Origin of the sequence: Streptomyces sp. NPDC092369 (genome assembly GCF_044755245.1) — a bacterium.
Lineage (GTDB): Bacteria > Actinomycetota > Actinomycetes > Streptomycetales > Streptomycetaceae > Streptomyces.
Genome location: NZ_JBIVQP010000001.1, coordinates 438,062 through 664,239, shown reverse-complemented (window position 1 = coordinate 664,239; position 226,178 = coordinate 438,062). Strand labels below are relative to the sequence as shown.

Here is a 226,178-nt window from a genome sequence, read left to right as displayed (position 1 = left end):
GGCATCCGGCCCGGCGCCAGGAAGGCCTCGGCGCCCGCGTCCACGACCGACCGCAGCGCCGGCACCTCGGCCGCGCTCAGCAGCAACGCCTCCAACTCCGGGTCGCCCCAGGCCCGTACGCACTCCTGGAGCAGCCACAGGCCCATGATGTTCCGCAGGTACCGGACCGTGCCGTCCAGCCCCAGCTCGTTGGTGAAGTTGGCGGCCCGGCTCTCCTCGGTCAACACCGGCGCGGGCAGCTCCAGTCCGGCCAGCGACCAGGTGCCGGTGGAGATGTACGCGAAGCGCTGGTCCCCGGCGGGTACGGCGGCCACGGCACTCGCCGTGTCGTGCGACCCGACCGCCGTCACCCGCACCGGACCCTTGAGACCGGTCTCCTCCAGCACCTCGGCGCGGAGCAGGCCGGCCGGGTCCCCCGGCTGTCGCAGGGGCGCGAACAGGCCGAGGTCGATGCCAAGTCGGGAGGCGACCTCGTGGGACCAGTCGCGGGTGCGGGGATCGATGAGCTGGGTCGTCGAGGCGTTGGTGAGCTCCGTGCCCTGCTCGCCGGTGAGCCAGTAGGAGAGCAGATCGGGGACGAGCAACAGCCGCCGGGCGTGCGCGAGTTGGTCCGTGGAGCGGGCGGCCACCAGCTGGTAGAGGGTGTTGAAGGGTGCGTACTGCAGTCCCGTGGCCGCGTACAGCTCCTCGGCGGGCAGGGTCGCCCACACCTTCCGCGCGACGCCCTCGGTGCGGGAGTCCCGGTAGTGCACGGGATTGCCGAGCAGCGCGCCGCCGGCGTCGAGCAGTCCGTGGTCCACGGCCCAGCTGTCGATGCCGACGGAGTCGAGGCGGCCACCGCACTGGACGCCCGCGGCCCGGAGCCCGTCCAGGACGCCCGCGTACAGCGCGAGGATGTCCCAGCGCAGCCCCTCGGGCACGCGCACGGGGCGGTTGTGGAAGCGGTGGGCCTCGGTCAGCTCCAGGCTGTCCGGCCCGACGCGGCCGACCATGACGCGCCCGCTGGACGCGCCGAGGTCGACCGCGGCGTACGCGTGCAGGTCCTTCACCGCTGTCATCGCCGTCACCGAAGGAAGGCGGCGGCGACACCGGCGTCGACCGGGACGTGCAGACCGGTGGTGTGCGTCAACTCCCCGCCGGTCAGCGCGAACACGGCGTTCGCCACATGCTCCGGCAGCACCTCGCGCTTGAGGATGGTCCGCTGCGCGTAGAACTCGCCCAGCTTCTCCTCAGGTACGCCGTACACGGCCGCCCGCTGCGCGCCCCAGCCGCCCGCGAAGATCCCGGAGCCGCGCACGACGCCGTCCGGGTTGACCCCGTTGACGCGGATGCCGTGCTCGCCCAACTCGGCTGCCAGCAGACGCACTTGGTGCGCCTGGTCGGCTTTGGTCGCGGAGTAGGCGATGTTGTTCGGGCCGGCAAAGACGGCGTTCTTCGAGGCGATGTAGACGATGTCGCCGCCCAGCCCCTGCGCGATCATCACCCGCGCGGCCTCGCGCGAGACGAGGAAGGACCCGCGGGCCATGATGTCGTGCTGAAGATCCCAGTCCCTGGCCGAAGTCTCCAGCAGGGGCTTGGAGATGGAGATACCGGCGTTGTTGACCACCAGATCGACTCCGCCGAAGGCGAGCACGGCGGCCTTGAACGCCTCGGCGATCTGCTCCTCCGACGTGACGTCCACCGTGACCGCCACGGCCTTGTCGGACCCGCCCAACTCCTCCGCCACCGCGCGGGCGTTGTCCGCGTCGAGATCGGCGACCACGACACACGCGCCCTCGGCTGCCAGCCGTCGCGCGATGGCCTTGCCGATCCCGCTGCCCGCCCCGGTCACCAGCGCCACCCGGGTCGCCAACGGCTTGGGCTTCGGCATCCGTTGGAGCTTGGCCTCCTCCAACGCCCAGTACTCGATACGGAACTTCTCCGACTCCTCGATCGGCGCGTACGTCGAGACGGCCTCGGCGCCCCGCATCACGTTGATGGCGTTGACGTAGAACTCGCCGGCCACCCGTGCCGTCTGCTTGTCCTTGCCGAAGGAGAACATGCCGACGCCCGGGACCAGCACGATCGCCGGGTCCGCGCCGCGCATCGCGGGGGAGTCGGGCAGGGCGTGCCGCTCGTAGTAGGCCGCGTACTGCTCACGGTACTCGGCGTGCAGCTCCTTCAGCCGCGTGATCGCCTCCTCCAGCGGTGCGGTCGGCGGCAGGTCGAGGACGAGCGGGCGGACCTTGGTGCGCAGGAAGTGGTCCGGGCAGGAGGTGCCGAGGGCCGCGAGGCGGGGGTGCTCGGCGCGGGAGACGAAGTCCAGGACCGCGTCCGTGTCGGTGAAGTGACCGACCTGCGGCCTGTCCTGAGAGGCGAGGGCCCGCACGTGGGGCGCGAGCGCGGCGGCCCGCGCCCTACGGTCGGCCTCCGCGAGACCGCCGTACCCCTCGATGACGGGACCGAAGGGTTCGGGCCGCCCCTTCTTTGCGAGAAAGGCCTCGGCGGTGCGGATGATGTGCAGCGAGTTGCGCTCGCACTCCTCCGACGTGTCACCCCACGCCGTGATGCCGTGGCCGCCGAGCACGCACCCGATGGCCCGCGGGTTGGCCTCCTTCACCGCGGCGATGTCCAGACCCAGTTGGAAGCCGGGCCGCCGCCACGGCACCCACACCACGGAGTCGCCGAAACACTCGGCGGTCAGCTTCTCGCCGTCCGCCGCGCACGCCAGCGCGATCCCGGAGTCGGGGTGCAGATGATCGACGTGCGCGGACTCGACCAGGCCGTGCATCGCGGTGTCGATGGAGGGCGCCGCCCCGCCCTTTCCGTGCAGGCAGTAGTCGAACGCGGCGACCATCTCGTCCTCGCGTTCCACACCGGGATACACGTCCTTGAGCCCGCGCAGCCGGTCGATCCGCAGCACGGCGAGCCCGGCCCCGGTGAGCGTCCCGAGGTCACCGCCGGACCCCTTCACCCACATCAACTCGACGTCCCCGCCGGTCGCGGGGTCGAGGGCGATGCCCTTCGCCGAGGTGTTGCCACCGGCGTAGTTGGTGTTGCGGGGGTCGGCGCCGAGGCGATGGGACCGTGCGAGCAGGGCGGCGGCCTCGGGGTGGGCGGCTTCGGGCTGGGGTGCCATGTCCATTCAGTCCTTCGAGAAGAAACCCTGGGTGAAACGCGAGATGGAGCGCGGCATGAAACGCGGGATGAAGAGCTGCGCGTATCACGGTTTGAATCGTTTCAGGGAAACTAGCCGCAGGGCTGTGAAGGAGTCAAGATGTCGGCGTGGGCATCAGCCCAGGACGGCCGGCTTGAGCACCTCCTCGCACCACTGACGGAAACCGGTCGGCCCGGGCCGCGTGGTGCGCTGCTCCTCGTCGTAGGCGCCGTTGCTCTGGGCCGTGGCCATGTCTGCCAGGCATCGCGCGGAGTCCTCGGACGCACCGCGCTGGAGCATGCTCTGACGGAACGCCTCGACAGGGACCGACTGGAAACGGACCGGCCGCTCCAGTACCTCGGACATGATCCGGGCCATCTCGTCGGGGGTGAGCGCGTCGGGGCTGATCACCGGGACGCCCTCGTAGCCCGTCCACGAGTGGTCGCGGAGCAGTTCGGCGCCCTTGGCGGCGATGTCCCGGGTGGCGACGGTCGCGAGCACGCGGTCCGCGGGATGCGGCAGGAAGAACGTGCCCTGGTCCCTGATCGGGTCGATCTGGCGGAGCAGGTTCTCCATGAACGTCGGCGGCCGCAGCGACCGGTAGGCGACGCCCGTGCCGGCGATCAGGTCGTCGGTGGCCCGCGCGGCGGACAGGTGCCCGGCGTTCTTCTCGATGCCGACGCCCATGGTGGATACGGCGACCACCTGCCGGACGCCGTGCGCCTCGATCGCCTCGCAGGCCGGGCGGGTGCTGTCCAGGTAGTGGGCCTCGACGTCGGGCACGCTGTGGTCCGGGGGGACCACCCAGAACAGGCGGTCCGCACTCTCGAACGCCTTCATGACGACCTCGCGGTCGGTGTGCGAACCGGGTACGACCTCGGCGCGCTCGCGGACGCGCTCGGGGAGTCGGGACGGATCACGGGCGATCACGCGGATCGCCTCCTCGCCGTCGATGAGGTCGTCGAGGAGCTGTCGGCCGATGGAGCCGGTGGGAGTGGTGATGACGATCAAGGAGGACTCCGAAAACGTGGTTGAGGGACGCGGCGCGAACGGGCTGACGGCCCGGAGAAACGAAGCCGCGCCGGGTGGTCGGTGCTTCGTGCTTCGATCCTCGGATGAGCTCCGGTGGAACGGAAGGATCGAAAGGATCCGGCTTGTTACCCTGGAGGTAACACCGATCGGAGGTGCACCCGGCCATGGAATCCCGGCCCCTGCGCTACTTCGTCGCCGTAGCCGAAGAGCTCAACTTCGCCCGTGCCGCCGACCGCCTGGGCATCTCTGCCCCGCCCCTGTCCCGCGCGATCCGCAAGCTGGAGGCGGACCTGGGCGTCACCCTCCTGGAGCGCACCACGCACAGCGTCGCACTGACTCCGGCCGGCCGCGTCCTCCTGACGGAGGCCCGGGCCGCGCTGGATGCCCTGCACGCGGCCGGGCGACGGGCCCAACGCGCCTCCAGCCCCGACGCGAAGCTGGTCCTGGCCGTCAAGGCCGACGGCGACGGGGGACTGCTGGAGACCATCCTGACCAGCTTCGCGGCCGACCCGGCCGCCCTCCCCGTGTCGATCCGGCTCTCCGGCTGGGGCGAACAGGTCCGTCTGCTGCGGCAGGGCGAGGCGGACGCGGCCCTGCTCTACGACCCGTTCGACCGCACCGGCCTCGACGCCGAGCCGATCTTCGTGGAACCGCGATCGGCGGTCCTCCCCGCCGCGCACCCGCTGGCCGCTCGGGACCGCCTCTCCCTCGCCGACCTGGCGCTGCCCGGGGTCGAGCCCGGCGACCTCGTCGGTCTCGGCCGCTTCCTCGACTCGACGGTCGAACAGCACGGCTTCATCGACCTCGCCCAACTGCTCGCACGCGTCGAACTGGGCGATCTGGTCACGCTGTTGCCGCAGTCCGTGACGTACCGCTATCCGCGCCCGGGCGTGGCCTACCGCCCGGTCCTGGACGCCCCGCCCGCCACGCTGTGGATCGCGTGGCCTCAGCAGTCCTGCTCCATGGCGACGGCGGCGCTGGTGCGGGCGGCGGCTTCGGCGGTGGGGTAGCGGGATCGAAGCGGGATGCGTCCCGCGAAGGTGGGCAGAGCTCCATTCGAGAACCGGAAGGAGGCCGTACGGTGCCGGCTTTCCCTGCGTCTGACGATGGCTCTGCCCTCGCCGCGGACGATGCCTCTGCCTCTGTCGACCAAGTCATCGTCCTGCTGCGCGAGTTGGGTGCCGTGGACATCCCCCACCCGGGAGGCACCCTCCTCGCACACCTTCAGCGCGTCCAGGGCCGGCTCGCCGAGTGGGGTGCCCGCCCTGACCTCCGACTCGCGGGCCTGTGCCACGCGTTCTACGGAACCGACGGCTTCCCCACCGCCCTGCTGCCGGTGGACCGCCGTGCCGAACTCGTCCAGGTGATCGGCGTCGAGGCCGAAGCGATCGTGTACCGCTATGCCGCGTGCGACCGCAAGGCCACGTACCCGACACTCGCAGAGGCCGACGGGGCTTTCCGTGACCGTTTCACCGGCCGCGCTCACCTTCCGGAGCTTCAACTACGTCGGGATTTCGCCGAGTTGTCCGCCGCCAACGAACTCGACATCGCTAGCATCGATCCTGCTTTCGTCGAGAAGTGGGGAGCCCAACTCCGCGCGCTCTTCACTCGCTTCCGCCCCCTGCTGAGTCAACCCGCTTGGTCGGCCTGCGAGTCCGAGCTGAGTTCCTAGGTGATGAGGGTCGTCTTCGGGCGGACCACACAGAACTCGTTCCCCTCCGGATCGGCCAGCACCGTCCACGACTCGTCGCCGCTCTGACCGACGTCCGCTCTGCGGGCACCGAGGGCAAGGATGCGCTCGATCTCGGCCTCCCGGTCCTCGGCGGCGGACGTCAGGTCGAGGTGCAGACGGTTCTTGACGACCTTGCGGTCCGTCACCGGCATGAAGCAGATGCCCACGGGCGCGGTCTCCTCCGGCCCGATCACGACCTCCCGCTCCCGCTCGGACAGGATCCGCCAGCCCAGCACCTCGGACCAGAAGCGGGCCTGGGCGGGCAGATCGTGGGCGTCGATGACGATGTGATGCAAAGAGACCGGCATACCCGCCAGTGTGCCCGGAGACTCCGAAGTCGATGTCGCGTCCGGTGGGCGCAATCGCCTGGTCGTTGGTACTGGTTCGGACCCACGGGATGGCGCATGTTGGTCGTTGAGAACGGCTGGTCATGGGACGGTGCCCTGGAAGCCCTCCGGGGCATGGCCGTGACGCCTCTTCCCTGACGCCGGACGCTTGCTACCTGAGGCCCGACGCGCGCTCAGCAGACGAACACCGACCAGCAGAGGTCGTTCCGCAGTCGCTGGTCGTCGAGTACGAGTTCGCGAATCGCCTCCGGGAGCCGGTCGCGCTGCCACTGGCACTCGCGTCGCCCCGCGGCCTCGCTCCCGCCTTTCGGCGCGGCGGCGCGGGCGGCCTTGATCGCATAGGCGGCCGCACCGAGTTCGTGCGCGGCCACGTGCGCCACGGCTCCGGCCTGGCCGGCGGCGTACGCGGCATGCCGTGCCGCGCCCCGCAGGTCGCGGGCCGCGCCCATCGCATGGCCGCCGGCCGCGCGGGCCTGCATCATCTTGACCTCGCCCCGCACCCAGGCACGGGCATGCTCGATCGCCCGGCGCGGCCGTGGGTCCTCGGGCTGAGACGACTCGAAGAGGCCGAGGACGTGCTCCGCGCAATCCGCCGCCCAAAGGGCGAGGAGATGGTGGTCCGCATCGGTGAGCGTCCCACCACGTCGGATCGTCACGAAGCGCGGGTCCCTGACCTTCGGGAGGATCATGGCCGACATTCTCCCCCATGTGACCGTCCGTCAGCCGGCGTGGCGGCGCACCGCGTCGAGGAGTTGGTCGATGTCGTCGGCGCTGTGCGAGAACGCGGTGACGAAGCGGACGATGCCCGGTTCCCAGCGGTCGTGGTAGAAGGCGTAGCCCTCCGAGAGGAGACCTTCGGTGACTTGCTCCGGCAGGTGGCAGAAGAGGATGTTGGCCTGGGGCGTGGCCAACAGGCCGGCTCCGGCGATGGACTTGAGGCCGTCGCCGAGGCGGGTGGCCATCTCGTTGGCGTGGTGGGCGTTGCGCAGCCACAGGTCGTCGGTGAGATACGCGTCGATCTGGGCGGTCTGGAACCGCATCTTGGAGGTGAGTTGACCGGCGCGCTTGGCGCGGAAGGCCAGTTCGGCGGCGAGTGCGGGGTCGAAGGAGACGATGGCGTCGGCGGTCATCGCGCCGTTCTTGGTGGCGCCGAAGGACAGGACGTCGATGCCCGCCTTCCAGGTCAACTCGGCCGGGGTGGAGCCGAGATGGACCAGGGCGTTGGCGAATCGCGCGCCGTCCATGTGGACGCGCAGCCCCGCCTCCTTGGCGATGGCGGACAGTTGGCGGATCTCGTCCAGGGTGTAGACGCTGCCGGACTCGGTGGCCTGGCTGATGCTCACCACGGACGGCTGCACGCTGTGCACGTCACCGGCCCGGCGGCGTACAGCGACCCGCAGCGCCTCGGGGTCGATCTTGCTGTCGGGACCCGGTACACCGACCAGCTTGGCGCCGTTGGTGAAGAACTCCGGAGCCCCGCACTCGTCGGTGTTGATGTGGCTGTCCGGGTGCGAGAGCACGCTGCCCCACGGCGGGGTGAGGGCGGCGAGACTCAGGCCGTTGGCGGCGGACCCGGTGGAGACCGGGAAGACGTCGACGTCCCGCTCGAAGATCTCCCCGAGCCTGCGGCGGGCGCTGTCGGTGAAGGGGTCGTTGCCGTACGGCAGGACCTGCCCGGCAGCCGCGTCGGCGACGGCCCGGGCTATCGGCGGGGACGCTCCGGCTATGTTGTCGCTGATGAAGGCACGGCTGGAGGGGGTGGTGGCGATGGCGGCGCTCATGAGGGGTCTTCCTGGTCTTGGGGACGGGACGTCACAGGTGCTGAGTCCTGGGAGGTCTCAGGTGCTGATGGGGGAGGCGAAGACGACGGTGATGTCCACTTCCTCGGCTCCGGTCCGGTAGAAGTGCGGGGCGTCGCCGGCGAAGGCGAGCATGTCGCCGGGGCCCAGATCCTGCGGGGCATCGACGGGTCCTGCGGTGACGTGTCCGGTAGCGACGAGCAGGTGCTCGATCGTGCCGGTGGCGTGCGGTACGCCGGGCAGTTCCGTCTCGGCCGGGATGCGCAGCCGCCAGATCTCCAGGCTGTTGCCGCTGCTGATCCGGCGGAGCAACTCCCTTGACACTTCCCCGGGTTCGACGTCCGTGCCCGGCCGGAAGACCGGTCCCGTGTCGGCGTCCCGCGCCAGCAGGTCGGCGATCGGGATGCGCAGGGCGATCGCGATCGCGTCGAGCGTGTCGATCGTCGGATTGCCGTTGCCGGCCTCCAACTGCGACAGCGTGGCCTTGCTCAGCCCGGCCCGCCGCGCCATTTCCGCGGCACTCATGCCGCGCTGCTGACGGCGCAGCCGGATCTTCGCACCGACGGCGGCGGCGGTACTGCTCACCGGCTGACGGCCGGACGGCGGGGGAGTCATCAGTGGCTCCTGTGGATTGCGGTGTACGACACCCGGATACGGCCCTTCTTGACCTTCAGCGTCGGCAGGTGCACGTCGGCAAGGTCCCCGAGGCTGCGCACGTGTGTGCCTCCGCACGGCGCCGAGTGCAGTGAGTCGAGGTGCACCACGCGCCGACCGTCGTCGCGGTATCGCGCGAAGACGGGCAGGTCACCGGCGACCGCGGCCGCCACCGCGGTGCGCAGCGCGGCGGTCACCTCCTCCCGCCCTTCCGGGTCGGCCAGTCGCGCGTCCGCCTCGGGTACCTGGAACTCGATGCGTGCCTGACCGGGGAAGTGGTTGCTGGCGACCATCTCCCAGCCCTGCGTCCGACCGACCGCTTCGACGAGGTGTCCGGCCGTGTGCAGCGCGGCGTGAGCTGCCCGGGTCGGGAGGTCGATCCGGGCCCGTACCGCCTGTCCCTCGGTGAGCGGCGGAAGGCTGCCGCCCTCGGGCGCCATCACCACGACCAGTCCTGACTCGCGGTCCCGGACCGGCACGATCTCCGTGTCCTCCAGCCATCCGCGGTCCGCGGGCTGGCCCCCGCCCTGCGGATGGAACAGACAGTGCTCGACGGCAGCCCAGGGCGCCCCGTCCCTCTCGCCGACCGCGATGACCCGCGTATCGACCTGCTCCAGATAGGTCTCGTCGAGGTAGGTGCTGACCTGCGGTGTGGCCACTTCGAGAGCCGCGGTTGAATGAACCATACGTTCACTATACCGAACCTTCTGGCACCTGGTGAACCTATCGTTCGTTTTAATGAACGAACGGTGAGTCAGGGGATCGGCTCGACGAGACCGGCAAGACGCGGTGAGCCGCCGCCGACCTGGATGGTGTGCTGCCCGAGGCGGACTGGGCGGAATACTTCGAGGCCCGGTCACCAAGGCGCGGGTGCTCGAATCCGTCCTCGGACTGGGCTTCGCCCTGCTGCGAGACGTGCCGTGCCGCGAGGTACAGGTGCTGGAGCTGGCGGAGACCTTCGGCTACGTCCGCGAGACGACCCGCCGGGTGCCGCGCGCGAGGCGATCAGCCCCTCGGCCCGCGGCAGGGCCATCGCCTGGCGGACCGTGCCCCGGGAGACGCCGTACCGTTCGGCGAGCTCGCCCTCGGTGGGCAGCCGCCCGCCGGAACCGTATCCGCCCTCACCGATCTCCCGGCCCAGGTCCGCCGCGACCTTCCGGTACACAGCCTGCCCCCGCCCCCCCGGGCGCTCCCCGGCCGCACCGTCCGTCACTCCGTCCTCACCGTCCTGCTCGGCCGCAGACCTCTCCGACCCGGCGCGGATGTGCTCCGAGCAGAGAGCCAAAAGGGGATACCGAGTACCAGTGGCAGTGCCGCGCACCCGCACCCTGTGCCTGCGGCGCGTCAGCGGACCATCGCCACCGCCAGTGAACCGGCACCGGGGTCAACGGCTCCCGCCGTCAGGGCCCCCGTCCGTCACCGGCGCGACGACGGCCCCGCCCAGTACGGCCGACCACTCACCAGCCCACCCACCGGCCCACCCCGGCCGACACCGGCGGGGCCGAGCGAGCGCGCCCACCGAGCACCTGCGGCCGACACGGACGCCGGTCCCGGCCCGCTGGTCCCGCCCGCCGGCACTGGCTGTCGGCGCCGCCGCCCGCTTTCGTCACCGTCACCAACCACCTCGAGAGCGCCCAACACTTCTGCGCCCCCAGCACCCCTTACGCCCCCCACCCCGCCTGCGTCCCCCCAACCCGCTCCGCCACGATCCGCTCCGCCCACCCCGACCGCCGATACGCGCCCATCGGATCCGGGTCCAGCCCCAGCTCCTCCCGCACCTCACCCAGCAGCGGCCGCACATCCGTGTTGTACGCGTCCATCAACACGGCGTTGGCGCCCAGCACGTCACCCTCCCGCTGGGCCACCGCCAGCGCGTCCCGGTCCACCAGCAGGGCCTTCGCCGTGGCTTCCTGGACGTTCATCACGGAGCGGATGATCGCCGGGATCTTGGCCTCGATGTTGTGGCACTGGTCGAGCATGAAGGCGACGCCGGCGGTGAACCCGCCGCCCCGCGAGACCTCGTAGAGGATGCGGAAGAGCTGGAAGGGGTCCGCCGCGCCGACCATGAGGTCGTCGTCGGCGTAGAAGCGGGAGTTGAAGTCGAAACCGCCGAGCTTCCCCTCGCGCAGCAGTGTGGCGACGATGAACTCGATGTTGGTGCCGGGGGCGTGGTGGCCGGTGTCCACCACGACCTGCGCCTTGTCGCCGAGCTTGAGGCAGTGGGCGTACGCCGTGCCCCAGTCCGGGACGTCGGTGGTGTAGAAGGCGGGCTCGAAGAGCTTGTACTCCAGGAGCATCCGCTGGTCGTCGCCGAGGCGGGCGTACACCTCCCTCAGCCCCTCGGCCAGCCGGTCCTGGCGTTCGCGGATGTCGTCCTGGCCGGGGTAGTTGGTGCCGTCGGCGAACCAGAGCTTCAGGTCCCTGGACCCCGTCGCGTCCATGATGTCGACGCACTCCAGCAGATGATCGAGCGCCTTGCGCCGCACCGCCGGATCCGCGTGGCAGATGCTGCCGAGCTTGAAGGCGTCGTCCTGGAAGGTGTTGGAGTTGATCGCCCCCAGCTTCAGCCCGCGCTCCTGCGCGTACTTCGCCAGCGCCCCGTAGTCCTCGACATTGTCCCACGGAATGTGCAGCGCGACCGTCGGGGCCACGCCGGTGAACTCGTGGACCTTCGCCGCGTCCGCGAGCTTCTCGTAGGGATCACGCGGTACGCCCTGCTGCGCGAACACCTTGAAACGGGTCCCCGAGTTCCCGTACGCCCATGACGGCGTCTCGACTGCCTGGGTCTTCAGCGCGGCCTTCACCGCAGCTAGCTCGGTCACTTCAGGGCTCCTGTGACGTCGGTACAGAACAGCTTCCGCATGAATCGATTCAGGATCGGAAGCTAAGAGGCTCCCGCAGGGGTGTCAAGCGTTTTGGCAGACCCTGTTGCCCATGGTTGGCCCGTGGTCTGACCGTGACCTCCGGCTCTCGAAGAACTGTCGAAACTTTTTCGAGGCGGACCCATTGACGTGACATGGCCCACGCGCCTAACGTCCCGGCAACCAAGTTGAAACCTTTCACGACGCTGTGAGGGCCCGCCCCGGGCGTCGTCGAGGAGCCCCTCATGACCCACCCGTCCGACACGGGGCCGGCCCCGGTGCTGGCACTGGAGGACATCTCCAAGTCCTTCGGCGCCGTGCGTGCCCTGCGGGACGTGTCCCTGGAACTGTTCCCCGGCGAGGTGCACGCACTCGCCGGAGAGAACGGCGCGGGCAAGTCGACCCTCATCAAGACGCTCGCCGGAGTGCACCGCCCGGACGCCGGCCGGGTGCTGCTCGACGGCGCGCCCGTCGTCTTCCACGGACCCGGCGACGCCCGGGACGCCGGCATCGCCGTGATCTACCAGGAGCCCACGCTCTTCCCCGACCTTTCGATCGCCGAGAACATCTTCATGGGCCGGCAGCCCCGCCGTGCGCTCGGCCGCATCGACCACAAGGCGACCCACGCGGCGACCGCCGCCCTGATGAAACGCCTCGGCGTCGACCTCGACCCCGAGCGCCCGGCCCGCGGCCTGTCCATCGCCGACCAGCAGATCGTCGAGATCGCCAAGGCGCTCTCCTTCGAGGCGCGGGTGCTGATCATGGACGAGCCGACGGCCGCGCTCACCGGCAGCGAGGTGGCCCGCCTCTTCGGGGTCGTGCGCACCCTGCGCGACCAGGGCTCCGCGGTGCTGTTCATCTCGCACCGGCTGGAGGAGATCTTCGAGATCTGCCGGCGCGTGACAACGTTGCGGGACGGCGCGTTGATCGCCAGTGAGCCGCTCGACGGCATGACCGAGGACGATCTCGTACGGCGCATGGTGGGCCGCGACCTCGACGAGCTGTACCCCAAGCAGGACGTCGAGGCAGGCGAAGTCGCCCTGAGCGTCAAGAGGTTGACCCGGGAGGGCGTCTTCACCGACGTCTCCTTCGACGTGCGGCGCGGTGAGATCGTGTGCCTCGCCGGGCTGGTCGGCGCGGGCCGTACCGAGGTGGCGCGTGCCGTCTTCGGTATCGACCGGTGGGACGCCGGCGCGGTCGAGGTGGACGGCAAGGGACTGACCAACGGCGCCCCCTCCACGGCCATGGCCGCCGGCATCGCCCTCGTCCCCGAGGACCGGCGGGCGCAGGGCCTGGTGATGGAGATGTCCATCGAGCGCAACATCGGCCTCACCGGACTGCGTACGACCGTGAGGGCCGGCCTGATGGACCGGGGCGCCGAGCGCAGCCGGTCCCTGGACTGGGCCGTCAAGCTGCACGTCAAGTACGCCCGGATCGCCGACGCCGTCTCGACCCTCTCCGGTGGCAACCAGCAGAAGGTCGTCCTCGCCAAGTGGCTCGCCACCGGGCCCAAGGTGCTGATCGTGGACGAGCCCACCCGGGGCATCGACGTCGGCACCAAGGCCGAAGTGCACCGGTTGCTGGGCGAGTTGGCCGCCGACGGAGTGGCCGTCCTGATGATCTCCTCCGACCTGCCCGAGGTACTCGGCATGGCCGACCGCGTGCTGGTGATGCACGAGGGCCGGCTCGCCGCCGAGATCCCGCGCGCCGAGGCCACCGAGGAGACCGTGATGGCCGCCGCGACCGGGAGGGCCGCCGCATGACGACGACGATCCGTGAGCGGGCGCGCCGCACGGTGAACTCCCGCACGGAGCCGACCTGTTCGGCACGGACCCACCGCACGACGACTGCCGTATGGAGGGCCGCCGTATGACGGTGACCGCGCCCAATCCCGCCCCCGCCGCCGAGGTGCCCAAGTCCAGCGGCACCCGGCTGGTCGACCGCGTCTTCAGGATGCGCGAACTCGCCATCCTGGCCGTCTTCCTGGTGATGATCGCCATCACCCAGATGGGCAACAGCGAGTTCCTGTCCGAGCAGGGCATCAAGGACCTGCTCCTCAACGCGACCATCCTGGTCCTGGTCGCCACCGGCCAGTCCCTGGTGGTCATCACCCGCAACGTCGACCTCTCGGTCGGCTCCACCCTCGGCATCACCGCCTTCGCCGCCGGCGACTATCTGCACGGCGGCGGCAACGGACTCGTCGCCGTCGTCCTGGCCGTCCTGCTCGGCATCGGCTGCGGACTGCTCAACGGGCTCCTCGTCAGCCTCGGTCAAGTCCCCGCGCTCGTCGTCACGTTGGGCACGCTCTACATCATCCGGGGCCTCGACTCCATCTGGGTGGGCTCCCGCCAGATCACCGCGGCCGATCTCCCGGGCGGCTTCGTGGACTTCGGCTCCGGCGGCGTCTCGGCGGTGCCGTGGCTGGCGCTCATCGCGCTCGCCGTGCTCGTGGCGACGGCGTACTACCTCAAACACTTCGGCAGCGGGCGGGAGCTGTACGCGCTCGGCTCCAACCCCGAGGCCGCGCGCCTGGCCGGCATCCCGGTGCGCAAACGGATCCTGGCCGCGTACACCTTCTGCGGCGCACTCGCCGGTCTCGCCGGCGCGATGTACCTGGCGCGGTTCGGCAACGTCGACTCCGGCACCGGCAACGGCTACGAACTCACCGTCGTCAGCGCCGTGGTGGTCGGCGGTGTCGTCTTCACCGGCGGCTCCGGCAGCGTCTACGGCGCGGCCCTCGGCGCCCTGCTGCTGACCTCCATCAACAGCGTGCTGCCGGCCCTCGGCGTCAGCTCCGTGTGGGTGCTCGCCATCAACGGCATCCTGCTGCTCCTCGCCATCGCGGTCGACCGGATCGTGGCGCTGCGGGTGGCCTCCGCCCTGAAGAAGAGGAACGCCCGCCATGCCTGACTCCCTGACGCGCGCGGTCCGTTGGGACACGGTCGTCGGCGCGTTGCTGGTCGTCCTGCTCCTGCTGTCGTTCGGTACGGTCGACGGCTTCGGCAACGCCCTCAACCTGTCCTTCCTGCTCGGCAACACGCTGCCGATCGCGCTGATCGCCCTGCCGATGACCCTCCTGGTGGTGGCCGGCGAGATCGACCTGTCCGTCGCCTCCACGGCCGGTCTGTCGGGCGCGGTGATGGGCAAGCTGTGGAACGACGGCATGGCGATCGAGACGATCATTCCGATCTGCCTGCTCCTGGGCCTGGTGTGCGGGCTCGTCAACGGCCTGCTCGTCACCCGCCTCGGACTGCCCTCCCTCGCCGTCACCATCGGCACCCTCGCCGCCTACCGGGGCATCGCGCAGATCGTGCTCGGCTCGAACGCGGTGACCGACTTCCCCACCCAGTACCTGGACTTCGCGTCCGGACGCATCGGGAACAGCTTCCTCCCGCAGGCCTTCCTGCCCTTCCTCGTGCTGCTCGCCGTCGCGGTGGTCGCCCTGCACGCCACGCCGTTCGGGCGGTCGCTGTTCGCGATCGGCGCGAGCGAGGAGGCCGCGCGCTTCGCCGGGATCCGGGTCAGGCGGCACAAGCTGATCCTGTTCACGGTGACCGGCCTGATGGCCTCGCTCACCGGCATCTTCTGGGCCCTGCACTACGCCAGCGCCCGCTACGACAACGCCACCGGCCTCGAACTTTCCGTCGTGGCGGCCGTGTTGCTCGGCGGCATCGACTTCGACGGCGGAAAGGGAACGCTCGGCGGCGCGATCGCCGGGGTGTTCCTGCTCGGGGCGCTCCAGAACGTCATGAGCCTCCTCAATGTCTCCGCCCAGTCGCAGATCGTCGTCACCGGCGTCCTGCTCGTCGTTTCCGTGCTCGGCCCGCGAGTCGCTCGACAGATCTCCGTGGCGAGGGCGGGCCGCAGAGCCGCCTCGGCCCCGACCTCGTAACCTCCGCTCACCCTCGTAAAGGACCTCCGTCATGCGCAAGTCATCTCTCCGCCGCTCCTGCGCCGCCCTCGCCGCCGCCACCTCCCTCGCGCTCGCCCTGACCGCCTGCGGGGGTACCACCAAGAACGACGTCAAGGACGACGGAGGCGCCGCCGCGACGGCCGGCAAGGCGGACCCCAACGCCGCCCTCAAGAAGGGCCTGACCGTCGGCTTCCTGCCCAAGTCGGTCAACAACCCCTACTTCACCTCCGCCGACAAGGGCGGCGAGAAGGCGCTCACCGAACTGGGCTCCAAGTACAAGGAGGTCGGGACCTCCAGCGCCACCGACACGGCCGGGCAGGTCTCCTACGTCAACACGCTCACCCAGCAGCAGGTGAACGCGATGGCCGTCTCCGCGCAGGACCCGGGCGCCCTGTGCACCGCGCTCAAGCAGGCCATGAAGAACGGCATCAAGGTCGTCACCTACGACTCCGACACCAAGGCCGACTGCCGCAGCGCCTTCGTCTCGCAGGCCAGCGCCGAGGACCTGGGCCGCACCGAGGTGCAGCTGCTCGCCGAACAGATCGGCTACAAGGGCGAGATCGCGATCCTGTCCGCCGCGCAGACCGCGACGAACCAGAACACCTGGATCGACTTCATGAAGGACGAGCTCAAGGACCCCAAGTACAAGGACGTCAAGCTGGTCAAGGTCGCGTACGGCAACGACGACGCCCAGCAGTCCTTCCAGCAGACCCAGGGCCTGCTGCAGCAGTACCCGAACCTGAAGGGGATCATCTCCCCGACCACCGTCGGCATCAAGGCCGCCGCCCAGTACCTGTCCGGCTCCAAGTACAAGGGCAAGGTCAAGCTGACCGGCCTCGGCACCCCGAACGACATGCGCAAGTACGTCAAGAACGGCACCGTCGAGGCCTTCGAGCTGTGGGACCCGGCCAAGCTCGGCGACCTCGCCGCCCGCACCGCCGTCGCGCTGGCCTCCGGTCAGATCACCGGCAAGGAGGGCGAGACCTTCAAGGCCGGCGACACCTCGTACACCATCGGCAAGGACGGAGTGATCAACCTCGGCAAGCCGACCGTGTTCGACGCCAAGAACATCGACCAGTTCAACTTCTAGTCGCCTTCGCCGTGAAGGCGCCGAAGTCCTGTCGCCCGGAGGGTCGTTGATGCAGCGCGTGTGCTTCCTTCTGAAGGTCCGCGCGGACCGCCTCGACGAGTACCGCGAGCGGCACGCGGCCGTGTGGCCCGAGATGCTCGACGCGCTCTCGGCCACCGGCTGGCACAACTACTCGCTCTTTCTGCGTGAAGACGGCCTGCTGGTCGGCTACTTGGAGACCGAGGACTTCGCCGCCGCCCAGGCGGGCATGGCGGCCACCGACGTCAACGCCCGCTGGCAGGCCGAGATGGCGCCGTTCTTCGAGTCACTGGACGGCGCCCGGCCCGACGAGGCGATGAAGCCCCTCACGGAGGTGTTCCACCTCTCATGACCGCCGCCGGAAGCGGGCTCGCCACACCCGCCCTCACCCTGCTGAACCGCACCCGACTGGACGCCGCCGCCCTCTACTTCGTCTCCTACGACGGACTGGTCAACAACAACTCGTTCCAGAAGAACGGCCTGCTGACGTACGCGGGCCACCAGTACGCGGCCTGGTACACGGCCACCCGTCACGCCGTCGTCGCCAGACGCCCTCTGGGCGGCTCCAGTTGGTCCACCCTCACCCTCTCCCACACCCTCAAGAGCGACGACTCCCACAACGTCATCTCGATGGGCGTCTCCGGGCTCGACGGCCGCCTCCACCTCAACCTGGACTCCCACAGCGACGGCTTCTTCTACGTCAGGTCGATCGCGGGCCTCCTCGACAACCCGGCGTCCACCGAATGGACTTCAGCCGTTCTCGGTCCCGTACAGACCTCGCTCGACGGACTCGCGCTCACCTCGCAGTTCACGTACCCGCAGTTCCTCACCACCCCCGAGGGCGCGCTCCAGCTCAGCTACCGGGTCGGCGTCTCCGGGAACGGCCGCAACGCCCTTGCGGAGTACGACGGTTCGCGGTGGACGGCGCTGGGGGAGTGGACCAGCTCGGCGGGCACGTACACCAGCGCGCACGGCTCGTCCTCGGCCCGCAACATGTACCTGCACGGCATCGACTACGACGTCCACGGCCGCCTGCACGCCTTCTTCACCTGGCGCGAGCAGGACGCGGCCGTGATGTGCGACGGCGGTGGCATCACCAACCACGACACGGGCTACGTCACTTCGGCCGACCGCGGCCGCACCTGGCGCGACGACGCGGGCACCCTCGTGGGCACGACCGGCGGCTCCGACAGCGTGGCTGTCACGGACGCCGGCGTGGTCGTCGACTCCCTCGGCCCCGACCACTCCCTCATGAACCAGGAGAGCCAGGCCACCGACTCCACGGGCCTCCCGCACGCGATCATCAGCTATGTGCCCGGCCGCTTCGGGCAGTGCACCACCGACTACGTCGCCGACCGCACCGCGCACGGCCGCGCCTTCCACCTCCGCAAGGACTCCGCCGGCACCTGGCGGAAGACCGAGATCCCCCTCGCCCTCGCCTCCAGCCAGCGCACCAAGCTGGTCCTGGACCGCTACGACAACGCCTACGCGGTCTTCCCCTACGGCCGGATCGCCGGGGCCTCCCAGGCCTCGGGCTACACCGACTGGACGCTGCTCCACGACGGCGGCGACCTGAACGCCTTCGGCGAGGTCGTCGTCGACGAGACGAGGGTGCGCACCGACAATGTCCTGTCGTTCATGTACCAGGAGAAGTCGAGCGGTACGACACCCTCGGCGCTCCACGTCGTCGACTTCGCGCTGCCCGCGTGAGCGGGCCGGATGTGCGCGGTGATGACGGTAATGTGAAGGTCTTCTTTCCGCCCTCCCGTGTACCCCTGGAGGTCCCTGCCTGATGGCCCAGTCGGTGGGTATCAAGGACGTCGCCCGCGTCGCCGGAGTCTCCGTCGGCACGGTCTCGAACGTCATCAACCGCCCGGACACGGTCGCCACCGAGACCCGGGCGCGCGTGCTGTCCGCGATCGACCGGCTCGGTTACGTCCGCAGCGAGTCCGCGCGCCAGCTGCGCGCGGGCCGCAGCCGCATCATGGGACTGCTTGTCCTGGACATGGGCAACCCGTTCTTCGTCGACGTGGCGCGGGGCGCCGAACGCGCCGCCCGCGAGGCAGGACTCGGCGTGATGGTCTGCAACAGCGCCCAGAGCGCGAGCGAAGAGGCCGACTACCTGTCCCTGTTCGCCGAGCAGCGGGTGCGGGGCGTCCTGTTCACCCCCGCCGACGCGACCGGCCGCAACATCGAGTCGTTCCGCCGGCACAACATCCCCTTCGTGCTGGTCGACCGGGTCGCCGAGGGCACCACCGAGTGCTCCGTCTCGGTGGACGACGTGGCGGGCGGCGCACTGGCCGTACGTCACCTGGTCGACGCCGGACACCGCTCCATCGCCTACGTCAGCGGCCCGCCCGGCCTCAACCAGGTCCGCGACCGCCGCACCGGCGCCCTGAACGCGCTCGCCGAGGCGGGCCTTGGCCCCGAGAACCTGCGCGAGCTGCCCACCGAACGCCTCGACGTGGCCGCCGGCCGGGACGCGGGCGCCCGGCTGCTCGGCCTCGCCGACCGCCCCACCGCCGTCTTCTGCGCCAACGACCTGCTCGCCCTCGGCGTCCTGCAGGCCATGTTCGCGGCCGGCGTCTCGGTCCCCGGCGACCTCGCGATCGTCGGCTACGACGACATCGAGTTCGCCGCCGCCGCGGCCGTCCCGCTCACCTCGGTCCGCCAGCCCGCCGTCACCCTGGGAGCCCTCGCCGCCGAACTCCTCTTGGAGGAGACGGAGGCCGAGAACGGCACGTCGCAGCACGAACACCGACGGGTCGTCCTCCAGCCCGAACTGGTCGTGCGCAGATCCAGTCTGTCCACCCGCTGATCGCGCGTTCAGTACGATTTCATGATCCCGGGGGGTGTTGACCGCAGGATCATGTGCTGAACTGGGACGCGGTCCACAACCCGTACGTCCCAGGAGCCCCGTTGACCGCCACGTACCGCCAGCCCGGCGTCGTCCTCACCGACCGCCGCTTCACCGTGCCCCTCGACCACGACGACCCGGCCGGGGAGACGATCGAGCTCTACGCCCGTGAGGTCGTCGGCAGCGACAAGGCGCAGCAGAACCTGCCATGGCTGGTGTACCTCCAGGGCGGTCCTGGATTCGGGGCGAACCGTTTCGTCGGGCGGCAGGCCTGGCTCGACCGGGCGCTGAAGGAGTTCCGGGTCCTGCTCCTGGACCAGCGCGGCACCGGCCACTCCACGCCCGCCACCCGCCAGACCCTCCCGCTGCGCGGCGGACCCGCCGAGCAGGCCGACTACCTCACGCACTTCCGCGCCGACTCGATCGTCCGCGACTGCGAGGCGATCCGCGCCGAGGTCACCGGCGGCGCGCCCTGGACCGTCCTCGGCCAGAGCTTCGGCGGCTTCTGCGCGGTGCACTACCTCTCCAGCGCCCCGGAGGGCCTGACCGCCGCCGTGATCACCGGCGGTCTGCCCTCGCTGGACGCGCACGCCGACGACGTCTACCGGGCGGCCTACCCGCGTATCGAGCGCAAGGTCGCGGCGCACTACGCGCGTTATCCGCAGGACGTCGAGCGCGCCCGCCGCATCGCCGACCATCTCCTCGCGCACGACGTGACCCTGCCGGGCGGCTACCGCCTCACCGCCGAGGCCTTCCAGACCCTCGGCATCGTCCTCGGCGGCAGCGAGGGCAGCCACCGACTGCACTACCTCCTGGAGCACGCCTTCGTCCGCACCCCGCAGGGAGCGGCCCTCTCGGACGCGTTCCAGGACGAGGTCCGGGCCCAGCTCTCGTACGCCGGACACCCCCTGTACGCCCTGGTCCACGAGTCGGTCTACGCCCAGGACGAGCGTCCCACCGCCTGGTCGGCCGAGCGTGTCCGCGGGGAGTTCCCCCAGTTCGACGCGGCCAAGGCCCTTGCCGGCGACGGCCCGCTGCTGTTCACCGGAGAAACGATCCACCCCTGGATGTTCGACAGCGACCCCGCCCTGCGCCCGCTGCGCGAGACCGCCGAACTCCTCGCCGCCCGCACCGACTGGAAGCGCCTCTACGACCCCGCCCGCCTCGCCGCCAACGAGGTCCCGGTGGCCGCAGCCGTCTACCACGACGACATGTACGTCGACGCGACCCACTCGCTGGAGACCGCCCGCGCGATCCGCGGACTGCGCACCTGGGTCACCGACGAGTTCGAGCACGACGGCGTGCGGGCGGGCGGGTCGCGGGTCCTGGACCGGCTGCTGGCGCTGACGCGCGACGAGGTGTGACGACACCGAAACCGACATAAGGTTCATTTCGTCGGTCTGTCGTTCCCTGTCGCGCGAGAGGACACCACGCGATGAGTACGAGGTCAGCCCGCCCGGAGCGCCGAGCGAGAGGAGCCCGGGCGGTCGCCCTGGCCATGGCAGCCGCTCTGGCCGGTGCGGCTCTGGTGTCGTGCGGCAGTGACAGCGGCGGCGATTCCCCGGCCACGCCGACGGCACCCGACACGGCCTCCTTCTCGGGCAACACGCCTTCCGCCCTGGAGTCGAAGGCCGCGTCGGCCATCGCGTCGGCCCGCGCCGCCTCCTCCGCCGCGGCCGCGTCCGCCTCGGCTGCCGCGTCCTCCTTCGAGGCCTCCGTCTCCGCCGAGGTCGAGCGCGCCAACAGGGCCGCCAAGAACGCGCTGAAGGACGTGCAGGGACGGGGCAACGCGCTGTCCGAAGTCGCCATGACCGGCAAGGCGCGCGCCAGCACCGACGGCCTGCTCGCCGTCGTCGTCTCCATCACCAACAAGACCGACCACAAGGCCTCGTACGCCGTCCAGGTCGACTTCCTCGACTCGGCCGGCAAGACGGTCGAGACCCGTTATGTCGGGGCGGAGAACCTCGCACCGGGGGAGCGGGCTCAGCCCATCGCCATCAGCCGCAAGCCGCCGAAGCCGGTGCTGACGCCGAAGCTGGTCAAGGCACAGCGCTACTGAGGCCCTGTTTCGAGCGGTACGGGCCGGGATGGGATGATCACATCGTCTGTGCGATCCAGACCGCGACGGGGGCGGAATGAACGAGACGGAACTGCTGGCCGACCGCTTCGAGGAGCACCGTGGGCGGCTGAAGGCGGTCGCGTACCGCATGCTCGGCTCGACGGCCGAGGCGGAGGACGCCGTCCAGGACACGTGGGTCAAGCTGAGCCGCACCGACGCGGACGACATCCGCAACCTCGGCGGCTGGCTGACCACCGTGGTCGGCCGGGTCTGCCTGGACCTGCTGCGCTCGCGGAACCTGCGGCGCGAGGAGCCGATCGACGACACGTTCGTCCCGGACCCGGTGATCAGGCCGCTGTCGCAGATCGACCCGGAGCAGGAGGTGCTCCAGGCCGACTCGGTGGGGCTGGCCCTCCTGGTGGTGCTGGAGACCCTGGAACCGGCCGAGCGCCTGGCGTTCGTGCTGCACGACATGTTCGCCGTGCCCTTCGACGACATCGCGCCGATCGTGGAACGGAGTTCGGCGGCCACCCGGCAGTTGGCGAGCCGGGCGCGGCGCCGGGTGCGAGGCGCCACACCGTCGGCGCAACCCGACCTCGGCCGCCAGCGGCAGGTCGTCGACGCCTTCATGGCGGCCGCCCACGCCGGTGACTTCGAGGCGCTGGTCACGGTCCTCGACCCGGACATCGTGCTGCGCGTCGACTCCGGCGCCCTGGTGGGCGGCGCGGCGGCCTCCAAGCTGGTGCGCGGCGCCAAGAGGGTGGCCGAACAGGCCATGACCTTCCGGCAGTTCGCGCCGCAGGTCCGGACGGTCCTCGTCAACGGCACGGTCGGACTGGTCAACGTCGTCGAGGGCCAGGCGCTCGCCGTCATGGCCGTCACCGTCGTCGACGGCCGGATCACCGAGATGTACATCCTGGCCGACCCGGACCGCCTCGCCCGCCTCGACCTCAGCGCGCTGGACTGAGCGTCACGGCATCATGCAACGCCGCCAGCAGATCCAGCGGCCGTCGGTCGGGGAACTCCGCGCGGACCAGATTCATCGTGTACGAGAATCCGACCCGTTCTCCCGGCCAGGCACCGTGCCGGGAGCCGCCGAACCCCGCGTGCCCGAAGGTGTCCCGCGGCGGCCCGAACAGGGCCGGACCGGTGCGGAGTTCGTAGCCCGCGCCGTACGCCATCGGGCTGCCCCACAGCGGTGAGGTCCCGCGCCGCAGCTCCCGGCGGCCGAGTTCGACGGTCGTTTCCTTTAGCACACGGACACCGTCCAGTTCACCGCCCCGCGCGAGACAGGCGTAGAAGCGGGCCATCGAACGGGCCGTCACATGTGCGCCGACGGCGGGGATCTGGGCCCGGCGGAAGGCGGCGCTGTTCCAAAGGGCCGGTGCGTCAGGGGTGGTGAGGGGGTTGCGGGTCAGCACGCGCAACGGATCGTCCTCGTCATCGACGTACGGCAGCAGGACGCCGGGGCCCGCCAGCGTCGTCGCGGCCCGGCTGTGCTCCTCGTCCGGCAGGCCGAGCCAGACGTCCAGACCGAGCGGGCCGGCGAACTCCTCGGCGAAGAAGGCCCCCACCGTCCGCCCGTCGATCCGGCGCAGCAACTCGCCCGTCAACCAGCCCCACGTCAGCGCGTGATAGATGAACCCGGCCCGCGGATCGTCCGACGGCGCCTGCGCGGCCAGCAGTTTCGCCATGTGCTCGGGATCCAGCAACTCGGCTTCGCTGAAGGGCTGTTGTACGCCCGGCAGCCGGGCCTGGTGGGAGAGGATCTCGCCGACCGTGATCCGGTCCTTGCCGGCGGCGGCGAACTCCGGCCAGTAGTGGGCGGCAGCGGTGTCCAGATCCAGTTGCCCGCGCTCGACGAGCAGCAGGACGCAGGCGGCCGTCAGCCCCTTGGCGCCCGAGAACACCAGTTGCAAGGTGTCGGCACGCCAGGGGCGACCCGTCGCCGGATCCGCGGTGCCGCCCCACAGGTCGACGACCAGTTCGCCGTCCCGGTACGCGGCGAACGCGGCGCCCGTCTCGCCGTATCGCTCGAAGTTCCCGGCGAAGACACCGGTCACGGGCTCGAATCCGGGTGCCGTCCATCCTTCGACGCCGTCAGGTGCGGGGAGAGCCCCGGTCGTCATCGCCTCACACTCCCTGGGCCGCGAGCAGGATGAGAGCGGCCCGCTTGGCGTCCTGTGCCGCCAGGCCGTCCGGGTCGTGGTGGTCGGCGACGACCGTGGCGCCCTCCAGCAGTATCAGCAACTGCCGTCCCAGACGTGCCGGTTCGGGTGCTCCGGCCCGCTCGGCGATGGTCGTGAGAAGGTCCTGGTAGCGGCCCAGATGGCGGTCGGCGACCGGGCCGGCGGGCGGTGCGTGGTGCTGGGTGGCGGCGTTGACGATCGCGCAGCCGCGGAAGCCGGGTTGGCGGTACCAGGTGCCCAACGCATCGAAGAGTGCCCCCAGTTGAGCGCGCGGGTCGGGCCCCGCCTCCTCGACCGTGGCCGTGAGCCAGTGCACGACTCGATCGCTGCGTGCCGTGAGGACCGCCTCCACGAGACCGTCCTTGGAGCCGAAGTGCCGGTAGAGCGTCTCCTTGGAGGCGCCCACCGCGCGGCACAGCTCGGCCACGCCGACGCCGTCGAGACCGCGCTCGTAGAGGATCGCGGTCGCCGAGGCGAGGAGCGCCGCGCGGGTGCGCTCCGGATCGAGGGTCGTGCCTTTCGGTACGGGCATGCGTGAGATGGTACCGAACGGTTCGATGATGGTCCAGGGCGGGGACCTACCTCGATAAACTGGTCTTCGTGCCAGATCAGACAGTGGAACCGACCGAACTTCGTGCCGACTGCGGGCGGTGCTTCGGGCTGTGCTGTGTCGCGCTGCCCTTCGCCCGCTCCACGGACTTCGCGATCGACAAGAAGGCCGGCAGCCCGTGCCCGAACCTGCGGGCGGACCACCGGTGCGGCATCCACGCCCGGCTGCGGCAGGAGGGGTTCAACGGCTGCACGGTCTACGACTGTTTCGGCGCCGGGCAGAAGATCTCCCAGGTCACCTTCGGCGGGCGGGACTGGCGTGAGGCGTCGAAGGAGGACGCCCGGCGGATGTTCGACGTCTTCCCGGTCGTCCGGCAGCTGCACGAACTGCTCTGGTACCTCACCGAGGCGCTGACCCTCCCGGCCGCCCGTCCGGTCCACGCCGATCTGCGGCGGTTGCTGGAGCGCACCGAGGAGCACACCCGCCGCTCGCCGGAGGAACTCACCGCGCTGGACGTGGGCGCGCACCGGCAGGAGGTCAACGTCCTGTTGCTGAAGACCAGTGAGCTGGTGCGGGCCGGCGTCCGCGGCCGCAAGAAGGAGCGCCGGGGAGCCGACCTGATCGGGGCCAGGCTCAAGGGCGCCGATCTGCGCGGCGCGAACTTCCGCGGCGCCTACCTCATCGCCGCCGACCTGACAGGTGCCGATCTGCGCGAGGCGGACATGATCGGCGCCGACCTGCGTGACGCCGATCTCACCGACGCGGATCTGACCGGCGCCTTCTTCCTCACCCAGCCGCAGGTCAACGCGGCCCGGGGAAGTGCTGGCACCCGGCTGCCGGGCTCAGTCACCCGTCCCGTGCACTGGACACCGTAGATCCGGTGCCGGCGAGTCGTCCGGTGTCGGCGCGGCCGACGTGCTCGCCGTCCGCCGGTCCAGGTGCAGGCGCAGGCCGTCCGGCATCAGCGTGAGCCGTTCGGTCACGCGCAGTCGGTAATCCGGGTCGGGCCGCAGGTCGTAGCGGCGCAGCAGCAGGCCGAGCACCAGCGTGGCCTCGTGCAGCGCGAACTGCCGCCCGATGCACGCCCGCGCGCCCGTCCCGAACGGCTTGAAGGTGTGGGGGACGCGGGAGCGGACGGACTTCGGGTCGAAGCGGTCGGGGTCGAAGCGTTCGGCGTCCGCGCCCCACACCTCCGGATCGCGGTGCAGCATCGCCGTGAGGACCAGCGCCCAGGCGCCGCGCCGCATCGGATGGCCGCCCGCCAGCACCGTGTCCTCGCGGGCCTCCCGGGCGAAGGCCGGCGCCGTCGGCCACAGCCGCAACGCCTCGTCCAACACCCGCCGTACATAACGCAACTTGGCCACCTGGTCGTACCCCGGCACCACGGCGTCACCCCAGACGCCGTCCACCTCGGCACGCGCCCGGGCCGCGACCTCGGGGTGCAGAGACAGATAGTGCAGGGCGAAGGAGAGCGCCCCCGAGGTCGTCTCGTGCCCGGCCACCAGGAACGTGATGACCTGCCGGCGGACGTTCTGCGCGGACAGCCGCTCGCCGGTCCGCGGATGCGCCGTCTCCAGCATCCGGTCGAGCAGATCGCCGTCACCGTCGGCGCTCGACGCACGGCGGGCCTCGACCAGCTCGTCGACCGTGCGGTTGAGGTACGAGATGTCGGCCGCGTTCCGTCGTGAGGCGCTCCGCAGCAGGTACGGGGCCAGTGGCGAGGGCACGGTGTTGAGCCGTTGCGCATAGGTGAGCGTGCCGACCATCGCGGAGACGAAGGGGTGTGGCCGGGAGCGTTCGAAGGACCCGAAGTCGTGCCCGAACCCGGTGCGCGCGATGGTCTCCAGGGTCAGCTTGGTCATGTCGCCGGGCACGTCCACCGCCCGCCCCGCCGTCAGCTCGCGGTCCCAGTGGTCGGTGAGCCGCCCGGCCACCGCCAGCATCATCGGGTGGTAGGCCTCCATGGCCTCCCGGCTGAATCCCGGCGCCAGGACGTCGTGCGCCAACTGCCAGTTCGGCTCGTGGTTGTACGCCGTGAACAGTCCGTCGCCGGCCACCGGCCGCAGGTTGGCGATCCCGAGACCGACGTGCTTGGCGAAACGTGACTCATCGGCCATGTCGGCCGCGGCCTCGGCGCCCCACACGAACACGAACTCCTTGCCGAACGCCTTGCGCCGGAACACCGGACCCAGCTGCCGGGCGTAGCGCAGGGTGTCCTGCAGCGGCGTGCGCCGACTGGCGCCGATGACGTCACCGAGGAAGGGGACCCGGTGCGGCGGATGCGGGATGCGGTGCAGCTCCGGCCAGCCCTGTTCGGCACTGCGGAAGCCCTTCGGGAGTCCGTTCCCGCCCGTCGTCCTCGGCGCCGTGTCCGTCTCCGCCATGACGCGATCTCCCTTGATGCAGCGGCAGGTTGAGCATGTTGTACGTGGGTTCAATAGTGCGATTCAGTCTGATCCCCTTGTTGAACTCACGTCAAGTAAAGTGCGGGGATGGCCGCGAACCAGGGCGAGCGCACGCGCCGCCGACTCAGCACCGAGGCGCGCAGGGAGCAACTGCTGTCCGTCGGTGCGCGGCTGTTCTCGGAGAGCCCGTACGACGAGGTGTGGATCGAGCAGGTCGCCGAGATCGCCGGCGTCTCGCGCGGGCTGCTCTACCACTACTTCCCGACGAAGCGGAACTTCTTCGCTGCGGTCGTCGAGCGCGAGAGCGAGCGCATGCTGCACATGACGGCGGCCGTGCCCGGGGTGCCCGTTCGCGAGCAGCTCACCGCCGGTCTCGACACCTACCTGACGTACGTGGAGGCGCACGCCCACGGCTTCCGCGCCTTCCACCGCGCCGACGCGGCCGGTGACCAGGCCGTGCGGCGCGTCTACCAGCGGGCGTTGGCGGCCCAGGAGCGGCAGATCCTGCTGGCGCTCGCCGCTGACCCGGAGTTCGGCCCGCTCTTCGAGCACGGTCCCGTCGTCCGGCTCGCGGTCCGTGGCTGGCTGGCCTTCACGACCGCCGTGTGCCTGGAGTGGCTGCGGGATTCGGAGTTGACGCGGGAGCAGGTACGGGACCTGTGCGCCCGGGCCCTGCTGGGAGTCATCGCCTGAGAGGAATCACCCGAGGGGACGCGCCGAGTGCGTCCCCGTGGTTGGCGTGCGCCTCGATCTTCGGTAAGTTAGGCAAGGCTTACCTAAGGAGGTTCGGAATGGGTGACAGCCAGGCCTGGACGGCCGCGCCCCCCGCCGCGGAACGCGCCCGCTCGGTGCTCGCCGCCGCGTGGTCCTGCGCGGTGACCGGGGAGGGCGGCCGCGAGGAGTTCGTCGGCGCGCACACCGTGACCGACGACGGCCGGGTGCTGGTGGAGGTGCCCGAGGACAGCGCGCTCAACGCGGCCGCGATCTGCGCGCCCCGCGGCGAGCCGTCCGCCGTCCTGGAGTTCGCCGACGTCGCACCCGTCCCGGTCCGCAACCGTATCCGCGCCAGACTCTGGCTCGCGGGGTACTTCACGCCGGAGGACGGCCAACTCGCCTTCCAGGCCACGCGCGTGGTGCTGCGCCCGCCGACCGGGGCGGTCGTCGTCGCCCTCGACGAGTTCGCCGCCGCCGCACCCGACCCGCTCGCCACCGCGGAGCCCCGGCTGCTCACCCACCTCGCCGACTGCCACGCCGACGCCGTCGAGCGCCTGACCCGCCTCGTCGACCGCGACAGCCTGCATGGCGCGGTCCGCGTCCAGCCCCTGGCCGTGGACCGGCACGGACTGACGCTGCGCATCGAGCGCAACCGCACCCACGGCGACGTACGACTGCCCTTCCACAAGCCCGCCGACGACGTCGGACAGCTCACGGAACGCATGCACGTCCTGCTCACGCAGGCGAGCAGCGCCTCCTGCCCGCGCCCGCTACAGCGGCAGCGCACAGACGGCGACGGGTGAGGCGAACGGCGCACCCGCGAGCCGGAGTTCACCACTGCCCTCGTCCACGTGGAAGACGCTGACCGTGCCGGACTTCTGGTTCGCCGCGAACAGCAGCGTCCCGTCCGGCGAGAAGGCGATCTGCCTCGGGAAGTCGCCGGACACCGGAACCGTGTCGAGCAGTCTCAGCCGCGCGCCGTCCGCCTCCACGGCGTAGCGCGCCAGGCTGTTGTGACCCCGGTTGGCGAGGTAGGCGTAGGCGCCGTTCGGCGTGACCAGGATCTGCGCCGGGTAGTTGGTGCCCGAACCCGAGCCGGTGGCTTGCGGTGCGCCGATCGTGAGACGGCCGCCGGCCGGGTCGTAGGCGCAGACCGCGACCGTGTCGTCGACCTCGTTCGCCAAGTAGGCGTACCGCCCGCCGGGGTGGAAGGTGAGATGGCGCGGACCGGCGCCCGGGCGGGTCTGCGCGCGCGACGTCTCGGTGAGCCTGCCGGTGCTCCCGTCGAGTCGGTAGGTGTAGACGGTGTCGGTGCCCAGGTCGACGGCGAGCACATGGCCGCCGTCCGGGCTGGTGGTGAACTGGTGGGCGTGCGGGCCCTGTTGGCCCGGTCCGGGCGCCGGGCTGGAGTGCGTGACCAGGTCGGTTCGCTCGCCGAGCGCGCCCGAGCCGTCGATGGGGTGCACGGCCACGCTGCCGGAGGTGTAGTTCGCGCTCAGCAGCCACTTCCCGCTCGGATGCACGGAGAGATGGCAGGGTCCCGCTCCGCCCGTGCCGCGGCTGCCCAGGACTTTGCGGTCGGCGATGCGTACGGCGGTCACGGTGCCGGCCTGGCGCTCGTTCACGGCGTACAGGGTGCGGCCGTCGGGATGCACTGCGAGGTACGAGGGGTCGGCGACGCCCGTGATCGTGCCCGTACCGGTGATCTTTCCGGTCGCGGAGTCATAGGTGGCGAGGCCGATGCCCTTTCCGCCGCCGTCGACGGAGGTGTAGGTGCCGAGGTAGAGGGGGCGGGGGCCGGCGGATTCCGGCGCGGGCCGCTGTCCGGTGGCGGGCTGATCCTTCTGGGCCACCGCCCGGTCGGGAGTCGTCGCGGCGGACGTCGGCGTGGATCTGGGCGTGGCCGGCGCGGGCAGCGCCGTCACGGCGGCCGTTCCCGCGAGCGCCCCCACGAAACGGCGCCTGCTCCAGCCGCCGTTCGTTGCTCCAGTCCCACTGCTCATGTCCGCACCTCAGGTGATCGGTCGCCCCGGTCGTGACAGCCACCTTGACGTGGACCACACGGCGGACGCAAGAACGGCACCGGGCGTTGCGCGGAGTGCAACGCCCGGACGGAGGGCGGGAGGCTCTGCGCCGTGCGAAAAGCTCCGCACTGCGGAACGTCGTGGCCTACCAGTCGCCGTCCTTCACCGGCTTGCCCGGCGCGTCGCCCAGTGGCTTGACCTGGTGCGGAGCGGGCGGCTCCCAGGGCTCGTGGTCGTCGCCGAGCCAGTCGCCGACCGGCTTGACGCCCTCCAGGGTGTCCGTGGGGGCGAGATCCTGCGCGTCCTGGTCGTAGTAGTCGTACCAAGGCAGCCCCGCGCGCGTGTACGCGGCCCGGTCCACCGGCGACGGCGGGGGAGCCTCCCCGGTGATGCGGCGCCACTCCGGAGGCGTCACCAGATGGACGAAGACACGCCCGGCGGACTCCTCGGCCCAGTCCTTGAGCGGCCGGTCGTCCTTGTAGACCTCTTGCTGCATCGAGCCGCCGACGCCGAGGCCCATCGCCGCGGCGGCCTTCCGCGGGGCCGCCGGCGGGACCGGCCCACCGCTCGGAGCGGCGGCCGCCATGGGCATCGCCGCGCCGTAACCCCCGGCATCCATGGGCATCGCGGCGCCGTAACCATCGGCCTCCATGACCGCCCGCTCACGCTCCGCCCGGCGCCGTTCCTCCGCCCGCCACTCGGCCAGCTTCTGCTCCTTGAGCGGGAAGGACTGCAGCTGTACGCCGCCCCAGACCTCCTCGCCCGTGACCTGGCCCTCGACGGTCGCGCCCAGCCCCAGCGGCACCGCCACGAACTGGCGGACGGTGCCCTTGCCCGAGTTGATGCCGTCCAGCCAGGGCTGGCGGGGCAGTACGACGTAGTTCTGGGGCTTCCGGGCGAGCCGGTCGCTCCACGGCTTCCCGGAGACCGCGCACACCTTGCCGACCCCGACCTGCAGAGCGGCCGGTTCGGTGGTCCCGCCGAAGCTCAGCCACATCGCCTCGCGCAGGTACACCGGCAGCATCACACCGCCGCGCGCACGCCACTCCTCGGGCACCGTGTCGGGGAAGTCGGCGACCCGCCGGACCGGGAACTCACCGAGCCCCGGCGGCAGCGGATGAGTGCCCGTCTCGGGCAGCCGCAGGGTGCGGACGAACCGCACCGCCACTCCGCCCGGCAGCCGCAGTGTGTTCCCGTCGATCCGCACGGTGCTCTCGGTCATCCGCCCGCCCCCTCGTAGCCAGTGCCGGAAACGTACGTCGCCCCGGTGACTTCGTCACCTAGAACGACGGCCGGTACCGGGACGGTTCCGGCGCAGGGCGTCCGGAACGCGCGGCAGCTCGGAATCGTGCAGGGCCTCCTGGAGCCGGGTCAGCCGCGGCATGCGCTCGCGCTGCTCCTGGGAGACGCGGTCCAGTTCCTCCAGGAGCCGACGCGAGCGGTGCTCGGTGTCCAACTCGTCCAGGGTGCGGTTGACCTCCGTCAGCACGGCGCCGTACAGCTGCCAGGTGCGGGCGTCGCGCTGGACCTCCTCCAGGAGCAGCAGGGCCAGCTTGTCGCGCGTGGCCGCCGCCTGGCGCAGCTCGGCGGCGAGCCGGGCCTCCGCCGACTCCGCGCTCTTGCTGACGTCGGAGGTGACCAGCACGGCGAAGCTGACCACGGCGTCCGCGACCTCCGACAGCAACCGTTCCACCACGCTCCCCGTCTCGGCCGGGAACAGCGGCTCGGGGTCCCGCTCCTTGGCGAGGTCGGTGAAGGTGCGCGCGAGCACCCGCAGCACCACCGTGCAGATCTCCAGCGTGTCCAGCCCCGTCCGCAGCACCACCCGGTGCAGCAGCCCCTCACGCACGCGTGGATTGAGCCGCAGACTGTCCTCGGCCTGCCGCAGCGCCGCGTCCACGTCGATGATGTCGTGGTCGAGCTGGCGCGCCTCGTACAGCCGCTGGGTCGCGTGTTCCACCGGCGTACGCCCCGCGGCCTCCTCGCCCATCCGCAGCATCAGCCGCCGCACCCGCCGGGCCAGCCCCTCGATCGACTCGCCCGCCTCCTCGACCCACACCGGCGGTGCGAGGAGCAGATTGCAGCCGAGCCCGACGACCGCGCCGATCAGCGTCTCCACCACCCGCGCCCACGCCGTGTCCCCGACGGTCGTCACCCCGAGCACCAGCATCGCGCTGATCGCCACCTCGGGCACGTACTCGTCGACCCGCACCAGCCGTCCCACGGCCAGCGAGGCCAGGATCAGCAGGGCGAGACTCCACCAGGTCAGGCCCACCAGAAGGCTGAAGGCGATGGCGACCAGTACGCCGGCCACGACGGCGTTCACGCGGCGGATGCCGTTGGTGAGCGTGGCGTACAGGGTGACCTGGACGACCAGCAGGGCCGTCAGCGGGGCGGTGAGCGGCGCGGGCTCGGGGCTCAGGCGCAGGGCGATGACGTAGGCGACCGTCGCCGCGACCGCCGATCGCAGCGTCTGGACGACCACGGGGTCCCTGTGACGCTTCACGAAGCGCACGAGGGACGTCCTCCACTCACGTACATCACGCATCCTCGGGCCCTTCCCCTTCTACCTTCGCATCGAACCCGTGATCGCGACCGGACAACGAAATCCGTGAGCGGACATCAAGGACCGTCAGCGCAGAAAAGCCCCGTCGTCGGGGAAGGGCGCGTGACTACGTCGTCGATCTGCGGTCCGTCGGATCACCGGCCCGCGAGGGGTTCGACGTGGCCCGGCTGCGCGACCGGTAACCGGCGACCTTCGCCAGGTTCCCGCAGCGCTCCATGGAGCACCAACGTCGGCGCCGGGCCTGGGAGTCGTCGAGGAACAGCAGTGAACAGCCCGGGTTCCCGCACTTCTTGACCCGCTCCAACAGGGGACCGCCCACCAGGAGGACGGCGTCCCGGGCGACCGTGGCCAGCGCCGCGCGGGCGGGTTGGCGCGCGGTCCAGTGCACCGGGCCCAGTTGGGGAGCGAGGTCGGGCCGCGCGGCCACGTCGTTGACGCGCCGCACGTCGGCCGCGTCCGGTCGGCCCCCGTCCATGGCGGCCCGCAGGACCCGGTGGATCGCCTCGCGCAGGACACGGGCCTCGGCGAGGTCCCGGGCGGTCACCCGCACAGGCTCGTCGCCCGCGGCCAGCTCCGCCTCCGTGAACCAACGGGACAGCGCGTCGGCGTCCGGGATCCGCTCCAGCGGGGTGGCGTACCGCTTGCCGAGCGTGGCCACGAAGTCCAGACAGGGGCGTCCGCCGATGAAGGGGAAGGCGAGAGCCGGGTCGACGGGTGCGAGGTCGGCCGGGACGGGGGTGCTGCTCATGGGGTGAGGGTACACCGGTTCATACGGTGTCGCAGTGAAAGCCCGTGGCTGAGCCGCAGCCCTTGACACCGGTTGAAGTGGTGTCGGATGGTGACACCACTTCAACCGGTGTCGGCCGGTGAGTGGCTGCGACAGGAAGAGCGGGTGCGGTATGCGTGCGGTACGGATCGACGAGTTCGGCGGGCCCGAGGTGCTGGTGCCGGTCGAGGTGCCCGACCCCGTGGCGGGACCCGGGGAGGTGCTGGTGCGGATCGCGGCGGCGGGCGTGAACCGCGCCGACGCGCTGATCAGGTCCGGGCGCTACCACCGGGCCGGGCGCCCGCCGCTGATTCCCGGGGCCGAGGCGGCGGGAGTCGTCGCGGCGGTGGGGGAGGGGGTGTCCGGACTCGCGGTCGGACAGCGGGTGATGGCGCTGGACGGGATCGACGCTCCTGGTTTCTACGCCGAGTTGGCGGCGGTGCCGGCCGAGCGGGTGACCGCCCTGCCGGACGGTCTGGGTCTCACCGAGGCGGCCACGCTGCCCGTCGCCTGGCTCTCCGCCTGGTACTGCCTGCGGAGTCTTGCCCGAGTCACCAAGGAGGACACGGTGGTGGTGAAGGCCGCCGCCAGCGGGGTCGGGACGGCGGCCGTGCAGATCGCCGCCGAGGCCGGAGCCCGGGTGATCGCACTCGCGGGGTCGGCCGAAAGGGCCGCGTGGGCAGGGGGGTTCGGGGCTCAGGACGTCCTGGACACCTCCGCGTTCCCAGGCGACGCGGAGGTCGACGAGATCCTCCGGCTGACCGACGGGCGCGGCGCCGACGTCGTCCTGGACACCGTCGGTGGCCGCGCGTTCGGACGGAGCCTGCGCGAGGTGGGCCACGGCGGCCGGGTCGTCGCGCTCGCCAACGTCGCGCTGGAGCCGAGCACCGTCGACACCCGCGACTTCTATCCGAAGAACGCGGCGATCCTCGGCTTCCAGCTCACCAACCTCCAGATCCACGGCTACGACCCCCGCCCCGACCTGCGTGAACTGGCCGATCGGGTCGCCGCCGGGGCCTATCGGGTGCCGGTGGAGACCGTCCTGCCCCTCGAAGAGGCCCGGGCCGCGCACGAGCGGCTGGCGAACCGGGACCACCGGGGCAAGATCGTGCTGGCGGTGGCGGATCTCTGACGGGCCTCCCTCGGGCCTACGGCCTGAAGGGCCTCCCTCGGGCCTACGGCTCTGTCGGCGTCAGACGTACAGCTTGTCCAGGAAGGCCGACAGATTGCCCGTGGTCCGGGCGATCTGCTCGTCCAGGGTGAGGCTCTCCTCGAACCGGGCACCGCTCTGCGAGATCTTCTTGCCGCGGAGGTAGAGGGAGCAGGCGAGGTCGGCGCACATGTACACGCCGACGGAGTTCCCGTCACGGCCCGCCTGGCCGGCCTTCCGCGCGGTCATGAGGGAGACGCCGCCGCGCGGGTGGGTGGTCAGGCACAGCGAGCACATGCTGCGGTGCATGTAGCCGTTCTGCGGGGGCGGAAAGCGGAGGGTCACCCCCACGAGTCCCGTCCCGCGCTCGGTGACCAGGTAGCTGCGGTCCGGTGCCCCGGGATCACGCCAGCCGAGGAAGTCGAGGTCGTCCCAGGGGCGTTGGTCCAGGTCACGGGGGATCGCGAGGCGTTTGGCCTCTCCCTTCGAGCAGTTCACAAATGAGTTGCGGATGTCGTGCTCGGCGAGTGATCTCATGTAAGGGCTCCTGGGTCGGCCGGCGGGTCCCATCGGGAAAAACCTAGGGTTCCTAGGTTCTGAGCGATGGTATATAGCTTAAGCGAGGGGAAGCCAATGGATTTCGGGCACGTCGGGCCGTCGCGGGCGCGCCGGGCACTGAGGCATGTCGCGGCCCTGTCCGCGGGACCGGCTGTCGCCCCGCACCACCGGATCACCCTGAACTTCCACCCCGACCGGTTCGCGGGCGACCTCCCGGTCCTCCTGAGGCTGGCCCGGGACGGCGCCTATCACTCGCAGTTCGTCACGGGCACCAGCAACGGCGGCCTCACCGCGCACCCCGGCGGCGACCGCTGGCGCTGGGAGAGCCGGATCTTCGGCGGTGCCTACGACGATGCCGTCCCGCACGACCGACCCGTGTACGGCGCCCTGAACTTCCGGCACCAAGTGGTGGGCGCCGCCCCGCGGTTCGGCTCCTCGCACTTCCGGCTCGCCCCGGCCGCCCTCACTCGCGCCACCTTCTGCTATCCCGACAGCGCGGCCGAGCCGACCGACTTCGGCGTCGCCGCCGGCATGTCCCTGATCGCCCAGGCCGAGGCCGACGACCGGGACGCTCTCGACGACTACATCGAGGCACAGGTGCACGGCGGAGTCGTACTGGTCGAGGACGTGGAGGCCCTGGTCCTCGACGCGAGCTACCGGGGCACACCGGTCGAGGCCGCGGCGGAGCGCCTGCCGTGCGCGGTCGAGTGGCACCCGGGGTACGTCCTGTCCGTGCCCAGGCTGCGCCGGCACGCCGACTTCCGAGGGCAGGAGTACGTCGACCTCGGTGCCCGGATCGCCGAGGGCGGCCGCATCGACCCACGGATCATCGGCGACGCGGCCCGCACCGGACGGTACGAGCTGCAGGACCTCAAGAAGGTGTGGCACACGTTGGCCCGTTTCGGGGCGCCGGAGGGGGCGGGGACGGCCAACGGGTCGGGGGCGGTGAAGGGATTGGGGCCGGAGGAGGGAGTGGAGGCACCGGCAGGTTCCACGGAGGGTCGGTCGGCCTCGGTGGCGAGCCCTCCGCCTCCGCGGGGAACGGCGCTTCCGCCGAAGGAGACCGCGACCCCGCGCTAACCGGTGCCGGCAGCGGCGCCGGAGTCCGCCCCGGCCGCCGGCACCGGCGGCCACACCCCCACCACGAGCACCCCCGTCGCATAGGCCCGCGCCACCAGTTCCGTCCGGGTCGCCGCGCCCCACCGGGCCGACAGCCGCCGCAGGTGATAGGTGACGCCGTCCGTGGTGAGCCCGGTCTCGCGGGCCGCCCTGGCGGTGGTGGCGCCCCCGGCGAGCAGCGCCAGGATGCGGGCCTCCACCGGTGTGACGGGCGTGCCCCGCTCCGGTGACTCCGCGCTCGGCTCGCGCTCGCCGAGGACGCGCAGCATCACCAGCAGAGCGGGCGTGTCCTCCGCGGTGTCGCTCACCGGATCGGCCGTGAGCTCGCCGTACCGCTCGGCCCCGCCCTCCGCCCGCCACCGCACCGAGACCTGGTAGCGCGACCGGTGCCGCAGCCGCAGCGCCTCCGCGATCCGCTCCACCTGAGTCGTCTCCTGCGGCTGGAACAACTCCAGCACGTCCCGGCCGCGCAGCCGCCCCGGTGTCGTACCGCACTCCGCCGCCATCGCCGGATTGGCCAGCTGGACCATGCCGTACACATCGCACACCGCGACCGGCACCGCGACCCGGTCGAAGACCATGAGGGCACGGTTGCGCCACACCACCGCCTCGGGAGGGGTCCAGTCCATTCGCACCTCCTCGGGTTCAGCGCAAGGGCCAGGTGTGTCCGTCCACTACACAATCATGCAGTGCGGCAGCGCAGCACCCCGCCCCACCTGGACCAACCTGGATCGCAGTACTCCCGTACCGCGAAAGGCAGTTGTCGCGCCATGCCCCCCACCGCGCTGCACCCCCACACCTCCCACGCCACGCACACCACCGACACACACCCCGGCGTCCCCGTCGTCGACATCACCGCCACCGGACCCGGACGCACGCCGATCCAGCAGGTCATGGCCCTCATGCGGGAGCACGGGCCGGTGCTCGTGCGGCGGCTGCACGGGCGGGACACGCTGTTCGTCGGTGATCTGGATCTGGTGGCCGACCTCGCCGACGAGAAGCGGTTCGCCAAGCATGTCGGGCCCGCTCTGGAGAACGTCCGGGAGTTCGCCGCCGACGGGCTGTTCACGGCGTACAACGACGAGCCCAACTGGGCGCGGGCGCACGACATTCTGATGCCGGCCTTCGCGCTGGGCTCAATGCGCACGTATCACCCCGTGATGCTGGAGGTGGCTCGTCGGCTGATCAGCTCGTGGGACGGGGCCGCCGGCGCCGGGCAGGCCGTGAACGTGCCCGACGACATGACCCGGATGACCCTCGACACCATCGGACTGGCCGGGTTCGGTTACGACTTCGGGTCGTTCGGGCGGGACGAACCCCATCCCTTCGTCGAGGCCATGGTCCGCTGCCTGGAGTGGAGCATGCACCGGCTCGCCCGCACCCCGGGCGAGGACCACTCCGCCGCCGACGCGGCCTTCCGGGACGACGCCGGCTACCTCGCCCAGGTCGTCGACGATGTCATCGCCTCCCGCACCGGCGCCGACCGACTCGACGCCGAGGACCTGCTCGGGCTGATGCTCACCGCCCGCCACCCCGCCGACGGCAGCACGCTCGACACCGCCAACATCCGCAACCAGGTCATCACCTTCCTGATCGCCGGACACGAGACGACCTCCGGCGCGATGTCCTTCGCGCTGTACCACCTCGCCAAGGACCCGACCGCGCTGCGGCTCGTCCAGCGTGAGGTCGACGCGCTCTGGGGCGACCGGACGGACCCCGAGCCGACATACGAGGAGGTCGGCAGGCTGACGTACACCCGGCAAGTGCTCAACGAGGCGCTGCGGCTGTGGCCGACGGCCGCCGCCTTCAGCCGGCACGCGCTGGCGGACACGCTGCTCGGCGGCCGGATCCCGCTGCGTGCCGGACAGGCCGTCACCGTGCTGGCGCCGATGCTGCACCGGCAGCCCGTCTGGGGCGACAACCCCGAGCTGTTCGACCCCGCGCGGTTCACCCCGGAGGCGGAGGAGGCGCGCCCGGTGCACGCCTTCAAGCCCTTCGGCACCGGCGAACGCGCCTGCATCGGGCGGCAGTTCGCCCTGCACGAGGCGACCATGCTGCTGGCCATGCTGGTCCACCGCTACCGGCTGCACGACCACGCCGACTACGCGCTCCAGGTGAAGGAGACCCTCACCCTCAAGCCCGAGGGCTTCACCCTGACGCTCACTCCGCGCACCTCCGCCGACCGGACCCACGGTTCGCTGCCCGGCGTGAATCCCACGGCCACGGCATCGCTCTCCGCTCCGGACACGCTCCCCGCCCGCGTCCGTCCCGGCACCCGCGCCCTCTTCCTGCACGGCAGCAACTACGGCACCTGCCGTGAGTTCGCCGCCCGACTCGCCGACGAGGCCGCCGAGTTCGGCTGCGAGACCGAGGTCGCGTCGCTCGATGACTTCAGCACAGGCCTGCCCACCGACCGGCCCGTCGTCATCACCGCCGCCTCCTACAACGGCCGCCCCACCGACGACGCCACCGCCTTCGCCGCCCGGCTGGAGGAGACGCACGACCTGACGGACGTCAGCTATGCCGTCCTCGGCGTCGGCGACCGCAACTGGGCCGCCACCTATCAGCACTTCCCGACCCGGATCGACGAACGCCTCACCGAGCTGGGCGCCGTCCGCCTGACCGACCGCGTCGCCGCCGACGCCTCCGGCGATCTCACCGGCGCCGTAGGGGAGTTCACGGCTCGGCTGCGGACGGCCCTGCTGGACAAGTACGGCGACCCGGAGGCCACCGCCGCCCCGGCCGACCAAGAACCCACGAGCGCCTACGAGGTGCGCGCCCTGACCGGCGGTTCCCTCGACGCCCTCGCCGCACGGCACGGCCTCGTCCCCATGACCGTCACCGAGGCCCGCGACCTCACCGCCCCCGGACACCCGCGCCGCAAGCGCCTGGTCCGTGTGGCGCTCCCGGACGGCACCGCCTACCGCACGGCCGACCACCTCACCGTCCTGCCCGTCAACGCCCCGGCCCTCGTCGCCCGCGCCGCCACCGCACTCGGCGTCGACCCGGACGAGGTCCTGGACATCCGCGCGACCCGCCCACGGCGCGACGGACTCGCGGTGGACCGGCCTTTGACGGTACGTCAACTGCTTGCGCACCACGTCGAGTTGCAGGAGCGCCCGACCCCGGCCCAACTGGTCGCGCTCGCCGCCGCGAACCCGTGTCCGCCCGAGAAGGCCGCCCTCGGCGCCCTCTCCGCACTCACCGCCGACGACCCGCGCACCCTCGTCGAGGTGATCGAGGATCACCCCGCGCTGCGCGGCGCTTTGACCTGGCCGCAGCTCCTGGAGATCCTCACCCCGCTGCGCCCCCGCCACTACTCCGTCTCCTCCTCGCCCGCAGTCGACCCCGCCCACGTCGATCTCATGGTCTCCCTGCTGGAGGCACCCGCCCGCTCCGGCAACGGCGTCTACCGGGGCACGGGGTCGGGTTATCTCGCCGACATCGAGCCGGGCGACACCCTGTACGCCCGGATCCAGCCCTGCCGAGAGGCCTTCCGCATCGATCCCGGTGACACCTCGACCCCGCTGATCATGGTGGCGGCGGGTACCGGCCTCGCCCCCTTCCGCGGCGCCGTCGCCGACCGCACCGCCGCCCGAACCGCGGGCACCGAACTCGCACCCGCGCTCTGCTACTTCGGCTGCGACGCGCCCGACGCCGACTTCCTGCACGCCGAGGAACTGCGCGCCGCCGAGGCCATCGGGGCCGTCTCCCTCCGGCCGGCCTTCAGCACGGTCCCGGCGGGCGGCGTGACCTACGTGCAGCACCGCATCGCGGCCGAGAGTGACGAGGTCTGGGACTTGCTCGGCGCCGGGGCCCGCGTCCTCGTCTGCGGTGACGGATCACGTATGGCGCCCGGTGTGCGGGACGCGTTCCGTACGCTGTACCGCAACCGCACGCCCGGCGCGGACGGAGCGGCTGCCGACAACTGGATCAACGGGCTGATCACGGACGGACGGTACGTCGAGGACGTGTACGCCGCCGGCTGAACCGAACGGGGAGAGGTGGCGCACAGTGACGGACACCTGGGAACGGGCCCGACGCGTATTGGAGGCGGCCGGTATCCCGCCCGAACGGCTCGCCCGCCTCACCCCCTTGACCGGCGGCACCTACAACTCCGTGGAGGATCTCCGCCTCACCGACGGCGCCCGCTACATCCTGAAGGTCGCGCCCGACAGCGAGGGCCTGCGTCACGAGCGCCGACTCCTCGTCTCCGAGGCGGAGTTCTACGAGGGGGCGGCGCACGTGGACGTACCGGCTCCGCGGGTCGTGGCGGCCGGCGGGCCCTGGCTGCTCATGACCGCCTGTCCGGGCGAGCCCTGGGGCGACTCGCTCCATGCGGACGAACAGCTGGACCTGCGCACGGAGTTGGGCCGTCTGGTGGCCCGCCTGCACCGCGTCACCGGACCGGGCTTCGGCTATCCGTCCGGCGCACTCGGAGCGCTCGCCCCCCACTGGCGCGCGGCCTTCACCGGCATGCTCGACGCCGTCCTCGACGACGCCCGCCGCTACCGGCCCCGACTGCCCCGCCCCGTCGAGGAGATCGCCCGCACGCTGCGGACCGCTCACGACGCACTCGACGAGGTCACCACCCCGAGCCTCGTCCACTTCGACCTGTGGCCGGGCAACATCCTGGTGGACCGCTCGACGCCCCGGGCGAGCATCGGCGGGTTGATCGACGGGGAGCGCATGTTCTGGGGCGACCCCCTTGCCGACTTCGTCTCCCTGGCGCTGCTGGGCGACATCAGGAAGGACGAGGCGTTCCTCGCGGGCTACCGGGAGGCGGGCGGCCGGGCCGAGTTCGACGGCCCGGCACTGCTGCGGCTCGCGCTCTACCGCGCGTACCTCTACCTGATCATGCTCACGGAAGTGGTCCCGCGCGGCGGGGACACGGGACCCGACAGCTGGGTCCAGGAAGCGGTCGCCCCGGAACTCGTCGCGGCGCTGGACCATATCGAGGAGCTGTCCACCAGGTCCTGACTTTCCCCTCGTCTTACCTCACTACGTGAACTAAGGGTTGTCAGAAAGTCGCGCAGGCCCTGTCCCGAGGGGTATGTTGCAGGTCGAACCGGGTTAGAAGGGAGCCACATGGCGGGGCGCAACGGGCGAACGGTGCGGGACCTCAGGCGGGCCAACCGCACGGCCGTGCTCCAGCGGCTCTACTTCGACGGACCCCTCAGCCGATTCGAACTCGGCCCGGCGACCGGTCTCAGCTCCGGCTCGGTCAGCAATGTGGTCGCGGACCTGATCGCCGACGGCCTGGTCGAGGAGGCCGGCAGCGTCGACTCGGACGGCGGCCGCCCCCGCACCCTGCTGCGGGTCGCCCCCGGCAGCGGCCACATGATCGGCGTCGACGTCGGCGAAACCCGCGTGCGCGTCGAGCTGTTCGACCTCACCCTCACCGAACTCGCCCGCGTGGAGCGCCCGTTGGCGAAGCAGCGCTACGAGGTCGAGGTGATCGTGGGCCACATACGCGACGGCGTCGACGAGGTGCTCGCCGCCGCCGGCATCGACCCCGAGCAGCTCCTGGGCGTCGGCATCGGCGTCCCCGGCATCGTCGAACGCACGCCGGAGCACGGGGCCGTCGTACACGGACAGACCATCGGCTGGGACGCGGTCCCGCTGGAGAGCCTGCTGCGCTCCACCTGCCAACTCCCTGACGCCGTCCCGTACTTCATCGACAACGGCGCCAAGACCCTCGGCCAGGCCGAGATGTGGTTCGGCGGCGGACGCGGCGCGCGCAACGCGATCGTGGTCCTGTTCGGCTCCGGCGTCGGCGCCTGCCTGGTCACCCCCGAGGTGGAGCACGGCCGCGCGGTCGAGTGGGGGCATCTGACGGTACGGGTGCGGGGGCGCCGGTGCCGGTGCGGCGCGCTCGGCTGCCTGGAGGCCTACGCGGGCGCCGAGTCCCTGCTCGACCGGTGGCGCGACGAGGGCGGCCGGCTCCCCGAGGGCACCGACGAGGAGACCGCGATGACCGCGATGCTCGCCGCCGCCTACCCGCCCGAGGGCACGGCGGCCGACCCGGTGGCCCTCGCGGTCCTGGAGGAGACCGCCGAGTACCTGGGCGCGGGCCTCTCCGACCTGATCAACCTCTTCCAGCCCGAACGCATCCTGATCGGCGGCTGGGCGGGTCTCCAGCTCGGCTCCCGCTTCCTGCCCGCCGTACGTCGGCACGCGATGTCGTACGCACTGCGCTATCCGGCGGACAAGGTGACCGTCGAGCTCGGTCTGCTCGGTCCGGACGCCGTCACCGTCGGTGCCGCGATCCTGCCGCTCGCGGACTTCTTCGCCCGCGGCGGCCGGCGCGTCGAGCCGGAGCCCGAGGGTCCGGCCCCCGCCTGGCGCACCGCGCTGGAGGACCGCGCCCCGCACTGAGGTTTCGGCACCGGCCGTGCAGGTACCCGCCTCCCTCGGACGACCGAAGGAGTGCACGATGGCCGACGAACACCGCAGAGGCCAGGATGGCGAGCCGGTGCCGCGGGACCTGCCCGACCAACTGGCGCACGAGGGCGAGGACCCCTGGGACCCGGACCTCGGCGAGGCCGACCGTGACGGCTCCGCCGAGGACGTCCCCGACGCCGACGAAGCCGGTGCGGGCCGACAGGGCACCCCGCGCTCCGCGACGGTCCATCCCGAACACCCGGCACCGGACGAGTCCTCCGCCTGAGCCGACGGGCCGCACGGGGGCGGCGAACGGCGACCGCCGCCCTCAGGACACGACCGTCAGACCGTGAACGCGTTCACGCCTGTCAGTTCCGCCGACAGGTCCCACAGTCGGGCCGCCTGCTCGGGGTCCGTCGCCCAGGCCTTCACGCCGACCCGCTCGTCGTCCGCCGGGGCGGGCTCGGCGATGTCGCAGTCCTCCAGGTAGACGCCGCCGAGGCCGTCCAGCTGGGGCGAGGTGGCCGCCCACACCTGGGTGGCCGCGCCCTGCTCCGGGGACTTGAAGCCCTCGGGGTTGAGCGGCTTGCCGTCCTCGTCGATCCAGCCGCGCTCGATCATCTCCTCCTTGGCCAGGTGCCGCTGGAGGGGCGTGAGGATGCCGCCGGGGTGGAGCGAGAACGCGCGGACCCCGGCGTCGCGGCCGAGCCGGTCGAGGTGGACGGCGAACAGGACATTGGCGGTCTTGGCCTGGCCGTAGGCCTCCCATTTGTCGTAGCCGTGCGTCCACTGGACGTCGTCCCAGCGCATGCCGGAGGCGTGGTGGCCGCGGGAGGAGACGGAGACGACGCGGGCGCCGCCGGGCTCGATCGCGGGCCACAGACGGTTGACGAGGGCGTAGTGCCCCAGGTGGTTCGTCGCGAACTGGGCCTCCCAGCCGGGGCCGACGCGGGTCTCGGGGCAGGCCATGATCCCGGCGCTGCCGATCAGGATGTCGATGGTGCGGCCGGTGGCCAGGAAGCGCTCGGCGAAGCCGCGCACGCTCTCCTGGTCCCCGAGATCCAGCTCGCCCACCTCGACGCCGTCCAGGCCCGCCAGGGCCTCCTCGGCGGTCGCCCTGCGGCGCGCGGGGACGACCACGTGGGCGCCCGCGGCGGTGAGCGAGCGGGTGGTCTCCAGACCGAGGCCCGAGTAGCCCCCGGTGACGATCGCGAGCTTGCCGGTCAGGTCGATGCCCTTGAGTACCTCGTCGGCGGTGCTGGTGGCGCCGAAGCCGGATCCGATCCTGTGCTGTGCAGTGGTCATGTCCGAAACGCTACGGATTGGAGCGCTCTCGAAGTCAAGCGGAAGCCGCGCGACCGCCCCGCGTGGAGCCGCGCGACCGACCCCGGACATGGGGAAGCCCCGACCGGACGGGGGAATCACGGTCGGGGCGGTCTGTGTGTGGGCACGGATGGCGGTCGCCTCTCGGCGAAGGGCTCCACAGGGCTTCAGCCGAACGATCTTCCCTGTGGGCAAAAGGTGAGGCCCGGGGACACTGTCCCATCCGCACCCACGTGTTGTTCAACGGGCAACCTCCCCGTGGTGTTCCTGCCCGTGCCCGGATTCGGGGTGACCTGCGTCACCGCCCCCGGGTCCAGGCCAGCAGCGCGTCGGCGGACCAGGTGTTCACCACCCGTTCGGCGGGCACCGCGCACTCCTCCGCCCGCGCGCAGCCGAGGATCTGCCAGTCCAGCTGCCCGGGCGCGTGCGCGTCGGTGTCGATCGAGAACAGCACCCCGGCGTCGACGGCCCGCCGCAGCAGCCGCCTCGGCGGGTCCAGCCGCTCCGGCCGGCTGTTGATCTCCACGGCCGTACCCGACTCGGCGCACGCGGCGAACACCTCGTCCGCGTCGAACTCCGACTCCGGCCGCGCGGAACCCCCGTCCCGCCCGATGACCAACCGTCCTGTGCAGTGCCCGAGGATGTCCGCGTGCGGATTCCGTACGGCGGCCACCATGCGGCGGGTCATGGCGCGGGCGTTCATGCGCAGCTTCGAGTGCACCGAGACCACGACGACGTCGAGGCGCTCCAGCAGTTCCGGTTCCTGGTCCAGGGAGCCGTCGTCGAGGATGTCGCACTCGATCCCGGTGAGCAGCCGGAACGGCGCCCAGGTCTCGTTCAGCGCCGCCACCACGTCCAGCTGCTCGCGCAGCCGCTCGGGGGACAGGCCGCGGGCCACGGTCAGCCGGGGGGAGTGGTCGGTGAGCACCGCCCAGTCGTGCCCCAGGCGGGCCGCCGTCCGGCCCATCTCCTCGATCGGGCTGCCCCCGTCCGACCAGTCGGAGTGCAGATGACAGTCCCCGCGCAGCAGCGCCCGCAGCCGTTCACCGCCCGGGGGACGCGGTTCGGGCTCGGCCCGCTCCAGCTTCGTCAGATACTGCGGCACCTGTCCGGCGAGCGCCTCGCGCACCACCTGGGCCGTCTTGGGGCCGACGCCCTTCAGGGACTCCAGCGTCCCGGCGGCCGCCCGCTCGCGGACCTCGTCCGCGGGCAGTTCCGCCAGTACCCGGGCGGCACCGCGGAAGGCCCGGACGCGGTAGGTCGGCGCCAGGGACCGCTCCAGCAGGAAGGAGATCCGGTCCAGTGCGTCCAGGGGATCCACGGCGGCCTCCTTGGGGGACGAATCAGCAGATTCGCGACTCCGGAATGAGCTCTACGCTCTATTGCATGACCGAAATCGCGAGCCCGCACATCTCCCGGCCGAGAATCCTGGTTCTCGGCGTGCAGCCGGGCACACCGCCGTTCCGGATCGTGGAGATCGACGGTCTGGTGGTCGCCGAGGCGAAAGAGGTGACCGATGTACTGGAGGTCGCCGCCGTCTTCGGCATCACGGTCCATGACATGGACGATCCGGACGTGGTGCGGTGGGTCGGCGGCGACAAGTTCACCTGGCGCCTGCACTAGGACCTGACCGGCGGATCAGGTCCCAGGAGCGGAACAGGCACTACGAGCGGTCGGCCACGGCTCAGCCGATCGTCCACTTCTGGTTGGCGCCGCCCCCGCAGGTCCAGATCTGCAGCGGGGTGCCGTTGGCCGAGTTGTTGCCGGTGACGTCCAGGCACTTGTTGGCCTGTGGATTGACGATGTCGTTCGCCGAACTGACGGCCCACTTCTGGGCGTTGGAGCCGTTGCAGTCGTAGAGCTGGACCTTGGTGCCGTCCGCGGTGCCGCCGGCGTTCACGTCCAGGCACTTGCCGAGGGCGCGGATCGTGCCGTCGGAGCCCACGGTCCACTGCTGGGCGGCCGAGCCGTTGCAGTCGTAGAGCTGTACGGCGGTGCCGTTGGCGGAGTTCCCGCCGGCGACGTCCACGCACTTGCCGGCCAGGCCCCTGATCGCAGCGCCGCCGGTGGGCGTGTCGCTCGTGGTCACCGACACCGAGTCCACCACCAGCTGGGCCGGGAAGGCCGTGGAGCTGTTGGGGTCACCGGGCCAGTAGCCGCCGACCGCGAGGTTGAGGATCAGGAAGAACGGCTTGTTGAACGCCCAGGTGTTCCCGCCCACGTCGGCAGGGGTGCGGGTCTGGTAGACGACACCGTCGACCGACCACTTGATCGAGTTGGGCGCCCAGTCGACCGCGAAAGTGTGGAAGGCGTCCGCGAAGGCCTGGCCGTTCGACAGGGTGTAGCCGGCGCCTATGCCGGCCGAACCGGAGTAGCCGGGGCCGTGGATGGTGCCGTGGATCGTGGAGGGCTCGAAGCCGACGTTCTCCATGACGTCGATCTCACCCGAGTTGGGCCAGCCGACCGAGCCGATGTCGGTGCCGAGCATCCAGAACGCGGGCCACATGCCCTGTCCGCGCGGGATCTTCATCCGGGACTCGACATGGCCGTACTGCGCGCTGAACTTCCCGGAGGTGTTCATCCGGGCCGAGGTGTACTGACAAGTGCCGTACCAACACTGGTAGTTGGCCGGGTTCTCCTTCTTGGCCGTGATCACCAGGTGACCCTGGCCGTCCAGGGCCGCGTTGTTGGTGCCGGACGTGTAGTACTGGCGCTCGTGGTTGTTGACGTTGTCGCCGGTCTCCAGGGACCACCTGGAGGAGTTGACGGCACTGCCGGCGGCACCGTCGAAGGTCTCGTTGAAGACCACGGCGGCCGCGGAGACGTCAGAGGCGGAGACATCGGATGGATCCGCGTGCGCCGCGCCGGTCGCGGCGGACGCGACCAGCACGGCGGACAAGGCGGCGAACAGGCATCTGCGGAGCAGGCGTGGGGAGGCCACGTCTCTGTCCTTCCGTACGGCGGTCGAGCACACAGGTGGGCCGACCGGGGTGGGGGGTGAAGGCGTCGCCTGTTGATTTAAGGAGTGAGAAAAGGGTGAGTCAATAGCTAGGTACGGACCAACTATCGACAATCAGGAACCCCGGACGGCTGGATTCCGTTCCCCCGCACGTCGGAGGGCTAGAGGTCCTTGGACGCCTTCGCCGACTTCTCCTTCGCGGCCTTCCGCTCGGCGGACCTGACCTTGCGCGGCCGGCGCTTGCGGGCGTGCACGACGCGGCCCATCCGGCGGCCCAGGAGGAGGTAACCGATCAGCGCGCCACTGGTGTTGAGGATGACGTCGTCGATGTCGAAGGCCCGGCCGGTGATCAGCGCGCCCTGGGCGAACTCCACCAGGAGCATCACGACGGCCGTCAGCAGGAGCACCCGCAGCAGCCCGCGGGCCTTCGGGGCCAGGACCGGGATGAGGATGCCGAACGGGATGCCGAGGACGATGTTGCCGCCGATCTGCTTGACGGCGTCACGCAGGGCGGGTTGGTCGAGATAGGCCTTGAGCGAGCGGCCCGGGTGGAGATTGGTGTGCACGAGAGCCGTCGACGCGGGCGACGGCTCCAGTGTCAGCCGGGCCAGCACGACGGCGAACGCCACCATGAACGCGAAGGCGCACAGCATCGCCAGGAAGCGGATCGGGAAGGGTACGACATGCCGTTCGACGGTGGCCGGCTGCTCCTCGCCCTCTGTCTTGGCGGAACGCAGACGCCAGCCGGCGCGCGGTCGTACGACTGTCCGGGCCATTCAGTCCTCCGGTCTTGAACGTGCCGATGTGGAAGGGCGGATACCCGCGAATCTTCCGAGGATGCTGTGCGCCGAACCTGATCCGGTGCGGATCAGGAGGCGAAGGTGACGTGCACGACCTTGAAGCCGAGGGAGTGCAGCAGACCCTCCAGCATGTCGGTGGTGTTGGTCTCGGCGCGCTTGGTCAGACCGCTGTCCTTGGCCGCGTCGCCGATGTGCTTGACCGCGAGTTTCTGCACGGCCTGTTCGCTGTTGGGGTTGTCCGAGAAGAAATCGCCGAGCCGGTCCAGGAGTCCGCGCTGCTTGGACACGGCGTAGGAGCGGTCCGGGTTCAGGGCGGGCTTGCCCAGGGCCGCGTGCGGCAGCCTGAGCGTGGCGGACGTGCGGTCCTCGTTGACCGTCACGTCGTCCTTGCCGACCTTCCCGAGGTCGACATAGGCGTCGACGGTGCCCGCGCCCACGTAGAGGACACGGGAGCCGCGGATCGCGTCGGGCAGGTACTTGGTGTCCTTCTCCAGGTCCACGACGACCTGGAAGTTGCCGGACGCGGCGTCGTAGCGGCTCATGTCCTGGATGGACTGCAGCAGGGTGGGCCCCGTGCGGTCGTGCGTCTCCGTGCCGAACAGGTCCTTGAGACCGGGGATCACACTCAGCGTGACCCCGATGAAGAACACCGCGATCACCAGCACTACGGCGCACACCGCTTTTACCCAGCCCGGCATCCGCCGGGACACGCGCCTGATGGGAGTCGTCATGGTGACGGCCCTCCTTCCTAGTCACCGGATGCCCCCCAAAAGCCTTGTCAGACCGCCCTGTTGCCGTTTCGGGACACATGCCTGGGGCACGGGGGGCGCACCCGCGGGTGCACCCCGCCCCACCTGCGCGTCGGCGGCGCGCGGCGGCCGGTTCCGCGTGGTCAGTAGCATGAGGCCGACCCCCGGATCGATCATGCGAGGAGCGGACCGTGCGAGACATCTCCGTGTTCAGCGGCAGTGCCCACCCCGACCTGGCGGCGGAGGTCTGCGCGCATCTCGGGGTGCCGCTCAGCCCGACCCGGGTCAGCCGGTTCGCCAATGACTGCCTGGAGGTGCAGCTCCAGGCCAACTGCCGGGAACGGGACGTCTTTCTGATCCAGCCGCTGGTCAAGCCGGTCCAGGAGCACCTGGTCGAGCTGCTGTTGATGTGCGACGCGGCGCGCGGGGCGTCGGCGGGGCGGATCAGCGTGGTCATGCCGCACTACTCCTACGCGCGCTCCGACAAGAAGGACGCGCCCCGGATCTCGCTCGGCGGGCGCCTGGTCGCCGATCTGCTGGTGGCGGCGGGCGCCAGCCGGGTGCTCGCCATGACCCTGCACGCGCCGCAGGTGCACGGCTTCTTCTCGGTCCCGGTCGACCATCTGCACGCCCTGCGCGAACTGGCCGCGCACTTCCGGCAGTACGACCTGTCCCGCACCACCGTGGTCTCCCCGGACCTCGGAAACGCCAAGGAGGCCGCCGCGTTCGCGCGGTTGATCGGCGCCCAGGTGGCGGCCGGCGCCAAACAGCGGTTCGCGGACGACCGGGTGGAGATCAGCTCCGTCATCGGCGATGTCGCGGGCCGGGACGTCATCGTGCTGGACGACGAGATCGCCAAGGGCAGCACGGTGCTGGAACTCCTGCAGCGACTGCGGGAGTTGGGGCCGCGCTCGATCCGAGTGGCGTGCACGCACGGCCTGTTCGCGGACGGGGCGCTCAAGCGGATCGGTGAGCAGCCGGACGTACTGGAGATCGTCTGCACCAACACCGTGCCAGTGCCCGAGGAGGAGCGCACGGAGAAGCTGCGGATCCTGTCCATCGCCCCGGCCCTCGCCGAGGCCGTGCGGCGCATTCACAACGGTGAGTCGGTCAGCGCCCTGTTCGACGCGCCGCCGAGCGAATAGACATGAGGTACGAGTTCCCCGGCGACGACCTGCCGGTGGTGCGGGTCTCCGCGCTCAAGGCGCTGGAAGGGGACCCGGAATGGAGCGCCTCGGTGCTCGAACTTCTGGGCGCCGTCGACGAGTTCGTGCCCGAGTCGGTACGGGACGTGGACCAGCCGTTCCTGATGCCCGTCGAGGTCGAGATCGTCGGCATCCACGAGACCAGGACGCGGACCACCGTCACGACCGACGCGACGGGCGTGGTGACGTTGCCCAAGGGCACCGAGATGGTTATGCCGGGCGACAAAACGACCATGAACGTACAGCTGATCCAGCCGTCGCCATGGAAGAGGGGCTGAAGTTCGCCATCCGCGAGGGCGGCCGGACGGTCGGCGCCGGTCAGGTCACCAGGATCCTCGAGTAGCGGCGTTCGCCCGGAGACAGCCGCTCGCCCAGAGAACAGCCGTCCGCCCGGAAGCAGCCGTTCACACGGAACCGGACGTGGCCTCGGGCTGGCCCAGGGCCGCGTCCAGCGTGGCGTGCGGCGGCAGCAGCCGGGTCAGCCCGGTGACCCGCATGACGCGCAGAGTGAGGGCGTGCGTGCAGACCAGGCGCAGCTCGCCGTCCTGATCCAGGGTCCGGGCCCGGGCCCGGTACAGCAGCCGCAGTCCCGAGCAGTCGAAGAACTCGACGTCCCTGAGGTCGATCACCAGCCGGACCTCGGGGCGCGCGGTCACCCGGTCCAGATGCGGACCGATCTCCACGGCGGCGGCGATGTCGATCTCACCGTGGAACTCCACCACGGTGTGCCCGCGGTCCTCGTGCACGCGCAGATGGTGGGTGAGCGGCGCAGGTTCCTGCTGCACGACGACATCGCCTCCAACCTGCTCCGACTACGGCGGGGACCGCAGGCCACCGGGGTCTGGGGTGACATCGTGCAGCGAGCGTACGAGTGCAGCCGCGCCCCGGGCTCCTGAGCCAGCGCAAATCCGTTCCCCGCTCTGCAAGTTACCCTCGATCGAGTGAATTTGAGCATGTTCGATTGACATATGTCTTCGAATTGGGAGGACGAGTCTACGAGAGTGCGCGCCAGGCCTTGGAGAGCGCCTGGCGGAGCTGCTCCGTCTGGTGCGTGGTGAGGTCGCTCACCATCCGCTCCTCCAGCTCCCGCACCGGCCCGGCGCACCGCCCGAGCAGCTCGCGCCCCTCCTCGGTCAGCAGGATCAGCAACTCGCGCCGGTTGCGCGGATTGCGCTCGCGGCGGATCAGTCCGCGGCTCTCCAGGGACCGTACGAGATCGGCGATGGACTGGGCCGTGACGAAGGAGTCGCGGGCCAGCTGGGCCGCCGACAGCCCGTCGTGCCGCTCCAGGACGGTCAGCGCCGTGTACTGCAGCGCGGTGATCCCCGACGGCCTGACCAGCTCGTCCAGGCGGGAGCGCGCGGCCAGTTCCACCTGCTTGACCATGTAGAGCAGGGACGGGGGTGCCTTCGTTTCCTGGGGGACGGCCATGTCCCGAGCCTAGAGCATTGACAGGAATCCTGTCTGTAATCAGACTGCGGACCAGACGATGAACCAACAGGAATCCTGTTGGTTGAATGCTTAGCAATCTTGGTAGTCCTGGCAATCCTGGCGATGAGGCTGAGGAGTGGTGATGACCGCCTTCGAGATCGAACCCGGACGGCTGCTCGTCGGAGGACAGTGGCGCGAGGCCGCGGACGGAGCCCGCATCGAGGTGGTCGACCCGTCCCGGGGCGCGGTCGTCACCACCGTCGCGGCGGCGGGCGCCGCCGATGTGGACGCGGCGGTGCGGGCGGCGCGCGAGGCCTTCGACGGGGGCGCGTGGTCCGGGCTGAGCGGCCGTGAGCGGGGCCGGGTGCTGCACCGGGTCGCCGAGCTGATCCGCGAACGGGCCGACGAGATCGCCGAGTTGGAGAGCCTGGACGTGGGCAAGCCCATCACGCTGTGCCATGCCGTGGACGTGACCAACACGGCCAACGACTACGAGTACTTCGCCGCCCTCGCCCACTCCCTGGACGGCGCCGTCCGCGACACACCCATGAACGCGCTCGCGTACACCAAGCGCGAGCCGCTCGGGGTCGTCGCCGCGATCACCCCCTTCAACTTCCCGCTGATCCTTGCCGGTTCGAAGATCGGCCCGGCGCTCGCGGCCGGCAACACGGTGGTGCACAAGCCGGCCGACGAGACCCCGCTCAGCGCGCTCTGCATGGCCCGGCTGTTCCAGGAGGCCGGCGTCCCGGACGGCGTGGTCAACGTGGTCACCGGGACCGGCCTGGTGGCCGGCGAGGCACTGCTGCGCCACCGCGGGGTCGACAAGGTCGCCTTCACCGGCTCCACCGCCGTCGGCCGCCATGTGGCGCGCACCGCCGGTGAGGCACTCAAGCCGGTCACGATGGAACTCGGCGGCAATGCGGCCCACCTCGTCTTCGAGGACGCCGACCTGGAGAAGGCGGTCGGCGCGGTCATCAAGGCCTTCGTCTTCAACACCGGGCAGTTCTGCATGGGCGGCCCCCGGCTCCTGGTGGCCCGCTCGGTGTACAGCACCCTGCTCGGCATCCTCGCCGAGGCCGTCCCGGGCGTCCCGGTCGGCGACCCGCGGCTGCCCGAGACCGTCGTCGGACCGATGGCGGGGGAGCGGCACCTCAAGAAGGTCGAGGAGTACGTCGATCTGGCCCGCAAGGAGGGCGCCCGCATCGTCTGCGGCGGCGAACGGCTCGACCTCGACGGCGGCTACTACTACAAACCGACCGTGATCGCCGACCTGTCGAACGACTCCCGGGTCGTCCAGGAGGAGATCTTCGGCCCCGTCCTGACCGTGCAGCCCTTCGACACCGAGGACGAGGCCGTCGCGCTCGCCAACTCCACGCCCTACGGCCTGGCTTCGGGCATCCAGACCGGCAGCCTCGCCCGCGCCCACCGCATCGCCGACCGGCTCCAGGCCGGCATCGTCTGGATCAACGACTGGGCCATGCTCGACCCAGCGGTCCCCTTCGGCGGCGTCAAGGACTCCGGCTTCGGCCGCGAGTACGGCCCCGAGGCGCTGGCCGCGTACACCCGGACCAAGTCCGTCGTCGTCTCGCTCGACTGACCACGCCCACCAAGGAGTCTCTGCGATGTCCACCACCACGCGCGCGGCCGTCGTCGAGTCGGGCGGCGCACCCTTCACGCTCACCGACGTCGAACTGGCCGAGCCCGGCCCGCACGAGGCACTCGTCCGTGTCGTCGCAACAGGCGTGTGCCACACCGACCTTGGCGCGGCGAGCGGCGGACTGCCCTTTCCGCTCCCGGGAGTTCTCGGGCACGAGGGCGCCGGCGTGGTCGAGGAGGTCGGCTCCGCCGTCACCGCTGTCGCACCCGGCGACCATGTGGTGCTGTCCTTCACCTCATGCGGTGACTGCCGCAACTGCCAGGGCGGTCACCCCGCCTACTGCGCGACCTGGCTGCCGCTGAACCTCATCGGCGGTCGCCGCGCCGACGGCAGCAGCACCATCAGTCGGGACGGGCAGCCCCTCGGCGGACACTTCTTCGGCCAGTCCGCGTTCGCGCAACGGGCGTTGGCCGACGAGCGCAGCCTCGTCAGGGTCGACCCGGATGTGCCGCTGGAGTCGATCGCCCCGCTGGGGTGCGGAGTACAGACGGGGGTCGGTGCCGTCTGGAACGTGCTGAAGCCCCGGCTCGGCGACACGGTCGTGGTGCTAGGCGCCGGGGCGGTTGGCCTGTCGGCGGTGATGGCGGCCGCCCTTACCCCGGCCACCGGGATCATCGCCGTCGACCGGGTTGCCGAACGGCTCGCACTGGCGCGGGAGTTGGGCGCCACCCATACCGTGGACGCCGGCGCGGCCGACGTCGTCGGGGCGCTGGCGGAGATCACCGGCGCCCGGGGCGTCGACGGCATCGTCGAGACCACCGGCAACGTCGCCGTGCTGCGCCAGGGCGTCGACGCGCTCGCCGCTCGCGGCACCCTGGTCGTCGTGGGAGCTCCGCCGTTCGGCACCGAAGTCGCCCTGGACGTCAACGGGTTGCTCGGCGGGAAGCGGGTCGTCGGACTCACCCTCGGCGACGCCGAGACACAGTCCTTCATCCCGGCCCTGGTCCGGCTGGTCCAGGAGGGACGGCTCCCGCTGCACCGCCTGATCACGACCTATCCGTTCGCGGACATCGACCAGGCGGTGCGGGACATGAGGGCGGGCAAGACGATCAAGCCGGTGCTCACGTTCTGACCCGTGGCGGCCTTCGAGACGGACCTGCCGGGGCCGGCCCGGCCTCGGAGCCGGCCGCGTCAGTCCGTCAGCAGGACGATCTTTCCCGCGGTGCGGCCGGTGCCGCCGAGCGTGTGTGCCTCCGCGGCCTCGGCCAGCGGGAAGGTCGCGGCGATCGTGGCGCGCAGCTTGCCCGCCTCCACCAGGTCGGCGATCGCCGCCATGCCGCTGTGGGAGGCGTCGACCAGCATGCGCAGCGCCCGCACACCGAGCCGCTCGGCCTCCTCGTAGAACTCGTTCGAACCGATCGGGACGATCGAGACCAGTTGGCCACCCGGGCGCAGGACGCGCATGGAGCGCAGGGCGGTGTCGCCGCCGAGGGTGTCCAGGACGACGTCGACGTCCTTCACCACCTCGGTGAAGTCCGTCTCCCGGTAGTCGATCGGCTCGTCGACGCCGATGGAGCGCAGGAAGTCGTGCTTGGCCGCGCTCGCGGTGCCGATCACGTAGGCGCCGCGCGCCTTGGCGATCTGCACGGCCACGTGCCCGACCCCGCCGGCCGCCGCGTGGATCAGCACCCGCTGCCCCGGCTGGACGTCCGCGTACTCGACCAGGCCCTGCCACGCGGTCAGCGAGACCAGCGGGAGTGCGCCCGCCTGGGTGTGGTCGATCGAGGCCGGCTTGTGCGCGAAGGTGCGCGCCGGGGCGGTGACGTACTCGGCGTGCGAGCCGTGCCCGTAGGGGTAGGACAGCATGCCGAAGACCTCGTCGCCGGGCTGGAAGCGGGCGACGCCGACGCCGACCGCCTCGACCGTGCCGGAGACGTCCCAGCCCAGCACGAAGGGGGGTTCGCCCAGGAAACCGCCGGTCTTGCGGTGCTTCCAGTCGGTGGGGTTGAGGCCGGCGGCGTGGACGCGGACCAGCACCTCGTTGGTGCGCGGCTGAGGGCGTTCCAGCTCGACGAGCTTGAGGACCTCGGGTCCGCCGAGGGTGTCCTGGCTGATGGCTCGCATCGTGTTCACAGTGCTCATGGTGAACCAGCCTGCCCCGGGCCGCCCGACAGGGAAATGGCACGATGGTCAACCTTCGATAGGATCGTGCCATGCGTGAGAACAATCGGGTGGAACGGGTCGTCGTGCTGGCGCTGGACGGCGTGCACCCCTTCGAGCTGGGCATCCCCAACCGGATCTTCGACGCGGCGGGCGGCCGGTACGAGGTGCTGACCTGCTCCGTCGACGGCCGTCCCGTGCGCACCAACGCCGACTTCACGGTCGGCGTCGAGCACGGTCCCGAGGCCCTGGCCACCGCCGACACCGTCGTGGTCGCGGCTGTCGCCTCGTCCCGCGTGACCGCCGACCTGCCGGAGGAACTGCGTACCGCGCTCGCGCTCATCCGGCCTGACGCGCGCATCGTCTCCATCTGCACCGGCGCCTTCGTGCTCGCCGCAGCCGGCCTGCTCGACGGGCGCAAGGCCACCACGCACTGGCAGCTCGTCGAGCCGTTCCGGCGGATGTACCCGCACATCGACCTCGACCCGGACGTCCTCTTCGTCGCCGACGGACGGATCCTGACCTCGGCCGGTGCCGCCTCCGGCGTCGACATCTGCCTGCACATCGTGCGCGAGGACCACGGCAGCGAACTCGCCAACGCCGTCGCCCGCAGCCTGGTGGTCCCGCCGTACCGGGACGGCGGCCAGGCGCAGTACATCGAACAGCCCATGCCCGAGCCGGGCGCGGCGAGCACGGCCGCCACGCGCGCGTGGGCGCTGGTCCGCCTCGACGAACCACTCACCCTCGGCGACCTCGCCCGGCACGCCGGCATGAGCATGCGCACCTTCGCCCGTCGCTTCAACGACGAGGTCGGCGTCAGCCCCGGCCGCTGGCTCATCCAGCAGCGGGTCGCCCACGCCCGGCACCTGCTGGAGTCCAGCGACCTGTCCGTGGACCAGATCGCCGGCCAGGTCGGCTTCGCCACCGGCGCCTCGCTACGGCAGCACCTGCACGCCGCGATCGGGGTCTCACCGCAGGCGTACCGGCGTACCTTCAAGGCCGCCGTGCGCTGACCGTGAACGTTCCGGAGGGCCGTCACGTCTGAGGACCGGAAACAGCGGGCGGAACGGGGGAAGTTGATGCGCGGACGACTTGTGGTGACGACGGTGCTGGTCGCGTCGGCGGCCGTGGCCTGCGGCGGCGAGAAGGACCAGGACCTGGTCATCGCCGGGACCGCTCCGGCCGTGCCGTACAGCGGACCGCTGTACGTGCCCACGAAGAACCTCGACGAGGACAGCGCCCGCGCCACACGCATCGAGTCGGGCGCGGCGGGCCGGGCCCTGGAGTGCGACGGGGAGATCTACTCCGGCGGGGGCGGCGGCGCGTGGAGCGAGCGCGACGGCGGGTCGACACCGGAGGAGGGGCTGCGGGCCTTCTTCGACATGGAGCAGTCCGACTACCCCGACCACGGCTATCGCGTCGAGCGCCGGGAGGCCGACCGCGTCCTGTACTCCTTCGACGTCGCCGGGCGGACCAAGGTCGCCGTCGTCGTCGCCAAGGACCAGAAGAACAGACCCGGTTGGGGCCCGGACACCAGCGCCTCCTGCGATCCCACCGAACTCCCGGCCGACTACACCGACGGTCAGTGGTACGAGATCTGGACCGACGCGCGGGGCAGGCGGGTGCCGATCACCAAGGTGCACAGCTCCGTCGGCGACGAACACTGCGGCTGGGAGAAGGCGCACTTCCTGTCGGTGGGGGAGCGGGACAAGGAGGACGAGGACGGCAGGCTCTACGCCCGCGATCCCGACGGCGTGCTCCCCGCGTCCATGCTGACCTCGGCGTACGACGGGGACGTCCGGATGCCCGCCGACGCCCACGACACCGGATACCGGCGCGGCGACCGGCACTTGTGGCTGTCGGACGACGATCCGTCCAGGGCCTACGTCCGCACCGCCCACGGCGTGGAGGCCTGGCCGCAGGTGCGGCCTGACCAGGGCTGCAAGTGAGTCACCGTCATCTGCTCGCGTGCAGTGCGACGAGCAACTGCCATACCTGGTCGGCGACGTGGGGTGCGTCGGCGTCCAGGAGCCCGTGCAGCCAGTCGGCCAGTACGCCGGCGAAGGTCGCTGCGACCGCGGAGGCGACCAGCGGGGCGTCCGCCGCACCCGCGCGTTCCCGCTCGCGCAGGCTGTAGGCCCGCAGATCCCGGTGCAGCACGAGGCCGAGTGGGCCGCCGCCACCTGGAGCGAGCAGCGCGCGGTAGAGCTCGGCGTGCGGGGTGAGCGAACCGAAGAACTCGGCCAGCGCGGGCGGCGCGTGCACCGGGTCGGGCCGCCCCTGCCAGGAGTGCAGCGCCTCGACCGCCTCCCGTACGACGTCGGCGCACGCGTCGACGGCCAGGGCCTCCAGGTCGGCGTAGTGGACGTAGAAGGTGGCCCGGCCGACCCCGGCCCGACGCACCAGGGCGGCCACGCCGACCTCCGCCAGAGGCCGCTCGGCGCACTCGGCGAGCAGGGCCTCACGCAGCCGCTCCTTGGTGCGCGCGGCCCGCGGGTCCTCGGGCGCGGGGCGTGTCACTGCGCGATCAGGACGGCGGCCAGGGCGATCGCGCCGGGCAGGGCCTGGGCGAACAGGATGCGGCGGTTGGCGGTGACCGTGCCGTACACGCCCGCGATCACGACACACGACAGGAAGAAGACCTGGGCGCGGAACCCGGTCGGGTCCGCCGCGATGAGCCCCCACACCAGCCCGGCGGCGAGAAAGCCGTTGTAGAGCCCTTGGTTGGCGGCCAGCGGCGCGGTCGCCTTCGCCATCTGCGGGTCGAATCCGTGCAACCCCCGGCCGGGCTTCTTCTCCCACAGGAACATCTCCAGCACCAGGATGTAGGCGTGCAGCGCGGCCACCAGGCCGACCAGCACGTTCGCGAGCGTCTCCATGCGGAACTCCAATTCGTGGAAGGGTCCATGGACAAGTTCCTGGACAGGTGTCCATCTTAGCTGGACAGCTGTCCAGGAAATTGCCCTGTCGGTGCCGGTCGCTAGCCTCGGCCCATGACTGGTGGAGAGCTGATCGTTCGAAGGGCCCGGGTCGAGGACATTCCGGGGCTTGTCGCTTCCAGTGCGCGCCTGTTCGCCGAGGACGGGGGAACCCGCGACCCGAGCATGAACGTCGACTGGCCGCTCGAGCACGGCGCCGCGTCCTTCGATGCGGCCCTGGCGGACCCGGCGCGGCTCGTCCTCGCGGCGGAGTGCGACGGAGAGGTCGTCGGCCATCTCATGGGGTCTGTCACCGGGCCTTCGGACAAGCGGCTCGTCACGTCCGCGACCTTGATCAGCCTGTATGTCCGCTCCGAGTACCGGCGTGCGCGGGCCGGGGCCCGGCTGGTGGGGGAGTTCCTGGAGTGGGCCGGGCGGGAGGGGGCCGAGTTCGTCGAGGTGACCGCGTACGCGGCGAACGCCGACGCGATCCGGTTCTACGAGCGCAACGGCTTCGGTGCCATGACGATCACATTGCGCCAGTCCCTCTGACCTCGGAAGCCGCTGTGCGGCGTCAACTGACGGGTCGCGTAAGTGATTTGTCGATGAATGGATCGCTGGCTGAGAGTGACGGAATCCTCACTTCCGTCAAACGATCTAGGTTGATCTTTTGGTGTCAGAACCCGATAAGCTCCCTCCGGACGCTGCGAGTTGACCCGATCGCGTTCGGTCATCTCGCGCTGCGTATTCATCAGTGAGGTCCCCCAGCACACTCCCCTTTTCGATCGGGTTGCTTCGAAGGATGCAGATGGAACTCGCCACTCCGCCGCCGGCGGCGCGGGCCCCTGTCGCCTGGTACAGCTGGTGGTTGATGCCGCTGGCCTTAGGAGGCGGAACGGTAGCCGCTACGTTCATGAGCTCCGAGCGAATAACGGCCGCCGTCGCCGGTGCCGCGGCGACGGCCGCGAGCGCCGTCTGCGTACGGCTGTTGATTCGCACCCGGACGCAACTGCGCCGGGTCGAGGGCTCCTTCCGCAGCTCGCAGGCCGAGCAGTCCCAGCAGTGGCAGCAGCATGTCGCGGGCCTGGAGCGGAAGTTCGCCGCCGAGCGCGGCTCCCTGGAGTCCCAGCTCGCCGACCAGTCAGGTGCCTACGAGGCACAACTCACCGAGCGCACCGCCGCGTTGGCGAGCCAACTCGCCGAGCAGTCCGCCGCGTTCGAGCTCCGGCTGACCGAGCAGGCCAAGTCCTACGAGGCTCAGCTCGTCGACCAGGCCGAGGTCTGGCAGGAGCAGGTCGCCGCACAGCAGGCCGCGCTCGCCCAGCTCGGCGACGAGCAGCTGCCCGACGCGCTGGAACGGCTGCGCTCCGGCGACGCCATCGACGACCTGCTGCCCGAGCCCGGGTACTACGCCAAGGTCGGCGCCGACTTCCAGGCCGACCTGCGCAAGGTGCTCAGGACCGCCCTCATCGGCGTGGAGGAGGAGTTCAACCGCTCCACCTCCGCCGAGCAGGCCGTCATCAGCATCGGCAACCGCATCCACGTCCTGACCAGCAAGCTGCGTGGCCGGCTGCACGAGATGCAGGGCGAGCACGGCCGGCTGCCGGCCGTCGCCCGCGGTCTGATGGAGCTCGACCAGGAGCTCGGCCCCGCCGACTCGCTCGCCGCCAGCATCGGCGTGCTCGGCGGCTCGGACCGGCCCGGACGCCAGTGGCAGGAGCCGCAGCGCCTGCTCAGCGTGATGCGCGGCGGCATCGGCCGGATCAAGGACTTCCACCGCGTCGAGGTGCGCCATCTGCCCGAACTCGGCGTGGACGGCGGCCTGGTGGACCACCTCACGCTGATCTTCGCCCACCTGCTGGACAACGCGGCCCGCTACTCGCCGCCCACCGAACCGGTGGTCGTCTCCGGCAAGGAGGTCCCCAACGGCGTCGGCATCGAGATCCAGGACTCAGGCAAGGGCCTGAGCGAGGAGAAGAAGCGCGAGGCCGAGGACGCCCTCGCGGGCACCGGGGTGGGCGCGGGTCTCGGCGGCATCTCGGAGGACGCCAACATCGGTCTGCGCGTCGTCGGCGCTCTCTCCCGTCGCTACGGCATCCGCGTCACCTTCGCGGACTCGCCGTGGCTCGGCACCTCGGTGGTGCTCGTGGTCCCGCACAAGTACTTCAGCCCGCTTCCCGCGGCCACCCCGGCCCAGCCGGTCCAGGCCGCGCAGACCGCGACGGCCGTCCCGGGCCGCGGCGCGACGGCGGTCGACGAAGTACCCGATGCGGAGGCCGAGTTCGGCGAGGCCACGGACACCACACCCGGAGGACTGCCCCGGCGCCGCAGCAAGCGGAACGAGGAGCCCAAGCCGAGGACCGTGGAGCGGACCGAGGAGTCGGCGGCCTTCGCCGTCCCGCCGGACGAGTCCTTCGCCGGCCTGGCCGCGTTCGCGACCGCCGGCCGGGAGACCACCGAGGAGGACGCGGCTCCGGCCGGCCGTGAGTCCACCGAGCACCGCACTGAAGAGAGCGACTAGTCCACATGACGCAACAGGGAACCGACGTGAGCTGGGCGCTCCGCGATCTGGTGGAGTCCATCCCGGAGATCCGTTTCGCCCTCGTGGCCTCCAGTGACGGCAAGGCCATCACCAGCTTCGGTGCCGAGGACCCCGACGACGTCGACCGGTTCGCGGCCGTGGTGGCCGGACTTCAGGCCCTCGCCCAGCCGGTCGCCGAGCAGTTCCCCAAGTACGCGGGGCAGCTGCGGCTGGCGATGATCGAGGTCGACGGCGGTCACCTCTTCGTCGTCCGCGCCGGTGTGGAGACGTATCTCGGCGTGCTGGCACGGGAGGGCCTCGACCAGGGTCTGCTCGGTCATCAGATGAGGGATCTGGCCCGCAGGATGGGTGAGCTCCTCGGCACCACTCCGCGCCTGGAGGAGCACTCTGGATGAGTGCTCCCCGACCGCCCACGGACCCGTCCGGTCTCGAGCGCTACTACGTCCTCACCGGAGGACGTAGCGGACCGGGCGGTTCGGCGTCGAGTCTCGACGTGGCGACCCTCATCGTCTCCCTGACCGCCCCCGTACCGGGCATGCAGCACGAGCACGAGGAGATCGTCCGGCGTTGCCGCGATCCGTTGTCGGTGGCCGAACTAGGCGCCCACCTCGGACTGCCCTTCAACATTCTCGCGGTGCTGCTGGCCGATCTGCTCGAGGCAGGCCGCGTCGACGCCCGTGATCCGATCCCGGCGCACGACGCCGGTCGCGGGCCCGACCTCGCGCTCCTTGAGGAGGTACTCAGTGGACTTCAAAGGCTTTGACCATCCCGGCCGGCCGGCTGCCGGAGGCACCCGCTCGGTGAAGGTGATGATCGCCGGCGGCTTCGGCACCGGAAAGACCACCATGGTCCGCTCCGTCAGCGACATCAAGCCGCTGACCACCGAGGAGACGCTCACCCAGGCGAGCGCCGGCGTCGACCACCTCATCGGCGTCGCCGACAAGACGGAGACCACCGTCAGTCTGGACTTCGGCAAGATCAGCCTCAACGAGAGCCTGATGCTGTACCTGTTCGGCACCCCCGGGCAGGAACGGTTCTGGTTCCTGTGGAACGGCCTGTTCAAGGGCGCGCTCGGTGCGGTCGTCCTGGTGGACACCCGCAGGCTCGCCTCCAGCTTCCGGGCGATCGAGGAGATGGAGCGGCAGAACGTCCCCTTCGTCATCGCCCTGAACGTCTTCCCCGACTCCAAGAACCACCCGGTCGACGAGATCAGGGACGCCCTCGACATCTCCCCGTACATCCCGGTCGTGGAGTGCGACGCCCGGGACCGCGCCTCCAGCCGCGATGTGCTCGTCGCCCTGATACAGCACATCAAGGACCGCTCGGCCGCCGCCCTGGAGCCTCGATGAACGACCAGCCCTTAAACGGTCCCGACGTCCCGCGGGGCTGCCCCGTCGCGCACGGATCGGGCGACCTCACCCGGCTGTTCGGGCCGGAGGCGTCGACCGACCCGTCCGGCATCTACGAGCGGCTGCGCAAGGAGCACGGCTCCGTCGCGCCGGTGCTCCTGGAGGGCGACGTCCCCGCCTGGCTGGTGCTCGGCTACCGGGACAACCGGCGGGTGCTGGACAACCCGCGCCAGTTCAGCCGGGACGCGCGGATCTGGCGGGACTGGCGGGAGGGGCGTGTCTCGGAGACGTCACCGTTGATCCCGATGGTCGGCTGGCGGCCCGACTGCGTCTCCCAGGACGGCGAACCGCACCGCCGGCTGCGCGGCGCGGTCACCGACGGACTGCTCGCGGCGTCCAGCCGGGGCGTACGGCGGCACACCTCGTACTTCGCGAACAAGCTGATCGACGCGTTCGCCGACGCCGGGCGCGCCGACCTGGTGGCCGCGTACTCCGAGCAGTTGGCGATGCTCGTGCTCACCCGGATCCTGGGCCTTCCCGCGGCGGACGGGCTACGCCTGGTCGAGTCGTGCGCCGAGGTCTTCAAGGGCGGCGAGGGCGCTCTCGAGCACAACGGCCGGATCATGCAGATCCTCTCGGAACTCACCGACCGCAAGCGGGCCGAGCCGGGCTCCGACTTCGCCACGGCCCTGCTGCAGCACCCGGCCGAGCTCGACCACGACGAGGTCGTCAGCCATCTGCGTCTGGTGCTGATCGCCGCGCACACCACCACCAGCAACCTGCTGGCCCGGGTCCTGCAGCTGATCCTCACCGACTCCGCCCGGCTGTCCGGTCTGGTCAGCGGACAGCTGAACATCTCCTCGGTGGTGGAGGAGGTCATGTGGGACGCCCCGCCGCTGTCGGTGCTGCCGGGCCGGTTCGCGGCCGCCGACCTGGAGCTCGGAGGCCATCACATCCAGGAGGGTGAACTGCTCGTCCTGGGTCTGGCCGCAGGCAACCGCGACCCGGAGGTACGGCCCGACTCGGCCGTCGCTCTGCAGGGCAACCAGGCGCATCTGGCGTTCAGTTCGGGACCGCACGAGTGCCCGGGGCAGAACATCGGCCAGTCCATCATCGAGATCGGCGTGGACGTCCTGCTGCACCGGCTGCCGGGCCTTCGCCTGGCCGTGCCGTCGGAGGAACTCTCCTGGACCGCCTCCACCTGGGACTCCAAGCTCGACAGCCTGCCGGTCGAGTTCTCCGTCTGACACCACCGCTGCCCGGCCGTACTCCGGCCGGGCAGCGCCGTCTCCGCACACGAATGCCGTGGGGCCAGGTCCCGGAACAGGGCTCGGGCGTCAGCCGTCGAGCCAGTCGCCGGCGACGTCCGTGGGGCGGTATCCCGTGGCGTTCCAGAGGAAATGCGGGTGGGCGGCGCCGAACATGTAGGCCAGCAGAGCGGTGTCTTCCCGCCCCGTCCGGGGGTCGTGCAGGGCGTGGAACCTCGCGGCTCCGATCACGCCGGCGTCCTGTTGGATGTCACGGGCGCGGGCCGTCGAGGGTGCGGCGCCCGATGCCTCCACGGCGGCGATGTAGGTACGGCGCAGGATCTCCCACGCGTTGTCGGTGTCACCGTGCCAGGGGCCGTGCAGCGCCTCGAAGGCATGGAGCTCGGCGTCGAACAGGGCCCATGTCCCGGGGTGTTGGGCTCGGCAGCGTGCGGACAGCTCCGCTGCCCCGGCGCTCAGTGCCGGTACGGTGCGCCGCGGGGCGATGGTGAGGGTGGTGCCGTGGGTGAGGATGCCGGAGCACGGGTTGGGCTGCAGATCGCAGAGCGGGCACTCCTCGGCCGGAGGGAGGCCCGCCGTGATGCCGTCGAACCACAGGGCGTGGCGGCCCGTGAGCCCCATCCAGACGATGGTGGTGGTCATCAGCCAGGTGTTCCACATCGAGTCGTGCGCCTCGGGCATGCAGCCGTACTTGACGATGGCTATGGCGCAGGCGGCGTAGAGGGCCTTGGTGTGGGTGGGCATCTCGGCGAGCCAGAAGTTGCTTATCTCGCCGGTGAGGGCGTCGGCCCGTACGTCGGCCATGTCGTCGATGACCCGGCACAGCAGCAGGGAGGCGAGGTTCTCCTCCTGCCAGAGTTCGGTGTCAGGGGCGACGTGCCAGAACAGACAGTCCAACATCTGCAGGATCGAGTAGGTGCTCTGGCCCAGCGGGTTGCTCTGGGGGAGCGTGACGCTGCCCGCCTCGTGCTGGCGGAGCCAGTACTCGTCGACGGACCGCTTGTGGGCGGCGAAGAGTCCGGAGACCAGGGCCCGTGCGCTGTTGGTGCTGAAGTTCTCGGCCAGGCGGCTTTCGACGTGTTCGGTGAGGCGTGTGGTGTCGATGGTGTCGATGACGCGTTTGTATTCGTGGAAGACGAGGATGTCGTCCTCGAATCGGTGGCGGTGGCCCAGGTCCCGTTCGAGGTCGTTCATCTGCCGGGTCCACGACCATCCACCGGTCAGGACGCTGTCGAGTTCCCGGCGGTGCGGCCAGGTCTTGACGGTGAGGGGACGACCGGCGCTCTGCCGCCAACGGTAGTCGTCCAGGGTGCGCGCGGGGGGCGTGGGCAGCCGACGGCACAGGGCGCAGGCGCAGACGGTTGACCGCTCCTCCTCGCGCGGCGGGGTGAGCGCCCGGCTCCGCCAGGCCCCTTCCAGCATCGAGCAGCTCAGCCGGCAGACCTCGACATCGGTGCCGACCTGAGGGAAGGCCGCTTCGATCAGGTCCAGGCTGGTGTCGAGGTGCCTCAATCTGGCACGGCCCTCCGCGTCGGGCGGGAGGAACGCGGTCTGCGCCAGATGGAGGGCCCCCTCGACATGGAGCGTGGTACCGGCACGGGGGGATCCGAGTGCGTCCAGCCGCTGCTGAGCGGCGTTCTGGCACCTCAGATACTCCTCCGTGCTCCCGTTGATGCGGTTCACCAGGAGGCGGGCCAGGGCGTTCCCCGCCTCCGTGGGCTGGAGTTGGGCGCTCGGCTGCGCCGGGAGCGAGTTGTCGGCGGACGACGTCGGACCAGCACCTACGACGCGAAATTTCACACAGGTCTCCATCAGGTTGTGGCCATGACAACGGAGTCGATCGGCCGTGGCGGTCGGCCGGTCGTGTTCGGGGGGCTTCCGGCCTACGGCCGCGGGAATGGCGGATTCACCCTGCTTGCCGTCGTCCTGCCGTGAACGGCTCGTCCTTGTCCAAGCACTCCTGAGGCATGCGATTCCTTCTGGGAGACGGCGCTACAGAGCTCCCCCGCTCTGCGAGCGGACGCCAGGAATGGCCACCCGCACACTCGAACTCAGCTTCCATGGCCGAAAGTTGAACCTAGAAGCGGTACGAGACTGCCCAAAACCTAAACGATCAACACGTGACCTGTCCGTGATCTGGGTTACTGCTCACACCTCTTGAGCTGCGTATACTCGCGCGCCCCCCACGTATGTCGCCGCGACCCGCGTCTGCGCGATCGCCGTTGTCGGCCCGTCGAACGGATCACGGTCGAGCACCACGAGATCCGCGAGGGCTCCCACCCGCACCTGACCGGTGTCGTCCAGGTGGTTCGCATACGCCGAGCCCGCCGTGTACGCCGTCAACGCCTCGGCGAGTCCGATGCGTTGGGCCGGCAGGAACACCGGCGTGTCGCCGCCGTCGGGTGTCACGCGGTTGACCGCCACATGGATTCCCTGGAGCGGATCGGGGCTGCTCACGGGCCAGTCGCTGCCCGCCGCGAGCCGGGCGCCGGAGCGCAGCAGCGCCCCGAACGGGTACTGCCACGTGGCCCGTCGGGCGCCGAGGAAGGGGATGGTCAGCTCGTCCATCTGTGGTTCGTGGGCCGCCCAGAGCGGCTGGATGTTCGCGACGGCGCCGAGCCGGGCGAAACGCGGTACGTCGTCGGGGTGGACCACCTGAAGATGCGCCAGGTGGGGTCGCGTGTCGCTCGGTCCGTTGGCGGCCCGCGCCGCCTCGACCGCGTCCAGCGCGTCGCGTACGGCGCGGTCGCCGAGCGCATGGAAGTGGCACTGGAAACCAAGGGCGTCCAACGTGCTGACGTACTGGGGGAGTTGGGCGGGGTCGATGAAGCTGGTTCCCCGGTTGCCGGTCACGCACCCGCACTTGTCCAGGTACGGATCCAGCAGCGCGGCGGTGCCGGTCTCGGCGACCCCGTCCAGCATCAGCTTGACGCTGGATGCACGGAACCGTCCGTGGCTCAACTCTCGCCGCTTTTCCACGAGTTCGGGGATCTGCTCGGCCCCGCGCTCCCGGTCCCACCACAGTGCCCCGACGACCCGGGCGGTCAGCGAGCCGTCGCGGGCCGCCGCCAGATAGGCGTCCGACGGGTCGTCCATGCCGAGGAACTCCCCGACGAGCGCGTCCTGCCAGGCCGTGATGCCGAGCGCGTGCAGATGGCGCTGCGCGTGCAGCAGGGCGGCCAGCCGGTCGGCCGCGTCGGCGGGCGGGGTGAGCCGGCCCACCAGCTGCATGGCGCCTTCCTGCAGTGTGCCGACCGGCTCGCCCGAGCCGTCCCGCTCGATGCGTCCGTCGGCTGGGTCCGCGGTCTCCTTGGTGATGCCCGTCAGTTCGAGCGCGCGGCTGTTGACCCAGGCACCGTGATGGTCGCGGTTGGGCAGATAGACCGGCCGGTCCGGCACCACCGCGTCCAGCAGCTCCTTCGTCGGCACACCGCCCTCGAAGGCCTCCATCGACCAGCCGCCGCCCGTGATCCACTCCTGCTCCGGGTGGGCGTCGGCGTACGCGCGCACGGCGGCCACGGTCTCGGCGGCCGTCCGCGTCCCGGTCAGGTCGCAGCGGGTGAGTTCGAGGCCGGCCGGCAGCGGGTGGACGTGCGCGTCCTGGAAGCCGGGCAGCAGCAACCGCCCGGCCAGGTCGACGACTTCGGTGCGCGGTCCGGCGAGATCCAGAATCTCGTCGCGCCCCACGGCGACGATGCGCTCGCCGCAGACGGCCACGGCGGTCGCGGTGCGGCCCTCGGGGGTGAGGACGGGGCCGCGGGTGAAGAGAAGGTCTGCGTGCATGGTTCGCGTTTCCTAGCGGGGTGTCGGGAGCAGGTGCGGGGCGTCGGCGTCGGTGCCCTCGCCGGTGCGGAAGTACGGGGATCTGCGCACCCACTTGGACCATGCGGCGGCCACGAAGCCCGACGCGATCATCACCAGTGGGGTGAGCAGCAGGAACCAGCCGTTGTCCGCGCTGAGTTCGAGATGGTCGGCGGAGGTGTAGAAGGACCAGCCGAGATAGCCGCCCAGACCGAGGAGGGCGGCGGCGCTCAACGCCGGCAGCACCACGGCTCGTACGCCTTCCTTCAGGTCCTCGCGCAGCAGCGAGCGGAAGCGGACGGCCGCCGCCAGCGCGGTGAGCGCGTACGACAGGGCGACCACGATTCCCACGGCACTCACGGTCGCCATGATCAGGTCCGCGAGGCGGGGGATGACCAGGGCGAGGGCCGCGACAGCCGCCGCCAGCGCGCCGATCAGCAGCGTGCCGGCGGCCGGAGTCCCGTACCGCGGGCTGACCTTGGACCACACCGGCCCGAGCGTACGGTCCCGGCTCATCGCGAACATCGCCCGGGCCGTCGGGATCACCCCGGCCTGCAGTGAGGCGACGGCCGAGAACATCAGCGCCACCAGCGGCAGCGCGGCCAGCGGCTGGTCGGCCAGCCGGTCGCCGAAGAACGCCAGGCCCTCGGCGCCGTGTCCGACCAACTCCGGTTCGGACAGCACCCGTTGGAAGGCGACCGAGCCGATCAGGAACAGCGCCAGCATGGTGAACAGGGTGATGAAGCCGGCCCGCGAGGCGTCCCGCGGGTCGCGCACCTCCTCGTTGACGCTGAACGCGGCCTCGAAACCCCAGTAGCAGAACACCGACAGCAGCAGTCCCTGGGCGAGGGCGGCGGCCGAGGGGACGGCGAACGGATCGAACCAGCTCAGACTGAAGGAGTGCGGGCCGGTGACGATGCCGTATCCGCAGAACCCCAGCAGGACGACGTACTCGAAGATCAGCAGCCCGCCCTGCAGGCGCGCGGCGGTGCGGATGCCGGTGACCGCGGTGAGCGTGACTGCGAGCAGGACCACGACACCGATCGCGGTCGTCTGCGCGGTCGAGCCCGCGTCCAGGGCGAGGGGACCCAGCTTGTGCACGCCGGCGTCCCCGGCCAGCTGGATCAGCGCCGAACCGGTGACCGCGGTGGTGTAGGCCAGGAACGCCACCGTCGCCACGATGTTCACCCAGCCGACCATGAAGCCGAGCCATGGACTGAGTGAACGGCCCACCCACACATAGCCGTTGCCCGCGTTCGGCTCCACCCGGTTGAGCCGGGAGAAGGCGCCCGCGATGCCCACGATCGGCAGGAACGCGAGCAGCATGATCGCCGGCAGATGCAGTCCGACCACGCCGGCCGTGACGCCCAGGCCGATCCCGATGGTGGTGGTCGCGGCCGTGCTGGAGGCGGCGACGGCGATGCCGTCCAGGAGGCCGAGGGACCTGCGCAGCTCGGAGTCCGGCCGCGCGGGTGGGTCCGCTCCGTAGGGTTTCTCGGTCATGGCCGGGTCTCCGCTCGCACCTGGGGGGCCTGACAGGCCCCGGTGACCGCACATGAAACTGCCCGTGCACTTAACAGGTCAACGGTGTTGTCATAAGGTGCGGACACCGGCTCCAGGGAGGCAGTCCATGAGCGAGCGCGTCGTCCCGGCCGCCGACCGGCGGCGCAGGCGTCCCACCAAGGCGGGTGTCGTCCTGTCCGAGGAACTGATCGTCGAGACGGCGCTGCGGCTGATCGAGGAGCACGGCGCCGACGCCCTGTCGGTGCGCCGCCTCGGCCGCGCCCTCGGCGCCGACCCCAGCTCGCTGTACCGCTACTTCCGGCACACCGACGACCTGCTGCTCGCCGTCGCCGACGAGCTCATCGGCCGTACCCTGCGCACCTGGCGCCCCACCGGCGACTGGCGCGCCGACCTGCGCGACCTCGGCCTGCGGATGCATGCCGGCGCCCTCGCCCAGCCCAGGGCCGCGGTGCTCAGTTCGTACCGGGTGACCGGGCGGGTGCACGAGATCCAGGCCGTGGAGGCGATCCTCGGTGTGGTGCGCGGGGCCGGTTTCCCCGATGCCGAGGCCGTGCGGATCTACCATGCCTTCGTCGACCAGTGCCTCGCCTTCGGCGCCCTCGACTCGGCGAGCCTCGCGATGCCGAAGGCGGCCCGCGCGGCGGAAGTGGCCGTATGGCGTTCGACGTACGCCGAACTGCCCGCCGCGACCCACCCGCACATCGCCGCCACCGCCCGCCACCTGGTCGCCGACATGCCGCGCAGCTCGTACCCGGCCGCCCTGGACCTGCTGCTGAGCGCGGCGGCGGCACGGCTCGCGGAGATCAGGGCGGCAAAGGAGGGCGGCTGACGGTCACATCGGCGGACACCCGACCGTCATAGCCCTGACAGTGCACGGACCGACGGTGATCAGGCCATCGGTCCGTCGACCGGAGGAGGACGTACGACAATGAATCGGCCACCCGCGCGCGATCCCGGGCAGCGCAAGCAGGACACGCTCCGTCGGCTCGAACACGACGAGGACGTCTGGGTCGCCACCGCGGCGCCCGACGGCGGCGGGCCGTATCTCGTCCCGCTGTCCTTCCGCTGGGACGGCTCGACGCTGCTGCTCGCCACTCCGGCCGCCAGTCCCACCGGCCGCAACCTCGCGGCGACCGGCGTCACCCGCCTGGGCATCGGACCGACCCGGGACGTGGTCATGATCGAGGGGACCGTCGAGATGGTGACGCCCGCGGATCTGTCCGAGCAGGAGGGTGACCTGTTCGCCGCGAAGACCGGCTTCGACCCCCGCCGACTCGCCACCTCCTACCTGTACTTCAGGGTGTTCCCGCAGCGCGTGCAGGCCTGGCGGGAGGCGGACGAGCTGGACGGGCGCGAGCTGATGCGGGACGGGAAGTGGCTGGTCGCCGACTGAACCCGTCCCGGTGCCCGGGACAGGTCAGTCCCGGCCGCCCTTGCCGTCGCCCGGCCAGACACCGGTGCGGCGATGGACGGCCGTCGCGCCCGCGCGGTCCGCCGCGCTGCGGGCCACGGCGAACAGGGCGCCCTGGATCGCGGCGGCCACCAGGACCTCCGTCCAGCCACGGTCCCGGTCCAGCGCGTCGGGTGCGTTGTCCTCGTGCCGGATCGCCTTCCACGTCCTCTGGAAGGCGAGGCCGGCCAGTGTCCCGCTCGTCCAGCCCAGGGCGAACCCGAGGGGCTTGTAGCCCAGGGGGAGTTTCAGCTTCTTCCGCTTCTTCGTCTTGGCCACGTGTCTCTCCTTCGATGCGGTCGAGGCCGACAGTCTCACCGGAGCGAGTGTCCGGTATAGCCGATGGCATGCCCGTCACCCGGATTCCGGCCCATGCTGTGTGAGCGGCGCGCTCAGGGGCAGTCGGCGAGGGTGACTGGGACAGCATCCGCGCAGAAATCCGACAAGAAGTCCGACAAGGAACTCGAGGAGACCGCTGAGGAGGCCTCCGAGGAAACCCCCGCGAAGGACGCCGACAGCAGGACCCGCGTCACCGTGCTGGTGGCGCTCGCCGCCAACCTGGTGATCGCCGTGGCGAAGGCGGTCGGCGGACTCTTCGCCGGCTCGCCGGCCCTGCTGTCGGAGGCCGCGCACTCCGTGGCCGACAGCCTCAACGAAGTTTTCCTGCTGGCCGCACTGCGCCGCAGCCGCCGCCCCGCCGACCGGCGCCATCCCTTCGGCTACGGCAAGGAACGCTTCTTCTGGTCGCTCCTGGCCGCCGTCGGGATCTTCGTGATGGGCGGCTGCTTCTCCTTCTTCCAGGGCTTCGAGGCCCTCAGGAACGGCGCCGAGGAGAAGCACAGCGGGTATGTGATGGGCCTGATCGTCCTGGGCGTCGCCTTCGTCGCCGAGGGCGTCTCGCTGGTCCGTGCCCTGCATCAGGCGCACCGGCAGGGCGGACGCAGCGGTCTGCGCGACCCGGCGCTGCGCACGGTCATCGCCGAGGACGGCACGGCGGTGCTCGGTGTGACGCTGGCCGCCGCCGGCATGGCGCTGCACATGGTCACCGGGCAGGTGGTGTGGGAGGCGTCGGCCTCGATGGCGATCGGCGCGCTGCTCGTCTTCGTCGCCTACCGCCTGGGCGGCGACGCCCGTGACCAGCTGATCGGCGAGGCCGCCGACCCGGAGGCGGCGGACCGGATCCGGGAACTGCTGGAGGAACAGCCCGAGATCGACAGTGTGGAGGCCCTGTTCACCATGAAGACGGGCCTCGACTCCGCCCTGGTGGCGGCCCGGGTGGATCTGGTGGGCGGCCTGGACAGCGAGGTGGTCGAGGAGGTCTCCGTGCGGATCAAGCGGACCATCTCGGACGCCGTGTCCGAGGCGGACCAGATCTTCCTGGACATCACCGACCGGCACGCCCGGGAGGCAGCGGAGAGCCCCGCCGCGACGGGGGAGCGCGGCGGGGCCTGACGCACGCGTGCCCGGGGACACCGGGGTCATGCACCCCTGACCCAGGATTTTTTTCGCACCCTGGTCAGGGGGTGTGCGTCGGTAGGCGGATCAAGCGTTCCCGGCGACCGGTTCGAGCACGAAGACCGGAATCTGCCGGTCCGTCTTCTTCTGGTAGTCGGCGTACGGCGGATAGGCCGCGACGGCCCGCTCCCACCACTCGGCCTTCTCCGTGCCGGTGACCTCACGGGCGATCATGTCCACCGGCTCCGGCCCGTCCTGGAGCTCCACGCGGGGCTCGCCCTTGATGTTGTGGTACCAGACCGGGTGCTTGGGTGCCCCGCCCTGGGAGGCGACCACGGCGTACGTACCGTCGTGCTCGACGCGCATCAGCGGCGTCTTGCGGATCTTGCCGCTCTTGGCGCCGCGGGTCGTCAGTACGATCACCGGCAGCCCGGTGTCCCGCAGGGTGTTCCCCTTGGTGCCGCCGGAACTCTCGAACAGTTCCACCTGGTCACGCACCCACTGCGCCGGGCTGGGTTCGTACTCGCCCTCAAGAGGCATGGCATCCGTCCCATCGTCGTCTCTACGGTTTCCTGCCGCTCAGCCACAACAGCGTCGCGTGCGGTAATCATCCCTACCGCACACCCCCTGCCCCGCACCCCGTCGGAGGCACCCGTACGGCCGATACCCTGACCGGTTTTCGATTCCTGAGCGATCATCCCCGGCCAGAAAGCGCTCGCGGTCCATCTGGCCGAACTTGTCGTCGTTCTATAGATGCCCGGGGCATCTAATGAAGATCTGCACGACGCACCCTTCGTCTGCGAGGTCTTCCCATGACGGAAACGGAACCCGTCGCCTTCCCCCAGGACCGGACCTGCCCCTACCACCCGCCGACGGCCTACGACCTGCTGCGCGCCGACCGCCCGCTGACCCGGATCACCCTCTACGACGGCCGAAAGGCCTGGCTGGTGACGGGACACACGCTCGCCCGGAGCCTGCTCGCCGACCAGCGTCTGTCCAGCGACCGTTCCCACCCCGGCTTCCCCGTGCCCAACGAGCGCTTCACCGTGGCCCGGGACCGGAGGGCCGCGCTGCTCGGCTACGACGACCCCGAACACCGCACCCAGCGCCGGATGATGGTCCCCAGTTTCACCCTCCGGCGGGCCGCCGCACTGCGCCCGGAGATCCAGCGGATCGTGGACGAACGGCTCGACGCGATGATCGCCCAGGGGTCGCCGGGCGAGCTGGTGAGCGCCTTCGCGCTGCCCGTGCCGTCGATGGTGATCTGCGCCCTGCTCGGCGTCCCCTACGCCGACCACGAGTTCTTCGAAGGGCAGTCGCGCCGGCTGCTGCGCGGCCCGCGGGTCTCCGACGTCCAGGACGCCCGCGACCAACTGGACGCATACTTCGAGCAGTTGATCGACGCGAAGCTGAAGCAGCCGGAGCCCGGCGACGGCGTACTGGACGAACTCGTCCACCAGAAGCTGCGCGAGGGCGAGTTGGACCGCCGCGAGGTCATCTCCTTCGCGACCATCCTGCTCATCGCGGGCCACGAGACGACCGCCAACATGATCTCGCTCGGCACCTTCGCACTGCTCCAACACCCCGACCGCCTGGCCGAGTTGCGCGCGCGGCCCGAGCTGCTGCCCGACGCGGTCGAGGAGCTCATGCGGATGCTGTCGATCGCGGACGGACTGCTGCGCCGGGCCACCGAGGACATCGAGGCGGGCGGCACGACCATCAGGGCCGGCGACCCGGTGCTCTTCTCGACCGCGGTCATCAACCGCGACGCCGACGTCTACGAGGACCCCGACACCTTCGACTGGCACCGGCCGGCCCGCCACCACGTCGCGTTCGGCTTCGGCATCCACCAGTGCCTCGGCCAGAACCTGGCCCGTGCCGAGCTGGAGATCGCCCTGCACACTCTCTTCGAGAGGCTGCCCGCCCTGCGCCTGGCCGTTCCGGCGGACGAGATCCCCTTCAAACCCGGCGACACCATCCAGGGGATGCTGGAACTCCCCGTGACCTGGTAAGAGGCTGAGGGCCATGCACATCGACATCGACAAGGACGTCTGTATCGGCGCGGGCCAGTGCGCCCTGGCCGCCCCGAAGGTCTTCACCCAGGACGACGACGGATACAGCACGCTGCTGCCGGGCCAGGAGGACGGCGGCGGCGACCCCATGGTGCGGGAGGCCGCCCGGGCCTGCCCGGTGAGCGCGATCGCCGTGTCGGACGGCTGAGGCTCGGCGGGCCGCAGCCGGACCTTTCAGTGGGCCCGCAGCAGCAGTCGCGCCGCCTCGCGTGCCTCCCGCGCGGGCTCCGCGCTCCGCATGATGCCGGCGCTGACCATCGCCCCCTCCGCCAGCAGGAACAGCTGCCCGGCGAGGGCGTCGGGCAGCCCGGCATCCGTCACGAGTCCGGCGAGATAGTTCCTGAACTCCCCCTTGTGCGCCCGCACTTGAGCCGTCACGCGAGCAGAGACGGCGCCCAGCTCCCCGTAGGAGTTGATCCACGCGCACCCCCGGAACCCGTCCTCGCGAAACCACCCCTCCAGCCAGTCGAAGACCGCCAGGATCCGCTCCTCGCGATCCTCGCGCTGCGCCACGAACGCGGCGAGCCGCCCGCGCCAGCGCACGTCCCGCCGCTCCAGATACGCCTCCACCAGGTGCTCCTTCGCCGGGAACAGCCCGTAGAGCCGCTTGAGCGAGAGACCCGAGGCGCCGCGCACGTCGTCCATGCCGACGGACTGGATGCCCCGCCCGTAGAACAGCTCCTCAGCGGCGTCCAGCGCCTGCTCCCGGGCGACTGCGCTGTCCCTGACGGCCATCTCCGTACGACCCTTCCTTGACGTGAGAACGCGCGTTCTCCTACCGTAGCAGCCAGCTGGAGAACGCACGTTCTCCTCGGCTGTCCGCACCCGTTCACCCGTCCAGGAGGACTCCATGGCCGACCGCCCGCCCCTGCCCCCGTTCACCCGCGAGACCGCCGCGCGGAAGGTCCAGGCCGCCGAGGACGCCTGGAACACCCGCGATCCGCACAAGGTCTCGCTCGCCTACTCCGAGGACTCGGTCTGGCGCAACCGCGACACCTTCGTCACCGGCCGCGCCGAGATCGTCGAGCTCCTCACCGCCAAGTGGGCGCGTGAACGCGAGTACGCCCTGCGCAAGGACCTGTGGGCCTTCGACGGCAACCGCATCGCGGTCCGCTTCCAGTACGAGTGCCAGGACGCCGACGGCCAGTGGTGGCGCAGCTACGGCAACGAGCTGTGGGAGTTCGACGAGCACGGCCTGATGACCCGGCGCGAGGCCAGCATCAACGACGTGCCCATCGAGGAGAAGCAGCGCCGCATCCACGGCCCGCGCCCCGAGGCCGAACGCGGGCGGACCTTCCCGCTTGAGTAGGGTTCCCGGATGACGGAACCGGACCCCAGACCCTTCCTCTACGTCGTCGTCTGCGCCGCCGGGATCGCCGCCGGCGTCGGCGAGCTGATCGCGGCCGCGCAGGAGCGGGACTGGGAGGTGGGCGTCATCGCGACGCCCGTGGCGGCGGCCGGCTTCTTCGACCGGGCCGCCGTGGAGGCGCGGACCGGCAGGACCGTCCGCTCCGCCTGGCGGATGCCCGGCGATCCACGCCCCTTCCCGCCGCCGGACGCGGTCGTGGTGGCGCCGGCGACCTTCAACACGATCAACAAATGGGCCGCGGGCCTGGCCGACACGCTCGCCGTCGCCACCCTCTGCGAGGCGTACGGCCTCGGCGTACCGGTCGCCGTACTCCCGTGCGTGGCCGAGGCGTTGACCGTCCATCCCGCCTACCACGACAGCCTGAAACGACTGCGCGGGATGGGCGTCCGGTTCGGCGATCCCTACTCCGGCGAGGCGGGGGAGGACGGCCTGCGGCCCGAGTTCGGGTGGGAGCGGGCACTGGACCTTCTGGAGCGGCCGGGGCCCTGACGCCCGCGGGACCGCGCGCCCGGCGGGGACGACGTACGCTCCGAATCAGTACATCGTCTCGAAGGCGGGAGCGGCGAAGATGCAGTACGTGAAGCTCGGTTCGACGGGTCTGGACGTGTCGCGGATCTGTCTGGGCTGTATGTCCTACGGCCTGCCCGACCGGGGCACCCACGAGTGGACGCTCGACGAGGAGGCCTCGCGTCCGCTGATCCGGCAGGCGCTGGAGGCCGGGATCAACTTCCTGGACACGGCGAACGTCTACTCCGACGGCACCAGCGAGGAGATCGTCGGAAAGGCGCTGCGCGACTTCGCGAACCGGGACGAGATCGTGCTCGCGACGAAGGTGCACGGGCGGATGCGGCCCGGGCCCAACGGCGGCGGGCTGTCCCGCAAGGCGATCCTCACCGAGATCGACCACAGCCTGAGCCGACTCGGCACCGACTACGTCGACCTCTACCAGATCCACCGCTTCGACCCGCACACCCCGGTCGAGGAGACGATGGAGGCGCTGCACGACGTGGTCAAGGCGGGCAAGGCGCGCTACATCGGGGCGAGTTCGATGTACGCCTGGCAGTTCTCGAAGATGCAGTACACCGCCGAGCGCAACGGCTGGACGAAGTTCGTGTCGATGCAGAACCACTACAACCTCCTCTACCGGGAGGAGGAGCGCGAGATGCTGCCGCTCTGCGTCGACCAGGGCGTCGGCACCCTGCCCTGGAGCCCGCTCGCCCGTGGCCGGCTCACCCGGGACTGGGGCACCGTCACCGAACGCAGCGCCAACGACAACTTCGGCAGCCGCCTCTACGCCGAGGGCGACCGCACCGTCGTCGAGGCCGTCACCCGCATCGCCGGCGACCGCGGTGTGCCGCGCGCCCAGGTCGCCCTCGCCTGGCTGCTGCGGCAGCACACGGTGGCCGCCCCGATCGTCGGCGCCGGCAAGCCGCAGCACATCGAGGACGCCGTGGCGGCCGTCGAACTGGAGCTCAGCGACAAGGAGTTGGAGGAGCTGGAGCAGCCCTACGCTCCGCACCCCGTCATCGGTCACTGACCTCGCGGGCGGGCGCTCAATGGGGCCCGTGCGGTGCGAACTCCGTGCCGCACGGCCCCGCGCCCTCGCTCTCCGCCAGCACCACCCGGTCGCCGCTCATCGACACCGTCCGGTAGTACGCACCGATCCGCTCGGCAGACCGTCCCACGTAGTGGCCGATGAACGAGCGGCGGAACCGGTCGGCGGTGCTGTTGGGCTGCGAGCCGTGCACCAGGCTGCCGTTGAAGAACAGGACGTCTCCCGGCATCAGGTCGACCGGCACGGCCGCGAGCCCCGGCGGCGGCGGAACGTACTCGCGCGCGAACGACACCCCCTCGTCCGCCTCCTCCGGGCAGAACAGGTCCATCCGGTGCGTACCGGGGACGACTTCGAGCCCCCCGTTGTCCCGGTCGATCACATCGCACGCCACCCACGCGGCCACGCACGTGCCCGGCTCGACCCGCAGATAGAAGTTGTCCTGGTGCAGCGCCTGACCCCGGGCGCCGGGCGGCTTGAAGTAGAACATGCTCTGCGCGGCCAGCACCTCCTCGCCGAGCAGGGTCTCCAGCACCGACCTCAGCCGCGCGTCGAGCAGGACGCGCCTGGCGAGCGCGTTGATCTCGTGCGGCTGCATCACGCGCGGATGGGTGTGCAGCGGGTCGGATCCGGCACGGGGCCGGAAGTGGCCCGGTACCGGTCCGGCTGCGTGCAGCGCCGCGAACTCCGCGCACAGCCGGTCGATCTCGTCGTCTCCGAAGAGCCCCCGGACGACCGTGAACCCGTCCTCGCGAAACCCGTCGAGACCCTCCTGCGGCAGGATGGGAGCACCGGCGGACTGATTGCCTGTGACTGTCATGCGTTCACTCCTTCGTAGAGTGCTCTGGGCCTGTCACGCTAGGCGGCCGCACAGCCGAGGGGGATGCCCGTGAACGCTGACCGATTGCCCGACACGGCTGCCTCCGGTGACTGGGCTCCGCCACCGGGGCTGGTGGTGGTCGGTCACTACGACCAGCCTCAGGGGTACGGCGCGAACCGGCCGCGCGGCGCCGACAGTTGGCTGTTCATCTGGACGACGGGTGGCGGTGGCCGGCTGCGGCAGGGCGGGACCGAGGCGCGGACCGGGGCGGGGGACCTGGTGGTGCTCGCGCCGGGTGTCCCGCATCAGTACGCCGTCGAACCGGGCGCCTCGCACTGGGCGTTCTGGTGGGTGCACTGCGGGGCGCGGCCGTCCTGGTCGCCGTGGCTGCGTCCGTACGACACCGGCGACGGCCTGTACGTCGTCACCCCCACCCCGCCGGGGCTGCACGGCCGGGTCGAGGCCGCGTTCCGGCGTATGCACGCCGATGCCCGCTGGACGGGGAGCGAGCCGCCGCCCGCCGGCGTGTCGGGGGACGAAAGGGTCACCGTGGCCCATGCGGCCGCGGCCCGGGAACTCGCCCTGACCTCGCTGGAGGAGATCGTCCTGCTCACCGCCGCCACCGCCCGGCCGACGGCGCCCGCGTCGGGTGTCGACCCCCGGGTGCGCCGGGCGCAGGAGTTGATCGACGCGGATCCGGGCGCCCCGCACACCGTCGGTTCGCTCGCGGGGACCGCGTCTCTCTCGCCCTCCCGGTTCGCCCACCTGTTCACCGCTCAGACCGGACGGTCCCCGATGCGGGCGCTGCGGGAGGCGCGACTGAGGCATGCCGCCCGGCTGTTGGAAAGCACGGACCTGTCGGTGGACCGGGTGGCGGCCGCTTCGGGGTTCGTCAGCGCGTTCCACTTCAACCGGGTGTTCCGCGCACGTTTTGGACTGCCGCCGGGCGCTTACCGAGCGAGCGGTTCAATGGTTGGCGAGTGACGGGAGTTACTCAAAGGTAACCGAGGTGTGGGTGGTGGAACCCCCGGTCAATGGTTCGCGGAGAGTGTGGGGCGGCGGTAAGTGAATACCATTGCCAATTGGCGACGGGATTCATCCGACATCTCTCAGGGACCCTGCATGACGATTCGTCAAAACCCGGCTCCGAGGACGTAAATCACGAATCCGCGAGATCCCTTGTTCCAGCTCGCTGACCTGTGTAAAGGTGTGCCCTGTCGGCGCACGGACAATAAACATTCCGCTGTGTGCACGAGGTCTCTCCCGTTCGCTCCCAGGCTTCATCAGGTCTGTTGTCGGGAGGGTCGGGGGTACCGAATCCCGTACGAGTGGATCTCGTCGCTTTGTCGACGAATCACCATACCGCCCGGTATGGACCTGAAGTCGCAAGCCCCGAGAGGAATGCAGCCGTGAATGACGCCGGTCTGTCGAATTCCCCCACATCGGTCAGCCAGTTCGAGGTCACGGACGAGCAACTGAGTGCCGAACTGAAGAAGTGGACCGGGGCGACACCCGCGCTGCAGCCCGTCGGTGAACTCCTCGACCGGCACTGGGAGGCGGCCTTCGCGTACGCCAGGCTGTGCACCTACGACGCCCGCGCCGCGGGCATGCTCACCACCGCGGCCTTCACCCGGCTGTTCGGCGAGACCCTGCGCCAGACCGGACCCTCCGCGGCATGGCGGCCCCAACTGCTGGTCACCATGCGGCGGATCGCCGCGGAATGGGACACCGAGCGCGGCCGCGAACTCCTCCACCCCGACCTGCGTTCCCGGCCCGGCGAGGGCGACCGGGTGGCCGCCCGGCTGCTGCCGCCCGCGAACAGGCGGCTGCTGTCGGGCGCGTTCCAGCGGCTGCCCCAGTCGGCCCGCTGCCTGCTGTGGCACGCGGACGTCGAGTCGGAGCCGGTGGCGATACCCGCCGCGCTGCTGGGATTCGACGAGGAGGACGCCCGCGTCGAACTGCGCCGGGCCCGCGAGCGGCTGCGCGAGGAGTGCCTCCAGGTCCACCGCGAACTCGCGCCCGAGCAGGAGTGCCGTCGCTACCAGCGGATGCTCGACGTCACCTACCGGCGCGGCGGGATGGACGTCGACCCCGACCTCGCCGCCCACCTCGCCGGGTGCAAGCACTGCCGGTACACCGCGGACCAGCTGGGCCGGTTCAACGAGGGCCTCGGCCTCGCACTCGCCCAGTCGGTGCTCGGCTGGGGCGCCCGCGAGTACGTGGAGTCGCGGTCCGTCCACGACGACGGCACGGCCGCCGAGGCGGAGGGCGAGCGCCCGGCGATGGCCGGCGAGCCCTTCGTCACCGTCCCGACCGCGACCGGTGCCGGGATGCGCACCGGCCCCCGCAGGGCCACGCGCCGCTCCGCCCACAAGGCCGCCCGCCGGGCCGCCGCCCGCAGACGCAACCTGACGGCCGCCGTCCTGACGGTGAGCGGGCTGATCGCCCTCCCGCTGGTCGTGTGGTCCTCGCTCGACTCCAACGACGGGCACACCACCTCGGAGGCGAGCCGGTCCGACGAGACACCCGGCACCGGCAAGAGCACCGAGGGCGACCCGTCCTGGGTCGGCACGGGTGCGAACGCGGGCGGAGCCATGCAGGGACGGCTCCACAACGTCGACTCCGGGCTCTGCGTCACCGTCGTCGGCAAGAAGGCGGTCGAGGGTGCCGAGGCCGAACTCGCGCCCTGCTCCACGGCGGCGGTCCAGCAGTGGTCGTACGAGACCGACGGACGGCTGCGCAGCGGCGACGACCCGGGCCTGTGCCTGGACTCCCACCTCGGCTACGAGGTGCAGCTGGCCCCCTGCACCGGCGTGGACGCGAAGGAAGCCAAGGACATCCGCTACGACTTCACCCTGCAGGGCACCCTGGTGCCGCGCTGGGACCAGGACCTGGCGCTGACCGCCGCCGCCACCGACGGCTCCGGCGCCCTGGTCCTGAAGACCCGCGACGACAGCACCACCCAGCGCTGGGTGTTCGACACCTCGAAGGCCGACCTCCAGATGCAGGTCGTCAACTGGGACGCGGCGAGCGACCCCACACCGACGCCCACGGCCTCGCCCACCCCCAAGTCCGACAGGAAGCCGTCCCCCACGCCGACGCCGTCCGCGAGCGCGACGACCGCCCAGCCGACGCCGACGCCCTCGCAGACGACCACGAACCCCGTGGACCAGTACTGCTACTACAACCCGTACGCCTGCTACGGCGGCGGAGGCGGTGGCTACGGCGGTGGTGGCAACGGTGGTGGCGGTGGTGGCGGCGGCCACCACTGACCGGTTCGCGGCTCAGCCCCCGACGACCTGGAGCGACAGCCACAGCGCCGCCACGGCCGACAGGAGCGACGCCGGCACGGCGAGCAGCCCGAGCCGGGTGAACTCCCCGAGGGCCACGTCCTCGTCGTGACGGTGCACGATGCGCCGCCACAACAGGGTCGCCAGCGATCCCGCGTAGGTCAGGTTCGGGCCGATGTTCACCCCGAGCAGCACCGCGAGGACCGCTCCGGGGCCGGCCGCGGCGGTCAGCGGCAGCAGGACCAGGACCGCGGGCAGGTTGTTGATGAGGTTCGCCAGCACGGCGGCCAGCACGGCGATGCCCAGCAGCGCCAACAGACCGGAGCCCTTGGGCAGTACATGGTCCAGGGCGTCGGCCAGGCCGTTGTCGACGACCGCGCGCACCACGACGCCGAGGGCCAGTACGAAGGCCAGGAAGGCCGGCGACGAGGCCCGCAGCACCGCCGACGGAGTCTCCCGCCGCCGTAGCAGCGCCCGGACGGCCAGCACCAGCGCCCCCGCGAACGCGGCCCAGGCGGGCTCGATGCCGATCGCCGAGGTCACGACGAACCCGGCGAGCGTGCAGCCCACCGTGATCAGCGCGAACAGCGGCAGCTCAGGCTCCTCGCCGGGCTCGGAGGGCAGCTCGGACAGGGCCAGCTCCTCGGCGAAGAAGCGCCGGAAGATCAGATACTCGGCGCCGATCGCGGCCACCCACGGCAGCGCCATCAGCGCCGCGAACCGGGTGAAGCTCAGCCCGCTGGTCTCGAACGCCAGCAGGTTGGTGAGGTTGGACACCGGCAGCAGCAGGGAGGCCGTGTTCGACAGATGGGCGCACGCGTAGAGATGCGGCTTGGCGCGGACACCCGCCCTGGCGGCGGTGGCGAACACCACCGGCGTCAGCAGCACCACGGTGGCGTCCAGGCTCAGCACGGCCGTGATCACCGAGGCCAGCAGGAACACCGCGGCCAGCAGCCGCCCGGGCGAGCCCGCGGAGCGGCGGGCCATCCACGCCCCGCACGCCTGGAACAGCCCCTCGACATCGCACAGATGGGCCAGCACCAGCACCGCCGCGAGAAACCCCACCACCGGCCCGAGCCGCTGGATCTCGTCCAGGGCGTGGGCCGGGGAGATCGCCCCGGCGACGACCACCAGCCCCGCCGCGGGTACCGCCACCACGGCCTCGGGCAGCCCTTTGGGCCGCAACACGGCGAAGGCGAGCACGGCGGCGAGCAGCGCGACGGACAGGGATTCGGCCAGCGGGGTGTTCAGAGCGAGGTCCTAGCGGTGGGGCGGAGCGGGGACGTCCATGAAAACAGCCGTGAGTAAGAAGCCCGCACGCCACCCCCCGTCGCTCACGCGCCCGAGCCCGGGCTGAACACCGTCAGGAAGGCCGAGGACGAGTTCCCGGACACGGGCACCGGGCCGCCGGTCCACTTCACCTTCAGCGGGTCCTTCTCGTCGGGCGGGGTCACGATGAGCGTCGTCGGAGTCGCCGACTTGGCACCGCTGACCTCCGGGTTCGAGAAGGTCAGCCCGGCCCACGCGCTCTGACCCGGGTCCAGCGTCACCGTCTCCGGCGTGCCCGAGGAGCGCTTGGGGTCCGACCCCAGCTGCTTGCCCGCGGAGTCGGCGAACGCGGCGCCCGGATAGCCGCGCACCGTGCAGGTGTGGGAGGCGGTGTTGGTCAGCACGATCGGGAAGTTCTCCTGACCGGCCCCGGGGTTGTTGGACCCCACGGTCGCGCGCAGCTGGGAGGTGTGGCAACGGGTGCTGACGCTGCCGGACGCCGACACGCCTTCCGAGGGGGTGGTGCCGGTACCGGAGGAGGAGCCGGTGTCCGAGGAGGAACCGGACTGCGTGGCGTTCGGCGACTGGGCGGGGGAGTCGGAGCCGGAGCCGTCGGTGGCCGGTCCCGCCGTGCCCGACAGGGTGCTCGGCGAACTCGCGTTGCCGTCGTCGTTGCCGCACGCGGTCAGCAGGCCCAGTACGGCGACCGCACTCGCGAGCAGGGCGGCCCGCCGGCGGGCGGGAGAGTTCTTCGCCATCGTCCTCAACACTCCTGGTGTCTCCTCGCACACGAACAGGCGTGTGCGTACGGCGCTGTATGCCCCGTCATGTATGTCCGATGCGGGACCGGACGAAAAAGTTCGCACGAGTTCCGGCGAGATCCGTGGACGTCCCCGCCACGTGATCCGTGTCAGTCCCCGATACGTACGGACGCCAGGACGTGGTCGACGGACGGGGCCGCGCTCTTTTGCCGGATCTGTACATAGACCTGCGGCCGGGCCGCGCCCGAGACCGGAGCGAGCGCGGCTTCCGTGAGCGAGCCCCGGCTGCCCGGGCAGCCGCTCCAGGCGCGGACCGTGCCGTGCCAGCGCGCGCCCTCGTAGGTCCGGGAGCCGTCGTAGGAGCAACCCGTGTGGGTGAGCGCGGCCACCGCCTTCGGGAGGTCGCCCCGCTCGCTCAGGCCGACGAACACGCCGTCGACCCCTGCCTTCAGGTCCGGCCACTTGGCCAGGTCGTCGGCGACCGCGAAGCCCGGCTCGTGCCCGGTGGGCAGGCCGAGTGCCTTCGGATCCCACCCGGAGTCGCGCAGCTGGCGGTCCCAGAAGCGCGGCACCTCCGCCGTGACCCGGCCGGTCGTGTCGGCGACCCGGACGTCCTGGGAAGCCGAGGTCCCCTCGCCCCGGTCGACCAGCGCCAGAGCGGTGCCCGTGGCCGCGAGCACGGCGACGGCCACGACGAGCGTCAGGACCGTCCTGCGGCGCGGGCGGGTCCGGCGGACGGGCGTGGCGAGCCGCTCCAGCTCCTCCGCGAAGGCCAGGGCCTGTGGCCACCGCCGCTCCCGGTCCGGCTCCAGGGCGCGCAGCAGGGCCCGCTGGACGTCCGGGGCGAGGTCCGGGCGCAGCCGGTCGGGGCGTACGACGTACCCGGGTTCGCCCGGCACCGTGCCGGTGATCAGGTGGTAGCCGACCGCGCCCAGGCTGTACACGTCGGCCCGGGTGTCGATGCCCATACCGGGCTGGGCCTGCTCGGGCGGCCGATAGCCGGCGGACCCGGCGGCCAGCGTGAGCCCGGACGCCTGCGCCAGGCTCTTGGCGAGTCCGAGGTCGGCCAGCAGCACCCGGGGGCTGCCGCCGGGGGAGGAGCGCAGCAGTACGTTGCTCGGCTTGATGTCCCGGTGCACGATCCCCGCCTCGTGCAGTGCCGCGGCGCCCCGGGCGGCCAGCGCCGTCAGCCGCAGCGCCTCGGACACCGGCAGCGGGCCGCCGGTGAGCAGGTCCTCGAGGGTGCCGCCGTCGGCGTACTCCATGACGAAGTACGGCCTGCCGTCCGGCAGTTCACCGATGTCGTAGACCTGGACCACCCGGTCGGAACCGGCTCGGCGCAGCATCCGGGCCTCGTCCAGGAACCGCTCGCGGACGTCGAGCCGGTGGCTCCAGTTGTCGGCGAGGACCTTGACCGCTACCGGCGCTTCGAGCTCGTCGTCCCAGGCGAGCCAGACGGTGCCGAAGGCGCCCGTGCCCAGGCGCCGCTCAAGGCGGTAGCGGCCGATCCGCTCGACGGAATGCATGCGACTATCATGCCTGGTCGTGGACCGACCCCGAGCACAGCACCTGGTACCGCCCACCGAGGACCTCGCCCGCGCAGCGGCCGCGGGCGACCCGGCGGCGCTGGACTCCCTGCTCACCCAGATGTGGCCCGAAGTGGTCCGGCGCTGCGGCCGGTTCCTGCCCTGCCGCGAGGACGCCGAGGAGGCCGCGCAGGACGTCCTGCTGCAGGTCTCCCGGAAGATCGGCACCTTCGAGGGGCGCAGCCGCTTCAGCACCTGGCTGTACACGGTGGTGGCCAACTGCTGCCGGCAGAAGTACCGCGAGCTCAAGCGTCGGGCCGCCGAGTCGCCCACCCCGATCGAGTACGACGCGCACGCCGACCCGCGCACGACGAGCGTCATCGTCGGCTCCCGGATCGACCTGCTGGAGGCGCTGGACCGGCTGGAGCGCGAACACCCGCGCCTGGTCGAGCCGTTGGTGTACCGGGACCTGTGCCAACTGGACTACGCGGAGGCCGCCGAGCGGGCCGGCATCCCGCTGGGCACCTTCAAGTCCCGGCTGCACGAGGCGCGCAGGCAGATCAGGCCCTGGCTGGGCACCGCGCAGTAGAGGTTCCGCCAAGAGGGCTGAGGGCTTCACGAGGGGCCTGTCTCCGGGAGGGTTCATTCCTCCGGCAGAAGCGTGATCTCCGCCCAGATCGTCTTGCCGTCCGCCGTGTGCCGGCTGCCCCAGCGCTCGGTGAGCTGGGCGACCAGGAGCAGACCGCGGCCCCCCTCGTCCCAGGTCTTGGCGCGGCGCAGGTGCGGAGCCGTGTGGCTGGTGTCGGACACCTCGCAGATCAGCGTCGCCGTGTCGTGGATCAGCCGCAGCCGGATGGGGTGGGCGCCGTACCGGATGGCGTTGGTGACGAGCTCGCTCACCACCAGCTCGGCGGTGAACGCGGCCTCCTGGAGTTCCCAGACGTCGAGCTGCTCGACGACCTGCTTGCGGATGGGCGAGACGAGCGCCGGGTCGGCGGGGATGTGCCAGGTCGAGACCTGGGACGCGGGCAGCCCCCGGGTGCGCGCCAGCAGCAGGGCCACGTCGTCGGCGACACCGCCCGCCGGCAGCAGTGTGTTCAGCACCTGGTCGCAGGCCTCGTCGAGGGAGTCGGCGTACGCGGCCAGCGCCTCGCGCAGCAGCCGGTGGCCGGAGTCGACGTCCCGTTCGCGGGACTTGATCAGTCCGTCCGTGTAGAACGCGAGGACGCTGCCCTCGCGCACATCCAGCTCGGCGGACTCGAACGGCAGCCCGCCCAGACCCAGCGGCGGCCCGGCCGGCAGGTCGATCTGCCGGGCCGCACCGCCGGGCGTGACCAGGACCGGCGGTGGATGACCGGCCCGCGCCAGGGTGCAGCTGCGGGACACCGGGTCGTACACCGCGTACAGACAGGTCGCGCCGACCTCGCCCGGGCTGCCCTCGCCACCGGCCTCCGCGGACAGCCGTACCACCAGGTCGTCGAGGTGGGTGAGCAGCTCGTCGGGGGCCAGGTCGATGTCGGCGAGGGTGCGCACGGCGGTGCGCAGCCGGCCCATGGTGGCCGAGGCCTGGATGCCGTGTCCGACGACGTCGCCGACGACCATCGCGACCCGCATCCCGGACAGCGGGATCACGTCGAACCAGTCGCCGCCCACCCCGGCCCTGGCCGCCGGCAGATAGCGCGAGGCCGCCTCCACGGCGGCCGTGCGCGGGAGCGTGCGGGGCAGCAGACTGCGCTGCAGGGCGATGGCGGTGTCGCGCTCGCGGGAGTAGCGGCGGGCGTTGTCGATGCAGACGCCGGCCCGGGCGGTGATCTCCTCGGCCAGCAGCACGTCGTCGGATGTGAAGGGGTCCGGTCTGCGGTAGCGGCGGAAGACCGCGACCCCCAGGGTGGTGCCGCGCGCCTGGATCGGCACGGACATGGACGAGTGGATGCCGTACTCCCTGACCCGCTCGCCGCGCGGTTCGTTGTGCGCGAGCCACTCGTCCAGGTCGCCTCCCGACACCGAGGCGACCACGGTCCTGCCCGCGACCAGGGAGTCGGCCTGGGGCGAGCCGGTGGGGTAGATCTCCAACTGGCCGGCCTTGATCACGGCCTCCGGGCTGCCCGGGTTCACCGACCCGTGCGCGGCCCGGCGCAGACCGATCGGGGCGATGAGGCGCAGCGGTGGCTCGTGCTCCCGCGGGTCCAGCAGATCGACGCTGACGAAGTCGGCGAGCGCGGGCACGCAGACGTCCGCCAGCTCCTGGGCCGTACGGGTGACGTCGAGGGTGCTGCCGATCCGGACGCTCGCCTCGTTGACCAGCTGGAGCCGCTCGCGGGCCAGATAGTGCTCGGTGAAGTCGTGACCGGTCAGACAGACGCCCTGGACCCGTCCGCCGGCGTCGATGAGCGGGGCGAGCCGGGTCAGCTGCGCGGTGGCCTTGCTGAGGCCGCTCGGCCGGACGTAGGTGGGGACGTCCCGGGGCAGGCCCGAGGCGAGCACGTCGGCCAGGTGCTGTTCCAGCTCCGCGTTCTCCGCGCGGACGCCGATGTCCGTGACCCGCAGGCCGATCACCTGGCCGGCGGGCAGGTCGATGGTCTCGGTCATGCGGTCGTTGAGCCAGCGCAGGCGCAGCTGCCGGTCGCAGACCAGCATCGGGCACGGGGACTGGGCCAGCGCGGCCGCGGTCAGGGTCTCGTGCGGCGGGTCGAGGTCCGTGATGTCGGGCGGGACGACGGCGTGCCAGGTGTCCGGGGCGTCCGGCGTCGAGGCGCGCAGGGCGAGCAGCTGAACGGAGACCGTGTGCCCGTCCCGGTGACGCAGGGCGAGGGAGCCGCTCCACCCGTGGTCGGCCGGTGCGGCGGGCGGGGCTTCGGCGGGATCGGCCAGGAGGGCGTCGGCGGGACGGCCGACCACGTCGGCCTCCGCGTACCCGAGCAGCCGTCGGGCGCCGGTGCTCCACCGGACGACAGCGCCGTGGGCGTCGATGACGGCCCGCGCGGTCGAGGCATCGTCGAACGGATCCACCGGGCTCATCGTCGCCACTCCATCGCGCCTACGCACAGTGATCAGGTGCGTAACTCGTGTTCCAGCCTAGTGCGTCCCGCTCCCGCGTGAACGACAAACACCGACCATGCGGCGGGGGCGCACGGCGGGCGGGTGACCGGGCGGGAGCCGGACCGCGCGGCGATCCTGCGGCGGTCGGGCGGCGGCGCGGACCGGACGTCCCCGCCGCCGGGCGGGGCCGCTGAGACAGAAGGCGCTTTCCGCACCCTTGACGTGGCGGTGTGGCAGGTCGTCAGAATCTGTTTGTTCACGATCAGTTGCACGATCACTTGTGAGTACTTCTGGGCCCTGATGAGGGAGAGCCGCCATGACGGTCACTCGCAGATCGCTTTTGCTCGCCTCCGCCGCCGCGCCCGCGGCCGGAGCACTCCTCGCGACCCCGGTCGCCCGGGCCGCCGAGACCGCCGCCAGCAGCGGATCCGGCCGCCTCACGGTCGCGCTGCGCGACGGCTGGCGCTTCGCGCTGGTCGATCCGGGCGGCCTCACCGATCCGAGCGGCGCCTACGAACAGGCCGCCGACCCCGCCTACGACGACTCGGCGTGGCGCGAGGTCGCGGTCCCGCACGACTGGAGCATCGAGCAGGCCCCCACCACCGAGCACGGCACCACCAGCGGCACCGGCTTCTTCCCCGGCGGCCTCGGCTGGTACCGGATCGCCTTCACGCTGCCGCCCGCCCTCGCCGGCCGCCGGATCTCGGTCGAGTTCGACGGTGTCTACATGGACTCGTACGTCCACTGCAACGGCACCGAGGTCGGCCGCCATCCCTACGGCTACACCGGCTTCGCCCTCGACCTCACCGACCTCCTGCACACCGACGGCACCACCGAGAACGTCATCGCCGTCAAGGTGCAGAACCAGCTCCCCAGCAGCCGCTGGTACTCGGGCAGCGGCATCTACCGCGACGCCCGCCTGGTCGTCACCGAACCGGTGCACGTGGAGCGCTGGGGTACGTACGTCACCACGCCCGAGATCACCGCGGAACGGGCCGTCGTGCGGGTCGCCACCACCGTGCTGAACGAGTCCGGAGCCGCGAGCCAGGTCGAGATCAGGTCGAAGGTGAAGGATCCGCGCGGCCGCACGGTGGCCCGCGCCGCGAGCACGGCCGCCGTCACCGACCGGACCGTCCAGACCCATGAACTCACCGTGGCCGAACCGAAGGTGTGGGACTTCGCGACCCCGCATCGCTACACCCTGGAGACCGAGCTGCGCGTCGGCGGCGAGGTGGTCGACACCTACCGCACCCCCTTCGGCATCCGCACCTACCGCTTCGACCCGGCCGAGGGCTTCTTCCTCAACGGCGCCCACGCCAAGATCAAGGGCGTCGACCTCCACCACGACCAGGGCGCCCTCGGCGCCGCGATCAACGTCGATGCCGTCCGCAGACAGCTGACCATCATGAAGTCGATGGGCGTCAACGCCTTCCGCACCTCGCACAACCCGCCCTCGCCGCAGATCGTCGAGGTCTGCGAGGAGCTGGGCATCGTGATGATGGTGGAGGCCTTCGACTGCTGGCGCACCGGCAAGACGAAGTACGACTACGGCCGCTTCTTCGACGAGTGGTGCGAGAAGGACGCCACCGAGATGGTCCTCGCGGCCCGCAACTCGCCCGCCGTGGTGCTGTGGTCGATCGGCAACGAGATCCCCGACTCCACCTCCACCGCCGGTCTCGCCATGGCCGACCGGATCATCGCCGCCATCAGGGCCGTCGACGACACACGCCCGCTCGTCATCGGCTCCGACAAGTACCGCGGCGTGCCGCGCAAGGGCTCGGCCGCCGACCTGATGCTCGCCAAGCTGGACGGCCTCGGCCTCAACTACAACACCGCCAAGTCGGTCGACGCCCTGCACGCCGCCTACCCCGGCCTGTTCCTCTTCGAGTCCGAGTCCTCCTCGGAGACCTCGACCCGAGGCACCTACCAGGAGCCCGAGCACCTGAACACGGGGGAGAACCACACACCTGGGAAGAGAGCGACCTCCTCGTACGACAACAACCTCGCCTCCTGGACCATGAGCGGCGAGTACGGGCACAAGAAGGACCGGGACCGGAAGTGGTTCGCTGGGCAGTTCCTGTGGTCCGGCATCGACTACATCGGCGAGCCGACGCCCTACAACGTCTTCCCGGTCAAGGCGTCCTTCTTCGGCGCCGTCGACACGGCCGGCTTCCCCAAGGACATGTACCACCTCTTCCGGAGCCAGTGGGTCGCCGAGCCCATGGTCCATCTGCTGCCCATGAGCTGGAACCACGACAAGGGCGCCACGGTCGAGGTCTGGGCCTACGCCAACGTCGAGGCGGTCGAGCTGTTCCTGAACGGACAGTCCCTCGGCACGCGGACGTTCGACACGAAGAAGACCACGGACGGCCGCACCTATCTGGAGACCACCGAGCCCACGGGCGACGACAAGACCTACACCGACGGCCCCTACCCGGGTAGCTACACGAGCCCCAACGGCAGCGCGGGCAAGCTCCACCTGGCGTGGAAAGTGCCGTACCGGCCGGGGGAGTTGAAGGCGGTGGCCCGCAGCGGGGGAAGAGCGGTCGCCACCGATGTACTGCGCACGGCAGGCCCGCCGCATGCCGTACGGCTCACCGCCGACCGCAAGTCCCTTGCCGCGGACGGGCGTTCGCTGCTGTTCGTGACCGCGGACGTCGTCGACGCACACGGTGTGGTGGTGCCCGACGCCGAGCACCTGATCACCTTCGACGTGCAGGGCGGCTCGCTGGCCGGACTCGACAACGGCCGCGAGGAGAGCGCCGAGCGCTACCAGGCGACCACCCGAACCGCCTTCCACGGCAAGGCACTTGCGATCGTCCGCGCCGGAACCAGGTCGGGCTCCCTGAAGGTGGCCGCACGGGCGGAGGGGCTGCGGACGGGCACGACGACCGTGCGTACGACGCATGCGGGATCGGTCGCTCTCACCGCGCCGGCGAGGTTCGAGCCCGAGGCGCCCGCCGCAGTGAACTACCCGCACGCGGACGCCAGTTACTCGGGCCGCCCGGACACCCTCCCCGCCGCGATGCTCGACGGCGACCCGGCCACCGGCTGGTCCAACGGCTTCGCGAAGTCGGCGACAGCCCTGCTGCCCGCCTTCAACGGCGCCCGCCCCGAGGACTGGGTCTCCGTCGACCTGGGGCGGGCAAGGCACCTCGACCGGGCGGAGCTCTCCTTCACCGTGGACGCGACCCACAGCCTGCCCAAGGCCGTGGCGGTGGAGGTGTGGGACGGTCATCGGTATGCGCCGGTCACGGGGGCGTCGGTCGAGTGGGCCACCGCCTCGGACGCTCCGACCGTGGTCACCTTCGACACCGTACGCGGCTCCCGGCTGAGGTTCACGCTGACCAGCGCGCGGCCGGGCGAGGCGGTCGGCGCGGTGCGGATCAGCAAGCTGGAGGTGCCGGCGGGCTGAGGCGGCCGTACGGTTCGGGGGCCGCATGGCTCGGACGGTTCGGGCGGGCCGCCTGGTTCGAACGGTTCGGGCGGGAAACGGTGCGAATCCGGTCCCGTCCCGTCCGGACCGTTGACGATGTGTCATGACGCGAACAACATGAACCGCGTCCGCATCTGGGAGCGCTCCCATTCCGAGCGATGGCGAGCGTCACCCGCACCTCCGCCCGAGGAGCCCAGACGTGAAACGACGCAGAACCGCCCTGCTGACCCTGACGGCCCTACTGGGAGCCCTGCTCACCGCGGTGCCGGCCGGTCCGGCCGCCGCCGACGAGGTCGAGCAGCTCAAGAACGGCACCTTCGACACCACCACCGAGCCCTGGTGGACGACGAGCAACGTCACCGCGGGCCTGTCCGGCGGACAGCTCTGCGCGGACGTACCCGGCGGCACCACCAACCGCTGGGACGCCGCCGTCGGCCAGAACGACCTCACCCTCGTCAAGGGCGAGTCGTACAAGTTCGCCTTCACCGCGAGCGGTTCGCCCACCGGACACGTGGTGCGGGCGATCGTAGGGCTCCAAGCGGCGCCGTACGACACGTACTTCGAGGTGAGCCCGGAGCTGAGCGTCTCCGGTGACACCTACGCGTACACCTTCACCTCGCCCGTCGACACCACTCAGGGGCAGGTCGCCTTCCAGGCCGGGGGGAGTGCCGACGCCTGGAAGTTCTGCATGGACGACGTGTCGTTGCTCGGCGGTGTCCCGCCCGAGGTGTACGAGCCGGACACCGGACCGCGGGTGCGCGTCAACCAGGTCGCCTATCTGCCCTCGGGTCCGAAGAACGCCACGCTGGTGACCGACGCGACGGCGAAGGTGCCGTGGCAGCTGAAGAACGCCGTTGGGACCACGGTCGCCAAGGGCTGGAGTGTGCCCCGCGGGGTCGACGTCTCCTCCGGGCAGAACGTCCACTCGATCGACTTCGGCACCTACCGCAGGCCGGGCACGGGCTTCACGCTCGTCGCCGACGGGGAGACGAGCCGGCCGTTCGACATCGGCACGAGCGCCTACGAGCAACTGCGGGTCGACGCGGTGAAGTACTACTACACGCAGCGCAGCGGCACCGCGATCCGCGACGATCTGCGCCCGGGGTACGGACGCGCCGCCGGGCATCTCAACTCGGCGCCGAACCAGGGGGATTACAACGTCCCCTGCCAACCCGGCGTCTGCGACTACACCCTCGACGTCACCGGCGGCTGGTACGACGCGGGCGACCACGGCAAGTACGTGGTCAACGGCGGCATCGCCACCTGGGAGTTGCTGAGCACGTACGAGCGCTCGCTGCTGGCCCGCACCGGGCATCCCGGCCGGCTCGGTGACGGCACCCTCGCTCTCCCGGAGAGTGGCAACAAGGTGCCGGACGTGCTCGACGAGGCGCGCTGGGAGCTGGAGTTCCTGCTGAAGATGCAGGTGCCGGAGGGGCAGCCGCTGGCCGGCATGGCCCATCACAAGATCCATGACGAACAGTGGACGGGCCTGCCCCTGCTGCCGAGCGAGGACCCGCAGAAGCGCGAGCTGCATCCGCCGTCCACCCAGGCGACCCTGAACCTGGCGGCGACGGCGGCCCAGGCGGCCCGGCTGTACCGCCCCTACGACCGCGCGTTCGCGGCGAAGGCTCTCGCGGCGGCCCGCACGGCGTGGTCGGCGGCCCTGGCCCATCCCGCCATGTACGCCTCCGAGAGCGACGGCACCGGCGGCGGCGCCTACCCCGACACGAACGCGACCGACGAGTTCTACTGGGCGGCGGCGGAGCTGTATCTCACCACCGGGGACAGGGAGTTCAGGGACTACGTCCTCAACTCCCCGGTCCACACGGCCGACATCTTCGGCAGCCTCGGTTTCGACTGGGGCCGCACGGCCGCCGCCGGACGCCTCGACCTCGCGACCGTGCCGAGTCGGCTGCCCGGCCGGGACAAGGTGCGCGCGTCGGTCGTCAAGGGCGCCGACGGCTATCTGTCCACGCTCAAGTCCCAGCCCTACGGCATGCCGTACGCCCCGCCCGACAACCTCTACGACTGGGGCTCAAGCCACCAGATCCTCAACAACGCGGTCGTCCTCGGCACCGCCTACGACCTCACCGGCGCCTCGAAGTACCGCGACGGCGCGGTGCAGAGCATGGACTACATCCTCGGCCGCAACGCGCTGAACATGTCGTACGTCACCGGCTACGGCGAGGCCAACTCCCACAATCAGCACAGCCGTTGGTACGCCCACGAGCTGGACCCGAACCTCCCGAACCCGCCGCGGGGCACCCTCGCCGGCGGCCCGAACTCCTCCATCCAGGACCCCTACGCACAGAGCAGACTCCAGGGCTGTGTCGGCCAGTTCTGCTACATCGACGACATCCAGTCCTGGTCCACCAACGAGACCGCGATCAACTGGAACGCGGCCCTCGTCCGGATGGCGTCCTTCGTCGCCGATCAAGGCTGAGCTGATCCGGGCCGACGTGATCCGTGCCCGCCCGATCCGGGTGGGCCTCACCGCCCACGAGCTCCCCCGGGCGCTCATGGGCGGTGAGAGTGTGCAGGCGGGCCTGGTCCAGCGGCTGGTGCACCTCGACGTACTCACCGTGCGGCAGCCGCTTGATCAGACCCGTCTCCCGGCCGTGCAACACCAGCTCCCGGTCCCGGAGTTGGAGCCCCAGGCAGATCCGGCGGGTGGCGACGAAGACGACGGCCGGCAGGACGAACACCGCGATGCGCACGGTCCAGGTGACCGTGTTGATCGACAGATGGAGGCGGGTGGCGACGATGTCGTTGCCGCCGCCCGCCAGCAGGATCAGGTAGACGCTGATCCAGGCCGCGCCGATCGCCGTGCGGGTGGGGCGGTTGCGCGGCCGGTCCAGGAGGTGGTGCTCCCGCTTGTCGCCGGTGAGCCGGGACTCCAGGAACGGATAGACGCCGATGAAGACGAGGAGGAGCGGGAAGACCACGACGGGGATCAGTACGCCGAGCACCAGGGTGTGCCCCCACAGCGTGATCTCCCAGCCAGGCATCACCCGTACCAGGCCCTCCGCGAAGCCCAGATACCAGTCGGGCTGGGCGCCCGTGGAGACCTGGTCGGGGCGGAAGGGGCCGTACACCCAGACCGGGTTGATGGCCGCCACGGCCGCGATGAGGGTGAGGCCGCCGAAGACCAGGAAGAAGAAGCCGCCCGCCTTGGCCAGGTAGACCGGCATGAACGGCGTGCCGACGACGTTGCGTTCGGTCTTGCCCGGGCCCGCGAACTGGGTGTGCTTGTGGTAGACGACCAGCAGGATGTGCACCACCACCAGCGCGGCCATGACCCCGGGGATCAGCAGGACGTGCAGCGAGTAGAAGCGCGGCACGATGTCGTGGCCGGGGAACTCGCCGCCGAACAGGAACATCGACAGATACGTCCCGACGATCGGGACCGACAGCAGCGCGCCGTTGACGAACCTGAGGCCCGTGCCCGACAGCAGGTCGTCCGGCAGCGAGTAGCCCATCAGGCCCTCGAACAGGCCGAGGAACAACAGGGTCCAGCCGAAGACCCAGTTGAGCTCGCGCGGCTTGCGGAACGAGCCGGTGAAGAAGTGCCGCATCATGTGCGTGAGCATCGCCGCGACGAAGATCAGCGCCGCCCAGTGGTGCAGTTGCCGGATCAGCAGACCGCCGCGCACGTCGAAGCTGATGTCGAGCGTGGAGGCGTAGGCCTCGGACATGCGGACGCCGTTGAGTGGGACGTAACTGCCGTGGTACGTCACCTCGTTCATGGAGGGGTGGAAGAAGAGGGTGAGGTAGACGCCGGTCAGGATCAGCACGACGAAGCTGTACAGGCAGATCTCGCCGAGCAGGAACGACCAGTGGTCCGGAAACACCTTGCGCAGGTACTTCCGGCCCAGGGTGTGGATGCCGAGGCGGCCGTCCAGCCAGTCGGCGACCCGCTCGCCCTTCGACGCCTCCTGGGTGTTCGACGCCTCCCGAGTCGTGGTCACGCTTCCTCCCCGTCCTTCGCGTCCCCGTCGTTCTTCTCGTCCTTGATCACGTGCGTGAGCTTGTCGGGATTGGTGACGATGTAGACCCCGTTGATCCGGTCGCCCTCGTCGGTGAGGTCCATGACCATCACCGCGTACGCGGCGTCGCCCTCGAACAGCACGACGGCGTCGTCGCCGTTGACGCGGCGGTAGCGCAGGTCCAGGCCCCGCGGATCGCGCCGGGACCCGAACTTCGTGATGAGGCGGGCCGCCTTGTCCCGGCCGTGCACCGGCCGCAGCCCCGCGGGCTTGCGGTTGCCGCCGCCGTCCGTCCAGACCGTGACGTCGGGCGCGAGGATCTCCATCAACGCGGCGAGATCCCCGCCGAGCGCGGCCCGCACGAATCGTTCGGTCGCCTCCCGCCGTACCCGCGGATGCGCCCGGTACAGCGGTCGCCGGGCATGCACATGGGCCCGCGCGCGGTGCGCCAACTGCCGTACGGCCGCCGGGGTCCGGTCGATGATGTCCGCGATCTCGGTGTGCGGGTAGCCGAACACCTCGTTGAGCACGAACACCGCGCGTTCCAGCGGGGTCAGGGACTCCAAAACCACCAGCATCGCCAGCGACACGGACTCGGTGCGCAGGGCCGGGTCGTCGGCGCCCGCGTCGTCCCCGACCAGCGGCTCCGGCAGCCACGGGCCGACGTACGTCTCCCGGCGGCGGGTGATCGTGGTCCGGCGCTGCAGGGCGTGGTTGACGGCGATGCGGACCAGGTAGGCGCGGGGGTTGGTGATCCCGTCGGCGCCCCGGCCCGACCACGACAGCCAGGTCTCCTGCAGGACGTCCTCGGTGTCCGCGACGCTGCCGAGCATGTTGTAGACGAGGCCGAACAGCAGCTCCCGATGGTCCATGAAGGCATCGGTCGCCTCGTCGGTGACATGGGTTTCGGACATAGATGGGCCTCCCCGCTGACGCGCTCACTACTGCGAGGGGCGCAGGGGGTCGGAATGTGACAGCGGACGGCCCGAATGTGACCTATGCCTCACGGAAAGGGCGGCGCGTCACACTCGGCGACCGGCCCGCCCTCTTGAACGCGAGTCTGACGCAAGGGAGTCGACATCGTGTTCAAGAAGTGGCACGGCAACCCATGGGCGATCCTGATCACCCTCTCTCTCGGGTTCTTCATGACCCTCCTCGACCTGACGATCGTGAACATCGCGATCCCCGACCTGGGCGCGGATCTGGACGCGTCCCTCGACGAGATCCTCTGGGTCGTCAACGCCTACACCCTGGCGCTGGCCGTCCTGCTGATCACCGGCGGTCGCCTCGGCGACCTGCGCGGCAAACGCAACCTGTTCGCCGCCGGAGTCGCCGTGTTCACCCTGGCGAGCCTCGCCTGCGGCCTGGCCCAGGACCCGACCCAGCTCGTCGCCTTCCGTGCCGTACAGGGCCTGGGCGCGGCGCTGTTGATGCCCCAGACCCTGTCGATCATCGCCGAGGTGTTCCCGGCCGAGCGGCGCGGTGTGGCGATGGGCATCTGGGGCACGGTCGCCGGGGTCTCCGGCGCCCTCGGGCCCATTCTCGGGGGCGCCCTGATCACCCACCTCAGCTGGCGGTGGATCTTCTTCGTCAACCTGCCGCTGGGCGCTCTCGTCCTGCTGCTGACGGCCACGATCATCCCGGCCGGCCGGCGCACGGTCCGCCACCGCCTCGACGGTCTCGGTGTGGCGCTCGCCTCGACGGCCCTGTTCTGCCTGGCCTTCGGTCTCACGGAAGGTCAGCGCTACGACTGGAACCGCTGGATCTGGGGCCTGTTCGTGCTGGCCGGAGTCTTCTTCGCCGCGTTCCTGCTGCACGAGCGCGGCCAGCAGACCGAGGAACCCCTGGTCCCGTTCTCGCTCTTCCGCGACCGCAACTTCACCCTGATCAACTTCGTCGGCGTCACGGTGTCGTTCGGCGTGGTCGGCATGTTCCTGCCGCTGACGATCTACCTGCAGTCCGTTCTCGGCTACAGCGCCCTCAAGTCCGGCCTGGTCCTGCTGCCCGTGGCCCTCGGCTCGTTCGTGACGGCGGGTCCTGCCGGGGCGCTCGCGGACCGGATCGGCGGCAAGTTCATCCTGATGGGCGGGTTGCTCGCCTGGGCCGGGGGACTGGTGTGGGTGGTGTCCGTCGCGGACGTCGGCTCGAACTGGCCGAGCATCGCCTTCCCGCTCCTGCTCACCGGCCTCGGCGTCGGCTGCACCTTCGCCCCCATGGCCGCCGAGGTCATGCGCGGCGTCCCGGCCGCCCTGGCCGGAGCGGCATCCGGCGTGACCAACGCGCTGCGCCAGGTCGGTTCGGTGCTCGCGGGCGCGGTCGTAGGCGCCGTGCTCCAGGCCCAGCTCTCCTCCGCACTGACCGACCGGGCCCGCGAGAGCGCCGGCGGGCTGCCTGCCGCCTACCGCGACTCCTTCGTCGGCGCCTTCTCGCGGGCCGAGGCGGACGTGAGCGCCCAGCAGCAGGCGGGCACTCCACAGGGGGTCCCGCAGGACGTCGCCGAGCGGATGCGCGCCCTCGGTGGCCAGGTCTTCGGCCACGGCTTCGTCGACGCGATGGGCCCGGCCGTGTACGTGTCCGCCGCCGTCCTGCTGGCCGGAGCGCTCGCCTGTCTCGCCGTGCACCGCTACCGCGGCCCGTCCGCCAACCCGCATGCCCTGCCCGTCACCGAACCCGAACTGGAAGAGGCCGCCTGATGACCGAGACCCGTACGGAAAAGATCGATTTCACCGCCATGTACGCCTCCCACGACGCCTTCCGGCGTGACCTGGAGCGCCTGGGACAGGCCGTGGCCGACGGCCGGGCGAACACTCCCGGAGTGCGCGCGGGTTGGGACAACTTCACCCATCAACTGCACGTCCACCACACAGCCGAGGACAGCGGCCTGTGGCCGCGCGTGCGGGACCGTGTGGCCGGGCGCCCGCGCGATCTGACCCTGCTCGACGACATGGAGGCCGAGCACTCCCGCATCGACCCGCTGCTCGCCGCCGTGGACACGGCACTGCGGGACCAGGCACCTGAACTGCCTGACCTGGTGCGGGCGTTGACGGCCACGCTCGACGACCACCTCAAGCACGAGGAGGACAGCGCGCTCCCGCTGATGCAGGACGTGCTGACCACCGCCGACTGGGCCGCCTTCACCGGCCGCATCCGAGAGACCCAAGGCCTGCGCGGTGCCGCGGTGTTCGTGCCCTGGGTGGTCGACGGCGCCCCGGAATCCGACCGAGCGGCGTTCCTGAACGCCATGCCGCCCCCGGTCCGCGTCCTCAACCGGTTGTTCTGGGAGGGGGGTTACCGCAGGAAGGGTTTGTGGACCGTGTAGGCCCACGTGACGCGGCACTTTCGGCAGCGTGGTTCAGGCCGCGTCGTGGAAGACGATGCCCAACGCCCGCCGACGTCCGGAGCGAACGGTGCTGACTCCGTGCCGCATCGCTCCGGCCGACCAGCCACGGCTACCGCGCACCGGCCGATCCCGCGTGGTGAACACCAACCCGTGGCCCTGCCGCAGCGCGGTCGCCGTGCCTCGGGACTGGGCCCGTGCTCGTTGCTCCACCATCAGGAACTCGCCGCCGGTGTAGTCGGAGCCGTACGCGTCCAGGCCGACGACGACCTGGAGCGGGAAGACCAGGTCGCCGAACACGTCCCGGTGGAGGGCGTTCCAGTCGCCCTCCGTGTAGTGCAGCAGGATCTGCGCCGACCGGTCCTGACCGGCCGCGTGGCACACCTCCAGCCACTCCTCCAGGTCGTCCGGCCAGGGTGCCGGACGACCGAGCCGGGCCGCCCAGTCACGGGCGACCGGCAGCAACCGCGGGTAGAGAGCGGCGCGCAAGGCGGCCACCGGAGGCGGCAGTTCGTGGGTGAAGTACCGGTACTCGCCGGAGCCGAACCGGTGCCGTGCCATGTCGACGGTGGTCCGGAACAACTCCGGCTTCTCGTACAGCGCGGCCAGGTCACCGCACTCGGCGGGCGTCAGCAGGGGCCCGGTCGGCGCGCTGCCGTACACGTCCAACTCGGCGGTGAGTGCGGCCCAGTCGGTGTCGGCCACGCGGTCGCGGGCCCGAGCAGGGGTGAGGGGCATGGCGTCTCCTCCCGTCACAGCAGGGTCGGCTGCAGCGCGCCCTCGTGCGTGAGCAGCCGCACCTTGCGCTCGACCCCGCCCGCGTAACCGCGCATCGTGCCGTCCGCGCCGATCACGCGGTGGCAGGGGCGGACGAGCAGCAGCGGGTTGGCGCCCACCGCCGCACCCACGGCCCGGATCTCGGCGCGCGGCACACCGAGCCGCTCGGCGAGCCGCCCGTACGTCGTCGTGTCGCCGTACGGGATGTCGTCCAGGGCCTGCCACACCCGCTGCTGGAACTCCGTTCCCGTGGGGGCGAGTTCGAGCGCGAAGCGGGTGCGGCGGCCGGCGAAGTAGTCGGCGAGCTGCCGGGCGGCCTCGCCGAACGCGGTGTCGTCCCCGCGCCACTCCGCGCGGACGGCGGGCGCGTTCCGCTGCCCCGGCATGGACAGCGAGGTGAGCCGCGAGCCGTCGCCCACGAGCAGCAGTTCCCCGAGCGGGCTGTCGATGGTCCTGTACGTCGTTTCCATGGCTCAAGTCTGCTGCGCCGAGCGGCCCGTTACCGGCGGGATTCGGACGTGGTCCTCACACCGGGACAGCTCTTGACGGTACCTTGCCGCAGGCTCTGTGAGCTGGTCATATTTACGATCGAGTACCCCGGCGGTACCGTATGCGCATGCCAGCTCTGAATGTGGAGTTCAGCGATCGTGAACTAGAGGATCTGAGGCAGATCGCCAAGGAACGCGGTACGTCGATGAAGGCGCTCGTGCGCGAGGCGGCCGCGGCCGACATCGCCAGGCACCGCGCACTGCAGGAGGGCGCGGAGGCGTTCCGGCGGTTCTTCGCCACGCACGCCGACGAGTTCGCCGCCGCCTTCCCCGACGACGAACCACCCTCGGCCGGCGAGGGGCGGGTCGCCTGAGCGATGGCATCCGTCATCCACATCGACGTGCCCTGGCTGCTCCAGCGGCACGAAGAGGTTCTGCCCGAGCAGCCCACGATCAACGACTTCTCCGCCCTGGTCGCCGCCGTCGCCCGCCACCGGGTCGATCCGCCCCGCCTCGGCACGGACTCCGACCCCGCCTGGCGGGCCGCCGCACTGCTGCACACGCTGGCCCTGCTCAAGCCCTTGCCGTCGGCCAACGCCCGCTTCGCGTGCGCGACGGCCGTGGCCTACATGTTCGTCAGCGACGTCGGTATCGACCCGCCCTACGGCGCGCTCGTCGATCTGGCCCGCGATCTGATCTCCGGCAAGACCGACGTCTACGGCGCGGCCGACCGGCTGCGCTCCTGGCAGATCTGAGCCCGGGTCCGAGCCGCGGAGACCGGGACGCGGAGAGCGGGCCGCGAAGATCCGAGGCGTGGCTCCGAGGTGTTCGGTCCCGGGGCCGCCGACCGAGGGCGGGAGGAACAAGGTCGGCGGCCCGGACGGGCGCGGGAGAGCCGCCGTTCCGCGCCGGGCCTCCGAGAAGGGCCGGGTCCCATCTGACTACGCGGGCGCACCGCGCGGGGAGCGCGCGTGGCGCTCCGGCGCGTGCATGTGTTTCACACGGGGCGCATGGAATGCGGAATGGTGGCGAACACGAACCGAGTTGCCGCCGTATCAGACTTCCGATCAATGAGGCCGATGTTGCCCAAGTGCCTTGTTGGTGATGAGTGTGTTGTGCGAGGGTGAACCACCTGTGCGGGGGGTATTGGCCGGGCTTCGTTCGACCTATGGGGATCCGGGTCGGACGGACGTAGCTGAATTTCACGCTCCTCGTGCTCGCCGTCCAGAAGGTATGCACCACAGGGGGCCTTTCGGCGGTCACCGCTCACGTGCCCCATGTGTGGGAAGGAATCCGCTCCGTGTCCACCCCCCACCCCCCTCAGCCCCCTTACCCGCCGCCCGGCGGGGTTCCCGGAGAATCCGACGAGAACCTCGCCGCCATGCTCGGCGGCCGTCCCGACGGTGAGGTCACCCATTCCGTCGCGCTGCTCATGGCGCGGCACTGGCCGGCGGCCCACGACTACGGGTCGATCTGCCTCGCGTCCTCGGGTGATGTCGTCTCCATGGTGACCTCGGCCGCCTTCCACCAGGTGCTCGACCGGCTGGCGCTGGGCGAGCCCGGCGTCGCGCTGCGTCCCCGGATTCTGCTGGCCGTGCGGGACACGGCCCGGGTGTGGTCCGCCGAGGACCGAATATCCGCGGTTCTGCCGCAGTTGCAGAAACCCGCCGGCGGGCGCGGTATGCGTGACGCCAAGTCACTGACGCCCGATAACCGCAAGCTGGCGGAGCGTTCATTTCACGCTCTTCCCGGACTCGCCCGCTGTTTGCTGTGGCACACCGAGGTCGAGGCGGAGCCGATTTCCGTTCCCGCCGGACTGCTCGGCATGGATACCGACAGCGCGTCGGCGGCACTCGAACAGGCGCGGGAAAAACTCCGCGAGGGTTGTGTACATGCCCATCGGGAACTCGCCCCGTCCAAGGAATGCAGCTACTACAGTCGCCTCCTGGATGTTTCGCTGCGCCGGGGCGGCACACTGCTGCCGGATGTCCAGCAGCATCTGTCGGTGTGCCGCTACTGCCGTTTCGCAGCCGAACAACTGGGCCAATTCGAGGGCGGGTTGGGGGTGCTCCTGGCCGAGGCGGTACTGGGCTGGGGTGCCCGCCGCTACGTGGAGTCGCGCCCCGGGCGTACGCCGGGGGAGTCCCGCGGCGCGCGCAGCGTCGGCCGGCACGGTGGCGGACGCCACCGGGTCCTGCCCCGCATCTCCCTGCCGCTGCGCCGCCCGCCGGGATCACCGCGGTCCTCGCGCACCCTCATGACCGGCGTGGGGGTCGTCTCGGCCGGGGTGATCGTGGCGCTGGTCGCCGCCGGAATGTGGTCCCATGACAGCGGCGTCGACCCGGCCGCCTCCACCAGCGCGAGCGACGGCACGTCACCGAGCGCCGGGACCCAGTCGTCCCCGGGTACCGCCAAACTCCCCACGGCCGGCGGCCGGTCCAGGCTGCGCAACGTGGCGGCCGACCTCTGCCTCGACATCAAGGGCACGGTACGGGCCGGCGCCGGGGCCGAACTGGCGGCCTGTTCCGACGTCCGGACCCAGCAGTGGTCGTACGACGAGGACGGGCTCGTGCGCAGCGCGGCCGAACCCGATCTGTGCCTGGACTCGCACGTGGACGCCGGAGTGGTCGTCCTCGGCACCTGCGCCGACGAGAAGGCCAAGCGCGGTGATGACGTCCGCTACGACTTCACCGTGCAGGGGGAGGTGGTGCCCCGCTGGGACGACCAGCTCGCCCTTGCCGCCACCACCGACGACCCGGGCGCCGACATCGTCCTCAAGGTGCGGGACCGCTCCGCGGGGCAGCGCTGGGTGAGCGACGCGCCGACCACGGCGAGCCCCAGCTCGCTCGCGGTCACGAGGACCGAGGAACCGCCCGCGCAGCAGCCGGCGGAGCTGAACCGCCGGAGGGCGTAGGGGGGAGTGGGGTGGCTCAGGCGGGTCCCTCGACCAGGTCGGCGGCGCCGATCGTGCCGGGCGTGGCATGCCCGGTGAGGGCGAGGGTGAGGTCCAACTCGGCGAGCAGGCAGCGGATCACGTGCTCGACGCCCGCCTGTCCGTCGAGGCCGAGCCCGTAGACGTAGGGCCGCCCCACGAGCACCGCCCGTGCCCCGAGCGCGAGGGCCTTGAAGACGTCGTCGCCGGTGCGGACGCCGCTGTCGAAGAGGACGGTCAGCCGGTCGCCGACCGCCTCGACCACCCGGGGCAGGGCGTCGGCCGCCGCCACGGACCCGGCCACCTGCCGGCCCCCGTGGTTGGAGACGATCACGCCGTCCATTCCGGCATCGGCGGCGTGCCGGGCGTCGTCGGGGTGCAGGATGCCCTTGAGGACGATCGGGCCCTCCCAGTTCTCGCGCAGGAACGCCAAGTCGGGCCAGGTCTTTCCGGGGTCGGAGAACATGCCGACGAAGTGCATCACCGCCGCGTTCGGGTCCTCGGCGACCGGCTTGGCGAGGCCTGCCTGGAACGCCGGGTCGGAGAAGTAGTTGGCGGTGCCCACGCCGTGCAGGAACGGCAGGTAGGCCTGGTCGAGATCGCGCGGGCGCCAGGCCAGCAGCGGGGTGTCCAGCGTGACGACCAGCGCGGTGAACCCGGCCGCCTTCGCCCGGCTCAGGAAACTCCGGGCCACCTCCGGGTCCCTCGGCCAGTACAGCTGGAACCAGCGCTCGGCGTCCCCCATCGCCTCGGCGACCTGCTCCATGGGCGTGCTGGACGCGGAGGACAGGATGAACGGCACGCCCTGCGCGGCGGCGGCCCGGGCGGCCGCCGACTCGGCGTCGGGGTGCATGATCGACAGCACGCCGACCGGCGCCAGGGCCAGTGGCGCGGGCAGGGCGCGGCCGAGCACCTCGACCGACAGGTCCCGCTCGTGCACGTCCCGCAGCATGCGCGGCAGGATCCGGCGCCGCTCCAGCGCGGCCCGGTTCGCCCGCGCGGTGCTGCCGTCACCGGCGCTGCCCGCCACATAGCCGACCGGGCCGGGGCCGAGCCGCTGCTCGGTGATCTCCTCCAGGCGGGTGAGGTCGGTGGGCAGCCGCGGCACGGCCCCCGACATCCCGTTGAGATAGATCTCGTACTGGAAGTCCGCCCAGTGCTTGCCCATGGGTCCATCCCGCCTCTCGTCGCTGAGAACGCGCTGCACCCGAACGATACTGGCGGGTAGGCGCAGGTCCGAGACCCGGGGCGGGCGTCAGCGGTTGGCGGGCGTCAGCGCGCGGCGCCCGACTCGTGCAGGATCCGGGCCAGTTCGGCCGGCCGGGAGAACATCGGCCAGTGACCGGTGTCCACGTTCACCAGTTCCCACCGCTCACCGCGCAGCAACTCGGCCACGGACGGCGGCGGTTCCTCACCGTCCAGAAGGCACTTCACGTACGTGGAGGGCAGGTCACCGGGAGAGCCGGTCAGCACGGCCGGCTCGGTGAGCGTGGCGCCGGGGTGCGGGGTGCCGTCGGCGAGGATCCGGGCGATCTGCTCGTCCGTGAGGCCCTGCCCGGCGTAGTCGTCGGCGTCGAGCGGTGGCCAGAAGCCGTCGTGCTCGTCGATCGACTTGCGGACGTGGTCGCTGGGCCAGTCGTCCAGGAAGGACTCCCCGTCGGTGGGGATGTTCGCGTCCACGTACACGACTCTGCGCAGCCGGTCCGCGATCCGTTCGGCGGCCTGGCCGACGGGCACACCCGCGTAGCTGTGTCCGACCAGGACCACCTCGCGCAGGTCGAGCCGCTCGACCGCGTCCACGATGTCCTGGACGTGTGTCTGCTGCCCCGCCGGAATCCCCTGCTTCTCGGCCAGTCCCGTCAGGGTCAGGGGATGGACCTCGTCACCGGCCGCGCGCAGCTCGTCCGCGACCTCGTCCCATGCCCACGCACCCAGCCAGGCGCCCGCCACCAACACGAATCGAGTCATGCCCGCAACGTAGCGGAGGGGTCTGACAACGCCCCCTCGTCGGCTTGCGCGCCGGGACCGGTGATCGGCGGCACCGGCACCTCGACGGTCCGCGCCAGCCGCGCGCCCTCGGGCCCGTAGACCGCCCGGGGTTCGGGGAAGAGGCGCAGCAGCGACAGGAACAGCACCGCGGCCACCACCAGGGACAGCGGCAGGCTGATGTCGACGCCGTCGGCCAGATCGCCGAGCGGTCCCACGAACTGGCCCGGGATGTTGGTGAAGAGCACGCCGATGACGGCGGAGACCCACCAGGCGGTCATGCCCCGCCAGTTCCAGCCGTGCGCGAACCAGTAACGGCCGCCGCGCTGACGGCGGTTGAAGACCTGGAGCGCGTCCGGGTCGTACCAGCCGCGCCGGGTGAAGAAGCCCAGCATCATCACGACCATCCACGGCGTGGTGCAGGTGATGATCATCGTGGCGAAGGTCGAGATCGACTGGACCAGGTTGAAGCCGAACCGGCCGATGAAGATGAACGCGATCGACAACACGCCCACCAGCACGGTCGCCTGCACGCGCGAGAGGCGCGGGAACACCGACGAGAAGTCCAGGCCGGTCCCGTACAGCGCGGTCGTCCCTGTCGACATGCCGCCGATCAGGGCGAGCAGACACACCGGCAGGAAGTACCAGGTCGGCGAGATCGCGAGCAGTCCGCCCACGAAGTCGGGGGCCGCCGGGTCGACGTACTTCGGGGCCTTGGCCGCGATGATGCTCGCGGTCGTCAGGCCGAAGAGGAACGGCACCAGCGTCGCGATCTGCGACAGGAACGCGGCGCCGACCACCCGGCGGCGCGGGGTGCTCGCCGGGATGTAACGCGACCAGTCACCGAGGAACGCCCCGAACGACACCGGGTTCGACAGCACGATCAGGGCCGCGCCGATGAACGACGGCCAGAACAACGACTGGGTCGCCGCGTCCGCCGAGTCCGTGAAGACACCGGCGTACGACGGGTCGAAGTCGCCGGCGAACGCGAACGCGCCGACCAGGAACAGCACCGTCGCCGAGGTGACCGCGACCTTGTTGACGAACAGCATGAACCGGAAGCCGTACACGCACACCGCGAGGACCAGTACGGCGAACAGCGCGTACGCGACGACGTAGGAGAGGTCGCTGCGGGCCAGGCCGAACAGCCGGTGCGCGCCGCCCACCAGGGCGTCGCCCGAGCTCCACACCGAGATGGAGAAGAAGGCGATCGCTGTCAGGAGGGACAGGAAGGAGCCCACCACGCGCCCGTGCACGCCGAGGTGGGCGGAGGAGGAGACGGCGTTGTTGGTGCCGTTGACCGGGCCGAACACGGCCATCGGGCACAGGATCAGCGCGCCCGCGACGACCCCGAGGAGGGTGGCCGCGAGGCCCTGCCAGAAGGAGAGCCCGAACAGGATCGGGAAGGCGCCCAGCACACAGGTGGAGAAGGTGTTGGCACCGCCGAACGCGAGCCGGAAGAGGTCGAGCGGGGTCGCGGTGCGGTCCGCGTCGGGGATGCGCTCGACGCCGTGCGTCTCCACCTCGGTGAGGGAAGGGGGCGGCGAGGAGGGGGAGTTCGCGGGCGGGGACGACAAGGTGGGCTCCGGCGTGGCTAGGGCCTGTCGGGCGGATCAGGCCGGCTGTGAGGCGCGGTGCCTCATGGCCGAGTCGAGCGGGGTCTGGTGCGTGCAGCTGCAAGGCGGAGGAGGGAGTCGACGCGATGGGGGTCCCCCCGCGCGAGCGCAGCCGAGCGTGGGGGAGTCGGCGAGTGACGACAACGCGGCTGGGGGTCCCCCCACGCCTTTAAGGCAGTGGGGGAGGGCGTGCCAGGGCCCGCGACGCCGACATGATCCGCCCGACAGGCCCTAAGGGCGTGGAGCGCGGGGGTCGGCGCGGTGGGCGGGGCGGACGGCCGTGGCGACGAGCTGGGGGTGGGCGGGTCGACGGGTGGCGTCCGGCGGGCGTCTGCCGACGTTAAGGCCGGGGGCGCCACCCGTACCAGTGGACGTTTCATCCATCTTCGGGGTCCTTGGTGGACGAATCGTTCACCTCCTCGACGTCCGGGCCCTGGGCCCGGACCCGCTGGACGTGTTCGAGGGAGTCCCGCAGTTCGGCGAGCCAGTCGTCGGTGTGGCGCTCGACCAGGCGTACGCACCAGGCGAGGGCCTCGCTGCGGCTGCGGGCGACCCCGCCCGCGATCAGGGTGTCGAGGACCTGGCGCTCGGGCTGGCGCAGCCGGGTCATGACGGGCGCGGCGATGTGCGTGAACAGCGCGCGCTCGCCGCCGCACTCCACGCCCCAGGAGACCTTCCGGCGGAACCGGTGCTCGGCCTCGCGGGCCACCTCGATCCGCGTCTCGCGCGTGCGCTCGCGGAATTCCTGGACGCGGCCCTGTATCGCCGCCTCCCGCTCGGCCGCCGAGGCGCCCTCGGCGAGCGCGGGTTCGGGGACGCGGCCGATGACGGTGATCTCCTCGCGGTCGACCGTGAGCTCGACCGGTCCTTCGAAGAGGTCGTCGGGGATGCGGCCGGCGAACCAACCGCGCACCTTCTCGTGCTGCTCTGTCGTAATCATGTAATGACGATTACTCCACCCCTTCATGAACACAAGGGGTCGCGGCGGAGTCAGCCGACAGCTCAATCGGAATGTTTCAGGCCTATTAACGAGGCCAGGTAAATCGGCCAGTTGACTGTTTCCGGCGATCAAGAACCGTGCGGTTGTGGGGTTCATGAGTTCGAACACCGTAACTTCGCGCCACTGATTCAACACGCAAGGTTACTGAAACGCATGGGGTCGAGGTGTGTTTCCGCGGCGGACTCGGCAGACTCGCGCTCGCCGGTCCGGCACCAACCCGATGAGGTCCGGCTCACCCTCGAAACCAGCGGAAGGATGCACACGATGCGGAACACCGCGCGCTGGGCAACGACCATCGCTCTCACGGCCACCGCCGTCTGCGGCCCCCTCACCGGAGCCGCGCTCGCCGCCCCGGCCACCACCGCCCCCGCCTCGCTCTACGCCCCCTCGGCCCTGGTGCTGACCATCGCCCACGGCGACAGCTCCGCCACCGCCGCCCCGCAGCGCGCGGTCACCCTGACCTGCGCCCCGACGGCGTCGGGCACGCACCCGGCCGCTGCCCTGGCCTGCTCCGAACTGCGCGGAGTCGGTGGGGACCTCGACGCGCTGGCGGCGAGAGACGACGTGCTGTGCACCAGGGAGTACGACCCCGTCGTCGTCACCGTCGACGGCGTCTGGCAGGGCAGGCGCGTCTCCTATGAGCGCACCTTCGCCAACGACTGCGTGAAGACCTCCTACGGGAGCAGCGTCTTCAGCTTCTGAGACCGGGGTCGCGTGGTCTCCGCGTTCACGTGACGCGGCTCGCGGGATGGGGAGTGCGAGCTCCGGACGCGGGGACCCCGGCGATCTCGCGCCAGGGGTCGGCGGGCGGTGTGGGGCTGCCCGCCGGCCCCTGGTTTTTTCACGTCCGCTCCTCGGGCCCTTCCGGCAGGCCGGGGAGCGGTGGAAAGCGGCGCAGCAGTCCGGCCCCGGCCAGCAGCCGGTGCAGGCGCGCGGCGTCGGAGACGATCCGCAGCCGGCCCTCGCGCTCCCTGGCCCGGGCCTCGGCCCGGCACAGGACGCGCAGCCCGGAACAGTCGAAGAACTCCACGGCGCGCAGATCGACCAGCACGTCCGGCCGGGCTCCCGAGGTCGCCGCGTCCAGATGTTCGCCGAGGGCCTCGGCGGTCGCCAGGTCGATCTCGCCGAGCGCCTCGACCACGGTGAAGGAACCGTCCGTTCGGGTCCGGGCGTGCGTGTTCGCCGCGGGCGGCCCGGAACCGAGGAGGTCCGCGGCCGTGCCCTCGGAGGGTTCGGGGACGCGGTCGTAGGCATCCGGCGTCATGTCCGCTCCACCTGGCAGGCGCATTCGATCTCGGTAGTTACCCCGGCAGCGCGCCGACCATCCCTGGGCGGCGGTCCGCAAGACCCGGTTCACTCGACCCGGTGAATTGCGGGGTAATCGCTTGACGGTTGACCGCGAAGAGGGGCCACTCGTCTCCCTGCGGACGGGTGGCCCCTCGTTCTCGTGCGGCTCAGATGCGGGTGATCACATGTGGACGACCGGGGCGGCGTTCTCGTCCTGCTGCGGCACCCCGCGGCGGAAGAGCAGGAAGGTGATCACGGCACCCACCGCGAACATGCCCGCCGACCACCAGAACGCGGTGGTGTAGCTCTCGATCGTCGCTTCGGCCTGGACCAGCTTGCTGGTCGCGTCCTTGCCGACCAGGAAGGAGCTCGCGGCGCTCGCGGCGAGTGTGTTCAGCAGCGCCGTACCGACCGAACCACCCACCTGCTGCATGGCGTTGACCGAGGCGGAGGCGACACCCGCGTCCTCGGCCGCCACGCCGCCGGTGGCCAGCTGCATGGTGGGCGGCATGACCAGGCCGAGGCCGAAGCCGATGATGATCAGCGGCGTCACCACCGCGCCGGCGTAGGTCGACCCGGTGTCGATCCCGGCCAGCCAGGACATGCCGATCGCGGCGATCACGAAGCCCAGCGGGACGATCACCTTCGGGCCGATCCGCGGCACCAGGACCGTGGTGCCGACCTGGGCCGCCACCATCAGCGCCGCGACCATCGGCAGGAACGCCACACCGGTCTTCGTCGGGCTGAAACCGAGGTTGAGCTGGAGGTAGTAGGTGAGGAACAGGAAGACACCGAACATGCCGCCGCCGGAGATCAGCACGGCCAGGAACGAGGCCCCGCGGTCACGGTCGAGCAGGATGCGCAGCGGCAGCAGCGGGTGCGCGGCCCGGGTCTGCCACCAGGCGAAGGCCGCCAGGAACGCACCGCCGGCGATCAGGAAGCCCCAGGTGAGCGGCGAACCCCAGTCGTGCGTCTCGGCGTTGGAGAAGCCGTAGACCACCGAGAACAGACCGCCGGCCACCAGGACCGTGCCCGGAACGTCGAGCTTGGAGCCTCCGGCGTCGCGGTGGTTGCTCAGCAGCATCCAGCCGGCCGCGAAGGCGATGAAGGCGATCCCCACGTTCACGTACAGCGTCCAGCGCCAGTCGAGCGCGTCGGTCAGCAGACCGCCGAGCAGCAGGCCCACCGCGCCACCGGCACCCGCGATGGCGCCGTAGACGCTGAACGCCCTGGCTCGCTCGCGAGCGTCGGTGAAGGTCGTGTTGAGGATCGACAGCGCGGCCGGTGCGAGCAGCGCGCCGAAGGCACCCTGCAGGGCGCGGGCGAAGACCAGCATGCCGAAGCCCTGGGCGGCGCCGCCCAGGGCGGAGGCGACGGCGAAGCCGACGATGCCGATCAGGAACGCGGTCTTGCGGCCGAAGAGGTCGGCGATACGTCCACCCAGCAGCAGCAAGGACGCGAACGCGAGAGCGTAGGCGGTGACGACCCACTGCCGGTTGCCGTCGCTGAAGCCGAGGTCGGCCTGGGCCGACGGCAGGGCGATGTTCACGATGGTGGTGTCGAGGACCACCATGAGCTGTGCGAGGGCGACGACCGCGAGGATCCGCCACCGGTGGTTGTTCGACGCGGCGGTCCCCGCCTGCGTCTCGGCTCCCTTGTGGGAGCCCTCGGTAAGGGTCTTCTCGGACATGGAGAACCACTCCAGGGAAAGTCGTTCGGAGGTGTGGGCAAAGAGCTCGTAAACGAAACGGTTTCGTACACGTCGAGGCTAGACCACTTTCTGCGAAACGGCAACGTTTCGCTTCGGGAGTTGCCCGAGAGGGCAGTCGAGGAAGGAACGCGCCATGGCCACAGAGCTCACCGGCACCTATCTGACGCTGGACGACGGCCGTCCGGCCGTCCGCTTCAGCCGCATTCACGATCACCCCGTCGAACACGTCTGGCAACTCGTGACCGACGCGGGCGACCTTGCCCGGTGGTTCCCCTCCCGCGCGGAGATCGAGCTGCGTCCCGGTGGCACCATCACCTTCAGCGGCGATCCGAACATGCCGGAGTCCGCCGGCCGGGTGCTCGCCGTCGACGCGCCCCGGCACCTGTCCTTCGCGTGGGGCGGCGACGAACTGCGCTTCGATCTGGAGGCGTTGGACGACAGGCGCACCCGCTTCACCCTCACCGACGTCCTGGAAGCCGCCGACACCGCGGCCCGCAACGCCGCCGGCTGGGAGGTCTGCCTGGCCGCCCTCGACGCGGCCGCGCGGGGCGAGCGGTCCGAGGGGCCGCACGCCCGGACGACCGCTTCCTGGAAGGAGTTCTACGCGGGATACGTCGAAGCCGGCGTGCCCTCCGGAGCCCCCGTGCCCGGCCTGGACTGAGCCCTCACGCCAGCTGCCGGCGCACCAGCTCGTGCAGCCGGCCGCCCGTGTCCGCGAGCAACCGGTCGGGCGGGCCCTGCTGGGCGACCTTTCCGTCCTCCATCACGATGACGCGGTCGGCGTCGAGCACGGTCGACAGACGGTGGGCGATGACGACACGGGTGGCGTTGAGTGCCTTGGTGGACTCGATGACCGTCCGTTGGGTCTCGTTGTCGAGAGCGCTGGTCGCCTCGTCGAAGAAGAGGATCCGGGGCCGGCGGATCAACGCCTGGGCGATCATGAGGCGTTGGCGCTGGCCGCCGGAGACCGAGCCGCTGCCCGAGACGATCGTGTGCAGTCCCATCGGCATCCGTTTGATGTCCTCGGCGAGCCCTGCCATCTCGGCCGCCGCCATGGCCTCCTCCGGCGTGTACGGCTCGGTGCCGCAGATGACGTCCATGATCGAGCCGGTGAACGGCTGCGCGTGCTGGAGCACCACACCGCACTGCCGGCGCACCGCCGACTGGTCGAGCGCCGCCAGATCCTGGCCGTCGTAGAGCACATTGCCCGCCACCGGCTTGTCGAAGCCGATCAGCAGCCGCAGCAGCGTCGACTTGCCGCAGCCGCTGGGGCCGACGATCGCCACGAACTCGCCCGGACGGATCGCGAAGGACACGTCGTCCAGCACCAGCGGCGCGTCGTCCGCGTACCGGAAGGAGAGTCCGCGCGTCTCGATCGCGCCCGTCAGCGGACCGGGGCGGGTGCTCCCCGTGCGCACCTCCGGGGTCGCGTCGAGGACCGGCTTGATCTCCTCGAACAGCGGCAGCGCGGACACCACCGAGACGAACGCGCCGGTGAGTTGGGTGACCGAGGTCAGCAGCATGGTCACCGAGGTGTTGAAGGTGAGGAACGCCGCCGCCGACATCGACCCGCGCGCCGGACCGGCGAGGAGCATGAACATCAGCAGGGTGCATACGGGGAGATAGACCGCGCCCATCACCGTCGTGAGGTTCTTGATCCGGCCGACCCGCTGCTGGAGCTCCCGGCTGCGCGCGAACTCCGAGGCCCAGGCCGCGTAGGCGTAGTTCTCGGCGGCGGCCACCCGCAGCTTCGGCAGGCCGCGCAGGGTCTGGAAGGCCTGGTTGTTCAGCTTGTTGTTGAGGACGACCAACCGGCGCTGCCAGCGCACCTGCCACAGGCCGAGACCCAGGAACGCCCCCGCGATGACGACGAGCATGCCGATCGCCGCCAGCGCCATCGACGGGCTGTACCAGAACAGCAGCCCCAGGTTCATCGCGCCGATGGTCAGCGACTGGGCGACGACGGGCCCGATGCCCGCCATCATGCGGCGGATCGCGCTGATGCCCATGGCCGCGCTGGCCAGTTCGCCGGTCGAGCGCTCCGTGAAGAACTTCGTCGGCAGCCGCAACAGCCGGTCCCAGACCGCCGGTTGGAGCGTGGCCTCGATCCGGCCCTCCAGACGCAGGATGGTGAGGTTCTCCAGCAGCATGAAGGCCGCCGCCACCACGCTGGTCATCATCACGGCCAGACAGACCTGCGTGATCAGATGCGTCTGCGCCTTCGGCACGAACTCGCCCAGCACCTTGCCGGTCGCGATCGGCACCAGCGCGCCGATCGCGACGGTCACCAGACCGCCGAGGAGCAGGCTGGTGAGGTCGTTGCCGGTGCCCCGCATGCTGAACCGCAGCAGCTTCAGGGGGCTGAGGCCGTGATCGGGCAGCGGGCGGTAGAACATCACCGCGCGCGGCTCGAACTCCTCCGCGTTCGCCTTCTCGATCGGCGTCTCGCGGCCCGTCGCCGGATGCACGGCCACATAGCCGCCGCGCCGCCACAGCAGCGCGACCGGCGCACCGGACAGGGCCCGGCGGCCCACCAGCGGACCGACGTTGTCCCGCCACCAACGGCCGTCCAGGCGTACGGCCCTGGTCCGCACCCGGGAGGCGATCGCCACCTGCTCCACGGGGTCGAGCCGGTCGCTCTCCGTACCGCCGCGCGCGGGCTCGGACAGCGTGATCCCGGCGGCCTGGGCCACCAACTCGCAGGCCGCGTACGAGGCGTCGGCGTCCGCGGCCGTGGTGCGCTTGGAGGACTTGCCGATGGAGGCGAGCAGGGTCCGGTCGGCCTGGGCGCGAACGGCCTCACCGGCCTTGATACCGGCGGCGGTTCGGGTCTCGTGGGTGCGCTCAAGCTGCTCGATCCAGCGGTCCAGGGTGGTCAGCAGCCGGTACTGCTGATCGACCATGCTCTGCCAGACCCCCGGGTCCATCAGCAGATCCGCGGCGGCTTCGGCGCCGTAGAGCGAGCCGTACTGCACGCTGCCCGGCGGTACTTGCATCCAGAAGACGTCGTCGTCGGTCAGGGCGGCGGCTCGCTCGGTGGCCATCGGCGCCTGGAAGAGGACGGACAGGCTGCGGCCGACGCCGAGGGCCAGGGCGTACTCCAGCGGGCTCGTCGTCGGCGGGACGTACTGCGCGTTGCCGTACTCGTCGTAGGACCAGGTCTGGGTGTCGGCCGTCTGGTAGAGCTCGCGCAGGCCGATGCGGTGGACCACGCAGTCGCGCAACGGGCGGGCGACCAGGGTGTGTTGGGGTCCGGCCACCGGTCCCAGGAGGAGCGAGCCCGCCTCCAGGCGGCCGAGGTGGTGCCAGTGGCCCTGCTGCACGGCGTCCACCGCGAACAGGTCCAGGCTGCCCGCCGCGATCAGCCACAGCACCTGCGGGCCCTCCAGGTCGAGCCGGGTCAGGCCCGCGCTGTCGACCAGGGTGCCCATGGAGCCGAGCGCGCCGAGAACGAGGTCGCCTTCGTGTGCCGTCGTCATCTCAACGCTCCCTGACCAGCGCCGCGTAGGCGCCGCCGTGCGCCACCAGGTCCTCGTGGCGCCCGCGTTCCACGATCGTGCCGTGCTGGAGCACGACGATCTCGTCGCTGTCGCGCACCGTGCTGAGCCGGTGGGCGATCACCACACAGGCACAGCCGCGCCTGCGCAGGTTGTCCATCACGACCAGCTCGGTCTCGGCGTCCAGCGCGCTCGTCACCTCGTCGAGGACCAGGATGCTGGGCCTGCGCACCAACGCCCGGGCGATCTCCAGGCGTTGGCGCTGCCCGCCGGAGAAGTTGCGCCCGTCCTGCTCGACCCGGCTGTGGATGCCGCCGGGCCGGCGCGTCACCACGTCCAGGAGCGCAGCGTCCCGCAGCGCGTCCACCACCGCGTCGTCCGGGATCGACGGGTCCCACAACGCCACGTTGTCGCGGACCGTGCCCTCGAACAGGAAGACCTCCTGGTCGACGAAGGAGACCGAGGCCGCGAGCGCCCCGCGTGGGATGTCGTCCAGGCGCTGGTCGTCGATGCGGATCACCCCCTCCCACGGCGTGTAGAGACCCGAGATCAGCCGGGAGACCGTGGACTTGCCGCTGCCCGAGCCGCCGACGAGGGCGACCTGCTGCCCGGGGCCGACGGTCAGGTCGAAGCCGGTGAGCAGGGGCTTGTCGAGCGGGTTGTAGCCGAAGGTGATGTTCTGCAGCTCGACGTGCCCCTGGAGGCGGCGCGTGGAGTCACCGGCGCCCGGGCGGTCGTAGAGCGGGTCGGCCTGGAAGTTCTCGACGTCCTTGAGCCGGGCCACGTCGGCGGCGAAGTCCTGGATGCGGCCCGCGACGCCGTTCAGGCGCGTGATCGGCGCGGTGAAGCGGGTGACCAGGGACTGGAAGGCGACCAGCAGGCCGACCGAGATGCCGCCCTCCACGGCCCGCATGCCTCCGATCCACAGGATCAGCGCGCTGTTCAGCGAGGCCAGCGTCGGCGCGACCACCCCGAGCCAGGCGCTCGGCACGCCGAGCCGCTGCTGCTCCTCCAGCGTGGTGGCGTGCTGCCCGGCCCACTTGCGGAAGTAGCCGTCCTCACCGCCGGTCGCCTTCATCGTCTCGATCAACTGCAGCCCGGAGTAGGCCGTGTTGGTGAGCCGCGCGCTGTCGGCCCGCAGCTTCGCCGTCCGGGTGGCCCGCAGCCGGATGACCACCCGCATCGCGACGATGTTCAGCAGCGCGACGCCGATCCCGAGATACGTCAACTTCGGGTCGTACGTGTAGAGCAGCACGGCATAGAGGACGACGACCACCGCGTCCACGCCCGCCGCGGCGAGATCGCGGGCCAGCGTCTCGGCCACCTGGTCGTTGGACTGCAGGCGCTGGACCAGGTCGGCCGGGCTGCGCTGGGAGAAGAAGGTCACCGGCAGGCGCAGCAGATGGCGCAGGAAGCGGGCGCTGGAGAGGGTCGAGGAGATGATGCGGCCGCGCAGCAGGTTCGCCTGCTGCAGCCAGGTCAGCACGATCGTGAGCAGCACGCTCGCGCCCATGGACGCGAACAGCACCCCGAGCAGCGAGGTCTGACCCCCGATCAGGAACGTGTCGATGTAGGTGCGGCTCAGCGCGGGCACCGCCGCGCCGACCAGCACGAGCAGCAGGCTCGCGAGGACCGCGGCCGGCATCGTGCCCGCCGTGCCGCGCAGCCGGGCCGGCATCGCGCCCAGTACGCCCTGTCTGCGGCCGCCCTTGGTGAAGTCGTCGCCGGGCTCCATGACCAGCACGACACCGGTGAAGCTGCCGTCGAAGTCCTCCATGGGAACGAAACGGCGGCCCTTGCCCGGGTCGTTGATGAAGACACCGCGGCGGCCGAAGCGGCGGCCCATGCCGTCGTAGACGACGTAGTGGTTGAACTCCCAGAACAGGACGGCCGGGGTCCGCACCTCGGCCAGAGCGGCCGTGTCCATCTGCATGCCCTTGGCCGTGAGGCCGTAACTGCGCGCCGCCTTCAGGAGATTGCTCGCGCGGGAGCCGTCCCGCGAGACACCGCAGGCGATGCGGAGCTCCTCCAGCGGGACGTGCCTGCCGTAGTGGCCGAGGACCATCGCGAGGGAGGCGGCACCGCACTCGACCGCCTCCATCTGGAGCACGGTCGGTGTGCGGACGGTCTTCGACCTGCCCTTGGGCACAGGGCGTTTGGGCGCAGTGGCGCGGCGTCTGCTCCGCGTCTCCTGTGCGGTGCTCACGGCAGCAGCCAATCGACGGGACGCTGGTCGGCCAGCCGGATCGAACCCGAGGCCATGGTCATGGAGGTGAGGGCGAAGGGTGGTCCGTCGGCGGACGACCACTTGTAACCGCTCTTGGTGGCCGAGGACTTGTCGAGCCGGACCAGCACGGCCACCGGCCTGCCCTTCTTGGTGAGCTGCTCGCCCAGTTGGCTGTCCCCGAGGAACGCGCCGATCTGCTGGGCGGACTGGGCCGAGCGGTCCACCGACTTCACATGGCCGCGCAGGACGCCGTACTCCTGGGTCGGCACGGAGGAGACGGTCAGGTCGACGGCGGCGTCCGCCGGAATGGAGGCAGCGTTCTCGGCGGGCACGTACACCGTCGCGTAGAGCGGGTCGCCGGCGTGGGCGACCTTCTCGACGGCGGCGACATTGGCGCCGGTCTGGATGATCTGGCCGATGGTGGCGGCGAGTGCGGTGATCCGGCCCGCGGCGGCCGTGCGGACGACCGCATTGCCTTCGCTCGTACGGACTTTGAGGACGGGGGAGTCGGCCGGCAGTCGTACGCCCTCCTTCGCGAGCACCGCCGTGACCTGGCCCGCGACCGGGCTCTGCAGGATGTAACTGCCCTCCCCGTGCGTGAGGACGGCGGGCGCGCCGACCGTGGAGGCCACCGAGCCGGTCACCGCCCACACGGAGGCGGCGGCCATCGCGACCACCGTCACGGACAGCACGAGCCAGCCCTGGGGGCGGGCGAAGCGCACCGGGAGGTCGAGATCCTCCGGTGACTGGAGCTTGGTGAGGGCCTGCTGGCGGAACTGCACGGGAGCTTCCCTTGATTCAGGGCGACTGCTGATTCAGGGCATCTGCTTCAGGGCGTCCGAGAGCCCCGAAGCCGGTATCGGCTCCGGGGCTCGACGGCACAGAAGGTGCGATCAGAGACCGGCGACCAGGTTGGTGACCGGGGCGGTGTTCAGACCGGTCACGCCCTCGACGGTGCCGACGACGGTGTCCACCAGGCCGGAAACGGGGACGATGCCGTCCACCAGGCCGGTGACGTTGCTGACGGCGTTCACGGAAAGGCCGCCGGAGACGTTGTCGAGCTCGGCGTCGGAGATCTCGACGGTCTGAACCTGGGGGGTGGAGTTCATGATGGAACTTCCCTTCGTATGGATATTCAGCAAGGGGGAGCGGCCCCTCTGGGGGACAGATGACGCCGCGACCGCGGACGCCGGGAACCCGTTTCCGGGAGCCGTCGGCGGACCCTGCGGTGCGATGGATCAAAGCACGCGCCGGGTACGGGCTTCCAATCAACCAAACGTCTCACCAGGCCACTTGAGCCCCATGGGCAACATTCCGTGCAGGTGTGCGCACGCCTCGCGGGCGAGTTCTTCACATGCCTCACGGCATCGGTTCACAGGAGGGCTTGCGGGCCTCGCGGCGAATGCGACAGTCCCGCCCAATGACATGGCGGCGACCGTTTCCGTGTGGAGAACCTCCGCCCACGGTGACTTGGTTGGGTAGTCGATGTGCAGATTCGCTGAAGCCATGATTCCGGTACGCGATCGGAACGGACCGTTGTCGACCGGTCGCGGATCGTGTCGGCGCGCGGTGGGTGAGCCGTCGGTGCGCACCGCTTCGTTCAGGACATCCGCGTCGGTCGCCCCAGCGTGGACATGGTGTGGACACGGCATGGACAGGGCGTGGTGGCGAGGGGAAGCGCTTGCCCGTCGCGCCGGCGAGTCAGGCGCGGGTCATGGCCGATTCGTCGTAGGGCAAAGCGAGTTGGCAAACGGAATTGAACGCACCCGGTGGCACGTGCGTACCAAGAGCCAACCAGGCGCCCCGAACAGAACAGCTGCCGAACGGCGGCACCCCCACTCCGGTCCCCCAGGAGGTCGAGTAGTTTGAGTCACAAGCGAATTCCGAAGCGCAAGGTCGCGATCGCGGCAGGCAGCGTCGTGGCGCTCGGCGCGGCCGCGATTCTGCTGCCGAACGCCAATGCGTCGCAGGGCAATTCGTCCGACGCGGCCCCCAAGACCCTGAAGGCGACCGACGCCTCGGATCTCGCCTCACAGCTCCAGGATCTGCTCGGTCAGTCCTTCGCCGGTTCGTACTACGACTCCGGCAGCCAGCAGTTGGTCGTCAACGTCATATCCGGCGACAACAACAACGTGGTGGTCCAGGCCGAGAAAGCGGGCGCCAAGGTCCGCGAGGTCGACAACAGCCTCGCCGAGCTCCAGGCCGGAGCGCGGACCCTCAAGGCCGATGCCACCGTGCCGGGCACCGCCTGGGCCGTCGACCCGCGCACCAACAAGATCGTCGTCACCGCCGACAGCACGGTCACCGGCTCCAAGTGGAACCAGGTGGAGTCCACCGTGCAGGGCCTCGGCGCGGACATGGCGACGCTCAAGAAGTCGGCCGGCACCTTCAAGCCCCTCGTCTCGGGCGGCGACGCGATCTTCTCCCAGGTCGAAGGCGGCACCGTCCGCTGCTCCCTCGGCTTCAACGTCACCGCGAGCGACGGCGCCCCCGCCTTCCTGACGGCCGGTCACTGCGGTGTGGCGGCCAAGCAGTGGTCCGACTCCGAGACCGGCGACCCCATCGCCACCGTCGACCAGGCGACCTTCCCCGGCGAGGGTGACTTCTCCCTGGTGAAGTACGACGACCCGGCCACCGTGGCGCCGAGCGAGGTCAACGTCGGCGGCGGCCAGACCGTGCAGATCGTCCAGGCCGAGGAGGCCACGGTCGGCACGCAGGTCTTCCGGATGGGCAGCACCACCGGTCTGAAGGACGGCACGATCACCGGTCTGGACGCCACGGTCAACTTCCAGAGCGAGACGGACCCGAGCGGTGTCGACACCGTCACCGGGCTCATCCAGACCGACGTCTGCGCCGAGGCGGGCGACAGCGGCGGCTCCCTGTTCACGCAGGACGGCGGCGCGGTGGGCCTCACCTCCGGCGGCAGCGGCGACTGCACCGTCGGCGGCGAGACCTTCTTCCAGCCGGTGACCACCGCCCTCGCGGCGACGGGCGCGACGCTCGGCGACGCGGGTGCGGGTGACGCCGGTGCGGGTGACGCGGGCGCCGGTGACGAAGGTGCCGTCGACCCGAGTGCGAGTGCCGGTGACGAGGGTGCGGCCGGCGACCAGATCGGCGGCGAGGAGTCGGGCGCCGCGGTCGACCCCTCCGCGACGGCGGGGGACGACCAGACCGGGACGGGCGAGGACCTGAACGGGACCGGTGAAGACCAGAGCGGGAGTGGTGTGGACGACGGCTCGCAGCTCACCGGGTCTCACTGAACGATCCGCGGCAGGCGCGGTGATCGGTTGTAGATCGTCTGCGGCGCCGTCGTGGCTGGTCGCGCCCACGCGGCGGAGCCGCACGCGGACACCGTCCCGCGCCCCGTGAGGGCGTGGCTTGACCGCCTCGTGCCGAGGACCGCACATCGGGCCCCACCCCGTTCGGTCCTCGGCGCGGGTTCCCCCCACACAGACCCACTGCCGGTCGGCTCATCGTCCCGGGCGGCGGTGGACGGTCCGGCTCTCCGGCGGGAGGGCCGGACCGCATTCATGTGCCCGTCCTTCACGCGCCCGTCGGAGTCGCCCGCAACAACAGCAACGCCACGTCGTCCACCCGCTCCCGCGCCGCCGTGCTGTGCCGCACGAGATGGTCGGCCAGTTGCTCCAGCGGCAGGTCGCCCGAGGCCGTGAGGACTTCGCCGAGGTCGGCCAGCGCGTCCTCGATGTCGACGCCCGGGGACTCGATCAGGCCGTCCGTGTAGAGGGCGAGCACGGAGCCGGGAGCCAGGTCGACCTCCGTCGTCGGGTAGGTGGCCGCCTCGTCGATGCCGAGCAGCGGACCGCCGGCCAGGTCCAGGACCCGTACCCGCCCGTCCGGTCGGCGCAGCAGCGGCGGTGGGTGCCCCGCGCGTGCCATCACCGCACGTCCGCGTGCCGGGTCCAGCCGCAGATAGAGGCAGCTGGCGAAGAGGTCCGCGCCCAGGTCGATCAGCAGCCGGTTGGTGCTGCGCATGACGTCCGCGGGCGCCTGGCCGACCGTGGTGTACGCCCGTACGGCGGTACGGATCTGGCCCATGAGGCCCGCCGCCGTCACGTTGTGGCCCTGGACGTCACCGATGACGGCCGCCGCCACACCGTGCGAGGGCACCAGGTCGTAGAAGTCGCCGCCGATCTCCATGCCCTGGGTCGCGGGCAGATAGCGCGCTGCGGCTTCGATGCCGGGCAGCGACGGCAGGGTGCTGGGCAGCAGCGCCTCCTGCAGCCCGTGCGCGAGCCGGTGCTTGGCGTCGTAGAGCTGGGCGCGCTCCAGGGCCTGGGCGATGAGGCCGCCCAGACTCGTCAGCACGGCCCGCTCGTCGGCGGGAAACGGGTGCCGCTCGGTGTAGGCGAGCACACAGGTGCCCACCGGCCGCCCTGAGGCGATCAGCGGCAGGTACGCCCAGGCCGCGAAGCCGTCGGGTGTGTCGTGGCGGTCCGGATAGAGGCGTTCCAGTTCTCCGCGTGAGTCGAAGAACGCCGGCACCCCGGTGGTGAGCGCGTGCGTGCCCGGCGTCCGCTCGGCCAGCGGCAGGCCGTCGAACCGCTCCACGACGTGCGCGTCCGGATAGCCGTGGTGCCCCAGCACATGCAGCCGCCCCGCCCGCGTACCGAGCACGACCAGGGCCTGGCTGCCCACGGCCGGCGCGATCTCGTCCGCGACCAGCTGCACCACGTCCTGCACCCCCACCGCCTCGGTGAGCGCGCCCGCCAGGCTGAGCACCTGGGAGATGGTGACCAGCCGGGGCGAGGCGTCGCCGGGCCGCGGCCCGGCCCGGTTCATCTCCGCCACCGGCCGCGCCCTGGTGATCCGTACGCTCAGCCCCGTCGTACTGGGATGGAGGCGGAACGACAGCCAGTCGCCCGGCGGGCGCAGCGCCATGAACGAGGTGGTGTGCTGGCTGAGCAGCGCGGCCCGGTAACGGTCCTCGTACACCGGGTCGTTGAGCCAGGGCACCGACGCCCACAGCTGGGTGCCCAGCAGCGTGCTGACCGGGATGCCGATGAGTTCGGCGGCGGCCGCGTTGGCGAAGCTGATCCGGCCGTGCAGATCCAGCGAGCACAGCCCGTACGGCAGCCGGGCCACCATCCGTGCCGCCTCCAGCGTGCCGAGCGTGCCCGCCGCGCCCGCCGACGGGGGAGCGGCCAGCAGATCGTGCTCCGGGAACACCGGCCGGTTCTCCTCGACGGCCCGCTCAAGCCGCACCGCGAGCCGGTCACAGGCCGCGGTCAGATGGTCCCGCTCCCGGTCGGAGAGCTCCGGCGGGTGGGAACCGGGCCAGGTCACGAACACCGCGCCGTACGCGGTCGACCGCGTCGCCACCGGCAGCGCGGCCAGCGCGAAGGGGTAGGGCAGCACCACGGCGATGCGCGGATAGCTGCGCGCCATGTCCTCCTCGCCGCCCACCCAGATCAGCCGCCGCTCGCGCACCGCCTGCGCGACCGGGATCGGCGCGCTCAGCCCGACCCGCTCCCACGGCGCCGCGAACGCCCGGGGCAGCCCCGCCATCACCGACATCTCCAGTACGGGCTCGTCGGCGGCCAGCAGATACACCGCGCCCGAGTGCGCGTGGACCTCGTCCATCATCGACGCCAGCGCCAGGGACAGCAGCGGGCGGCCCACCCGCGTCCTCGCGGTCGCCGGCGGCTGTGCGGACGTATGCCCGTCGGACACGCCGACCACCTCCTCGCACGGACGCGCGACGGGTCCCAGGGACAAATCTGCCTCCCCCGGGCCGGACGCGCACGGCGAGCGGAACGGCTCGGAGAGGCACGGCAGGTTCGGTACGTATCGGGCGGACCGGCCCTTCGGCCTCCACGGAACGTCCACAGGGGCTGCGCAGGCGCCGCATACGCGCTGTAATGACGGACGTGGTCAGTGAGGGCGCTGCGGGACGCGGAACGAGAACGGTGCGTGCCGAAAGCGCCCTGAAAGCGCTCACCTCCGAACCCGCATCGCCCGATCGGGTGCGCCGCGTCCTGGAACAGGCGCTGGTCTTCGCGGGCGCCTCGCTCGCCGCCGTGTACACCCCCGCGCAGGACGGCGACGTACTGTGCCTGGTCGAGTCGGCCGGCGTACCGCGGACGCTGTTCGGACTGCGCGACGGCTACCCCCTGACGGGCGGTTCCCCGGTGGCCGACGCACACCGCACCGGGACCGCCGTGTGGCTGGGGCCGAAGGAGCTGTCGGGGAGCGCGGAGTCACGGCGGACGTCCGCGCGGGACTTCTTCCTGGCCGTACTGCCCGCGCGCGGGGACGCAGGAGGCGGCTGCCTGGTGGCGGTGAGTGAACGCCCCGAGGGATTCGACACCGACGACCGCAAGTCCCTTGAGCTGATCGCCGACGCCGTGACCTGCCCCGCCGCGGACCGGGCCGCGGAGGGCGGGGAGCTTCCCGCCAACGCGTTCGGCCTCGCCATGGACACCGGGCGTGTCGAGATCGGCGACGAGATCCTCGATCTGTTCGGCCTCACCCGGGACGACTTCGACGGCAAGGTCGAGACCCTGCTCGGTCTCGCGGTCCCCGAGGACCTGCCCTCGCTGATGTCGGTGGTCGAGGCCGACCACATGTCCATCGGCGACCGCGAGCTGGAGTTCCGGGTGCTCCAGCCCTCCGGACCGCCCAAGTGGCTCAGACTGAGCGGACGTCTGGTGCCCGGCGGCGAAGGGCGGCCCGCCCGGCTCGTGGGGACCGTCGCCGACGCCTCCAAGCTGCGCTCCGACGTCACCGACGTGGCCCGCGTCCAGCGCCTTGCCGCCGCCCTGGCCACCGCGGGCACCGTCCGGGACGTCAGCCAGGCCGTGGTCACCGCGCTGCGCAAGCCGCTGCACGCCGACCGGATCGCGCTCGCCGAGCTGGAGAACGAGCGGCTCGTCGTGATCGTCCTGGACCCGCCCGAGCCGGAGTCCTGGCCCGAGCTGTGGCGCCTGGAGTGGCGCTCGGAGTGGCCGGACGCGCCCGTGCGGGCCATGCCCACCCTCGCCGCCGCGCTGCGTGAGGGCCGCGCCCGGATCTGGCCGGCCGGCTCCGACCTGGAACCCGCGCTCGCCGAGGTCGGCCCGGGCGGCCTGGCCGTCCTGCCGCTGCCCGCCGGGGGCCGCATGGCCGGCGCCTGCCTCATCGGCTGGGACGCCCCGCACGACTTCGGCACCGACGAACGCGCCCTGCTCACCGCCTCCGCGGGCCTCGCGGGTCAGGCCCTGCTGCGCGCCCACGCCTTCGACGCCGAGCACGAACTCGTCGGCATGCTCCAGCGCCAGCTGCTCCCGCGCCGCCTGCCCACCCTGCCCGGCGCGGCCGCCGTCGCCCGCTACCTGCCCACCACGGCCGGTCTGGAGGTCGGCGGCGACTGGTACGACGTGATCCCGCTGCCCGACAACCATGTCGCCCTGGTCATCGGCGACGTCCAGGGGCACAACGCGGGCGCCGCCACCCTGATGAGCCAGATGCGCACCGCCCTGCGCGCCTACGCCGTCGAGGGGCATCCGCCGGACGTCGTGGTCTCCCACGCCAACCGCCTCCTGATGGACCTGGAGACGGACCTCTTCGCCACCTGCTGCTATGTCGACGTCGACATGGAGGAGGGCTTCGCGTGGTACGTCCGTGCCGGACACCTCCCGCCGGTGCTGCGTCACCCGGACGGCGGTATCGAGATCCCCGATGTCGAGGGCGGGCCGCCGCTGGGCGTGGTCGCGCAGGCCGACTTCCCGATGAGCCCGCTGCGGCTCCAGCCCGGCACCGTCATCGCGCTGACCACGGACGGCCTCGTCGAGTCCGCCGACGCCGACATCGACGAGGGCCTGGACCGGATGGCCCGCGATCTCTCCGCCGCCGACCCCGCCCACCTCGATCTGGTCGCCGACGCCTTGCTCGTGGGCGCCCGCCGCAGCGACGACGTGGCCCTGCTCCTGCTGCGCTACGACGGCATGACACTGCGCCCGCTGCGCGAGACCTGGACGGTGTGGCGGGTGCCCGAGGCCGTCGGCCACGCGCGCCGCTTCACCCGGCGCGCGCTGCGCGGCTGGGGCGTGCCGCGGGATGACATGGACGCCGTCCTGCTCGTCGTCTCGGAGCTGGTCACCAACGCCCTCGTGCACACCGACGGCCAGGTCCGCCTCGACCTGACCCTGCTCGGCGACCGGCTGCGCGTGGCGGTCGCCGACTCCTCGCCCCGCACCCCGGTCAAGCCGACCAGCATCGGCTGGGAGGCCACGGGCGGGCGTGGCATCCTCCTCGTCGAGGCCATGTCGGGGACCTGGGGGACCGTCCCCGTCAGCGGCGGCAAGCAGGTGTGGGCCGAACTCGCGGTCAGCCGTTCGTGACGTTGGCCGTGATCAGCCGCAGCAACTGCTTGGCCAGGGCGTCCTGTTCGGGCGTGAGACCCATGGCGTCGCCGATGGCGAGCGGTACCGTCGCCGCCCGCTCCCGCAGGGCGGCGCCCGACTCGGTGAGCCGGATGGCGACCGAGCGCTCGTCCTCGGCCCGGCGCTCCCGGCGCACAAGTCCGCTCGCCTCCAGCCGTTTCAGCAGCGGCGACAGGGTGCTGGACTCCAGCTGGAGCGAGGCCCCGAGGTCCCGTACGGAGATCGAGTCCTGTTCCCAGAGCACCAGCATGACCAGGTACTGCGGGTAGGTCAGGCCGAGTTCGTCCAGGAGCGGGCGGTAGCGCGCGGTGACGGCGCGGGAGGCGGCGTACAGGGCGAAGCAGAGCTGGTCGTCCAGGAGCAGCGATCCCTGGCTCGGCTGCACGCTCGGCTCCGCTGAGGCTTGGCTCACGGCACGGCTCCCGGTTGCTGTCCTGTTCACGACGGTCACCACCCTAGTCACCACCCTAACGGTCAGGTTCGTCCGATTCTATCGTGCCCTAATTAGTTGCGCACGACTAAATCGAGGGCTACTGTCCATGGCGTGCCGCACCACCGGCTCCCGCACCTCCGCCGGAGCCGTCGCGGCACCCAGACCGAGGAGGCAGTCATGACCGACAGCACCGCACCCCGCCCCGTCCTCGAACCCGCCGCCCAGGCCTTCGCCGAGGCCACGGCGAATCCGCCGTACCTGTTCGACCTGGCGCCCGCAGAGGGCCGCAAGGCGGTCGACGAGGTCCAGTCCGGCGACATCGCGAAGCCGGACGTCGACGAGGAGTGGATCACCGTCGAGGGCGGCCCCACCGGGCAGGTCCGCGCCCGCATCGTCAAGCCGGCGGGCACTGCAGCCACCCTTCCGGTGATCCTCTACATCCACGGCGCGGGCTGGGTCTTCGGCAACGCCCACACCCACGACCGCCTGGTGCGCGAACTCGCCGTCGGCGCCGGTGCGGCCGTCGTCTTCCCCGAGTACGACCTCTCGCCCGAGGCCCGCTACCCGGTGGCGATCGAGCAGAACTACGCCGTCGCCCGCTGGATCGTCGAGCAGGGCGCGGGCAAGGGCCTGGACGCCTCCCGGCTGGCCGTCGCCGGCGACTCCGTCGGCGGGAACATGGCCGCCGTGCTGACCCTGATGGCCAAGGAGCGCGGCGACGTCCCGCTGGTCCAGCAGGTGCTGTTCTACCCGGTCACCGACGCGAGCTTCGACACCGCCTCCTACCACCAGTTCGCCACCGGCTACTTCCTGCGCCGCGACGGCATGCAGTGGTTCTGGGACCAGTACACGACCGACGAGAGCGAGCGCGCCCGGATCACCGCGTCCCCGCTGCGGGCCACCACCGAGCAGCTCACCGGCCTGCCGCCCGCCCTGGTCATCACCGGCGAGGCCGACGTCCTGCGCGACGAGGGCGAGGCCTACGCGGCCAAGCTGCGCGAGGCGGGCGTGCCGGTCGTCGCGGTCCGCTACCAGGGGATCATCCACGACTTCGTGATGCTCAACGCCCTGCGCGAGACCCACGCCGCCGGTGCGGCCATCGCACAGGCCGTCGCCACGCTGCGTACCGTTCTGGGCGCCGTCTGACCGAAGGGGCGTTTGTCCCCGGCGCCGCCGGGGACCCGTCCCGCAGCAGTCAACGGATGCAGAGAGAAGATGAACCGCGGTGACCTCGCCCACCAGTGACAAACCCGTCGTACGCCGACCCAGGACCGGCTGGTCCAAGGCCCGCAGCCCGCGCGGCGCGGTCCGCACCTGCCTGCCGGCCGTCGAGGAGCGGATCGGACCCCACTCGGAGCCCGCGGGGCCGGAGTGGAACATCGTGCGCGGCGAGGACTGAGCGTCACCTGGAGTCCACCGGCCCGCCATGCCTGATTCGTGACCATCGAGCCTCACCGTCCCGCGTCACACCCGGACGATCGAGGCTAAGGTGAAGCAGATGAAGGCTCTTGTGCTGTCCGGCGGAGCCGGTACACGCCTGCGGCCGATCACGCACACTTCGGCGAAGCAGCTCGTGCCCGTGGCCAACAAGGCCGTGCTCTTCTACGGACTGGAATCGATCGCCGCGGCCGGCATCACCGAGGTCGGCGTCATCGTCGGGGACACCGCCGCCGAGATCCAGGAGGCCGTCGGCGACGGCTCCAAGTTCGGGCTGCGGATCACCTACATCCCGCAGGAACGCCCGCTCGGGCTGGCCCACGCGGTGCTGATCGCGCGGGACTGGCTCGGCGACGACGACTTCGTGATGTATCTGGGCGACAACTTCATCGTCGGCGGCATCAGCGCCCTCGTCGACGAGTTCCGGCACAACCGCCCCGACGCCCAGATCCTGCTCACCCAGGTCGCGGACGCCCGCGCCTTCGGCGTCGCCGAACTCGACGCCACGGGCCAGGTCGTCGGCCTGGAGGAGAAGCCCGAGCACCCCAAGAGCGACTTCGCCCTCGTCGGCGTCTATCTGTTCACCCCGGCCGTCCACGACGCGGTGCGCGCCATCCGCCCGTCCTGGCGCGGGGAGTTGGAGATCACCCACGCCCTCCAGCACCTGATCGACACGGACGCCGACGTACGCAGCACGGTCATCCAGGGCTACTGGAAGGACACCGGCAATGTCACCGACATGCTGGAGGTCAACCGGACCGTCCTGGAGACACTCGAACCGCGCACCGACGGCGAGGTCGACGAGGAGTCCGAACTCATCGGACGCGTGGTCGTCGAGGAGGGCGCGCGGATCCTGCGCTCCCGGATCGTCGGCCCCGTCCTGATCGGCGCGGGCACGGTCGTCGAGGACTCCTACGTCGGCCCGTTCACCTCGGTCGCCGAGAACTGCGCCGTCACCGACAGCGAGATCGAGTTCTCCATCGTGCTGCGCGACTCCTCGATCCGCGGCGTGGGCCGGATCGAGAACTCCCTGATCGGCCGGCACGTGGAGGTCACTCCGGCCCCCAGCGTGCCGAGCGCCCACCGGTTCGTCCTCGGCGACCACAGCAAGGTGCAGATCCATTCATGACCGTTGTCGCCGACGGCCCGCGCCGCCACCCTGCACGGAGCAATGCCACACATCCGCTAGGAGTCCCTTCGTGAATCGCCATGAGTTCCTCCGGGAACTGCACAAGGCCAGCGCCAACCGCAACTACCTGGAGATCGGGGTCAACGACGGGCGCAGCCTCGCCCTGTCGCGCGTCCCGAGCATCGCGATCGACCCCGCGTTCAAGGTGGTCACGGAGGTGCGGAACGACGTCCACCTGGTGAAGGCCACCAGTGACGACTTCTTCAAGCGCAACAACCCGCTGGCCCACCTGCGCAGCGGCCGCCACCCCCTGCGCAACCTGCGCCGGGGCCGCAAACCCTTCGGCTACTGGCGGCGCACCACCCTCGACCTGTCCTTCATCGACGGCATGCACCTCTTCGAGTACGCGCTGCGCGACTTCATCAACGTCGAGAAGCACTCCGACTGGGCCAGCGTCATCGTCTTCGACGATATGCTGCCGCGCAGCGTCGACGAGGCGGCCCGGGACCGGCACACCAAGTACTGGACCGGTGACGTCTACAAGGTCGTCGAGATCCTCAACCGCTACCGTCCCGACCTGGTGACCGTCCTCGTCGACACCCAGCCCACTGGCCAGCTGGTCGTCTTCGGCGCGGACCACACCAACACCGTGCTCAGCGACAAGTACGACGAGATCATCGCCGAGTTCGAGGTGCCCGACCCGCAGAAGGTGCCCGAGGCGATTCTGGAGCGCGTCCAGGCCGTCAAGCCCGAGACGCTGACCCGCGCGGACTTCTGGCGCCCGCTGGTACGGGCCCGCAACCTCGGCCTCGGCCGCTCCCGCGGCTGGAAGCCGCTGAGCACCGCCCTGGGCCAGATCACCGGCGGTCGCTGAACCCCTCGCCCCGCGCAGGACGCCTCCTCAGGAGAGCGGTCGACCTGCGCGGGGCGCGGTCAGATCCCGTGCTCCGCGCCCACGGCTGCCCTGCGGCCGAGGGTCGCGGCGAGCAAGCGCCTTACCCGGCGGGCGAGTTGGCGTATGAAGCCGGGCCGGGGAGGCCGTACCACCTCGACCGTGCCGGCCGCGGCGCGCAGGGCGAGCGGCAGCGGCAGGAAGCGCGGCTCGTCGGCGTCGGGGGCCAGGCAGAGCGCGGAGCGCCAGGTGGCGCCGTCGAGTCGGTCGACCGGCAGGGCGGCTTCCAGGAGGGCCGAGTCATCGGCGGGGGAGAGCGTGCCCGGGGTCTCCACCGAGGCGTCGGAGGACGTGAGCTTCAGCAGGACGCGGGTCGCGGCAGGGGTGTACAGCGGTAGCGGCGCGCGCAGTCGGCCCGCCGAGGCGTCGGTGTCGTCCGGACTCAACCCGTTCAGGCCGAGCCGCTTGACCGCCCGGTCGACGTCGAGCGAGAGGGTGCCGTGCCGGTCCGTCCAGTACGGCAGCACCACCCGGCCGGCCACCACCCCGGCCGACGTCGCCGCCCGGGCCTTGCGCGGACCCGGACCGACCCGGCTCTCCTTGGTCCAACCGCCCAGCCTGATCCGGGCGTAGGTGTCCCACAGTCCGCCGCGCAGCGGGGCACCGCCGGCCGCGGTGGCCGCGTCGACGGTGACCACGCCGCGCAGCACCAGCCGGACCTGGCCGCTGTCCTCCACCGGCACGATCTCGCGGGTGACCTCGATCGGCTGGAAGTACTGGGCGCCCGTGGCCCGTTCACGCAGGAGCAGGTCCGCGGTCGCCCGGCCGAACCGGCTCACCGCCCCGGCCCCCACCCTGGCGATCGCGTCGGCCACATCGCGGGGCGGCTCGTCCGGACGAGTGCGCACACTGCCGCCGGGATACGTCAACGGCCCACCGTCCGCGGTGAGTTCGGCGGCGAAGTCGAACCGCAGCAGACCGTCCCGCCACTCGACGAGATCGGGCGCCGCAGTCAGTTCGACACCCGCCTCCCACTCCGCGAAGGCCGTCACGTCGGTGAGCCGGTCCGCGGCGACCAGCGCGGCGACCACCTGCTGGGTCGGCTGCAGGCCGGCGGCGACACCGGGTCCGAAGCGCTCCACGACGACCTGGCGGATCTCCTCGAAGAGCTTCCTGCGGTGGTCGTCCGGCAGGGCGAGCAGGCGCCTGCCGCGCAGGCGGTCCACCATCTCCACCCGCAGCCAGCGCCGGTACAACGTGTCCCGCACCGGGCCCGGTTCGGTGTACCGCTCGACGACGTCCAGCGCCTCGCGAAGGTTCTTGTAGTAGGCGGCCGGGTCGAAGGGCTGGATGCCCGCTTTCGACCGGTCGTCGCGCCGGCCGTGGTAGTAGCAGACGTAGTCGCCGATCACGGAGACGCTGGCCGCGCGCAGATAGGCCTCGGTCACGAAGACGTGGTCGTCCAGGCGGCGTCGGCCCTCCGGGAACCGCAGGCCGATGCCGTCGAGGAACGCCTTGCGGTACATCTTGTGCGGGGTGAGGCTGTCGATGAGCGGGGCGTCCTCGACGGTGGCCCGCGGCCGGTTGCGGCGGAACAGTTCCACCGGCACCGGCCGGCCCCGCGCGGCCATCTTGCCGACGACCACGTCGGCGCGGTTGGCCACCCCGTACCCGTACATGCGCTCCAGGGCCTCGTCGCCGAGGAGGTCGTCCTGGTCGACGAACATCACGTACTGCCCGCGGGCGGCGGCGATGCCGACGTTGCGGGGCTTGCCGGACCAGCCGGAGTTGTCCTGGTGGACGACCCGGACCCGGGGGTCCTCGGCGGCGAGCGCGTCGAGGCGGGCCGGGGTGGCGTCGGTGGAGCCGTCGTCGACGAAGATCACTTCGTAGGCGTCGGTCGGCAGGGACTGCTTGAGCAGGGAGGCGATGCAATCGCCGATGCGGGCGCCCGGGTTGTGGACGGGGACGATGACGCTGACCTTGACCGGCATCGGGCTTCCGAGCCCCCTCGGGTCGCTCGCCGAATGGGTGGTGCGGGTGGCCAGATGCTAACCCGGGAGGGGGCTTTGCCCCACGCGCACCTCTCTGACGAGAGGATGACCATGCGGCGTCAGTCGTGTGTCTTGGCGAGGAGTTCGAGGATCTCCGCCGTGGTGCCCCGCTCGCCCAGACGCGGGAAGATCCGCTCGACGCTGTTGTCGTGCGCCTCGGCGCTCAGGTCGCTCATCGCGTCGGTGGCCAGCGTGACGTGGTAGCCGTGCTCGTAGGCGGCGCGGGCGGTGGACTCGACGCCGATGCTGGTCGCGATGCCCGTCAGCACGATCTGCGTGACACCGCGCCGGCGCAGCTGGACGTCGAGGTCGGTGCCGTGGAAGGCGCCCCAGTTGCGCTTGGTGACGGTGATGTCGCCCTCGTGGCCCGCGAGTTCACCGACGATCCGGTCCCAGCCCTCGGGCGGGGTCCCGGTCCGACCGGCGGCCTCGGTACGACCGGAAAGGGCGTCCGCCCCGTCGGCGGCGAACGAGACCCGGACCAGGATCACGGGCAGACCCCGGTCACGGAACGCGTCGGCGAGCCGGGCCGTGCGGGCGACGACCTCCTCGCCGGAGTAGGGCTGGGTGGGCGCGCCGACTATGCCGGCCTGGAGGTCGATCACGACGAGAGCGGTGCGCGGGTCGAGAGCGGTGACGGTCATGGACGTGCCTTTCGGGAGGGTGCGGTGGTGCTGGGGGAGGGGGGATGGGCGGAGGGCGGTTCCCGGCTGTGCCGACTGCCGGGGAGGGGGCTTTTCAGGTGGGGCCTGTCACCCGGCGAATTCCAGGGGCCGTCACTCCTGCGTCAGCCGTTCCAGCAGCGCTAGCCCCTCCAGGAGCTTTCTCCGCTCGTCCTCGGTGAACCGGTCCTGGAGGGCGCGGGCCAGCCACTCCTCGCGTGCCTGCTGGTCACCGTCGACGCGTCGGCGCCCGGCGTCGGTCAGGGTGACGAGCTGGCGGCGGCCGTCGTCGGGATCCTGGCTGCGCCGGATCATCCCCTGCCGGTCGAGCGCGGCGAGCGTGGTGGCCATCGACTGCGGACGTACCCCCTCGGCCGTGGCCAGCGCACTGGCCGTGGCGGCGCCCAGCTTGGCGACCAGGGTGAGCGCGGAGACCTGCGGCGGCGTGAGTTCCTCGTTCTCCGCGACCACCCGGATCCGGCGGCGCAGCCGACTGAACACCACCCGCAGGTCACGGGCGGCCCGGGCGGCCGAGTCGGAGATGCCGGCGGGCGGTTCGGTGGCCGATGCGTCCATGGGGCCACCGTAGAACCGTGATCCCGAAACTGTCCAGTCCAGACTGAACAGTTTCACCTGTAGATCTTTGCGAGCCGGTCGAGCCGGTCGACGGTCGAGCCGGTCGAGCGGACTCTGGGCATCCTCCCTAGGCTGATCCCGTGCGCCTCCTCCTGATGTCCGACACCCACCTCCCCAAGCGCGCCAGGGAACTGCCCGCGCCGCTGCTCGCCGAACTCCCGCGCGCGGACGTCGTGTTGCATGCCGGTGACTGGGTCGACACCGCCACCCTCGACCTGTTGGAGGACCGTTCCCATCGGGTCGTCGGCGTGTACGGCAACAACGACGGGCCGCCCCTGCGCGCCCGGCTGCCCGAGGTGGCGTACGCCGAACTCGGCGGCCTGCGCTTCGGTGTCGTGCACGAGACGGGGGCCGCCCAGGGGCGGGAGGCGCGCTGCGCCGCACGGTTCCCTGACCTCGACGTGCTGGTCTTCGGGCACAGCCACATCCCCTGGGACACCACGGCCGCCACCGGCCTGCGCCTGCTCAACCCGGGCTCTCCGACGGACCGCCGACGCCAGCCGCACTGCACGTACATGACCGCCACGGTCGCGGACGGCCGGCTCACCGAGCTGGAACTGCACCGGCTGCCCCCGAGGTAGCCCACCGGTGTCGGGTAATTCGCTGGATCCGCGGCCACCGCCCGGCTGAGATGGACGGCATGCTGATCGACGCCCCGCTCGTACGCCGTCTGCTCGCCGCCCAGTTCCCGCGGTGGGCGGCGCTGCCCGTCGCCCCGGTTCCGCTGTCCGGCATGGACAACGCGACCTTCCGGCTCGGCGACGACCTGTCCGTGCGGCTGCCGCGCTACGCCCACTGGGTCGGCCAGGTCGAACGCGAGCACCGCTGGCTGCCCCGCCTCGCCCCGCAATTGCCCCTGGCCGTCTCCGAACCGGTCGCGATGGGCGAGCCCGGCGAGGGCTACCCCTACCCGTGGTCCGTCTACCGCTGGCTGGAGGGCGAGACGGCGACCACCGAGAACCTCGCCGATCCCGTGCGTACGGCCCTCGACCTGGCCGGATTCCTGCGCGCGCTGCAGGCCGCCGACGCCACTGGCGGACCCGGTCCCGAGGCCAGCAACGCCTTCCGCGGTGTCCCGATGGGCGACCCGCGCGACTCCATCGCTGTCGAGGCACGCGTCCGGCCCAAGATCGAGAAGCTGAGGAGGAGCGGCCTGGTCGACACCGACGCCCTGACGGAGGTCTGGGAGGCCGCCCTCGCCGCGCCCGCCTGGGACCGGCCCCCGGTGTGGATCCACGGCGACCTCGACACGGGCAACCTCCTGGCCAGGGACGGCCGGCTCAGTGCCGTCATCGACTTCGGCACGCTGGCCGTGGCCGACCCCGCGGTGGATCTGCAGCCCGCCTGGAAGTTCCTGCCGGCCCAGGCACGGGACGTCTTCCGCGAGGCGGTCGGCGCCGACGACGCCACCTGGGCGCGCGGCCGCGGCTGGGCGCTCGCGGGCTCGCTCCCGGTACCGGACGATCCCTTCTTCCGCGACCACCCGGCCCGGATCAAGGCAGCGCTCAACCACCTGGAGCGAATCCTGGCGGACTACCGGGAGACCGGGGCCTGACGGCGTCCGACCAGGTCAGGCTGCCAGGCTCGCCGCCGCCCCAGCGTGGTGGGCAGCAGCTGCGCCCCGTCTACGGGGACGGATGGATCTTCCCCGCCGTGGCCGAGAGCGGCGTACCGCTGCCGCCCCAGCGCAGGGCGATGATCTCGGCCGCGACGGACACGGCGACTTCCTCGGGGGTGCGTGCTCCGAGATCGAGTCCGACGGGGGAGCGGAGGCGGGACAGTTCGGGCTCGGTGAGGCCGGCGTCGACCAGGTGCCGCATGCGGTCGTCGTGGGTACGGCGGCTGCCCATCGCCCCGATGTAGGCGGCCGGGCGGCGCAGCGCCTCCGTCAGCAGCGGCACGTCGAACTTGGGGTCGTGGGTCAGCACGCAGATCACCGTGCGCGCGTCGGTGTCGGTGCCGTGGAGGTAGCGGTGCGGCCAGTCGACGACCACCTCGACGCCCGCCGGGAAGCGTTTCGGCGTGGCGAAGACCGGGCGGGCGTCGCACACGGTGACGCGGTAGCCGAGGAAGCCGCCGATGCGGGCGACGGCGGCCGCGTAGTCGATCGCGCCGAAGACCAGCATGCGGGGCGGCGGGGCGAAGGAGTGGAGGAAGACGGCGACCGTGTCCTCGCGGCGCTCGCCGTGCGGCCCGTAGTGCCGCAACCCCGTTGCTCCCAGGGCGAGTTCGCCGCGGGCGTCGGCGGTGACGGCGAAGTCCAGACCCGCCGAGCCGAGCGTGCCCGAGACCTCGTCGGGGCCGACCGCGAGGGTGGCCCCGCGCGGCGCGGGACCGTCGATCACCGTCGCGACGGTCACCGGACGGCCCGCGGCGACCGCCTCCGCGATCACCGGGAACGTCGGATCGGTCGCCGGGGTGACGGGGCGGACCAGCAGCGTGATCTCGCCGCCGCAGGTGAGCCCGACCGCGAACGCGTCCTCGTCGCTGTACCCGAAGGTCTCAAGGCGTGCCTCGCCGCTCGCCACCACCTCCTGGGCTAGTTCGAAGACGGCTCCCTCGACACAGCCGCCGGACACGCTCCCCACGGCCTCGTCGCCGGGCCCGACCGCCATGGCCGCGCCGGGATCGCGCGGCGCGCTGCGGCTGACGGCGACGACGGTCGCGAGGCCGAACGGCACGCGGTCCGCATACCACTCGCTCAGCCGCGGGAGGATGTCACGCACGCGCCGCTCCTTCGGTCAGGCCAGGTCAGCCGGTGTGCCGACGGCCGGGTCAAGGGTCGCATCCGGGCCGCGAGCGATTCCGGATCACCACGCCTTCCATCATCACCCTCCCGGTTAATCCGTTGGCATCGAGGGCGTCCGTCTGCTGCACTGCTCAGGCACCCGTACCGAAGGACCCGAGGAGCTGAGATGCGCGCACCGTTCATGTCCACCCAGGAAGGTATGACCCCTCACCCAAAGGACATGACGCTTCGTGCACTTGCTCAACCTCGGCATCCTCGCCCACGTCGACGCAGGTAAGACCAGCCTGACCGAGCGGCTGCTGCACACCGTCGGTGTGATCGACGAGATCGGCAGCGTCGACGACGGGAACACCCGTACCGACACCCTCGCGCTGGAGCGCCGGCGCGGGATCACCATCAAGTCCGCCGTCGTCTCCTTCCAGGTCGACGACGTGACGGTCAACCTCATCGACACCCCCGGCCACCCGGACTTCATCGCCGAGGTGGAGCGTGTGCTCGGTGTGCTCGACGGCGCCGTGCTCGTGGTCTCGGCCGTCGAGGGCGTCCAGGCGCAGACGCGCGTCCTGATGCGGACACTGCGCCGGCTGCGCATCCCGACCCTGCTGTTCGTGAACAAGATCGACCGCCGCGGTGCCCGTCAGGACGGTGTGCTGCGCGAGATCGCCGACCGGCTCACACCGGCGATCGTGCCCATGGGCACCGCCGAGGGACTCGGCACGTCCGATGCCCGCTTCACCGGGGGACTCGCCCCGAGCGCGCTGGACGTCCTGGCCTCCCAGGACGACGAGGTGCTGTCCGCGTACGTCGAGGGCACCCTCTCGCCCGACCGTCTCCGCGCGGCGCTGGTCACCCGCACCCGCCGGGCCCAGGTCCATCCGGTGTACTTCGGCTCCGCGATCACCGGCGCGGGCGTCCGCGAACTGGTCGCCGGGATCGGGGAGTTGCTGCCGCCGGCCGACGGGGACTGCGAAGGGCCGGTCTCCGGCACGGTGTTCAAGGTGGAGCGGGGTCCGGCGGGGGAGAAGGTGGCGTACGCCCGGATCTTCGACGGCACCCTGCGCACCCGCGACCGCGTCCCCTTCGGCGCGACAGGGACGCGGGACGGGGCCCGCCCAGAGGGCAGGGTCACCGCGATCACCGTCTTCGACCACGGCACCGATGTCCGTCACGACGCCGTCCCCGCCGGCCGCATCGCCCGGCTGTGGGGTCTGACCGACGTACGGATCGGCGACACGATCGGCGAACCCCGCGACACCCAGGGGCACTTCTTCGCCCCACCGACCCTGGAGACGGTCGTCGTCCCGGGCCCGGACACCGACCGCGGGGAACTCCACCTCGCCCTCGGTCAACTCGCCGAGCAGGACCCGCTGATCGACCTGCGCCACGACGAACTACGCCGTGAACTCTCCGTGTCGCTGTACGGCGAGGTGCAGAAGGAGGTCATCCAGGCGACGCTCGCCGACGAGTACGGACTCGACGTCACCTTCCGGGAGACGACCACCATCTGCGTCGAGCGACCGGCCGGCTCCGGCGCGGCGGTCGAGTACAACAAGAAGGACGACAACCCGTTCCTCGCGACGGTCGGTCTGCGCGTCGACCCCGCCCCGACCGGCTCCGGCGTCGCCTTCCGCCTTGAGGTGGAGCTGGGCTCCATGCCGTACGCCTTCTTCAAGGCCGTCGAGGACACGGTCCGCGAGACCCTCGGACAGGGCCTGTGCGGCTGGCGGGTCCCGGACTGCACGGTGACCATGACCCACTGCGGCTACTCGCCCCGGCAGAGCCACGCCCACCAGGGCTTCGACAAGAGCATGTCCAGCACCGGCTACGACTTCCGGGGCCTGACCCCGCTCGTCCTGGTCGAGGCGCTGAAACGGGCGGGGACGCGCGTGTACGAGCCGATGCACGCGTTCCGTGTCGAGGCCCCGGCCGACACCCTGGGCGCGCTGCTGCCGGTGCTGACCTCACTGCGGGCGGTGCCGGAGAGCACCGAGACGCACGGAAGCGTGTGTGTGCTGTCGGGCGCGGTACCGGCCGGCCGCGTGCACGAACTGGGCCGTCGGATCCCCGGACTCACGCGCGGCGAGGGCGAGTTGGAGAGCGTCTTCGACCACTACGCGCCGATCACGCACGGCACGGTGCCGGCCCGGCCGCGCACCGACCACAACCCTCTCGACCGCCGGGAGTACCTGTTGAACATGAGCCGACGAGTGGGCAGTTGAGGTGACTGGGGCGAAACAGGTCCGAAAATCCTGAAACTTACTCAAGAGTCAGAAGTATTGACGGTATCGGGAAATCCCCGGACTGTAGTGGACATGCCGAATATCCGGGCTCGTCTGCTCGTGGTTCTGGTTGTCCTCTGCGGATTCCTGACGGTGGCGGGTGCCTCGCCCGCCACCGCCGCCACCGTCCCCGACTCCCTCTCGTTCGACGGCACGACTCTCACCGTGTCGAACGGCCGCTTCGTCGACGCCACCGGCCGCGAGGTCGTCCTGCGCGGCTACAACGTCTCCGGCGAGACCAAGCTCGACGAGAACAGCGGCCTGCCCTTCGCCTCGGTGGCCGACGCCAAGAAGTCGGCGACCGCGCTGCGCGCCCTCGGCGGCGGCAACGCGGTCCGCTTCCTGCTGTCCTGGGCCTACGCCGAACCCGTGCGCGGCCAGGTGGACACGGGCTACCTGGCCGCCGCGACCGCGCAGATGCAGGCCTTCCTCGACGCCGGCATCCGCGTCTACCCCGACTTCCACCAGGACCTCTACTCCCGGTACCTGTTCAACTCCGGCAGCTGGTACACGGGTGACGGAGCCCCCAAGTGGGCGGTGGACCTGGGGAGTTACCCCCAGGAGTACTGCGGGATCTGCTTCTTCTGGGGACAGAACATCACCGGCAACGCGGCCGTGACCAAGGGGCAGTACGACTTCTGGCACAACAACTACGGCTTGCAGGACGCCTTCCTCGCGACGGCGCAGTCCACCATGACCTACCTCGCGCAGCACCTCACCACCGCCGAGTTCGCGGGTGTCGTCGGCTTCGACCCGTACAACGAGCCGTTCGCCGGCACCTACGACTCCGGCCAGGCCTCCCGGACCTGGGAGGCGAACCTGCTGTGGCCCTTCTACCAGAAGTTCCGGGCCCGGATGGACGCGGCAGGCTGGCAGAGCAAGCCTGCCCTCGTCGAGCCGAACCTCTTCTGGAACTCCAACATCGACTCCCAGAAGCAGGAGGGCGGCCTGCTGGACGCGGGCGCGCTCGGCTCGCGCTACGTCTTCAACACCCACTTCTACGATCAGAAGGCCATCTCCGGCATCCTCATGTGGGGCAACGCGTCCGACGGCCAGTACGCGACCGACTTCGGCAGGATCCGCGACCGGGCCTCGGCCGCCGGGACCACGGCGATCGTCAGTGAGTTCGGGCACCCCCTGAACGGGACGGTCGCGGGCAAGGCGCCGACGGTCCTGAAGGCGATGTACCAGGCACTGGACTCCCGTGTCCCCGGGGCGAGTTGGTGGGCCAGCCCGGCGAACTCCGGTCCAGTCCTGTCCGGTTCCCAGTGGCAGTGGGACATCTACAACGGCCGTCACCACGAGCTGATGAACGACAACCCCGACAAGGTGCTGACGTCCGGTGACGCCTGGAACGACGAGGATCTCTCCGCCGTCAGCATGAACGACGCCGGCACGGTGGCCCTCCGCCAGGACGCCCGGCTCCTTGACCGGATCTACCCGAGCGCGACCTCCGGCTCCACGGCCGCGTTCACCTACGAGGACCGCTCCCGGGACGGGTCGACGACCCTGACCTGGAACCCCGTACCGAGTTCGCTCCCGAACGTGACCTCGCTGGTGGGCTCCGGCCAGTACAGCCTGCTGGTGTGGCGCTCGGGCAGCGCCACGGCACCCACCGAACTGCACCTCCCGGCGTCCTTCCCGACCGCCACGACCACGGTCGTCTCCGACCTGGGCACGGTGTACGCGCCGCCCGCCTACACCTCGTCGACCCCGGTCGGCGTGGCCTTGGAACCGGGCGGCACCGGCAGCCGCCGGCTGCTGCTGACGGACTCCGACTCCGGCGTACTGCACTACGCGCTGGTGACCAACGGAGCCACCTCGCCGTCCGCCGCGCTGCTGAGCGCGGCGAAGTCCGAGCTGGCGGCCTGGGCGGCTGCGAGGTTCTGAGAAGGGTGACTGGGAAGAGGCTCTGATTAAGGAAAGGTCCGGCCAGGCCCTGCACCGGTCGACTCCGGTGAGGGTCGGCCGGTTCTCCTCTAGGTGATGGGAAAGTCGAAATAGGTGTCCGGGAACGGTTCGGCTTCGAGTGTGTAGTGCCACCACTCGCAGGCATAGGAGCGAAAGCCGCAGGTCTCCATGATGGAGCGGAGATACTGGCGGTTCGCCGCCTCGGCTTCCGTGACGCCTTTCGCCCCGTGATGGGAGATCGGATCCATCAGGTCATGGCCGCCTCCCATGAGTGCCAGTTCATCCGTCTCCAGGTGAAACAGCGTCAGGTCGACGGTGCTTCCGCGGCTGTGACCCGACCGGGCGGCCACATAACCCAGGTCGAACATCCCGGCTCTGTCGATGTTCGGATAGTGGCGAAGCTTCGTCCGGCCGTCCTCCGGCTGTTGTGACCATCGGAGAAAGCGGTCCACGGCACGTTGCGGGCGATAACCGTCCCAGAGAAGCAGGCCGAAGCCGAGGGACTCGGCCTTCTCCTGAGCCTTCTCCAGAGCCGCGCACACATCCCGCGTACCGACGATTCGGTTGGCCAGATACCCGTCCACCGGCTTGCCGGTGAAGTTGTCCCAGGTGGCGTACTTGGCGTCCCAGCGTATTCCGGACACCACCTCGTCCACGAAGACGAAATCCTCGTTCATCGCATCTTCCCCGTCAGTGCCAACGACACCACCCGGTCGATCACCTCGGAAAGCGGCAGGCCGGCGGCCGCCATCATCCTCGGATAGCGGCTGTACGAGGTCAGGCCGGGCAGGGTGTTGACCTCATTGAGGACGACTTCTCCGTCCTCCCTGAGGAACATGTCCACCCGCGAAAGTCCCGTGCAACCCAACGCGCGGTACACCGCCTTCGCGGTCTCCTGGACGAGCGAACGCGACTCCGCCGGAATGTCGGCCGGAACGATCGGTGTGGAGTTCTCGGAACCGCTTTCGGGCTCGTCCTCCTGGTGGATGCGGAAGAACCCGTGCGAGAGGGAAATGTGGTCCACCTCGCCGGCGAACAGTTCCAGCTCGTTCCCGAGAATGGCGCACCCGATCTCGCTGCCGACGACGGCCTCTTCGATCAGCACCTTCGAGTCGTACCGCCGTGCGTTCTCCAGGGCGCTCAGCAGCTCCTCTTTTCGGGACACCTTGCTGACGCCGAAGGACGACCCCGAACGGGCCGGTTTCACGAAGACCGGATAGGTGAGTCGGTCGGGGTCGATCTTCTCGTGCGCCATGACGGTCCAGAAGGTCGGCGTGGCGATGCCCGCGCTCCTGGCGACGAGGTAGGCGAGAGACTTGTCCATGCACAGCGCGGAACTCTGCACATCGCAGCCGACGTAGGGGATGCCGGAGAGCTCCAGCAAGCCCTGCACCGCACCGTCCTCGCCGAGCTTGCCGTGCAGGACGGGCAGTACGAGGTCCAGGCCGATCGTCTCGTACCGTCCCTGGTCCAGGACGAGCAGACCGCGGGCGCTCCTGTCCGGGGACAGCAGGGCCGGCCTGCACCTGCCGGCCTCCCAGTCCGGGCCGGGCCCGTCGCAGAGCTGCCAGGCACCGCTCATCGTGATCCCGACATAGAACGGTTCGTACTTCTCGAGGTCGAGGTTTCGGGCGACCTCCTGCGCGGACTTGACGGAGACGGGGTGCTCCTCGGAGGAGCCGCCGAATATGACGCCGACCTTCAACCTAGCCATGCTGACTCCTGCTTTCGAATTTCAGGCAGTTGGAGAGGGAGTTCTCGACCATGTCGCTGAGGGCGTGGTCCGTGTAATAGGCGGTGTGCGGACTGATCAGCACATTCGGCAGACTCTGCAGCCGCAGCAACGGCTTGCTGTCGATGGGTTCGTCCCTGTGGTCGGCGTAGAAAATGCCTTCCTCTCCTTCGAGGACGTCCAGCGCCGCGCCGCCCAGCCTGCCGCTCTCCAATGCCTCCACGAGGGCCTCGGTGTCGATGAGCGCGCCACGTCCGGTATTGACGATCAGCGCGCCATGTTTCATCTGCTCCATGCGCCGCCGATCCAGCAGATGGCGTGTCTCCGCGTTGAGCGGTGCGTGGAGCGTGACCATGTCGCTCAGCTTCAGCAATTCGTCGAGCGGTACGTAATCGGCGGTGGATCCGGGGCGATTGTCATGGGCCAGGATTCGGCAGCCGAAACCTCGGAGCCTGTCCATGACCGCCGAGCCGATGCGGCCCGTGCCGATGACTCCGACGGTCAGATCACGGAGTTCCTTCCCGCGCAGTTCACTCAGTCGGTAATCATGCGTGTCCGTGCGACGGATGATGGATTTCGCGTCGCGCACCGCCATCAACATCAGCATCAAGGTGTAGTCCGCCACGCTGTCCGGCGAGTAGCTGACGTTCTCGACGGAAATGCCGACACTGTTCGCGTAGTCCACATCGATGTGGTTGTAGCCGATGCTCCTCGTGGAGATGTACGTCACGCCGGCTCGGGCAAGTGCACGGAGAGTGACATTGGTTATGTGCGTCTTGTGGCCGACGCTGATGCATCTGCTGCCGGAGGCCAGCTCAATGGTTGTCGTGGACACCGGCGCCTCGGTAATGATCGGCGTTACGCCGAATCGAGGCGTCAGCTCTCGGAACAAGACGGCTTCATCTGGGCCGCACCCGTACATGGTGATACGGAGCGGTTCGCTGTCGCTGTCGGTCATGCCCACAGTCAAGGGGGCGTGGTGTTGCCCGGACGTATGTGGTTTTCGATATGCCTGCGATACGCGGTGCTGCCTTGACTGGAGACATGCCTTTCCAAGAAACAGCCTCCATGAGAGCCCGGTCATGATCCCGCTCGGCCTTGGCGAGATCGCCGCGGTCGTCGGCGGGGTCATCGAGGGCGACGACGCGGTGAAGGTCACCGCGCCGGCGGTGCTCGACGGCCGGCAGGCCGAGCCGGGCGGCCTCTTCGTGGCCTTCACCGGCGAGCACGTCGACGGCCACGACTACGTCGGCCAGGCGAGCCGGGCCGGCGCGGTGGCCGTGCTCGGCTCCCGGCCCACACCGCTCCCGACCGTCGTGGTCGAGGACGTCCGGGCCGCGCTGCAGGTGCTCGCGGCCCACGTCGTGGCCCGGCTGCGCGACGGACTGACCGTCGTCGCGGTGACCGGTTCCCAGGGCAAGACCGGTACCAAGGATCTGCTGGCGGCCGTGCTGTCGAGCACCGCGCCGACGACCGCCACCGTCGGCTCGCTCAACAACGAACTCGGCGTGCCGCTCACCATGCTGCGGGCAAGCACAGCCACCCGGTTCCTCGCCCTGGAGATGGGCGCGCGTCACGTCGGCGACATCGCCCGGCTCACGGACCTGGTCGCGCCCGACATCGCCGTGGTCCTCAACGTCGGTCAGGCCCACCTCGGCGAGTTCGGGTCGCGCGCGGCCATCGCCAGGACCAAGGGCGAGTTGGTGCGGGGGCTGGCGCCCGGCGGCACCGCCGTCCTCAACGCCGACGACCCGCGCGTGGCCGCGATGCGTACGCTCACCGACGGTCCGGTGCTGACCTTCGGCCGGGCGGAACACGCCGATGTGCGGGTGCTCGACCTGACCCTTGACCGGCTCGGCCGTCCGTCCTTCACGCTGCGGACCGCCGACGCCTCGGCCCACGTGACGCTGCCGTTGACCGGCGCCCACCAGGCACTGAACGCGTCGGCCGCCGCCGCGGCGGGGCAGGCGGCCGGCATACCCCTCGATGTGGCCGCGGACGCACTCGCCACCGCCTCGCTCTCGAAGTGGCGTATGGAGCGGCGGGACCTCGCCGGTGGCGCGACGCTGCTCAACGACTCCTACAACGCCAACCCCGACTCGACCCGCGCCGCCCTGGACGCGTTGGCGGCGATCCACGGCGGCCGTCGTATCGCCGTACTCGGCGCGATGCTCGAACTCGGCGCCGACAGCGAGGCCGAACACCACGCCGTCGGGGCGTACGCCGCCTCCCGGGCCGATGTGGTGGCCGTGATCGGCGAGACCGCCCGGCCGCTCGCCGACGGCGCGGGGGAGCGCGCGGTGCTGCTGGCCGACAACGACGCGGCCGTCGACTGGCTGCGCGGCCATCTCGTCGCCGGCGATGTGGTGCTCGTCAAGGCCTCGCGCGGGGCGCGCCTCGACGAAGTGGCCGCCGCGCTGCGGTAGTTGGGCGGGGTGACGTGACGCTGGTCGAGGTTGGGCGTATCGAGGTGCGCCACTCCGGCTCGGCCCGCATGACAGCCGGGCCGGAGTTCCACGCTCAGGGTTTGCGCCGCCTCACGTAGCTCAGCGTCCGCGCCGCCTCATGTAGAGGTCGAACGCCCGGTAGACCATCGGCCGCAGGGGCAGGTCCCACTCGCCGACGTACCGCACCGCCCGGCCGCCGGTGCCGACCTTGAACCGGATCAGCCCGACGTGCGGGTCGTCGGCGTCGAGGGTGGGGGTGATGCCGCGCAGGTCGTAGACATCGCAGCCGGCCGCCAGTGAGTCGCGGATCATCGCCCACTGGCAGGCGTTGGAGCCACGCACCTCGCGCTTCTGGGTGGAGGAGGCGCCGTAGGAGTACCACGCGTGCGCGCCGACGCGGACCAGGACGGTGGCGGCGACCAGGTCGCCCTCGTGGTGGGCGAGGTAGAGCCTGATCCGATCGGGATCCTCTGTGCTCAGCGCCGCGAACATGGTCTCGAAGTAGCGCAGCGGGCGGGGTGTGAAGCGGTCCCGCTCGGCGGTGTGGACGTAGAGGTCGTGGAACGCCTTCAGGTCCCGACCGGGCGTGCTCCCGACCGTGACCTCGACGCCCTCCTTGGCCGCCTTCTTGATGTTGCGGCGCCATTGCTGGTTCATCCCCTTGAGCAGGTCGTCCTCGGACCTGCCCGCAAGCGGGATCTCGTACTTGAACTGCGGATGCCCGACCCCGAAGCCGTCCTCCGGGTTCTGCGGCAGCCAGCCCGCGCCCCTGAGCCGGTCCGCCACGCGCGCGCCGACCGGGTCGGACCAGTCGCCGGACATCTCGGTCAACCGCCTGATGCCCGGGTCGGTCATACCCTCCTTGACCTGGGCGGCGCCCCAGGTGTTCGTGCGCACCGGCGGCCCGAGCCGGATCGCGAACGCGCCGTGCGCCTTGAGATACGCGGCCAGCGGGTCGAGCCACGCGTCGATCTCGCCGGTCCAGTCGATGACCGGGCCCTCGGGCAGATAGGCCAGTGTGTAGCGGTCGAGCCGCGGCACCGGGCGGTGCAGGACGAGCCCGGCACCGACCAGCCGCCCGCGGTCGTGCCAGCCGAGGGACTCGCTGCGCCACTCGGTCTTGACGTGACCCCAGGCCGGGGTCTGCAGAAAGCTGACCGACCGCTGCGCCCGCACGAACGCCAAGTGGTCGGCGGCGCTGATCGGCCTGACGGTCAGGTTCACGCCCGCGGGGGTTCGTACCGTTTCGCTGTAGGACATGTCTTCAGCCAAGGCAGCGCGGTGTTGCCGGTGCGTATGCGGTTTTCGGTACGGCGACGATATGCGCCGGCTCCTAGCATTGAAGGCATGCGCGAAAGGCAGGAGATCGTGGACAGGGCTCCCGGGATGAGCGCTCGTCTCAAGCTCACCCTCAGCTACGCCGGATTCCTCATGCTCGCCGGCGTCCTGCTGCTCACCGCTGTGTGGATGTTCCTCCTGCGGTACGTCCCCAATCGCGCGATGCTCATCAACCCCGACGACAGGACGCACGGCGTCTTCCCCATCCGGTCCGCCCTCCTGGGCGTCTTCGCTCCGAGGGCGGCTGCGGTCCTGGCGTTCCTGCTGGTCTTCGGGCTCCTGGGAGGCTGGATCCTCGCCGGCCGTATGCTCGCCCCCCTGACCCGGATCACGGAGGCCACCCGCACGGCCACGAGCGGATCGCTCTCCCATCGGATCCGGCTGCCGGGCCGCAAGGACGAGTTCCGCGAACTCGCCGACGCCTTCGACACGATGCTCGCCCGGCTCGAAGCGCACGTCGCCGAACAGCAGAGATTCGCCGCCAACGCCTCCCACGAACTGCGCACACCGCTGGCCGTCTCGAAGTCACTGATCGATCTGGCCCGCACCGACCCGCATCACGACAGCGGCCAGATCATCGAACGTCTCCACGCCGTCAACACCCGAGCGATCGATCTCACCGAGGCCCTGCTCCTGCTCACCCGCGCCAACCAGCGGTCCTTCACCCGAGAGCCCGTCGACCTCTCCCTCGTGGCGGAGGAGGCCGCCGAAACCCTCCTGCCGCTCGCGGAGAAGCAGGGCGTCACCATCGAGACCTGCGGCGACATCGCCCCCACGATCGGATCGCAGGCGCTCCTGCTGCAGCTGATCACGAACCTCGTGCAGAACGCGATCGTGCACAACCTGGCGAAGGACGGCACCGTGTGGGTGACCACCGAGGTTCGCCCCGAGACCGTGGTGGTCACCGTCGAGAACACCGGCGAGATCCTCGCCCCCCAGCTGGTCTCGACCCTCACCGAGCCGTTCCAGCGCGGCACCAAGCGCATTCACGCCGACCACGCGGGCGTCGGCCTGGGCCTGGCGATCGTCAAGACCATCGTCCTCGCGCACGACGGAACCCTCACCCTCGCCCCGAGGCAGGCCGGCGGGCTCCGCATCGCGGTGGAACTGCCCGCCGCGCCGAGCGTCCTTCCGCGCCGCTGAGGAAGGGGGCGCCCTTCTCGCCGACGCCGATGACACGACAAACTGTCGTATCAGGCGGCGAGGGAGGAATCAGTGGCGGGCAGGCTCAGGGCCCCGACCGGACGCTACGGCGGCAAGTCGGCCACGGAACGGCAGGCCGAACGGCGCAGGAGATTCCTCGACGCCGCCTTAGACCTGTTCGGCGACAGACCCGGCTACCGCGCCACCACGGTCGCGGCGCTGAGCGAGGCCGCGGGACTCTCGACGCGACAGTTCTACGAGGAGTTCCGCACCCTCGAAGACGTGCTCGCCGCGCTCCATCTCCAGGTCAACGGATGGGCCGAGGACGCAGTCCTGGCCGCGTTCGCCGAGGCCCGCGACCTCCCGCTCGCCGAGCGTGTCACCGCGATGTTCAAGGCCTACGCCGCGAACGTCAGCGCCGATCCGCGCCGGATCCGCATCACCTTCGTGGAGATCATCGGCGTCAGCCCACGCCTGGAGGAGCAGCGCCTGGCCCGCCGCTCCCGCTGGGTCGACCTGATCTGCGCCGAATGCGACGCGTCCGCCGCCCGGGGCCAGGCGGCCCAGCGCGACTACCGCATCGCCGCGACCGCCTTCATCGGCAGCGTGAACGGCCTGCTCCACGACTGGAGCGCCGGATGGCTGGAGGCGACCCTGGACGAGGTCGTCGACGAACTGGTCCGGCAGCTGCTCGGGATTCTGCGGCCGGAGGGCTGGTCCCCGGAGGTCGAGTGAGCCCACCGCCCGACCTGCCGGCTCACCCCCTCGGCCGACCGTCGCACCTGCACGCCCGCTCCCTCAAGCGCCCAGCCTTTCCACCGCCTTCACCACCGGCGCCACGCCGTCCTCGGCACGGATCCGCGCACCCCACTCCGCCGCCCGGCGCCCCAACTCCGCGTCCCGCGTGGCCCGTTCGAGCGCCGTAGCCAGCGTGTCGGTGGTGAGGCGACGCAGTGGAACCGCACACGGAGCGACTCCGAGGCGGACCAGGCGTGCCGACCAGAAGGCCTCGTCGAACTGGATCGGCACCGGCACCGCGGGGACCCCGGCCCGCAGGCCCGCGCCGGTCGTGCCCGCGCCCGCGTGGTGGACCACGGCGGCCATGCGCGGGAACAGGGCGGAGTGCGGGATCTCGTCCACGGTCAGCATGTCGTCGCCGGACGCCTCCAGACCGCCCCAGCCCCGCTGGATCACCCCGCGCAGTCCGGCCCGACGCAGGGCGCGCACGACGTCGGCGCTGAGCCGCCCGGGATCGGGCACGGTCGCGCTGCCCAGGCCGACGTACACCGGTGGCGGACCGGCGTCGAGGAAGTCCCGTACCGGGGTGGGCAGTTGGGTTTCGACGTCGTACGGCCACCAGTAGCCCGCGATGTCGAGTCCCGCCCGCCAGTCGGCGGGTCGCGGCACCACCAGTGGGCTGAAGCCGTGCAGGACCGGCGGCGCCAGTCGCTCGCGGGCCCGCCAGGCCGTGACGGCGCCCATGCGTGGCAGTCCCAGCCGGTCCCGTACGGCGGGCAGGGTCCCGGCGAAGACCTGCTGCACGGCCAGGTTCACGACCTGACCGGCGATGCGGTTGCCGGTGGCCCCCAAGGACCGGGCGCTGAGCATCGGTGGCGCGAACTCCTGTGTGGGGCTGAGGGGTTGGAGGGGGACGTCCAGGCTCGGGAGGGACAGACCCTCGGCGATCGTGTGCCCGAGCGGAGCCACGGACGGGGCCAGGAGCAGCAGGTCGCTCGATCGGGCCGCCACCACGAGGTCGTCGGCCATCCGCCCGACGACATCCCGCGCCATCGAGACGAGACGCACGAGTTTGCCCATGCCGGTCGCGCTGTCGTGCAACCCTCGCCCGCGTGAGGACTCCAACTCCGCCCGCGGGTCCACCGGCAGGGGATGGAAGCGGACTCCGGACCCCGCCACCAGCGGCTCGAACCGGGCGTGCGTGACCAGGGTGACCTCGTGCCCGGCCCGGGAGAGCCCGTGCCCGAGCCCGGTGTAGGGGGCCACGTCGCCCCGGGAGCCCGCCGTCATGATCGCTACCCGCACGATGGTCAAGTATGGGCCCGCGACGCGTCGCAGGGCGACAACGCCCCGGCAACAACGGCCACTTCACGCCTGTCACATCCGTTGACTTCCGTCTCCCCCTGGCTCTACTTTCGGCGCGCAACGCGTTCGGTTAACCGATCCACGTTCGAGATACCGACCACATTGGCCCTCTCGATCACCGTGACCGCCCTTCCCCATCCACGACCGTCTTCGGGACCCACGCCGAAGGAGCCGCATGAACCCCCCGACGCTCACCATCCACCGAGGTCTCGTCCGACGCTGCAGAGCCGCCGCCGTCCGACTCCTCGTCCTCGCCCTGAGCGCGGCCGCCGCGCTGCTGTTCGCCGGTCCCGCCCCGGCGCAGGCGGCGACGAGCCGTCAGATTGCCGTGCCCACCGCCCCCATGGGCTGGGCCTCCTGGAACAGCTTCGCCGCGAAGATCGACTACAACGTCATCAAGCGGCAGGTCGACGCGTTCGTCGCCGCCGGGCTGCCCGCGGCCGGGTACAAGTACATCAACATCGACGAAGGCTGGTGGCAGGGCACCCGCGACAGTGCGGGCAACATCACCGTCGACACCGGCGAGTGGCCCGGCGGCATGAGCGCCATCGCCGACTACATCCACAGCAAGGGCCTCAAGGCCGGCATCTACACCGACGCCGGCAAGGACGGCTGCGGCTACTACTACCCGACGGGCCGCCCCGCCGCTCCGGGCAGCGGCAGCGAGGGCCACTACGACCAGGACATGCTGCAGTTCTCCCAGTGGGGCTTCGACTTCGTGAAGGTCGACTGGTGCGGCGGCGACGCGGAAGGCCTCGACGCGGCGACGACGTACACGTCGATCAGCTCCGCGGTGACGAAGGCGACGGCCGCGACCGGCCGCCCGCTCACCCTCTCCATCTGCAACTGGGGCTACCAGAACCCCTGGAACTGGGCGCCGGGCCTGGCACCCATGTGGCGGACCAGCACCGACATCGTCTACTACGGCAACTCACCGTCGATGACGAACCTGCTGTCCAACTTCGACCAGACCCTGCATCCGACCGCGCAGCACACCGGCTACTACAACGACCCGGACATGCTGATGGTCGGCATGACCGGCTTCACCGCGGCCCAGAACCGCACCCACATGAACCTCTGGGCGATCTCCGGCGCACCCCTCCTGGCGGGCAACGACCTGACCACGATGACCTCCGAGACCGCCGGGATCCTGACCAACCCCGAGGTCATCGGTGTCGACCAGGACGCGCGCGGGCTCCAGGGCGTCAAGGTCGCCGAGGACACGACCGGACTCCAGGTCTACGGCAAGGTGCTCAGCGGTTCCGGCAACCGTGCCGTCGTCCTCCTCAACCGCACCTCCTCCGCCCAGAACATCACCGTTCGCTGGTCCGACCTCGGTCTGACCAACGCCGGCGCGACCGTCCGCGACCTGTGGGCGCGCGCCAACGTCGGTACCCACGGCACGAGTTACACCACCGGCGTCCCGGCGGGCGGCTCGGTGCTGCTGACCGTCACCGGCGGCACCGAGGCGTCGAGCAGCACCTACACCGGCACCTCCAGCTTCTCGGGCGTGGTCGCCGGCAGCACCGGCGTGAAGACCGTGGACGTCGCCTACACCAACAACACGTCCACCGCCCGCGCCGCGACCCTCAAGGTCAACGGCCAGGGCACGACGGCGGTCTCCTTCCCGCCCACCGGCTCCGCGCAGGGCACCATCTCCGTCCAGGTCGGCCTGGCGAAGGGCTCCGCCAACACGTTGACCTTCACCGGCGCCCCGACCCTGGCCGACATCACCGTCCGCCCACTACCGGGAGCCAACGGCACCCAGGTCATCGGCGCCCAGTCCGGCCGCTGCCTGGACATCTACAACAACACCATCACCAACGGCACCCAGTCCGAACTCTGGGACTGCAACGGCGGCCAGAACCAGTCCTGGACGTACACCTCCCGCAAGGAACTCGTGGTGTACGGCAACAAGTGCCTGGACGCCTACAACCTCGGCACCACCAACGGCACCAAGGTCGTGATCTGGGACTGCAACGGCCAGAACAACCAGAAGTGGAACGTCAACTCCGACGGCACCCTCACCAACATCAACGCGGGCCTGTGCCTGGACGCCTACAACGGCGGCACCGCCAACGGCAGCCAACTCGTGCTGTGGACCTGCAACGGCGGTACCAATCAGCAGTGGTCGCTGTCGTAGGACAGCCCCTAGGCGCACACGAGCAGCAGAACGGCCGTGACCGCGGCGCACGTCAGCAGCCAGCAGGCCAGCAGGCGGCGCCGCAGGTCGCGGTACGCCTCCTCGTACTCGCCCCGCACCTCCCGGGCGCGCTCTGCGGTGCGCTGCCAGGAGGCGCGGGCGAGCGCGAGGTACTCGGCCTCGAACCGCCGCTCCACCTCGGTTCGTTGATGCTCCGTCAGCCAGACCAGCGAAGCGGTGAAGCGCATGGCGGCAGCGTGCCCCTGTTCGCGCTCGGCGGCGAGGAGCAGATGGCCCTCGATCTCGTTGAGGAACTCCCTTGTGTCCACCGGGTGTTCGTCCATCGCCGTCACTGTGTCGTCAACTCCCGTTCGGCTGCTGGGCGTTCGGGGTGGTGTAGGTCGAACGCCGGTGACTCGCTCCGGATGCGGGGGAGGGAGACGAAGTTGTGGCGTGGGGGCGGGCAGGAGGTCGCCCACTCCAGGGAGCGGCCGTAACCCCAGGGATCGTCTGTCCCGACCGGCTTGCCGTACTTCGCGGTCTTCCAGACGTTGTAGAAGAAGGGGAGGAGGGACGAGCCGAGGAGGAACGAGGAGATGGTCGAGACGGTGTTGAGGGTGGTGAGCCCCTCCGCGGCCAGGTAGTCGGGGATCCGGCGCTGCATTCCGTTCGCGCCCAGCCAGTGCTGGACGAGGAAGGTGCCGTGGAAGCCGATGAACAGCGTCCAGAAGGTGATCTTGCCGAGCCGCTCGTCGAGCATCTTGCCGGTCATCTTCGGCCACCAGAAGTGGAAGCCGGCGAACATCGCGAAGACGACCGTGCCGAAGACGACGTAGTGGAAGTGGGCGACGACGAAGTAGCTGTCGGAGACGTGGAAGTCGATGGGCGGGGAGGCGAGCATCACGCCGGTCAGGCCGCCGAAGACGAACGTCACGAGAAAGCCCATGACCCAGAGCATCGGGGTCTCGAAACTCAAGGACCCCTTCCACATCGTTCCGATCCAGTTGAAGAACTTCACGCCGGTCGGCACGGCGATGAGGAACGTCATGAAGGAGAAGAACGGCAGCAGGACTCCGCCGGTGACGTACATGTGGTGGGCCCACACCGTCACCGAGAGGCCGGCGATGGCGATGGTGGCGCCGATCAGGCCCATGTAGCCGAACATCGGCTTGCGGGAGAAGACCGGGATGACCTCGGAGATGATGCCGAAGAACGGCAGCGCGATGATGTACACCTCTGGATGGCCGAAGAACCAGAAGAGGTGCTGCCACAGCAACGCCCCGCCGTTGGCGGCGTCGAAGACGTGTGCTCCGAATTTCCGATCCGCCTCCAGCGCGAACAGCGCGGCGGCGAGCACGGGGAAGGCCAGCAGCACGAGCACGGCGGTCAGCAGCACGTTCCACACGAAGATCGGCATGCGGAACATGGTCATGCCCGGGGCGCGCATGCAGATGATGGTGGTGATGAAGTTGACCGCACCCAGGATGGTGCCGAAGCCGGAGAAGGCCAGGCCCATGATCCACAGGTCGGCGCCGATGCCCGGCGAGCGGACCGCGTCCGACAGCGGGGAGTAGGCGAACCAGCCGAAGTCGGCCGCGCCCTGCGGGGTGAGGAAGCCGCCCACGGCGATGGTCGAGCCGAACAGGTACAGCCAGTAGGCGAACATGTTCAGCCGCGGGAAGGCGACGTCGGGGGCGCCGATCTGGAGCGGCATGATCCAGTTCGTGAAGCCGGCGAACAGCGGCGTCGCGAACATCAGCAGCATGATCGTGCCGTGCATCGTGAACGCCTGGTTGAACTGCTCGTTCGACATGATCTGCAGACCGGGCCGGGCGAGCTCGGCGCGCATCAGCAGCGCCATCACGCCGCCGATCAGGAAGAACGCGAACGACGTGACGAGGTACAGCGTTCCGATGGTCTTGTGGTCCGTGGTGGTCAGCCACTTGATGACCTGGCGATCGAGGATCCGGCGATCGGGGTCCTGGCGATTGAGGTTCTTCACGCCCCGCCTGTGTCCGCTCCCGCCCCACCGGTCACACTCGGGGAACGCGAGGTGAATCACGGAATCGGGGTGTGACGTTCCGGCCGGTGCCGGACACGTACGGGTCATGAGCAACGACGAGTTCTTCGCCGCTGCCTATCGCGAGCACTACTGGGCGGTCAGCCGCTACGTCGCGCGGCGACTGGACGGGCGTACCAGCGAGGTGGAGGAAGTGGTGGCGGAGGTGTTCACGGTCGCCTGGCGACGCCGGGCCGACCTGCCGGGGTCCCCGCTGCCGTGGCTGTACGGGGTGGCACGGAACTGCCTCGCGAACGCGGTACGCGGCTACGGACGCCGGCGCCGGCTGGTGGCCCGGCTGGGCAACGACGAGACCGCGCACGGGCGGCAGGTCGTGGCCGGCCCCGACACCGAAGCTCCGGGCGCCTGGGTGCACGAGGCGCTGGCCCGGCTCTCCGAGGGCGACCGGGAGGTGCTGCGTCTGACGGCCTGGGAGGAACTGGCCGTCGACGAGGTCGCCGTCGTTCTCGGCTGCGGCAGCCGGGCCGCGGCGATGCGGTTGCACCGGGCGCGGCGCCGGCTCAGAGCCGAGATCGACCGCATCCGCCCCGACGCCACCCGCCCCGACGCCACCCTGACCAAGGAACACGGCCATGGCTGACGACCACGACCTCGACCTCCTGCGCCGCGCCAACCCCGTGCCGGTCGACGGCCCCCACTACGGCGACGGCCCCCTCGACCACCACGCCGAACGCCGCCTCAACCGGCTGCTGCACGAACGCCCCGCCGCGCGCCGCCGCACCCGCCTCCTCTGGAGCCTCGCGGCAGCCGCCGTAGTCGCCACGACGGCGCTGACCCTGCTGCTCAGCGGCCCGAGCACCGCCCCCGCGGTCGCCGCCCCGCGCCCGCTGGTCGTGCAGGCGGGCTCCACCCCCGTATCCCTGCGACAACTGGCCGAGTTGGCCGAGGCGATCGCGACCGGCGCTTCGCCCCGGCTGCGCAAGGGCACGCACGCCCAGTCCTGGAGTCTGGGCATGAGCGACGACAAGCCCCCGATCACGCTCCCGCAGGAGCGCGTCGTGCGCTGGAAGGCGGACGGCAGCCACACCGAACTCGTGGTCGCCACCGACCCGCGCCACCCCGGCCGCCCCGTCCTCAGTGACGCGAACGGCGATCCGCACCTGGTCGAGGACGGCCACGTCATCAACCGTCAGACCTATCCGCCCAGTTGGAGCGACGCCCCGCCCGAGTCGCCGCCCCCGCACGACCCCGCGAAGCTGCGCGCCTACCTGACGGAGGCCACGTACACGCACGGCACCATGACCACCCCCCAACTCCTCGACGCGGTCGGGGTGTTGCTCGACAACTGGACGCTCGGCGCGGCCGAGTCAGCGGCGCTCGCCGAACTGCTGGCCGACGCCCAGGGGCTGCGCCCCGCCGGCCAGGTGACCGATCGGCTCGGCCGCCGCGGACAGGCCTACGTGTACGACGGAGCCGGCTACCGCCGTATGTTGATCATGGACCCGGCCACCGGAGCCGTCCTCGGCCTGGAGGCCGTCTACACCAAGGCCGTGCCGGAGTACGGCGTGAAGGCGGGCGCGGTCGCGGACTACAGCGCGTGGATGCGCTGATCACACCCCGAGCTGCCGGGCGGCGGCCACCACGGTCTGTTCGAGGAGCGTGGCGATCGTCATCGGACCGACACCGCCCGGCACCGGAGTGATGAGTCCCGCTCGCTCCACGGCCGAGTCGAAGTCCACGTCGCCCACGTTGCCGGGGTTGTAGCCGGCGTCGATCACGACGGCGCCGGGCTTGATGTCCGCCCCGCGGATCAGCCGGGGCCGGCCCACGGCGGCGACCACGATGTCCGCCTCCCGGACCACGTCCGACAGCTCCTTCGTACGGGAGTGGCAGTACGTCACCGTCGCGTCGCGAACGAGGAGCAGCATGCCCACCGGCTTGCCGAGGATCGCGCTGCGGCCCACGACCACGGCCCGCTTGCCGGACGGGTCGACCTCGTACTCGTCGAGCAGCCGGATGATGCCGCCGGGCGTGCAGGACACGAAGCCCGGCAGGCCGAAGCTCATCGTCGCGAAGGAGGCGAAGGTGACGCCGTCGACGTCCTTCTCGGGCGCGATCGCCTCGAACGCGGCCCGCTCGTCGATGTGTTCGCCCATCGGGTGCTGCAACAGGATGCCGTGCACGCCGGGGTCGTCCGACAGCCCGCGCAGGGTGGCGACGAGTTCGTCGGTGGTCGTGGCGGCGGGCAGGGCCACGTGGCGGGACTCGATGCCGGCCTTGCGACAGCGGTTCTGCTTCATCCGGACGTAGGTGACGGAGGCGGGGTCCTCGCCGACCAGGACCGTGGCGAGGCAGGGTGCGCTGCCGGTGCGGTCGGTGACGTCGGCGGCCTTCTTGGCGGTGTCCTCGACGATGCGCCGGGCGAGGGAGGCGCCCTCCATGAGCCGGGCCTGAGACATGATCCACTCCTGGGCTGGATGACAAGATCGCCCAGGCGCACGGCAGTTGCTCTGCGAGGCCGCTCCCCGGTGGTGCTCCACCTCAGCGCCAGTCACGGCCCGGTACGAGCCTAACGTCTGTGGGTGGCACGCCGTGCAGTTGGGAGTGGGTGGAGTGGGCGGGGCCGGGCAGCCCTCAGTAGCGAGCGGAGAACCACGGCGGACACGTGCCGGCCCGCCGTGGAGGCCGGGCTTCGGCGCCGCGTCCTACCCAGCCCGGTCCGTACGGAGAAGGACCAGGTCAGCCGGGAGCTGATCCGGATCCGCCCGGTTCGCCCGCCTACTCGTCCCATGCCTCGATCATGGTCTGTTCGGAGATCCTGCCGTCGCGCAACGTGATCATCGACTCGGACAGGACGCGCATCCCGTCCGGGTACCGGCAGGACTCGCTGTAGGCCGCGCTGTCGCCCTGGACCACGCACCTCTCCAGCTTGTGCGTCATGTCGCGGCTGTAGACGTCGCTCAGCATCCGGCCGATGGCGTCGCGGCCGTGCAGGACCGTGGGGTTGCTGGGCTGACTGTTGCGGTTCACGACGCGCAGTTCGGCGTCGTCCGCGTAGAGAGACAGAAGCGTCTCCGGAGTGTGTCCTTCGATGCCCCGGCGCAGTGTGTCGGTGTCGAACGCCGGGTGTGCCGCCGTGCCCATGATGACCTCCCTGAAGGGCCGCGGCCCGGGAGGGGAACGGGCCGCGTAGGACCTCACCTTCGAGCCTCCTCCGCCCCGGCACGCTCGGCAAGCGCAACCGCGCGCTGGGCCTGACGGGTGAGCGGCGTGCGCCGGCCGTGACCGCCGGGCGCCGGGCGGCGTTGCTGAAAGCATGATCTCAACACGACGTATCGCCGCCGCCGTTGGTCTCGCCGCCGGTATCACCGGTCTCGCCGCGCCGATGGCGGGCGCGGCCGAGGCGGCCGCTCCGGACGCCGGGAAAATCAACCCGATCGCCACGCTCGACTCGCTCACCGTGAGCGACATCCCCGAGCAGCACAAGTCGGTGATCCCGCGGCCGTCCGGCCAGCTGCAGCAGTTGAACAAGCTCAACGACCTCAACCAGCTGCACCAGGTCACCGACCTGGCGGCCCCCGTGACCGGGCTGCTCGGCGGCCTGGAGTAGTCGGCCGCACGTCGTACGTCCTCGTCAAGGGCCGCCCGGAACACCGGGCGGCCCTTGACATTGCCCGAGTCGAATCGCAGTCTTTCGTCAGGAATGTGAATACAGTTTCACCAGGCGAACGCAAAGGTGCGTACGATGCCCATCACCCGTGACCTGTTCATCGGCGGCAAGGACGTGCCCGCCACCTCCGGCCGGACCGCCGAGGACGTGAATCCGTACACCGGCGAGGTGTACGCGACCGTGGCCGCCGCGGGCCCGGAGGACGTACGGCGGGCCGTGGACGCGGCCGACGCCGCCTTCGAGGAGTGGGCGGCGCTGGCGCCCTTCGCGCGGCGGGCGATCTTCCTCAAGGCGGCGGACCTGCTGGACGCCCGCGGTGAACAGGTCGCCGAGCTGATGGCCCACGAGGCGGGTGGCACCCGGCCCTGGGCGTACTTCAACGTGGCCCTGGCCGCGAACATCCTGCGCGAGGCCGCCGCCGCGATCACCGCACCGCGCGGCGAGGTGCTCAGCGCCCAGGAGCAGGGCGCGCTGGGACTCGCCGTGCGGGAACCCCTCGGCGTCGTGGCCGCGTTCGCGCCGTGGAACGCGCCGGTGATCCTCGGGGTACGGGCCGTCGCGGCGCCCCTCGCGGCAGGCAACACGGTCGTCGTCAAGCCCAGCGAGGACGCGCCGCTCGCCTGCGGACTCCTCGTCGCCGACGTACTGCGTGAGGCCGGGCTGCCCGACGGCGTGCTCAACGTGGTCACCAACGCCCGCGAGGACGCGGCCGAGATCGCCGAGACGCTCATCGCCGACGAGCGGGTCCGGGCCGTCAACTTCACCGGCTCCACCAACGTCGGCCGCATCATCGGTGAGCACGCGGCCCGTCATCTCAAGCCCGCCGTCCTTGAGTTGGGCGGCAAGAACGCCGTGCTCGTCCTCGACGACGCGGACGTGGACTACGCGGTCGACGCCGTCACCTTCAGCGTGTTCATGAACGCCGGCCAGATCTGCATGTCCGGCGACCGGATCCTCGTGCACGAGTCGCTGGCCGAGGAGTTCACCGCGAAGTTCGCCGCCAAGGTGGCCTCGCTGCAGGCCGGTGACCCGTCGGATCCGCGCACCGTGGTGGGCCCGCTGGTGAGCACGTCGGCGGCGCGACGGGTGGCTGGCCTGGTCGGGGACGCCGTGGCCAAGGGCGCGAAGGTCGTCGTCGGCGGGGGCGAACCCGCGGAGGCCGTGCACCCGGCGACCGTACTGAGCGAGGTGCCCAAGGACGCCGAGCTGTACTACGCGGAGGCGTTCGGGCCGGTCTGCGTGCTCGACACCTTCGCCGACGACGCCACCGCGGTGGCCGCCGCCAACGACACCGACAACGGACTGACCTGCGGCATCATCACCGAGAACGCCACGCACGGGCTCGCCGTCGCGCGCCGGATCCGCACCGGCATCGTGCACATCAACGACCAGTCGGTGGCCGACGAACCGCAGGCCCCCTTCGGCGGTGTGAAGGCCACCGGGTACGGACGGTTCGGCGGTCGCTGGGGCATCGAGGCGTTCTCCAACACCCGTTGGGTGACCATCGCCACCCAGCAGGCGCACTATCCCTTCTAGGGCTCGACGCCCAGGAATCAGCCGGCCGTCGCCAGGAACTGCGTGGCGGCCAGCTCCGCGTAGAGCGGGTCGGCGGCGACCAGTTCGCGGTGGGTGCCCACGGCCCGTACCCGGCCCGCGTCCATCACCACGATCCGGTCGGCCGTCGTCACCGTCGACAGCCGGTGCGCGACGACCAGCACCGTGGTCGTACGGGCCACATCGGCGACCGTGTCGCGCAGCGCGGCCTCGTTCACCGCGTCCAGTTGCGAGGTGGCCTCATCGAGCAGCAGGAGGCGGGGGCGGCGCAGCAGGGCGCGGGCGATGGCCACGCGCTGCCGCTCGCCGCCCGAGAGCTTGGTGCCCCGGTGGCCGACCAGGGTGTCGACTCCCTTGGGCAGCTTGGCGATCAGGCCGTCCAGGCGGGTCGTCCTGAGGACCTTGGTGAGCGCGTCGCCGTCCGCATCCGGGTTGCCCAGCAGCAGGTTGTCCCGCAGCGAGCCCGACAGTACCGGCGCGTCCTGCTCGACGTACCCGATCGCGGACCGGAGCCTGGGCAACTCCCAGTCGTCGAGGGGGAGTCCGTCGAGGGTGATCGTGCCCGACTCGGGGTCGTAGAACCGCTCGATGAGGGAGAACACCGTCGTCTTGCCCGCGCCGGACGGGCCGACGAACGCCGTCAGGCCCTGGGCGGGGACGGCGAACGTCACGCCGTGGTGCACGTAGGGCAGGTCGTCGGCGTACCGGAAGCGGACGTCGGTGAAGGCGAGCGCGGCCGGTTCGGCGGCGGGGGAGGGCAACGGGGCGGGCTCGGCCGCCGGTTCGGCGGGCAGGCTCAGCGCCTCCTGGATGCGGGCGAGGGCCGCGGCACCCGTCTGGTACTGGGTGACCGCGCCGACCACCTGCTGGATCGGCTGCATCAGATAGAAGACGTAGAGCAGGAACGCGACCAGTGTGCCGACGTCGATGGCTCCGGTCGCCACCCGGGCCCCGCCCACCGCGAGCACCGTGATGAAGGCGATCTGCATCGCCAGGCCCGCCGTGTTGCCCGCCGCCGCCGTCCACTTGGCGGCCCGCACGCTCTGCCGCCACGACTCCTCGGCGGCCTCGTGCAGGGTGCGCTCCTCACGGTCCTCGGCGCCGGACGCCTTGATCGTGCGCAGCGCGCCCAGGATCCGCTCCAGCGAGGCGCCCATCACGCCGACCGCGTCCTGCGCCTGCCTGCTCGCCCGGTTGATGCGCGGGACGATCACGCCCAGCACCGTCCCCGCGCACACGACCACCGCCAGGGTGACCCCGAGCAGCACCGGATCGACCAGGCCCATCATCACGATCGTCGCCACCAGCGTGAGCCCGCCCGTGCCCAGGCCCACGAGCGAGTCGGTGGTGACCTCGCGCAACAGGGTGGTGTCGGAGGTGATCCGGGCCATCAGGTCGCCCGGCTCGCTGCGGTCGACGGCCGCGATGCGCAGCCGCAGCAGATACGACGACAGGGCGCGCCGCGCGCCGAGCACCACCGACTCGGCGGTGCGCCGCAGCACGTACGAACCCAGCGCGCCCAGCGCCGCGTTGGCCACCACGAGCGCCGACATGGCCAGCAGGGCACGGGTGATGGTCCGGTCGTGCGAGAGGTCGTCGATCAACCCCTTGGCCACCAGCGGCAGCAGCAGCCCGGTCGCACCGGTGAGCAGCGAGAGCAGGGCACCGGCGAGCAGCGTCCACCGGTGCGGGCGGACATAGGCGAGGAGCAGCCGCCAGGCGGGTGGGTCGGGCCGGGTCTCTGCGATGCTCACTGCGCTCCTTCGACAGGCGGTGAGCATTCAGGCTACGTCGGCGTACACCTCGGCCGTCGCCCCGCCCGGCGTGCGGTCAGGGCCACAGGCCGTACCCCCTGGCCAGGACGCGGTTCGTGTCGTACAGGGCCTTGGCGCGGACCAAGTCCTCCCAGACCGGGCCGAAGTGGGATCGCCAGTCCCCGGGCGTCATCGGCAGCGCGCTGACCGGGTGCAGGACCCCGCCGACGGCCCTGGCCCGGTCGCGGACGTCTCGGTTCGCGGCGACCAACTGGTCCACCACGTGCGGGCGTTCGGGGGGTGCCATGCGCATCAGCGAGAGCAGGCACAGGAGTTCAGTGGGCGGCCGGCGCCGCCGCCGCGGGCGGACACCGCGAGGCCCCGCGGTCCGGCGAAGGCGACGAGCTCGCGGACGGCGCCGGCGGACCGGGCGCTGAGGACGCCGCGAGGGCGGGAGCCCACGATATGGCCGAAGTCGGTGGAGACGCGGCGCAGGTCCTCGTCCTCGGCGGGCGTCGCGGGGATGATTCCGGGCGTGCTGTTCATGCCGCCCTCCTGCGGGAGTGGCTGTTCGGCTCCCGAGGGGAGAGCCGTGCTGGAATTCCGCTCGTCAACCTGCGCAGACCCGGTGCGAGCAGGGACGATTCACAGCGAATTCTTGCCGCCATCATGAAAAGCCCGCCCAAGGAGGCCGTTCCTTACCGTGCCGCTCCTGATCAATTGCACGTAGGGTCGAAAGGACGGATGTCGGTCGACGAAAGGGGTCCCCACCATGGCGCAGGAAGTACGTGGTGTGATCGCACCGGGCAAGGACGAACCGGTACGGGTGGAGACGATCGTCGTGCCCGATCCGGGCCCCGGTGAAGCGGTCGTACAGATCCAGGCCTGCGGGGTCTGTCACACCGACCTGCACTACAAACAGGGCGGAATCAACGACGACTTCCCGTTCCTGCTCGGCCACGAGGCCTCCGGCATCGTGGAGTCCGTCGGCGAAGGCGTCACCGACGTCGCGCCCGGCGACTTCGTGATCCTCAACTGGCGTGCGGTGTGCGGGAACTGCCGGGCCTGTCTGCGCGGACGCCCCTGGTACTGCTTCAACACGCACAACGCGAAGCAGAGGATGACCCTCACCGACGGCACCGAACTCTCCCCGGCTCTCGGCATCGGCGCCTTCGCCGACAAGACGCTCGTCGCGGCGGGTCAGTGCACCAAGGTCGACCCGTCCGTCGCCCCGCAGGTGGCCGGACTGCTCGGCTGCGGCGTGATGGCCGGCATCGGCGCCGCGATCAACACCGGGAACGTCGGCCGGGGCGACACGGTCGCCGTCATCGGCTGCGGCGGCGTGGGCGACGCGGCGATCGCCGGGTCGAACCTGGCCGGGGCCGCGCGGATCATCGCCGTGGACATCGACGACCGCAAACTGGAGACCGCCCGCGCCATGGGCGCCACCCACACGGTCAACTCCAAGGAGACGGACCCGATCGAGGCGATCCGCGAGCTGACCGGCGGCTTCGGCGCCGACGTCGTCATCGAGGCGGTCGGCCGCCCGGAGACGTACAAGCAGGCGTTCTACGCCCGCGACCTCGCCGGGACCGTGGTGCTGGTCGGTGTGCCCACCCCGGAGATGAAGCTCGAACTGCCGCTGCTGGACGTCTTCGGACGCGGCGGCGCGCTGAAGTCCTCGTGGTACGGCGACTGCCTGCCCTCCCGCGACTTCCCCCTGCTGATCGACCTCCACCTCCAAGGCCGCCTGGATCTCGGCGCGTTCGTGACCGAGACGATCGAACTGACCGACGTGGAGAAGGCCTTCGAGCGGATGCACCAGGGCGACGTCCTGCGTTCGGTGGTGGTGCTGTGATGGCCGCGCGCATCGAACACCTCGTCACCTCAGGGCAGTTCACGCTCGACGGCGGCACCTGGGACGTCGACAACAACGTGTGGATCGTCGGTGACGACCACGAGGCGATCGTCATCGACGCCGCGCACGACGCCGACGCGATCCTCGAAGCCGTCGGCGACCGGCGGCTCGTGGCCATCGTGTGCACGCACGCCCACAACGACCACATCGACGCGGCGCCCGCCCTGGCCGACCGCACCGGCGCCCGTATCTGGCTGCACCCCGACGACCTCCCGCTGTGGAAGCAGACGCACCCCGACCGGGACCCCGACGCGCACCTGGCCGACGGCCAGGTCATCGAGGCCGCCGGCGCCGATCTGACGGTGATCCACACCCCCGGGCACGCACCGGGCGCGGTCTGCCTCTACGACCCCGCGCTGGCCACCGTCTTCACCGGCGACACCCTCTTCCAGGGCGGCCCGGGCGCGACCGGCCGCTCCTACTCGCACTTCCCGACGATCATCGACTCCATCCGTGACCGTCTGCTCACCCTGCCGCCCGAGACGAAGGTCCTCACCGGCCACGGCGACGGCACCACCATCGGCGCCGAGGCCTCGCACCTGGAGGAGTGGATCGCGCGCGGGCACTGACCAGGTGGGCCATTACGATCACCTGACATGACCACCAACACGCTCGTCACCCTGCACGGAGTACGCGTCCTGCGTGTCGCCGCCGAAGGCCCGCCGCTCGACGGCGAACAGGCCGCGCTCGACCTGATCGGCGATGCGATGGGGCAGGAAGCCGAACTCGTGGCGGTGCCCGTGGAGCGGGTCGCGGACGAGTTCTTCCGGCTGCGGTCCGGGGTGGCGGGCGCGGTCACGCAGAAGTTCGTGAACTACCGCCAGCGCCTCGTGATCGTCGGAGACGTGTCCCGGCACGTCTCCGAGAGCACCGCCCTGCGCGACTTCGTGCGCGAGACCAACCAGGGCGGACAGGTGTGGTTCCTCGCCGACGAGGACGCGCTCGACGCGAGGCTGCGCCCGCCCACGTGAACGCCCGCCAACAGGCGAACGCGCGCGAATAGGTGACAGAAGATGTCCGGCTTTCCCGAGATCCTCGAAGCGGAGACACACACGCGACGGGAAACGGGAGGTCGGACATGTCCGCGCCGATCAAGGAAAACACACCGCTGAAGGGCAAGGTCGCCCTGGTCGCCGGGGCGACGCGAGGCGCGGGACGCGGGATCGCGGTGGAACTCGGCGCCGCCGGTGCCACGGTCTACGTCACCGGCCGCAGCACCCGCGAGCGCCGCTCCGAGTACGACCGCCCCGAGACCATCGAGGACACCGCCGACCTCGTCACCGAAGCCGGCGGCCAGGGCATCGCCGTACCCACCGACCACCTCGACCCGGCCCAGGTCCGCACCCTCGTCGACCGCATCGCGGACGAGCAGGGCCGGCTCGACGTCCTCGTCAACGACATCTGGGGCGCCGAGAACCTCTTCGAGTGGGAGAGCCCCGTCTGGGAGCACGACCTCGACAAGGGGCTCAAGCTGCTCCGGCTCGCGGTCGAGACGCACGCGATCACCAGCCACCACGCCCTGCCCCTGCTCCTGCGCAACCCCGGCGGACTCGTCGTCGAGATGACCGACGGCACCGCGGAGTACAACCGCGACACCTACCGCGTCTCCTTCTTCTACGACCTCGCCAAGACGTCCGTGCTGCGCATGGCCTTCGCCCTCGGCCACGAACTCGGCCCGCGCGGCGCCACCGCCGTCGCCCTCACGCCGGGCTGGCTGCGCTCGGAGATCATGCTCGGCCACTACGGCGTCGGCGAGGACAACTGGCGCGACGCCCTCGAAACCACCCCCCACTTCGCGATCTCCGAGACCCCGCGCTACGTCGGCCGCGCCGTCACCGCCCTGGCCACCGACCCCGAGGTGGCCCGCCGCAACGGCCGGTCCTTCTCCAGCGGCGGCCTCGCCCAGGAGTACGGCTTCACCGACCTCGACGGCAGCCGCCCGGACGCGTGGCGCTACCTCGTCGAGGTGCAGGACGCGGGCAAACCGGCCGACGTGACCGGCTACCGCTGACCTCAGGAGGCCGGGACCTGTGGCAGCGGCCAGCGCGCCGAGTGGCCCGGCCCGAGGTCCAACTCCTCGCGCACGGCCGCGTAGTAGCCCTGACGTCCGGCCCGCTGCCGCTCCAGCAGCGCCTGCCACGCCTCGGGATCCCGTGTGCCCTCGCGCAGGAACCGCTCCATCGCCAGGACCGTGGCGACCCAGGCCCGGGCCTTGTCCACCACCTCCGGGCTGCCCAGCAGGAGCAGCGTCTCCCCGGCCGGATCCCGGGCGAGCCCGGCCTCGGCGATCAACGGCGCCGCCTCCTCGGGCGACAGCGGGTGCGGATGCGGGTCGTTGCCGAGGTGGGAGGCCACCCGATAGGTGAGCGTGACCGTCTTCTTCAGCACGCGCGCGTAGTCGCTGTACACCGCCAGCCGCCGCTCCTCCCAACGAGCCTCCCGCTCCCGGCGGTAGCGGGCCTGATCACCCCGTACGACGGCCAGATACGAGCCGAGCGCGCCGATCACCACACCTATGAGCGCGGGCAGTTGCTGCATGAACGCTGACATGCGCGCACGGTATCTGCCCAGTTGATCGTTTCGGGAGTAGGTTCGGCCCATGGCTGACACGAAGCGCTTCGAGGGGTACGGAGTTCTGGTCACCGGCGCGGCCCGAGGCATCGGTGCCGCCATCTCGCGGCGGCTCGCGGGGGAGGGGGCGCGGGTCCTGATGACCGACGTCGACGGGCCCGAGGCGGCGAAGACCGCGGACGTCCTGCGCGAACAGGGGCTCGCCGTCGAGGCGTTGGAGTGCGACGTGGCCGACCGCGCTTCCGTGGAGGCGGCCGTCGCGCATGCCGTCGGGGCCTTCGGCGCGCTGGACGTCCTGGTCAACTGCGCGGCTCACTGCACGCCCGACCCGCCGCTCCTGGAGGACGGCACGGACGAGGCGTGGGCCAGTGATCTCGACATCACCCTGACCGGCACCTACCGCTGCTGCCGCGCCGCCCTCCCGCACCTGGCCGCCTCCGGGCGCGGCGCCATCGTCTCCATCGGTTCGGTGAACGGCCTGCTGGACTTCGGGAACCAGGGCTACAGCGCCGGCAAGGCGGGCCTCGGCTCGCTGACCCGTACCCTCGCCGGGCACGCGGCTCCGCGAGGAGTGCGCGTCAACCTCGTGGTGCCGGGGACGATCCGCACCTCGGCCTGGGAGGGACGGGAGGACGAGCTGGAAGAGATCCGCCCCCTCTACCCGCTGGGCCGGATCGGCGAACCCGACGACATCGCCTCCGCCGTCGCCTTCCTGGCCTCCCGCGACGCGTCCTGGATCACCGGCACCTCGCTCGTGGTCGACGGCGGCATCACAGCGGTCAGCGCCGGATTCACCGCGCGACTCCGGCCCCGGCCGTGACATCGGGCGATCGCCGATTGTCACCGTTTCGTCGCAGCGCGCCCAGCCGTACAACGAACCGGACGGGGCACCGGTCTAGGTGGATGAGATCGCAGGACCGTACTCGGTCGCAGGACCGTGAGAAGTGGTCGCAGGACCGCAAGAAGGGGAATGGGCCCACCATGGGGGACATACGCAGACGGGGCGCCGTCGCACTGGGGATCACCGGACTCGTCGTACCGCTCGGACTCGCGCTCGGCACCGCGCCCGCGCAGGCGGCCACGAACTGCACCACGCAGGCCGGGCCCTATCAGAAGCAGGTGGAGAAGTTCCTCGGCCGGCCGGTCGACGGCAAGCAGTCCACCGCCGACTGCAAGGCGATCAAGGCCTTCCAGACCAAGCACGGCATCACGCCGAACATCGGCTACGCGGGGTCCGTCACCTGGGGCGTGATGAACCTGATGAACAAGCAGAAGGCGGTCGGGAACAACCCGAACAGGGACGGCAAGTGCCCCACCAACAAGGGCCGCATCGCCTGCGTCAACCTCACGCTCCAGCTCAGCTGGATCCAGGACGGCAGCAGGCTGGTCTACGGCCCGGTCCCGGTCCGCACGGGCCGCAACGGCTACGAGACCCGCACCGGCCTGAAGAAGATCTACTGGCGCGACATCGACCACGTCTCGAACATCTACGACGTGCCCATGCCCTACAGCCAGTTCTTCGACGGCGGCCAGGCCTTCCACTCGGTCAACCTGAGCATGTGGAACCCGCCGGGCTCGCACGGCTGCGTCAACATGACCAAGACGACCGCCAAGAAGTACTGGTCGCTGCTGAAGAAGGGCGACGACGTCTTCGTCTACGGCCGCAAGCCGGGCACCTGATCGGACTTGGTCGGACCTGATCCGGCCCGTCCGGAAAGGCACCCGGCGCACGGGACGTCGTCACGCCTCGGGCGCGTCCCCGAAGTCCGGGATGTCGAGCCTTGCCCCACCCTGCCGCGCCGAGTCGTGCGCGATGATGCCCGGCAGGGTGTAACGGGCGGCGACCCACGCGTTCACCGAGGGCAGCGTGCCGGTGTTGACCGCGGTCACGAAGTCGTCCGCCAGGAAGTGGTGGCTGCCCTCGTGGCCGTTGTGCAGGTGGTCGAACTCCCGAGGCAGCCGCGACCGGTCGTGCACCGGCGCCGAGCCGGAGGTGAAGGCGGCCCGAAGATCCGGCGCGATGTGCTGGAGTGACGGATCGTCAGGGGACATGGTGGGCTTGGGCTCCAGCAGTTCGCTGATGTCCTGCACCCCCTTCTTGTCCTGCCAGAAGGCCACCGTCGCCAGCTGCTCCATGCTCGCGTCGGTCCCGAAGAACCGGAAACGCGACTCCCTGATCTGCGAGGGATAGCCCACCCGCCGGAACTCGTTCGTGCGGAACGAGCCGCCGCCGGCCACCTCGAACAGCGCGGTGGCGTTGGAGAAGTCGTTGCCGAACTGGCTGACCTCCTTGTCGAACACCCCGTCCCCGCGCTCGTCGACCACCCCGATCGCCGACACGCTCACCGCATGTGTCTGCCAGGCGCCGAGCACCCCGCCCACCGAGTGGGTCGGGTACAGCAGCGGGGGATAGCTGGCGGTCGCCTTCCAGTTCTCGCCGCCGCTGTACTGGTACGCCTCGTAGAACCCCAGGTCCATGTCGTGGACGTAGTCGCCCTCGGCGTAGAAGATCCGCCCGAACGCGCCCTCGGCGATCTGGTTGCGCGCGTGCACGGTCGCCGGGTTGTACTGGCTGGTCTCGCCCATCATGTACGTCAGTCCGGTGGTGCGGACCTTGTCGATGATCGCGGCGATCTCGTCGGTGGTGATCGCCATGGGGACCGCGGAGTACACGTGCTTGCCGGCGTCGAGGCCCTGCAGCACGAGGGGGCCGTGCGTCCAGCGCTGCGTGAAGATGGCGACCGCGTCGACGGCCTCCGACTCCAGCATCGCCTCGTACGACGGGAAGGTGCCGGCCAGCCCCTGGGCGTCGACGAGCTGCTGGGCGCGCTCGGGCAGCAGGTCGGTGACGTAGACGTCGCTGACGCCGGGATGGGCATGGAAGAGGGTGGCGAACTGGCCGGAGAACTGCCCGGCGCCGACGATGCCGATCGAGAACGTCATGTGAGGCGTGTCCTTCGCTGGTCGAGAATCCTCGCGCCACTTACTTTTGTTGCGAAAGAATCATCTCGTCAAGATGTCTGCGGGAATGGGCTGACATCTTTGCCTGCGCATCCCACGGCCCTAGGGTGTGGCTGTTGCTTCTACGGTGAAACTAATTCATGGGGAGAACGACGTCCATGACCACACATGCCGCCAGCTGGCTCCCGCTCAGCTCGGGTGAGCGCTCGGTGGCGATCGAGGTGCTCGTCCACGGACCGCTGTCGCGCACCGAGCTCGCCCGCCGGCTCTGCCTCTCCGCGGGCAGCCTCACCCGGCTGACCAAGCCGCTGATCGAGTCGGGTCTGCTGGTAGAGGTCGCCGAGTCCGGCGTCGGTTCCGGTGCCGGCTCCGGCTCGGCGGAGGTGCGCCAGGGCCGCCCCTCGCAGCCGCTGGACGTGGTCGCCGAGTCCCGCTTCTTCATCGGCTTCAAGATCACCGCCGACATGGTCTACGGCGTCGTCACCACCCTCAGAAGTGACATCGTCGCCCGCCACGACCGCCCGCTGGACTCCCTCGAACCGGACCGGGTCGCCGACCTGCTCGCGGAGATGACCAAAGAGCTCACCCGTGCGCACCCCGATCTCGCGGGCATCGGCATCGGGGTGGGCGGCCTGGTCGAGGACCGTGCCGTGGTGCGCGAGTCGCCGTTCCTGCGGTGGCGGGACGTCCCGCTGGCCGAACTGGTGCGGGAGCGCACGGGGTTGCCCGTGGTGGTCGAGAACGACGTCGCCGCGCTGGTCGAGGCCGAGACCTGGTTCGGCGCCGGCCGCGGCCTGGACCGCTTCGTCGTCCTGACCATCGGCGCGGGGATCGGCTACGGCCTCGTCCAGGGCGGCAGGCGGGTGTCCAACGCCGAGGAGGACCGCGGCTTCGGCCGGCACTGGATCCTGGCTCCCGACGGGCCGCTCACCCCCGACGGGGAGCGCGGCAGCGCCGTCTCCCTGCTGACCATCGGCAACATCCGCTACCAGATCAACGCGGCCACCGGCCGCGACCACAGCTACGAGGAGATCCTCGCCCTGGCCGCCGCCGGCACCCCCGGACCGGCCCGCGTGATCGGTGAGGCGGCCCGCGCACTCGGCATCCTGGTCGCCCACATCGCCAACTTCGCGATGCCGCAGAAGATCCTGCTGGCCGGGGAGGGCGTCGGCCTGATGGAGGTGGCCGGGCACACCGTCGAGGAGACCGTCCGCGCCCATCGGCACCCGCTGGCGCCCCGGGTCGCCCTGGAGACGAAGGTGTCCGACTTCCACGACTGGGCCCGCGGCGCCGCCGTGCTGGCCATCCAGGTCCTGGTCCTCGGACCTGCGCAGGCGTGAATTCCGGACCGGACGGTGGCTGATACACGTGATCAGTAACACGGTCCGAATTGCCGGTTTATCCCCCCATTACTCACAACGCCTTCACCCGTCGGGCCGTATGCTTCACACCATGTCCACCAGTGTTGAACCCGCCTCCGATCGCTCGGCAGACGAGGTCAACGAGGAGATCCGGGCCCTGTGGCACCGGTCGGGCGGGACACTGAGCGTCGAGCAGCGCGAGGAGTACCAGCGGCTCGTGCTGGAGTGGGCCGCCGCGGCCCCGCAGCCGGCGCACGCGGCCTGACCCGCACGCCGACCGGAGCTCCTCGATCCTCGACCGACCTCGATCCTCGACGACCTCTCCCAGAGCTGCGCGGGCACCCGATCCGACCGGACGGGTGCCCTTTCCTTTCCCTTGCCTCATCCCCACATCGCCCGGTACTGGCGCTGGTACGCCTTGCGGTCCTGCTCGGCGCGGATGAAGCGGGTGGCCACCAGCGCGACGATGCTGCCCGCGATCACCAGCAGACCGGGACCGACGTTCTGCGGGTCCGTGATGCGGGCCAGCAGCGTCGCGCCGTTCTCGATGCCCGAGGAGGGAGCCGAGGAGCCCGGAGACGTCGAACCCGGGGCGATCGCGCTGTGCGTCGCCGAGGCGGCCGGCGTCGGTGCCTGCGAGGCGTTCTGCCCGGCCGCCTGCTTCGACACGATCATCTGGACGTTGAGCGCGGTCATCGCCTTGGTCACCGGCTGGAAGAACGTCGTACCCCCCGAGGTGCAGTCGCCGCTGCCGCCCGAGGTGATGCCCAGCGCGATGCCCTCGGAGAACATCGGGCCGCCGCTGTCCCCCGGTTCGGCGCACACATTGGTCTCGATCAGGCCGGTCACCGTGCCCTCGGGGTAGTTCACCGTCGCGTTCAGCCCCGTCACCTGCCCGTCGCGCAGACCACTGGTGCTGCCGCTGCGGAACACCCGCTCGCCGACCGACGGATCGCCCACGCCCGTGATCCGCACGCCGTTGCCGTTGCCGATGGAGACGACGTCGGCCCCCGCGCCCGCCGTGCCGCTCGCGTACTGGACCAGCGAGAAGTCGCTGCCGGGGAAGTTCTGCTGGACCGTCCTGCCCACCTGCCGGGTGCCCTGGTTGTCCGCGAACCAGAGCGAGCCGGTGGGCCCGCAGTGCCCGGCGGTGAGAATGAAGTCGCTCTGCCCGTTGGTCACGTTGAAGCCCGCCGAACAGCGGCCGCCGGTCGACAGGATCGGCTGCGCGCCGTTGATCCGGGTCGTGAAGGTGCCCTGGGTGCGCTCCATCCGCACGAAGGGGCCGATGGCGCCCGCGACCTGGGTCATCTTCGACCAGGCGGAGGAGGAGACCGTGCTGTCGCCCTGCACCACCACCTGGTTGTTGCGGTAGTCCATCACCCATGCCGTGCCGGGCACGCGCGGCGCCGAACGCAGCGTCGAGGCGGCCGACTTGAGCTCGTTCATGCTGTGGCTGACCACCTTCGCCACGACCCCGGCCCGCTCCACCTCGGCGGCCGTCTTCTCGTCGGTCACCGCGACGACCGGCTTCCCGTCGGCACCGATCCAGTTGCCCGCCGTACGGGAGGCGCCGAGCCGGGCGGCGAGCTCTGCACCTTCGTCCGTGGTGGTGTCCTTCGAGCTGAACGGGACGGCGGACGTGCCGGAGGATTCACTCGCCATGGCGGCCTGCGTCACCATCGCTCCTCCCAGGAGGAGTCCGCCGACTGCCGCCAGCCGTGTAACCCGCCGGACGATCCGTCGTCGTGCGTGCCTCATCAATGGCTCCCGAACCCCGAACGCGCGGCCTCAACACCGCGGGGCCCTCCGGTCGTTGAGTGCCCTCCCTCCATAACGGGTGCGGAGGCCGGGGCGTTCAGAACGCGCGTGATCTTCTCGCCGTCGCGCGGGGCCGGCCCGCGCAACGCACACGCCCCGCACGGCTCACCGTTTGCGGCCCACCCCGCCGTACATCGCCACCTCCCGCGGTACGGCCCCCGGTGCCCCCTCCGGCCGCCAGCGCGAGCACGACACCACCCCCGGCTCCAGCAGCTCCAGGCCGTCGAAGAAGCGGGCCACGTCCCGCGGGGTGCGCTGCGTGAGGGGCGGTATGCCGTGCTCGTTCCAGAACCTGACCGCCTCGTCCATGTCCGGGATCGCCGGGCTGCTGATGGTGTGCGACAGGACGAGATGGCTGCCGGACGGGAGGGCGTCCAGGTAGCGGCGGACGACGGCGTACGGATCCTCCTCGTCGGGCAGGAAGATGACCACCCCCAGCAGCATCAGAGCCACCGGCCGGCTGAAGTCCAGTGTCCTGGCCGCCCGTTCCAGGACGGTGTCCACGTCGCGCAGGTCGGCGTCGATGTGATCCGTGCGGCCCTCCGGGGAACTCGTGAGCAGGGCGCGGGCGTGCGCCATGACCAGCGGGTCGTTGTCGACGTAGACGATCCGGCTCTCCGGGGCGTGCCGCTGGGCGATCTCGTGGGTGTTGTCGGCCGTGGGCAGACCGGTGCCGATGTCGAGGAACTGGCGGATGCCCGCCTCGGTGACGAGATGACTGACGGCGCGTCCCAGGAACTGCCGGTCGGCGCGGGCGTACTCGTGGATGGCCGGATGCAGTTCACGGATCCGGTCGCCGGCCACCCGGTCGACCTCGTAGTAGTCGCCGCCGCCGAGCCAGTAGTTCCAGATCCGGGCCGCGTGCGGGCGCAATGTGTCGATGCGTCTGCGCAGCGCCGCGGCGGGGTCGTCCGTGGCTGGGATGTGCTCCGTCACGGGGGCAGCTCCTGGAGGGCCTGGTGGGGGGAGCGGATGTGGCAAGTGGCAATCTAGACTGCCGAGTTGATGTCTGAGGAGGGAACCGCGCGGGTTGTTTTCCCGGCACCTTCCGCCCCGGGCCCGCCCCCGGCGTTCCCCGACCCGTCACCCGCCAGCAGCGCCCAGCTGCTCTCGTCCCCCCACGCCGACGCGGGGTCGACGTACGGACGCAGCAGAGCCGTCAACTCCGGGTCCGCCCGCCGGTTCAGCACGTCCGAGGCGATCTTGCGGGCGATCCCGGCGAGGTAGTCGGCGACCTGCACGCGCGCGTCCAGGCGTGAGTGCACCAGGCGCACCTCGCCGAGCCCGACGCCGGCCCGGCGCGCCGTCTCCTGGATCCAGGCGATCCGTTCCGGCGTCAGCATGTTCTGCCGGTCGTGTGTCAACTCCACGGTGCGACCGCCCGCGCTCCAGTACGCGGCCGTGCCCACGATCGCCGGCAGCAGGGGATTGAGGACGGGGACCAGAACCGGCCCGGACAGGACCCGGGCCCGGTACGCGTCGGCGCGCGGGCGGGCCGCCGCGAGCCGCTCCAGGATCCCCGCGAGGTCGGTGCCGGGATACGCGCGCCGCAGCGCCTCCACCGTCCGGAAGAAGCCGTCGACGGGCTCGCCGGCTTCCCCGTCGTTCCTGATCCGCAGCAGTCGGTTGGCCGCCTGGAGGAAATCCCGCCACCGCTCCTCGCCGAGCACGCGCCGGCCTTCGCGGAACAGGGCGAGCCCTTCCCGACCGCCACCGAGCAGCAGATCGGCGACCCGGTCCACGACGAAGAAGGTCTTCTCGGTGAGATGCACTTTGGCGTCCCAGTGGATCGGCCCGCCGGGCGCGAGCAGCCACTCCAGCACCGCCCGGTGCTTCTCCCGCAGCAGGTGGTTGGCCTTGTACTCCTCGGCGGGCGAGCGGATGCGGTCCCGGATCTCCTGCACGTACGCGGCGGCGGAGTCCATCGGCAGCCGCACACCGGCGTGCGCGAACACGTCCGTGTTCCCGCCGGTGAGATTCTCGCCGTCCGACCCCGACTCGTCGCAGGCGATCTCCACCACCCCCGACCCGAACGCGTCGTTCCAGGTCACACCGCAGCCCCCTATCTTGTGCGCATGACCAGGATCGCGCACGACACCACAGGTGAGGCAAACCCTTTGTGCGCCCTCACCCTCGACCGCCTCCGATGTCGTACGAGCATGAAGTGGCGCACCTACCCGCCGGACGTCCTGCCGCTGTGGGTGGCCGAGATGGACGTCCCGCTCGCCGAACCCGTCCTGCGCGCCCTCACCGACGCGCTCGCGCTCGGCGACACCGGATACCCGGCCGGCACCGCCTACGCCGAGGCGCTGGCCGGGTTCGCCGAGAAGCGGTGGGGGTGGGACGGGTGCGCGGTGGAGCGCACCGCGATCGTGCCCGACGTGATGATGGGCATCGTCGAGATGCTGAAACTGGTCACCGGCAACGGGGACCCCGTGGTGGTCAATCCGCCCGTCTACCCGCCGTTCTTCCAGTTCGTCGAGCACATGGACCGACGCGTGGTCGAGGCACCGCTCGGCCCCGACCTGCGTCTCGACCTCGACGTGCTGGAGGCGGCCTTCCGGCAGGCGGTCGCGGGCAGCGGCCGGGCCGCCTATCTGCTGTGCAGCCCGCAGAATCCGACCGGCACCGTGCACACCGCCGACGAACTGACCGCCGTCGCCGCTCTCGCCGACCGGTACGGGGTGCGCGTGGTCGTCGACGAGATCCACGCCCCGCTGACCGCCTCGGGCGTGGACTTCGTGCCCTACCTGAGCGTGCCCGGTGCCGAGAGCGGCCTGTCGCTCATGTCCGCGTCCAAGGGCTGGAACCTGGCCGGGCTGAAGGCCGCGCTCGCCGTGGCGGGTCCGGCGGCCGGGGCTGACCTCGTCCGGCTGCCCGAAGAGGTCGGCCACGGGCCCAGCCACCTCGGAGCCATCGCCCACACCGCGGCCCTGCGGGACGGCACCGCCTGGCTCGACGCGCTGCGCGCCGGGCTCGACGAGAACCGGCGGCTGCTCACCGACCTGCTGGCCGCGCACCTCCCGTCCGTCGACTGCCGTCCTGGCGAGGCCACTTACCTCGCCTGGCTCGACTGCGGCGCACTCGGCCTCGGCGACGACCCGGCCGACGTCTTCCTGGAACGCGGGCGGGTGGCACTGAGCGCCGGGGACCGCTTCGGCACCGGCGGGGCGGGACACGTACGCCTGAATCTGGCGACCTCGCCGGAGGTGATCGAGGAGGGCGTACGACGGATGGCGGCGGCGCTCGGCTGAACGGACGCCGGGGGTGTCGTGCCCACGTGACGACGGCTGCGAAGATGAGCCCATGCGCGTGCTGATGCCGCTTCCCGACCATGACTTCGACGTCACCGAAGTGGCCGTGCCCTGGCGGGTGCTCACCGACGCGGGGCACGAGGTCGTCTTCGCCACCGAGCGCGCCGGCACCCGGCCCGCCGCCGACCCGCGCCTGCTGACCGGCGTGATCCTCGGGCGGCTCGGTGCGGCCGACGAACCCAAGCGGTTCTACGAACAGCTCACCCGGGCACCGGAGTTCGGCTCCACCGTGGCCTGGGCGGACGTGGACGTGACGGCGTTCGACGGGCTGTTGCTCCCCGGCGGGCACGCGCCCGGCATGCGGCAGTACCTCGGCTCGGCCGAACTGCGGCGTCAGGTCGCGCGGTTGTGGGCGCTGGGCCGACCCGTCGGCGCGATCTGCCACGGCGTCCTGGTGCTGGCCCGCACCGAGGACCCGGCCACCGGACGCAGCGTCCTGACGGACCGTCGGACGACGTGTCTTCCCAAGTACATGGAACGCGCGGCCTACTTGAGCACCGCCTGGCGGTTGGGCCGCTACTACCGCACCTATTCGGCGTACGTCGAGGACGAGGTGCGGGCCGCGCTCGGCGACCCGGGCGCGCAGTTCGAACGTGGTCCCCGGGAACTGACGCGGCGCGGGACGGCGAGCGACGACACGCACGCCTTCGTCGTCCAGGACGGCACCTATCTGTCGGCGCGCTGGCCCGGCGACGCTTACCTGTTCGCCCGCCGCTATCTCGGACTCCTGGACGCCACCGCCGGTGCATAGACTGCGCGCCATGGACGACACCACGCTGGACCGGCTCGCCTCGGGCAAGTACCTGCTGGTCACCAGCTATCGCAAGAACGGCACTCCGGTCGCCACCCCGGTGTGGGTGGTGCGCGACGGGGACACGCTCGGCGTATGGACGGTGGCCGACTCCTGGAAGGTCAAGCGGATCAGGGCCCGGGGCGATGTCCTCGTCGGTCCCTGCGACGTGCGCGGCAATCCGACGGGCGCCTCCGTGCCGGCCACCGCCGAGATCACCGACGCGGCGACCGTCGCCCACTACCGCAAGCTCATCACCCGCAAGTACGGCCTCATGGGCCGGTTCACGCTCCTCGGCAGCAGGCTGCGGCGCGGCCTTGACGGGACGGTGGGCATCCGGGTGCGCCTCGTCGGACCGGAGCCCAGCGCCGCCGCCGAATGACGAACCGCGCGGCACTCCGGGTCCCGGTTTCCGGGGGAGTGCCGCGCGGCTCGTGGTGGGCGGGAGGATCGGCTACGGCGTGTCGAGCACCGTGCCGTTGAGGATCGCGCCGCCTTCCTGTGGTTCACCGTTGTCGTTGAGCTGCTGGAACCGGACGGACTCGGTCGGCTCCGTCACCCGGTCGGTGATCGTGGGCAGGGACACCTCCGTGCTCAGCTCACCCACGGGTACATAGCCGAACAGGGAGAGGTACTGCAGCGAGGACAGAGGACGCTCCGGATCGGGCTCCTCGCCCGTGTTCTCCGCGAGCCACTGCGGGTCCACGTCCTTCGTCGACAGCTCCGTGCCGTCGGTGACCGGCAGGATGCCGAACGACACCCCGAGGTCCACGTCCGCCGGCTCGGACAGCGTCACCTTCCAGCGCAACGGCTGCCCCTCGGTCACCCGGTCCGCCACCGGCGTCACACTCACCGACGGCATGGGATCGTCGTTCTCGACCAGGACGCCGCCTCGGTGGGCGCCGATGACCGCACCCCGTACGGCCTTGACGACCAGGTCGTCCTGAGTGCCGTACGAGAAGCGCGTGTTGCCTTTCACCTTGACCGACACGTTGATGTCGTTGCCGCCGGGGTGGACCGTCACCAGGTGCTCCTTCTCCCCTCCGGTGACCGGGTCGAGGACGTAGAGGCGCACCTGGCCCGAGCCGTGCCCGGACACCTGGACCGGCACCTTGTAGGTCCGTACGCCCGAGTTGCCCTCCTTGACGGTCAGGCGGCCGATGTCGACGCGCGGCAGTGCGGGCGCGGTGACCGCGGGCGTGCCGGTGCGCCAGCCCCAGGCGTCCATCAGCCAGGCCTGCCCGGAGCGTGAACGCGGGGTCAGGTCAAGGGACTTGATGTGCTTGAGGTCGAGACCGGCGCGGGTGGCGGCGGTCAGCGGGACGCGTATCTCGCGGGCCCAGTAGGAGCTGGTCCGTTCGGTGCCCGGCAGCCCGTCGACCTTGACGCCGCCGAGGGTGGCGCGCTTGCCGTGGGTGTCGGTGAGGGCGACGTCGAGGCGGGTGCCGGTCGAGTTGGGCGGCACGATGACGCGCAGCGACAGGTCCTTGGCCCCGCCGAGCGAGACCGGCGTGCCGGGGCGCACCTTCACGGCCGATCCGGCCGCGGACCACTTCAGCGCGACCGCGCGGCGGCCGACCTCATGGGTGGTCTCCCACTGGGCGAAGTGCGGCGAACTCCCGTTGGTGTCCGCGCCCAGGCACGCTTTGGCGGGGGACGGGTCCACGACCGCGCACAGTTTGCCGCCGGTCACCGACATCTTGCCGTCCGGCAGGAAACCGCCGGCCCGCTTGGCGCCAACCGCGTGCGTGAGCACCCGCGCGGGGTCGGCCGACGGGGCCCGCTTGCCCGAGCCGTCGAGCAGCGGCCGTACGCGGTCGTCACCTGCGACGAACAGGCGGGCCGCCGCCGCGATGTAGACGCTGCCCGCCTTGTGCTGCTGGTCGGCGGTCAGCCGGGTCGCGGTGCCCGGCGAGCACACCGCGTCCCGCTGGTCCGGGTCCTCGAAGAAATCGTCCCAGGCGGGCGCCTCGGACTGTCCGGGCGTCCACTCCGAGTTGAAGAAGTTGTGGTCGGCGCCGACCACGTACACCGCGCTGTGCAGGGCGGCGCCGCGGCTGACTCCGCGGGTGCCGTCGACGTAGACCTCGCCCTGGAGGTCGGAGACGTCACCGTCGCAGCCAGGCAGGATCGTCGCCGAGGGCACGTCCGCGACCGGGTTCTGGCCGAAGATCGTCGGTCCGATGAGGACGGTGCCGCGGATGTGCCAGCGCACCCGGCCGTGGTAGCCGTCCTGTGCGGCGGGCGGCGGGTAGAGGCTGTCCATCGCCGCGCGGTTGACGCCCTCGCCGCCGCGCGAGTGGCCCACGAGCAGCACGCGCGCGAGGTCGGCCTTGGGCGCGGCGCGTACGACCGCGGGTGCCGAGGCCGGGTCGGCGGCCCAGTCGGCCCAGCGGGCCAGGTGCTGGCGCACCAGTGAGGAGCGGGCCTGGGCGCCGCCGTCCTCGGCCGCCCAGTCCTGGCCGTTGATGCCGTTCGCGGAGATCGACACCGTCACATAGCCCTGGGAGGCGAGGAGTTGCTGGTCGCGCAGGTAACCCCGATAGCTCGGGATCGGCTTGGTGCCCTGCGGGCAGGGCCAGTCGCCCTCGATGTCGTCACCGGCGTAGCAGGTGGGGTGACGGCCGTGCAGGAACAGGGCGAGCGGGCGCTTGCCGGTGGCGCCCTTCGGCGCGACCACCACAGCCTGCATCTCGACGGGTGCGGCGAAGCCGGGGAGCTTGACCGGGTCGAGGTCGTACTCGCCGGTGCTCGTGCGGTAGTTGCCCGGCTTGCCCGGGTCCACGGAGTTGGCGGGGAGCGGGGCGGGTGGCGTGGCCGCCGCGGACCGCTTGCCGCTCGGGGTGTCGACGCGTCCCGCCGCGTTCAACTCCCGTCCGCCGGACCGGACCTGAAGGTCCGTCAAGTCGGCTTTCCGATCGGCCTTCCGGAGGTCGAGACGGAACGTGCGGCCGTCCTTCCCGGGTGCGGGGTGACCGAGCAGCCGGCCTCCTGCGTAGAAGTCGACGCGTGCGTCCCCCATCGGTACCGGCTTGGTGGAACGCCACACCAGTTGCCGGTCGTCACCCCCACCGGCGATCCGCCAGCCCGGCGGTAGTCCGCCGTCACTGTCGGCCGCCGTCGTGATCGCTCTGGCGTCGGACGGCTGAGCCGCCTGCGCCAGGCCTGGCGATCCCCCCGCCACCGCGAGCACCGTCGCGGCGGTCACCCATATTCGCCGGGCACGGATCAAGGTTGCCCTCCTCAAGTTCACAGCTCAGGCACCCCGTTGGTCAGCGGGGGCCTCTCGCGTACCGGAGGACGGGCACAGGCGCCTGTGGGTTGCCTGTGATCGAGGAATTGGCCGACGGGTATGGGCACCCGGCGTAGGGAGGATCAGGTCCAGGCGCGGTAGGGCTCGTCGACGAGCTGGAAGACCGGCTCGCCGCGCACCGGGTCCTTCGCCGTGGACAGCCGCACCCGGTCCCCGCTGTGGATGCCGATCGGCGGGCCCATGACCCGGCCGCGCACGACGAACCCCTCGGCCATCTCCACCAGCGACACATTGCGCGCGGCCGGGGTGTTGCGGTGCACGGTCGTGGAGTGGCGGACCGTGCCGGTGCCCTCGCTGCGTTCCGTCCTGAGGTCGCTGCCCTGGCAGACCGGGCACAACAGACGGTGGTACATGGCGGTCGCGCACCAGGTGCAGCGCTGGAAGAAAACGGCGTCCGAGGCCGGTGCCGCGGTGGGATCGAGTACGCCCGCCGAGGAGCCGGCTGTCTGACGAACGACGCTCGCTGAGTGGTGGTACACGCGGGTCAACCCCCTGCGCTCGGCCGGATTCCGACGTGCGCGGTTCGCGGTGCGACCGTGCACGGAATCAGCGTATGGCACTGAGTGTCAGCGGTAAAGGCACTCGGTTCCCTCAATGCATACGGATTCCGCACTGGATTCGGGCGGGAGCCGGTCAGTCCCGGTCGAGCGCCGTCTCGATCTCCCGCACGACCCGCCACAGCGGAGCCCCGCGTCGGGAGACGACGACCACCACGTCCTCCGGCTGCTCCCCGACGGGCCGGAGGGGCGCGGCGCCGACGCCGAAGGCGGACTGGACGTACCCCAGCGCGTGGTCGACCGTGGCGCTCGCGTCGCCCTGTCCGTCCGAACGCAGCCAGGAGCGCAGGGCGTTGTTGTGCGCCGCCACCACGGCGGCCGCGATCACGTCGGCCTGCAGCGTCCCGTCGGGCCGGCCGGCGAAACGCTCGCGCAGGTACTCGGCGAGGGCCCGCTCGTAGCGCCACACCACGGACAGCTCGTAGGCCCGCAGCCCTGGCACCTTCTTGGTGAGGCGGTAGCGCTGCACGGAGAAGGTCGGGTTCTCGGCGTACATCCTCAGCACCAGCCGGGCCGCGTCGCACACCCGCCGCACCGGCTCGTCGTCGTCCGCGCTGTCGGCGAGATACGTCGTCATGTCCGCCAGGCACCGCTCGTGGTCGGGGAAGACCACGTCCTCCTTGGAGGGGAAGTACCGGAAGAACGAGCGCCGTCCGACACCCGCGAGCGCCACGATGTCGTCGACGGTCGTCTGCTCGTACCCACGCTCCAGGAACAGTTGGAAGGCCGCCGCGACCAGGGCGTCCCGCATGGGTGGCCGGACACCCGGCCGCGCCTTCTCATCACGACCCGTCGCCGCACCGCTGGAGCTCATGGACGGGAACGTAACACCCGGGCGGCACGCATGGCACTCAGTGCGCCCCTTTCGGGGAACTGAGTGCTTCACCCCGTGCCCGAGCCGTCCCGCATCCCTGGCTTAGCCTCCTTGTATGCCTTCCCTCAGATCCCGCCTCCTCTACGTCAGCGACCTGGCGTACCCGGCGCGCGGGCGCCGCTACTGCGACGAGGACATATTCCTGACCTCGCGCCTGCGCGAGGACTTCGACCTCGCGCTGTGCCACCCGCGGGACGCCGCCGCGCTGATGGGCGCCTTCGACGCCGTCGTCGTCCGCAACAGCGGTCCGGTCCTCGGCTACCAGGCGGAGTACGACGCCTTCCGCGCGAAGGCGACCGCGAGCGGGGCGCGGGTCTACAACCAGCTCACGGGCCGCGCCGACATGGCCGGCAAGCAGTACCTGCTCGACCTGAGCGCCGCCGGTCACCCGGTCATCCCCACCGTCGACCGCGTGGCGGACCTGCACCGGCTGCCCGAGACGGCCGAGTACGTGGTCAAGCCCAAGCTCGGCGCCGACTCGGTCGGCCTGTCCGTCGTGCCCGCCGACCGCCTGCCCGCCCTGGTCGACGGCAGCGTCCTTGTCCAGCCGCGCATCGACTTCACCTACGAGGTCTCCTTCTACTTCGTCGACCACGACTTCCAGTACGCCCTGCACGCCCCGCACACCGACCGGCGCTGGGACCTGGAACCGTACGAACCCACCGACGCGGACCTGGAGTTCGCCCGCGGCTTCATCGACTGGAACACCGTCGAGCACGGCATCCAACGGGTCGACGCCTGCCGCGCCCCGGGCGGCGAGCTGCTGCTGGTCGAGTTGGAGGACCTCAACCCCTATCTCTCCCTGGACGTCCTCGACGAGACACGCCGGGACGCCTTCGTATCGGCCTTCAAGGAGTCCCTCCGCGGGTTCCTCGCTCGCTGAACTCAGGGGGCGGGCGGCGCGTATCACTCCCCGAGGGACGGCGGAGGTCCCTGTCAGGGACGGAAGGAGAGCGCTGTGCCGACACCGCCCGGAGCCGGGTCACCGCAGGACCGCCCACCGCTGGAGCCCGTTCGCGTACTGCGCCCGCGCCGCACCGACGCGCTGGCGCAGTTACTGAGGGACATACGCCAGGACAAGGACTACCGCGACCGTGAGGCCGTGGCCGTGCGGGACCCGCACGCGTGGACCGACGAGGAGACCGAGGAACTCCCGCCCGTCGTCGACGAGTTCACGACCGGACCAGCCGCAAAATCAGCCGCAAGGCCGGCCGCAAGACCCGCCACCAGGCCGGCCGCCGGGCCCCCTCGCCCGTCGCGTCCCGTCGGCCGCCTCGGCTTCGGTCCGGGACACCGCCGTGCCGCCGTGGTGATCGGGGTCGGCGCTGCGGCCGTCGTCGGCTTCGGCTGCGCCCTCCTGCTCCCCGGCCGCACCGACGCGGCGACGGCAGCGCCACCGGCGACCGCGTCCGCCGACCCCACCCCGGCGGCTCCGGCCACGGGCGACCCCGACGGTCCGGGCACCCTCCGCGAGGGAGACAGCGGCCCGGCGGTGACCGACCTCCAGGAGCGGCTGCGGCACATACCGGACGTCTACAAGGACGGCTCCACCAACGGCAGTTACGACACCACCCTCACCGAGGCGGTGGCCCGCTTCCAGCTCTGGTACGGCATCCGGGGCGACGAGAACGGCGTCTACGGCAACGACACCCGCCAGGCCCTCGAATCGCGCACCGCGTCCGGAACCGGCTGACCCGGCAGGGGTGTTGTCCCGCGCGGTCTCGAACGCCGGGCAATCGGTGAGGAAAGTGCGGGTGGACGAGTACGGCGTGCCCGGCACCATGGGATCGGGGCCGGCGTGCGAGACGCCCGGCCCGTCCCGAGCCGAAGGCACCACCCATGAACGGCACCCGCATCCCGGGCCTGATCCTGCCCGCGGTCTTCCTGCTGGCCCTCGTCGTGGGCCTGTTCTGGTACTGGCGGCACCGGGGCGACGAGTGAACGACGGGCCGCGCTGCGGAGGTTGGCGCCCGCGAACCGACGCGCCCGACGTCAGCGTGCCGATTCCACCAGCGCCTGAGTGACCGTCCGGACGCTGCGCGCGATGTGCTGGAGCTGCAGCACCTCCGCCGCGTACAGCTTGATCGTGTGCTCGATGACCGACTCGGGCAGTCCCAGGGCGGGCAGGTCCGCACGGGCGGTCTGCAGTGCGGTGCGCGCGACCCGGATCTCGTTCTGGACCTGGATCTGCGCGTGCCGGGCGAGCAGGACGGGGTGGCGGATCAGGGCCGGGTAGCTCGCGTACCGCGCGGGCACCAGCTCGCGCAGCCACTTGGTCGCCGAGCGCTCCCAGTCGTAGCTGCCGGGCGACTTGACCTGGCACGGCCAGTCCGGGCTGACGCGGGTGGTCGTCATCTGCATGGTCATCGCTCCAGGATGTGCGGCGTCGTGGAGGGTGGTCCGACGGTGACGGGCGGCCCCGGTCTAGGGGATGACCGGGGCCGCCACGGGCCCTCGCACGGGCGAGGCCCTACCGAACACCCTGGGCGCCGACGCGGGTAGGAGACGGCGGCCCCGGATGTTCGTACAGGTGCCCGAGAGTGCGTGCGGTGCCGGCGCGGCGAGTGGTGCGGCGTGCGCATGGGGCGGACCGTCGGCTTTCTGCGGGCGGATGGGGCGGCGGGGACGGGGGCGCGGACGTGCACCGGAGTGAGCCGGAGCGCGATCCGTGAGCAGTATTTATATATGCCGTCCGCTTTGCAAGGCGCATGAAAACATTCATGCGTGATATATGGCGGATGATCCGTCTGTGCCACGAAATGACCGAAGTGGCCGACATGGTCGCGGGGTACGCCCCGGGCGGTCGCAGGACCCCGGTGTTCAGTCCCTGAGGAAGAACTGGTGCTGGTCGGAGATCTGCTCGTACTCCTCCAGGCGCGCCTGGGTGCGCTCGGGATCCGCGTCGGTCATGGCCTGCAGCAGCGCGGCGGCCATCACGCCGGGCGCGGCATAGGAGTCGAAGACCAGGCGGGAGCCGGTCGCGGTGGCGAAGGTGACGTCGGCCTCGTCGGCGACCGGACCCAGCGCCAGGTCCGTGACGAGGGCGACCAGCAGCCCGGCGCTGCGCGCGACCCGGACCGCGGTGAGGGTCTCATGGGCGTGCCGTGGCATCGAGAACGCCAGCACCCAGGTGCCGCCCGCCTCGCGCGACTGCAGCAGCGCGTCGTAGGCGACGCTGCCGCCCCGCGTCACCAGCCGCACGTCCGGGTGGATACGGCGGGCGGCGTAGGCGAAGTACTCGGCGAGCGAGGCCGAGATGCGCAGCCCGAGGATGGTCAGCGGCGTCGACTCCGACAGCTTGCGGCCCATCTCGATGAGCTGGTCGGGGTCGGCGAAGTCGCGCCGCAGGTTCTCCAGGTTCTCGATCTCGGCGTCGACCGCCGACTGCAGTTCGTTGCTGCCGTTCTCCTCGGTCGCCGCGGGCCCGCCGGCCAGCGTGCCGAGCGCGATGGACTGGAGCTTCTCGCGCAGCGCCGGGTAGCCGCTGAAGCCCACCGCGGCGGCGAAGCGCGTCACGGAGGGCTGGCTCACGCCGACGCGTTCGGCGAGGTCGGTGATGGAGAGGAACGCGGCCTCGGTGATGTGCTCGATCAGGTACTGGGCGATGCGGCGCTGGCCCGGGGAGAGCCGGGGCCGGTCGAAGAGGGTCCTGAGCTGGGAGGCCGGGGCGGCCTCGACCTCCGGTGCGGTCTTGCCCGAGGTGATGGCGGATGCCTGTGCGCGTGCCTGCTGCGGCGATGGCACCGGTGCGCCTCCTTTGTCTCCCACAGTGCCTCAACATAGCTCACACGCTGTCACCACAGGGGTCTGCGAGAAGGCATATGCCGTACGGCGGACGGAAGCTCAGGTCGCGCCGCCGGACGGGGTGTCACCGCCGGTAGACGGTGATCGAATGACCGACCTCGTCGATCGCGCGGCTGCCGGCGATCAGTGCGGCCAGCCGTCCGCGCGCCTTGGCCACCGACGAGTCCGAGACCACGAGCAGCCCGTGCACCTCGGATTCGGGCACGTCACGCGGGTCGGCCGCGTCGATGCCGTAGAAGGACGGCACCCCGCTGCCCTTGTACACCAGCCACACCCGCTCGCCCGCGTACCGCTCGCGCAGCCGGTCGGCGAGCCGCCCCAGGTCCTGGCCCCAGTCCACATTGGAGTCGTGCAGCCGCAGATGCGTCTTCGCCGGTCCGCCGAACGCCTCGTTGGAGTACGGCAGATAGTAGGGGTACGTCCGCACCGAACTGACCGCGACGAACGCCACCAGCACCCCCGTCACCAGCGGCGCCCACCGCCACCGCACGGCGAGCACACACCCCGCCGCCACCGCCAGGAACATCGGCACGAACACGGCGTACCGCGTCCCGAAGTCCCGCGACCCGGTCATGGCCGCGGCCAGGAGCACCGCGGCGGGCACGAGCACGTAAGGCGCCGCGGGCCGCAGCCGCGGTACCGCGACCAGCACGACCGCCCCGGCGGCCCACAGCGCGAGCATGCCCAGCGGCGTCTTCACCAGCAGCGCGACCGGCAGGTAGTACCAGAGCGAACCGGTGTACACATGCCCGAAGAGGAACCCCTGCCACGGATAGGCCTCCATGCCGAACTGGAGCCGCATGCCGTCCTTGTAGGACCCGGGCAGCGGCAGCAGATCCACCACCAGCCCCTTCAGCCCGTGCACGGCCGGGACCGGGTCCATGGAGGAGGCGCGCAACCGCGGGTCCACCACCAGATACGACGCCCATACGACGGTCACGGCGGCCCCCGCCACGACGGCCGCGCCCGCGAGCGCCCGCAGCACCGCCCTGCGCCGGTCCGCCGAACCGCCGTGCCACACCGACCACGCGGCCAGTGCACACAGCACCGGCACGACCGGCAGCACGCTCATCTTCGTGGCCAGGCCCGCGCCGAGCGCGATCCCCGCCAACGGCACGTACCGGCGCGGCCGTTGACGTGCCCGCCACGCCAGCCACGCGGACGTCAGCACGAACCCGGCGGCCGGCACGTCGAGCGTGGCCAGCGAGCCGTGGGCGACGATGTCGGGGGAGAAGGAGTACAGGGCGAGGGCGGCCAATCCGGCGGCGGCGCCCGCGAGTTCACGGGCGAACGAGAACACGACGAGCCCGAAGAGCAGGGTCAGCACCATCACCGGAAGACGCGCCCAGAACATCAACCGCCAGGGGTCGTTGCCGGACTCGTACAGCAGGTGCCGCCCGAACTCCCCTTGGTCGCCCCGGTAGTTGGTGTCGACGTGCGGGTCGGCGACCGCCACGCCGAGCGCGATCACCAGCTTGCCGAGCGGCGGGTGTTCGGGGTTGAAGCGGATGCGGTGCTCGTGGAGGTAGTCGGCGGCCGTGCCGACGTACACCGGCTCGTCGATGGTCGGTGTCTGCTGGACCGCCGTGGTCGCCATCGCGGCGGCCAGCTGGCCGAGCAGCAGGACCACGAGGAGGGGCACCAGCCAGCGCCGACGCGCGGGGCGGGCCGGCCCCGCGGCCGTGGGCCGGGGCGGGGTGGCCGCGTCGTCGAGGGTCCCGGGTTCGAGCACCGAGTGCTGTTCCTGCGCCATCATCCGCCCCGCGGTGACACCGACCGCGAGGCGGCGGGAGTGATCCGGACCCTTCTCATGGGCCCTACCTTCGCATCAGCTCCCGCCACCGAGGGCGTTACCGCTTCAGGAGTCGTACCGACAGACCGTCCGTCGTGTAGACGGGTACGGCCCGCAGCCGGTCGGAGTTCAGCTCGACGCGGTCGAATTGTCCGCGCAGGGCCGACGCGGACAGGACACGGACCGTGCTGCCCGCGACCGGCGGCCTGTGCGCGTCGAGCCGCAGCGACAGCACGCTGCCCCGGCCGAGGGTCGCGCGCCGGGTGATCTCCAGGGCGGGCGAGTGGCCCGAGCGCAGGGGGAGCTCCAGGGTGGCCGACTCCTGCGTGTACAGGCCGTGCACCTGGACGGGCTCGCCCAGGCGCAGGGTGCCGCCCGTCACGCGTACGTCGCCGTGGCCCAGGGCGTGGGAGGAGGCGGTCGCCAGGACGCCCGCGGTCACCACGGTGCCGCCCGTGTACCTGTTGTGGCCCGTCAGCGTCAGCGTGCCGGTGCCGCGCTTGGTCAGGCCGCCGTCCCCGTCGATGTCGTTGCGCCAGCTGTCCGCCGCGCCGAAGCCCCCGGCCGCCGCGTCCAGGGTGACGGTGACGTCGCAGTCGAAGGCGCCGTACCCGTCCGCCGCGGCGAACAGGTTGAGCCGGCCCCACTGCTCGAAGCCGTCCAGCAGCACGTAGCCCGAGGGCAGGGCCGTCGTGCGCAGCACCTCGCGCCGCTGGGCCGCGTCGAGGTAGGGCAGCCGGGTCTCCAGGAGCACCTCCGCGCCCTTCGGCACGGTCAGGGGGGTGCTGCGGCCCTTGCGGGTCAGCGCGTACGTGAACTTGGGCTCCACGACACGGGCGTTGGCCTCGCGGTCGGCGTACTTGTCGGTGTCGGTGCCTGCGGAGTGGACGTAGGCGTACAGGGTGTCGGCCGTGGTGCCCGTCTCCGCCGCGAAGTAGGCCAGGGCCTGGGCGCGGGCCGCGGTCTTGAGGGCCGCGTTCGCCGGGTCGGCGAGGGTGGCGGCGGCGAGGGCGGTGGCCATGACGCGGCCGCCGATGACGTCGACCGTGTTGTGCATGCCGGCCACGATCCGGGTGTGGCTCAGCTCCAGGGTCCGGGTCACCAGCTCCTGGAACCGCTCGGGCACGGCGTACGCGTAGGCCAGGCCCGCCAGGTGGAAGGCGTTGGTGTGGCCGCTGGGGAAGCCGCCGTCGTCCGTCGGGGAGGTGCTGCGCTGGCGCAGCAGCTGCGGGGCGACGACCACGTCGGAGTCGTAGACCGGGAAGCCGAGCGCGTCGGTCTTCCCGGTGTCGACGACCTCGCTGTCCTCGTTCATGCGCCACGGACGCGGGTACTGGTAGGCGTACTTGCCGGGGTTGCCGGAGGCGTACGGGCCGCGCACGGTGTCGACCAGTTCGGCGACCTTGCCGAGCGCGGAGTCGTGCGAGCCGGCGCCGAGCGCGGAACCGGCGGGCGCGCCGGCCGGGACGGCGTCGTCGATCTTCGTGGCGGGTGTGCCGTCGGGGGCGCTGGTGATCGAAGTGACCGCCAGGGCACCGGACTTGTACAGGTCGGCCAGCGGGCCCAGCGCCGCGATCATCGCGTAACTCTGGTGCTGGCGGTCGTAGATGAAGGCTTCCTTCGCCTGCGCGTCGGTGCGGGTGCGGGTGATCCTCGCGCAGTAGCGCATGTTGGCGCGCAGCACCTCGGGCCGCAGCGGTGTGCCGGTGTTCCAGGCGCCGCCGGTCTTCCACACCTTCGCGAAGCCGCCGAGGATCCGCACGACCGCGTTGGTCTCGGGCGTCAGGTTCGCGATGACGTTGGTCTTGTAGTCGTCGACGAACGGGAGGGGCGCGGTCGCGGCCTTGGCGTCGGCGGCGGCCAGCCAGGTGACGAGGGTCGGTGCGGCCAGTACACCGGCCGAGGCGCCCAGCGAGCTCTTGAGGAACCCCCGCCGGTCGACGGCGAGTTGGCCGATGGTGGGGGAGCGGTGCCCGGCTGGTGACGGCATGCGTGTGCCTCTCTTGAGTTCTTCGGCCCTGCGGCCGGAAGGGAGATCGTGCGCGGAGGTGTGGTGCCAGGGACGCGTGGGAACTGTGCGTTCGGCGCGTCCTGTTGGTGCCTGAGCGAAGATCCAAGGCCGGGCCCTGTCCCGCCAGAGGTGGACCGGCGACCGCGACATGGCGGCTGCGTGAACGCGGACCGACGGGTTCAGAGGATCGAACGCGCCAGCCGCACGGCCCCCTCGACCGGGGACACCCGCAGCGGCTGCGGGCGTGCTCCGGGCACGGATTCGGCGAGTGCGGCGGTGAACGCCCCGTACAGCGAGGGCTGGGCGAGGACGGTGCTGCCCGCGACCACCACGTCGTCCACCGGGACCCCGCGCACGGCGAGCCGGGAGACGAGCGCGGCGAGCGAGCGGCCCGCCGCGGCGATCACGCCACGGGCGAGTGCGGAGCCCGCGTCGGCCGCGGCGAACACGAAGGGTGCGCGCCTGCCCCACTCGGCGGAGACGTCGGAGGCGCTCTCCAACGCGTCGCCCAGCGCCGGGACTTCGGCGACGCCGAAGGCCTCGACGAGGCCGAGGGCGAGCGCGTCCGGTGCCTCGCCCCGGTCGTGGGCCGCCCACACGGCGCGCGCGGCCTCCCGGACGAGACCGGCGGCGCCGCCCTCGTCACCGAGCACCGCGCCCCAGCCGCCGACCTGAACGGAGCTGCCGTCGGGCAGTCGGCCCACGGCCACGGAACCGGTGCCGGCGACCAGGCCGACCCCCTTGTCCAAGCCCGCGGCGGGCACGAGGAGTTCGGCGTCGCCCACGACCAGCGCGGGCGCGTCGAAGTGGAGTTGCAGGGCGGTACGGATCTGCGCGCACTGGCGCGGGGTCTCGCAGGCGTGTCCGCCCAGGGCCAGGGCGGACGGACGCGCGCCGGTGGGCAGGGCGTCCGCGACCAGGGCGGCGAGCCAGGCGGCGGCGGCGACCGGATCATGCGGCCGCCAGCCGCCGCTCGTCCGGACGTGATCGGCGACCTCGGCGTCCCCCGCGAAGGCGCGGAGGTGCGTCTTGGTGCCGCCCACGTCGATACCGACCACAAGAGGGTTCGAGGGGGGTGCGTCCTGCACGGACTCCTCTTTCATCGTTCCGCCGGCCCGTGAACGGTGGACGAACCGTGCCTGGCCGAAGAGGAATTGGAGAAGTAGGGAAGCCCCGGGACGGGCCTCGTGCGGATCACGGCAGGCGAGTACCGTGTACTTCGTTAGGAAGTTAACTAACGAAGTACAGTGCGTCAAGAGTCCGCGCGAACTCGATCACTGGACCGGCCTTCCGGCCGCTGGGTGGCGGGGACGTGCGACGCAAGGGCAATTGAACGCCGCATCCCGCGACACCCGGGGAGCGCGGCCCCTGACCCATGGGGGAACTGTGGAACACGTCGTGGCGGAGACCCCCCGCCTGACCGAGAGCGCGAGCGCGGTCTTCGCGGTGCTGGCGCAGGCCGGCAGTGCGACCCGGCCCCAGCTGGCGAGTCTGGCGGGGCTGTCCAAGCCGACGGTGTCCTCCGCCGTCGCCGAACTGGAGGCGGCCCAGCTGGCCACCCACTCCGGCACCGCCTCGGGCGGCACCGGCCGCTCCGCCGCCGTGTACGGCCTCGGGCCCGCCTCCGGCGCCGTGCTCGCCGTCGACCTCGGTCCCGCCCGGACCCTGGTGCGGGGCTGCGCCCTGGACGGCACCCTGCTCGCCGAGGCGACCGCCAGCAGGGAGCGGGCCGTCGACGCTGTGCGCGAGGCGCTGGCCGCGCTGCCCGCCGGCGCCCCGCTGCGCACGATCGTCGTCGCGGTCGGCGACGTCACCGCCCCGGACGGCACCGACGGCCGCATGCGGCCCGCGACCGCCAAGGCGGGGCCCGTCTTCGACGCGGTGTCGGTCGCGCTGCCGCCCGGAGTGCCGGTCCACCTGGAGAACAACGTCAACTGCGCGGCCCTCGCCGAGCTGCACGAGGGCGCTGCCGTCGGCCGCCGCACCTTCGGCTACCTGCGGATCGGCGTGGGTGTCGGTCTCGGCATCGTCATCGGCGGCCAGGTGCTGCGCGGGGCCAACGGCGCGGCCGGTGAGCTCGCGCGGCTGCCCTACCCGTGGGACGACGACCGTGAGCCGCGCCAGGAGGCCCTGGAGGAGTACGTCGGCGCGCACTCCCTGCTGAGACGGGCCGCGGCGGCCTGGCGTGAGTCCGAGGGTCCGGTTCCGGGCAGCGCCGAACAGCTCTTCGCCCTCGCCTCGCAGGGCCGGGGGACGGCCCGCGCCCTCGTCGACCGGCACGCCGCCGACGTGGGCCGGCTCGCCGCCGCCGTGACCGCCGTACTGGACCCGGGACTGATCGTGCTGGGCGGCAGCACCGGCGCGTATCCGCAGCTCCTGCCCGGTGTGCGGGCCGAGCTGGCCCGGCTGAGCTGGCCCACCGAGGTGGTCAGCAGCACGGTCGGGGACCGCGGCACGGTGGTCGGCGCGGCCCGGCTCGCGGTGGCCAGAGGAGTCCAAACCGTGACCGAAGCCGCGGGGGTGAAGGATTGACGGCCTCCGACTTGGTCTGCCAATGTCCGGACAAGCGCTTTCTAAGTCGGTCGGGACACCGACTTGGGGTGAGCATCCCAGCCCGTACACGACGTACGGCAACCGCACGAGGGCGAGCCCGTGCGGTGACGGCCAGGACGGCCGGGGATCTCTGCCCCGCGTGGATGATGCGGCCGGGCGAGGCCGCGCCCCCGGAATGCGACTTTTCCAGCAAAATGCACCCGTGCCGCGTCGGTCGGCGCCGTGCTCCGTCCCTTACGACGAAATGGGATCCAAGATGACCACTGTGGGTGTGCGGCGCTCCCGCCGACTCGGCCGCGGCGGCATGCGCCGCCTGGTTCCTCTCGCTGCCGTAGCCACGGCAGGAGCCCTGTTGCTCTCCGCCTGCGGGTCGGGCTCCGGCTCCGGCGGGACCTCCAAGTCGCTGACGTTCTGGATCTCCACGGTTCCGGGGCAGGACGCGGGCTGGAAGAAGCTGGTGGCGCAGTACAAGAAGGAGCAGGACGTCAGCGTCAAGCTCGTCAACGTCCCCTACGACGGCTACACGACGAAGCTGCACAACGCCGCGCAGGCCAACTCCCTGCCCGACGTGGCCGCCGTGCCGGCGCTGGACCCGATCTGGTCGAACAAGCTGATCGACCTCGGCTCCATCGCCAACAACAAGACCTTCAAGATCAACAAGAACTTCATCGCCAAGGACTCGTCCGGCAAGGTGCTGGCCATCCCCTCGGACATCACCGCGTCCGGCCTGTTCATCAACAAGACGCTGTTCAAGAAGGCCGGCGTCGCCGTCCCGGCCTCGCCCGAGAAGACCTGGACCTGGACCGAGTTCATCGCGGCGGCCAACAAGGTCCGCGAGAAGACCGGTGCCAAGTACTCCCTGACGTTCGACCAGTCGCCGTCCCGGCTGCGCGCCATGGTCTACGAGATGGGCGGGAAGTACGTCCACGCCGATTCCTCCGGCAAGTTCTCGGTGGACGCGGCGACCAAGAAGGCCGTGAACACCTTCGTCGGATGGAACGACGACAAGACCATGCCGAAGTCGGTGTGGACCAGCGGTGCCGACCCGTCGGCCATGTTCCAGAGCGGTGACGTGGTCGCCTACTGGTCCGGCGTGTGGCAGGTGGCCGCCTTCGCGGAGAGCATCAAGAAGTTCGACTGGGCGAGCGTCCCGACCCCCGCCCAGCCGGTACAGGCCAGCGACGTCAACAGCGGCGGCCTGATGGTGGGCTTCAACAACAACGGTGCCGCGGCCACCGCCGCGCAGAAGTTCATGTCCTGGGTCTACGAGCCGAAGAACTACACCGAGCTGGTCGAGGCGTCCGGGTTCCTCCCGGTCGAGAGCGGGCTGAACCCGAAGTACCCCTTCACCTCCGAGGCGGCGCAGGCGGCGTTCAAGCTCTACAACGAGGAGATCCCGCTCTACGCCCCGATCTCGGGCTACTTCAACAGCGCGCAGACGAACTGGGTGCTGAAGGGCAAGAGCCTCACCGAGGACCCGACCAAGACGGAGCTCGGCAAGGCGATCAACGGCCAGCAGTCGGCCGACAAGGCCCTGCAGAACATCGTGGACGGCTACAACACGGCGGTCGGCGGCTGATCGTGGGCCGGAGCCGGGCGGCGGGATCCAGAGACCGCCGCCCGGCCCCGGGCGACCGCACGATGCCGGGCTCATGGCGTGAGCCCACCGCAATCCAATCCACCAGCACGGAGTCAGGAAGATGACAAAACGCGCCTCGGACGTGTCCGGGAGCCCGCCCAGGCGACGCAACACCTACACCGTCGCGCCGCTCGTCCTCATCGCGGCCAACGTCGTGCTCTTCGCACTGTTCTTCGTGTGGCCGGCGGTGATCGGGCTCGTCTACTCCTTCACCAACTACACAGGCGTGGGGGCGTTCCAGTTCATCGGACTGGACAACTACCAGAACCTGTTCGGGGACTCCACCTTCTACGACGCGCTGTTCCGGACGCTGCTGTACACCGTGCTCGTCGTCCCGCTGAACTTCGTGCTCTCGCTCCTCATCGCCAACCTGGTGGTGAGCAAGCAGGCCAAGGGCGCGTCGATAGCACGCGTCGTCTTCTTCATCCCGTGGCTCATCTCGCCCATCGTCGTGGGTGTCCTGTGGCGGTGGCTGTTCGGAGAGAACTTCGGACTGATCAACTACGTGATCGAGAAGTTCGGCGGGAACGCGATCGCCTGGCAGTCGAACGCCGACCTGTCGCTGGGCGTGGTCGTGATGGCGGGTGCCTGGTGGGGAACGGCCTTTTCGATGCTGCTGTTCATCGCGGCGATCAAGAACGTGCCCACCTCGTACTACGAGGCGGCCTCGCTCGACGGCGCCGGTCCCTGGCGCCAGTTCATCAGCATCACGCTGCCGAGCATCGCGCCCACCTCGTTCATCGTCATCCTGCTCAACACGATCAACGCGATGAAGGAATACCCGCTGTTCGTCTCCCTCAACAACGGCGGACCCGGCACGTCGAACAACCTGCTGGTCCAGTACATCTATCAGACCGGATTCAACCGGGGCCAGATCGGCTACGCGAGCGCCGCGTCCTTCGTGCTCATGCTCATCCTGATGGCCGTCGCGATCATCCAGCTGATCGCCAACCGGCGGATGGAGAACCGATGACAACCACAGACACGCCGCGTCCGGTCGACGCCGGTCCCCGACGGCCCGTCGCCAAGAAGCGGTCCCGGGGCGCGCGCAGTGGTGGGCTCCGGCAGGCCGTACCCGCGACGACACTGCTGTGGATCCTGGCGGCCCTGTACGGACTGCCGGTGCTGTGGTTCGTCCTCAGCTCCTTCAAGCCGGCCGGCGACCTGTTCTCCCTCCCGCTGACCGTGCTTCCGCACAACCCCACCCTGTCGGGCTACAAGGCGGCCTGGGACAGCGCCAACTTCTCCCAGTACTTCATCAACACGGCCATCGTGTGCGTGATCACGACGATCCTCACGGTGGGAGTCAGCTGCTGCACCGGGTACGCGCTGGCCAAGTACGACAACAAGTGGCTGAAGTTCTTCTTCATCTGCATCCTGGCCACCACGATGCTGCCGTCCGAGGTCATGCTCGCCCCGGAGTTCCTGGTCGTCCGCGACCTCGGCCTCTACAACTCGTTCGGCGGCATCATCCTCCCGGCCGTGCTCACCGCGACCGGATGCTTCATGTTCCGCCAGTTCTTCCTGACGGTCCCCGACGAACTCGTCGAGGCCGCCCGCATCGACGGCGCGCGTGAACTGTCGATCTTCCTGCGGATCATGGTGCCGATCTCCCGGCCCATCATGCTGACCCTCGCCATCCTGTCCTTCCAGTGGCGCTGGAACGACTACATCTGGCCGCTGCTGATGCTCAACGACCCCAACAAGTTCACCGTGCAGATCGGCATCCAGAGCCTCGTCGGCGCGCAGAACATCAACTGGTCGGTGCTGCTCGGCGGTTCGGTCATCTCCATGATCCCGCTGATCCTCGTCTTCCTGGTGTTCCAGCGGTACGTCATGAGCGCCGACATCAACGCCGGACTGAAGGACTGACCGTGCCCACCCCGCTCGACCACGAGTTCGTCCGCGCGACGGCCGGCGCCGCCGACCGGTCGGCCGCCCCGCTGGCGGCCGGCCCGGACGAGGAACCCGCCGGTGTGACCCACCGCGTGCTGGCGCGCCGGGTGAAGACCCTGGTCGCGGCCTACCGTTCCCGGGACTCGGCACTGCACGGCAGCGGGCGGGCCCTCGCCGCGGCGATGACCCACCTCGGCGCCCTCCGTGCCGCGCAGACCTTGACCGGTCTCTTCGCCGGCGGAGACAACGTGCAGTCGCCGCCGGACTCGGCGTTCACCGTCAACGACGTGTGCGACGCGCACGTCCTCGCCGCGGGCGCGGGTCCGGAACTGCGCAAGGTCGCCGCCGCGCTCGCCGAGATCGCCGGCGCGGCGTCCGAAGGCCTCCTGGCGGGCGGGGTGCACACGCCCAACCACCGCTGGGAACTGAGCGCCGCGCTGGCCCGGCTGCACCGCTCGTTCCCGGACGACCGGCTGCTCGACCGCGTCGAGCAGTGGCTCGCGGAGGGCGTCGACATCGACCCGGAGGGCCTGTACTCGGAGCGCAGCGCGGTCTACGCCTCCCACGTGTCCAACCCGTCGCTGCTGCTCCTGGCCGACGTCCTCGACCGCACCGACCTGCGGGACGCCGTCGCACGCAACCTCACCGCGACCCTGGACCTCATCAGACCGGACGGCACGGTGGAGACCGTCCATTCGCGGCGGCAGGACCAGAAGCACTCGTTCCCGCTGGCGCACTACCTGCCGTACTACCGGCTGCTCGCGATCCGCACCGGCCGGGGCGACTTCAGCCGGGCGGCGCGCTTGGCCGCAGCCGACGGCATCGACGACCCCAACCTGCTCGCCGAGACCATCCTCACCCCCGACCTGTGCCGCCCGCTGCCGACACCGGAGCCCGAACTCCTGCCCCGCGACCGGTACTTCACCTCGGCGCGCCTCGCCTCACGCGTGTCCACCACCGCGCACACCGTCCTGTACGGCGGCTCCGACGTGCCCGAGCAGCGGCGCATCCGCTCGGGTCTGGCCTGCAATCCCACCTTCCTGCGGCTGTTCGCGGGCGACGCCGTCCTCGACGCGGTCCGCCTCTCCCGGGGCTTCTTCGACCTCGGACCGTTCCGCGCCGCCGGCATGCACCAGCTCGCCGACAACCGGTACCGGCTCACCGAAACCCTCTCGGCCGCCTACTACCAACCGCTCCCGCCGGACTGGCGATGCGAGGACGGCGCCTACCGCCTGGCGGACGAGGGACGCTTCTCGGCCGCGATGGCCTTCTCGGACCGGCCCAGGGACGAGGTCTCCCAGACGACCCGCGTCGAGGTGGATCTGCGAGAGGACGGCGCCGACCTGCGGATCGACATCAGCGGACCACGGGTGCCCTGGGCCCTCGAACTGACCTTCCGGCCAGGGGGAGTTGTGGAGGGCGGCGCGCCGATCGGCGACGGACGCTGGTGCCTGGCGACCGGCCCGATGACCTACCGGGCCGGTGACGACGAGATCCGCGTCGAGGCCGAGGTCGAGGCGGGCGAGCCCCTCGCCGGGCCGGACCGCGGCGACGTACTGCGGTACGACCCGGGCCAGGACTACACCGTGGTGGGCGGCACCGACGCGACGACCGGGAACCGCGTCTACATCGGTGGAAACGGCCCGCAGACACTGGGCGTCGCACTGCGCGCCCGCCGCCCCGCACCCGTCTTGTGAACCCGGTGACCCACGCCATGGCCACCTCCGGCATGAAGGGCTGATCCACCCGTGCACCTCCTCCACCAGCGCGGCCCGTTGCACGACCTCCCCGACACCCCGCAGGCCTACGACGCCGTCCTCGCCGACGTCGTCGAGCAGGCCCTGCGGCGCATCACGCCGGAGGGCAGCCTCGAACACCCCGACGCGCTCGACGACATCGGGGACACCTCGCTCGGGATCACGTCGCTGCTGGCCCTGGCCAACCAGCGCCTTGACGACTCGCGCCTCCCGGAAGCAGCCCTGCGCAGCCTGTATTTCCACCTCCGTGAGCGGGTGTTCACGGAGGACAATCCCGGCTACCCGAACCTGAAGGTGCGCAACTCCGGCCTCCCGTACGCCCGGTACGTACTGGAGCCGGGAGCGCATCCGATCGGCGACTGGCCGAGCACGGTGTGGGCACTGCTCCAGGTGGTCAATGTCGTCGCGTTGGGTGACCGCTTCATCCACGACGAACTCCGACATGAACTGGGCCAGTTGGCGCTCGGCTACTGGCGTTGGCTCACGGAGGCCACCTTCTTCAACCCGCAGGAGGCCGGCAATCAGGCGATCGGCTGCGTGGTCGGCGGTCTGATGCTGGCCGGCCAACTGCACGGCGACGAAGGGGGGAAGGAGGTCCGCGAGCGCGCGTTGAGCCTCTATCACGACGAGATCCGTCCCCACCGCGTCAGCGACCGCGGCCACCTGCTGCCCCCCGAGCACGGCGGCGCCTACGACAACAACTACGGCCCGATCTCCCTCTCCTTCCTCGCGCAGGCCCACATCGTCAGCGGCGAGGACGTCTTCGCGCAGGACGGCGACGCACTGGCCCGCTACATCGACGCACGCCTCACCAACGGCGGCTTCGACAACGGCGGTCCTCGCTACAGCGAACAGCACTCCGGCTTCGAGTCCGTCCTCGGGCTGCGCTACTTCGGCAGCCGCATCGGCTCCGACATCGGCCGCTACCGGGGCGACACCCGCTGGGGCCGGCACGCGGTCAGGCCGGACGGGGGAGTGGACGGGCACTTCGCCTGGATGCTGGTCTGGCAGATCCAGGACACCACGCGCTGGCACCGCACACCGTCGACGACACCGGCCCGCCATCAACTCCGCGCCGGCACCGTGTCGGTGGCCTTCGACAGCAGGATGACGCCTTCGGTGGTCGAGGCCGACGGCACGTACTACCTGGCCGCTGCCGTGAACCGCCAGCACGGCTTCGGTCCGGTGCTCGACGGCTTCCTGTTCTGCCGCCCCATGGGCGAGGTGCGGGTCCGGGACGTGCGCGCCGACGGACTGACCGCCAAGCTGGTCACCAAGCCCGTCGTCGGCCGCGACCACGTCCTGCGGCACGTCCGCTCCCTGTACGTCACCGACGGCCGGGCCCTGTGGACGACGGTCGCCGTGGAACGACTCCCCGGCACCCCGTACCTGTTGGCCGGCCTGCCCTACGCCACGGACGACGGCGACCGGGTGCGCAGGACCGCGGACGCGAAGGTGACGTCGGCCGGTGAACTGCGCCTGACCCACCCGGAGTCGGAGGGTGTCGACCACTTCGACGCCCGTGCGGAACTGACCCAGGAGCTAGCGGCCTTCGCGCTGGCCGCCGACCCGCGCGGCTACGGGAACCCGGACGAGGGCTGGCGGCACCTGGTGTCCTCCAGTGCCGTGGAGGCGGAACCCGCTCCCGGTGCACCGGGGGACCTGCACGTGTTCGCGGTGCGCTACGGCGGCGACGGCCCCCTCGCGCCCACCTTCGAACTCGGCGACAGCGGCCTGACCGTCCGTACCGAGGCCTTCACCGCGGTGATCGGCGACCCGGCGGGCGACGCCGACGCCGAGCCGGAGCTGACGCTGCACGCCTGAGCGCCCTCAACTGCCTGCCCGCGCCGCCGAGTCGGTCTCCGGCGCGGGCAGCGCACCGACCGGCACGATCAGCTCGGCCCGGTCCCGGGTCGTCGCCACCAGGTCGGCGTTGCGCTGGTCGGTGCCCCGCACCCAGGCCAGAGCCGTCTCGTGGTCCTTGCCGAACTCCTCGTGCCGGGCGACCAGTCGGCGGATCCGCTCCTCCTCGTCCAGTTCGCAGAACCACACCTCGTCCAGCGCCGCGCGCACCCGTGTCCACGAACCGGTGCCGAGCAGCAGGTAGTTGCCCTCCGTGACGACCAGCCGGATGCCCGGCTCCACCGGGATCGTCCCCGCGACCGGCTGCTCCAGCACCCGCTCGAAGCCGGGCGCGTACACGATCTCGTCGGTCTCCTCGCGCAGCCGCCGCAGCAGCGCCGCGTACCCGGCCGCGTCGAAGGTGTCGGGGGCGCCCTTGCGGTCGCGCCGGCCCAGGCGGTCCAACTCGACGTCCGCCAGATGGAAGCCGTCCATCGGGACGTGCGCGGACCAGGGCTCGCCGGTGCCGTTGAGTTCCCGTACCAGATGCTCTGCCAGTGTCGTCTTGCCGGAGCCCGGACTGCCGGCGATGCCCAGGACCGCGCGGGGGCGGCCGTCCGGGAGCAGGGCACGGGCGCGGATGAGGAGATCGTCGAAAGTCAGCGGCACAGGGCCGAGTGTGACACTCGAAGAGATCGACATGCTCGAACGGATCGGGGAGTGACGAGCCCCTGCCAGGGGAGTCGCCCCCGTAGAGGAAAGGAGCGCCCGCCATGCCCGACGACGAGGCGCGGATCCGTGCCCTGATCATCCGGTGGGCGGACGCGGTCCACCGCGGCGACCTGGCCGGCGTACTCGCCGATCACGCGGAGGACCTCGTCATGTACGACGTGCCACCGCCGTACGAGGGGGTGCACGGGCTGGCCGCCTACAGCGCGGCCTGGCCGCCGTTCTTCGACTGGCAGGCGCAGGGTGCCTGCTTCGAGATCGACACCCTTGACGTCACGGCCGACAGTGGCGTCGCCTACGCCCATGCCCTGCTGCGCTGCGGCACCCCCGACGAACTCGCGCACCACCCCACGATGCGCCTGCGGCTCACCCTGGGTCTGCGCAAGGACGACGGCCGCTGGGTGGTCGCCCACGAGCACCACTCGTTCCCGCACGACTGACCGGTCATCCGGCCGGCGGTACCCCATGGGGTCCCCGAGTTAGATATGGGTTAATTTGTCCGTGTTTCTTGAGACGGGGAGGGGCGCATGGCCGACAGCACGCACGCCGTCCTCGCCGCACCCACCCGCCGACGGGTGTACTGGCAGTCGGCTGTGGCCCTCGCACTGCTGGTCTGCGCCACCTGTCTCGCCCTGCCGCACCGGGCCGCGGTCGTCACCGGAGCGGGCCGGCTGGCCGTCGCCGACGAGGGCTGGCTGCTGGTCGGGGCCGGTGCCGCCGCGGCCACCTGGGGGTGCGCGGCGCTGGCCCAGCAGGGTGCGGTCCGGGAGCGGCTGCCCGGTGGCCGGCTGGTGGCCGCGCAGTTCGCCGCCACCGCCGCCAACCACCTGCTGCCCGCCGGACTCGGCGCCGGCGCGGTCAACCTGCGCTTCCTCATGCGCTGCGGCCTGTCCGCCGCCCGCTCCGCCACCGCCCTGGCCGTCAAGGCGACCGCGGCGGGCGCCGTCCGCTGCGCCCTGATCGCCGTCCTGGCCCTGGCCTGCCCCGGAGTACTGCGGCTGCCGCCCGTCTCGGGCCGGCTCGTGGCCGTCGTACCCGCCCTGGCCGCGGCGGCGGTCGTCCTGATCGGCTGCCCGCTCTGGCCGCGCTGCCGCAAGGTCCTCGCGGCGGTGGTCGCGGACATCCGGGCCGTGCACGCGCGGCCGCACCGGGCCGCCGCCCTGTGGGGCGGCTCGCTGGCGTTCGCCGCGCTGCACTCCCTCGTCCTGATCGCCGTCACCCGGGCCGTGGGACTGCCCCTGGCCCCGGCGCGCGTGGCGTTGCTCTACCTCGCCGCCAGCAGTGCGGCGGCGCTGCTGCCCACCCCCGGCGGGCTCGGCTCCCTCGACGCCGCGCTCGCCTTCGCGCTCACGGCGACCGGGGCGCCGGTCGCCGCCGCCGCGTCCGTCGTGCTCGGCTACCGGCTGCTGACCGTGTGGCTGCCGCTGCTGCCGGGCCTCGTGGTGCTCGGAGTGCTCGTCCGCCGCAAGGCGCTGTGAGCGGCTCCGCGTTTTGCCCCGACCCGCTTCAGGTAGGACTCCGTTATCGACTGTTGGCCATGGGGTGTCGGCCATCGGCCCGGCGCGGAGGGGGAGTTGTATGACAGGCAGCGAGTCCGAAGGCCGTTTAGGGGAGGAGTTCTTCGTTCCCGGGACCTCGTCCTTCGCTCAGTTCCTGGCCGCGCACCGGCCCGAACTGCTGCCCATGAGCCCGCAGTTGCCGCCCGGCGTGCGGGCCGCGCCCGGCCGGTTCCCGCACGGCACCACCGTGCTGGCCCTCGCCTACCGCGACGGTGTGATGATCGCCGGCGACCGCCGGGCCACGATGGGCAACCTCATCGCTCAGCGCGACCTGGAGAAGGTGCACCCCGCCGACGACCACACGGCCGTCGCCTTCGCCGGCACCGTCGGACTCGCCCTCGACATGATCAAGCTCTACCAGGTCGAACTCACGCACTTCGAGAAGATCGAGGGCATCCCGATGACCCTCAACGCGAAGGCGACCCGGCTCGCCGGCATGATCCGGCAGAACCTCGGCCAGGCCATGCAGGGCCTCGCCGTCGTCCCGCTCCTGGTCGGCTACGACCCCTCGGCCCCCGAGGGCGGGCGCGGCCGCATCTTCAGCTTCGACGTCACCGGCGGCCCCTACGAGAAGTCCGACTTCCACGCCGAGGGCTCCGGCTCGCCGTTCGCCAAGGGCGCGCTGAAGAAGCTGTTCCACCCGCGGATGTCCCGACGCGAGGCTGCTTCGGCCGCACTTCAGGCGCTGTACGACGCCGCGGACGACGACTCCGCGACCGGCGGGCCCGACGTCAACCGCCGTATCTTCCCGCTGGTGTCGGTGATCACCGAGGAGGGCTTCGAGCGGCTGCCCGAGACCGAGACGGAGCAGCTCAGCCGCGAGATGGTCGAGCAGCGGCGCAGCCGACCGGACGGACCGAACGCGACGGCCTGACCGCGACGTCCTGATCAGGCCCGGTTCGCCGACCGGACCCGATACCGCCTCCCATTTTCCCCGCGCATGGGAAAGGCCTGCCTCGGCCTTTACTGCACATGAGTTGCAAGTACGGGAGCATGGCACAAGGCTGCCTTGTGCGGCCGTTCGTGTTCCACCGACGGAAAGACCCTCCCGATGACGGCCGCCCCTGGTTCCGCTCCGCCCCTCCCCGCCCAGGCGGAGGCCAAGCGCTCGGCCTGGCGCCGCGTCCGTGGCTCCATGACGCGGCAGGAGTGGATCAGGGTCGGCGGGATGGTCGCCTTCGTGCTGGCGCTGCACGTCATCGGCTGGTTCACGCTGGTCGCGATCGTCGCCCCCGAGCACTACAGCATCGGCACCAAGTCCTTCGGTATCGGCATCGGCGTGACCGCGTACACGCTCGGCATGCGGCACGCCTTCGACGCCGACCACATCGCCGCGATCGACAACACCACCCGCAAGCTGATGGGCGAGGGGCAGCGGCCGCTGTCGGTCGGCTTCTGGTTCTCGCTCGGCCACTCCAGCGTCGTCTTCGCGCTGGCCCTCCTGCTCTCGCTGGGCGTGAAGGCCGTGGCCGGCCCGGTCCGCGACGACGACTCCCAACTCCACGACGTCACCGGCCTGATCGGCACGACCGTCTCCGGCGTCTTCCTCTACGTCATCGCCATCATCAACCTCGTGATCCTGGCGGGCATCTGGAAGGTCTTCCGCCGGATGCGCTCGGGCCACTTCGACGAGGCCGCCCTCGAAGAGCAGCTGAACAACCGCGGGTTCATGAACCGGCTGCTGGGCCGCGTGATGAAGTCGATCACCAAGCCCTGGCAGATGTACCCGCTGGGCCTGCTGTTCGGCCTCGGCTTCGACACCGCGACCGAGATCGCCCTGCTCGTGCTGGCCGGCTCGGGCGCCGCCTCCGGACTGCCCTGGTACGCGATCCTGTGCCTGCCGGTGCTGTTCGCGGCGGGCATGTCGCTGCTCGACACCATCGACGGCTCGTTCATGAACTTCGCCTACGACTGGGCGTTCTCCAAGCCGGTCCGCAAGGTCTACTACAACCTCACCATCACCGGCCTCTCGGTCGCCGTAGCCCTCGTCATCGGCACGGTCGAACTCCTCGGCCTGCTCGCCGAGAAGCTCGACCTGCACGGCTTCTTCTGGGACTGGGTGGCCGGCCTCGATCTGAACATCATCGGCTTCGTGATCGTCGGCCTGTTCTTCGCCACCTGGGTGCTCGCCCTGCTGGTGTGGAAGTTCGGACGCATCGAGGAGAAGTGGTCCGCGGGCCTGGCCCGGCCGGCGCAGCAGCCCGCCGAGTAGGGGCGACTCCCGGTCGAGCAGTGGCTCATGCGCGCACGGCTCAGGAGCGCAGTCGGAACTCCTTGCGCCACTTGACCAGTTGGTGCTCCGGATCTCCCGTGTACGACCAGGGAGTTCGGGTCGCCCGCGAGCCCACCATGCGCAGCAGTGCGACGGCGATGTCCTCGATGCCAGCGTGGCAGGCGCCGTGCGCCAGGTAGTTGAGGTCGCGCAGCTCGCCGGGCTCGATCTCCTCGCCCGTCGGACGGCCCATGATCCAGCGCTGCCAGGTGCGGCGTACGTCGTTCACCGCGCCGTCGTTGTCCCAGTGCTGCCCGAGGCTCACCGAGGACCGGTTGCCCTGGGCCGTGTCGAGGGCGTAGCGGTACTCCTCCACGCGCGCGTACTGCAGGAGCACCGGAAGGCCGCAGCCCGGCGGTGCCACGCCGGCGGCGTCGCGGGCGAAGTCGTACATGAGGCCGTGCGTGCCGTGCCAGCGGGCCGAGTAGTAGTGGAGTATCTGCAGGTGGCCCTCCACGTTGTACGGGTCGCGCTGGTGCAACTCGTCCCACCAGCGCGCCAGTTCCTGCCGGCGGACCCCCGCCGCGTAGAGCCGGGACACGGAGATGAGGGAGATCCACGGTGTCGGATCGTCCAGATACGCCTCGGCCGCCTGCAGACACGCCGTGACCGCCCCGTCGACGCGCTCCTGGTCGATCGGCACGCCCCGCCCCGCGGTGATGGCCAGATTGAACGCCCGGGCGGTCTCCGTCGCGGCCCGCAGCAACAGGGCGTCGGCGCTGTAGGGTTCGGCGGCCAGCCAGGACTCCGCCGTCGAACTCCCGATGCAGGCCTGCGCGAGCGTCCGCACCCGGTGACCGCGGGCGAGCCAGTCCGGGCCGGTGGCGCGCAGCAGGTCCCGCACGCCCTGCCAGCGGCCGATGACGATGTCGTGGCGGGCCGAACTGAGCGAGGTGTCCCCGCAGTCGGGATCGAAGTCGGGGGCGAATCGGTTGCGTGCCATCGGGATCTCCTCAGAAGTCCGTGGAGAGACCCTCGTGGACACGGGTGCCCAACGGGGCGGAGCCGATGGGCACGTACTCGGCCTCGATGGTGCGGGTGGCGTCGAGACGGGCGGGCCGGTAGTAGTCGCTGCCCCGTCTCCAGTACCAGAGCATCGGGACCAGGCCGACGGCGAGCCCGCCGATGCCGATCGCGATCGCCGCGGTGTCCAGCTCGCCCAGCGACTCGACGAAGATCCAGAACATGAACAGGGCGCCGAACAGCGGCCACACCCCGCCGAGCACGAAGTCGGCCGCCGACCTCAGCAGCGTCTTGCGGTAGGCGACGACCGCGGCGAGCCCGGCGAGACCGTAGTAGACGGCGATCTGCAGACCGATCGCCGAGATCGCGTCGGAGAGGATCTCGCCCACCGAACCCAGGGCGTTGGCCGCGACGAACATCGCGAGCGCCACCGCGCCGACCACGGTGACGGCCACCCAGGGGGTGTTCCACCGGGGGTGCACCCGGCCCAGGGCGGCCGGCATCGTACGGTCGCGGCCCATCGCGAACAGCGAGCGCGTGACCTGGATGAGCGTCGTCTCCAGCGTGGCGATGGTGGACAGCATCACGGCCACGACGAGCAGTTTGCCGCCGATGCCGGGCCAGACCTCCTGGCCGAGCACGCCCAGCACGTTCGCGTCGTTGTCGTCGATCTGCTTCGAGGAGAGGATGACGTTCACCGCGATGGTGAACACCTCGAACAGCAGGAAGACGACGCCCAGGCCGATCAGGCCCGCGAGGCCCGTCGTACGGCGGCTGTCACGGGTCTCCTCGCTGAGGTTGCTGGTGACGTCCCAGCCCCAGTAGTAGAAGGCGGCGACCAGCGCGCCCGAGGCGAAGCCGGCCATGCCGTCGAAGTGGCCGAACCCGAACCAGGACCAGTCGAAGGCGCGGGCGTTGTCCGTGTGGAAGAGGGCCAGCCCGGCGAACAGCGCCAGGACGGCGAGTTCGACACCGGACATGGCCAACTGCGCGCGGACGGTGAGCCGGGCGCCCCCCAGGACCACCAGCAGCATGGCGACGAACCAGGCGGCCCCCACCACCGTGGCCAGCGCGGTGTCGTCGGCGAGGTCCTGGTCGAACAGGGCGAGGGTCATCGAACCGGCGGGCAGCGAACCGGCCACCATGAAGATGGTCGCCGAGACCACCAGAGCCCAGCCGCTGATGAAGCCGAGAAAAGGGTGCAGCGTGCGCCCCACCCAGGAGTAACTGGCGCCCGCGTTCACGTCGATACGGCTGAGACAGCTGAACGCCAGGGCGATGCCCGTCATCGGTAAGGCGCAGTACAGCAGCGCGGCCGGACTGGCCAGTCCGACCGCGCCGACGAGGACCGCGGTGGTCGCGGCGACCGAGTAGGCCGGAGCGCTGCCCGCGATGGCCATCACCACGGTGTCGAACGTACCGAGGGCATTGGGCTGAAGCCCTCTGCCCCTGTTGTTGTTCATCGTTGCGCTGCTTTCCGTCTTGCACGACGCGAGGTCGACCGGCCCCGACGGCGTAGCGGAGGTGGGGGGAGAAACCGCCCCGGACCGGCGAGGGTTGGCCTCGGGCCAGGGGCGGTGAAGTGGGGTGGCGGGTACCGCTCGGCGGTGGCGTCGCAGGGTGGTCACACCGTGTGTGCGAGCGATGATAGCCCTACGCGTCGGGCGTTCAGGATCGACCGAGCGGTAACCTGTGGCAGCGCGGAGACGCAACGCGGGTAGATGCGGGGGAAGTTGGCGCGGGGCGGACCGAAGGCGGCCCGCCCCGGGCGCGTCAGTCGCCGATGTGGTCGATCTGCCGGAGTTTGTTCGTGGCGTCGAGGGCCGCCACCTTGTAGGACTCGGCCAGCGTCGGGTAGTTGAAGACGGCGTCGACCAGATAGTCGACCGTGCCGCCGCAGCCCATCACGGCCTGGCCGATGTGGATGAGCTCGGTGGCACCGGTGCCGAAGCAGTGCACTCCGAGCAGCGTGCGGTCCACGGGGGAGACCAGCAGTTTCAGCATGCCGTGCGAGTCGCCGATGATCTGTCCGCGGGCCAGCTCCCGGTAGCGGGAGATGCCGACCTCGAACGGCACGCGCTCCTCGGTGAGTTGGTCCTCGGTGCGGCCCACGAAGCTGATCTCGGGGATGGTGTAGATGCCGATCGGCTGCAGGTTCTGCATCTGCCCGACCGGTTCCCCGCAGGCGTGGTAGGCCGCCGCCCGGCCCTGCTCCATCGACGTGGCGGCCAGTGCCGGGAAGCCGATGACGTCGCCGACGGCGTAGATGTGCGGCACCTCGGTGCGGTAGTGCTCGTCGACGGTGATCCGGCCGCGCTTGTCCGCGGACAGGCCCGCCTTGACGAGGTCGAGGTCGTCGGTGAGACCCTGCCGGCCCGCCGAGTACATCACCGTGTCGGCCGGGATCCTCTTGCCGCTCTCCAGGACGGTCAACGTGCCCCGCGCGTGCCGCTCCACGGCCGCGACGGTCTCGCCGAACCGGAAGGTCACGGCGAGGTCCCGCAGGTGGTACTTGAGCGACTCGATGACCTCGACGTCGCACATGTCGAGCATCCCGGCGCGCTTCTCGACCACCGTCACCTTGCTGCCGAGCGCCGCGAACATCGAGGCGTACTCCATGCCGATCACACCGGCGCCGACGATGACCATGGAGCGCGGGACGCGTTCCACCGACAGGACGTTGTCGGAGTCCATGATGGTCTGCCCGTCGAACTCGACGCTGTCCGGGCGGGCCGGCCGGGTGCCGGTGGCGATGATGATGTTGTCCGCGCTCAACAGCCGTTCCTGGCCGTTGACTTCGCTCAGGGCGACGGTGTGGGGATCGACGAAGTGGCCGGTGCCGGCGTACAGCGCCACGTGGTTGCGGGAGAGCTGGTTGCGGATGACCTCGACCTCGCGGCTGACCACGTGCTGGGTGCGCGTGGTGAGGTCGGCGATGGTGATGTCCTCCTTGAGCCGGTAGTTCTGCCCGTAGAGGTCGCGCTGGGTGAGACCGGTCAGGTACAGCACCGCCTCGCGCAGGGTCTTGGAGGGAATGGTGCCGGTGTGGATGGAGACCCCGCCGACCATGTCGGGGCGGTCGATGACGGCGACCCGGCGGCCCAGCTTGGCCGCGGCGATGGCGGCCTTCTGGCCACCCGGTCCTGATCCGATGACGAGCATGTCGAAGTCGCGCACCTACCCGAGTCTGTCAGCCCGAAGGCCCTCTTCGAAAGGGTGAACGGGCAGCGGCCCTGTCGTGAGCCCGTCCGAAGTCCCCGGGAGTGGCGAGAAGTTCCGGCCGGTGACCGCTTCCGCGCCCACGACCGGTCTCGGTCGGCGACAAGGGGTGATAATGCGGACATGGGCCATCGACTCGCCGACGCGAGTGCCCCCGCCCGGCTGGCCGCCCCCGACGAGGGCATCGGCCGGGACGAACTGGCGCTCGCCACCCGCAACCACGGTCTGCCGCTGGAGGCGCTGCGCTACGACGTCACTCCGCCCGGCCTGCACTACGTACTGACGCACTACGACATCCCCTACGTCGCCGAGGACCCGCCCTGGCAGCTGACCGTCGGGGGCCGCGTCCGCCGTCCACTGGAGCTGGACCTGGCCGCTCTGCGCGCCTTCCCCGAGGTCACCACGCGCGTGACGCTGGAGTGCGCGGGCAACGGCCGGGCCCTGCTGACGCCCCGCCCGGTCAGCCAGCCCTGGCTCGTCGAGGCGGTCGGCACCGCCGAGTGGACGGGCGTACCGCTCAGGCTCCTGCTGGCCGAGGCCGGCGTGGCACCCGACGCCGTCGACATCGTGTTCACCGGCGCGGACCACGGCGTGGAGCGCGGGGTCGAACAGGACTACCAGCGGTCCCTGCCCATCGACGTCGCCACCGGCACCGAGCCCGAGGTGCTGGTCGCGTACGCGATGAACGGCGCCCCACTGCCCCCGCAGCACGGCCACCCGCTGCGGCTGGTCGTGCCCGGCTGGTACGGCATGGCGCATGTGAAGTGGCTGCGCGACATCGCCGTCACCGACGTGCCGTTCACCGGATTCCAGCAGACGGTCGCCTACCGGCTGCGCCAGGAGGCCGGCGACGAGGGCGAGCCGGTCACCCGGATCGCGCCCCGTGCCCTGCTGGTCCCACCGGGATTCCCGGACTTCATGTCGCGGGCCCGTGTGGTGCGTCCGGGCACGGTGGTGTTGGAGGGCCGCGCCTGGTCGGGACGGGCGCCGGTGACCGGCGTCGAGGTCAGCTCGGACGCCGGACGCACCTGGAAGCGGGCCGAGTTGGAGCCCGCCGACGGGCGGCGCTGGGCATGGCGGCGCTGGCACTTCGCCTGGGAAGCGAGCCCCGGCGAGCATGTGCTGAGCGCACGGGCGACCGACTCCGAAGGCCGCACCCAGCCGCTGGAGCAGCCCTGGAACCGCGGCGGCTTCGCCGTCAACCTCGTCCAGCGCGTACCGGTGCTGTGTCTGGAGGACGACCGGACGGACCGGGCCGGACAACCGGCGCACCCCTCAGGGCAGTAGCTTCTCCAGGGCCGCCGGGCCCTCCGCCGCCAGCTTGCGCCGGGCCCATTCGAGGGTGTGCGGGGTGAGGTCCTTGCCGGCGGCGAGGACGAGGTCCTCCGGCGACACCTCGGTGCCGGTGCGGGTGTGGAGCAGGTCGTCCGGGGTGACAAGGTCCTCGGGCGGCTCGGAGGGGTCGGGCTGTGACGTCGGCATGATCGGTGCTCCTCGTGGATCCGGATCGCTGCGTCGGACCCGGTGTGTGTCATCGGGTCCGTCTCTCACCCTTCAACGCTCGCACATCCCCCGCATCCCGGGTGATCGGGAGGCGTGCCGGTCCGGGATGCCGCCGCGACCGGGCGGGCGTCTAATGGGATGACGAGCGGATCGGCCGGGAGAGAAGACCGAGGCCATGACACCCACCGCAAGCACCGGGGCGGGAGGGGGGAACTCCGCCGGAGGAGGGGTCCTGCGGCGGCTGGGCGAATGGTGCGCCCGCCACTTCGTGATCGTCATCGTGGCCTGGCTGGTCGCCCTGGTGGCGCTCCAGGTCGTCAACCGCTCCTTCGGCGGGGACTACTCCGACAACTTCTCGCTCTCCGGCGTGCAGTCCCAGGACGGCCTGGACGTCCTGAAAAAGCACGATCCCGCGGCCGGCGGCTACGGCAGCCAGATCGTCCTGCACGACGGCAAGCAGTCCCTGACCGCACTGAGTTCGCAGCTGTCCACCACGGTCGGCGACCTGCAGAAGCTTCCGCACGTGCTGTCCGTCCAGGACCCGCTCTCCGCCCAGTCCTCCAAGGTCGGACCGGTCTCCACCGACGGGAGGACCGCCTACATCACCGTCCGCTTCGACGTACAGCCCTCCACCCTGGGCGACGGCTATCTGCACGGGGTCGACGACGCCGTACAGCCGCTGCGCGCGGCGGGCGCGCAGGTCGAGTACGGCGGACCGCTCGGCGAGTTGGCGCGTCCCGTCGCCGACGACCGGGTCAGCGAGCTGATCGGTTTCGCCGTCGCGATCGTCGTCCTGCTGGTCGGCTTCGGCAGCGTGATCGCCGCCGGCATCCCGCTGCTGACCGCGCTGATCAGCGCGATCGGCGGGCTCGCCTGTCTCGGTCTGCTGGCCGCCGCGTTCACCTTCGCCACCGTCTCGCCGACCCTGGCCACGATGATCGGACTGGGCGTCGGCATCGACTACGCCCTCTTCCTGATCACCCGGCACCGCCAGAACCTCATCGACGGCGCCGATCCGGTGCACTCGGCGGGGCACGCCACCGCGACCAGCGGGCGTGCCGTGCTCGTCTCCGGCTGCACGGTGATCATCGCCCTCGCGGGACTGTCCGCGTCCGGGGTGAGCTTCATCGGCAAACTCGGCCTGGCCGCGGCCGTCACGGTCGTGTCGGCGGTCGTCGGCGCGCTGACCCTGGTCCCGGCCCTGCTGGGGTTGATCGGCAGACGCATCGACCGCTACCGGGTACGCCGTCCGGTCGCCGAGACCGACGCCGGGGCGGGTACGCAGCCGCAGGGCACCTGGCACCGCTACGCGCAGCGCGTGGAGCGGCGGCCCTGGCAGTTCCTGGCCGCCGGCGTCGCCGCAGTTGTCGTCCTCGCCATCCCCGTGTTCTCGATCCAGCTCGGTCACATCGGCGACGGCGCCGACCCCACCTCCTTCACGGACCGGCGGGCCTACGACCTGATGACCGACGCGTTCGGCCCCGGCTCCAACGGCCCGCTCACCGTCGTCATCGACCAGACCTCCGTACCGTCCGCACAGCGCTCCGACCTCGCCTCACAGGCGCAGAAGGCCCTGAGCGCGGTGCCCGGCGCCGCCACGGTCACCCCGCTCACCGCCACCAAGGACGGCGACGTCCTGATCGGCACGGTCTACTCGAAGCGGTCCCCGCAGAGCGCCTCCACCACGGACCTGACGAACCGACTGGTCGACACCACCCTGCCCGCCGCGGTCTCCGGCACGGACGCCAAGGGATACGTCACCGGCACCACGGCCGCCCAGGTCGACTTCCGCGACATCGTCGCCAGCCGACTGCCCCTGATCATCGGCGTGGTGGTCGCCCTGGCCTTCCTGATCATCCTCGCCGTCTTCCGCGGCCTGCTCGTCGCGATCAAGGCGGCCGTCCTCAACGTGCTGTCCATCGCCGCCTCGTACGGCGTCGTCGTGGCCGTCTTCCAGTGGGGCTGGGGCGGCCCCGCGCTGGGTGTCGCGGGCAAGGTGCCCATCGAGAGCTATGTCCCGATGATGATGTTCGCGATCATCTTCGGGCTGAGCATGGACTACGAGATCTTCCTGCTCTCCCGAGTCCACGAGGCGTGGCTGCGCACCGGCGACGCCAAGGCCTCGGTCGCGCACGCGCTGGAGATCACCGCGCGGGTCATCACCTGCGCGGCACTGATCATGGTGAGCGTGTTCGCCGCGTTCATCGTCAGTGACAACATCGTCGTCAAGATGCTCGGTCTGGGCCTGGCCGTCAGCGTGCTCATCGACGCCACCGTCGTACGGCTGCTCATGGTCCCGGCCGTGATGACCCTGCTGGGCCGGCACGCGTGGTGGACACCCCGGTGGCTGGACCGGATGCTGCCGCACATCGACGCCGAAGGCGATCACGAGCAGGGCGTCGAGCCGGAGGTCAGCGAGCGTCCGGTTTCCCGGGCGTGAGCACCAGCATCGTCACGTCATCGAGAACGGCCGGCGCGTACCGTACGAGATCCGCCCACACCCGGTCGGCCAGCACGGTCGGGTCCCCGTCGGCGAGGGTGGCGAGGCGATCGGTCAGGGGATAGAAGGCACCCGAGGTGTCCCGGGTCTCGCTGACGCCGTCGGAGGCCAGGAAGAGACTGTCGCCGGGCTGCAGTTGGAGCGTGAGCGCGTCCGACGGGGCGCCGTCGGACAGACCGAGACCGAGCGGCGTCCACGGCACGAGCTCGATCTCGGTGGCCCGCCCGCCCCGCAGCAGCACGGGCGCCGGATGCCCGCAGGACACGATGCGCACCTCGCACGCGTCGGGGGAGAACTCCAGCAGCACGGCGGTCGCGAACAGCTCGGAGTAGCGGGCCTCCGCCGAGTCCACCACCAGGCGCCGATCCAGCCGGGCGGCGACCGACTCCAGGTCCGGCCGGTCCAGCGCCGCCTCCCGGAACGCCCCCAGCAGCGAGGCGACGGTCGAGATCGCCGACAGACCGTGCCCGCGCACGTCGCCCATGACCGCCCGTACGCCGTGGGGTCCTTCGCGTACGTCGAAGAAGTCGCCGCCCACCAGGGTGCCGCGCTCGGCGGCCCGGTACAGGCCCGTGCAGCGGACCCGGCCGACCCGTTCCGGCAGGGGCGGCACCACGGCACGCTGCGCCGCCTCGGCGACCGTGCGTTCGAGGTCCAGCTGGGCGTCGCGGTGACTGCGCACATAGGACACGAACACGCTCAGCGCGGCGACGAAACAGATGGTCAGCAGGTCGGTCTCGCCGGGGTGGTCGAGGTGGAAGGCCGGGATGTCGAGCACCACGATCACCACGACACCGAGCACCGCCGTCGCGAGCGGACCGTACGACAGCACGGCCAGTGGCGGGATCGCGCCGAGCAGGAACCCGATGTCGAGGGCGTGGCCGCTCACCAGCGTGGCGGTGCACACGCCCGCGAGCAGGGCGACCGGCAGCACCCGCACCCAGCGCGGCGGCGGGGCGCCGCGCAACCAGGTCCGCCGGTCCTGGCCCCGGCGCGGAGACAGGACGAGCACTCTTCCCACACGACCACGCTCCTACGCCGGGACGCCTCCCGCATGCCGACCCGCGAAAAGAGAACCTGTGAATCGGAGGCCGATGAGCAGAGAACCCGCGGGAGGAGAGCCGCGGGAAGAGGGCCCGCGAAAAGGGGTGGACATGTCCACGACCGGTGCCTAGCGTGTGATCACCACGCCAGGAGGCCCGACGGAAGGAGGCGAGTGCCGTGCAGATGACACCCATCCAGCGCTCCCTCCCCGTAGCCCCGGCGTGCTTCGGCTGAGTCCGACCCGGGAGCGCTCCACGCAGTACGCATCCCGGAGGAATCCATGACCGATCTGGTCATCCGCGCGCTCGACGAGCGCGACGCCCATCTCTTCGACACCCTGCCCGACCCGCTGGACAACCGTGCGGCACACCGCCTGACCGTCCACCGTCCCGACTGGAAGCGCGTCGCCCTGCGCGACGGCGTGGTCGTCGCGCGCGCCGCCTGGTGGGGCGGCCCCGACGACGCCGAACCCCTCAACGTCAACTGGTTCGACGTGGCCGAAGGCGAGGAGGAGGCCGGCGCCGAACTGCTGCGCACGGCGCCCTGGCAGGTCGGACTCGAACTGAACCTGCCCGGCACCTGGCGCGAGGACCCGCGGCTGCGCGCCGCCGCCGAGGCCCGCTTCACCGCCGTACGAGCGGCCGGGTACGAACTCCTCGTCGAACGCTTCCTGTACCGCTGGACGCCGGCGGACGGTCTCCCCGAGCGCCCCGGACGGCTCGTCTTCCGCGCCGAACCGGACGACGCCGTGTTCTTCGACGCGCTGCGCCGCATCCACTCCGCCACCCTCGACGCGCACGCCCTCAAGGCCATCGAGGAGGGCGGTCTGGACCGGGCCGCCCAGGAAGAGCTCGACTTCTTCCACTGGTGCCCGTCGCCGCGCGAGTGGTGGCAGCTGGCGCACACCCCGGAGGGCGAGCCGGCGGGCATCCACATCCCGGCGCACAACCCGTCCGGTCCGACCGTCGGCTTCATCGGCGTACTGCCGGACCAGCGCGGTCACGGTTACGCCTACGACCTGCTGGCGGAGTGCACGCACTTCCTGGTCGAGCGGGGCGCGGAGTTCGTCACGGCGGCGACGGACCGGGGGAACTTCCCGATGGCCGCGAACTTCGCCAAGGCCGGCTATCCGGTCGTGAGGGAGCGGATCAACTTCGAGGTCGCCCAGGGGTAGGTGGACGAGGGGGGGCGGGGCCGGTGCCCAACTGGGCCGGCCCCGCCCGCCGTTGTCGGTGAGTCGTCAGCCGGCGTTCGCGTTCAGCAGGGTCTCCGCCTCGGTGAGGATCTCCGTGACCCGGAGGGCGAACTCGGCGTCGCACGGGTGCGGTTGGCCATCGGCGGCGGACGCGATGAGGGCGTCGGCGGCGCGGACGAGGGCCTCGACCGGGCCGACGGAACTGTCCGGGAAGTGGGCCACGCCGGCCTCGCCGCGGAGTTCGACGTCGGTCCCCGTGGCGGCGGGCGGCGCCGTCAGACTCAGGGTGAGGGTGCTCGACGCGCCGCTCGCGTGGTCGAGGACCAACTGGACGGTGTCCCCGGGGCCCGGCGCCGCAGCGGCCACGCGCCGGGTGTCGCCCAGGATCGGCAGCAGCACGGACAGGGCGTGCGGGCCGACGTCCCACAGGGCGCCCTTCTCCCGCCGCCACGGTGTCGCGAACGGGCTGTCGCCGGTGAACACATCGCCGATCCACTGCGCCCGGGCCGTGAACCAGCCGCCGGTGCCCGCCTGTTCGGCGATCCACGCCTGCGTCTCGGGGACGAAGCGGCTCGTGAAGAACACGACCGACGCGACGCCCGACTCCTTGACCGCCTCGACCACCGTCCGGCCCTGGTCCACCGTCGTGGCCAGGGGCTTGTCCAGCAGCAGGTGCAGCCCGGCCCGCGCCGCGCGCGCCGCCAGTTCCGCCTGCACGGCCGGCGGCAGTGCCACGGCCACCGCGTCCACGTCGGCGAACAGCGCGTCGACGTCGTCGTAGGCGCGGGTGCCGTGCCGGTCGGCGAGTTCCTTGGCGGCCTCCGGCCTGCGGCCCCACACTCCGACGAAGTCCAGGTCGGGGTGTTCCTGGAGGGCGGGGGCGTGAGCCATCCCCGCCCATGGGCCGGTACCGAGCAGTCCGATGCGCATGCCGTCGCCTCTCCACTCCGCCGCACGTTACGACGCCTGTTCGAGAGCGAGCGTCGCACACCTCCCGGCCGGGCGCGCAACCCACTTGCCGATCATGTGCCGTGTGCCGCGCCGACCTCGCGGCACGCGCCGCACCGACCCTCGGGTCGTGCGCCGGCGATTCAGTGGCGCGGCTGCTGAATGCGTTCTCTTTCCTCTATTGGACCTCCGGCCACCCGCGGGGTGAGGCTGGAAGACGGTCCGGCACGCCGTCACCCCCGACCGGAGCGCCGGATGCCACCGCTTACGCGCGATCAGCCGAAAGAGGTCACGAACCCATGCAGAGCCGCCGCATCGGTGATGTCGAAGTCAGTGCCATCGGACTGGGCGGAATGCCCATGTCGATCGAGGGCCGCCCGGACGAGGCGCGCTCCCTCGCCACCCTGCACGCCGCGCTCGACGCCGGCGTCACACTGATCGACACCGCGGACGCCTACCACCGGGACGCCCACGAGGTCGGCCACAACGAGACCCTGATCGCCAAGGCCCTCGCCTCCCACGACCGGGGCGGCGATGTGCTGGTCGCCACCAAGGGCGGCCATCTGCGTCCAGGCGACGGCAGTTGGACCCTCAACGGCAGCCCCGCTTACCTCAAGGAGGCCTGCGAGGCGTCCCTGCGCCGGCTCGGCGTGGAGGCCATCGGGCTCTACCAGTTCCACCGGCCCGACCCGAAGGTGCCGTACGCCGAGTCGGTCGGCGCGATCCGGGACCTGCTCGACGAGGGCAAGATCCGCATGGCGGGCATCTCGAACGCGAACCCCGACCAGATCCGGCAGGCGAACGAGATCCTCGGCGGCCGGCTGGTCTCCGTGCAGAACCAGTTCTCCCCGGCCTTCCGCTCCAGCGAGCCGGAACTGGAGCTGTGCGACGAGCTGGGCATCGCCTTCCTGCCCTGGAGCCCCCTCGGTGGCATCACCAGGGCCAGTGAACTGGGCTCCACGTTCGGGCCGTTCGCCCGGATCGCCGAGGACCACGGAGTGAGCCCGCAGCGCGTGTGCCTGGCCTGGATGCTCGCCAAGTCGCCGCTGGTCGTGCCGATTCCCGGTTCGAGCCGTCCCGAGACGATCCTCGACTCGCTGGCCGCGACGGAGCTGGAACTGAGCGCCGCCGAACTCGCGGAACTGGACGGCGTCTGACCCTGGCCCTTCCGGTGCCGGCCGGTGCAATCCCCGCAGGCATGGGGGGAAAGCGCTTGCTCGCAGTCCGGCCACTGGGGTAGGACACCACGCATGGCGTCGTCATCCGAGAAACCGCTCGACCACCGCTACCGGGACGAACACCCGATCCGCACACTCGGCTACCTGTTCCGCGCCGACCGCCGCCGCCTCGCCGCGGCGGTCGGCGTCTTCACGGTCAAGCACAGCCCCATCTGGCTGCTGCCGCTGATCAGCGCGTCCATCATCGACACCGTCGTGCAGCACGCGCCGATCGGCCGACTGTGGTGGAACACGGGGATCATCCTGTTCATCCTGCTGATCAACTACCCGCTGCACGTGCTGTACGTGCGCCTCCTGTACGGCAGCGTGCGCCGCATGGGCACCAGCCTGCGGTCGGCGCTGTGCACGCGGATGCAGCAACTCTCCATCGGCTACCACTCGCGCGTCAGCGCCGGCGTCCTGCAGGCCAAGGTCGTGCGGGACGTCGAGACGGTCGAGCAGATGGTCCAGCAGACCGCGGAGACCGGGCTCGGGGCGATCACCGTGCTCACCGGCGGACTGGTCATCATCGCCGTCCGCACACCGGAGTTCGTGCCCGTCTTCCTGGTCGTGGTGCCCGCCGCCGCCCTGGTCGTGGCCCGGCTGCGGGCCCGACTGCGCACCCACAACGAGCACTTCAGGCACGAGGTCGAGACCCTGTCGACGCAGGTGACGGAGATGACCCGGCTGATCCCGGTCACCCGCGCCCACGGCCTGGAGGGCAAGGCGCTGCGCCGCATGGACGGCACCCTGAGCCGGCTGCTGACCTCCGGCAATCGCCTCGACCTCGTCAACGGCCGGTTCGGCTCGCTGGCCTGGGTCGTCCTCAACGTGGTCGGCGTCCTGGTCCTGGCCGGCGCGGCCCTGGTCTCGTACTACGGCGTCTGGGGCGTCACCGCGGGCGACGTCGTCATGCTCAGCGCGTTCCTGACCACCCTCACCAACTCGACGACCACACTGGCCGCCCTCGCCCCGGTCATCACCAAGGGCCTGGAGTCGGTGCGTTCGGTCGGCGAGGTCCTCCAGGCGCCCGAGCTGGAGGACAACGAGGGCAAGGACGAGGTCACTTCACTGCGCGGGGCGATCGCCTTCGAGAGCGTCGGACACGTCTACGAGGCCGGGGACCGGCCCGCCGTACGGGACTTCACCCTGTCCGTCGCGCCGGGCGAGACCGTCGCCCTGGTCGGCGCCTCGGGCGCGGGCAAGTCCACGGTCCTCAACCTCGTCATCGGGTTCGTCCGGCCGACCTCGGGCAGACTGCTGCTCGACGGCGTCGACATGAGCACCCTCGACCTGCGGACGTATCGGCGGTTCGTGTCTGTGGTGCCGCAGGAGTCGATCCTCTTCGACGGCACGATCCGGGAGAACGTCGCCTACGGGATGGACGAGGCCGACGAGGAGAGCGTGCGGGCGGCGCTGCGGGACGCCAACGCACTGGAGTTCGTCGACCGGTTGCCCCGAGGGCTCGACACGCTGGTGGGGGATCGCGGGGCCCGGCTGTCCGGTGGGCAGCGCCAGCGGCTGGCCATCGCCCGCGCCCTGATCCGGGACCCCAAGGTGCTGATCCTGGACGAGGCGACCTCGGCCCTCGACACCCGCTCGGAGGCCCTCGTCCAGGAGGCGCTGGCCCGGCTGCTGCGCGGCCGTACCACCTTCGTGGTGGCGCACCGGCTGTCCACCGTGCGGGGCGCCGACCGGATCGTGGTGATGGGGGACGGCGAGATCCTGGAGATCGGCACGCACGAGGAACTCCTGTGCGGCGGCGGGGCGTACACCGCCCTGCACGGCGGACAGGTCGCCTGACCGGACCGCCCGGGGCGGCGCCGTCAGGCGGCGCTGCTCCGGGGGAACAGGTGCGGACAGGCCGCGTCGTGGTCGGTGCCCAGACTCGTCCACCAGCGCTCGCAGCAGGCCGCGTCCAGCTCCTCGCGGACGATCTCGTCGGCGGCCGAGCGGGCCGGGCGGCGCGGCCCGGCACAGGCCGTGCGCAGGTCGTGGATCAGGGTCTCGCGGACGACGGCGATGACCAGGACCACGCTCGCGGCGGCGAACAGGAAGGCGATCCACAGGGGTCCGTAGCGGAATTCGAGGACCATGGTCCAGGCGAGTCCGCCGCTGGTGGCGAGATACAGGGCGCAGAGGAGGCGGCCGGAGCGACTCATGAGCGTTCACCGTTCGTGCAGGATTGGTTGCGCCGTGTTCAACGCCTCAGGACGGACGAGGAATCGGGTGGAGCGGCGGATTTGCGTCAAATCCGGGTCGGAGCAGGGAAGATGCGACACCCGTGCCACCGGGACCCCCTATTGGGGGTGTTGGCGATAATCCGTTGGATCTTGTCATTTCAGCCTCTGTGGGAGCGTCTCGACGCTCCATAGCCTGAGCCGCGCACGGCTACGCCCATGGAGAGAGCCCCCCCGATGACCAAGTTCCTGTTGTCCCTGCACGTCCTGGCGGCCATCGTCGCCATCGGCCCCGTCACCGTCGCGGCCAGCATGTTCCCGCCGGCGGTGCGCCGAGCCGGCGCCGACGCGGCCGGGGTGGGCACCGTCCGGCTGCTGCACCGCATCTGCCGTGTCTACTCCGGCCTCGGCCTCGCCGTGCCCCTCTTCGGCTTCGCGACCGCCGCCGCCATGGGGGTGCTCGGCAACGCCTGGCTGGTGGCGTCCATCACGCTGACCACCGTCGCCGCCGGCGTCCTGATCGCCTTCGTCCTGCCCCGCCAGGACGAACTCCTCGGCCAACTCGACGCCGAGCAGCCGGTGGAGCGGTCGAGCACGGCGCAACTCGCCATGTTCACCGGGGTCTTCAACCTGTTGTGGGCGACCGTCACCGTCCTGATGATCGTGCGCCCGGGCTCGACCACGGGGGCCTGACCGTTCGTCAGGGCAGCGCGCCGGGGCTACTCATACCGCATGTGCGATCGTCAAGTCCCCCGGGGTAATTCACACCGCGCAGTGCCGGTCCGCATACACTCGGCGACCGGGCCCAATCGTGTGGGCCCCCACAGGAAAGGCGCGTTGCCGGGTGTTCCAGGAGTCCCCCATCTACGACCGACTCGTCGCCGAGCGCGGCGACGTCCCCGCTCAGACCCGTCGCGAGGCCGAGCGCGTGAGCCGGGAACTGGAGTACGTCATGCGACCGCTGCAGTCCTTCGGCGCCACACCGTCCGGCGAGCGACCCGCCTCCCCGGGCGCCGGCTGGCAGCGGACGGCCCTGCTGCCCGGCCCGCGGCCGAACTGACCCGCACTCAACACACCCTCGTGTTCGAGCCGTTGACCCGGGAACGCGGCTCGGGCCCGGGGCGGGACAGCCACTCCGCTATCGTCCGCGCGATCGGCTGGCCCGTCTCCACCTCCACGAACCCGAACTGCCCCGACTGGTTGCACTCCAGGAACCACCAGGTCCCGTCGGAGTCCTCCGCGAAGTCGAAGGCGCCGTAGGACAGTCCGGCCTCCCGCAGGTACGACAGGACCGCCTCCGCGATCCGCGGCGGGACGTCGGTGGCCTGCCACGGCAGGTCGGACGAGGCGAACCGGACGTCCACCTCGTCGGGATCGGCGTCCGCCGCGGTCGCCTTGCGGGCCGCGAGCAGCCGGTCGTCCACCGCGGTCAGCCGGATGTCGGCACGCTTGGCGACGCGCCGCTGCAGCAGCGTGGGCCCGTACGCGACGGCGGCGAAGTCGGTGTCCGGTGCCACCCGACTGGTCGGCACCGCCCGGGGCGGGTCCTGCGGGTGCGCCCCGGAGACCGGCTTGACGACCAGGTCCGGGTAGCGGTCCGCGAACTCCCGGGCGGCTTGCGGGAATGTCGTGATCAGCGTGGCCGGCACCGGCAGCCCGCAGCGCTGCGCGAGGCGGAGCTGCCAGGGCTTGTGACGGGCCCGGCGGGCCGCGTCCGGGTGGTTCATCCAGCGCGCCTCCGAGCCGCGCAGCATGCCGTACAGGGCCTGCGCGGACTCCTCGGTGAGCCAACTGGACGGCTGCGCCGCCCTGATGGCGGCGGTACCCGGCCTGCGGACCCAGATCGACCGCAGCCCGCTGATGCTCACGAGGCGGTCCGCGGCCTGGAGGTGGCCGCGGAACGACCCGTGCACATACTCGCCGGACAGCGAGACACCGCCGGTGAGATCGGCGGGGTCGAGTCGGATCACGGGGACCCCTGAGGCGTTGAGGTGCACGACCACCATGTCGGCCGTCACATCCTCTTCAGAGGTCAGGATCAGCACGGTCATCGTCGGCGGTTCCGTGTTCAGTCGTCGAAGTGCGTCTTGGAGCCCGCGGTGGAGGTTGTCGTCGCGAGTTCTCTCAGGAGCGCGAAGTCGCGGGCCGCGACCCGCCCGTCGAAGAGCACGTTCAACTGCAGGCCGGTGTCGTAGACATATGGAGCTGTGGCCTCCAAGTCCACCGCCGGACGTGCGTAGTTGAGCGCGAACGGTTGCATGGTCTCTCCCTCGTCGGTCTGCGCCGACCCAGCGGTCTCATCCCCACGGCACCGCTCGGTCCGCCGACTGCCTTGCCCTTCCAGTCACTTATACGAATCGAACGAGTGATTGGTTTCCTTACTCTGAGTAATCAGAGGGACGTTTCATGACCATTCGGCCTGCCGGGAGAGGTGCGCAGGGTGCGCAGAGCGAGCAGAAGAACGCCGATGTCGTCCAGATACACGGGGTCGGGCAACAGGTCGGTCGGCAGGACGAAATAGAGGACGGCACCCCAGAAAACCCAGCGGGGACCGGTCGGCAGCCCGGCGCGCCGCAGGTCTCGTCGGGTCCGTACCAGGCGCACCAGCAGGACGACGGCCATGGTCAGCACGAGCGCCGCGAGCACCACGGCGACGACGATCACCGTTGTGGTCGATTTCACTGGTCCTCCTCGTCGGCGGGCCGCTCGGCGCGCTCTTCTCCCGGATGCCCCCATCCGGCGTTCGTACGTACTTGACGGTGGATCGGATACGCCAGGAGCGGGGCCGCGTCATACCGCTGGCTCACCCGAGTGGCACGGTGCGGCGGCGGCACCTAGTAATGGTCACCGTAACGACGTGTTCAGCGCGTTCGAGGCGCGAGCGGCGCCACACCCTCCCCATGGAGCAGAGCATGAGCAGTGGCTCTTCATCACCCCAACCGAACGAACACTCCATATCCGAGGCGCACAGCGACCCGGTCGGTGCCCTGGTGCACGCGGCCGTGGCCGACCGCCCGCTTGAGGAGGTCGTGCGCCTGATCACCCTGCTTGAGCAGTCGCCCCAGTACGCGCGGGCCACTGTCGACGCGCTGCGCGCGGTCGGCGTGGACCGGTCCGTGGAGGACGTCACCCGTCTGGTCGTCCTGCTGACGCAGCCGCCGCGCGACCCCGACAGCGCCGACGAGGCGATCCGCGCCGCGGCCGAATCGCGTCCCGTGGAGGACGTGACCCGGCTGATGGCGCTGCTGCACCAGTCACCGCTGGAGCCGCACGTCGGGCAGGAGGCGGCCCGTGCCGCCGCCACCGCGCGGCCCGTCGAGGAACTGGTGGAGCTGATCGGCCGGCTCAGCGAGGAACGCGACGCGCGACCCGTCGCCGCGATCCCGTACACCGCGCCGCCGGGGGCGCCTGACGGCCCGTACCTGGTCCCCGAGGGGCTCATGGTGCCGCCGGCCCCCGACGCCCCACCCGCCGTGGCGGACGGTCGCGCACCACGCCGTATCGCGCGCGGGGCGGCCCGCCGTACCACCCACCCGGTCTGGCCGGGGCTGGTCTCCGCCGCGGCGCTCCTTCTGTGCGCGCTGCTGTGGTTCCCGCTCCACCGCGACGGCGCGTCCCTGCGCGCCTACGGCTTCGCGCTCGGCCTGTCGGCGCTGTGCGCCGTCCTGGCCGTACTGCTGACCCTGCGCCCGTTCGTGGTCCTCCTGGCGCTCGCGGTGGTGGTGCCGGCGGTCCTCGCCGGCGCCCAGCTGTACGGGGGCCGCTTCCACTCGGCCCGCCTGTCCCAGGCCCTGGACCTCACCCTCGCCCCGAACTGGGCAGCGGGCCTGGTCGCCGTCTGCGCGGCCCTGGTCGCCCTCACGGCCCTGGTCGTCCGCCTGGCCTGGCAACCGCCGCCGATCCAGCTGGAGAGCCGAGCCATGGCCACGGCGAGCCATCCGGCGGATTGACGACCCTTCCTCAATCCGTCGACGGATCCGGCCCGTTGGCCTTCTCGTCCCCGTCCGCAGTCCCGCTCTCCTCGTCCGTCCCGGTCTCCGGGGCGGGCTTGGGGCGGCGGGACTTCGCCGTGGTGCGGAAGCGTTCCAGACCGCGGGTCAGCTGCTGGAACGGGGAGGCGACGGGCGGCTCGGGTGGTTGCGGCACCGGTGCGGCGGGCGCCGCGTCGGACTCGCGGTACGCGGTCAGCGCCTCGTGGGCGCGGTCGGCGGCCTCGCGGTACAGGTCCCGGGACCGGGTCATGGCCTCCAGCGCCTCGCTGTACATCGCCACCAGCCTGCGCTCGCGGGCGAGTTCCTCCTCCAGCGTCATCAGGCGCCAGTCCTCCCGCAGCGCGGTGAGGTACTGCCCGGCGCCGTCCGGCAGCGGAGGCGGCAGCGCGGTGAAGCGGGCCAGGGCGTCGATCAGCTCGGTGGGCTGCGAGCCGTCGAGGAAGACGGTGCGTACGGCGAAGTCGTCGTCGCGCACGCCGGGCTGCTTTCCGTGCAGCAGGACGGCCCCGCCGCGTGGGACCTCGACGCCGAACTCCCGCAACGCCCGGTTCACGACGCGCAGTTGCTCCGGCGCGGCACGGTGCTCCACCACGCGGTGCCGCAGGCTCGGCGGCAGCAACCGGCTCAGCGGCTGCCGGCCGTGCTCGTCGGGCGTCATCGCTTCATGGACGACGAGGTTGAGGCCCCAGCCGCCGTCCACGCAGTCGCGCAGCAGCCGCCGTATCTCCTTGTCCTCCTCCGGCAGGCGATTGACCTCCCGGAGGGAGAGCCCCCTCGCGGGCTCACGGTCCCAGCCGGTGTCCGGCCCCTCGGGCCAGAACATGGTGGCGGGGGAGGGCCACTCCAGGTCCCATGGACGTTCCGCTTCCGCGAGGAGCACCCATTCCTGGCCCTGTTCGGTGGGGCGGGAGAGGCTCAGCCGGGCCCGTACGGTCACCTCCCCGGCGACCCGCCAACGGGCCTCGAAGACGTGTTCCGTCGCCGTCCGGGCCTCGTGCGGCTCCAGATGGTCGTCGATGAGTCCGTCGTCCTTGCGGCGCAGCAGGGTCTGCCGTACGACGGATTCCGCTTCGGGCCCGGGACGACGGCCGCGGGCGAGCCAGAGGGTGGTGGGAATCGTGGGCCGGTCTGTGGCGGAGCTGGACATGAGTCCTTGTCGGGGCGGGGGCAGATGGATCTCCCAGTATCGTCCGCGCCGCTCGCGGGGGATCATCCGGGGTCGTGCACACGGGACCTGAACCCGCGCACTCGGGGTGCGTACGGCGCACTCCAGTTCGCGGCGGTTCACTCCTGCCCCTGCCGTGTCCCGGCCGCGACAATGTCCTCCGCGAACAGGGCCCGCCCACCATCCGCTTGGGGCGGGTCCTGTTCGTGCCGTGCGGGGGCTCTTCGCGCCTCGTGGGGCTCCGCGGCACTCCGCCCGGCCTCATTGCCTCGATATATATCGGTCGCCGATATATCATGGCCGCATGGCATCGAAGGGCATGACCACAGCCGCCTTCTTCGTCCTGACCGCACTGGCCGACCAGCCCCGGCATGGCTACGGGATTCTGCGGGAGGTCGACGAACTCTCCGAGGGCGCGGTGCAACTGCGCGTCGGCACCCTCTACGGCGTACTCGACCGGCTCACCGCGGACGGACTGATCGTCCTGGACCGGGAGGAGGTGCACGACGGCCGCCTCCGGCGCTATTACCGCCTCACCGACGAAGGGACGGGGGCCCTCGACGCGGAGGCGGAGCGGATGGCCGCCGGCGCCAGCGCCGCCAAGCAGCGGATCGCCGAGGGGCGCAAGGCCCCCGGAACCGCCGCGAACCCCACGACCGGACCCGGACTCGCGGGAGGCCTCGCATGACGACGCTGCTCGAAACGCGCTACCGCGCCGTACTGCGCCTGCTCCCCGCCTACTACCGGCAGGCCCGGGAGGAGGAGATGGTCGAGACATACCTGGGAGACCTCGACCGGGACACCCAGGACCAGAGCCGGCCCACCCTCGGCGAGACGGCGAGCATCGTCGCCCTCGCCGTGCGCAGCCGCCTCGCCGTCGCCGGAGTGCCCCGGCGCTACGCGCTGCTCGGCTCGACCGCCCGGCACTTCGCGCTCTTCGCCGTCCTGCTGCAGGCGACCGCCGCGCTCGTCGACCGGGTTCTCGGACTGACCTGGGCCTCGACCCACGGCCCGGGCCAGTGGGACCTGTTCGTGTCGGCGTTCACCGGCCAAGGGCCGCTGATCGGCGTCGTCGAGGCCGCCACCTGGACCCTGCCCCTGCTCTGGACGGTCGGCTACTTCGCGCTCGTGCACGACCGACGACGCCTCGCCCGCGCCGCCGTGCTGCTGGCCGCGCTGCCCACGCTCTGGCCGCTCGTCGGTCCGCTGGTCACCGACAGCGCGGTGCTGCCGGAACCGTGGTTCGCCATCGTCACGGCCCTGTTCGGCTGGCTGTCGGCGCTCGCGCTCTGCGCGGCCTACCACCGCGACGCCCCCACCGCCGCGCTGCCGGTCGGCTCTCCCGGCCTCGTCTTCGCGGGGTTCGCCGTGGTGACGGGCGCGTCGATCGTCCTGCTGCCCGGCGCCCCGGACACCGCCTGGGCACCGGCCACCGGCTTCCTCGTCGGCGCCGTCGGCTGGCTGGTGCTGCGCAGCCGCGGCGCGGACCGAGGCCCGGCCGGCGGAGCCGTCGCCCTCGCCGCGCTCGGCCTGCTGCTCCTGGTCGTCCGGGTCGCCGCCCTGTACCCGTGGCTCGGCGTCCCGCTGCCCGCCGTGTACCTGGGCGGCGCCCTGGGTCAGGTCGCCGCGCTCACCCTGCTGGTGGCGGTACTGGGAGCGGTCGCCCGCCGAGACCTCGTCAGGCGCTGAAGGGCCGCTGCGACGACGTGTCCCGAACGGCGAGTCGGCCGCCGTCCACTGACGAACAGTCACGGCAGGAAGGGGAGTTCACCCGTCTCGGAGCCCCATCCCGGACGGGGTGGCTCCGGCCCCTGACGAACAGCCGCGGTGGGCCAGGGAGGTCACCCCTCTCGGGGTTCAACTCCCGGACAGTGTCGTCCCGGACGGAGTCGTCCCGGCCCACCGCGCGGCAGCGCCTACGCCCCGCTCGCCCTGAGCATGTCCTCGCGCTCGACGAGCTTCACGCGCTCGCGGCCCTGCGGCTCGCCCAGCGCCTTCTCCGCCGCGTCCAGGCGGTACCAGCCGTCCCACGTCGTGTAGCGGACGTTACGCTCGGCGAGGAAGGCCTCCACCGCCTCGGGAGCGGGCGTGGCCGGCTCGTGCAGACGGCCGCCGGCGTAGTCGGCCAGCAGGTTGGACACCGTCTCGTTGGCGTCGCCCTTGGTGTGGCCGATCAGACCCACCGGACCGCGGCGGATCCAGCCGGTGACGTACGTCGACTGGAGGTGCTCGCCGCTCTCCTGGATGACCCGGCCACCCTCGTCCGGCACCGTGCCGGAGTCGATGTCCCAGGGCAGCTTGGGGAGTTTGTCGGACAGGTAGCCGACCGCGCGGTAGACCGCGGTGGTGTCCCAGTCCTTGAACTCGCCGGTGCCCTTGACGTTGCCGGTGCCGTCCAGGGCGGTGCGCTCCGTGCGCAGGCCGACGACCTTGCCGTCCTCGCCGAGGATCTCGGTGGGCGACTCGAAGAAGTGCAGGAACAGCTTGTGCGGGCGGTCGCCGACATCGCGGATCGCCCAGTTCTCCAGGGTCTTGGCGACCATGTCGGCCTGCTTGTTGCCGCGCCGGGTCTCGATCGAGCCCTCGTCGTAGTCGATGTCCTCGGGGTCGACGATGACCTCGATGGTGGGGGAGTGGTCCAGCTCCCGCAGCTCCATCGGGGAGAACTTCGCCTGCGCCGGGCCGCGGCGGCCGAAGACGTGGACCTCCAGGGCCTTGTTCGCCTTGAGGCCCTCGTGGACGTTCGGCGGGATCTCGGTCGGCAGCAGCTCGTCCGCCGTCTTGGCGAGGATGCGGGCCACGTCCAGCGCGACGTTGCCGACGCCCAGCACGGCGACCTTCTCAGCCTCCAGCGGCCAGGTGCGCGGAACGTCGGGGTGACCGTCGTACCAGGAGACGAAGTCGGCGGCGCCGTAGGAACCGTCCAGCTCGACACCCGGTATCGACAGCTCGCGGTCGGCCGTCGCGCCCGTGGAGAAGATCACGGCGTCGTAGAACGCGCGCAGGTCGTCCAGGCAGATGTCGGTGGGGTAGTCGACGTTGCCGAAGAGCCGGATCTGCGGCTTGTCGAGCACCTGGTGCAGGGCCGTGATGATGCCCTTGATGCGGGGGTGGTCGGGGGCGACGCCGTAACGGATCAGGCCGAACGGGGCGGGCATCCGCTCGAAGAGGTCGATGGACACGCCGGGCTCGGCTGCCACCTCGGACTTGAGCAGGGCGTCGGCGGCGTAGATCCCGGCGGGGCCGGCTCCGACGATGGCTACCCGCAGGGGGCGCGGCATGATCAGGTTCCCTTCGAGTGGCGATAGTTCGAGTGGCGATAGATCGACTCGACGGAAGCCTAAACTAAGGCAAGCCTTAGTCAGTATGCGGGTCCGGTCTATGGGCTCATAAGTCAAAGTTATGAGCCAGGATCGGGAACTCGAACGTGGGCATCGGCCAACAGCAGTCGACCGTGCCGGCGACCTGGAGAAAGCCCGTGAACCTGAAAGGCGAGCAGTGACCGCCTTGCCGAGGACAGGGGCCCCGCCTGCCCTCGGTCCGCACGACGACCCTGTGTCCGAAGTCTCCGATGCCGCGGTCGTCGAACGGTCCTGGGACGAGCCCGATGCGTTCGCGGAGCTCTTCAACCGCTACGCCGACGACATCCACCGGTACGCGGCCAGGCGCCTGGGCATCGAGGTCGCCGACGACCTGATGGCCGAGACCTTCGTGATCGCCTTCCAGCAGCGACGCCGCTACGACCTCTCCCGCCCGCAGGCGCGCCCGTGGCTGTACGGCATCGTCACCAACCTCGTCGGCCAGCACCGGCGCGCCGAAGCCCGCCGTCTCAAGGCCCTCTCGCGGGTCGCCGCCGCCTCCCCGGCGGAGGGCGAGCCGCTCGCCGACCGGGTGGCCGCCAGGGTCAGCGCCGAGAGCTCCCGCGCCGAACTCGCGGGCGCTCTCGCGCAGTTGCCCGCCCGCCACCGGGACGTGCTGCTGCTGATCGCGTGGGGCGACCTCGACTACGCGGAGGTCGCCGAGGCCCTCGGCATGCCGGTCGGAACCGTGCGCTCACGGCTGCACCGGGCCCGGACCAAACTGCGCCACGCATTGGGCGGGACCGAGGAGAACGGAGAGAGCGATCGTGGATGACATCGCCGCAGTGCGTGAACTGCACGCCGACGTACCCGCGTTGACCGACGAGGCCCGCTCGGCCGCTCGCGTCCGCCTCCAGCGCGCCATTCTCCAGGAGAGCCGCCCGGCAGCCCTGTCCCGCCGGCTGATGCTCAGGGTCGCTGTAGCCGGCACGGCCGCGGCGGCGGTCGCGGGAGGCGTCGTAGTCGCCGCAAGACGGGACGCGGACGGTGACGCCCCCCGCATGACCACCCTGAGCGCGGCGCAACTGCTGCGCAAGGCCGCGGACAAGTCCCGGGCCGACGGCAGCGGGATGCCGATTCCGCGCAACGACCAGTACGTGTACACCAAGACCTACATCACCCGGACCTATGTGAAGAGCGGGCGCAACAGGACCTGGACGGACCAGAGTTGGACGTCCGTGGACGGTTCCAAGCCCTCCAGGCGTGAGCAGTACGGCAAGACCTACAACGATCCGCCGCTGGGCAGGCACGAGGTGAGGTGGCCGCCGACCGCGTACGCCGAGTTGGCGAAATGGCCGACGGACCCGGACACGCTCCTGAAGTGGCTCAGGGCGCCCAGCCAGGGCGACGACAGCCTGGCGTTCCTGAACGTCTGCCAGTTCTTCGGGGTGCCGCGGGTCATGCCGCCCGGCCTCGAGGCCGCCGCGTTCGAGGCCGTCGCGAAGATCCCCGGCATCCGGATCGACCGTCAGGCGGTGGACGCTCTCGGCCGCCAGGGCGTCGCCGTCTCGTACCCGAAGATCTATTTCGCCTTCATCTTCGACCCGGAGACCTACGCCTACCTGGGTATGAGCCTGAAGGGGAGCGGCGGCGACTGGGAGGACGGAGACTTCGAGGCCTCCAACGGGTATCGCGAGATGCGCGGCCTGGAGGAGATGGGCGTCGTGGATCGGATCGGCCAATACCCCTAGGTGAGGAGGGGCGTTGGCCGATCCGGAGCGCGGTCAGCTGATGTGGAAGCTGTCCCCGTAGACCTTCCAGTCCAGGGGCGTGTTCAGGCACAGGTTGTTGTTGCGCAGGAAGACCCGCTGCTCGGTGTCGACGCGGGTGGTGTCGCTGTGCGCCTCCTCCTGCTTCATGGCCCACACCCGCGCGTCCAGGAAGGCGTTGAGGTACGTGACCTCGTTGCCGCCCTGGGCCGGGGGCTTGGCCTTGGTGAGGGCGCGCTTGCGTATGTTGCGGAAGCTGGTGGAGTCGGTGCCGTCGCCGTGCATGACGATGGCGTCGTAGTACGCGAACTGTCCGAGCGTGCCGAGGCCGTCCGTCTTGCCCTGCTGGACGGCCGGGTTGAAGTACACCCGGTCGCGCTCGTCGTTCTGGGCCTGCTGGAAGACGCTGTCCGCCGCGGCCGTGCGCCAGTCCTTGGTGAAGTTCGGGTCCAGGCCGGAGTGCGAGTCGGTGCCGTTGACCTGGCGCAGCGCCGGGAGGTACTTGGCGAGCACGTTGCCCGGCTTGCGGGCGGCGTACAGCTCGACGAGGTCGAGCATGTCGCCGGTGCCCGAGCAGAAACCGATGATGCCGGCCGTGTAGCCGCGGCCGTCGCCGATGTCCTCGATGTACTTGTACTGCGCCTTCCAGTCGAGCGAGGAGTTCTCGGCGCTGGAGACGAGCTTCATGGCGATCTCCTTCTTCGCCGAGTTGTCGAGCGGTGTACAGGCGGCCGCCAAGGATGCGGAGGCGGACGCGTGCGCGGGCTTGAGCAGCGGTGCCGCGACGAGCGACGCGCCGAGCACGGCGAGGAGGGTGCGGCGCGAGGTGTGCGTGGAACGGGTCGCGTCGTCCGGGGTGTTCCTCACGAAGGCTCCAAAGGGGAGTGGGGGGTGGGGAGTTGGTCGTGCGTCACACTGATAGGAAGGTTTCCTATCAGAAGAAACAGGCGTGTGACACCCACCGCGTGAAAACTTCGTAGGGAAGAACGAAAACCCGTTCGGTCAGGGGAGCGGCTGTTCGGTCCAGATGATCTTGCCCGCCGGGGTGTAGCGGGTGCCCCAGCGCTCGGAGAGCTGCGCCACCAGGAACAGGCCGCGCCCGCCCTCGTCCGTCATCGCCGCGTACCGCAGATGGGGCGAGGTGTTGCTGCTGTCGCAGACCTCGCAGACCAGGGTGCGGTCGAACAGCATCCGGACCCGGATGGGCTCCCCGCCGTAGCGGATCGCGTTGGTGACCAGTTCGCTCAGGATGAGCTCGGTGGTGAACGCCAGCTCGTCCAGGCCCCATTCGGCCAGCCGGCGGGTGACGCGGGCGCGCACCTCGCCGACCGCGGCCGGGTCGGACGGCACCTCCCAGTCGGCGATCCGGTCGGCGGGCAGCGCGCGGGTGCGAGCGACCAGCAGGGCGATGTCGTCACCGGGCTTGGACGGCAGCCGGGCGTCGAGCACGGCCCGGCAGGTGTCCTCCGGTGAGGGACCGGCCTGTTCCAGCGCCTCGCGCAGCTGGTCGAGGCCCTCGTCAATGTCGTGCTCCCGGTCCTCGACGAGCCCGTCCGTGTACAGCACGAGACGGCTGCCCTCCGGCAGTCGGAGATCGGCCGTCTCGAACGGCAACCCGCCCAGGCCCAGCGGCGGACCGGCGGGCACCTCGGGGAACTCGACGCTGCCGTCGGGCCGGATCAGCGCGGGCGGCGGATGCCCGGCGCGGGCGACCGTGCAGTTCCGGGACACCGGGTCGTAGATCGCGTACAGACAGGTCGCGCCGATCACCGGTGCGCTGCCGTCCTCGGGTGTCTCGTCCTGGTCTATGCGGCCGACCATCTCGTCGAGCAGGGACAGGAGTTCGTCAGGTGGCAGGTCGAGGGCGGAGAAGTTGTGGACCGCCGTACGCAGCCGTCCCATCGTGGCCGCGGCGTGCAGTCCGTGTCCGACGACGTCGCCCACCACGAGGGCGACCCGGGCGCCGGACAGGGGCAGTACGTCGAACCAGTCGCCGCCGACGCCCGCCTGGGCCGGCAGATAGCGGGTGGCGATGTCCAGGGCCGTCTGCTCGGGCAGCGTGCGGGGGAGCAGGCTGCGCTGGAGGGTGACGGCCATGCTGTGCTCGCGGGTGTAGCGGCGGGCGTTGTCGATGGAGACGGCCGCACGGGTCACCAGCTCCTCGGCGAGGGCCAGTTCGTCCGCGTCGAAGGGCTCGGCCTTCTGCGAGCGCCAGAAACTCACCACGCCGAGCACCATCGCCCCGGCCCGCAGCGGCACGGTGATCAGCGAGTGGATGCCGTACTCCACCACCTGCGCGGCCCGCTCCAGATCCTGCTCGTGCCAGCCCGCCGCCCGCGCCAGGTCCGGCTCCAGCACGGCCTGCCCGGAGCGCAGGCTGCGGGACTGCGGCGCGGTGGCGACGTACCGGATCTCCTGCTGGAGGGGGTACAGCGGCGCGTCCTTCTGGATCCCGCTCAGCGCGGTCCTGCGCACCGGGGTCACCGCCTCCGGCTGGCCGCCGCTGAGCACGGCGTCGAAGAGGTCGACGGTCGCGAAGTCCGCGAACCGGGGGACGGCCAGCTCCGCCAACTCCTGGGCGGTACGGGTGACATCCAGGCTCGTCCCGATGCCCACCCCGGCGTCGTACAGCATGTTCAGGCGCTCGCGTGCCGCCTCCGCCCGGCCGGACAGGGCGCGCAGCTCCGTCGAGTCGCGGAGCGTGGCGACCCAGCCGGGCGGGCCGCCCTTGACGTCCGTGGTCCGCTGGTTCACGGCGAGCAGCCGGTCCTTGACCAGGTGCACCTCGTCCGTGGCCATCCGGCCGGACGCCAGCAGGTCGGCGGTGTCGGGAGGCAGGCCGAGATCGAGGGCCGACTTGCCGTCGGCGTCCGCGGGCAGGTCCAGCAGCCGGTGCGCCTCGTCGTTGGCGAGCAGCAGCCGGCCCTCGCCGCTGAAGATGATCACGCCCT

The 226,178-nt window shown here is 71.0% G+C and carries 207 protein-coding genes, 1 pseudogene and 1 riboswitch (2 of these 209 running past the window's edge); of the genes and pseudogenes, 107 read left to right on the top strand and 101 right to left on the bottom strand.

Annotation, left to right across the window (positions count from 1 at the left end; genetic code table 11):
- From ACIQI8_RS02920 to ACIQI8_RS02910, 3 genes are all read right to left on the bottom strand, one after another.
- A protein-coding gene (locus ACIQI8_RS02920; RefSeq protein ID WP_402344082.1) for a rhamnulokinase family protein crosses the window boundary here: on the bottom strand, nt 1–1,058 show its 5' portion. 412 nt of this gene lie to the left of the window's left edge; 1,058 of the gene's 1,470 nt are visible here — the first part of the coding sequence; it begins with the start codon at nt 1,056–1,058; its stop codon lies beyond the left edge, outside the window.
- A 5-nt stretch (nt 1,059–1,063) separates the two neighbouring features.
- Nucleotides 1,064–3,118 (bottom strand): bifunctional aldolase/short-chain dehydrogenase, encoded by a 2,055-nt coding sequence (locus ACIQI8_RS02915; protein ID WP_402344079.1) that lies wholly within the window; start codon nt 3,116–3,118, stop codon nt 1,064–1,066.
- Nucleotides 3,119–3,271: 153 nt separating this feature from the next.
- Entirely contained in the window at nt 3,272–4,147 is an 876-nt protein-coding gene (locus ACIQI8_RS02910; protein ID WP_402344076.1) for an NAD(P)H-binding protein, read from the bottom strand.
- Nucleotides 4,148–4,332: 185 nt separating this feature from the next.
- On the opposite strand from ACIQI8_RS02910, the gene ACIQI8_RS02905 reads away from it, so the two are divergent.
- The gene (locus tag ACIQI8_RS02905; protein WP_402344072.1) at nt 4,333–5,178 is read left to right on the top strand and encodes a LysR family transcriptional regulator; all 846 of its coding nucleotides are present in this window, start codon (nt 4,333–4,335) and stop codon (nt 5,176–5,178) included.
- A 146-nt stretch (nt 5,179–5,324) separates the two neighbouring features.
- On the top strand, nt 5,325–5,840 hold the full coding sequence (locus ACIQI8_RS02900; protein WP_402346644.1) for a DUF6817 domain-containing protein: 516 nt from the start codon (nt 5,325–5,327) through the stop codon (nt 5,838–5,840).
- On the opposite strand, the gene ACIQI8_RS02895 is transcribed toward ACIQI8_RS02900, so the two are convergent.
- From ACIQI8_RS02895 to rhaI, 7 genes are all read right to left on the bottom strand, one after another.
- Nucleotides 5,837–6,208 (bottom strand): VOC family protein, encoded by a 372-nt coding sequence (locus ACIQI8_RS02895; RefSeq protein WP_402344069.1) that lies wholly within the window; start codon nt 6,206–6,208, stop codon nt 5,837–5,839. The genes ACIQI8_RS02900 and ACIQI8_RS02895 overlap by 4 nt on opposite strands.
- Nucleotides 6,209–6,420: 212 nt before the next feature.
- Nucleotides 6,421–6,936, bottom strand: coding sequence for a putative immunity protein (locus ACIQI8_RS02890; protein ID WP_402344066.1), 516 nt, complete (start codon nt 6,934–6,936; stop codon nt 6,421–6,423).
- A 30-nt stretch (nt 6,937–6,966) separates the two neighbouring features.
- A complete protein-coding gene (locus tag ACIQI8_RS02885; protein WP_402344063.1) occupies nt 6,967–8,028 on the bottom strand; it encodes a threonine aldolase family protein in 1,062 nt (353 codons plus the stop codon).
- A gap of 57 nt (nt 8,029–8,085) precedes the next feature.
- Nucleotides 8,086–8,661 carry a helix-turn-helix domain-containing protein gene (locus tag ACIQI8_RS02880; protein ID WP_190231500.1) on the bottom strand — a complete coding sequence of 192 codons (576 nt, stop codon included), beginning with the start codon at nt 8,659–8,661 and terminating at the stop codon, nt 8,086–8,088.
- Nucleotides 8,661–9,386, bottom strand: a complete 726-nt coding sequence (locus ACIQI8_RS02875) for a metal-dependent hydrolase (RefSeq protein ID WP_402344059.1) — start codon at nt 9,384–9,386, stop codon at nt 8,661–8,663. Before ACIQI8_RS02875 ends, ACIQI8_RS02880 begins: the two co-directional genes overlap by 1 nt.
- Before the next feature lie 170 nt (nt 9,387–9,556).
- The gene (locus ACIQI8_RS02870; RefSeq protein WP_402344056.1) at nt 9,557–9,865 is read right to left on the bottom strand and encodes a GntR family transcriptional regulator; all 309 of its coding nucleotides are present in this window, start codon (nt 9,863–9,865) and stop codon (nt 9,557–9,559) included.
- Between the two features lie 496 nt (nt 9,866–10,361).
- Complete coding sequence (gene rhaI, locus ACIQI8_RS02865) at nt 10,362–11,522, bottom strand: L-rhamnose isomerase (RefSeq protein ID WP_402344053.1); 1,161 nt, start codon at nt 11,520–11,522, stop codon at nt 10,362–10,364.
- Between the two features lie 284 nt (nt 11,523–11,806).
- Here rhaI and ACIQI8_RS02860 point away from each other — a divergent pair, with 284 nt between their 5' ends.
- From ACIQI8_RS02860 to sigJ (ACIQI8_RS02815), 10 genes are all read left to right on the top strand, one after another.
- Nucleotides 11,807–13,324, top strand: coding sequence for a sugar ABC transporter ATP-binding protein (locus ACIQI8_RS02860; protein WP_402344050.1), 1,518 nt, complete (start codon nt 11,807–11,809; stop codon nt 13,322–13,324).
- A gap of 106 nt (nt 13,325–13,430) precedes the next feature.
- Nucleotides 13,431–14,471: an ABC transporter permease gene (locus tag ACIQI8_RS02855; protein ID WP_402344047.1), complete on the top strand. Its 1,041-nt coding sequence runs from the start codon at nt 13,431–13,433 to the stop codon at nt 14,469–14,471.
- On the top strand, nt 14,464–15,453 hold the full coding sequence (locus ACIQI8_RS02850) for an ABC transporter permease (protein WP_402344045.1): 990 nt from the start codon (nt 14,464–14,466) through the stop codon (nt 15,451–15,453). The genes ACIQI8_RS02855 and ACIQI8_RS02850 overlap by 8 nt, the downstream gene beginning before the upstream one ends.
- 31 nt (nt 15,454–15,484) lie before the next feature.
- Nucleotides 15,485–16,564, top strand: a complete 1,080-nt coding sequence (gene rhaS / locus ACIQI8_RS02845; RefSeq protein ID WP_402344042.1) for a rhamnose ABC transporter substrate-binding protein — start codon at nt 15,485–15,487, stop codon at nt 16,562–16,564.
- 49 nt (nt 16,565–16,613) lie between these two features.
- Complete coding sequence (locus ACIQI8_RS02840) at nt 16,614–16,934, top strand: L-rhamnose mutarotase (protein ID WP_402344039.1); 321 nt, start codon at nt 16,614–16,616, stop codon at nt 16,932–16,934.
- Nucleotides 16,931–18,292, top strand: a complete 1,362-nt coding sequence (locus ACIQI8_RS02835; RefSeq protein WP_402344036.1) for a BNR repeat-containing protein — start codon at nt 16,931–16,933, stop codon at nt 18,290–18,292. Before ACIQI8_RS02840 ends, ACIQI8_RS02835 begins: the two co-directional genes overlap by 4 nt.
- An 82-nt stretch (nt 18,293–18,374) precedes the next feature.
- Nucleotides 18,375–19,400 carry a LacI family DNA-binding transcriptional regulator gene (locus ACIQI8_RS02830; protein ID WP_402344033.1) on the top strand — a complete coding sequence of 342 codons (1,026 nt, stop codon included), beginning with the start codon at nt 18,375–18,377 and terminating at the stop codon, nt 19,398–19,400.
- Between the two features lie 101 nt (nt 19,401–19,501).
- Complete coding sequence (locus ACIQI8_RS02825; protein WP_402344030.1) at nt 19,502–20,803, top strand: alpha/beta fold hydrolase; 1,302 nt, start codon at nt 19,502–19,504, stop codon at nt 20,801–20,803.
- Nucleotides 20,804–20,874: 71 nt separating this feature from the next.
- Nucleotides 20,875–21,498 (top strand): FxLYD domain-containing protein, encoded by a 624-nt coding sequence (locus ACIQI8_RS02820; protein WP_402344027.1) that lies wholly within the window; start codon nt 20,875–20,877, stop codon nt 21,496–21,498.
- Between the two features lie 76 nt (nt 21,499–21,574).
- Nucleotides 21,575–22,465: an RNA polymerase sigma factor SigJ gene (sigJ, locus tag ACIQI8_RS02815; protein ID WP_402344024.1), complete on the top strand. Its 891-nt coding sequence runs from the start codon at nt 21,575–21,577 to the stop codon at nt 22,463–22,465.
- On the opposite strand, the gene ACIQI8_RS02810 is transcribed toward sigJ (ACIQI8_RS02815), so the two are convergent.
- Complete coding sequence (locus tag ACIQI8_RS02810; RefSeq protein WP_402344021.1) at nt 22,449–23,627, bottom strand: serine hydrolase domain-containing protein; 1,179 nt, start codon at nt 23,625–23,627, stop codon at nt 22,449–22,451. The two genes, sigJ (ACIQI8_RS02815) and ACIQI8_RS02810, sit on opposite strands and share 17 nt — an antisense overlap.
- A 4-nt stretch (nt 23,628–23,631) precedes the next feature.
- On the bottom strand, nt 23,632–24,219 hold the full coding sequence (locus ACIQI8_RS02805) for a TetR/AcrR family transcriptional regulator (RefSeq protein ID WP_402344018.1): 588 nt from the start codon (nt 24,217–24,219) through the stop codon (nt 23,632–23,634).
- 68 nt (nt 24,220–24,287) lie between these two features.
- Between ACIQI8_RS02805 and ACIQI8_RS02800 the strand changes: the two genes are divergently transcribed.
- Complete coding sequence (locus tag ACIQI8_RS02800) at nt 24,288–25,112, top strand: pentapeptide repeat-containing protein (RefSeq protein ID WP_402344016.1); 825 nt, start codon at nt 24,288–24,290, stop codon at nt 25,110–25,112.
- On the opposite strand, the gene ACIQI8_RS02795 is transcribed toward ACIQI8_RS02800, so the two are convergent.
- Nucleotides 25,080–26,621 (bottom strand): cytochrome P450, encoded by a 1,542-nt coding sequence (locus ACIQI8_RS02795; protein ID WP_402344014.1) that lies wholly within the window; start codon nt 26,619–26,621, stop codon nt 25,080–25,082. The two genes, ACIQI8_RS02800 and ACIQI8_RS02795, sit on opposite strands and share 33 nt — an antisense overlap.
- Before the next feature lie 108 nt (nt 26,622–26,729).
- Here ACIQI8_RS02795 and ACIQI8_RS02790 point away from each other — a divergent pair, with 108 nt between their 5' ends.
- Together ACIQI8_RS02790 and ACIQI8_RS02785 are read left to right on the top strand one after the other, a co-directional pair.
- Nucleotides 26,730–27,335, top strand: coding sequence for a TetR/AcrR family transcriptional regulator (locus ACIQI8_RS02790; protein ID WP_402344011.1), 606 nt, complete (start codon nt 26,730–26,732; stop codon nt 27,333–27,335).
- A gap of 98 nt (nt 27,336–27,433) precedes the next feature.
- A complete protein-coding gene (locus ACIQI8_RS02785) occupies nt 27,434–28,159 on the top strand; it encodes a DUF2470 domain-containing protein (protein ID WP_402344008.1) in 726 nt (241 codons plus the stop codon).
- Here ACIQI8_RS02785 and ACIQI8_RS02780 read toward each other — a convergent pair.
- The 4 genes from ACIQI8_RS02780 to ACIQI8_RS02765 all read right to left on the bottom strand — a co-directional run bounded on the left by ACIQI8_RS02780 (nt 28,127) and on the right by ACIQI8_RS02765 (nt 32,694).
- Nucleotides 28,127–29,359 (bottom strand): beta-propeller fold lactonase family protein, encoded by a 1,233-nt coding sequence (locus tag ACIQI8_RS02780; protein ID WP_402344005.1) that lies wholly within the window; start codon nt 29,357–29,359, stop codon nt 28,127–28,129. The two genes, ACIQI8_RS02785 and ACIQI8_RS02780, sit on opposite strands and share 33 nt — an antisense overlap.
- A gap of 166 nt (nt 29,360–29,525) precedes the next feature.
- Nucleotides 29,526–30,602: a hypothetical protein gene (locus ACIQI8_RS02775; RefSeq protein ID WP_402344003.1), complete on the bottom strand. Its 1,077-nt coding sequence runs from the start codon at nt 30,600–30,602 to the stop codon at nt 29,526–29,528.
- Between the two features lie 54 nt (nt 30,603–30,656).
- A complete protein-coding gene (locus ACIQI8_RS02770) occupies nt 30,657–31,928 on the bottom strand; it encodes an aromatic acid exporter family protein (RefSeq protein ID WP_402344000.1) in 1,272 nt (423 codons plus the stop codon).
- Between the two features lie 124 nt (nt 31,929–32,052).
- Complete coding sequence (locus tag ACIQI8_RS02765; RefSeq protein WP_402343997.1) at nt 32,053–32,694, bottom strand: CGNR zinc finger domain-containing protein; 642 nt, start codon at nt 32,692–32,694, stop codon at nt 32,053–32,055.
- Nucleotides 32,695–32,845: 151 nt separating this feature from the next.
- On the opposite strand from ACIQI8_RS02765, the gene ACIQI8_RS02760 reads away from it, so the two are divergent.
- On the top strand, nt 32,846–33,844 hold the full coding sequence (locus tag ACIQI8_RS02760; RefSeq protein ID WP_402343994.1) for a zinc-binding alcohol dehydrogenase family protein: 999 nt from the start codon (nt 32,846–32,848) through the stop codon (nt 33,842–33,844).
- A gap of 60 nt (nt 33,845–33,904) precedes the next feature.
- Here ACIQI8_RS02760 and ACIQI8_RS02755 read toward each other — a convergent pair whose 3' ends face one another.
- Entirely contained in the window at nt 33,905–34,399 is a 495-nt protein-coding gene (locus tag ACIQI8_RS02755; RefSeq protein WP_402343991.1) for an FBP domain-containing protein, read from the bottom strand.
- Between the two features lie 96 nt (nt 34,400–34,495).
- Between ACIQI8_RS02755 and ACIQI8_RS02750 the strand changes: the two genes are divergently transcribed.
- Nucleotides 34,496–35,500 (top strand): DUF3626 domain-containing protein, encoded by a 1,005-nt coding sequence (locus tag ACIQI8_RS02750; RefSeq protein ID WP_402343988.1) that lies wholly within the window; start codon nt 34,496–34,498, stop codon nt 35,498–35,500.
- Here ACIQI8_RS02750 and ACIQI8_RS02745 read toward each other — a convergent pair.
- Nucleotides 35,497–36,168: a PAS domain S-box protein gene (locus tag ACIQI8_RS02745; protein ID WP_402343985.1), complete on the bottom strand. Its 672-nt coding sequence runs from the start codon at nt 36,166–36,168 to the stop codon at nt 35,497–35,499. The genes ACIQI8_RS02750 and ACIQI8_RS02745 overlap by 4 nt on opposite strands.
- Before the next feature lie 141 nt (nt 36,169–36,309).
- On the opposite strand from ACIQI8_RS02745, the gene ACIQI8_RS02740 reads away from it, so the two are divergent.
- From ACIQI8_RS02740 to ACIQI8_RS02725, 4 genes are all read left to right on the top strand, one after another.
- A complete protein-coding gene (locus ACIQI8_RS02740) occupies nt 36,310–39,528 on the top strand; it encodes a bifunctional cytochrome P450/NADPH--P450 reductase (RefSeq protein WP_402343982.1) in 3,219 nt (1,072 codons plus the stop codon).
- 25 nt (nt 39,529–39,553) lie between these two features.
- Nucleotides 39,554–40,519: a phosphotransferase family protein gene (locus ACIQI8_RS02735; protein WP_402343980.1), complete on the top strand. Its 966-nt coding sequence runs from the start codon at nt 39,554–39,556 to the stop codon at nt 40,517–40,519.
- Nucleotides 40,520–40,627: 108 nt separating this feature from the next.
- The gene (locus tag ACIQI8_RS02730; protein ID WP_402343977.1) at nt 40,628–41,917 is read left to right on the top strand and encodes an ROK family protein; all 1,290 of its coding nucleotides are present in this window, start codon (nt 40,628–40,630) and stop codon (nt 41,915–41,917) included.
- 58 nt (nt 41,918–41,975) lie between these two features.
- The gene (locus tag ACIQI8_RS02725; protein WP_402343974.1) at nt 41,976–42,209 is read left to right on the top strand and encodes a hypothetical protein; all 234 of its coding nucleotides are present in this window, start codon (nt 41,976–41,978) and stop codon (nt 42,207–42,209) included.
- Between the two features lie 56 nt (nt 42,210–42,265).
- On the opposite strand, the gene ACIQI8_RS02720 is transcribed toward ACIQI8_RS02725, so the two are convergent.
- The gene (locus ACIQI8_RS02720) at nt 42,266–43,228 is read right to left on the bottom strand and encodes an SDR family NAD(P)-dependent oxidoreductase (RefSeq protein ID WP_402343971.1); all 963 of its coding nucleotides are present in this window, start codon (nt 43,226–43,228) and stop codon (nt 42,266–42,268) included.
- 316 nt (nt 43,229–43,544) lie between these two features.
- Nucleotides 43,545–44,567 carry a PHP domain-containing protein gene (locus ACIQI8_RS02715; protein WP_402343968.1) on the bottom strand — a complete coding sequence of 341 codons (1,023 nt, stop codon included), beginning with the start codon at nt 44,565–44,567 and terminating at the stop codon, nt 43,545–43,547.
- A 65-nt stretch (nt 44,568–44,632) separates the two neighbouring features.
- On the opposite strand from ACIQI8_RS02715, the gene ACIQI8_RS02710 reads away from it, so the two are divergent.
- Nucleotides 44,633–44,869, top strand: coding sequence for a hypothetical protein (locus ACIQI8_RS02710; RefSeq protein ID WP_402343965.1), 237 nt, complete (start codon nt 44,633–44,635; stop codon nt 44,867–44,869).
- 61 nt (nt 44,870–44,930) lie between these two features.
- On the opposite strand, the gene ACIQI8_RS02705 is transcribed toward ACIQI8_RS02710, so the two are convergent.
- From ACIQI8_RS02705 to ACIQI8_RS02695, 3 genes are all read right to left on the bottom strand, one after another.
- The gene (locus ACIQI8_RS02705; RefSeq protein WP_402343962.1) at nt 44,931–46,187 is read right to left on the bottom strand and encodes a lectin; all 1,257 of its coding nucleotides are present in this window, start codon (nt 46,185–46,187) and stop codon (nt 44,931–44,933) included.
- Nucleotides 46,188–46,366: 179 nt separating this feature from the next.
- On the bottom strand, nt 46,367–46,981 hold the full coding sequence (locus tag ACIQI8_RS02700) for a VanZ family protein (RefSeq protein WP_402343959.1): 615 nt from the start codon (nt 46,979–46,981) through the stop codon (nt 46,367–46,369).
- 92 nt (nt 46,982–47,073) lie between these two features.
- Entirely contained in the window at nt 47,074–47,736 is a 663-nt protein-coding gene (locus tag ACIQI8_RS02695; protein WP_402343956.1) for a DUF4230 domain-containing protein, read from the bottom strand.
- A gap of 209 nt (nt 47,737–47,945) precedes the next feature.
- Between ACIQI8_RS02695 and ACIQI8_RS02690 the strand changes: the two genes are divergently transcribed.
- Both ACIQI8_RS02690 and ACIQI8_RS02685 read left to right on the top strand, forming a co-directional pair.
- Nucleotides 47,946–48,899 carry a ribose-phosphate diphosphokinase gene (locus tag ACIQI8_RS02690; protein ID WP_402343953.1) on the top strand — a complete coding sequence of 318 codons (954 nt, stop codon included), beginning with the start codon at nt 47,946–47,948 and terminating at the stop codon, nt 48,897–48,899.
- An 8-nt stretch (nt 48,900–48,907) separates the two neighbouring features.
- Nucleotides 48,908–49,302: pseudogene (locus ACIQI8_RS02685) on the top strand (elongation factor Tu); the annotation flags it as partial.
- A gap of 61 nt (nt 49,303–49,363) precedes the next feature.
- Here the strand turns inward: ACIQI8_RS02685 and ACIQI8_RS02680 are convergent.
- Nucleotides 49,364–49,744 carry an anti-sigma factor antagonist gene (locus ACIQI8_RS02680; protein ID WP_402343950.1) on the bottom strand — a complete coding sequence of 127 codons (381 nt, stop codon included), beginning with the start codon at nt 49,742–49,744 and terminating at the stop codon, nt 49,364–49,366.
- Between the two features lie 208 nt (nt 49,745–49,952).
- Nucleotides 49,953–50,390 carry a MarR family winged helix-turn-helix transcriptional regulator gene (locus ACIQI8_RS02675; protein ID WP_402343947.1) on the bottom strand — a complete coding sequence of 146 codons (438 nt, stop codon included), beginning with the start codon at nt 50,388–50,390 and terminating at the stop codon, nt 49,953–49,955.
- Between the two features lie 142 nt (nt 50,391–50,532).
- On the opposite strand from ACIQI8_RS02675, the gene ACIQI8_RS02670 reads away from it, so the two are divergent.
- On the top strand, nt 50,533–51,987 hold the full coding sequence (locus ACIQI8_RS02670; protein ID WP_402343944.1) for an aldehyde dehydrogenase family protein: 1,455 nt from the start codon (nt 50,533–50,535) through the stop codon (nt 51,985–51,987).
- Between the two features lie 25 nt (nt 51,988–52,012).
- Nucleotides 52,013–53,119 (top strand): NAD(P)-dependent alcohol dehydrogenase, encoded by a 1,107-nt coding sequence (locus ACIQI8_RS02665; protein WP_402343941.1) that lies wholly within the window; start codon nt 52,013–52,015, stop codon nt 53,117–53,119.
- 59 nt (nt 53,120–53,178) lie between these two features.
- On the opposite strand, the gene ACIQI8_RS02660 is transcribed toward ACIQI8_RS02665, so the two are convergent.
- Nucleotides 53,179–54,129: an NADP-dependent oxidoreductase gene (locus ACIQI8_RS02660; protein WP_402343938.1), complete on the bottom strand. Its 951-nt coding sequence runs from the start codon at nt 54,127–54,129 to the stop codon at nt 53,179–53,181.
- Nucleotides 54,130–54,200: 71 nt separating this feature from the next.
- On the opposite strand from ACIQI8_RS02660, the gene ACIQI8_RS02655 reads away from it, so the two are divergent.
- Nucleotides 54,201–55,160 carry a GlxA family transcriptional regulator gene (locus tag ACIQI8_RS02655; protein WP_402343935.1) on the top strand — a complete coding sequence of 320 codons (960 nt, stop codon included), beginning with the start codon at nt 54,201–54,203 and terminating at the stop codon, nt 55,158–55,160.
- Between the two features lie 66 nt (nt 55,161–55,226).
- A complete protein-coding gene (locus tag ACIQI8_RS02650; protein WP_402343932.1) occupies nt 55,227–56,096 on the top strand; it encodes a hypothetical protein in 870 nt (289 codons plus the stop codon).
- A gap of 7 nt (nt 56,097–56,103) precedes the next feature.
- Here ACIQI8_RS02650 and ACIQI8_RS02645 read toward each other — a convergent pair whose 3' ends face one another.
- Both ACIQI8_RS02645 and ACIQI8_RS02640 read right to left on the bottom strand, forming a co-directional pair.
- A complete protein-coding gene (locus ACIQI8_RS02645; protein ID WP_402343929.1) occupies nt 56,104–56,667 on the bottom strand; it encodes a TetR/AcrR family transcriptional regulator in 564 nt (187 codons plus the stop codon).
- Nucleotides 56,664–57,026 (bottom strand): DUF1304 domain-containing protein, encoded by a 363-nt coding sequence (locus tag ACIQI8_RS02640; RefSeq protein ID WP_402343926.1) that lies wholly within the window; start codon nt 57,024–57,026, stop codon nt 56,664–56,666. The genes ACIQI8_RS02645 and ACIQI8_RS02640 overlap by 4 nt, the downstream gene beginning before the upstream one ends.
- A gap of 114 nt (nt 57,027–57,140) precedes the next feature.
- Between ACIQI8_RS02640 and ACIQI8_RS02635 the strand changes: the two genes are divergently transcribed.
- The 6 genes from ACIQI8_RS02635 to ACIQI8_RS02610 all read left to right on the top strand — a co-directional run bounded on the left by ACIQI8_RS02635 (nt 57,141) and on the right by ACIQI8_RS02610 (nt 62,203).
- Nucleotides 57,141–57,617 carry a GNAT family N-acetyltransferase gene (locus tag ACIQI8_RS02635; protein ID WP_402343923.1) on the top strand — a complete coding sequence of 159 codons (477 nt, stop codon included), beginning with the start codon at nt 57,141–57,143 and terminating at the stop codon, nt 57,615–57,617.
- Between the two features lie 256 nt (nt 57,618–57,873).
- Complete coding sequence (locus tag ACIQI8_RS02630; RefSeq protein ID WP_402343920.1) at nt 57,874–59,586, top strand: ATP-binding protein; 1,713 nt, start codon at nt 57,874–57,876, stop codon at nt 59,584–59,586.
- 5 nt (nt 59,587–59,591) lie between these two features.
- On the top strand, nt 59,592–60,002 hold the full coding sequence (locus tag ACIQI8_RS02625) for a roadblock/LC7 domain-containing protein (protein ID WP_030043913.1): 411 nt from the start codon (nt 59,592–59,594) through the stop codon (nt 60,000–60,002).
- Nucleotides 59,999–60,370 (top strand): DUF742 domain-containing protein, encoded by a 372-nt coding sequence (locus ACIQI8_RS02620; RefSeq protein WP_123996251.1) that lies wholly within the window; start codon nt 59,999–60,001, stop codon nt 60,368–60,370. Before ACIQI8_RS02625 ends, ACIQI8_RS02620 begins: the two co-directional genes overlap by 4 nt.
- A complete protein-coding gene (locus ACIQI8_RS02615) occupies nt 60,351–60,956 on the top strand; it encodes a GTP-binding protein (RefSeq protein WP_402343915.1) in 606 nt (201 codons plus the stop codon). The genes ACIQI8_RS02620 and ACIQI8_RS02615 overlap by 20 nt, the downstream gene beginning before the upstream one ends.
- Nucleotides 60,953–62,203: a cytochrome P450 gene (locus ACIQI8_RS02610; protein WP_402343912.1), complete on the top strand. Its 1,251-nt coding sequence runs from the start codon at nt 60,953–60,955 to the stop codon at nt 62,201–62,203. Before ACIQI8_RS02615 ends, ACIQI8_RS02610 begins: the two co-directional genes overlap by 4 nt.
- Before the next feature lie 90 nt (nt 62,204–62,293).
- Here ACIQI8_RS02610 and ACIQI8_RS02605 read toward each other — a convergent pair whose 3' ends face one another.
- From ACIQI8_RS02605 to ACIQI8_RS02595, 3 genes are all read right to left on the bottom strand, one after another.
- A complete protein-coding gene (locus ACIQI8_RS02605; protein WP_402343909.1) occupies nt 62,294–64,024 on the bottom strand; it encodes a hypothetical protein in 1,731 nt (576 codons plus the stop codon).
- Nucleotides 64,025–64,372: 348 nt separating this feature from the next.
- On the bottom strand, nt 64,373–66,007 hold the full coding sequence (locus ACIQI8_RS02600; RefSeq protein ID WP_402343906.1) for an amidohydrolase: 1,635 nt from the start codon (nt 66,005–66,007) through the stop codon (nt 64,373–64,375).
- 12 nt (nt 66,008–66,019) lie between these two features.
- On the bottom strand, nt 66,020–67,528 hold the full coding sequence (locus ACIQI8_RS02595; RefSeq protein ID WP_402343903.1) for an APC family permease: 1,509 nt from the start codon (nt 67,526–67,528) through the stop codon (nt 66,020–66,022).
- A gap of 127 nt (nt 67,529–67,655) precedes the next feature.
- On the opposite strand from ACIQI8_RS02595, the gene ACIQI8_RS02590 reads away from it, so the two are divergent.
- Both ACIQI8_RS02590 and ACIQI8_RS02585 read left to right on the top strand, forming a co-directional pair.
- Nucleotides 67,656–68,378 carry a helix-turn-helix domain-containing protein gene (locus ACIQI8_RS02590; RefSeq protein ID WP_402343900.1) on the top strand — a complete coding sequence of 241 codons (723 nt, stop codon included), beginning with the start codon at nt 67,656–67,658 and terminating at the stop codon, nt 68,376–68,378.
- A 99-nt stretch (nt 68,379–68,477) separates the two neighbouring features.
- Entirely contained in the window at nt 68,478–68,942 is a 465-nt protein-coding gene (locus ACIQI8_RS02585; RefSeq protein ID WP_402343897.1) for a pyridoxamine 5'-phosphate oxidase family protein, read from the top strand.
- Nucleotides 68,943–68,966: 24 nt separating this feature from the next.
- Here ACIQI8_RS02585 and ACIQI8_RS02580 read toward each other — a convergent pair whose 3' ends face one another.
- Nucleotides 68,967–69,278, bottom strand: a complete 312-nt coding sequence (locus ACIQI8_RS02580; protein WP_402343894.1) for a DUF4235 domain-containing protein — start codon at nt 69,276–69,278, stop codon at nt 68,967–68,969.
- A 255-nt stretch (nt 69,279–69,533) separates the two neighbouring features.
- Between ACIQI8_RS02580 and ACIQI8_RS02575 the strand changes: the two genes are divergently transcribed.
- Entirely contained in the window at nt 69,534–70,451 is a 918-nt protein-coding gene (locus ACIQI8_RS02575) for a cation diffusion facilitator family transporter (protein ID WP_402346642.1), read from the top strand.
- Between the two features lie 90 nt (nt 70,452–70,541).
- On the opposite strand, the gene ACIQI8_RS02570 is transcribed toward ACIQI8_RS02575, so the two are convergent.
- The gene (locus ACIQI8_RS02570; protein WP_402343891.1) at nt 70,542–70,994 is read right to left on the bottom strand and encodes a nitroreductase family deazaflavin-dependent oxidoreductase; all 453 of its coding nucleotides are present in this window, start codon (nt 70,992–70,994) and stop codon (nt 70,542–70,544) included.
- A 272-nt stretch (nt 70,995–71,266) separates the two neighbouring features.
- Between ACIQI8_RS02570 and ACIQI8_RS02565 the strand changes: the two genes are divergently transcribed.
- Both ACIQI8_RS02565 and ACIQI8_RS02560 read left to right on the top strand, forming a co-directional pair.
- Nucleotides 71,267–72,466: a cytochrome P450 gene (locus ACIQI8_RS02565; RefSeq protein WP_402343888.1), complete on the top strand. Its 1,200-nt coding sequence runs from the start codon at nt 71,267–71,269 to the stop codon at nt 72,464–72,466.
- 13 nt (nt 72,467–72,479) lie between these two features.
- Nucleotides 72,480–72,674, top strand: coding sequence for a ferredoxin (locus tag ACIQI8_RS02560; RefSeq protein ID WP_123996240.1), 195 nt, complete (start codon nt 72,480–72,482; stop codon nt 72,672–72,674).
- A gap of 26 nt (nt 72,675–72,700) precedes the next feature.
- Here the strand turns inward: ACIQI8_RS02560 and ACIQI8_RS02555 are convergent, their stop codons facing one another.
- Complete coding sequence (locus ACIQI8_RS02555; protein ID WP_402343884.1) at nt 72,701–73,261, bottom strand: TetR/AcrR family transcriptional regulator; 561 nt, start codon at nt 73,259–73,261, stop codon at nt 72,701–72,703.
- Nucleotides 73,262–73,376: 115 nt separating this feature from the next.
- Between ACIQI8_RS02555 and ACIQI8_RS02550 the strand changes: the two genes are divergently transcribed.
- The 3 genes from ACIQI8_RS02550 to ACIQI8_RS02540 all read left to right on the top strand — a co-directional run bounded on the left by ACIQI8_RS02550 (nt 73,377) and on the right by ACIQI8_RS02540 (nt 75,432).
- Nucleotides 73,377–73,835: a nuclear transport factor 2 family protein gene (locus ACIQI8_RS02550; protein ID WP_402343881.1), complete on the top strand. Its 459-nt coding sequence runs from the start codon at nt 73,377–73,379 to the stop codon at nt 73,833–73,835.
- Between the two features lie 9 nt (nt 73,836–73,844).
- Nucleotides 73,845–74,384 carry a flavoprotein gene (locus tag ACIQI8_RS02545; protein ID WP_402343878.1) on the top strand — a complete coding sequence of 180 codons (540 nt, stop codon included), beginning with the start codon at nt 73,845–73,847 and terminating at the stop codon, nt 74,382–74,384.
- Nucleotides 74,385–74,463: 79 nt separating this feature from the next.
- Nucleotides 74,464–75,432, top strand: a complete 969-nt coding sequence (locus tag ACIQI8_RS02540) for an aldo/keto reductase (protein ID WP_402343875.1) — start codon at nt 74,464–74,466, stop codon at nt 75,430–75,432.
- Nucleotides 75,433–75,448: 16 nt separating this feature from the next.
- On the opposite strand, the gene ACIQI8_RS02535 is transcribed toward ACIQI8_RS02540, so the two are convergent.
- Complete coding sequence (locus tag ACIQI8_RS02535) at nt 75,449–76,267, bottom strand: phytanoyl-CoA dioxygenase family protein (protein ID WP_402343872.1); 819 nt, start codon at nt 76,265–76,267, stop codon at nt 75,449–75,451.
- A gap of 63 nt (nt 76,268–76,330) precedes the next feature.
- On the opposite strand from ACIQI8_RS02535, the gene ACIQI8_RS02530 reads away from it, so the two are divergent.
- Together ACIQI8_RS02530 and ACIQI8_RS02525 are read left to right on the top strand one after the other, a co-directional pair.
- A complete protein-coding gene (locus ACIQI8_RS02530; protein ID WP_402343869.1) occupies nt 76,331–77,251 on the top strand; it encodes a helix-turn-helix domain-containing protein in 921 nt (306 codons plus the stop codon).
- Nucleotides 77,252–77,676: 425 nt separating this feature from the next.
- Nucleotides 77,677–79,539 carry an RICIN domain-containing protein gene (locus ACIQI8_RS02525; protein WP_402343866.1) on the top strand — a complete coding sequence of 621 codons (1,863 nt, stop codon included), beginning with the start codon at nt 77,677–77,679 and terminating at the stop codon, nt 79,537–79,539.
- Nucleotides 79,540–79,551: 12 nt separating this feature from the next.
- Here the strand turns inward: ACIQI8_RS02525 and ACIQI8_RS02520 are convergent, their stop codons facing one another.
- From ACIQI8_RS02520 to ACIQI8_RS02510, 3 genes are all read right to left on the bottom strand, one after another.
- A complete protein-coding gene (locus tag ACIQI8_RS02520; protein ID WP_402346640.1) occupies nt 79,552–80,808 on the bottom strand; it encodes an arsenic transporter in 1,257 nt (418 codons plus the stop codon).
- An 83-nt stretch (nt 80,809–80,891) separates the two neighbouring features.
- Nucleotides 80,892–81,584 (bottom strand): DUF4232 domain-containing protein, encoded by a 693-nt coding sequence (locus tag ACIQI8_RS02515; RefSeq protein WP_402343863.1) that lies wholly within the window; start codon nt 81,582–81,584, stop codon nt 80,892–80,894.
- A gap of 152 nt (nt 81,585–81,736) precedes the next feature.
- Nucleotides 81,737–83,113 (bottom strand): serine/threonine-protein kinase, encoded by a 1,377-nt coding sequence (locus tag ACIQI8_RS02510; RefSeq protein ID WP_402343860.1) that lies wholly within the window; start codon nt 83,111–83,113, stop codon nt 81,737–81,739.
- On the opposite strand from ACIQI8_RS02510, the gene ACIQI8_RS02505 reads away from it, so the two are divergent.
- A complete protein-coding gene (locus ACIQI8_RS02505) occupies nt 83,112–83,702 on the top strand; it encodes an RNA polymerase sigma factor (protein WP_402343857.1) in 591 nt (196 codons plus the stop codon). The genes ACIQI8_RS02510 and ACIQI8_RS02505 overlap by 2 nt on opposite strands.
- Before the next feature lie 53 nt (nt 83,703–83,755).
- On the opposite strand, the gene ACIQI8_RS02500 is transcribed toward ACIQI8_RS02505, so the two are convergent.
- Entirely contained in the window at nt 83,756–86,131 is a 2,376-nt protein-coding gene (locus tag ACIQI8_RS02500) for a SpoIIE family protein phosphatase (protein ID WP_402343854.1), read from the bottom strand.
- Between the two features lie 337 nt (nt 86,132–86,468).
- On the opposite strand from ACIQI8_RS02500, the gene ACIQI8_RS02495 reads away from it, so the two are divergent.
- Together ACIQI8_RS02495 and ACIQI8_RS02490 are read left to right on the top strand one after the other, a co-directional pair.
- Nucleotides 86,469–89,567 carry a glycoside hydrolase family 2 TIM barrel-domain containing protein gene (locus tag ACIQI8_RS02495; RefSeq protein WP_402343851.1) on the top strand — a complete coding sequence of 1,033 codons (3,099 nt, stop codon included), beginning with the start codon at nt 86,469–86,471 and terminating at the stop codon, nt 89,565–89,567.
- A gap of 220 nt (nt 89,568–89,787) precedes the next feature.
- Entirely contained in the window at nt 89,788–92,031 is a 2,244-nt protein-coding gene (locus tag ACIQI8_RS02490; protein WP_402343848.1) for a glycoside hydrolase family 9 protein, read from the top strand.
- On the opposite strand, the gene ACIQI8_RS02485 is transcribed toward ACIQI8_RS02490, so the two are convergent.
- Both ACIQI8_RS02485 and sigJ (ACIQI8_RS02480) read right to left on the bottom strand, forming a co-directional pair.
- The gene (locus ACIQI8_RS02485) at nt 91,976–93,556 is read right to left on the bottom strand and encodes a cytochrome bc complex cytochrome b subunit (RefSeq protein ID WP_402343845.1); all 1,581 of its coding nucleotides are present in this window, start codon (nt 93,554–93,556) and stop codon (nt 91,976–91,978) included. The genes ACIQI8_RS02490 and ACIQI8_RS02485 overlap by 56 nt on opposite strands.
- Nucleotides 93,553–94,488 carry an RNA polymerase sigma factor SigJ gene (sigJ, locus tag ACIQI8_RS02480; protein ID WP_402343842.1) on the bottom strand — a complete coding sequence of 312 codons (936 nt, stop codon included), beginning with the start codon at nt 94,486–94,488 and terminating at the stop codon, nt 93,553–93,555. The genes ACIQI8_RS02485 and sigJ (ACIQI8_RS02480) overlap by 4 nt, the downstream gene beginning before the upstream one ends.
- A gap of 168 nt (nt 94,489–94,656) precedes the next feature.
- Between sigJ (ACIQI8_RS02480) and ACIQI8_RS02475 the strand changes: the two genes are divergently transcribed.
- Nucleotides 94,657–96,267: an MFS transporter gene (locus tag ACIQI8_RS02475; RefSeq protein ID WP_402343839.1), complete on the top strand. Its 1,611-nt coding sequence runs from the start codon at nt 94,657–94,659 to the stop codon at nt 96,265–96,267.
- On the top strand, nt 96,267–96,893 hold the full coding sequence (locus ACIQI8_RS02470) for a hemerythrin domain-containing protein (protein WP_402343836.1): 627 nt from the start codon (nt 96,267–96,269) through the stop codon (nt 96,891–96,893). Before ACIQI8_RS02475 ends, ACIQI8_RS02470 begins: the two co-directional genes overlap by 1 nt.
- Nucleotides 96,894–96,926: 33 nt before the next feature.
- On the opposite strand, the gene ACIQI8_RS02465 is transcribed toward ACIQI8_RS02470, so the two are convergent.
- A complete protein-coding gene (locus ACIQI8_RS02465) occupies nt 96,927–97,649 on the bottom strand; it encodes a 2OG-Fe(II) oxygenase (protein WP_402343833.1) in 723 nt (240 codons plus the stop codon).
- Nucleotides 97,650–97,663: 14 nt separating this feature from the next.
- Nucleotides 97,664–98,158 carry a methylated-DNA--[protein]-cysteine S-methyltransferase gene (locus tag ACIQI8_RS02460; RefSeq protein WP_402343830.1) on the bottom strand — a complete coding sequence of 165 codons (495 nt, stop codon included), beginning with the start codon at nt 98,156–98,158 and terminating at the stop codon, nt 97,664–97,666.
- 146 nt (nt 98,159–98,304) lie between these two features.
- Between ACIQI8_RS02460 and ACIQI8_RS02455 the strand changes: the two genes are divergently transcribed.
- The 3 genes from ACIQI8_RS02455 to ACIQI8_RS02445 all read left to right on the top strand — a co-directional run bounded on the left by ACIQI8_RS02455 (nt 98,305) and on the right by ACIQI8_RS02445 (nt 101,090).
- Entirely contained in the window at nt 98,305–98,550 is a 246-nt protein-coding gene (locus ACIQI8_RS02455; RefSeq protein ID WP_402343827.1) for a hypothetical protein, read from the top strand.
- A 3-nt stretch (nt 98,551–98,553) separates the two neighbouring features.
- On the top strand, nt 98,554–98,931 hold the full coding sequence (locus ACIQI8_RS02450) for a toxin Doc (RefSeq protein WP_402343825.1): 378 nt from the start codon (nt 98,554–98,556) through the stop codon (nt 98,929–98,931).
- Between the two features lie 545 nt (nt 98,932–99,476).
- Nucleotides 99,477–101,090 carry an RICIN domain-containing protein gene (locus ACIQI8_RS02445; protein WP_402343822.1) on the top strand — a complete coding sequence of 538 codons (1,614 nt, stop codon included), beginning with the start codon at nt 99,477–99,479 and terminating at the stop codon, nt 101,088–101,090.
- Nucleotides 101,091–101,106: 16 nt separating this feature from the next.
- Here the strand turns inward: ACIQI8_RS02445 and ACIQI8_RS02440 are convergent, their stop codons facing one another.
- The 4 genes from ACIQI8_RS02440 to ACIQI8_RS02425 all read right to left on the bottom strand — a co-directional run bounded on the left by ACIQI8_RS02440 (nt 101,107) and on the right by ACIQI8_RS02425 (nt 105,650).
- On the bottom strand, nt 101,107–102,276 hold the full coding sequence (locus ACIQI8_RS02440; protein WP_402343819.1) for a lactate 2-monooxygenase: 1,170 nt from the start codon (nt 102,274–102,276) through the stop codon (nt 101,107–101,109).
- Nucleotides 102,277–102,380: 104 nt separating this feature from the next.
- A complete protein-coding gene (locus ACIQI8_RS02435) occupies nt 102,381–103,076 on the bottom strand; it encodes an alpha/beta fold hydrolase (RefSeq protein WP_402343816.1) in 696 nt (231 codons plus the stop codon).
- Nucleotides 103,073–104,671, bottom strand: a complete 1,599-nt coding sequence (locus ACIQI8_RS02430) for a purine-cytosine permease family protein (RefSeq protein ID WP_402343813.1) — start codon at nt 104,669–104,671, stop codon at nt 103,073–103,075. The genes ACIQI8_RS02435 and ACIQI8_RS02430 overlap by 4 nt, the downstream gene beginning before the upstream one ends.
- Before the next feature lie 415 nt (nt 104,672–105,086).
- Nucleotides 105,087–105,650 carry a hypothetical protein gene (locus tag ACIQI8_RS02425; RefSeq protein ID WP_402343810.1) on the bottom strand — a complete coding sequence of 188 codons (564 nt, stop codon included), beginning with the start codon at nt 105,648–105,650 and terminating at the stop codon, nt 105,087–105,089.
- A gap of 324 nt (nt 105,651–105,974) precedes the next feature.
- Here ACIQI8_RS02425 and ACIQI8_RS02420 point away from each other — a divergent pair, with 324 nt between their 5' ends.
- Nucleotides 105,975–106,412, top strand: a complete 438-nt coding sequence (locus ACIQI8_RS02420) for a protease inhibitor (protein ID WP_402343807.1) — start codon at nt 105,975–105,977, stop codon at nt 106,410–106,412.
- A gap of 139 nt (nt 106,413–106,551) precedes the next feature.
- On the opposite strand, the gene ACIQI8_RS02415 is transcribed toward ACIQI8_RS02420, so the two are convergent.
- Both ACIQI8_RS02415 and ACIQI8_RS02410 read right to left on the bottom strand, forming a co-directional pair.
- On the bottom strand, nt 106,552–106,974 hold the full coding sequence (locus ACIQI8_RS02415; RefSeq protein WP_402343804.1) for an anti-sigma factor antagonist: 423 nt from the start codon (nt 106,972–106,974) through the stop codon (nt 106,552–106,554).
- A 204-nt stretch (nt 106,975–107,178) separates the two neighbouring features.
- Nucleotides 107,179–108,687, bottom strand: a complete 1,509-nt coding sequence (locus ACIQI8_RS02410) for an MFS transporter (RefSeq protein ID WP_402343801.1) — start codon at nt 108,685–108,687, stop codon at nt 107,179–107,181.
- Between the two features lie 154 nt (nt 108,688–108,841).
- On the opposite strand from ACIQI8_RS02410, the gene ACIQI8_RS02405 reads away from it, so the two are divergent.
- Entirely contained in the window at nt 108,842–109,369 is a 528-nt protein-coding gene (locus tag ACIQI8_RS02405; RefSeq protein WP_402343798.1) for an SRPBCC family protein, read from the top strand.
- Nucleotides 109,370–109,373: 4 nt separating this feature from the next.
- Here ACIQI8_RS02405 and ACIQI8_RS02400 read toward each other — a convergent pair whose 3' ends face one another.
- The 4 genes from ACIQI8_RS02400 to ACIQI8_RS02385 form a co-directional block, all read right to left on the bottom strand.
- Complete coding sequence (locus ACIQI8_RS02400; RefSeq protein WP_402343795.1) at nt 109,374–112,187, bottom strand: NHLP bacteriocin export ABC transporter permease/ATPase subunit; 2,814 nt, start codon at nt 112,185–112,187, stop codon at nt 109,374–109,376.
- A 1-nt stretch (nt 112,188) separates the two neighbouring features.
- The gene (locus ACIQI8_RS02395; RefSeq protein WP_402343792.1) at nt 112,189–114,411 is read right to left on the bottom strand and encodes an NHLP family bacteriocin export ABC transporter peptidase/permease/ATPase subunit; all 2,223 of its coding nucleotides are present in this window, start codon (nt 114,409–114,411) and stop codon (nt 112,189–112,191) included.
- Nucleotides 114,408–115,214: an HlyD family efflux transporter periplasmic adaptor subunit gene (locus ACIQI8_RS02390; protein WP_402343789.1), complete on the bottom strand. Its 807-nt coding sequence runs from the start codon at nt 115,212–115,214 to the stop codon at nt 114,408–114,410. Before ACIQI8_RS02390 ends, ACIQI8_RS02395 begins: the two co-directional genes overlap by 4 nt.
- Nucleotides 115,215–115,325: 111 nt before the next feature.
- Nucleotides 115,326–115,541 carry a type A2 lantipeptide gene (locus ACIQI8_RS02385; protein WP_402343786.1) on the bottom strand — a complete coding sequence of 72 codons (216 nt, stop codon included), beginning with the start codon at nt 115,539–115,541 and terminating at the stop codon, nt 115,326–115,328.
- 756 nt (nt 115,542–116,297) lie between these two features.
- Between ACIQI8_RS02385 and ACIQI8_RS02380 the strand changes: the two genes are divergently transcribed.
- Nucleotides 116,298–117,692: a S1 family peptidase gene (locus ACIQI8_RS02380; protein ID WP_402343783.1), complete on the top strand. Its 1,395-nt coding sequence runs from the start codon at nt 116,298–116,300 to the stop codon at nt 117,690–117,692.
- 283 nt (nt 117,693–117,975) lie between these two features.
- Here ACIQI8_RS02380 and ACIQI8_RS02375 read toward each other — a convergent pair whose 3' ends face one another.
- Nucleotides 117,976–120,132, bottom strand: coding sequence for a SpoIIE family protein phosphatase (locus tag ACIQI8_RS02375; protein WP_402346638.1), 2,157 nt, complete (start codon nt 120,130–120,132; stop codon nt 117,976–117,978).
- 179 nt (nt 120,133–120,311) lie between these two features.
- Here ACIQI8_RS02375 and ACIQI8_RS02370 point away from each other — a divergent pair, with 179 nt between their 5' ends.
- Nucleotides 120,312–122,771, top strand: coding sequence for a SpoIIE family protein phosphatase (locus ACIQI8_RS02370; RefSeq protein WP_402343780.1), 2,460 nt, complete (start codon nt 120,312–120,314; stop codon nt 122,769–122,771).
- Here the strand turns inward: ACIQI8_RS02370 and ACIQI8_RS02365 are convergent.
- A complete protein-coding gene (locus ACIQI8_RS02365) occupies nt 122,758–123,225 on the bottom strand; it encodes a MarR family winged helix-turn-helix transcriptional regulator (RefSeq protein ID WP_402343777.1) in 468 nt (155 codons plus the stop codon). The two genes, ACIQI8_RS02370 and ACIQI8_RS02365, sit on opposite strands and share 14 nt — an antisense overlap.
- A 198-nt stretch (nt 123,226–123,423) precedes the next feature.
- Here ACIQI8_RS02365 and ACIQI8_RS02360 point away from each other — a divergent pair, with 198 nt between their 5' ends.
- From ACIQI8_RS02360 to ACIQI8_RS02345, 4 genes are all read left to right on the top strand, one after another.
- The gene (locus tag ACIQI8_RS02360) at nt 123,424–124,392 is read left to right on the top strand and encodes an alpha/beta hydrolase (RefSeq protein ID WP_402343774.1); all 969 of its coding nucleotides are present in this window, start codon (nt 123,424–123,426) and stop codon (nt 124,390–124,392) included.
- A 79-nt stretch (nt 124,393–124,471) separates the two neighbouring features.
- A complete protein-coding gene (locus tag ACIQI8_RS02355; RefSeq protein WP_402343771.1) occupies nt 124,472–124,645 on the top strand; it encodes a hypothetical protein in 174 nt (57 codons plus the stop codon).
- A 99-nt stretch (nt 124,646–124,744) separates the two neighbouring features.
- Nucleotides 124,745–125,812, top strand: coding sequence for a glucose-1-phosphate thymidylyltransferase (locus tag ACIQI8_RS02350; protein ID WP_402343768.1), 1,068 nt, complete (start codon nt 124,745–124,747; stop codon nt 125,810–125,812).
- A 70-nt stretch (nt 125,813–125,882) separates the two neighbouring features.
- Complete coding sequence (locus tag ACIQI8_RS02345) at nt 125,883–126,686, top strand: class I SAM-dependent methyltransferase (RefSeq protein WP_402343765.1); 804 nt, start codon at nt 125,883–125,885, stop codon at nt 126,684–126,686.
- A 59-nt stretch (nt 126,687–126,745) separates the two neighbouring features.
- On the opposite strand, the gene ACIQI8_RS02340 is transcribed toward ACIQI8_RS02345, so the two are convergent.
- The 3 genes from ACIQI8_RS02340 to ACIQI8_RS02330 form a co-directional block, all read right to left on the bottom strand.
- A complete protein-coding gene (locus ACIQI8_RS02340; protein ID WP_402343762.1) occupies nt 126,746–128,698 on the bottom strand; it encodes a glycosyltransferase family 2 protein in 1,953 nt (650 codons plus the stop codon).
- Nucleotides 128,699–128,817: 119 nt separating this feature from the next.
- Nucleotides 128,818–129,402 carry a hydrolase gene (locus ACIQI8_RS02335; RefSeq protein ID WP_402343759.1) on the bottom strand — a complete coding sequence of 195 codons (585 nt, stop codon included), beginning with the start codon at nt 129,400–129,402 and terminating at the stop codon, nt 128,818–128,820.
- A 132-nt stretch (nt 129,403–129,534) separates the two neighbouring features.
- Complete coding sequence (locus ACIQI8_RS02330; protein ID WP_402343756.1) at nt 129,535–129,996, bottom strand: MarR family winged helix-turn-helix transcriptional regulator; 462 nt, start codon at nt 129,994–129,996, stop codon at nt 129,535–129,537.
- Between the two features lie 140 nt (nt 129,997–130,136).
- Between ACIQI8_RS02330 and ACIQI8_RS02325 the strand changes: the two genes are divergently transcribed.
- Together ACIQI8_RS02325 and ACIQI8_RS02320 are read left to right on the top strand one after the other, a co-directional pair.
- Nucleotides 130,137–130,637 carry a metallophosphoesterase family protein gene (locus tag ACIQI8_RS02325; protein ID WP_402343754.1) on the top strand — a complete coding sequence of 167 codons (501 nt, stop codon included), beginning with the start codon at nt 130,137–130,139 and terminating at the stop codon, nt 130,635–130,637.
- 59 nt (nt 130,638–130,696) lie between these two features.
- Nucleotides 130,697–131,611 (top strand): aminoglycoside phosphotransferase family protein, encoded by a 915-nt coding sequence (locus ACIQI8_RS02320; RefSeq protein ID WP_402343751.1) that lies wholly within the window; start codon nt 130,697–130,699, stop codon nt 131,609–131,611.
- Nucleotides 131,612–131,681: 70 nt separating this feature from the next.
- Here ACIQI8_RS02320 and ACIQI8_RS02315 read toward each other — a convergent pair whose 3' ends face one another.
- Nucleotides 131,682–132,782, bottom strand: coding sequence for an XdhC family protein (locus ACIQI8_RS02315; RefSeq protein WP_402343748.1), 1,101 nt, complete (start codon nt 132,780–132,782; stop codon nt 131,682–131,684).
- A gap of 253 nt (nt 132,783–133,035) precedes the next feature.
- Between ACIQI8_RS02315 and ACIQI8_RS02310 the strand changes: the two genes are divergently transcribed.
- Both ACIQI8_RS02310 and ACIQI8_RS02305 read left to right on the top strand, forming a co-directional pair.
- A complete protein-coding gene (locus ACIQI8_RS02310) occupies nt 133,036–135,024 on the top strand; it encodes a GTP-binding protein (protein ID WP_402343746.1) in 1,989 nt (662 codons plus the stop codon).
- 93 nt (nt 135,025–135,117) lie between these two features.
- Nucleotides 135,118–136,974, top strand: a complete 1,857-nt coding sequence (locus tag ACIQI8_RS02305; protein WP_402343743.1) for an endoglycosylceramidase — start codon at nt 135,118–135,120, stop codon at nt 136,972–136,974.
- A gap of 89 nt (nt 136,975–137,063) precedes the next feature.
- On the opposite strand, the gene vanX is transcribed toward ACIQI8_RS02305, so the two are convergent.
- From vanX to ACIQI8_RS02290, 3 genes are read right to left on the bottom strand one after another with little or no spacing between them, the layout of a single operon-like run.
- The gene (vanX, locus tag ACIQI8_RS02300) at nt 137,064–137,672 is read right to left on the bottom strand and encodes a D-Ala-D-Ala dipeptidase VanX (protein WP_402343740.1); all 609 of its coding nucleotides are present in this window, start codon (nt 137,670–137,672) and stop codon (nt 137,064–137,066) included.
- The gene (vanA-Sc, locus tag ACIQI8_RS02295; protein WP_402343737.1) at nt 137,669–138,709 is read right to left on the bottom strand and encodes a D-alanine--(R)-lactate ligase VanA-Sc; all 1,041 of its coding nucleotides are present in this window, start codon (nt 138,707–138,709) and stop codon (nt 137,669–137,671) included. The genes vanX and vanA-Sc overlap by 4 nt, the downstream gene beginning before the upstream one ends.
- Nucleotides 138,702–139,685 (bottom strand): D-isomer specific 2-hydroxyacid dehydrogenase family protein, encoded by a 984-nt coding sequence (locus ACIQI8_RS02290; RefSeq protein ID WP_402343734.1) that lies wholly within the window; start codon nt 139,683–139,685, stop codon nt 138,702–138,704. Before ACIQI8_RS02290 ends, vanA-Sc begins: the two co-directional genes overlap by 8 nt.
- A gap of 124 nt (nt 139,686–139,809) precedes the next feature.
- Between ACIQI8_RS02290 and murF the strand changes: the two genes are divergently transcribed.
- Complete coding sequence (murF, locus tag ACIQI8_RS02285; protein WP_402343731.1) at nt 139,810–141,153, top strand: UDP-N-acetylmuramoyl-tripeptide--D-alanyl-D-alanine ligase; 1,344 nt, start codon at nt 139,810–139,812, stop codon at nt 141,151–141,153.
- Between the two features lie 120 nt (nt 141,154–141,273).
- Here the strand turns inward: murF and ACIQI8_RS02280 are convergent, their stop codons facing one another.
- Nucleotides 141,274–142,434 carry a lipid II:glycine glycyltransferase FemX gene (locus ACIQI8_RS02280; protein WP_402343728.1) on the bottom strand — a complete coding sequence of 387 codons (1,161 nt, stop codon included), beginning with the start codon at nt 142,432–142,434 and terminating at the stop codon, nt 141,274–141,276.
- A gap of 126 nt (nt 142,435–142,560) precedes the next feature.
- On the opposite strand from ACIQI8_RS02280, the gene ACIQI8_RS02275 reads away from it, so the two are divergent.
- Together ACIQI8_RS02275 and ACIQI8_RS02270 are read left to right on the top strand one after the other, a co-directional pair.
- A complete protein-coding gene (locus ACIQI8_RS02275; RefSeq protein ID WP_402346636.1) occupies nt 142,561–143,655 on the top strand; it encodes a sensor histidine kinase in 1,095 nt (364 codons plus the stop codon).
- 72 nt (nt 143,656–143,727) lie between these two features.
- Complete coding sequence (locus tag ACIQI8_RS02270; protein WP_402343725.1) at nt 143,728–144,390, top strand: TetR/AcrR family transcriptional regulator; 663 nt, start codon at nt 143,728–143,730, stop codon at nt 144,388–144,390.
- Between the two features lie 63 nt (nt 144,391–144,453).
- Here the strand turns inward: ACIQI8_RS02270 and ACIQI8_RS02265 are convergent, their stop codons facing one another.
- Nucleotides 144,454–145,683 carry a glycosyltransferase gene (locus tag ACIQI8_RS02265; protein ID WP_402346634.1) on the bottom strand — a complete coding sequence of 410 codons (1,230 nt, stop codon included), beginning with the start codon at nt 145,681–145,683 and terminating at the stop codon, nt 144,454–144,456.
- 250 nt (nt 145,684–145,933) lie between these two features.
- Between ACIQI8_RS02265 and ACIQI8_RS02260 the strand changes: the two genes are divergently transcribed.
- The gene (locus ACIQI8_RS02260) at nt 145,934–147,901 is read left to right on the top strand and encodes a ricin-type beta-trefoil lectin domain protein (RefSeq protein ID WP_402343724.1); all 1,968 of its coding nucleotides are present in this window, start codon (nt 145,934–145,936) and stop codon (nt 147,899–147,901) included.
- An 8-nt stretch (nt 147,902–147,909) separates the two neighbouring features.
- Here the strand turns inward: ACIQI8_RS02260 and ACIQI8_RS02255 are convergent, their stop codons facing one another.
- Nucleotides 147,910–148,245 (bottom strand): hypothetical protein, encoded by a 336-nt coding sequence (locus tag ACIQI8_RS02255; RefSeq protein WP_402343721.1) that lies wholly within the window; start codon nt 148,243–148,245, stop codon nt 147,910–147,912.
- 5 nt (nt 148,246–148,250) lie between these two features.
- Nucleotides 148,251–149,903 (bottom strand): cytochrome c oxidase subunit I, encoded by a 1,653-nt coding sequence (gene ctaD, locus ACIQI8_RS02250; RefSeq protein WP_402343718.1) that lies wholly within the window; start codon nt 149,901–149,903, stop codon nt 148,251–148,253.
- Nucleotides 149,904–150,009: 106 nt separating this feature from the next.
- On the opposite strand from ctaD, the gene ACIQI8_RS02245 reads away from it, so the two are divergent.
- Both ACIQI8_RS02245 and ACIQI8_RS02240 read left to right on the top strand, forming a co-directional pair.
- Complete coding sequence (locus ACIQI8_RS02245; RefSeq protein WP_402343715.1) at nt 150,010–150,561, top strand: RNA polymerase sigma factor; 552 nt, start codon at nt 150,010–150,012, stop codon at nt 150,559–150,561.
- Entirely contained in the window at nt 150,554–151,531 is a 978-nt protein-coding gene (locus ACIQI8_RS02240; protein WP_402343712.1) for a CU044_5270 family protein, read from the top strand. The genes ACIQI8_RS02245 and ACIQI8_RS02240 overlap by 8 nt, the downstream gene beginning before the upstream one ends.
- Here the strand turns inward: ACIQI8_RS02240 and ACIQI8_RS02235 are convergent, their stop codons facing one another.
- Together ACIQI8_RS02235 and ACIQI8_RS02230 are read right to left on the bottom strand one after the other, a co-directional pair.
- Complete coding sequence (locus tag ACIQI8_RS02235; protein WP_402343709.1) at nt 151,532–152,380, bottom strand: bifunctional 5,10-methylenetetrahydrofolate dehydrogenase/5,10-methenyltetrahydrofolate cyclohydrolase; 849 nt, start codon at nt 152,378–152,380, stop codon at nt 151,532–151,534.
- A 22-nt stretch (nt 152,381–152,402) separates the two neighbouring features.
- Nucleotides 152,403–152,486: riboswitch (ZMP/ZTP riboswitch) on the bottom strand.
- A 213-nt stretch (nt 152,487–152,699) separates the two neighbouring features.
- Nucleotides 152,700–153,065 carry a nuclear transport factor 2 family protein gene (locus ACIQI8_RS02230; RefSeq protein WP_402343706.1) on the bottom strand — a complete coding sequence of 122 codons (366 nt, stop codon included), beginning with the start codon at nt 153,063–153,065 and terminating at the stop codon, nt 152,700–152,702.
- A gap of 172 nt (nt 153,066–153,237) precedes the next feature.
- Here ACIQI8_RS02230 and ACIQI8_RS02225 point away from each other — a divergent pair, with 172 nt between their 5' ends.
- A complete protein-coding gene (locus tag ACIQI8_RS02225) occupies nt 153,238–153,531 on the top strand; it encodes a hypothetical protein (protein ID WP_402343703.1) in 294 nt (97 codons plus the stop codon).
- A 135-nt stretch (nt 153,532–153,666) separates the two neighbouring features.
- On the top strand, nt 153,667–155,127 hold the full coding sequence (locus tag ACIQI8_RS02220) for an aldehyde dehydrogenase family protein (RefSeq protein ID WP_402343700.1): 1,461 nt from the start codon (nt 153,667–153,669) through the stop codon (nt 155,125–155,127).
- 17 nt (nt 155,128–155,144) lie between these two features.
- Here the strand turns inward: ACIQI8_RS02220 and ACIQI8_RS02215 are convergent, their stop codons facing one another.
- The 3 genes from ACIQI8_RS02215 to ACIQI8_RS02205 form a co-directional block, all read right to left on the bottom strand.
- Complete coding sequence (locus ACIQI8_RS02215) at nt 155,145–156,899, bottom strand: ABC transporter ATP-binding protein (protein ID WP_402343698.1); 1,755 nt, start codon at nt 156,897–156,899, stop codon at nt 155,145–155,147.
- Between the two features lie 76 nt (nt 156,900–156,975).
- The gene (locus ACIQI8_RS02210; RefSeq protein ID WP_402343695.1) at nt 156,976–157,206 is read right to left on the bottom strand and encodes a hypothetical protein; all 231 of its coding nucleotides are present in this window, start codon (nt 157,204–157,206) and stop codon (nt 156,976–156,978) included.
- Nucleotides 157,207–157,211: 5 nt separating this feature from the next.
- The gene (locus ACIQI8_RS02205) at nt 157,212–157,445 is read right to left on the bottom strand and encodes a hypothetical protein (protein ID WP_402343692.1); all 234 of its coding nucleotides are present in this window, start codon (nt 157,443–157,445) and stop codon (nt 157,212–157,214) included.
- Between the two features lie 226 nt (nt 157,446–157,671).
- Here ACIQI8_RS02205 and ACIQI8_RS02200 point away from each other — a divergent pair, with 226 nt between their 5' ends.
- The 4 genes from ACIQI8_RS02200 (at nt 157,672) to ACIQI8_RS02185 (ending at nt 160,828) form a co-directional block, all read left to right on the top strand.
- A complete protein-coding gene (locus ACIQI8_RS02200) occupies nt 157,672–158,757 on the top strand; it encodes an S-(hydroxymethyl)mycothiol dehydrogenase (protein ID WP_402343689.1) in 1,086 nt (361 codons plus the stop codon).
- Nucleotides 158,757–159,386: an MBL fold metallo-hydrolase gene (locus ACIQI8_RS02195; protein ID WP_402343686.1), complete on the top strand. Its 630-nt coding sequence runs from the start codon at nt 158,757–158,759 to the stop codon at nt 159,384–159,386. The genes ACIQI8_RS02200 and ACIQI8_RS02195 overlap by 1 nt, the downstream gene beginning before the upstream one ends.
- Nucleotides 159,387–159,413: 27 nt before the next feature.
- Entirely contained in the window at nt 159,414–159,788 is a 375-nt protein-coding gene (locus tag ACIQI8_RS02190; RefSeq protein WP_402343683.1) for a DUF4180 domain-containing protein, read from the top strand.
- Nucleotides 159,789–159,895: 107 nt separating this feature from the next.
- On the top strand, nt 159,896–160,828 hold the full coding sequence (locus tag ACIQI8_RS02185; protein WP_402343681.1) for an SDR family oxidoreductase: 933 nt from the start codon (nt 159,896–159,898) through the stop codon (nt 160,826–160,828).
- Nucleotides 160,829–160,830: 2 nt separating this feature from the next.
- On the opposite strand, the gene ACIQI8_RS02180 is transcribed toward ACIQI8_RS02185, so the two are convergent.
- Nucleotides 160,831–161,367: a hypothetical protein gene (locus ACIQI8_RS02180; RefSeq protein ID WP_402343678.1), complete on the bottom strand. Its 537-nt coding sequence runs from the start codon at nt 161,365–161,367 to the stop codon at nt 160,831–160,833.
- Nucleotides 161,368–161,416: 49 nt separating this feature from the next.
- On the opposite strand from ACIQI8_RS02180, the gene ACIQI8_RS02175 reads away from it, so the two are divergent.
- The gene (locus ACIQI8_RS02175) at nt 161,417–162,208 is read left to right on the top strand and encodes an SDR family NAD(P)-dependent oxidoreductase (protein WP_402343675.1); all 792 of its coding nucleotides are present in this window, start codon (nt 161,417–161,419) and stop codon (nt 162,206–162,208) included.
- A gap of 161 nt (nt 162,209–162,369) precedes the next feature.
- Nucleotides 162,370–163,068: a L,D-transpeptidase family protein gene (locus ACIQI8_RS02170; protein WP_402343672.1), complete on the top strand. Its 699-nt coding sequence runs from the start codon at nt 162,370–162,372 to the stop codon at nt 163,066–163,068.
- A gap of 60 nt (nt 163,069–163,128) precedes the next feature.
- Here the strand turns inward: ACIQI8_RS02170 and ACIQI8_RS02165 are convergent, their stop codons facing one another.
- A complete protein-coding gene (locus tag ACIQI8_RS02165; protein WP_402343669.1) occupies nt 163,129–164,331 on the bottom strand; it encodes a Gfo/Idh/MocA family protein in 1,203 nt (400 codons plus the stop codon).
- Between the two features lie 176 nt (nt 164,332–164,507).
- Between ACIQI8_RS02165 and ACIQI8_RS02160 the strand changes: the two genes are divergently transcribed.
- Nucleotides 164,508–165,689: an ROK family protein gene (locus tag ACIQI8_RS02160; RefSeq protein WP_402343666.1), complete on the top strand. Its 1,182-nt coding sequence runs from the start codon at nt 164,508–164,510 to the stop codon at nt 165,687–165,689.
- A gap of 100 nt (nt 165,690–165,789) precedes the next feature.
- A complete protein-coding gene (locus tag ACIQI8_RS02155; protein WP_123996165.1) occupies nt 165,790–165,975 on the top strand; it encodes a hypothetical protein in 186 nt (61 codons plus the stop codon).
- Between the two features lie 116 nt (nt 165,976–166,091).
- On the opposite strand, the gene ACIQI8_RS02150 is transcribed toward ACIQI8_RS02155, so the two are convergent.
- The 3 genes from ACIQI8_RS02150 to ACIQI8_RS02140 all read right to left on the bottom strand — a co-directional run bounded on the left by ACIQI8_RS02150 (nt 166,092) and on the right by ACIQI8_RS02140 (nt 169,582).
- Nucleotides 166,092–167,471 carry a S1 family peptidase gene (locus ACIQI8_RS02150; RefSeq protein WP_402343663.1) on the bottom strand — a complete coding sequence of 460 codons (1,380 nt, stop codon included), beginning with the start codon at nt 167,469–167,471 and terminating at the stop codon, nt 166,092–166,094.
- A gap of 165 nt (nt 167,472–167,636) precedes the next feature.
- Nucleotides 167,637–168,467 (bottom strand): SAM-dependent methyltransferase, encoded by an 831-nt coding sequence (locus ACIQI8_RS02145; RefSeq protein WP_402343660.1) that lies wholly within the window; start codon nt 168,465–168,467, stop codon nt 167,637–167,639.
- Between the two features lie 53 nt (nt 168,468–168,520).
- Nucleotides 168,521–169,582 carry a DUF3800 domain-containing protein gene (locus ACIQI8_RS02140; RefSeq protein ID WP_402343657.1) on the bottom strand — a complete coding sequence of 354 codons (1,062 nt, stop codon included), beginning with the start codon at nt 169,580–169,582 and terminating at the stop codon, nt 168,521–168,523.
- A 24-nt stretch (nt 169,583–169,606) separates the two neighbouring features.
- Here ACIQI8_RS02140 and ACIQI8_RS02135 point away from each other — a divergent pair, with 24 nt between their 5' ends.
- From ACIQI8_RS02135 to ACIQI8_RS02125, 3 genes are read left to right on the top strand one after another with little or no spacing between them, the layout of a single operon-like run.
- Nucleotides 169,607–170,785: a MalY/PatB family protein gene (locus ACIQI8_RS02135; protein ID WP_402343653.1), complete on the top strand. Its 1,179-nt coding sequence runs from the start codon at nt 169,607–169,609 to the stop codon at nt 170,783–170,785.
- A gap of 52 nt (nt 170,786–170,837) precedes the next feature.
- Nucleotides 170,838–171,596, top strand: coding sequence for a type 1 glutamine amidotransferase domain-containing protein (locus ACIQI8_RS02130; RefSeq protein WP_402343650.1), 759 nt, complete (start codon nt 170,838–170,840; stop codon nt 171,594–171,596).
- A gap of 10 nt (nt 171,597–171,606) precedes the next feature.
- Nucleotides 171,607–172,017 carry a PPOX class F420-dependent oxidoreductase gene (locus ACIQI8_RS02125; RefSeq protein WP_402343647.1) on the top strand — a complete coding sequence of 137 codons (411 nt, stop codon included), beginning with the start codon at nt 171,607–171,609 and terminating at the stop codon, nt 172,015–172,017.
- Between the two features lie 72 nt (nt 172,018–172,089).
- On the opposite strand, the gene ACIQI8_RS02120 is transcribed toward ACIQI8_RS02125, so the two are convergent.
- The 3 genes from ACIQI8_RS02120 to ACIQI8_RS02110 all read right to left on the bottom strand — a co-directional run bounded on the left by ACIQI8_RS02120 (nt 172,090) and on the right by ACIQI8_RS02110 (nt 176,319).
- The gene (locus ACIQI8_RS02120; protein WP_402343644.1) at nt 172,090–174,867 is read right to left on the bottom strand and encodes an alpha/beta hydrolase family protein; all 2,778 of its coding nucleotides are present in this window, start codon (nt 174,865–174,867) and stop codon (nt 172,090–172,092) included.
- A 143-nt stretch (nt 174,868–175,010) separates the two neighbouring features.
- Nucleotides 175,011–175,427, bottom strand: coding sequence for a Zn-ribbon domain-containing OB-fold protein (locus tag ACIQI8_RS02115; protein ID WP_402346632.1), 417 nt, complete (start codon nt 175,425–175,427; stop codon nt 175,011–175,013).
- 154 nt (nt 175,428–175,581) lie between these two features.
- Nucleotides 175,582–176,319 (bottom strand): TetR family transcriptional regulator, encoded by a 738-nt coding sequence (locus ACIQI8_RS02110; protein WP_402343641.1) that lies wholly within the window; start codon nt 176,317–176,319, stop codon nt 175,582–175,584.
- Nucleotides 176,320–176,434: 115 nt separating this feature from the next.
- Between ACIQI8_RS02110 and ACIQI8_RS02105 the strand changes: the two genes are divergently transcribed.
- Nucleotides 176,435–177,262 (top strand): hypothetical protein, encoded by an 828-nt coding sequence (locus ACIQI8_RS02105; RefSeq protein WP_402343638.1) that lies wholly within the window; start codon nt 176,435–176,437, stop codon nt 177,260–177,262.
- A 75-nt stretch (nt 177,263–177,337) separates the two neighbouring features.
- Nucleotides 177,338–178,072, top strand: coding sequence for a peptidoglycan-binding protein (locus tag ACIQI8_RS02100; RefSeq protein ID WP_402343635.1), 735 nt, complete (start codon nt 177,338–177,340; stop codon nt 178,070–178,072).
- A gap of 299 nt (nt 178,073–178,371) precedes the next feature.
- On the opposite strand, the gene ACIQI8_RS02095 is transcribed toward ACIQI8_RS02100, so the two are convergent.
- From ACIQI8_RS02095 to ACIQI8_RS02075, 5 genes are all read right to left on the bottom strand, one after another.
- Nucleotides 178,372–178,746, bottom strand: coding sequence for a hypothetical protein (locus ACIQI8_RS02095; protein WP_402343632.1), 375 nt, complete (start codon nt 178,744–178,746; stop codon nt 178,372–178,374).
- A gap of 453 nt (nt 178,747–179,199) precedes the next feature.
- A complete protein-coding gene (locus tag ACIQI8_RS02090; protein ID WP_185145949.1) occupies nt 179,200–180,123 on the bottom strand; it encodes a MurR/RpiR family transcriptional regulator in 924 nt (307 codons plus the stop codon).
- A gap of 124 nt (nt 180,124–180,247) precedes the next feature.
- On the bottom strand, nt 180,248–181,939 hold the full coding sequence (locus ACIQI8_RS02085; protein ID WP_402343629.1) for an ArnT family glycosyltransferase: 1,692 nt from the start codon (nt 181,937–181,939) through the stop codon (nt 180,248–180,250).
- A 94-nt stretch (nt 181,940–182,033) separates the two neighbouring features.
- Nucleotides 182,034–183,965, bottom strand: a complete 1,932-nt coding sequence (locus ACIQI8_RS02080) for a phosphatase PAP2 family protein (RefSeq protein WP_402343626.1) — start codon at nt 183,963–183,965, stop codon at nt 182,034–182,036.
- A gap of 200 nt (nt 183,966–184,165) precedes the next feature.
- On the bottom strand, nt 184,166–185,089 hold the full coding sequence (locus tag ACIQI8_RS02075; protein ID WP_402343624.1) for an N-acetylglucosamine kinase: 924 nt from the start codon (nt 185,087–185,089) through the stop codon (nt 184,166–184,168).
- 295 nt (nt 185,090–185,384) lie between these two features.
- On the opposite strand from ACIQI8_RS02075, the gene ACIQI8_RS02070 reads away from it, so the two are divergent.
- The 6 genes from ACIQI8_RS02070 (at nt 185,385) to ACIQI8_RS02045 (ending at nt 193,655) form a co-directional block, all read left to right on the top strand.
- Nucleotides 185,385–186,518, top strand: a complete 1,134-nt coding sequence (locus ACIQI8_RS02070) for an ROK family transcriptional regulator (RefSeq protein ID WP_402343621.1) — start codon at nt 185,385–185,387, stop codon at nt 186,516–186,518.
- Nucleotides 186,519–186,795: 277 nt separating this feature from the next.
- Nucleotides 186,796–188,118: an ABC transporter substrate-binding protein gene (locus ACIQI8_RS02065; protein WP_402343618.1), complete on the top strand. Its 1,323-nt coding sequence runs from the start codon at nt 186,796–186,798 to the stop codon at nt 188,116–188,118.
- 121 nt (nt 188,119–188,239) lie between these two features.
- A complete protein-coding gene (locus tag ACIQI8_RS02060) occupies nt 188,240–189,151 on the top strand; it encodes a carbohydrate ABC transporter permease (RefSeq protein ID WP_402343615.1) in 912 nt (303 codons plus the stop codon).
- Nucleotides 189,148–190,050, top strand: a complete 903-nt coding sequence (locus ACIQI8_RS02055) for a carbohydrate ABC transporter permease (RefSeq protein WP_402343612.1) — start codon at nt 189,148–189,150, stop codon at nt 190,048–190,050. Before ACIQI8_RS02060 ends, ACIQI8_RS02055 begins: the two co-directional genes overlap by 4 nt.
- A gap of 2 nt (nt 190,051–190,052) precedes the next feature.
- Nucleotides 190,053–191,771 (top strand): hypothetical protein, encoded by a 1,719-nt coding sequence (locus ACIQI8_RS02050; RefSeq protein ID WP_402343609.1) that lies wholly within the window; start codon nt 190,053–190,055, stop codon nt 191,769–191,771.
- A 51-nt stretch (nt 191,772–191,822) separates the two neighbouring features.
- Nucleotides 191,823–193,655, top strand: a complete 1,833-nt coding sequence (locus ACIQI8_RS02045) for a hypothetical protein (protein WP_402343606.1) — start codon at nt 191,823–191,825, stop codon at nt 193,653–193,655.
- A gap of 6 nt (nt 193,656–193,661) precedes the next feature.
- Here ACIQI8_RS02045 and ACIQI8_RS02040 read toward each other — a convergent pair whose 3' ends face one another.
- Nucleotides 193,662–194,342 (bottom strand): nucleoside/nucleotide kinase family protein, encoded by a 681-nt coding sequence (locus ACIQI8_RS02040; RefSeq protein WP_402343603.1) that lies wholly within the window; start codon nt 194,340–194,342, stop codon nt 193,662–193,664.
- A 104-nt stretch (nt 194,343–194,446) separates the two neighbouring features.
- Here ACIQI8_RS02040 and ACIQI8_RS02035 point away from each other — a divergent pair, with 104 nt between their 5' ends.
- The 4 genes from ACIQI8_RS02035 (at nt 194,447) to ACIQI8_RS02020 (ending at nt 198,173) form a co-directional block, all read left to right on the top strand.
- Nucleotides 194,447–194,842 carry a YybH family protein gene (locus ACIQI8_RS02035; protein WP_402343600.1) on the top strand — a complete coding sequence of 132 codons (396 nt, stop codon included), beginning with the start codon at nt 194,447–194,449 and terminating at the stop codon, nt 194,840–194,842.
- 87 nt (nt 194,843–194,929) lie between these two features.
- Nucleotides 194,930–195,880, top strand: coding sequence for a lysylphosphatidylglycerol synthase domain-containing protein (locus ACIQI8_RS02030; RefSeq protein WP_402343597.1), 951 nt, complete (start codon nt 194,930–194,932; stop codon nt 195,878–195,880).
- A gap of 100 nt (nt 195,881–195,980) precedes the next feature.
- Complete coding sequence (gene prcB / locus ACIQI8_RS02025; RefSeq protein WP_402343594.1) at nt 195,981–196,835, top strand: proteasome subunit beta; 855 nt, start codon at nt 195,981–195,983, stop codon at nt 196,833–196,835.
- Nucleotides 196,836–197,012: 177 nt separating this feature from the next.
- On the top strand, nt 197,013–198,173 hold the full coding sequence (locus ACIQI8_RS02020; RefSeq protein WP_402343591.1) for a HoxN/HupN/NixA family nickel/cobalt transporter: 1,161 nt from the start codon (nt 197,013–197,015) through the stop codon (nt 198,171–198,173).
- A 40-nt stretch (nt 198,174–198,213) separates the two neighbouring features.
- Here the strand turns inward: ACIQI8_RS02020 and ACIQI8_RS02015 are convergent, their stop codons facing one another.
- From ACIQI8_RS02015 to sthA, 3 genes are all read right to left on the bottom strand, one after another.
- Nucleotides 198,214–199,176 (bottom strand): hypothetical protein, encoded by a 963-nt coding sequence (locus ACIQI8_RS02015; protein WP_402343588.1) that lies wholly within the window; start codon nt 199,174–199,176, stop codon nt 198,214–198,216.
- Nucleotides 199,177–199,186: 10 nt separating this feature from the next.
- Nucleotides 199,187–200,659: an APC family permease gene (locus ACIQI8_RS02010; protein ID WP_402343585.1), complete on the bottom strand. Its 1,473-nt coding sequence runs from the start codon at nt 200,657–200,659 to the stop codon at nt 199,187–199,189.
- Nucleotides 200,660–200,969: 310 nt separating this feature from the next.
- Nucleotides 200,970–202,373, bottom strand: coding sequence for a Si-specific NAD(P)(+) transhydrogenase (gene sthA / locus ACIQI8_RS02005; RefSeq protein ID WP_402343582.1), 1,404 nt, complete (start codon nt 202,371–202,373; stop codon nt 200,970–200,972).
- Nucleotides 202,374–202,538: 165 nt separating this feature from the next.
- Between sthA and ACIQI8_RS02000 the strand changes: the two genes are divergently transcribed.
- Nucleotides 202,539–203,702, top strand: coding sequence for a sulfite oxidase (locus tag ACIQI8_RS02000; protein ID WP_402343579.1), 1,164 nt, complete (start codon nt 202,539–202,541; stop codon nt 203,700–203,702).
- Here the strand turns inward: ACIQI8_RS02000 and ACIQI8_RS01995 are convergent.
- Nucleotides 203,691–203,897: a hypothetical protein gene (locus ACIQI8_RS01995; protein ID WP_402343576.1), complete on the bottom strand. Its 207-nt coding sequence runs from the start codon at nt 203,895–203,897 to the stop codon at nt 203,691–203,693. The genes ACIQI8_RS02000 and ACIQI8_RS01995 overlap by 12 nt on opposite strands.
- A 196-nt stretch (nt 203,898–204,093) precedes the next feature.
- On the opposite strand from ACIQI8_RS01995, the gene ACIQI8_RS01990 reads away from it, so the two are divergent.
- On the top strand, nt 204,094–206,358 hold the full coding sequence (locus ACIQI8_RS01990) for an MMPL family transporter (protein ID WP_402343573.1): 2,265 nt from the start codon (nt 204,094–204,096) through the stop codon (nt 206,356–206,358).
- Here the strand turns inward: ACIQI8_RS01990 and ACIQI8_RS01985 are convergent.
- A complete protein-coding gene (locus tag ACIQI8_RS01985) occupies nt 206,330–207,439 on the bottom strand; it encodes a PP2C family protein-serine/threonine phosphatase (protein WP_402343570.1) in 1,110 nt (369 codons plus the stop codon). The genes ACIQI8_RS01990 and ACIQI8_RS01985 overlap by 29 nt on opposite strands.
- A 303-nt stretch (nt 207,440–207,742) precedes the next feature.
- On the opposite strand from ACIQI8_RS01985, the gene ACIQI8_RS01980 reads away from it, so the two are divergent.
- Entirely contained in the window at nt 207,743–208,636 is an 894-nt protein-coding gene (locus ACIQI8_RS01980) for a GNAT family N-acetyltransferase (RefSeq protein ID WP_402343567.1), read from the top strand.
- Nucleotides 208,637–208,702: 66 nt separating this feature from the next.
- Here ACIQI8_RS01980 and ACIQI8_RS01975 read toward each other — a convergent pair whose 3' ends face one another.
- The gene (locus tag ACIQI8_RS01975) at nt 208,703–209,587 is read right to left on the bottom strand and encodes a Gfo/Idh/MocA family protein (protein ID WP_402343564.1); all 885 of its coding nucleotides are present in this window, start codon (nt 209,585–209,587) and stop codon (nt 208,703–208,705) included.
- Between the two features lie 317 nt (nt 209,588–209,904).
- On the opposite strand from ACIQI8_RS01975, the gene ACIQI8_RS01970 reads away from it, so the two are divergent.
- Nucleotides 209,905–210,762, top strand: a complete 858-nt coding sequence (locus ACIQI8_RS01970) for an aldo/keto reductase (protein ID WP_402343561.1) — start codon at nt 209,905–209,907, stop codon at nt 210,760–210,762.
- A 93-nt stretch (nt 210,763–210,855) separates the two neighbouring features.
- A complete protein-coding gene (locus tag ACIQI8_RS01965; RefSeq protein WP_402343558.1) occupies nt 210,856–212,625 on the top strand; it encodes an ABC transporter ATP-binding protein in 1,770 nt (589 codons plus the stop codon).
- A gap of 23 nt (nt 212,626–212,648) precedes the next feature.
- Here ACIQI8_RS01965 and ACIQI8_RS01960 read toward each other — a convergent pair whose 3' ends face one another.
- Nucleotides 212,649–212,984 carry a hypothetical protein gene (locus tag ACIQI8_RS01960; protein WP_402343555.1) on the bottom strand — a complete coding sequence of 112 codons (336 nt, stop codon included), beginning with the start codon at nt 212,982–212,984 and terminating at the stop codon, nt 212,649–212,651.
- 255 nt (nt 212,985–213,239) lie between these two features.
- Here ACIQI8_RS01960 and ACIQI8_RS01955 point away from each other — a divergent pair, with 255 nt between their 5' ends.
- Nucleotides 213,240–213,695, top strand: a complete 456-nt coding sequence (locus tag ACIQI8_RS01955; protein WP_402343552.1) for a hypothetical protein — start codon at nt 213,240–213,242, stop codon at nt 213,693–213,695.
- 151 nt (nt 213,696–213,846) lie between these two features.
- Nucleotides 213,847–214,062, top strand: coding sequence for a hypothetical protein (locus ACIQI8_RS01950; RefSeq protein WP_402343550.1), 216 nt, complete (start codon nt 213,847–213,849; stop codon nt 214,060–214,062).
- Nucleotides 214,063–214,069: 7 nt separating this feature from the next.
- Here ACIQI8_RS01950 and tgmB read toward each other — a convergent pair whose 3' ends face one another.
- The 4 genes from tgmB to ACIQI8_RS01930 form a co-directional block, all read right to left on the bottom strand.
- Nucleotides 214,070–215,053 carry an ATP-grasp ribosomal peptide maturase gene (gene tgmB, locus ACIQI8_RS01945; protein WP_402343547.1) on the bottom strand — a complete coding sequence of 328 codons (984 nt, stop codon included), beginning with the start codon at nt 215,051–215,053 and terminating at the stop codon, nt 214,070–214,072.
- A gap of 17 nt (nt 215,054–215,070) precedes the next feature.
- Nucleotides 215,071–215,262: a putative ATP-grasp-modified RiPP gene (tgmA, locus tag ACIQI8_RS01940; protein ID WP_123996126.1), complete on the bottom strand. Its 192-nt coding sequence runs from the start codon at nt 215,260–215,262 to the stop codon at nt 215,071–215,073.
- Between the two features lie 131 nt (nt 215,263–215,393).
- A complete protein-coding gene (locus tag ACIQI8_RS01935) occupies nt 215,394–215,684 on the bottom strand; it encodes a DUF1232 domain-containing protein (protein WP_402343545.1) in 291 nt (96 codons plus the stop codon).
- Nucleotides 215,681–215,809, bottom strand: coding sequence for a hypothetical protein (locus tag ACIQI8_RS01930; protein ID WP_402343542.1), 129 nt, complete (start codon nt 215,807–215,809; stop codon nt 215,681–215,683). Before ACIQI8_RS01930 ends, ACIQI8_RS01935 begins: the two co-directional genes overlap by 4 nt.
- A gap of 105 nt (nt 215,810–215,914) precedes the next feature.
- On the opposite strand from ACIQI8_RS01930, the gene ACIQI8_RS01925 reads away from it, so the two are divergent.
- Nucleotides 215,915–216,952 (top strand): hypothetical protein, encoded by a 1,038-nt coding sequence (locus tag ACIQI8_RS01925; RefSeq protein WP_402343539.1) that lies wholly within the window; start codon nt 215,915–215,917, stop codon nt 216,950–216,952.
- Between the two features lie 10 nt (nt 216,953–216,962).
- Here the strand turns inward: ACIQI8_RS01925 and ACIQI8_RS01920 are convergent, their stop codons facing one another.
- Complete coding sequence (locus ACIQI8_RS01920; protein ID WP_402343536.1) at nt 216,963–218,141, bottom strand: hypothetical protein; 1,179 nt, start codon at nt 218,139–218,141, stop codon at nt 216,963–216,965.
- Between the two features lie 337 nt (nt 218,142–218,478).
- Here ACIQI8_RS01920 and ACIQI8_RS01915 point away from each other — a divergent pair, with 337 nt between their 5' ends.
- Nucleotides 218,479–218,847 (top strand): PadR family transcriptional regulator, encoded by a 369-nt coding sequence (locus ACIQI8_RS01915; RefSeq protein WP_402346630.1) that lies wholly within the window; start codon nt 218,479–218,481, stop codon nt 218,845–218,847.
- Nucleotides 218,844–219,848, top strand: coding sequence for a hypothetical protein (locus ACIQI8_RS01910; protein WP_402343533.1), 1,005 nt, complete (start codon nt 218,844–218,846; stop codon nt 219,846–219,848). Before ACIQI8_RS01915 ends, ACIQI8_RS01910 begins: the two co-directional genes overlap by 4 nt.
- Before the next feature lie 227 nt (nt 219,849–220,075).
- On the opposite strand, the gene ACIQI8_RS01905 is transcribed toward ACIQI8_RS01910, so the two are convergent.
- The gene (locus ACIQI8_RS01905) at nt 220,076–221,440 is read right to left on the bottom strand and encodes an FAD-dependent oxidoreductase (protein WP_402343530.1); all 1,365 of its coding nucleotides are present in this window, start codon (nt 221,438–221,440) and stop codon (nt 220,076–220,078) included.
- Between the two features lie 274 nt (nt 221,441–221,714).
- Between ACIQI8_RS01905 and ACIQI8_RS01900 the strand changes: the two genes are divergently transcribed.
- Nucleotides 221,715–222,293 carry an RNA polymerase sigma factor gene (locus ACIQI8_RS01900; protein ID WP_402343527.1) on the top strand — a complete coding sequence of 193 codons (579 nt, stop codon included), beginning with the start codon at nt 221,715–221,717 and terminating at the stop codon, nt 222,291–222,293.
- Nucleotides 222,286–223,209 (top strand): CU044_5270 family protein, encoded by a 924-nt coding sequence (locus tag ACIQI8_RS01895; protein ID WP_402343524.1) that lies wholly within the window; start codon nt 222,286–222,288, stop codon nt 223,207–223,209. Before ACIQI8_RS01900 ends, ACIQI8_RS01895 begins: the two co-directional genes overlap by 8 nt.
- A gap of 33 nt (nt 223,210–223,242) precedes the next feature.
- Here the strand turns inward: ACIQI8_RS01895 and ACIQI8_RS01890 are convergent, their stop codons facing one another.
- Together ACIQI8_RS01890 and ACIQI8_RS01885 are read right to left on the bottom strand one after the other, a co-directional pair.
- Nucleotides 223,243–224,094: a chitosanase gene (locus tag ACIQI8_RS01890; RefSeq protein ID WP_402343521.1), complete on the bottom strand. Its 852-nt coding sequence runs from the start codon at nt 224,092–224,094 to the stop codon at nt 223,243–223,245.
- 135 nt (nt 224,095–224,229) lie between these two features.
- On the bottom strand, nt 224,230–226,178 hold the 3' portion of the coding sequence (locus tag ACIQI8_RS01885; RefSeq protein ID WP_402343518.1) for a SpoIIE family protein phosphatase. The gene runs 799 nt beyond the window's last position; the window shows 1,949 of its 2,748 coding nt (coding positions 800–2,748); its start codon lies beyond the right edge, outside the window — the gene reads right to left on this strand; its stop codon occupies nt 224,230–224,232.

Coding starts and splice junctions, on each gene's coding strand:
- ACIQI8_RS02915 (WP_402344079.1), bottom strand. CDS start 3,118: ATGGCACCCCAGCCCGAAGCCGCCCACCCCGAGGCCGCCGCCCTGCTC.
- ACIQI8_RS02905 (WP_402344072.1), top strand. CDS start 4,333: ATGGAATCCCGGCCCCTGCGCTACTTCGTCGCCGTAGCCGAAGAGCTC.
- ACIQI8_RS02895 (WP_402344069.1), bottom strand. CDS start 6,208: ATGCCGGTCTCTTTGCATCACATCGTCATCGACGCCCACGATCTGCCC.
- ACIQI8_RS02890 (WP_402344066.1), bottom strand. CDS start 6,936: ATGATCCTCCCGAAGGTCAGGGACCCGCGCTTCGTGACGATCCGACGT.
- ACIQI8_RS02885 (WP_402344063.1), bottom strand. CDS start 8,028: ATGAGCGCCGCCATCGCCACCACCCCCTCCAGCCGTGCCTTCATCAGC.
- ACIQI8_RS02880 (WP_190231500.1), bottom strand. CDS start 8,661: ATGACTCCCCCGCCGTCCGGCCGTCAGCCGGTGAGCAGTACCGCCGCC.
- ACIQI8_RS02875 (WP_402344059.1), bottom strand. CDS start 9,386: ATGGTTCATTCAACCGCGGCTCTCGAAGTGGCCACACCGCAGGTCAGC.
- ACIQI8_RS02860 (WP_402344050.1), top strand. CDS start 11,807: ATGACCCACCCGTCCGACACGGGGCCGGCCCCGGTGCTGGCACTGGAG.
- ACIQI8_RS02855 (WP_402344047.1), top strand. CDS start 13,431: ATGACGGTGACCGCGCCCAATCCCGCCCCCGCCGCCGAGGTGCCCAAG.
- ACIQI8_RS02850 (WP_402344045.1), top strand. CDS start 14,464: ATGCCTGACTCCCTGACGCGCGCGGTCCGTTGGGACACGGTCGTCGGC.
- rhaS (WP_402344042.1), top strand. CDS start 15,485: ATGCGCAAGTCATCTCTCCGCCGCTCCTGCGCCGCCCTCGCCGCCGCC.
- ACIQI8_RS02840 (WP_402344039.1), top strand. CDS start 16,614: ATGCAGCGCGTGTGCTTCCTTCTGAAGGTCCGCGCGGACCGCCTCGAC.
- ACIQI8_RS02835 (WP_402344036.1), top strand. CDS start 16,931: ATGACCGCCGCCGGAAGCGGGCTCGCCACACCCGCCCTCACCCTGCTG.
- ACIQI8_RS02830 (WP_402344033.1), top strand. CDS start 18,375: ATGGCCCAGTCGGTGGGTATCAAGGACGTCGCCCGCGTCGCCGGAGTC.
- ACIQI8_RS02820 (WP_402344027.1), top strand. CDS start 20,875: ATGAGTACGAGGTCAGCCCGCCCGGAGCGCCGAGCGAGAGGAGCCCGG.
- sigJ (WP_402344024.1), top strand. CDS start 21,575: ATGAACGAGACGGAACTGCTGGCCGACCGCTTCGAGGAGCACCGTGGG.
- ACIQI8_RS02810 (WP_402344021.1), bottom strand. CDS start 23,627: ATGACGACCGGGGCTCTCCCCGCACCTGACGGCGTCGAAGGATGGACG.
- ACIQI8_RS02805 (WP_402344018.1), bottom strand. CDS start 24,219: ATGCCCGTACCGAAAGGCACGACCCTCGATCCGGAGCGCACCCGCGCG.
- ACIQI8_RS02795 (WP_402344014.1), bottom strand. CDS start 26,621: ATGGCGGAGACGGACACGGCGCCGAGGACGACGGGCGGGAACGGACTC.
- ACIQI8_RS02790 (WP_402344011.1), top strand. CDS start 26,730: ATGGCCGCGAACCAGGGCGAGCGCACGCGCCGCCGACTCAGCACCGAG.
- ACIQI8_RS02785 (WP_402344008.1), top strand. CDS start 27,434: ATGGGTGACAGCCAGGCCTGGACGGCCGCGCCCCCCGCCGCGGAACGC.
- ACIQI8_RS02780 (WP_402344005.1), bottom strand. CDS start 29,359: ATGAGCAGTGGGACTGGAGCAACGAACGGCGGCTGGAGCAGGCGCCGT.
- ACIQI8_RS02775 (WP_402344003.1), bottom strand. CDS start 30,602: ATGACCGAGAGCACCGTGCGGATCGACGGGAACACACTGCGGCTGCCG.
- ACIQI8_RS02770 (WP_402344000.1), bottom strand. CDS start 31,928: ATGCGTGATGTACGTGAGTGGAGGACGTCCCTCGTGCGCTTCGTGAAG.
- ACIQI8_RS02765 (WP_402343997.1), bottom strand. CDS start 32,694: ATGAGCAGCACCCCCGTCCCGGCCGACCTCGCACCCGTCGACCCGGCT.
- ACIQI8_RS02760 (WP_402343994.1), top strand. CDS start 32,846: ATGCGTGCGGTACGGATCGACGAGTTCGGCGGGCCCGAGGTGCTGGTG.
- ACIQI8_RS02755 (WP_402343991.1), bottom strand. CDS start 34,399: ATGAGATCACTCGCCGAGCACGACATCCGCAACTCATTTGTGAACTGC.
- ACIQI8_RS02750 (WP_402343988.1), top strand. CDS start 34,496: ATGGATTTCGGGCACGTCGGGCCGTCGCGGGCGCGCCGGGCACTGAGG.
- ACIQI8_RS02745 (WP_402343985.1), bottom strand. CDS start 36,168: ATGGACTGGACCCCTCCCGAGGCGGTGGTGTGGCGCAACCGTGCCCTC.
- ACIQI8_RS02740 (WP_402343982.1), top strand. CDS start 36,310: ATGCCCCCCACCGCGCTGCACCCCCACACCTCCCACGCCACGCACACC.
- ACIQI8_RS02730 (WP_402343977.1), top strand. CDS start 40,628: ATGGCGGGGCGCAACGGGCGAACGGTGCGGGACCTCAGGCGGGCCAAC.
- ACIQI8_RS02725 (WP_402343974.1), top strand. CDS start 41,976: ATGGCCGACGAACACCGCAGAGGCCAGGATGGCGAGCCGGTGCCGCGG.
- ACIQI8_RS02720 (WP_402343971.1), bottom strand. CDS start 43,228: ATGACCACTGCACAGCACAGGATCGGATCCGGCTTCGGCGCCACCAGC.
- ACIQI8_RS02710 (WP_402343965.1), top strand. CDS start 44,633: ATGACCGAAATCGCGAGCCCGCACATCTCCCGGCCGAGAATCCTGGTT.
- ACIQI8_RS02700 (WP_402343959.1), bottom strand. CDS start 46,981: ATGGCCCGGACAGTCGTACGACCGCGCGCCGGCTGGCGTCTGCGTTCC.
- ACIQI8_RS02695 (WP_402343956.1), bottom strand. CDS start 47,736: ATGACGACTCCCATCAGGCGCGTGTCCCGGCGGATGCCGGGCTGGGTA.
- ACIQI8_RS02675 (WP_402343947.1), bottom strand. CDS start 50,390: ATGGCCGTCCCCCAGGAAACGAAGGCACCCCCGTCCCTGCTCTACATG.
- ACIQI8_RS02670 (WP_402343944.1), top strand. CDS start 50,533: ATGACCGCCTTCGAGATCGAACCCGGACGGCTGCTCGTCGGAGGACAG.
- ACIQI8_RS02665 (WP_402343941.1), top strand. CDS start 52,013: ATGTCCACCACCACGCGCGCGGCCGTCGTCGAGTCGGGCGGCGCACCC.
- ACIQI8_RS02660 (WP_402343938.1), bottom strand. CDS start 54,129: ATGAGCACTGTGAACACGATGCGAGCCATCAGCCAGGACACCCTCGGC.
- ACIQI8_RS02655 (WP_402343935.1), top strand. CDS start 54,201: ATGCGTGAGAACAATCGGGTGGAACGGGTCGTCGTGCTGGCGCTGGAC.
- ACIQI8_RS02650 (WP_402343932.1), top strand. CDS start 55,227: ATGCGCGGACGACTTGTGGTGACGACGGTGCTGGTCGCGTCGGCGGCC.
- ACIQI8_RS02640 (WP_402343926.1), bottom strand. CDS start 57,026: ATGGAGACGCTCGCGAACGTGCTGGTCGGCCTGGTGGCCGCGCTGCAC.
- ACIQI8_RS02635 (WP_402343923.1), top strand. CDS start 57,141: ATGACTGGTGGAGAGCTGATCGTTCGAAGGGCCCGGGTCGAGGACATT.
- ACIQI8_RS02630 (WP_402343920.1), top strand. CDS start 57,874: ATGGAACTCGCCACTCCGCCGCCGGCGGCGCGGGCCCCTGTCGCCTGG.
- ACIQI8_RS02625 (WP_030043913.1), top strand. CDS start 59,592: ATGACGCAACAGGGAACCGACGTGAGCTGGGCGCTCCGCGATCTGGTG.
- ACIQI8_RS02620 (WP_123996251.1), top strand. CDS start 59,999: ATGAGTGCTCCCCGACCGCCCACGGACCCGTCCGGTCTCGAGCGCTAC.
- ACIQI8_RS02610 (WP_402343912.1), top strand. CDS start 60,953: ATGAACGACCAGCCCTTAAACGGTCCCGACGTCCCGCGGGGCTGCCCC.
- ACIQI8_RS02600 (WP_402343906.1), bottom strand. CDS start 66,007: ATGCACGCAGACCTTCTCTTCACCCGCGGCCCCGTCCTCACCCCCGAG.
- ACIQI8_RS02595 (WP_402343903.1), bottom strand. CDS start 67,528: ATGACCGAGAAACCCTACGGAGCGGACCCACCCGCGCGGCCGGACTCC.
- ACIQI8_RS02590 (WP_402343900.1), top strand. CDS start 67,656: ATGAGCGAGCGCGTCGTCCCGGCCGCCGACCGGCGGCGCAGGCGTCCC.
- ACIQI8_RS02585 (WP_402343897.1), top strand. CDS start 68,478: ATGAATCGGCCACCCGCGCGCGATCCCGGGCAGCGCAAGCAGGACACG.
- ACIQI8_RS02570 (WP_402343891.1), bottom strand. CDS start 70,994: ATGCCTCTTGAGGGCGAGTACGAACCCAGCCCGGCGCAGTGGGTGCGT.
- ACIQI8_RS02565 (WP_402343888.1), top strand. CDS start 71,267: ATGACGGAAACGGAACCCGTCGCCTTCCCCCAGGACCGGACCTGCCCC.
- ACIQI8_RS02560 (WP_123996240.1), top strand. CDS start 72,480: ATGCACATCGACATCGACAAGGACGTCTGTATCGGCGCGGGCCAGTGC.
- ACIQI8_RS02555 (WP_402343884.1), bottom strand. CDS start 73,261: ATGGCCGTCAGGGACAGCGCAGTCGCCCGGGAGCAGGCGCTGGACGCC.
- ACIQI8_RS02550 (WP_402343881.1), top strand. CDS start 73,377: ATGGCCGACCGCCCGCCCCTGCCCCCGTTCACCCGCGAGACCGCCGCG.
- ACIQI8_RS02545 (WP_402343878.1), top strand. CDS start 73,845: ATGACGGAACCGGACCCCAGACCCTTCCTCTACGTCGTCGTCTGCGCC.
- ACIQI8_RS02540 (WP_402343875.1), top strand. CDS start 74,464: ATGCAGTACGTGAAGCTCGGTTCGACGGGTCTGGACGTGTCGCGGATC.
- ACIQI8_RS02535 (WP_402343872.1), bottom strand. CDS start 76,267: ATGACAGTCACAGGCAATCAGTCCGCCGGTGCTCCCATCCTGCCGCAG.
- ACIQI8_RS02530 (WP_402343869.1), top strand. CDS start 76,331: ATGCCCGTGAACGCTGACCGATTGCCCGACACGGCTGCCTCCGGTGAC.
- ACIQI8_RS02515 (WP_402343863.1), bottom strand. CDS start 81,584: ATGGCGAAGAACTCTCCCGCCCGCCGGCGGGCCGCCCTGCTCGCGAGT.
- ACIQI8_RS02505 (WP_402343857.1), top strand. CDS start 83,112: ATGCGACTATCATGCCTGGTCGTGGACCGACCCCGAGCACAGCACCTG.
- ACIQI8_RS02510 (WP_402343860.1), bottom strand. CDS start 83,113: ATGCATTCCGTCGAGCGGATCGGCCGCTACCGCCTTGAGCGGCGCCTG.
- ACIQI8_RS02500 (WP_402343854.1), bottom strand. CDS start 86,131: ATGAGCCCGGTGGATCCGTTCGACGATGCCTCGACCGCGCGGGCCGTC.
- ACIQI8_RS02495 (WP_402343851.1), top strand. CDS start 86,469: ATGACGGTCACTCGCAGATCGCTTTTGCTCGCCTCCGCCGCCGCGCCC.
- sigJ (WP_402343842.1), bottom strand. CDS start 94,488: ATGTCCGAAACCCATGTCACCGACGAGGCGACCGATGCCTTCATGGAC.
- ACIQI8_RS02470 (WP_402343836.1), top strand. CDS start 96,267: ATGACCGAGACCCGTACGGAAAAGATCGATTTCACCGCCATGTACGCC.
- ACIQI8_RS02465 (WP_402343833.1), bottom strand. CDS start 97,649: ATGCCCCTCACCCCTGCTCGGGCCCGCGACCGCGTGGCCGACACCGAC.
- ACIQI8_RS02460 (WP_402343830.1), bottom strand. CDS start 98,158: ATGGAAACGACGTACAGGACCATCGACAGCCCGCTCGGGGAACTGCTG.
- ACIQI8_RS02455 (WP_402343827.1), top strand. CDS start 98,305: ATGCCAGCTCTGAATGTGGAGTTCAGCGATCGTGAACTAGAGGATCTG.
- ACIQI8_RS02450 (WP_402343825.1), top strand. CDS start 98,554: ATGGCATCCGTCATCCACATCGACGTGCCCTGGCTGCTCCAGCGGCAC.
- ACIQI8_RS02440 (WP_402343819.1), bottom strand. CDS start 102,276: ATGGGCAAGCACTGGGCGGACTTCCAGTACGAGATCTATCTCAACGGG.
- ACIQI8_RS02435 (WP_402343816.1), bottom strand. CDS start 103,076: ATGACTCGATTCGTGTTGGTGGCGGGCGCCTGGCTGGGTGCGTGGGCA.
- ACIQI8_RS02425 (WP_402343810.1), bottom strand. CDS start 105,650: ATGATTACGACAGAGCAGCACGAGAAGGTGCGCGGTTGGTTCGCCGGC.
- ACIQI8_RS02420 (WP_402343807.1), top strand. CDS start 105,975: ATGCGGAACACCGCGCGCTGGGCAACGACCATCGCTCTCACGGCCACC.
- ACIQI8_RS02415 (WP_402343804.1), bottom strand. CDS start 106,974: ATGACGCCGGATGCCTACGACCGCGTCCCCGAACCCTCCGAGGGCACG.
- ACIQI8_RS02410 (WP_402343801.1), bottom strand. CDS start 108,687: ATGTCCGAGAAGACCCTTACCGAGGGCTCCCACAAGGGAGCCGAGACG.
- ACIQI8_RS02405 (WP_402343798.1), top strand. CDS start 108,842: ATGGCCACAGAGCTCACCGGCACCTATCTGACGCTGGACGACGGCCGT.
- ACIQI8_RS02400 (WP_402343795.1), bottom strand. CDS start 112,187: ATGACGACGGCACACGAAGGCGACCTCGTTCTCGGCGCGCTCGGCTCC.
- ACIQI8_RS02385 (WP_402343786.1), bottom strand. CDS start 115,541: ATGAACTCCACCCCCCAGGTTCAGACCGTCGAGATCTCCGACGCCGAG.
- ACIQI8_RS02370 (WP_402343780.1), top strand. CDS start 120,312: ATGACGGACGTGGTCAGTGAGGGCGCTGCGGGACGCGGAACGAGAACG.
- ACIQI8_RS02360 (WP_402343774.1), top strand. CDS start 123,424: ATGACCGACAGCACCGCACCCCGCCCCGTCCTCGAACCCGCCGCCCAG.
- ACIQI8_RS02350 (WP_402343768.1), top strand. CDS start 124,745: ATGAAGGCTCTTGTGCTGTCCGGCGGAGCCGGTACACGCCTGCGGCCG.
- ACIQI8_RS02340 (WP_402343762.1), bottom strand. CDS start 128,698: ATGCCGGTCAAGGTCAGCGTCATCGTCCCCGTCCACAACCCGGGCGCC.
- ACIQI8_RS02335 (WP_402343759.1), bottom strand. CDS start 129,402: ATGACCGTCACCGCTCTCGACCCGCGCACCGCTCTCGTCGTGATCGAC.
- ACIQI8_RS02330 (WP_402343756.1), bottom strand. CDS start 129,996: ATGGACGCATCGGCCACCGAACCGCCCGCCGGCATCTCCGACTCGGCC.
- ACIQI8_RS02320 (WP_402343751.1), top strand. CDS start 130,697: ATGCTGATCGACGCCCCGCTCGTACGCCGTCTGCTCGCCGCCCAGTTC.
- ACIQI8_RS02305 (WP_402343743.1), top strand. CDS start 135,118: ATGCCGAATATCCGGGCTCGTCTGCTCGTGGTTCTGGTTGTCCTCTGC.
- vanX (WP_402343740.1), bottom strand. CDS start 137,672: ATGAACGAGGATTTCGTCTTCGTGGACGAGGTGGTGTCCGGAATACGC.
- vanA-Sc (WP_402343737.1), bottom strand. CDS start 138,709: ATGGCTAGGTTGAAGGTCGGCGTCATATTCGGCGGCTCCTCCGAGGAG.
- ACIQI8_RS02290 (WP_402343734.1), bottom strand. CDS start 139,685: ATGACCGACAGCGACAGCGAACCGCTCCGTATCACCATGTACGGGTGC.
- murF (WP_402343731.1), top strand. CDS start 139,810: ATGATCCCGCTCGGCCTTGGCGAGATCGCCGCGGTCGTCGGCGGGGTC.
- ACIQI8_RS02280 (WP_402343728.1), bottom strand. CDS start 142,434: ATGTCCTACAGCGAAACGGTACGAACCCCCGCGGGCGTGAACCTGACC.
- ACIQI8_RS02275 (WP_402346636.1), top strand. CDS start 142,561: ATGAGCGCTCGTCTCAAGCTCACCCTCAGCTACGCCGGATTCCTCATG.
- ACIQI8_RS02265 (WP_402346634.1), bottom strand. CDS start 145,683: ATGACGGCGGGCTCCCGGGGCGACGTGGCCCCCTACACCGGGCTCGGG.
- ACIQI8_RS02260 (WP_402343724.1), top strand. CDS start 145,934: ATGAACCCCCCGACGCTCACCATCCACCGAGGTCTCGTCCGACGCTGC.
- ACIQI8_RS02255 (WP_402343721.1), bottom strand. CDS start 148,245: ATGGACGAACACCCGGTGGACACAAGGGAGTTCCTCAACGAGATCGAG.
- ACIQI8_RS02245 (WP_402343715.1), top strand. CDS start 150,010: ATGAGCAACGACGAGTTCTTCGCCGCTGCCTATCGCGAGCACTACTGG.
- ACIQI8_RS02240 (WP_402343712.1), top strand. CDS start 150,554: ATGGCTGACGACCACGACCTCGACCTCCTGCGCCGCGCCAACCCCGTG.
- ACIQI8_RS02235 (WP_402343709.1), bottom strand. CDS start 152,380: ATGTCTCAGGCCCGGCTCATGGAGGGCGCCTCCCTCGCCCGGCGCATC.
- ACIQI8_RS02230 (WP_402343706.1), bottom strand. CDS start 153,065: ATGGGCACGGCGGCACACCCGGCGTTCGACACCGACACACTGCGCCGG.
- ACIQI8_RS02225 (WP_402343703.1), top strand. CDS start 153,238: ATGATCTCAACACGACGTATCGCCGCCGCCGTTGGTCTCGCCGCCGGT.
- ACIQI8_RS02220 (WP_402343700.1), top strand. CDS start 153,667: ATGCCCATCACCCGTGACCTGTTCATCGGCGGCAAGGACGTGCCCGCC.
- ACIQI8_RS02210 (WP_402343695.1), bottom strand. CDS start 157,206: ATGGCACCCCCCGAACGCCCGCACGTGGTGGACCAGTTGGTCGCCGCG.
- ACIQI8_RS02205 (WP_402343692.1), bottom strand. CDS start 157,445: ATGAACAGCACGCCCGGAATCATCCCCGCGACGCCCGCCGAGGACGAG.
- ACIQI8_RS02200 (WP_402343689.1), top strand. CDS start 157,672: ATGGCGCAGGAAGTACGTGGTGTGATCGCACCGGGCAAGGACGAACCG.
- ACIQI8_RS02195 (WP_402343686.1), top strand. CDS start 158,757: ATGGCCGCGCGCATCGAACACCTCGTCACCTCAGGGCAGTTCACGCTC.
- ACIQI8_RS02190 (WP_402343683.1), top strand. CDS start 159,414: ATGACCACCAACACGCTCGTCACCCTGCACGGAGTACGCGTCCTGCGT.
- ACIQI8_RS02185 (WP_402343681.1), top strand. CDS start 159,896: ATGTCCGCGCCGATCAAGGAAAACACACCGCTGAAGGGCAAGGTCGCC.
- ACIQI8_RS02180 (WP_402343678.1), bottom strand. CDS start 161,367: ATGTCAGCGTTCATGCAGCAACTGCCCGCGCTCATAGGTGTGGTGATC.
- ACIQI8_RS02175 (WP_402343675.1), top strand. CDS start 161,417: ATGGCTGACACGAAGCGCTTCGAGGGGTACGGAGTTCTGGTCACCGGC.
- ACIQI8_RS02170 (WP_402343672.1), top strand. CDS start 162,370: ATGGGGGACATACGCAGACGGGGCGCCGTCGCACTGGGGATCACCGGA.
- ACIQI8_RS02165 (WP_402343669.1), bottom strand. CDS start 164,331: ATGACGTTCTCGATCGGCATCGTCGGCGCCGGGCAGTTCTCCGGCCAG.
- ACIQI8_RS02160 (WP_402343666.1), top strand. CDS start 164,508: ATGACCACACATGCCGCCAGCTGGCTCCCGCTCAGCTCGGGTGAGCGC.
- ACIQI8_RS02155 (WP_123996165.1), top strand. CDS start 165,790: ATGCTTCACACCATGTCCACCAGTGTTGAACCCGCCTCCGATCGCTCG.
- ACIQI8_RS02150 (WP_402343663.1), bottom strand. CDS start 167,471: ATGAGGCACGCACGACGACGGATCGTCCGGCGGGTTACACGGCTGGCG.
- ACIQI8_RS02135 (WP_402343653.1), top strand. CDS start 169,607: ATGACCAGGATCGCGCACGACACCACAGGTGAGGCAAACCCTTTGTGC.
- ACIQI8_RS02130 (WP_402343650.1), top strand. CDS start 170,838: ATGCGCGTGCTGATGCCGCTTCCCGACCATGACTTCGACGTCACCGAA.
- ACIQI8_RS02125 (WP_402343647.1), top strand. CDS start 171,607: ATGGACGACACCACGCTGGACCGGCTCGCCTCGGGCAAGTACCTGCTG.
- ACIQI8_RS02110 (WP_402343641.1), bottom strand. CDS start 176,319: ATGAGCTCCAGCGGTGCGGCGACGGGTCGTGATGAGAAGGCGCGGCCG.
- ACIQI8_RS02105 (WP_402343638.1), top strand. CDS start 176,435: ATGCCTTCCCTCAGATCCCGCCTCCTCTACGTCAGCGACCTGGCGTAC.
- ACIQI8_RS02095 (WP_402343632.1), bottom strand. CDS start 178,746: ATGACCATGCAGATGACGACCACCCGCGTCAGCCCGGACTGGCCGTGC.
- ACIQI8_RS02085 (WP_402343629.1), bottom strand. CDS start 181,939: ATGATGGCGCAGGAACAGCACTCGGTGCTCGAACCCGGGACCCTCGAC.
- ACIQI8_RS02080 (WP_402343626.1), bottom strand. CDS start 183,965: ATGCCGTCACCAGCCGGGCACCGCTCCCCCACCATCGGCCAACTCGCC.
- ACIQI8_RS02075 (WP_402343624.1), bottom strand. CDS start 185,089: ATGAAAGAGGAGTCCGTGCAGGACGCACCCCCCTCGAACCCTCTTGTG.
- ACIQI8_RS02065 (WP_402343618.1), top strand. CDS start 186,796: ATGACCACTGTGGGTGTGCGGCGCTCCCGCCGACTCGGCCGCGGCGGC.
- ACIQI8_RS02060 (WP_402343615.1), top strand. CDS start 188,240: ATGACAAAACGCGCCTCGGACGTGTCCGGGAGCCCGCCCAGGCGACGC.
- ACIQI8_RS02055 (WP_402343612.1), top strand. CDS start 189,148: ATGACAACCACAGACACGCCGCGTCCGGTCGACGCCGGTCCCCGACGG.
- ACIQI8_RS02035 (WP_402343600.1), top strand. CDS start 194,447: ATGCCCGACGACGAGGCGCGGATCCGTGCCCTGATCATCCGGTGGGCG.
- ACIQI8_RS02030 (WP_402343597.1), top strand. CDS start 194,930: ATGGCCGACAGCACGCACGCCGTCCTCGCCGCACCCACCCGCCGACGG.
- prcB (WP_402343594.1), top strand. CDS start 195,981: ATGACAGGCAGCGAGTCCGAAGGCCGTTTAGGGGAGGAGTTCTTCGTT.
- ACIQI8_RS02020 (WP_402343591.1), top strand. CDS start 197,013: ATGACGGCCGCCCCTGGTTCCGCTCCGCCCCTCCCCGCCCAGGCGGAG.
- ACIQI8_RS02015 (WP_402343588.1), bottom strand. CDS start 199,176: ATGGCACGCAACCGATTCGCCCCCGACTTCGATCCCGACTGCGGGGAC.
- ACIQI8_RS02010 (WP_402343585.1), bottom strand. CDS start 200,659: ATGAACAACAACAGGGGCAGAGGGCTTCAGCCCAATGCCCTCGGTACG.
- ACIQI8_RS02000 (WP_402343579.1), top strand. CDS start 202,539: ATGGGCCATCGACTCGCCGACGCGAGTGCCCCCGCCCGGCTGGCCGCC.
- ACIQI8_RS01995 (WP_402343576.1), bottom strand. CDS start 203,897: ATGCCGACGTCACAGCCCGACCCCTCCGAGCCGCCCGAGGACCTTGTC.
- ACIQI8_RS01990 (WP_402343573.1), top strand. CDS start 204,094: ATGACACCCACCGCAAGCACCGGGGCGGGAGGGGGGAACTCCGCCGGA.
- ACIQI8_RS01980 (WP_402343567.1), top strand. CDS start 207,743: ATGACCGATCTGGTCATCCGCGCGCTCGACGAGCGCGACGCCCATCTC.
- ACIQI8_RS01975 (WP_402343564.1), bottom strand. CDS start 209,587: ATGCGCATCGGACTGCTCGGTACCGGCCCATGGGCGGGGATGGCTCAC.
- ACIQI8_RS01970 (WP_402343561.1), top strand. CDS start 209,905: ATGCAGAGCCGCCGCATCGGTGATGTCGAAGTCAGTGCCATCGGACTG.
- ACIQI8_RS01965 (WP_402343558.1), top strand. CDS start 210,856: ATGGCGTCGTCATCCGAGAAACCGCTCGACCACCGCTACCGGGACGAA.
- ACIQI8_RS01960 (WP_402343555.1), bottom strand. CDS start 212,984: ATGAGTCGCTCCGGCCGCCTCCTCTGCGCCCTGTATCTCGCCACCAGC.
- ACIQI8_RS01955 (WP_402343552.1), top strand. CDS start 213,240: ATGACCAAGTTCCTGTTGTCCCTGCACGTCCTGGCGGCCATCGTCGCC.
- tgmB (WP_402343547.1), bottom strand. CDS start 215,053: ATGACCGTGCTGATCCTGACCTCTGAAGAGGATGTGACGGCCGACATG.
- tgmA (WP_123996126.1), bottom strand. CDS start 215,262: ATGCAACCGTTCGCGCTCAACTACGCACGTCCGGCGGTGGACTTGGAG.
- ACIQI8_RS01925 (WP_402343539.1), top strand. CDS start 215,915: ATGAGCAGTGGCTCTTCATCACCCCAACCGAACGAACACTCCATATCC.
- ACIQI8_RS01920 (WP_402343536.1), bottom strand. CDS start 218,141: ATGTCCAGCTCCGCCACAGACCGGCCCACGATTCCCACCACCCTCTGG.
- ACIQI8_RS01915 (WP_402346630.1), top strand. CDS start 218,479: ATGACCACAGCCGCCTTCTTCGTCCTGACCGCACTGGCCGACCAGCCC.
- ACIQI8_RS01910 (WP_402343533.1), top strand. CDS start 218,844: ATGACGACGCTGCTCGAAACGCGCTACCGCGCCGTACTGCGCCTGCTC.
- ACIQI8_RS01905 (WP_402343530.1), bottom strand. CDS start 221,440: ATGCCGCGCCCCCTGCGGGTAGCCATCGTCGGAGCCGGCCCCGCCGGG.